Source organism: Rahnella victoriana, from assembly GCF_021276285.1.
Classification (GTDB): domain Bacteria; phylum Pseudomonadota; class Gammaproteobacteria; order Enterobacterales; family Enterobacteriaceae; genus Rahnella; species Rahnella victoriana.
Genome location: NZ_CP089919.1, coordinates 3,909,358 through 4,140,043 on the forward strand (window position 1 = coordinate 3,909,358; position 230,686 = coordinate 4,140,043).

193 protein-coding genes and 2 pseudogenes (2 of these 195 running past the window's edge) are annotated in these 230,686 nt (G+C 54.7%); 100 read left to right on the forward strand and 95 right to left on the reverse strand.

All coding sequences use genetic code 11. The annotated features are described in order from the left end of the window. The 3 genes in view from bcsA to bcsC are tightly spaced (at most 4 nt apart) and all read left to right on the forward strand, a layout consistent with a single transcriptional unit that may run on beyond the window. On the forward strand, positions 1 to 1,864 hold the 3' portion of the coding sequence (gene bcsA, locus J9880_RS18075; protein ID WP_232769715.1) for a UDP-forming cellulose synthase catalytic subunit. It extends 752 nt beyond the left edge of the window; the window shows 1,864 of its 2,616 coding nt (coding positions 753-2,616); its start codon lies beyond the left edge, outside the window; it ends in the stop codon at positions 1,862 to 1,864. Beyond that, positions 1,861 to 4,194: a cellulose biosynthesis cyclic di-GMP-binding regulatory protein BcsB gene (gene bcsB / locus J9880_RS18080; protein ID WP_232769716.1), complete on the forward strand. Its 2,334-nt coding sequence runs from the start codon at positions 1,861 to 1,863 to the stop codon at positions 4,192 to 4,194. Before bcsA ends, bcsB begins: the two co-directional genes overlap by 4 nt. A 4-nt stretch (positions 4,195 to 4,198) precedes the next feature. Then, complete coding sequence (gene bcsC, locus J9880_RS18085; RefSeq protein ID WP_119826122.1) at positions 4,199 to 7,489, forward strand: cellulose synthase complex outer membrane protein BcsC; 3,291 nt, start codon at positions 4,199 to 4,201, stop codon at positions 7,487 to 7,489. 638 nt (positions 7,490 to 8,127) lie between these two features. Here bcsC and hutG read toward each other — a convergent pair. The 3 genes from hutG to hutC form a co-directional block, all read right to left on the reverse strand. Next, positions 8,128 to 8,970, reverse strand: coding sequence for an N-formylglutamate deformylase (gene hutG, locus J9880_RS18090; RefSeq protein WP_232769717.1), 843 nt, complete (start codon positions 8,968 to 8,970; stop codon positions 8,128 to 8,130). Then, entirely contained in the window at positions 8,967 to 10,229 is a 1,263-nt protein-coding gene (gene hutI, locus J9880_RS18095) for an imidazolonepropionase (RefSeq protein WP_131693912.1), read from the reverse strand. Before hutI ends, hutG begins: the two co-directional genes overlap by 4 nt. Positions 10,230 to 10,400: 171 nt before the next feature. Then, complete coding sequence (hutC, locus tag J9880_RS18100; protein ID WP_095922086.1) at positions 10,401 to 11,201, reverse strand: histidine utilization repressor; 801 nt, start codon at positions 11,199 to 11,201, stop codon at positions 10,401 to 10,403. A gap of 247 nt (positions 11,202 to 11,448) precedes the next feature. On the opposite strand from hutC, the gene J9880_RS18105 reads away from it, so the two are divergent. The 7 genes and pseudogenes from J9880_RS18105 (at position 11,449) to J9880_RS18135 (ending at position 19,916) form a co-directional block, all read left to right on the forward strand. Then, a complete protein-coding gene (locus tag J9880_RS18105; protein ID WP_131693913.1) occupies positions 11,449 to 12,822 on the forward strand; it encodes a formimidoylglutamate deiminase in 1,374 nt (457 codons plus the stop codon). Further along, on the forward strand, positions 12,819 to 13,403 hold the full coding sequence (locus J9880_RS18110) for a HutD/Ves family protein (RefSeq protein ID WP_131693914.1): 585 nt from the start codon (positions 12,819 to 12,821) through the stop codon (positions 13,401 to 13,403). The genes J9880_RS18105 and J9880_RS18110 overlap by 4 nt, the downstream gene beginning before the upstream one ends. 207 nt (positions 13,404 to 13,610) lie before the next feature. Then, positions 13,611 to 13,769, forward strand: a pseudogene (locus J9880_RS25085) (ATP-binding cassette domain-containing protein); the annotation flags it as partial. Positions 13,770 to 13,936: 167 nt separating this feature from the next. Then, the gene (gene hutH / locus J9880_RS18120) at positions 13,937 to 15,487 is read left to right on the forward strand and encodes a histidine ammonia-lyase (RefSeq protein WP_131693915.1); all 1,551 of its coding nucleotides are present in this window, start codon (positions 13,937 to 13,939) and stop codon (positions 15,485 to 15,487) included. Positions 15,488 to 15,518: 31 nt separating this feature from the next. Continuing rightward, a complete protein-coding gene (hutU, locus tag J9880_RS18125) occupies positions 15,519 to 17,201 on the forward strand; it encodes a urocanate hydratase (RefSeq protein WP_195817138.1) in 1,683 nt (560 codons plus the stop codon). A gap of 569 nt (positions 17,202 to 17,770) precedes the next feature. After that, the gene (locus J9880_RS18130; RefSeq protein ID WP_119826102.1) at positions 17,771 to 18,817 is read left to right on the forward strand and encodes an oxidoreductase; all 1,047 of its coding nucleotides are present in this window, start codon (positions 17,771 to 17,773) and stop codon (positions 18,815 to 18,817) included. 79 nt (positions 18,818 to 18,896) lie between these two features. After that, a complete protein-coding gene (locus J9880_RS18135; RefSeq protein ID WP_119826100.1) occupies positions 18,897 to 19,916 on the forward strand; it encodes a bile acid:sodium symporter family protein in 1,020 nt (339 codons plus the stop codon). A gap of 64 nt (positions 19,917 to 19,980) precedes the next feature. Here the strand turns inward: J9880_RS18135 and add are convergent, their stop codons facing one another. The 3 genes from add to malX form a co-directional block, all read right to left on the reverse strand. Further along, positions 19,981 to 20,979: an adenosine deaminase gene (gene add, locus J9880_RS18140; RefSeq protein ID WP_232769718.1), complete on the reverse strand. Its 999-nt coding sequence runs from the start codon at positions 20,977 to 20,979 to the stop codon at positions 19,981 to 19,983. A 207-nt stretch (positions 20,980 to 21,186) separates the two neighbouring features. After that, positions 21,187 to 22,362, reverse strand: coding sequence for a MalY/PatB family protein (locus J9880_RS18145; RefSeq protein WP_232769719.1), 1,176 nt, complete (start codon positions 22,360 to 22,362; stop codon positions 21,187 to 21,189). 59 nt (positions 22,363 to 22,421) lie between these two features. Further along, a complete protein-coding gene (malX, locus tag J9880_RS18150; protein WP_095922077.1) occupies positions 22,422 to 24,035 on the reverse strand; it encodes a maltose/glucose-specific PTS transporter subunit IIBC in 1,614 nt (537 codons plus the stop codon). A 253-nt stretch (positions 24,036 to 24,288) separates the two neighbouring features. Between malX and malI the strand changes: the two genes are divergently transcribed. Continuing rightward, the gene (malI, locus tag J9880_RS18155) at positions 24,289 to 25,320 is read left to right on the forward strand and encodes a Mal regulon transcriptional regulator MalI (RefSeq protein ID WP_095922076.1); all 1,032 of its coding nucleotides are present in this window, start codon (positions 24,289 to 24,291) and stop codon (positions 25,318 to 25,320) included. A gap of 151 nt (positions 25,321 to 25,471) precedes the next feature. Here malI and J9880_RS18160 read toward each other — a convergent pair whose 3' ends face one another. Further along, positions 25,472 to 25,765 carry a DUF1161 domain-containing protein gene (locus tag J9880_RS18160; RefSeq protein ID WP_095922075.1) on the reverse strand — a complete coding sequence of 98 codons (294 nt, stop codon included), beginning with the start codon at positions 25,763 to 25,765 and terminating at the stop codon, positions 25,472 to 25,474. A 52-nt stretch (positions 25,766 to 25,817) separates the two neighbouring features. Beyond that, positions 25,818 to 26,186, reverse strand: a complete 369-nt coding sequence (locus J9880_RS18165; RefSeq protein ID WP_095922074.1) for a DUF1283 family protein — start codon at positions 26,184 to 26,186, stop codon at positions 25,818 to 25,820. 132 nt (positions 26,187 to 26,318) lie between these two features. Here J9880_RS18165 and J9880_RS18170 point away from each other — a divergent pair, with 132 nt between their 5' ends. Next, the gene (locus J9880_RS18170; protein WP_133823812.1) at positions 26,319 to 26,645 is read left to right on the forward strand and encodes a YnfA family protein; all 327 of its coding nucleotides are present in this window, start codon (positions 26,319 to 26,321) and stop codon (positions 26,643 to 26,645) included. A gap of 4 nt (positions 26,646 to 26,649) precedes the next feature. On the opposite strand, the gene J9880_RS18175 is transcribed toward J9880_RS18170, so the two are convergent. After that, positions 26,650 to 27,555, reverse strand: coding sequence for a LysR family transcriptional regulator (locus tag J9880_RS18175; protein ID WP_095922072.1), 906 nt, complete (start codon positions 27,553 to 27,555; stop codon positions 26,650 to 26,652). Positions 27,556 to 27,806: 251 nt separating this feature from the next. Between J9880_RS18175 and J9880_RS18180 the strand changes: the two genes are divergently transcribed. Next, positions 27,807 to 29,102 (forward strand): NCS2 family permease, encoded by a 1,296-nt coding sequence (locus J9880_RS18180; RefSeq protein ID WP_095922071.1) that lies wholly within the window; start codon positions 27,807 to 27,809, stop codon positions 29,100 to 29,102. Positions 29,103 to 29,224: 122 nt separating this feature from the next. Here the strand turns inward: J9880_RS18180 and ydfG are convergent, their stop codons facing one another. The 8 genes from ydfG to J9880_RS18220 form a co-directional block, all read right to left on the reverse strand. Beyond that, complete coding sequence (ydfG, locus tag J9880_RS18185; protein WP_095922070.1) at positions 29,225 to 29,974, reverse strand: bifunctional NADP-dependent 3-hydroxy acid dehydrogenase/3-hydroxypropionate dehydrogenase YdfG; 750 nt, start codon at positions 29,972 to 29,974, stop codon at positions 29,225 to 29,227. A 125-nt stretch (positions 29,975 to 30,099) separates the two neighbouring features. Continuing rightward, on the reverse strand, positions 30,100 to 31,155 hold the full coding sequence (locus J9880_RS18190; RefSeq protein WP_232769720.1) for an aldo/keto reductase: 1,056 nt from the start codon (positions 31,153 to 31,155) through the stop codon (positions 30,100 to 30,102). 46 nt (positions 31,156 to 31,201) lie between these two features. Then, positions 31,202 to 32,647 (reverse strand): MFS transporter, encoded by a 1,446-nt coding sequence (locus J9880_RS18195; protein WP_232770490.1) that lies wholly within the window; start codon positions 32,645 to 32,647, stop codon positions 31,202 to 31,204. Positions 32,648 to 32,759: 112 nt separating this feature from the next. After that, positions 32,760 to 33,854, reverse strand: coding sequence for an ABC transporter ATP-binding protein (locus J9880_RS18200; RefSeq protein WP_095922068.1), 1,095 nt, complete (start codon positions 33,852 to 33,854; stop codon positions 32,760 to 32,762). Continuing rightward, positions 33,855 to 34,808 carry a carbohydrate kinase family protein gene (locus J9880_RS18205; RefSeq protein ID WP_232769721.1) on the reverse strand — a complete coding sequence of 318 codons (954 nt, stop codon included), beginning with the start codon at positions 34,806 to 34,808 and terminating at the stop codon, positions 33,855 to 33,857. It lies immediately after the preceding gene. Between the two features lie 26 nt (positions 34,809 to 34,834). Beyond that, on the reverse strand, positions 34,835 to 35,674 hold the full coding sequence (locus tag J9880_RS18210) for a carbohydrate ABC transporter permease (protein WP_095922066.1): 840 nt from the start codon (positions 35,672 to 35,674) through the stop codon (positions 34,835 to 34,837). Then, positions 35,671 to 36,573: a carbohydrate ABC transporter permease gene (locus J9880_RS18215; RefSeq protein ID WP_095922065.1), complete on the reverse strand. Its 903-nt coding sequence runs from the start codon at positions 36,571 to 36,573 to the stop codon at positions 35,671 to 35,673. The genes J9880_RS18210 and J9880_RS18215 overlap by 4 nt, the downstream gene beginning before the upstream one ends. A gap of 62 nt (positions 36,574 to 36,635) precedes the next feature. Continuing rightward, positions 36,636 to 37,886: an extracellular solute-binding protein gene (locus J9880_RS18220; protein ID WP_095922064.1), complete on the reverse strand. Its 1,251-nt coding sequence runs from the start codon at positions 37,884 to 37,886 to the stop codon at positions 36,636 to 36,638. Between the two features lie 431 nt (positions 37,887 to 38,317). On the opposite strand from J9880_RS18220, the gene J9880_RS18225 reads away from it, so the two are divergent. From J9880_RS18225 to xdhC, 6 genes are all read left to right on the forward strand, one after another. Further along, the gene (locus J9880_RS18225) at positions 38,318 to 39,490 is read left to right on the forward strand and encodes an ROK family transcriptional regulator (protein WP_195817518.1); all 1,173 of its coding nucleotides are present in this window, start codon (positions 38,318 to 38,320) and stop codon (positions 39,488 to 39,490) included. A 102-nt stretch (positions 39,491 to 39,592) separates the two neighbouring features. Then, positions 39,593 to 40,945: a guanine deaminase gene (gene guaD / locus J9880_RS18230; protein WP_232769722.1), complete on the forward strand. Its 1,353-nt coding sequence runs from the start codon at positions 39,593 to 39,595 to the stop codon at positions 40,943 to 40,945. Further along, positions 40,942 to 41,610: a TetR family transcriptional regulator C-terminal domain-containing protein gene (locus tag J9880_RS18235; RefSeq protein WP_119826088.1), complete on the forward strand. Its 669-nt coding sequence runs from the start codon at positions 40,942 to 40,944 to the stop codon at positions 41,608 to 41,610. Before guaD ends, J9880_RS18235 begins: the two co-directional genes overlap by 4 nt. 115 nt (positions 41,611 to 41,725) lie before the next feature. Beyond that, a complete protein-coding gene (xdhA, locus tag J9880_RS18240; RefSeq protein WP_232769723.1) occupies positions 41,726 to 43,129 on the forward strand; it encodes a xanthine dehydrogenase small subunit in 1,404 nt (467 codons plus the stop codon). After that, positions 43,122 to 45,521, forward strand: coding sequence for a xanthine dehydrogenase molybdopterin binding subunit (xdhB, locus tag J9880_RS18245; protein WP_232769724.1), 2,400 nt, complete (start codon positions 43,122 to 43,124; stop codon positions 45,519 to 45,521). Before xdhA ends, xdhB begins: the two co-directional genes overlap by 8 nt. A gap of 11 nt (positions 45,522 to 45,532) precedes the next feature. Then, the gene (xdhC, locus tag J9880_RS18250; RefSeq protein WP_232769725.1) at positions 45,533 to 46,327 is read left to right on the forward strand and encodes a xanthine dehydrogenase accessory protein XdhC; all 795 of its coding nucleotides are present in this window, start codon (positions 45,533 to 45,535) and stop codon (positions 46,325 to 46,327) included. Here the strand turns inward: xdhC and J9880_RS18255 are convergent. Further along, positions 46,311 to 46,613: a helix-turn-helix domain-containing protein gene (locus J9880_RS18255; RefSeq protein ID WP_095922058.1), complete on the reverse strand. Its 303-nt coding sequence runs from the start codon at positions 46,611 to 46,613 to the stop codon at positions 46,311 to 46,313. The genes xdhC and J9880_RS18255 overlap by 17 nt on opposite strands. Further along, complete coding sequence (locus J9880_RS18260; RefSeq protein WP_232769726.1) at positions 46,600 to 46,935, reverse strand: type II toxin-antitoxin system RelE/ParE family toxin; 336 nt, start codon at positions 46,933 to 46,935, stop codon at positions 46,600 to 46,602. Before J9880_RS18260 ends, J9880_RS18255 begins: the two co-directional genes overlap by 14 nt. A gap of 324 nt (positions 46,936 to 47,259) precedes the next feature. Here J9880_RS18260 and J9880_RS18265 point away from each other — a divergent pair, with 324 nt between their 5' ends. Further along, the gene (locus tag J9880_RS18265) at positions 47,260 to 47,856 is read left to right on the forward strand and encodes a dual specificity protein phosphatase family protein (protein WP_229921044.1); all 597 of its coding nucleotides are present in this window, start codon (positions 47,260 to 47,262) and stop codon (positions 47,854 to 47,856) included. 38 nt (positions 47,857 to 47,894) lie between these two features. Here the strand turns inward: J9880_RS18265 and J9880_RS18270 are convergent, their stop codons facing one another. Further along, positions 47,895 to 48,503: a hypothetical protein gene (locus J9880_RS18270; protein ID WP_131692806.1), complete on the reverse strand. Its 609-nt coding sequence runs from the start codon at positions 48,501 to 48,503 to the stop codon at positions 47,895 to 47,897. 266 nt (positions 48,504 to 48,769) lie between these two features. Between J9880_RS18270 and J9880_RS18275 the strand changes: the two genes are divergently transcribed. After that, positions 48,770 to 49,465, forward strand: a complete 696-nt coding sequence (locus J9880_RS18275; RefSeq protein WP_232769727.1) for a GntR family transcriptional regulator — start codon at positions 48,770 to 48,772, stop codon at positions 49,463 to 49,465. 54 nt (positions 49,466 to 49,519) lie between these two features. Here the strand turns inward: J9880_RS18275 and fetB are convergent, their stop codons facing one another. From fetB to manA, 4 genes are all read right to left on the reverse strand, one after another. Further along, on the reverse strand, positions 49,520 to 50,293 hold the full coding sequence (gene fetB / locus J9880_RS18280) for an iron efflux ABC transporter permease subunit FetB (protein ID WP_232769728.1): 774 nt from the start codon (positions 50,291 to 50,293) through the stop codon (positions 49,520 to 49,522). After that, positions 50,286 to 50,951, reverse strand: a complete 666-nt coding sequence (fetA, locus tag J9880_RS18285) for an iron efflux ABC transporter ATP-binding subunit FetA (protein ID WP_232769729.1) — start codon at positions 50,949 to 50,951, stop codon at positions 50,286 to 50,288. Before fetA ends, fetB begins: the two co-directional genes overlap by 8 nt. Before the next feature lie 68 nt (positions 50,952 to 51,019). Further along, positions 51,020 to 52,555 (reverse strand): YdgA family protein, encoded by a 1,536-nt coding sequence (locus tag J9880_RS18290; protein WP_232769730.1) that lies wholly within the window; start codon positions 52,553 to 52,555, stop codon positions 51,020 to 51,022. A gap of 138 nt (positions 52,556 to 52,693) precedes the next feature. After that, positions 52,694 to 53,872: a mannose-6-phosphate isomerase gene (manA, locus tag J9880_RS18295; protein WP_119826070.1), complete on the reverse strand. Its 1,179-nt coding sequence runs from the start codon at positions 53,870 to 53,872 to the stop codon at positions 52,694 to 52,696. Between the two features lie 270 nt (positions 53,873 to 54,142). Between manA and fumC the strand changes: the two genes are divergently transcribed. After that, positions 54,143 to 55,540, forward strand: coding sequence for a class II fumarate hydratase (gene fumC, locus J9880_RS18300; RefSeq protein ID WP_119826068.1), 1,398 nt, complete (start codon positions 54,143 to 54,145; stop codon positions 55,538 to 55,540). 59 nt (positions 55,541 to 55,599) lie between these two features. On the opposite strand, the gene tus is transcribed toward fumC, so the two are convergent. Then, entirely contained in the window at positions 55,600 to 56,535 is a 936-nt protein-coding gene (tus, locus tag J9880_RS18305; protein ID WP_095922049.1) for a DNA replication terminus site-binding protein, read from the reverse strand. Positions 56,536 to 56,715: 180 nt separating this feature from the next. On the opposite strand from tus, the gene J9880_RS18310 reads away from it, so the two are divergent. Next, complete coding sequence (locus J9880_RS18310) at positions 56,716 to 57,279, forward strand: DNA-3-methyladenine glycosylase I (RefSeq protein WP_232769731.1); 564 nt, start codon at positions 56,716 to 56,718, stop codon at positions 57,277 to 57,279. 18 nt (positions 57,280 to 57,297) lie between these two features. On the opposite strand, the gene J9880_RS18315 is transcribed toward J9880_RS18310, so the two are convergent. Next, positions 57,298 to 58,260, reverse strand: a complete 963-nt coding sequence (locus J9880_RS18315) for a GlxA family transcriptional regulator (RefSeq protein ID WP_119826064.1) — start codon at positions 58,258 to 58,260, stop codon at positions 57,298 to 57,300. Positions 58,261 to 58,375: 115 nt separating this feature from the next. Here J9880_RS18315 and J9880_RS18320 point away from each other — a divergent pair, with 115 nt between their 5' ends. After that, on the forward strand, positions 58,376 to 59,017 hold the full coding sequence (locus J9880_RS18320) for an HD domain-containing protein (RefSeq protein WP_232769732.1): 642 nt from the start codon (positions 58,376 to 58,378) through the stop codon (positions 59,015 to 59,017). Between the two features lie 44 nt (positions 59,018 to 59,061). Here the strand turns inward: J9880_RS18320 and yqfB are convergent, their stop codons facing one another. The 5 genes and pseudogenes from yqfB to J9880_RS18345 all read right to left on the reverse strand — a co-directional run bounded on the left by yqfB (position 59,062) and on the right by J9880_RS18345 (position 62,107). Then, positions 59,062 to 59,367 carry a N(4)-acetylcytidine aminohydrolase gene (gene yqfB / locus J9880_RS18325; protein ID WP_165497937.1) on the reverse strand — a complete coding sequence of 102 codons (306 nt, stop codon included), beginning with the start codon at positions 59,365 to 59,367 and terminating at the stop codon, positions 59,062 to 59,064. Positions 59,368 to 59,409: 42 nt separating this feature from the next. Next, positions 59,410 to 60,513: pseudogene (locus J9880_RS18330) on the reverse strand (Fic family protein); the annotation flags it as partial. Positions 60,514 to 60,555: 42 nt separating this feature from the next. Beyond that, a complete protein-coding gene (locus J9880_RS18335; protein ID WP_232769733.1) occupies positions 60,556 to 60,876 on the reverse strand; it encodes a metallophosphoesterase in 321 nt (106 codons plus the stop codon). A gap of 140 nt (positions 60,877 to 61,016) precedes the next feature. Then, entirely contained in the window at positions 61,017 to 61,376 is a 360-nt protein-coding gene (locus tag J9880_RS18340) for a cupin domain-containing protein (protein WP_232769734.1), read from the reverse strand. Between the two features lie 125 nt (positions 61,377 to 61,501). Further along, complete coding sequence (locus tag J9880_RS18345; RefSeq protein ID WP_232769735.1) at positions 61,502 to 62,107, reverse strand: transglycosylase SLT domain-containing protein; 606 nt, start codon at positions 62,105 to 62,107, stop codon at positions 61,502 to 61,504. 219 nt (positions 62,108 to 62,326) lie between these two features. On the opposite strand from J9880_RS18345, the gene J9880_RS18350 reads away from it, so the two are divergent. Further along, complete coding sequence (locus J9880_RS18350) at positions 62,327 to 63,304, forward strand: GlxA family transcriptional regulator (protein WP_119827402.1); 978 nt, start codon at positions 62,327 to 62,329, stop codon at positions 63,302 to 63,304. Between the two features lie 78 nt (positions 63,305 to 63,382). Then, positions 63,383 to 64,393, forward strand: a complete 1,011-nt coding sequence (gene gap, locus J9880_RS18355; RefSeq protein ID WP_131692796.1) for a type I glyceraldehyde-3-phosphate dehydrogenase — start codon at positions 63,383 to 63,385, stop codon at positions 64,391 to 64,393. A gap of 121 nt (positions 64,394 to 64,514) precedes the next feature. Here gap and J9880_RS18360 read toward each other — a convergent pair whose 3' ends face one another. Beyond that, positions 64,515 to 64,928 carry a VOC family protein gene (locus J9880_RS18360; protein WP_095922040.1) on the reverse strand — a complete coding sequence of 138 codons (414 nt, stop codon included), beginning with the start codon at positions 64,926 to 64,928 and terminating at the stop codon, positions 64,515 to 64,517. Positions 64,929 to 65,122: 194 nt separating this feature from the next. On the opposite strand from J9880_RS18360, the gene J9880_RS18365 reads away from it, so the two are divergent. The 3 genes from J9880_RS18365 (at position 65,123) to J9880_RS18375 (ending at position 68,616) form a co-directional block, all read left to right on the forward strand. Further along, a complete protein-coding gene (locus J9880_RS18365) occupies positions 65,123 to 65,581 on the forward strand; it encodes a MarR family winged helix-turn-helix transcriptional regulator (RefSeq protein ID WP_095922039.1) in 459 nt (152 codons plus the stop codon). Between the two features lie 188 nt (positions 65,582 to 65,769). After that, positions 65,770 to 67,515, forward strand: coding sequence for an MFS transporter (locus J9880_RS18370; RefSeq protein ID WP_119826050.1), 1,746 nt, complete (start codon positions 65,770 to 65,772; stop codon positions 67,513 to 67,515). Between the two features lie 48 nt (positions 67,516 to 67,563). Beyond that, the gene (locus tag J9880_RS18375) at positions 67,564 to 68,616 is read left to right on the forward strand and encodes an HlyD family secretion protein (RefSeq protein ID WP_232769736.1); all 1,053 of its coding nucleotides are present in this window, start codon (positions 67,564 to 67,566) and stop codon (positions 68,614 to 68,616) included. On the opposite strand, the gene J9880_RS18380 is transcribed toward J9880_RS18375, so the two are convergent. Further along, positions 68,606 to 69,634 carry an isopenicillin N synthase family dioxygenase gene (locus J9880_RS18380; protein ID WP_232769737.1) on the reverse strand — a complete coding sequence of 343 codons (1,029 nt, stop codon included), beginning with the start codon at positions 69,632 to 69,634 and terminating at the stop codon, positions 68,606 to 68,608. The two genes, J9880_RS18375 and J9880_RS18380, sit on opposite strands and share 11 nt — an antisense overlap. 143 nt (positions 69,635 to 69,777) lie before the next feature. Further along, positions 69,778 to 70,656 carry an NAD(P)-dependent oxidoreductase gene (locus J9880_RS18385; protein WP_119826047.1) on the reverse strand — a complete coding sequence of 293 codons (879 nt, stop codon included), beginning with the start codon at positions 70,654 to 70,656 and terminating at the stop codon, positions 69,778 to 69,780. Positions 70,657 to 70,875: 219 nt separating this feature from the next. Here J9880_RS18385 and J9880_RS18390 point away from each other — a divergent pair, with 219 nt between their 5' ends. Both J9880_RS18390 and J9880_RS18395 read left to right on the forward strand, forming a co-directional pair. After that, the gene (locus J9880_RS18390) at positions 70,876 to 71,247 is read left to right on the forward strand and encodes a protein YebF (protein ID WP_131692793.1); all 372 of its coding nucleotides are present in this window, start codon (positions 70,876 to 70,878) and stop codon (positions 71,245 to 71,247) included. A gap of 680 nt (positions 71,248 to 71,927) precedes the next feature. Then, on the forward strand, positions 71,928 to 72,194 hold the full coding sequence (locus tag J9880_RS18395) for a DUF3811 domain-containing protein (protein ID WP_095922033.1): 267 nt from the start codon (positions 71,928 to 71,930) through the stop codon (positions 72,192 to 72,194). A gap of 51 nt (positions 72,195 to 72,245) precedes the next feature. Here the strand turns inward: J9880_RS18395 and J9880_RS18400 are convergent, their stop codons facing one another. Both J9880_RS18400 and J9880_RS18405 read right to left on the reverse strand, forming a co-directional pair. Further along, the gene (locus J9880_RS18400) at positions 72,246 to 73,865 is read right to left on the reverse strand and encodes a rhodanese-like domain-containing protein (protein ID WP_131692792.1); all 1,620 of its coding nucleotides are present in this window, start codon (positions 73,863 to 73,865) and stop codon (positions 72,246 to 72,248) included. Then, entirely contained in the window at positions 73,858 to 74,463 is a 606-nt protein-coding gene (locus J9880_RS18405; protein ID WP_095922031.1) for a cysteine dioxygenase family protein, read from the reverse strand. Before J9880_RS18405 ends, J9880_RS18400 begins: the two co-directional genes overlap by 8 nt. 183 nt (positions 74,464 to 74,646) lie before the next feature. Between J9880_RS18405 and J9880_RS18410 the strand changes: the two genes are divergently transcribed. From J9880_RS18410 to J9880_RS18435, 6 genes are all read left to right on the forward strand, one after another. Next, entirely contained in the window at positions 74,647 to 75,564 is a 918-nt protein-coding gene (locus J9880_RS18410) for a LysR family transcriptional regulator (protein ID WP_131692790.1), read from the forward strand. A gap of 83 nt (positions 75,565 to 75,647) precedes the next feature. Beyond that, positions 75,648 to 76,046, forward strand: a complete 399-nt coding sequence (locus J9880_RS18415) for a YgiW/YdeI family stress tolerance OB fold protein (RefSeq protein WP_095922029.1) — start codon at positions 75,648 to 75,650, stop codon at positions 76,044 to 76,046. 742 nt (positions 76,047 to 76,788) lie between these two features. Continuing rightward, entirely contained in the window at positions 76,789 to 77,886 is a 1,098-nt protein-coding gene (locus J9880_RS18420; protein ID WP_232769738.1) for an LLM class flavin-dependent oxidoreductase, read from the forward strand. Between the two features lie 9 nt (positions 77,887 to 77,895). Further along, the gene (locus J9880_RS18425; RefSeq protein ID WP_095922027.1) at positions 77,896 to 78,834 is read left to right on the forward strand and encodes an ABC transporter substrate-binding protein; all 939 of its coding nucleotides are present in this window, start codon (positions 77,896 to 77,898) and stop codon (positions 78,832 to 78,834) included. Positions 78,835 to 78,982: 148 nt separating this feature from the next. Then, positions 78,983 to 79,210, forward strand: a complete 228-nt coding sequence (locus J9880_RS18430) for a hypothetical protein (RefSeq protein ID WP_015697366.1) — start codon at positions 78,983 to 78,985, stop codon at positions 79,208 to 79,210. 134 nt (positions 79,211 to 79,344) lie between these two features. Continuing rightward, a complete protein-coding gene (locus tag J9880_RS18435; RefSeq protein ID WP_232769739.1) occupies positions 79,345 to 80,199 on the forward strand; it encodes a pirin family protein in 855 nt (284 codons plus the stop codon). A 54-nt stretch (positions 80,200 to 80,253) separates the two neighbouring features. On the opposite strand, the gene oxlT is transcribed toward J9880_RS18435, so the two are convergent. Next, complete coding sequence (gene oxlT / locus J9880_RS18440) at positions 80,254 to 81,522, reverse strand: oxalate/formate MFS antiporter (protein ID WP_133823793.1); 1,269 nt, start codon at positions 81,520 to 81,522, stop codon at positions 80,254 to 80,256. A 252-nt stretch (positions 81,523 to 81,774) separates the two neighbouring features. Then, complete coding sequence (locus tag J9880_RS18445; protein WP_131692784.1) at positions 81,775 to 82,944, reverse strand: serine hydrolase; 1,170 nt, start codon at positions 82,942 to 82,944, stop codon at positions 81,775 to 81,777. 459 nt (positions 82,945 to 83,403) lie between these two features. On the opposite strand from J9880_RS18445, the gene J9880_RS18450 reads away from it, so the two are divergent. Together J9880_RS18450 and J9880_RS18455 are read left to right on the forward strand one after the other, a co-directional pair. Further along, on the forward strand, positions 83,404 to 85,710 hold the full coding sequence (locus J9880_RS18450) for an FdhF/YdeP family oxidoreductase (RefSeq protein WP_232769740.1): 2,307 nt from the start codon (positions 83,404 to 83,406) through the stop codon (positions 85,708 to 85,710). A 149-nt stretch (positions 85,711 to 85,859) separates the two neighbouring features. Then, positions 85,860 to 87,803 (forward strand): exoribonuclease II, encoded by a 1,944-nt coding sequence (locus J9880_RS18455; RefSeq protein ID WP_095922022.1) that lies wholly within the window; start codon positions 85,860 to 85,862, stop codon positions 87,801 to 87,803. A 420-nt stretch (positions 87,804 to 88,223) separates the two neighbouring features. Here the strand turns inward: J9880_RS18455 and cbl are convergent, their stop codons facing one another. Next, on the reverse strand, positions 88,224 to 89,177 hold the full coding sequence (gene cbl, locus J9880_RS18460; protein WP_095922021.1) for an HTH-type transcriptional regulator Cbl: 954 nt from the start codon (positions 89,175 to 89,177) through the stop codon (positions 88,224 to 88,226). Positions 89,178 to 89,290: 113 nt separating this feature from the next. Continuing rightward, positions 89,291 to 90,235 carry a 2-hydroxyacid dehydrogenase gene (locus tag J9880_RS18465; RefSeq protein ID WP_232769741.1) on the reverse strand — a complete coding sequence of 315 codons (945 nt, stop codon included), beginning with the start codon at positions 90,233 to 90,235 and terminating at the stop codon, positions 89,291 to 89,293. A gap of 226 nt (positions 90,236 to 90,461) precedes the next feature. Here J9880_RS18465 and glgX point away from each other — a divergent pair, with 226 nt between their 5' ends. Beyond that, positions 90,462 to 92,744, forward strand: coding sequence for a glycogen debranching protein GlgX (gene glgX / locus J9880_RS18470; protein ID WP_119826030.1), 2,283 nt, complete (start codon positions 90,462 to 90,464; stop codon positions 92,742 to 92,744). A 15-nt stretch (positions 92,745 to 92,759) separates the two neighbouring features. On the opposite strand, the gene J9880_RS18475 is transcribed toward glgX, so the two are convergent. Further along, on the reverse strand, positions 92,760 to 93,374 hold the full coding sequence (locus tag J9880_RS18475) for an FMN-dependent NADH-azoreductase (RefSeq protein WP_095922018.1): 615 nt from the start codon (positions 93,372 to 93,374) through the stop codon (positions 92,760 to 92,762). A 145-nt stretch (positions 93,375 to 93,519) separates the two neighbouring features. On the opposite strand from J9880_RS18475, the gene J9880_RS18480 reads away from it, so the two are divergent. Beyond that, positions 93,520 to 94,422, forward strand: a complete 903-nt coding sequence (locus J9880_RS18480; RefSeq protein WP_232769742.1) for a LysR substrate-binding domain-containing protein — start codon at positions 93,520 to 93,522, stop codon at positions 94,420 to 94,422. A 10-nt stretch (positions 94,423 to 94,432) separates the two neighbouring features. Here the strand turns inward: J9880_RS18480 and apbE are convergent, their stop codons facing one another. Together apbE and smrA are read right to left on the reverse strand one after the other, a co-directional pair. Then, entirely contained in the window at positions 94,433 to 95,485 is a 1,053-nt protein-coding gene (gene apbE / locus J9880_RS18485; RefSeq protein ID WP_232769743.1) for an FAD:protein FMN transferase ApbE, read from the reverse strand. A gap of 116 nt (positions 95,486 to 95,601) precedes the next feature. Continuing rightward, on the reverse strand, positions 95,602 to 96,168 hold the full coding sequence (smrA, locus tag J9880_RS18490) for a DNA endonuclease SmrA (RefSeq protein ID WP_095922015.1): 567 nt from the start codon (positions 96,166 to 96,168) through the stop codon (positions 95,602 to 95,604). 214 nt (positions 96,169 to 96,382) lie between these two features. Between smrA and J9880_RS18495 the strand changes: the two genes are divergently transcribed. Beyond that, a complete protein-coding gene (locus J9880_RS18495; RefSeq protein WP_119826026.1) occupies positions 96,383 to 97,198 on the forward strand; it encodes a mannosyl-3-phosphoglycerate phosphatase-related protein in 816 nt (271 codons plus the stop codon). A gap of 119 nt (positions 97,199 to 97,317) precedes the next feature. Then, positions 97,318 to 98,538, forward strand: a complete 1,221-nt coding sequence (locus J9880_RS18500) for a glycosyltransferase family protein (RefSeq protein ID WP_095922013.1) — start codon at positions 97,318 to 97,320, stop codon at positions 98,536 to 98,538. Between the two features lie 78 nt (positions 98,539 to 98,616). Here the strand turns inward: J9880_RS18500 and J9880_RS18505 are convergent, their stop codons facing one another. Beyond that, entirely contained in the window at positions 98,617 to 99,642 is a 1,026-nt protein-coding gene (locus tag J9880_RS18505; protein ID WP_095922012.1) for a TerC/Alx family metal homeostasis membrane protein, read from the reverse strand. A 445-nt stretch (positions 99,643 to 100,087) separates the two neighbouring features. On the opposite strand from J9880_RS18505, the gene J9880_RS18510 reads away from it, so the two are divergent. Continuing rightward, a complete protein-coding gene (locus J9880_RS18510) occupies positions 100,088 to 100,843 on the forward strand; it encodes an FNR family transcription factor (protein WP_013575564.1) in 756 nt (251 codons plus the stop codon). 135 nt (positions 100,844 to 100,978) lie between these two features. After that, positions 100,979 to 101,938, forward strand: a complete 960-nt coding sequence (gene uspE / locus J9880_RS18515; protein WP_095922011.1) for a universal stress protein UspE — start codon at positions 100,979 to 100,981, stop codon at positions 101,936 to 101,938. Positions 101,939 to 102,002: 64 nt separating this feature from the next. Here uspE and pntB read toward each other — a convergent pair whose 3' ends face one another. Together pntB and pntA are read right to left on the reverse strand one after the other, a co-directional pair. Further along, the gene (gene pntB / locus J9880_RS18520) at positions 102,003 to 103,394 is read right to left on the reverse strand and encodes a Re/Si-specific NAD(P)(+) transhydrogenase subunit beta (RefSeq protein ID WP_133823788.1); all 1,392 of its coding nucleotides are present in this window, start codon (positions 103,392 to 103,394) and stop codon (positions 102,003 to 102,005) included. Between the two features lie 9 nt (positions 103,395 to 103,403). Next, positions 103,404 to 104,933 carry a Re/Si-specific NAD(P)(+) transhydrogenase subunit alpha gene (gene pntA, locus J9880_RS18525; RefSeq protein ID WP_232770491.1) on the reverse strand — a complete coding sequence of 510 codons (1,530 nt, stop codon included), beginning with the start codon at positions 104,931 to 104,933 and terminating at the stop codon, positions 103,404 to 103,406. Between the two features lie 537 nt (positions 104,934 to 105,470). On the opposite strand from pntA, the gene ydgH reads away from it, so the two are divergent. After that, positions 105,471 to 106,424 carry a DUF1471 family protein YdgH gene (gene ydgH, locus J9880_RS18530; protein ID WP_095922008.1) on the forward strand — a complete coding sequence of 318 codons (954 nt, stop codon included), beginning with the start codon at positions 105,471 to 105,473 and terminating at the stop codon, positions 106,422 to 106,424. Between the two features lie 73 nt (positions 106,425 to 106,497). On the opposite strand, the gene J9880_RS18535 is transcribed toward ydgH, so the two are convergent. Beyond that, positions 106,498 to 107,610: a dipeptidase gene (locus tag J9880_RS18535; RefSeq protein WP_232769744.1), complete on the reverse strand. Its 1,113-nt coding sequence runs from the start codon at positions 107,608 to 107,610 to the stop codon at positions 106,498 to 106,500. 250 nt (positions 107,611 to 107,860) lie between these two features. On the opposite strand from J9880_RS18535, the gene J9880_RS18540 reads away from it, so the two are divergent. The 10 genes from J9880_RS18540 to J9880_RS18585 all read left to right on the forward strand — a co-directional run bounded on the left by J9880_RS18540 (position 107,861) and on the right by J9880_RS18585 (position 119,196). Then, positions 107,861 to 109,456 carry an ABC transporter substrate-binding protein gene (locus tag J9880_RS18540; protein ID WP_232769745.1) on the forward strand — a complete coding sequence of 532 codons (1,596 nt, stop codon included), beginning with the start codon at positions 107,861 to 107,863 and terminating at the stop codon, positions 109,454 to 109,456. Then, on the forward strand, positions 109,453 to 110,466 hold the full coding sequence (locus tag J9880_RS18545; RefSeq protein WP_013575571.1) for an ABC transporter permease: 1,014 nt from the start codon (positions 109,453 to 109,455) through the stop codon (positions 110,464 to 110,466). Before J9880_RS18540 ends, J9880_RS18545 begins: the two co-directional genes overlap by 4 nt. Next, entirely contained in the window at positions 110,463 to 111,389 is a 927-nt protein-coding gene (locus J9880_RS18550) for an ABC transporter permease (protein ID WP_095922005.1), read from the forward strand. The genes J9880_RS18545 and J9880_RS18550 overlap by 4 nt, the downstream gene beginning before the upstream one ends. Then, positions 111,389 to 112,219, forward strand: a complete 831-nt coding sequence (locus J9880_RS18555) for an ABC transporter ATP-binding protein (RefSeq protein WP_095922004.1) — start codon at positions 111,389 to 111,391, stop codon at positions 112,217 to 112,219. Before J9880_RS18550 ends, J9880_RS18555 begins: the two co-directional genes overlap by 1 nt. Then, positions 112,216 to 112,989 (forward strand): ABC transporter ATP-binding protein, encoded by a 774-nt coding sequence (locus J9880_RS18560; protein ID WP_095922003.1) that lies wholly within the window; start codon positions 112,216 to 112,218, stop codon positions 112,987 to 112,989. Before J9880_RS18555 ends, J9880_RS18560 begins: the two co-directional genes overlap by 4 nt. Before the next feature lie 84 nt (positions 112,990 to 113,073). Beyond that, positions 113,074 to 114,621 carry a serine hydrolase domain-containing protein gene (locus J9880_RS18565; RefSeq protein ID WP_133823786.1) on the forward strand — a complete coding sequence of 516 codons (1,548 nt, stop codon included), beginning with the start codon at positions 113,074 to 113,076 and terminating at the stop codon, positions 114,619 to 114,621. Between the two features lie 524 nt (positions 114,622 to 115,145). Next, positions 115,146 to 115,622: a GlcG/HbpS family heme-binding protein gene (locus J9880_RS18570; protein ID WP_119826014.1), complete on the forward strand. Its 477-nt coding sequence runs from the start codon at positions 115,146 to 115,148 to the stop codon at positions 115,620 to 115,622. A gap of 65 nt (positions 115,623 to 115,687) precedes the next feature. Then, positions 115,688 to 116,257, forward strand: a complete 570-nt coding sequence (locus J9880_RS18575) for a sugar dehydrogenase complex small subunit (protein ID WP_095925137.1) — start codon at positions 115,688 to 115,690, stop codon at positions 116,255 to 116,257. Continuing rightward, entirely contained in the window at positions 116,250 to 117,854 is a 1,605-nt protein-coding gene (locus tag J9880_RS18580; RefSeq protein ID WP_232769746.1) for a GMC family oxidoreductase, read from the forward strand. Before J9880_RS18575 ends, J9880_RS18580 begins: the two co-directional genes overlap by 8 nt. 22 nt (positions 117,855 to 117,876) lie before the next feature. Further along, the gene (locus J9880_RS18585) at positions 117,877 to 119,196 is read left to right on the forward strand and encodes a cytochrome c (protein ID WP_195817101.1); all 1,320 of its coding nucleotides are present in this window, start codon (positions 117,877 to 117,879) and stop codon (positions 119,194 to 119,196) included. A gap of 46 nt (positions 119,197 to 119,242) precedes the next feature. Here J9880_RS18585 and J9880_RS18590 read toward each other — a convergent pair whose 3' ends face one another. Beyond that, entirely contained in the window at positions 119,243 to 120,349 is a 1,107-nt protein-coding gene (locus J9880_RS18590; RefSeq protein WP_195817100.1) for a GGDEF domain-containing protein, read from the reverse strand. Positions 120,350 to 120,620: 271 nt separating this feature from the next. Here J9880_RS18590 and dauA point away from each other — a divergent pair, with 271 nt between their 5' ends. Next, positions 120,621 to 122,288, forward strand: a complete 1,668-nt coding sequence (gene dauA, locus J9880_RS18595) for a C4-dicarboxylic acid transporter DauA (RefSeq protein ID WP_232769747.1) — start codon at positions 120,621 to 120,623, stop codon at positions 122,286 to 122,288. 66 nt (positions 122,289 to 122,354) lie between these two features. On the opposite strand, the gene kdsA is transcribed toward dauA, so the two are convergent. From kdsA to hemA, 6 genes are all read right to left on the reverse strand, one after another. Next, positions 122,355 to 123,209, reverse strand: coding sequence for a 3-deoxy-8-phosphooctulonate synthase (kdsA, locus tag J9880_RS18600; protein WP_095921996.1), 855 nt, complete (start codon positions 123,207 to 123,209; stop codon positions 122,355 to 122,357). 95 nt (positions 123,210 to 123,304) lie between these two features. Continuing rightward, a complete protein-coding gene (sirB1, locus tag J9880_RS18605) occupies positions 123,305 to 124,114 on the reverse strand; it encodes an invasion regulator SirB1 (RefSeq protein WP_095921995.1) in 810 nt (269 codons plus the stop codon). 2 nt (positions 124,115 to 124,116) lie between these two features. Next, positions 124,117 to 124,506, reverse strand: a complete 390-nt coding sequence (locus J9880_RS18610; protein ID WP_095921994.1) for a SirB2 family protein — start codon at positions 124,504 to 124,506, stop codon at positions 124,117 to 124,119. Between the two features lie 46 nt (positions 124,507 to 124,552). Continuing rightward, positions 124,553 to 125,395 (reverse strand): peptide chain release factor N(5)-glutamine methyltransferase, encoded by an 843-nt coding sequence (prmC, locus tag J9880_RS18615; protein WP_232769748.1) that lies wholly within the window; start codon positions 125,393 to 125,395, stop codon positions 124,553 to 124,555. Next, on the reverse strand, positions 125,395 to 126,477 hold the full coding sequence (gene prfA / locus J9880_RS18620; protein WP_095921992.1) for a peptide chain release factor 1: 1,083 nt from the start codon (positions 126,475 to 126,477) through the stop codon (positions 125,395 to 125,397). The genes prmC and prfA overlap by 1 nt, the downstream gene beginning before the upstream one ends. A gap of 32 nt (positions 126,478 to 126,509) precedes the next feature. After that, a complete protein-coding gene (gene hemA, locus J9880_RS18625; protein WP_095921991.1) occupies positions 126,510 to 127,772 on the reverse strand; it encodes a glutamyl-tRNA reductase in 1,263 nt (420 codons plus the stop codon). Between the two features lie 401 nt (positions 127,773 to 128,173). On the opposite strand from hemA, the gene J9880_RS18630 reads away from it, so the two are divergent. After that, a complete protein-coding gene (locus J9880_RS18630) occupies positions 128,174 to 128,656 on the forward strand; it encodes an Hcp family type VI secretion system effector (RefSeq protein WP_232769749.1) in 483 nt (160 codons plus the stop codon). 31 nt (positions 128,657 to 128,687) lie between these two features. Here the strand turns inward: J9880_RS18630 and J9880_RS18635 are convergent, their stop codons facing one another. Next, positions 128,688 to 129,008, reverse strand: coding sequence for a DUF1493 family protein (locus J9880_RS18635; RefSeq protein WP_195817095.1), 321 nt, complete (start codon positions 129,006 to 129,008; stop codon positions 128,688 to 128,690). Then, complete coding sequence (locus J9880_RS18640) at positions 128,993 to 129,442, reverse strand: STM2901 family protein (protein ID WP_232769750.1); 450 nt, start codon at positions 129,440 to 129,442, stop codon at positions 128,993 to 128,995. The genes J9880_RS18635 and J9880_RS18640 overlap by 16 nt, the downstream gene beginning before the upstream one ends. A 308-nt stretch (positions 129,443 to 129,750) precedes the next feature. Between J9880_RS18640 and lolB the strand changes: the two genes are divergently transcribed. The 3 genes from lolB (at position 129,751) to prs (ending at position 132,349) form a co-directional block, all read left to right on the forward strand. Next, positions 129,751 to 130,374 (forward strand): lipoprotein insertase outer membrane protein LolB, encoded by a 624-nt coding sequence (gene lolB / locus J9880_RS18645; protein WP_095921988.1) that lies wholly within the window; start codon positions 129,751 to 129,753, stop codon positions 130,372 to 130,374. A 1-nt stretch (position 130,375) separates the two neighbouring features. Then, positions 130,376 to 131,239, forward strand: coding sequence for a 4-(cytidine 5'-diphospho)-2-C-methyl-D-erythritol kinase (gene ispE / locus J9880_RS18650; protein WP_133823783.1), 864 nt, complete (start codon positions 130,376 to 130,378; stop codon positions 131,237 to 131,239). A 162-nt stretch (positions 131,240 to 131,401) separates the two neighbouring features. Then, the gene (gene prs, locus J9880_RS18655; protein ID WP_013575591.1) at positions 131,402 to 132,349 is read left to right on the forward strand and encodes a ribose-phosphate diphosphokinase; all 948 of its coding nucleotides are present in this window, start codon (positions 131,402 to 131,404) and stop codon (positions 132,347 to 132,349) included. Positions 132,350 to 132,469: 120 nt separating this feature from the next. On the opposite strand, the gene ychH is transcribed toward prs, so the two are convergent. After that, positions 132,470 to 132,748 carry a stress-induced protein YchH gene (gene ychH / locus J9880_RS18660; RefSeq protein ID WP_095921986.1) on the reverse strand — a complete coding sequence of 93 codons (279 nt, stop codon included), beginning with the start codon at positions 132,746 to 132,748 and terminating at the stop codon, positions 132,470 to 132,472. 292 nt (positions 132,749 to 133,040) lie between these two features. Between ychH and pth the strand changes: the two genes are divergently transcribed. Continuing rightward, positions 133,041 to 133,631: an aminoacyl-tRNA hydrolase gene (gene pth / locus J9880_RS18665; protein WP_165497936.1), complete on the forward strand. Its 591-nt coding sequence runs from the start codon at positions 133,041 to 133,043 to the stop codon at positions 133,629 to 133,631. Positions 133,632 to 133,688: 57 nt separating this feature from the next. Here pth and J9880_RS18670 read toward each other — a convergent pair whose 3' ends face one another. The 5 genes from J9880_RS18670 to J9880_RS18690 form a co-directional block, all read right to left on the reverse strand. After that, on the reverse strand, positions 133,689 to 135,602 hold the full coding sequence (locus tag J9880_RS18670) for a heavy metal translocating P-type ATPase (RefSeq protein WP_232769751.1): 1,914 nt from the start codon (positions 135,600 to 135,602) through the stop codon (positions 133,689 to 133,691). A 12-nt stretch (positions 135,603 to 135,614) separates the two neighbouring features. Next, on the reverse strand, positions 135,615 to 136,658 hold the full coding sequence (hflK, locus tag J9880_RS18675; protein ID WP_013575595.1) for a protease modulator HflK: 1,044 nt from the start codon (positions 136,656 to 136,658) through the stop codon (positions 135,615 to 135,617). Then, a complete protein-coding gene (hflC, locus tag J9880_RS18680; RefSeq protein ID WP_131692768.1) occupies positions 136,655 to 137,695 on the reverse strand; it encodes a protease modulator HflC in 1,041 nt (346 codons plus the stop codon). Before hflC ends, hflK begins: the two co-directional genes overlap by 4 nt. Next, positions 137,692 to 139,650 carry an SPFH domain-containing protein gene (locus J9880_RS18685; protein WP_232769752.1) on the reverse strand — a complete coding sequence of 653 codons (1,959 nt, stop codon included), beginning with the start codon at positions 139,648 to 139,650 and terminating at the stop codon, positions 137,692 to 137,694. The genes hflC and J9880_RS18685 overlap by 4 nt, the downstream gene beginning before the upstream one ends. 216 nt (positions 139,651 to 139,866) lie before the next feature. Beyond that, entirely contained in the window at positions 139,867 to 141,348 is a 1,482-nt protein-coding gene (locus J9880_RS18690; protein ID WP_232769753.1) for a SulP family inorganic anion transporter, read from the reverse strand. Between the two features lie 219 nt (positions 141,349 to 141,567). Between J9880_RS18690 and ychF the strand changes: the two genes are divergently transcribed. Then, a complete protein-coding gene (gene ychF, locus J9880_RS18695; protein WP_095921980.1) occupies positions 141,568 to 142,659 on the forward strand; it encodes a redox-regulated ATPase YchF in 1,092 nt (363 codons plus the stop codon). Positions 142,660 to 142,719: 60 nt separating this feature from the next. On the opposite strand, the gene J9880_RS18700 is transcribed toward ychF, so the two are convergent. Then, a complete protein-coding gene (locus J9880_RS18700; protein ID WP_232769754.1) occupies positions 142,720 to 144,318 on the reverse strand; it encodes a glucan biosynthesis protein in 1,599 nt (532 codons plus the stop codon). A gap of 446 nt (positions 144,319 to 144,764) precedes the next feature. Here J9880_RS18700 and J9880_RS18705 point away from each other — a divergent pair, with 446 nt between their 5' ends. The 5 genes from J9880_RS18705 to J9880_RS18725 all read left to right on the forward strand — a co-directional run bounded on the left by J9880_RS18705 (position 144,765) and on the right by J9880_RS18725 (position 152,207). Beyond that, positions 144,765 to 145,685, forward strand: coding sequence for a helix-turn-helix transcriptional regulator (locus J9880_RS18705; RefSeq protein ID WP_165497935.1), 921 nt, complete (start codon positions 144,765 to 144,767; stop codon positions 145,683 to 145,685). 124 nt (positions 145,686 to 145,809) lie between these two features. Continuing rightward, positions 145,810 to 147,495 (forward strand): dynamin family protein, encoded by a 1,686-nt coding sequence (locus J9880_RS18710; RefSeq protein WP_232769755.1) that lies wholly within the window; start codon positions 145,810 to 145,812, stop codon positions 147,493 to 147,495. Between the two features lie 13 nt (positions 147,496 to 147,508). Further along, entirely contained in the window at positions 147,509 to 149,746 is a 2,238-nt protein-coding gene (locus J9880_RS18715; protein WP_131692762.1) for a dynamin family protein, read from the forward strand. Continuing rightward, positions 149,743 to 151,470 carry a P-loop NTPase family protein gene (locus J9880_RS18720; RefSeq protein ID WP_232769756.1) on the forward strand — a complete coding sequence of 576 codons (1,728 nt, stop codon included), beginning with the start codon at positions 149,743 to 149,745 and terminating at the stop codon, positions 151,468 to 151,470. Before J9880_RS18715 ends, J9880_RS18720 begins: the two co-directional genes overlap by 4 nt. Positions 151,471 to 151,568: 98 nt before the next feature. Beyond that, positions 151,569 to 152,207 carry an NAD(P)H-dependent oxidoreductase gene (locus J9880_RS18725; protein ID WP_131692760.1) on the forward strand — a complete coding sequence of 213 codons (639 nt, stop codon included), beginning with the start codon at positions 151,569 to 151,571 and terminating at the stop codon, positions 152,205 to 152,207. Positions 152,208 to 152,330: 123 nt separating this feature from the next. Here J9880_RS18725 and J9880_RS18730 read toward each other — a convergent pair whose 3' ends face one another. Next, positions 152,331 to 152,765 carry a GFA family protein gene (locus J9880_RS18730; RefSeq protein WP_195817081.1) on the reverse strand — a complete coding sequence of 145 codons (435 nt, stop codon included), beginning with the start codon at positions 152,763 to 152,765 and terminating at the stop codon, positions 152,331 to 152,333. A 158-nt stretch (positions 152,766 to 152,923) separates the two neighbouring features. Here J9880_RS18730 and J9880_RS18735 point away from each other — a divergent pair, with 158 nt between their 5' ends. Next, on the forward strand, positions 152,924 to 154,135 hold the full coding sequence (locus J9880_RS18735) for a multidrug effflux MFS transporter (RefSeq protein ID WP_095921972.1): 1,212 nt from the start codon (positions 152,924 to 152,926) through the stop codon (positions 154,133 to 154,135). Here the strand turns inward: J9880_RS18735 and J9880_RS18740 are convergent. Continuing rightward, positions 154,132 to 155,088, reverse strand: coding sequence for a bifunctional helix-turn-helix transcriptional regulator/GNAT family N-acetyltransferase (locus tag J9880_RS18740; RefSeq protein ID WP_232769757.1), 957 nt, complete (start codon positions 155,086 to 155,088; stop codon positions 154,132 to 154,134). The genes J9880_RS18735 and J9880_RS18740 overlap by 4 nt on opposite strands. Before the next feature lie 133 nt (positions 155,089 to 155,221). Next, positions 155,222 to 155,857, reverse strand: coding sequence for an NADPH-dependent F420 reductase (locus J9880_RS18745; protein WP_232769758.1), 636 nt, complete (start codon positions 155,855 to 155,857; stop codon positions 155,222 to 155,224). 105 nt (positions 155,858 to 155,962) lie between these two features. Here J9880_RS18745 and J9880_RS18750 point away from each other — a divergent pair, with 105 nt between their 5' ends. Further along, positions 155,963 to 156,850: a LysR family transcriptional regulator gene (locus tag J9880_RS18750; RefSeq protein WP_133823770.1), complete on the forward strand. Its 888-nt coding sequence runs from the start codon at positions 155,963 to 155,965 to the stop codon at positions 156,848 to 156,850. A 68-nt stretch (positions 156,851 to 156,918) separates the two neighbouring features. Here J9880_RS18750 and J9880_RS18755 read toward each other — a convergent pair whose 3' ends face one another. Next, the gene (locus tag J9880_RS18755; protein ID WP_195817076.1) at positions 156,919 to 159,696 is read right to left on the reverse strand and encodes a flavocytochrome c; all 2,778 of its coding nucleotides are present in this window, start codon (positions 159,694 to 159,696) and stop codon (positions 156,919 to 156,921) included. A 580-nt stretch (positions 159,697 to 160,276) separates the two neighbouring features. On the opposite strand from J9880_RS18755, the gene J9880_RS18760 reads away from it, so the two are divergent. Next, a complete protein-coding gene (locus J9880_RS18760; protein ID WP_095921965.1) occupies positions 160,277 to 161,788 on the forward strand; it encodes an anion permease in 1,512 nt (503 codons plus the stop codon). 69 nt (positions 161,789 to 161,857) lie between these two features. Here the strand turns inward: J9880_RS18760 and J9880_RS18765 are convergent, their stop codons facing one another. Beyond that, positions 161,858 to 162,523, reverse strand: coding sequence for a GntR family transcriptional regulator (locus J9880_RS18765; RefSeq protein ID WP_095921964.1), 666 nt, complete (start codon positions 162,521 to 162,523; stop codon positions 161,858 to 161,860). Between the two features lie 187 nt (positions 162,524 to 162,710). On the opposite strand from J9880_RS18765, the gene J9880_RS18770 reads away from it, so the two are divergent. The 7 genes from J9880_RS18770 to J9880_RS18800 all read left to right on the forward strand — a co-directional run bounded on the left by J9880_RS18770 (position 162,711) and on the right by J9880_RS18800 (position 170,262). Then, entirely contained in the window at positions 162,711 to 164,204 is a 1,494-nt protein-coding gene (locus J9880_RS18770) for an ABC transporter substrate-binding protein (RefSeq protein WP_131692753.1), read from the forward strand. Then, entirely contained in the window at positions 164,201 to 165,046 is an 846-nt protein-coding gene (locus J9880_RS18775) for an ABC transporter permease (RefSeq protein ID WP_095921963.1), read from the forward strand. The genes J9880_RS18770 and J9880_RS18775 overlap by 4 nt, the downstream gene beginning before the upstream one ends. A gap of 1 nt (position 165,047) precedes the next feature. Beyond that, complete coding sequence (locus J9880_RS18780) at positions 165,048 to 165,962, forward strand: ABC transporter permease (protein WP_095921962.1); 915 nt, start codon at positions 165,048 to 165,050, stop codon at positions 165,960 to 165,962. Continuing rightward, a complete protein-coding gene (locus tag J9880_RS18785; protein WP_119825973.1) occupies positions 165,959 to 167,341 on the forward strand; it encodes a M20 family metallopeptidase in 1,383 nt (460 codons plus the stop codon). Before J9880_RS18780 ends, J9880_RS18785 begins: the two co-directional genes overlap by 4 nt. 63 nt (positions 167,342 to 167,404) lie before the next feature. Further along, positions 167,405 to 168,403 carry a 1-aminocyclopropane-1-carboxylate deaminase/D-cysteine desulfhydrase gene (locus tag J9880_RS18790; protein ID WP_095921960.1) on the forward strand — a complete coding sequence of 333 codons (999 nt, stop codon included), beginning with the start codon at positions 167,405 to 167,407 and terminating at the stop codon, positions 168,401 to 168,403. A gap of 1 nt (position 168,404) precedes the next feature. Continuing rightward, the gene (locus tag J9880_RS18795; RefSeq protein ID WP_232769759.1) at positions 168,405 to 169,403 is read left to right on the forward strand and encodes an ornithine cyclodeaminase; all 999 of its coding nucleotides are present in this window, start codon (positions 168,405 to 168,407) and stop codon (positions 169,401 to 169,403) included. After that, positions 169,396 to 170,262, forward strand: coding sequence for a sulfurtransferase (locus tag J9880_RS18800; protein ID WP_119825969.1), 867 nt, complete (start codon positions 169,396 to 169,398; stop codon positions 170,260 to 170,262). Before J9880_RS18795 ends, J9880_RS18800 begins: the two co-directional genes overlap by 8 nt. Here J9880_RS18800 and J9880_RS18805 read toward each other — a convergent pair. Both J9880_RS18805 and J9880_RS18810 read right to left on the reverse strand, forming a co-directional pair. Continuing rightward, positions 170,259 to 171,887 carry a dipeptide ABC transporter ATP-binding protein gene (locus J9880_RS18805; protein ID WP_095921957.1) on the reverse strand — a complete coding sequence of 543 codons (1,629 nt, stop codon included), beginning with the start codon at positions 171,885 to 171,887 and terminating at the stop codon, positions 170,259 to 170,261. The two genes, J9880_RS18800 and J9880_RS18805, sit on opposite strands and share 4 nt — an antisense overlap. 183 nt (positions 171,888 to 172,070) lie before the next feature. Then, on the reverse strand, positions 172,071 to 172,820 hold the full coding sequence (locus J9880_RS18810; RefSeq protein WP_131692751.1) for an SDR family NAD(P)-dependent oxidoreductase: 750 nt from the start codon (positions 172,818 to 172,820) through the stop codon (positions 172,071 to 172,073). Positions 172,821 to 172,973: 153 nt separating this feature from the next. On the opposite strand from J9880_RS18810, the gene J9880_RS18815 reads away from it, so the two are divergent. Continuing rightward, positions 172,974 to 173,876, forward strand: coding sequence for a LysR family transcriptional regulator (locus tag J9880_RS18815; protein ID WP_095921955.1), 903 nt, complete (start codon positions 172,974 to 172,976; stop codon positions 173,874 to 173,876). Here the strand turns inward: J9880_RS18815 and J9880_RS18820 are convergent. Then, positions 173,868 to 174,788 (reverse strand): LysR family transcriptional regulator, encoded by a 921-nt coding sequence (locus J9880_RS18820; protein WP_095921954.1) that lies wholly within the window; start codon positions 174,786 to 174,788, stop codon positions 173,868 to 173,870. The two genes, J9880_RS18815 and J9880_RS18820, sit on opposite strands and share 9 nt — an antisense overlap. 95 nt (positions 174,789 to 174,883) lie before the next feature. Between J9880_RS18820 and J9880_RS18825 the strand changes: the two genes are divergently transcribed. Next, entirely contained in the window at positions 174,884 to 175,741 is an 858-nt protein-coding gene (locus J9880_RS18825; protein ID WP_232769760.1) for an aldo/keto reductase family oxidoreductase, read from the forward strand. A gap of 55 nt (positions 175,742 to 175,796) precedes the next feature. Here the strand turns inward: J9880_RS18825 and J9880_RS18830 are convergent, their stop codons facing one another. Together J9880_RS18830 and J9880_RS18835 are read right to left on the reverse strand one after the other, a co-directional pair. Further along, positions 175,797 to 176,006 (reverse strand): DUF6434 domain-containing protein, encoded by a 210-nt coding sequence (locus tag J9880_RS18830; RefSeq protein WP_095921952.1) that lies wholly within the window; start codon positions 176,004 to 176,006, stop codon positions 175,797 to 175,799. Positions 176,007 to 176,166: 160 nt separating this feature from the next. Next, a complete protein-coding gene (locus J9880_RS18835; RefSeq protein ID WP_095921951.1) occupies positions 176,167 to 177,369 on the reverse strand; it encodes an MFS transporter in 1,203 nt (400 codons plus the stop codon). A 62-nt stretch (positions 177,370 to 177,431) separates the two neighbouring features. Between J9880_RS18835 and J9880_RS18840 the strand changes: the two genes are divergently transcribed. The 4 genes from J9880_RS18840 to J9880_RS18855 all read left to right on the forward strand — a co-directional run bounded on the left by J9880_RS18840 (position 177,432) and on the right by J9880_RS18855 (position 179,740). Continuing rightward, a complete protein-coding gene (locus J9880_RS18840; RefSeq protein WP_095921950.1) occupies positions 177,432 to 178,454 on the forward strand; it encodes an AraC family transcriptional regulator in 1,023 nt (340 codons plus the stop codon). Further along, positions 178,447 to 178,662: a hypothetical protein gene (locus tag J9880_RS18845; RefSeq protein WP_095921949.1), complete on the forward strand. Its 216-nt coding sequence runs from the start codon at positions 178,447 to 178,449 to the stop codon at positions 178,660 to 178,662. Before J9880_RS18840 ends, J9880_RS18845 begins: the two co-directional genes overlap by 8 nt. Beyond that, complete coding sequence (locus J9880_RS18850) at positions 178,659 to 179,060, forward strand: Imm63 family immunity protein (protein WP_095921948.1); 402 nt, start codon at positions 178,659 to 178,661, stop codon at positions 179,058 to 179,060. Before J9880_RS18845 ends, J9880_RS18850 begins: the two co-directional genes overlap by 4 nt. 239 nt (positions 179,061 to 179,299) lie before the next feature. Then, on the forward strand, positions 179,300 to 179,740 hold the full coding sequence (locus J9880_RS18855) for a GNAT family N-acetyltransferase (protein WP_162928603.1): 441 nt from the start codon (positions 179,300 to 179,302) through the stop codon (positions 179,738 to 179,740). Positions 179,741 to 179,948: 208 nt separating this feature from the next. Here the strand turns inward: J9880_RS18855 and J9880_RS18860 are convergent, their stop codons facing one another. Both J9880_RS18860 and edd read right to left on the reverse strand, forming a co-directional pair. Next, the gene (locus J9880_RS18860; RefSeq protein WP_232769761.1) at positions 179,949 to 180,518 is read right to left on the reverse strand and encodes a DedA family protein; all 570 of its coding nucleotides are present in this window, start codon (positions 180,516 to 180,518) and stop codon (positions 179,949 to 179,951) included. Positions 180,519 to 180,659: 141 nt separating this feature from the next. After that, a complete protein-coding gene (gene edd, locus J9880_RS18865; protein WP_232769762.1) occupies positions 180,660 to 182,474 on the reverse strand; it encodes a phosphogluconate dehydratase in 1,815 nt (604 codons plus the stop codon). A gap of 459 nt (positions 182,475 to 182,933) precedes the next feature. Here edd and yahO point away from each other — a divergent pair, with 459 nt between their 5' ends. Then, a complete protein-coding gene (gene yahO / locus J9880_RS18870; protein WP_095921944.1) occupies positions 182,934 to 183,212 on the forward strand; it encodes a DUF1471 family periplasmic protein YahO in 279 nt (92 codons plus the stop codon). A gap of 60 nt (positions 183,213 to 183,272) precedes the next feature. Here the strand turns inward: yahO and J9880_RS18875 are convergent, their stop codons facing one another. Further along, positions 183,273 to 192,890, reverse strand: coding sequence for an autotransporter-associated beta strand repeat-containing protein (locus J9880_RS18875; RefSeq protein WP_232769763.1), 9,618 nt, complete (start codon positions 192,888 to 192,890; stop codon positions 183,273 to 183,275). Between the two features lie 259 nt (positions 192,891 to 193,149). Between J9880_RS18875 and J9880_RS18880 the strand changes: the two genes are divergently transcribed. Beyond that, complete coding sequence (locus tag J9880_RS18880) at positions 193,150 to 194,937, forward strand: cation:proton antiporter (RefSeq protein WP_095921943.1); 1,788 nt, start codon at positions 193,150 to 193,152, stop codon at positions 194,935 to 194,937. 5 nt (positions 194,938 to 194,942) lie between these two features. Here the strand turns inward: J9880_RS18880 and J9880_RS18885 are convergent, their stop codons facing one another. After that, positions 194,943 to 196,994, reverse strand: coding sequence for an FUSC family protein (locus tag J9880_RS18885; protein WP_232769764.1), 2,052 nt, complete (start codon positions 196,992 to 196,994; stop codon positions 194,943 to 194,945). Positions 196,995 to 197,169: 175 nt separating this feature from the next. Beyond that, positions 197,170 to 197,601: a CopD family protein gene (locus J9880_RS18890; RefSeq protein ID WP_131692741.1), complete on the reverse strand. Its 432-nt coding sequence runs from the start codon at positions 197,599 to 197,601 to the stop codon at positions 197,170 to 197,172. A gap of 203 nt (positions 197,602 to 197,804) precedes the next feature. On the opposite strand from J9880_RS18890, the gene J9880_RS18895 reads away from it, so the two are divergent. Both J9880_RS18895 and J9880_RS18900 read left to right on the forward strand, forming a co-directional pair. Continuing rightward, entirely contained in the window at positions 197,805 to 198,392 is a 588-nt protein-coding gene (locus tag J9880_RS18895) for a TetR/AcrR family transcriptional regulator (protein ID WP_232769765.1), read from the forward strand. Continuing rightward, complete coding sequence (locus tag J9880_RS18900) at positions 198,389 to 199,318, forward strand: DMT family transporter (RefSeq protein WP_119827097.1); 930 nt, start codon at positions 198,389 to 198,391, stop codon at positions 199,316 to 199,318. The genes J9880_RS18895 and J9880_RS18900 overlap by 4 nt, the downstream gene beginning before the upstream one ends. 67 nt (positions 199,319 to 199,385) lie before the next feature. Here the strand turns inward: J9880_RS18900 and J9880_RS18905 are convergent, their stop codons facing one another. From J9880_RS18905 to J9880_RS18920, 4 genes are all read right to left on the reverse strand, one after another. Further along, complete coding sequence (locus J9880_RS18905; protein WP_095921938.1) at positions 199,386 to 200,444, reverse strand: NAD(P)-dependent alcohol dehydrogenase; 1,059 nt, start codon at positions 200,442 to 200,444, stop codon at positions 199,386 to 199,388. 106 nt (positions 200,445 to 200,550) lie between these two features. Next, the gene (locus tag J9880_RS18910) at positions 200,551 to 201,399 is read right to left on the reverse strand and encodes a helix-turn-helix domain-containing protein (RefSeq protein WP_095921937.1); all 849 of its coding nucleotides are present in this window, start codon (positions 201,397 to 201,399) and stop codon (positions 200,551 to 200,553) included. A gap of 81 nt (positions 201,400 to 201,480) precedes the next feature. Continuing rightward, positions 201,481 to 202,248, reverse strand: coding sequence for a phytanoyl-CoA dioxygenase family protein (locus tag J9880_RS18915; protein WP_232769766.1), 768 nt, complete (start codon positions 202,246 to 202,248; stop codon positions 201,481 to 201,483). A 139-nt stretch (positions 202,249 to 202,387) separates the two neighbouring features. Beyond that, positions 202,388 to 203,293, reverse strand: a complete 906-nt coding sequence (locus tag J9880_RS18920) for a LysR family transcriptional regulator (protein ID WP_119827101.1) — start codon at positions 203,291 to 203,293, stop codon at positions 202,388 to 202,390. 153 nt (positions 203,294 to 203,446) lie between these two features. On the opposite strand from J9880_RS18920, the gene J9880_RS18925 reads away from it, so the two are divergent. Further along, positions 203,447 to 204,172, forward strand: coding sequence for a pirin family protein (locus tag J9880_RS18925; RefSeq protein ID WP_095921934.1), 726 nt, complete (start codon positions 203,447 to 203,449; stop codon positions 204,170 to 204,172). A 47-nt stretch (positions 204,173 to 204,219) separates the two neighbouring features. Here J9880_RS18925 and J9880_RS18930 read toward each other — a convergent pair whose 3' ends face one another. Next, positions 204,220 to 205,728 carry a YchO/YchP family invasin gene (locus J9880_RS18930; protein WP_232769767.1) on the reverse strand — a complete coding sequence of 503 codons (1,509 nt, stop codon included), beginning with the start codon at positions 205,726 to 205,728 and terminating at the stop codon, positions 204,220 to 204,222. Between the two features lie 348 nt (positions 205,729 to 206,076). Between J9880_RS18930 and J9880_RS18935 the strand changes: the two genes are divergently transcribed. Genes J9880_RS18935 through J9880_RS18945 form a run of 3 tightly spaced genes read left to right on the forward strand, consistent with a single transcriptional unit; the run spans position 206,077 to position 209,837 of the window. Then, the gene (locus tag J9880_RS18935; protein ID WP_095921932.1) at positions 206,077 to 206,826 is read left to right on the forward strand and encodes a gluconate 2-dehydrogenase subunit 3 family protein; all 750 of its coding nucleotides are present in this window, start codon (positions 206,077 to 206,079) and stop codon (positions 206,824 to 206,826) included. A 15-nt stretch (positions 206,827 to 206,841) separates the two neighbouring features. Continuing rightward, positions 206,842 to 208,605, forward strand: coding sequence for a GMC family oxidoreductase (locus tag J9880_RS18940; RefSeq protein ID WP_095921931.1), 1,764 nt, complete (start codon positions 206,842 to 206,844; stop codon positions 208,603 to 208,605). Then, positions 208,602 to 209,837: a c-type cytochrome gene (locus tag J9880_RS18945; protein WP_232769768.1), complete on the forward strand. Its 1,236-nt coding sequence runs from the start codon at positions 208,602 to 208,604 to the stop codon at positions 209,835 to 209,837. The genes J9880_RS18940 and J9880_RS18945 overlap by 4 nt, the downstream gene beginning before the upstream one ends. A 65-nt stretch (positions 209,838 to 209,902) precedes the next feature. On the opposite strand, the gene J9880_RS18950 is transcribed toward J9880_RS18945, so the two are convergent. Continuing rightward, positions 209,903 to 210,322 carry a hypothetical protein gene (locus J9880_RS18950; RefSeq protein ID WP_095921929.1) on the reverse strand — a complete coding sequence of 140 codons (420 nt, stop codon included), beginning with the start codon at positions 210,320 to 210,322 and terminating at the stop codon, positions 209,903 to 209,905. A gap of 283 nt (positions 210,323 to 210,605) precedes the next feature. On the opposite strand from J9880_RS18950, the gene rstA reads away from it, so the two are divergent. The 6 genes from rstA (at position 210,606) to J9880_RS18975 (ending at position 216,965) form a co-directional block, all read left to right on the forward strand. Further along, positions 210,606 to 211,337, forward strand: coding sequence for a two-component system response regulator RstA (rstA, locus tag J9880_RS18955; RefSeq protein ID WP_095921928.1), 732 nt, complete (start codon positions 210,606 to 210,608; stop codon positions 211,335 to 211,337). Next, positions 211,334 to 212,677: a two-component system sensor histidine kinase RstB gene (gene rstB / locus J9880_RS18960; RefSeq protein ID WP_232769769.1), complete on the forward strand. Its 1,344-nt coding sequence runs from the start codon at positions 211,334 to 211,336 to the stop codon at positions 212,675 to 212,677. Before rstA ends, rstB begins: the two co-directional genes overlap by 4 nt. Then, positions 212,661 to 214,142 (forward strand): carboxypeptidase M32, encoded by a 1,482-nt coding sequence (locus J9880_RS18965; RefSeq protein WP_095921926.1) that lies wholly within the window; start codon positions 212,661 to 212,663, stop codon positions 214,140 to 214,142. Before rstB ends, J9880_RS18965 begins: the two co-directional genes overlap by 17 nt. A gap of 1,174 nt (positions 214,143 to 215,316) precedes the next feature. Next, positions 215,317 to 215,745 carry an acid resistance repetitive basic protein Asr gene (gene asr, locus J9880_RS18970; RefSeq protein WP_095921925.1) on the forward strand — a complete coding sequence of 143 codons (429 nt, stop codon included), beginning with the start codon at positions 215,317 to 215,319 and terminating at the stop codon, positions 215,743 to 215,745. A 101-nt stretch (positions 215,746 to 215,846) separates the two neighbouring features. Next, complete coding sequence (ydgU, locus tag J9880_RS25245; protein ID WP_456300342.1) at positions 215,847 to 215,945, forward strand: small membrane protein YdgU; 99 nt, start codon at positions 215,847 to 215,849, stop codon at positions 215,943 to 215,945. Between the two features lie 138 nt (positions 215,946 to 216,083). Then, positions 216,084 to 216,965 (forward strand): trypsin-like serine peptidase, encoded by an 882-nt coding sequence (locus J9880_RS18975; RefSeq protein WP_095921924.1) that lies wholly within the window; start codon positions 216,084 to 216,086, stop codon positions 216,963 to 216,965. Between the two features lie 75 nt (positions 216,966 to 217,040). Here the strand turns inward: J9880_RS18975 and hrpA are convergent, their stop codons facing one another. Further along, on the reverse strand, positions 217,041 to 220,916 hold the full coding sequence (gene hrpA, locus J9880_RS18980) for an ATP-dependent RNA helicase HrpA (protein ID WP_131692734.1): 3,876 nt from the start codon (positions 220,914 to 220,916) through the stop codon (positions 217,041 to 217,043). A 302-nt stretch (positions 220,917 to 221,218) separates the two neighbouring features. On the opposite strand from hrpA, the gene J9880_RS18985 reads away from it, so the two are divergent. After that, complete coding sequence (locus J9880_RS18985) at positions 221,219 to 221,836, forward strand: FMN-dependent NADH-azoreductase (protein WP_095921922.1); 618 nt, start codon at positions 221,219 to 221,221, stop codon at positions 221,834 to 221,836. 122 nt (positions 221,837 to 221,958) lie between these two features. On the opposite strand, the gene J9880_RS18990 is transcribed toward J9880_RS18985, so the two are convergent. The 8 genes from J9880_RS18990 to J9880_RS19025 all read right to left on the reverse strand — a co-directional run bounded on the left by J9880_RS18990 (position 221,959) and on the right by J9880_RS19025 (position 228,019). Further along, positions 221,959 to 222,372 (reverse strand): putative T6SS immunity periplasmic lipoprotein, encoded by a 414-nt coding sequence (locus J9880_RS18990; protein WP_232769770.1) that lies wholly within the window; start codon positions 222,370 to 222,372, stop codon positions 221,959 to 221,961. Between the two features lie 134 nt (positions 222,373 to 222,506). Continuing rightward, positions 222,507 to 222,923, reverse strand: a complete 417-nt coding sequence (locus J9880_RS18995; protein ID WP_232769771.1) for a putative T6SS immunity periplasmic lipoprotein — start codon at positions 222,921 to 222,923, stop codon at positions 222,507 to 222,509. A gap of 31 nt (positions 222,924 to 222,954) precedes the next feature. Further along, complete coding sequence (locus J9880_RS19000; RefSeq protein WP_133823481.1) at positions 222,955 to 223,371, reverse strand: putative T6SS immunity periplasmic lipoprotein; 417 nt, start codon at positions 223,369 to 223,371, stop codon at positions 222,955 to 222,957. A gap of 11 nt (positions 223,372 to 223,382) precedes the next feature. Further along, positions 223,383 to 223,934 (reverse strand): type IV secretion protein Rhs, encoded by a 552-nt coding sequence (locus J9880_RS19005; RefSeq protein WP_232769772.1) that lies wholly within the window; start codon positions 223,932 to 223,934, stop codon positions 223,383 to 223,385. Between the two features lie 24 nt (positions 223,935 to 223,958). Further along, positions 223,959 to 224,438 (reverse strand): Hcp family type VI secretion system effector, encoded by a 480-nt coding sequence (locus J9880_RS19010; RefSeq protein ID WP_133823480.1) that lies wholly within the window; start codon positions 224,436 to 224,438, stop codon positions 223,959 to 223,961. Between the two features lie 301 nt (positions 224,439 to 224,739). Continuing rightward, positions 224,740 to 225,093: a YdbL family protein gene (locus tag J9880_RS19015; RefSeq protein ID WP_195817061.1), complete on the reverse strand. Its 354-nt coding sequence runs from the start codon at positions 225,091 to 225,093 to the stop codon at positions 224,740 to 224,742. A gap of 8 nt (positions 225,094 to 225,101) precedes the next feature. Continuing rightward, a complete protein-coding gene (locus tag J9880_RS19020) occupies positions 225,102 to 225,296 on the reverse strand; it encodes a YnbE family lipoprotein (RefSeq protein WP_095921918.1) in 195 nt (64 codons plus the stop codon). Continuing rightward, on the reverse strand, positions 225,293 to 228,019 hold the full coding sequence (locus J9880_RS19025; RefSeq protein WP_232769773.1) for a YdbH family protein: 2,727 nt from the start codon (positions 228,017 to 228,019) through the stop codon (positions 225,293 to 225,295). Before J9880_RS19025 ends, J9880_RS19020 begins: the two co-directional genes overlap by 4 nt. A gap of 242 nt (positions 228,020 to 228,261) precedes the next feature. Here J9880_RS19025 and J9880_RS19030 point away from each other — a divergent pair, with 242 nt between their 5' ends. Further along, positions 228,262 to 229,248, forward strand: coding sequence for a 2-hydroxyacid dehydrogenase (locus J9880_RS19030; RefSeq protein ID WP_232769774.1), 987 nt, complete (start codon positions 228,262 to 228,264; stop codon positions 229,246 to 229,248). A gap of 63 nt (positions 229,249 to 229,311) precedes the next feature. Here the strand turns inward: J9880_RS19030 and J9880_RS19035 are convergent, their stop codons facing one another. Continuing rightward, positions 229,312 to 230,241: a metallophosphoesterase gene (locus tag J9880_RS19035; RefSeq protein WP_095921915.1), complete on the reverse strand. Its 930-nt coding sequence runs from the start codon at positions 230,239 to 230,241 to the stop codon at positions 229,312 to 229,314. A 20-nt stretch (positions 230,242 to 230,261) separates the two neighbouring features. Beyond that, positions 230,262 to 230,686, reverse strand: partial view of a carbohydrate ABC transporter permease gene (locus J9880_RS19040; protein WP_232769775.1) — the 3' portion only. The gene runs 391 nt beyond the window's last position; only the last 425 of its 816 coding nucleotides appear in the window; its start codon lies beyond the right edge, outside the window; the stop codon is at positions 230,262 to 230,264.

A 230,686-nucleotide genomic window follows, 5' to 3' on the forward strand; every position in this document is an offset into this window, starting at 1 on the left:
CCAGACCATCTGGCCGCTGAACCGTAAACCGGTGCCGATGCCTGCGGATGTCTCAACATGGCCGACGGTGGATCTGCTGATCCCGACATACAACGAAGATCTCAGTGTAGTGAAACCGACCCTGTATGCGGCGTTGGGGCTGGACTGGCCGCGTGAAAAACTGACCATTTACCTGCTTGATGACGGCGACCGGCAGGAGTTCGCCGATTTTGCCCATGAAATCGGGGTGAAATACATTGCCCGCGAAACCCATGAACACGCCAAAGCAGGGAATATCAACAATGCGCTGAAACAGGCCACCGGCCAGTTGGTGGCAATTTTTGACTGCGACCACGTCCCGACGCGCTCTTTCCTGCAACTGACCGTCGGCTGGTTCTTTAAAGATAAAAAACTCAGCATGTTGCAGACGCCGCATCACTTTTTCTCGCCGGATCCGTTCGAGCGTAATCTTGGGCGTATGCGCCGCACGCCGAATGAAGGCGAACTGTTCTACGGGCTGGTGCAGGACGGCAATGACTTGTGGGATGCCAGCTTCTTCTGCGGATCCTGCGCGGTGTTGCGCCGTGACGTTCTCGATGAAATCGGCGGCATTGCCGTGGAAACCGTGACCGAAGATGCCCATACGTCCTTGCGTATGCACCGGCACGGTTACAGCTCGGCGTATATCCGCATTCCGCAGGCGGCGGGGCTGGCGACTGAAAGCCTCTCCGCGCATGTCAGCCAGCGCATCCGCTGGGCGCGCGGCATGGTGCAGATTTTCCGTCTCGATAACCCGCTGTTCGGCAAAGGGCTGAAACTGGCGCAACGGTTATGTTATGCCAATGCCATGCTGCACTTTCTGGCCGGTATCCCGCGGCTGATCTTCCTTACTGCGCCGCTGGCCTTTCTGTTGCTGCATGCGTACATCATCTACGCACCGGCAGTGGCGATCGCGCTGTATGTGCTGCCACATATGATCCACGCCAGCCTGACCAACTCGCGGGTGCAGGGCAAATACCGTCACTCATTCTGGAATGAAATCTACGAAACCGTGCTGGCCTGGTATATCGCCCGACCGACCACGGTGGCGTTATTTAATCCGCACGCCGGGACCTTCAACGTCACGGCCAAAGGCGGCCTGAACAAACAGGCTTATGTGGACTGGAAAATCAGCCGCCCGTATCAGATCCTGATGCTGCTGAATCTTGCCGGATTGTTCTTTGGGATTTACCGCATCATGTACGGCAGCGCCGGAGAAATCCTGACGACGCTGGTGAGTATGGCGTGGGTCATTTACAACATGATTATTCTCGGCGGTGCGATTGCGGTGGCCTTTGAATCCAAACAGGTGAGACAGGCGCACCGCGTCGAAGCCAGAATGCCCGCCTCATTATTAAAGCCTGACGGACACATTTATGTCTGCACCGTGCAGGATTACTCCGACAGCGGCGTCGGGCTGGAAACCGAAAGTGCCAGCCAGTTTCAGGCGGGTGACAACGTCACGTTACTGCTGCACCGCGGTCAACAGGAATACACTTTCCCGATGCAAATCAGCCGCGTTTTCGGCAAAAACATCGGCATGCAACTGTTGCCGCTGTCCACGCGGCAACATATTGATTTCATTCAATGTACGTTCGCCCGGGCGGACAGCTGGGTACTGCGCGAGGACAGCTTCCCGGAAGACAAACCGATGGAAAGCCTGCGTGAAGTGCTGGGGCTGGGTATTCGCGGTTATCTGCGCATGCTGGATATCGCACCGAAGCGATATCGCCCGCTGGCCTCAAAAACCCAATCGTTTGGCAGCTGGCTGCTGTCTTTTGCTCCGCGCAATCCCCCGCTGGCCGTTCAGCCTGATGAGTCCAACCTGATGATGACAAAACAATGAAAAGACTTCCTTTATCGACTTTGATGGCATCCGCATTGATGACATTGGCTTTGGGTTCAGCGGCACCAGCATTCAGTGAACAGGCTCCTGCGCCGGAAAGCGTCACGCCGTCACCGCAGGCCGTATTACCGATGGTGGCGCCCGCGGTGACTCCGATGATTATTCCGGGTGCGCCGGTTCGCAGCCTGACCTTACCTTTTGCGGATGTGGCCCCGACACCGGGGGCGATCACCTTGCGCGGCATTCAGCCGAACGGACAAATTGAATTTGGGGTGCGCAGTGACGAAGTGGTCACCCAGGCGACCCTGAATCTGGAATTCACGCCGTCGCCGTCGCTGATCCCCGTGCAGTCGCATCTCAAGGTGTATCTCAATGACCAGCTGATGGGCGTTGAGGTGATCGATAAAGACCAGCTCGGTAAGAAAAATCACCTGCAGATGGCTATCGACCCGCGTTACATCACTGACTTTAACCGCATCCGTCTGGAGTTTGTCGGCCATTACCAGAACGTCTGCGAAAACCCGGCTAACTCCACGCTGTGGCTGGAAATCGGCAAGGGCAGCTCGCTCAGTCTGCAATATCAGAAACTGCCATTAAGCAACGATCTGGCGCATTTCCCGGTACCGTTTTTTGATGCACGCGACAGCCGTCCGCTCAGCCTGCCGATGGTGTTTGCCGCGTCTCCGGATGCCAGCCAGCAACAGGCGGCGGCGATCCTCGCCTCCTGGTTCGGCACCAAAGCGCAGTGGCGCGGGCAATCCTTCCCGACGCTGTACAACCAGTTGCCGGACAGCCACGCGGTGGTGTTTGCCACCAACGACAGGCGTCCTGATTTCCTCAAAGAGATGCCGCCGGTGAAAGGGCCGGTGGTGCAGATGGTCAGCCGTCCGGACAATCCGTACGTCAAAATGCTGCTGATTTTAGGGCGTAATGATCAGGATCTGCTGACGGCGGTAAAAGGCATCGCCCAGGGCAATATCCTGTTCCGTGGCGAAACGATTGGCGTCGATAAAGTCGAACAGATCCAGTCCCGCCAGCCGTATGACGCGCCCAACTGGGTGCGCACCGACCGGCCAATGAATTTTGGTGAGCTGAAACAGTATGCCGAACAGTTACAGTCTGACGGTCTGCAACCGAATCCGATCGCGCTCAACATCAACCTGCCGCCGGATCTGTTCCTGATCAACAGCACCGGCATTGATATGCGGCTGAAATACCGTTACACCTCGCCGCAGCTGAAAAACACCTCGCGGCTGAGCATCAGTCTGAATAACCAGTTTGTGCAGGATCTGACCCTGAAAACCGGACACGATCAGGATTCGCAACTGCTGCGTCTGTCGCTGTTACAGGGGCTGCTCGATGGCAATAAAGACCTGAACATTCCGGCGCTGAAACTGGGTGCCGTCAACCAGATGCGCTTTGATTTTGATTACACCTCGTTGCTGGCAAGCGGCACTGAAGGACGCTGCGAAACGTACACCACGGTGCCTAATCATGTGGTGATTGACGACAGTTCGACTATCGATTTTTCCGGTTACCGTCACTTTATGGCGATGCCGGATCTGCGCGCGTTTGCCAATGCCGGTTTCCCGTTCAGCCGCATGGCCGATTTGTCGCAGACGCTGGTGCTGGTGCAACCGCAGCCGCAGCCGGTTCAGCTGACCACTTTACTGGATGCGATGGGCAATATCGGCGCGCTGACCGGTTATCCGGCGCTGGGTGTCGGGCTGACGGAAGATGCAGCGAAAGCCAAAGCCACCGATGCCGACCTGCTGGTGATCGGCAAGCTGCCAGCGGATTTACGTGACGACAGTATGCGTGACGACAAAAAAGCCAACCTGCTGATCGACGCGGCGCGGGATGCCGTGAACACGCCAATCCGCCAGACGCCGTTACCGGATAACACCGCACCGGCCAGTGATGCGCGGGTGGATGCCAGTGCGCAAATCAGCGCGCAAGGCCCGGTCGCCGCCGTGGTTGGTTTGCAGTCCCCGTACTTTGATCAGCGCAGTGTGGTGGCGCTGATGGCAAACGGTCAGCAGGGCTTTGAGCTGTTAAATACCGCGATGCAGGATGCCAAACAGCGGGCGCTGGTGTTTGGCTCCGTATCAGTGGTGCGTGATTCCGGCGTGAGCAGTCTGAAAGTGGGCGACACCTATTATGTCGGCCATCTGCCGTGGTGGGAACGTGTCTGGAATGCGCTGGCTACTCATCCGGTGTTACTGGCACTGATGGCGGTGATTGTGGTGGTGCTGGCGGCTATCCTGTTGTGGACCGGTCTGCGTTCTCTGGCCCGTCGTCGTCTGTCTGATGATGATGACCAGGAATAAGCCCGTGAACACACGCCGTACCCGCTGGTTTCCCCGCAGCAGACTGGCCCTGACATGGGGGCTGGTGCTGCTGGCCGCGCCTGCGTTTGCCGCACCGGTTGTCTCTCCCGGGCAATGGTTGCTGGAGCAGGTGCGGGTAGGTGAAGCCAGTCATCAGGACGAACTGGTGCGTCAGTCGCTGTACCGGCTGGAACTGATGGATCCGCAGAATCCCAAAGTGCTGTCCGCCCGTTTGCGTCTCTTGTTACGCGAAGGCGATCAGGCAAAAGCACAGCAGCAACTGGAAAAAATCAAACAGGTCGCCCCCGGTTCTGAAGAATACCGGCAGGCACAGCTCAGCCTGAAAATCGCCTCGCCGGAAATGCAGCAGAAACTCCAGCAAACGCGACTGCTGGCGACGGCAGGGCGTCTGGACGACGCCAAAGCGCAGTACGACGATCTGTTTGGCGGTCAGCCGCCGACGCTGGATCTGGCGGTGGAATACTGGCAACTGATCGCCCGCCTGCCGGGGCAGAAAGCCCGTGCACAGGCGCAGCTTCAGGCGCTGAACACCCAGTATCCGGGGGATGTGCAGTTGCGTCTGCAGCTGGCCCAAATGGCATTTGAAGAGGGGAATAATGCCAACGCGGTGGCGCTGATTAAACAAGTCGCCGCCACCAATGAAGGGCGTTCGCCTGCGGCTGATTTATGGCTGGCAAAAATTAAAGATCAGCCGGTGGGCAACGCGAGCGTTGATGCGCTGCAACAGTTTATCGCCACGTTCGACACCGGCCCGCAGGTGATTGCCGCGCAACAGGAACTCCAGCGCCAGCAGGCATTGCTGGCCGATCCACGTTATCAGGCACGGGTTCGCGGTCTGGCACAAATCGATAATGGTGGTTCGACAGGGGCCATTGCGCCACTGAAACAGGCCTTGCAGGCCAAACCCGACGATGCCGAAGTGCTCGGCGCAATGGGACTGGCCTATTCCCGCGCCGGTAACCGCCAGCAGGCGCTGACCCTCTTTCAGCAGGCAAAAGCCGCCGAAACCGACGGTTATAACGCCGGTAAATGGAACAGCCTGATCCAGACCAACAGCTACTGGCTGAAAATCGAACAGGGCGATAAGGCGCTGAAAGCGGGGCAGCTTGATCGGGCAGAAGCGGCCTATCAGCAGGCGCAGCGTCTGGACTCCCGCGATCCGTGGGCGTTAATTGGCCTCGGCGACGTGGCGGTTGAGCGCAAAAACGATCCCCGGGCGGAGCAGGCTTACCGCCGTGCGTTGGGGCTGGAACGCGATAACAGCAGCGCCCAGCGCGGACTGGCGAATATCTATCAGCGGCAGTCACCGCAGAAAGCGCTGGATTACATCAATTCCTTACCCGCATCCTCACGGGCGAAACTCAGCGACAAACAGCGTGGCCTGCAAAGTGACATTGTCACTGAACAGGCTGAAAAATACGCCGCTGAAGCGAACTGGAATCAGGCGGCGAACCGCTATGGCGAAGTGCTGAAACTGAATCCGGACGATGTCTGGACCACCTACCATTACGCCAACGCCTTACGCGAAGCCGGGGAGCCTGCGCAGGCCGACGCCGCTTTTGCGCGTCTGGCGGCAAAACGCCCGGCGGATCCGCAGCAGGTTTACGCCTATGCGTTGTATCTGTCCGGTTCCGATCGTGATGACGCCGCACTGCGCCATCTGAACACCTTGCCGCAGGCGAAGTGGGACGACAACATGCGCGACATGGCGCAGCGTATTCAGCTTGATACCACCCTCACCGCCATTGATGCGTCCCTTGCCGCTGGCAATACCACGCAGGCGAAACAGCAGTTACAGCAGGCCGATTTGCAGGATCTGAGTCTGAATCAGCAGCGTCGGGTCGCCATGGCGTGGCGCGACGTGGGGGAAACCACCAAAGCTGCGGCATTGTTACAGCCGCTGAAAACCGCTGCACGTTCACAACCGGCCGGACAGGATAAGGCACTGATTTACCGTAACGCCGCCAACCTTGAACAACAGCTCGGGCAGCCACACCTGGCACGTCAGGATTACGAACAGGCAATGGTCGCAAGCGGCATCACCGACACGGCCCCGCAGGATAACGACAGCTATACGCGGCTGACCCGCAATAATGCGACCGATGACTGGCTGAAACGGGGCATACGCTCTGATGCGCATGACCTGTACCGTCAGCAGGATGTGAATTTCACCGTGGACACGGATTCGTGGACATCCAGCGGTACGCCGGGGAAATCCGATCTGACCGCAAATACCACCATGTTGCAGGCGGATATGCCGGTCTATCAGGGGCGCGGATTCCTGCGTGCTGACTGGGTGCGTATGGACGCGGGGACCTTCGATAATCAGAACGGAAACTATGAAGAGAGTTTCGGCACCTGTAGCGACCGGAACTGCCGGCGTTACCGCAGCCAGACAGCCAACGGCGTCAGCCTTGGCGCGGGCTGGGAAAATGACAAATGGAAAGGGGATCTGGGCACCACGCCGCTGGGCTTCCCGGTGGTCGACTGGGTTGGCGGGCTGGCCTACAGCGGTGACTGGGGGGATATCGGCTGGACAACCACCGTCTCACGCCGTCCGGTTTCCAGTTCCTTACTCTCCTTCGCGGGCGCAAAAGATCCGGGTACCGGCACCACCTGGGGCGGTGTTCGTGCCACCGGTGCCAGTCTGGGTTTAAGTTATGATCAGGGGCTGGCTAACGGCGTCTGGGCTGATCTGAGTGCGCATCAGCTCACCGGTAAAAATGTCGAAGACAACACCCGTGAACGGCTGATGGGCGGCTATTACTACAAAGTCATCAACGAAGACAACCGCCGCGCCACCGTGGGTCTCAGCTCGATGATCTGGCATTACCAGAAAGATCTCAGCGGCTACACGTTGGGACAAGGCGGTTACTACAGTCCGCAGCAATACTTCTCGCTGTCGGTGCCGGTGAATTACCGTCAGCGCACGGAGAACTGGTCATGGCAGCTCGGCGGTTCCGTCTCCTGGTCGCGTTCTTCCACCAGCGATGAGAAACGTTATCCGATCCAGAACCTGATACCTGATTCGTTACCGGATAAAAGCGCCATCGAAACCGGCAGCAGCAGCTCCGGATTTGGTTACACCTTACAGGCGCTGGTGGAACGCCGCATCAGTTCCCACTGGACCGTAGGTGGCGGGATCGACATCCAGCAGGCGAAAGATTACACGCCAAGCCATTTCTTGCTTTACGCCCGATATTCCATGAGCGGCTGGCAGGGGGATCTGGATATGCCGCCGCAGCCGTTAGTGCCGTATGCGGACTTTAAGTAGGATTTGAGCCGACAAGTATTGCGATTTGAAGTGTGAGTTCGGACAACTCCCTCCCCTGCGAAGGGGAGGGTTGGGGTGGGGTATTAAATAAAAATCAAAAGGTTAGAGTGCGCGCCCGCTATGGTTTTGTCTGTAAAACCCCCTCCCATCCTCCCCCTTCGCAGGGGGAGGAGCAAAGTCAAAACCCAAAGGATGATCCGGTCGGCTCCCTCCCCTGCGAAGGGAAGGGTTGGGGTGGGGTATTAAATAAAAATCAAAAGGTTAGAGTGCGCGCCCGCTATGGTTTTGTCTGTAAAACCCCCTCCCATCCTCCCCCTTCGCAGGGGGAGGAGCAAAGTCAAAACCCAAAGGATGATCCGGTCGGCTCCCTCCCCTGCGAAGGGAAGGGTTGGGGTGGGTATTGAATAAAAATCATAAGGTTAGAGTGTGCACCCGCTATGGTTTTGTCTGTAAAACCCGCCTTCGCAGGGGGAGGAGCAAAGTCAAAACCCAAAGAATGATCCGGTCGGCTCCCTCCCCTGCGAAGGGGAGGGTTGGGGTGGGGTATTAAATAAAGATCATAAGGTTAGAGTGTGCACCCGCTATGGTTTTGTCTGTAAAAACCCCCTTTCGCAGGGGAAGGATCAAAGGCAAATCAGCTATTTAGCCACAGCGCCCAGTTTATAAGCATCTTCTCCCCATCTCACCATCCCCGCCAGTAACTGCTTCAATAGCACTTGCAATTCAGCCGCCTTATCAGGCGCATAAGCAAACGGCTCTATCTCCTCCATATAATTCACCTGCGCCAGTTCAAGCTGTACGGCATGGATATTGTCATCCGGCTGACCGTAAGCGCGGGTGATATATCCGCCTTTAAAACGGCCATTGAGCACATGGCTGAAACGTGATTGTTGCTGGCAGGTTCTTTCCAGGATTTCGCTCAGCGCCGGGGAACAGCTCGCGCCGCTATTGGTGCCAAGATTGAGATCCGGAAGCTGTCCGTCGAAAAGGCGCGGGATAGCGGAGGCAATGGAGTGCGCATCGAACAGCAATGCGTAACCGAATTCCTGCTTCATGCGTGCCAGTTCTGACCGGATTTTCTGATGATAGGGCTGCCAGATCTGTTCCAGATAAATCTTGCGCTGCGCAACGGTGGGGGTCATGCCGGGCTTAAAGGTGGCGCGTCCGTCGAATAATGTATCGGGATACAAGCCGGTGGTGGCAGTGGTATACAGCGGTTTATCGTCAGCCGGACGGTTGAGGTCGATCACAAACCGCGAGTACTGACCCACCAGAATGCTGGCACCCAGTGAGCGGGCAAAATCATACAGCAGCGGGATATGCCAGTCGGTATCTGAAAGCGGCAGGGCGGCATCGCTCAGGCCGCTGGCGACTTCGGGCGTCAGGTGTGTGCCCGCATGGGGGATACTGATCAGCAGCGGCGCAGTGCAGGGAATAAACTGATACGGCTCAGCAATAACATTAGCGGCAGAAAGGCTCATGAACGGAACTCTCCTCGTACTTCTCCACGATAAACGACGGTGCAGGGCAACTGACCGCCCAGCCAGTAAACCAGTTCGGCAGGGCGCGACAGCGGCCAGTGAATGAAATCAGCGACTTTTCCCACTTCCAGCGTGCCATGCGTTTCCTGCAAACCCAGCGCCCGTGCGCCATGACAGGTGATCCCGGCCAGGGCTTCTTCCGGTGTCAGGCGGAACAAGGTACAGCCCATATTCAGCATCAGACGCAACGAAAGCGCCGGTGATGTGCCGGGGTTAGCGTCGCTGGCCAGTGCCATCGGGACCTGATATTTACGGAATTCCTCAACCGGCGGACACTGCGTTTCCCGCAGTAAATAATAGGCGCCCGGCAGTAAAACGGCGACCGTGCCGCTGGCTGCCATCGCTTGTGCATCCTCCGCCGTGGCGTATTCCAGATGATCGGCTGACAGCGCGTGATGCCGTGCGGCCATGGCGCTGCCATGCAGGGACGAAAGCTGTTCGGCATGCAGTTTGACCGGCAAACCCAAGGCCTGTGCGGCAGTAAAAACCCGTTCCACCTGTTCAGGCGAGAAAGCCAGATGTTCACAAAATGCATCCACCGCGTCGGCCAGGTTTTCGCTGGCGACCTGCGGCAGTAACGTCTCACAAATCAGCGAAATGTAGTCATCGGCGCGACCTTTGTATTCGGGTGGCAGGGCGTGCGCGGCCAGACACGTGGATTTCACCTCTGCCTGCAACATGCTGCCCAACCGGCGGATCACCCGCAGCATTTTCAGCTCACTTTCAATGCTCAGGCCGTAGCCGGATTTGATCTCCACACAGGTCACGCCTTCGGCCAGCAACGGTTGCAACCGGAACAACGCCTGTTTCAGCAACTCCTCTTCGCTCGCCTCGCGGGTGGCATTGACGGTGGATAAAATCCCGCCGCCTGCTGCGGCAATGTCGGCATAACTTACGCCGTTAAGGCGTTGCTCGAATTCCCCGCTGCGGTCACCCCCAAACACCAGATGTGTATGACAGTCGATAAATCCCGGCGTGATGATCCCGCCGTTAAATTTATGCTGAACAGCGTCCGCAAAATCAGGACATTCCGCCGCCGTGCCGGTCCAGACGATCTTCCCGTCAGATACCGCGATCGCGCCATTTTCAGTCAGGTTGTAATGCCCGTCCTGCATGGTCACCAGTGTGGCACCACGCCATACGCTGTCAGCGCGTGAAGGGGATTCGGGGGATAAATGAGGGGACATCGCTACCGGCATGACAGGCTCCAGGCTGAATTCATCTTGTATAGACAACTAAAGTCAACCTAACGCATAACCGTTAAACCAGCAAGGCGGCCTGCGATAGTTTTTTCTTATTACGAGACGTCTTCCAAAATTAAAACGAAGGGATAGCGGCCTGCGAAAGCCGCGTTTAAGGTAGGCCGGAAATCAGCCATGGCTGGTGAAACGTCCAAATAACTGGTAGCGGGAACCGGGATAAATCAGGCGCGCAGAGGTGACGACGCGGCTGCCACTCCAGGTCCGGCGGTGGATCAGGAGGCAAGGCTCATGCTCGTTAAGCTGCAACAATTCGCGCTGCTCATCGCTGGCGCTGATGGCCTCGACGCGATGTTCACCGGCGGTCAGCGGGGCCATTTCCATCAGATAGGTGTAAGGCGTCTGCTTATTCAACACCTGTTGCAGATAATCCGGTGCGGTTTCCGGGTTCACATAACGGTCTTCGATCTGTACCGGCACGTTGTTTTCGTAGTGAACAATTTGCGAGTAAAACATCATGGCACCGGTGGCAAGCCCCAGTTGCCGTGCCTGATCGGCATCGGCGAGCCGCGCTTCGCACACCAGAATATTACTGTCATGGCGGTGACCGCGCCGCGCAATCTCATCGGCAATGTTGTGCACTTCCAGCATCGGCGTGTAGGCCTTGGCTTCGGCGACAAAGGTGCCGACCCCCTGCATGCGGATCAAAAAACCTTCACTGGTCAGTTCGCGCAGGGCACGGTTAATGGTCATGCGGCTGACGCCAATTTCATTCACCAGCTCACTTTCAGAAGGCACGCGCTGATGCGGTTTCCAGACACCGGCGCGGATCTGACTGATGATCGCCTGCTTGACGCGCTGGTAAATCGGCGCGGGCGTGTCGCTCATCGCCGCCGCCAGCTCGGACAATGTCTGCTGTGACACGTCCTGTTGCGCGGTGCCAGTTGGCGAAAGGGGGGTGGACTCCGACATGTCTCTTACCTCACTCAATAAATTTCCAGACGTATTGGGATTGTTTGCCTGTCCGCCCGCCAGTTTCCTGCAGGGGAAACGAAACGGAAAGGGCGTGACGGAAAACTAATTTTATAAAAAAAGGGTTGTCGCAAGTTTACAGCGCAATCAGGCATATGTATATGTATAGACAAGTCGCTTAAAAGTTTTGCAATTGTTTCCATTAAATTGCGTTTATGTTTCTTCTTACTTGTTCAGGAAAGCTGTCATGCCTGCTTATTTTGCTTCACGCGCCTTACTGGCTAACGGCTGGGCGCACAATGTGCGTCTTGACGTTGATGCCGCCGGAATACTGACAGCGGTGACTCCCGGCGGAGAGGCTGAGGGGTGTCTGCGCCTTCAGGGGCCGGTGGTACCGGGTATGCCCAACCTGCATTCTCACGCTTTTCAGCGGGTCATGGCAGGGCTGGCTGAAGTCGCCGGTAACCCGCAGGACAGCTTCTGGACGTGGCGGGATCTGATGTACCGCATGGTGCAGCGCCTGACGCCTGAACAGGTTGGCGTGATTGCCCGCCAGCTTTACATCGAAATGCTCAAAGGCGGCTATACACAGGTGGCGGAATTCCACTATCTGCATAACGACATCAGCGGTCAGCCCTATGCAGATCGCGGTGAAATGACCGCGCAGCTCAGTGACGCCGCCGCGCAGACCGGTATCGGTCTGACCTTGTTGCCGGTGCTGTACAGCTACGCCGGATTTGGTGCGCAACCTGCACAGGCCGGGCAAAAACGCTTTATTCAGGATACGGACAGCTACCTGCAACAGCAGGACATTATCCGCCAGCAACTGAACGGGAAAACGCTGCAAAATCAGGGATTGTGCTTCCATTCCCTGCGCGCCGTCACACTGGAACAGATGCAAAATGTTTTGCAGGCCGGTGACAAAACCCTGCCGGTGCATATTCATATCGCCGAGCAACAGAAAGAAGTCAGCGACTGTCTGGGCTGGAGCGGACAACGTCCGATCACCTGGCTGTATGACAATCTGGATATAGATGCCCGCTGGTGCCTGATCCACGCGACTCATGCCGACCGCTTTGAACTGGCGAGTATGGCAAACAGTGGCGCGGTCGCGGGCTTATGTCCGACGACGGAAGCCAATCTCGGCGACGGTATTTTCCCTGGTGTGGATTATCTGGCCCATGCGGGGCGCTGGGGGATCGGTTCTGACAGCCATGTTTCCCTGAACGTGGTGGAAGAACTTCGCTGGTTTGAATACGGTCAGCGGCTGCGCGACCAGCGGCGAAACAGGCTGACCACATCAGCACAGCATTCTGTCGGCGACGTGCTGTATACGCAGGCATTGCAGGGCGGTGCACAGGCCTGCGGCGCGGCGATCGGCCAGTTAACGGCGGGTTATCGTGCCGACTGGCTCGTGCTCGACGGGCAGGATCCGTATCTGGCAGCGGCTAAAAACAGTGACTTGCTCAACCGCTGGCTGTTTGCGGGACACGCCGGGCAGATCCGCGATGTGTATGTCGGGGGCATTCCGCGCATCGTCAATGGTCAGCATGAACAGCAGCAGGCAGCCGCCGCAGATTTCCTGACACTTCTGAATCAGCTCGCGGAGAACGTCGCATGAAAGGCTGGCAGTATTTCTCCTTCAATACCCTGCCGGTCAGCCCGTGGCGCAATGGCGGCGGCGAAACCCGCGAAATTATCAGTTTTCCGCCGGGAAAAAGGGAGTTTGACTGGCGGGCGAGCATTGCCACGATTGCACAGGACGGCCCGTTCTCGGCGTTTCCCGGCATTGACCGTTCCATCACCTTACTGAGCGGCGAGGGCGTGCATTTACAGGCTAACCCTGACGTAAACCACAGGCTGGATACGACCGGCGAGCCGTTTGCGTTCAGCGGGGATATCGCCCTCAGCGCGCGTCTGCTGGGCGGTGTGACGACCGATTTCAACATCATGACCCGCCGTGCATGCTGTGCCGCACAGGTCAAAGCGGCCAGAGAAGCCCTGCGTATCACCCGTGAAAACGGCGGTGTGGTTTATGTCATCAGCGGCACATGGCGACTGCCGGATGGCACGGAAATCAGTGCGGGTGAGGGCGGATACTGGTCTGAACCCGCCACGCAGCAAGGAGAGGATTTTGTGAACCTTGTTCCCCTTACGCATCCTGACCACTGTCTGTTGTTGTGGGCCTCGATCACCGATTAACCCTGCGAGGAGGTTGCGCTAAAACGGAGCGTATCACGCACTGCATTGATTCATCCGTGACGGTCAAAACCGCCGCCGGAGGGAATGAAGGGCGTTAAAACGGCATCTGCCGGAACTGGCATAAAGCTTGCTTCGTTATGGCTGACTGACTTGTATAGACAAGACTATACAGTAATGGAGTCAGTCGCGTAATTTGCCTGCGGCATAGCGGCGCAACAGGAGCGCAGCGACTACTTTATTAATAAGGTCGGATGGCGCGGGTTTGAGCAGCACTTTCCGCGTCAGCTTTCCGGCGGCATGCAACAGCGTACCGCCATCGCGCGCGCACTGGCGAATGACCCGAACATTTTGCTGATGGATGGCCCTTTGGCGCACTCCCTCAAGCGCATGTCACAGAAGAGATTCGTACCGAAACGATGCAGGCGATAGATCACTGATTTGTCCCGACATGGTTTTTTAAGCATAAACACCCGGCGGGCTGAGTCCTTAGCCGGGTTTACTTCCGGTTTCACTTGTCTATACAGGAATAGATTATGGCTTCTTCAACCACTGAGTTATCCCTTTGCCGCCTGCAACCCGGTCATGTTGACCTGCCGATGCTGCGCAAGATTTATCAGGGCAATGTCCGCCTTGAACTGGCTGAGGAGGCGCGGGCTGGCGTGCTGGCATCGCAGGAAACGGTAACCCGTATTGTGGAGTCCGGGAAAGTGGTGTACGGCATTAACACCGGTTTCGGCAAGCTGGCTCAGACGCGCATTCCTGCGGAGCGGCTGGCAGAGCTGCAACGCAATCTGGTGCTGTCGCACAGCGTGGGTATCGGCAAGGATCTGGCGGATAACGTGGTGCGTCTGGTGATGGCGACCAAAGTGCTGAGCCTGTCACGCGGGCATTCCGGTATCCGCATTGAGGTGATTGATGCGCTGATCGCCTTGTTCAATGCCGGTATGTATCCGTGCATTCCTGAGAAAGGCTCGGTCGGTGCCTCCGGCGATCTGGCACCGCTGGCGCACCTTTCGCTGATGCTGATTGGTGAAGGTCAGGTGACGGCCAAAGGCGAAAAAATGGCCGCCGCCGACGGGCTGGCGATTGTCGGGCTGACGCCGTTCGAGCTGGGACCGAAGGAGGGGCTGGCGTTGCTCAACGGTACGCAGGTGTCCACCTCGCTGGCGCTGTCAGGTCTGTTTGAAGCCGAACGGGTATTTTCTGCCGGACTGGTGGCGGGCGCATTATCGCTGGAAGCGATCAAAGGGTCGGTTAAGCCCCTTGACGCACGCATTCACGAGGCACGCGGTCAGCAGGGGCAGATGGCCGTGGCAGCGGCACTGACTGAGATCCTGGCCGGCAGTGACATTGTTACGTCTCATGCAGAATGTGGTCGTGTGCAGGATCCGTACTCCATCCGCTGTGTCCCGCAGGTGATGGGTGCCTGTCTGGATAACCTGCATCATGCCGCCCGCATTTTGCGCATTGAAGCCAATGCCGCATCCGATAATCCACTGGTGTTTGCCGAAAATGGCGATGTGATTTCCGGCGGTAACTTCCACGCCGAACCGGTGGCATTCGCTGCTGACATCATCGCGCTGGCGGTGGCTGAAATCGGCGCGATTTCAGAGCGCCGCATGGCGTTGCTGCTCGATACCGGTCTTTCCGGTTTGCCTGCGTTTCTGGTCAATGACGGCGGGGTGAATTCCGGATTTATGATCGCGCAGGTGACCGCGGCCGCACTGGCCTCCGAAAACAAATCACTGGCACATCCGGGCAGCGTGGACAGCCTGCCGACCTCGGCGAATCAGGAAGATCACGTCTCCATGGCCACGTATGCAGCCCGACGTCTGGGTGATATGTGCTTCAACACCAGCGTCGTGGTGGGTATCGAAGCCATGGCCGCCGCGCAAGGCATTGATTTCCATCGTCCGCTGAAAAGCTCCCCGACGCTGGAAAATGAGATGAAAGCCATCCGCGAAAACGTGGCATTCCTTGAAAAAGACCGCCTGATGGCATCGGATGTCGAGATGATGCGTCTCTGGGCTTCCCGCGAACACTGGCCGGCGGCCATCGAAGCGCTGCTGCCCGGTTTTGCCTGATTTCATTCTGAATTGATATAAGGATACGACGATGAACGCTCCACAAAAAACCGCGGTTGCCCGCGTTGTCCGTGCGCCTCATGGCACAGCACTGAGCTGCCAGAACTGGCTGATTGAAGCGGCGTACCGCATGATCCAAAACAACCTCGATCCGGATGTCGCCGAGCGCCCGGAAGATCTGGTGGTGTATGGCGGCATCGGCAAAGCCGCACGTAACTGGCCTGCCTTTGAAGCCATTCTGACCAGCCTGCGCGCGCTGCGAGAAGACGAAACCTTGCTGGTGCAGTCCGGTAAGCCGGTGGGCGTTTTCCGCACCCACACCGACGCGCCGCGCGTGCTGATCGCCAACTCCAATATTGTGCCGCACTGGGCAAACTGGGATCACTTTCATGAGCTGGATAAAGCCGGTCTGATGATGTACGGCCAGATGACCGCCGGTTCGTGGATTTACATTGGTGCACAGGGCATCGTGCAGGGCACTTACGAAACTTTCGCGGAGGCGGGGCGTCAGCATTATGACAGCAACCTGCGCGGCAGGTGGATCCTGACAGCCGGTCTGGGCGGGATGGGCGGGGCTCAGCCGCTGGCGGGCGTGCTGGCCGGAGCCTGTGTGCTGGCCATTGAATGTCAGGAATCGCGTATTGATTTCCGTCTGCGCACCCGTTATCTCGATTACAAAGCGCACAGCATTGATGAAGCGCTGACCATGATCGAAAAAGCGTGCGCAGAGAAGAAAGCCATTTCGGTGGGGCTGCTGGGCAATGCCGCTCAACTGATGCCGCAACTGGTCGCCCGTGCCAAACAAGGCGGTCTGCGTCCGGATATCGTCACTGACCAGACATCGGCCCACGACCCGCTGAACGGCTATCTGCCGGAAGGCTGGAGTCTCGAAAAATGGCAGGATGCGCGGCAGTCTGATCCGCAGTCGGTGGTAAAAGCCGCGCGGGCGTCGATGGCGAAACACGTTCAGGCGATGCTGGATTTCCATGCGATGGGTATCCCGACAGTGGATTACGGCAATAACATCCGACAGGTTGCCAAAGATGAAGGGGTGACGAATGCCTTTGATTTTCCGGGTTTTGTGCCTGCTTATATCCGTCCGCTGTTCTGCGAAGGTAAAGGCCCGTTCCGCTGGGTGGCGCTCTCCGGCGACCCGGAGGATATCTATAAAACCGACGCCAAACTGAAAGAACTGTTCCCGGATAACGCGAATCTGATCAACTGGCTGGACATGGCGCGCGAACGTATTGCCTTCCAGGGATTACCGGCGCGTATCTGCTGGCTGGGGCTGGGCGAGCGTCATCTTGCCGGGCTGGCATTCAATGAAATGGTGCGCAACGGCGAGCTGAAAGCGCCGGTGGTGATTGGCCGTGATCATCTGGATACCGGCTCTGTGGCTTCCCCGAACCGTGAAACCGAAGCCATGAAAGACGGCTCCGACGCGGTGTCCGACTGGCCACTGCTCAATGCCTTGCTCAACACCGCAGGCGGCGCGACGTGGGTCAGTCTGCATCATGGCGGCGGCGTCGGTATGGGCTTTTCACAGCATGCAGGCATGGTGATTGTGGCGGACGGCACGCCCGAAGCCGATGCCCGCCTTGAACGCGTGCTGTGGAACGATCCGGCCACCGGCGTGATGCGCCATGCCGATGCGGGGTATGATCAGGCGCAGGCGTGTGCAGAACGGAATCATTTGAATCTGCCGATGATCTGATTTGCCTTAGGTGTGGCTTATCGCTGCGTGTCTGTTATGGCCTAAGGATCTGTTTCCTTATCGGCAACCGAGAAACTCCCTCCCCTGCGAAGGGGGGGGTTGGGGTGGGGTATTAAAGTAAAATCAATGAGTTGAAGTTTACCTTGACAAGGTGTTAGCCCTTAAAACCCCCTCCCAACCTCCCCCTTCGCAGGGGGAGGAGCAAAGATGAAAAACAATCTGTCGTTGATTTTAAGATCGTGCGGGCGATTCAGAAATCTTGCTGAACGGAGCGGCCTGGAGACCTAAGGCTCCAGGACCGAGAGAAGGAACCGCGCAGCGGCAAGATTTCCAGCCTGTCGCTGTGGTACCTGAAACATGGCCAGCAAGCGATAGCGCGCAGTTAAAAAACGCAGGATTCCAAAGGGTTTCGTTTAAAACCCTTTGCGCCCGTTTGGGCGGCGAGCCCAAGCATCTGGCCAGTTCGGCTGGCAATCCCACGAAAAATTTCTCTTGTCCAGCTTTGTAAGCTGGTGTCAAATCAGATGATTAGCGTCCTGCGGGTTAGCCCGTTAAATAAAGGAAATCATATGACCCAGACCCTCCGCGTTGGCCTTGTTGGCTATGGTTTTGCCAGCAAAACCTTCCATTCCCCCCTGATTGATGGCACCCCCGGCCTTGAACTGGCGGTCGTGTCCAGCAGCGATGCGGGCAAAGTTCATGCCGACTGGCCCCATGTTGCAGTGGTTGATTCGCCGGAAAAACTGTTCGCTGATGCGTCCATTGATCTGGTGGTGATCCCGACCCCGAACACCACCCATTTCCCGCTGGCGAAGCTGGCGCTGGAAGCCGGTAAGCACGTTATCGTCGATAAGCCCTTCACCGTGACACTGGAAGAGGCCCGCGAGCTGGATGTGCTGGCGCGTGAGAAAGGCAAAGTGCTGTCGGTCTTCCATAACCGTCGCTGGGATTCGGATTTCCTTACGGTTAAGGCGCTGATCAACGAAGGCGCGCTGGGCGATATCGTTTATTTCGAATCTCATTATGACCGTTACAAGCCGCAGGTGATGCAACGCTGGCGTGAAAGTGATGCGCCGGGCAGCGGCATCTGGTTCGATTTAGGTTCGCATCTGCTGGATCAGGCGCTGCAATTATTCGGCACGCCGGATGCGTTGCAGGCAGATCTGGCGGTGCTGCGTCCGGGCGGCAAAGCGGTGGATTATTTCAACGCCGTGCTGACCTATCCGCGGCGTCGCGTGGTGCTGCACAGCACCGTGTATGCGGTGGCGGAAACGGCACGCTTTATCGTGCAGGGCGAAAAGGGCAGCTACGTGAAGTTTGGGCTGGATCCGCAGGAAGATCGTCTGAAAGCCGGTGAGCGTTTGCCTCAGCCGGACTGGGGCTTCGACAAGCGCGACGGTGTGATTACGCTGAGCCATGACGGCGTGCTGGCCGAGAAATCCCTGCTGACCATTCCGGGTGATTATCCGGCTTATTACGCCGGTGTGCGTGATGCGATTAACGGACAGGGCGACAATCCGGTCCCTGCCGCTGATGCGATCCGCGTGATGGAAATGCTCGAACTGGGGATGCAGTCCTCGGAACAACAGGCGACACTGAAAGTCATCAAGAACTAACACGTCGTCTACGCTTTTAAGATGTCACCACGGTGGCATCTTTCTTTTTCGTTTGTTATTCACTTTGCAAGGAAGGTTCATGTCCTGGTTACAACGTCTGAAAATTGACAAGTTTTTGCTGATTCTGGTGTGTGTGGTGGTGATTGCGTCGTTCTTTCCGTGTGAAGGGATTTATAAAACCCTCTTCGGCTACCTGACCACCGCCGCCATCGCGCTGCTGTTCTTTATGCACGGCGCGAAGCTTTCGCGTGAAGCGATCATGGCCGGGATCAGCCACTGGCGGCTGCACGTGGTGGTGTTCCTCAGCACCTTCGCGCTGTTCCCGCTGTTGGGGCTGGGCATGAAATGGCTGGTGCCGGTGGGCATTCTGACGCCGACGTTGTACTACGGTTTCCTGTATCTCTGTGCACTGCCCGCTACCGTGCAGTCGGCGATCGCCTATACCTCTGTGGCGGGCGGCAATATTCCGGCAGCGATTTGCAGCGCGTCCGCATCCAGCATTCTGGGCGTGTTTCTGTCGCCGGTGCTGGTCGGACTGCTGATGCACACGCAGGGCGGCACCAGCGACACCCTGCACGCGATTGGCTCCATCGTATTGCAACTGATGGTGCCATTTATTATCGGGCATCTTTGCCGTCCGCTGATCGGCGCATGGGTGCAACGTCATAAAAAAATCGTTAACGTCACTGACCGTTCATCGATTCTGCTGGTGGTGTATGTCGCGTTCAGCGAGGCGGTGGTGCAGGGGATCTGGCATCAGATCAACGGCTGGTCGCTGCTGGCGATCCTCGGTTGTTCCATTGTTCTGCTGACCATCGTGCTGGTGATCAATACCTACGTGGCGCGTCTGTTTGGTTTTAATACCAAAGACGAAATCACCATTGTGTTCTGCGGTTCGAAGAAAAGTCTGGCTAACGGTATTCCGATGGCGAACGTGCTGTTCCCGGCGGCGGCTGTGGGCGCGATGGTGTTACCACTGATGATTTTCCATCAGATCCAGCTGATGGTCTGCGCGGTGCTGGCCTCGCGTTATGCCAAACGTGTGGCGCGTGAAGAAGCGGCGGCGCTGGTGAAAAAAGAAGAAGTCAAAACCGTGTAAACCACGGCGGAAAAAGAAAAGGGCGGAGAGTTTATCCCGCCCTTTTTTATGGTCTGAGAAACGGTTATGCGGACACTTTGTTGCGGATCGCCTGCTTTTCAGCTTCGGTCAGGAATGCCATGGTCAGGCCGTTTTCCTGTGCTTTGCGGATTTCGTTCTGCGTCAGACCGGCTGCCGGGGCGGCAACAAGATATTCGTTAGCAATCTCAATGCCCTGAACCGCCGGGTCATCGGTATTGATTGATGCCAGCACGCCGTGGCGCAGGAAAATCGCCAGCGGATGCTGTTCAAACGACGCGACGGTGCTGGTCTGAATGTTGGAGGTCAGGCAGGATTCGATACCAATCTGATGCTTCGCCAGGAAATCCATCAGTGCCGGATCCTGCGCGGCTTTCACGCCATGACCGATGCGCTCAGCGCCCAGTTCACGGATCGCCTGCCAGATGCTTTCCGGCCCTGCGGCTTCACCGGCATGGACGGTGATCCGCCAGCCTGCGTCACGCGCACGGTTAAAGTGGCTGAGGAACAGGCTGCCCGGGAAGCCCAGTTCATCGCCGGCCAGATCGAGCGCGGTAATGCCGTCGCGGTGCGCCAGCAATCCTTCCAGTTCCTGCAGGCAGGCGTCTTCCCCAAAGGTACGGCTCAGAATGCCGATCAGGCGCACATCGATATCATGATTCTGCTGACCTTCGCGGACCCCTTCGATCACGGCTTCCACCACGCCTGCCACCGGCAGTTTGTGGTTCATCGCCATGTAATACGGGGAGAAACGCAGTTCGGTATAGTGCAGACCGGCCTTCGCCGCATCTTCGACGTTTTCTTTAGCAATACGGCGGCAGGCATCGAGATCGCCCAGCACCTTGACCCCCCAGTCGAGTTTCTGCAGAAAACTCACCAGATCCGGTTCGGTATGCATCACCTGCACGTGCGGGCGCAGGGCTTCAAGTTCGTTAGCAGGCAGGGACAGAGTAAACTGACGGCCTAAATCGAGAATGGTTTGAGCGCGGATGTTGCCATCAAGGTGGCGGTGAATATCGGTCAGGGGAAGGCGTGTGTCGATCATGGTGTGCACTCATTATTATTGAAATGTGCGGGGCATTATAACTGTATTTAGTTGCGCAACAAGAAGGGTTTTGAATTTGCTCCCTCCCCTGCGAAGGGGAGGGTTGGGGTGGGGTATTAAAGAAATATCAGGAGGTTGAAGTGTTCATTGACCGGGTGTTTGCCCTTAAAACCCCCTCCCAACCTCCCCCTTCGCAGGGGGAGGAGCTCAGACCAACTCTCTGATGCCATTGATTAATTTTTCAACACCGGCTTCCACTTTCGATCTCGGGCAGCCGACATTCAGACGCAGGAAACCGTTGCCTTCTTCGCCGTAGGTATAACCCGGCATGATGGCGACTTTTTGATGTTCGATCAGCGTTTTTTGCAGCTGTTTGTCATCAAGTCCGAGCGGGCGCAAATCAATCCATGCCAGATAGGTGGATTGCGGCGGTTGCCAGTTCAGCTGCGGGAAAGCGGCATTCAGCTGGTCTGCGACGTAACGCAGATTGGCCAGCAAATAGTCGCGCAGCGCATCCAGCCAGGGTTCGCCGTGGTGATAGGCGGCAACATGCGCATGAACGGCCAGTACCGCCGGGGAGGATAAGCCGTCGAAGGCTTTGAGCTGATGCAGGTACGCATCGCGCTGCGCTTTATGGCTGATCAACCCGTAAGCGCCGGTCAGCGCCGGAATGTTGAAGCTTTTCGAACCGGATGTCAGCAATGCCCATTCGCCGCGCGCCACTTCATTCCATGGCGTATGCCGGTTGTCGCCCCAGACCATATCCATATGAATTTCATCGCTGATCACCCGCACATTATGACGTTCGCACAGGGTGGCGATCAGCGTCAGTTCTTCGCGCGTCCAGACTTTACCGGTCGGGTTGTGCGGACTGCACAGCAACAGCAGTGAGCAGGTCGGTTGCGCCAGCAGGCTTTCCAGTTGTTGCGCATCCAGCGACCAGTCATTGCCGTTTTTTATCAGCGGACAGGTCAGCATGTTGCGCTGATTGCCATTTACCACTTTAAAGAACGCATCATAGGCCGGGGTGAACGTTACCACGCCATCGCCCGGCTGACTCCACTGGCGGATCAGTTGCGCCACCATATAAATCACCGACGGGCCGTACACCACCATGTCGCGGTCAATCTGGCTGTTAAAACGCTGCTGATACCAGTGCGCCACCGCGCCGAGAAAATCATCATGCTGCCAGCGGCTGTAACCCAGCACACCGTGTTGCAGACGTTTTTGCAGCGCGTCGAGAATGCACGGCGCAGCGGGGAAATCCATATCGGAGATGGTGAACGGCAACAGGTCGGCACTGCCGAAACGATCAGCGACATAATCCCATTGTGTGCACCAGGTGCCGTGACGGTCGGTGACGGTGGAGAAATCAAAAGACATTCGTTTCACTCCCTGAATAAAGCAGAAAAGGGCGACATATGTCGCCCCTGTTAATCTTATTACGCAATGACCGGTTCTGGCGCGGACTGACTCGCCGCGGTACGGATCAGATAATCCAGTTCATCTTTTACTGACTGCACCTGCGGACCAATGACCACCTGCAGGTTGTGCTCGTTCAGGTGCACGACCCCAATCGCCCGGTTGGCTTTCAGCGTTGCATCGTCAACCAGCGACATATCTGCCACCGAGAGACGCAGGCGGGTGATGCAGTTATCCAGTGAAACGATATTACCGGCACCGCCCAACGCGCTCAGGATAACCGGTACGTTATAACCTGATTTGCTGGAAGACGGTACGGCCGCTGCGGCTGGCGTATTCTCGGATTCACGACCCGGCGTTTTAATGTTAAAGCGCGTGATAGAGAAGCGGAAGATCGCGTAGTAAGCCGCGAACCAGATCGCTGCCACCAACGGCACCAGATACCATTTGGTTGCTGTACCGTGCAGGATACCGAAGACCACGAAATCGATGATGTTGCCGTCAGTATTGCCGATGGTTACGCCCAGTACGGACATAATGGTGAAGCCCAGACCGGTCAGCAATGCATGGATCACATACAGCACCGGCGCAACGAACAGGAACAGGAATTCGATCGGTTCCGTTGTACCGCCAACCACGCAAGCCACCACGCCGGAAATCAGCAGGCCTTTAATTTTATGACGGTTCTCAGGTTTCGCACAGTGATACATTGCCAGTGCCGCACCCGGCAGGCCGCCGAGGAAGGCTGGCATTTTGCCCTGAGACAGGAACTGCGTCGCGCTTTCCGCGAAACCGTGAGTGGTCGGGCAGGAGAGCTGCGCCTGGAAGATAGTCAGCGCACCGCTGACTTCGCGGCCACAGACATCCAGCGTGCCACCGGCTTCGGTGAAGCGGATCAGCGCCACCAGAATATGATGCAGACCGAACGGTAACAGCAGACGTTCGCCGGAACCGAAAATCATCGGGCCAAATACCCCTGCGCCCTGAATCAGACGGCCCAGGCCGTTAATCCCTGCGGCGAAGAAAGGCCAGATCAACGGGATCAGCAGCCCGACCAGACCGAGCACCACCGTGGTGACGATCGGCACGAAACGGGTACCGCCGAAGAAGGCCAGTGCATCCGGCAGACGGATGGTGTTGTAACGCTCGTGCAGAATGTACACGATGATACCGACAATCACCGCGCCCAGAATACCGGTGTCGATGGACTGGATACCGAGGATCATCTGGATGTTATTGGCTTTCAGCACCATCGGATCGACTGTCGGCAGCGTGCCGTTAGCGGTCAGGAAGAAGTTGATGGCCAGATTCAGCACCGCGAAACCGACGAAGCCGGAGAACGCCGCGACGCCTTTGTTTTCACGTGCCATACCCAGCGGGATGGCGATAGCAAACATCACCGGCAGGAAACTGAACGCGAATGAACCGACCTTGCTCATCCAGACGAAAATCAGCTGAAGAACCGGATTACCTAATGTGGGGATCAGCGTCACGACGTCGTGGCTGCTTAATGAACTGCCTATGCCCAGCATGATGCCGCAGAACGACAGCAAGGCGACCGGCAGCATGAAAGTTTTCCCTAAGCTCTGGAAGAATTCCCAAAGTGTGACACGTTGTTTTTTGTTGGCAGGCATACCCGCTCCCTGAGTTGTTTTAATAGCTGCTTATAACGGCGGCTAAGATAAAACGTTTTACCTGATTAATACGTGTTGTAACTCACAATATTAAACAATGCCTGTCCTGCGTGGCTTAAATCAAGGTTAAACGTTTTACTCAATAGCGGGAATTAGGTATAACTGTTTGACCACGCTAAGTATTCCAACGAGCGGATACCGCGGGCGGGAAAGGATCCCGTTTTATGCAGTCTGATACGAACGACAACCTCTGATGAACCCTAAAAAAATCACCATTATTGATGTGGCTCAGCACGCCGGTGTTTCGGTGACCACCGTCTCGCTGGTGCTTAGCGGAAAAGGGCGTATTTCCCAGACGACGGCTGAACGGGTTAACCGCGCCGTGGATGAACTGGGTTTTGTGCGTAACCGTCAGGCCAGTACGCTGCGCGGCGGTGAGTCCGGCGTGGTCGGGCTGATTGTGCGTGATATCTGCGAACCCTTCTATGCCGAAATGACCGCGGGTCTCAGCGAAATGTTTGAAGCGCAGGGCAAGGTGTTGTTTCTGCTGCAAAGTGGTCCGGCGGGCAAAGGACTGATGCGTTGCTTTGATACCTTACTCACGCACGGCGTGGACGGCATTGTGATCGCCGGGGGGGCAAATACGATCGCCGGGTTAAGGGAAAAAGCAGAGGAGCAGGGCGTGCCGCTGATTTGCGCCGCCCGTTCCGGCGGCATTGAAGGCGTCGACGTTGTCCGCCCTGATAATATGCTCGCGGCGAAAATGGCCACGGAATATCTGATCAAACGCGGCCACAAACAAATTGCCTATCTCGGCGGGCTGAGCAACTCGCTCACCCGCGCCGAACGCCTCGGTGGTTTCTGTGCCACCTTGCTGCAATACGGGCTGCCTTTTCGCAGTGAATGGATCATCGAGTGTGATTACCAGCAAAAATGCGCCGCCGACGCTGCCGAAACCCTTCTGTCCCACTATCCGAAAATCAGCGCCATCGTGTGCCATAAATCTTCCGTGGCGCTGGGTGCCTATTTCGGTGTGATGCGTACCGGCGCACAGGTCGGGGGCGGTGCAGTAGACAGTTTCTTCCAGCAGAAAGTCGCCTTAATCGGCATGGAAGATGCCCCGGAATCTGAACTGACGGAGCCGCCACTGACCTCGATTGCCAATTCTGCACGGGAAATCGGTTATGCGACAGCAAGGCGCTTACTGATGAGGATCGGAGGGCAAAATCTGGAAGCACAAAATATTATCTTGCCGCCGGGGCTGGTGGAGAGGGAATCGGCTTAGGGGATGTTGATTTGCTCCCTCCCCTGCGAAGGGGAAGGTTGGGGTGGGGTATTAAAGATTAATCAATTAGTTAATGTTTGATTCGGACAGGGGTATGCCATTAAAACCCCCTCCCAACCTCCCCCTTCGCAGGGGGAGGAGAAAGGCATAATCACTGAGAATCCTGACTCGTCCCTGTCTCAGGACTTGCCGCTGAAGTCTCTCCCGCGTCAGCGGTTTTGGTATACACAATTTTCTGGCTGTCATTGCCGCAATGGCCGACAACCTGACCGCCGGATTGTTCGGCCTGATCATTTGGCACGATATCCAGTTTGAACCCTGATTCAGGCAAACCGTTTGCCACGATTTTCTGGGTAATGTCAGCTTTGACGCTTTCACAGGAAGCCTGTGCCAGCAGCGGTGCGAACATAACGACAGCAAGACCTGCCATGAGTGTCTTTTTCATCATTCATTCCTTTTATGAAAACCAGTGTACTTACGAGTTTAGCAGACAGGATTTACGGAGCCAGTAACTGATGGCCGGTACGGCGATCAAGGCAACGTTCGGTATTCGGTTCCCAGTATGCATTGATGTTCTGGCTGGCTTCACACTTGTCGCGCAGATCAACCGACTGGTCATATTTGGAGAAGTCTTTCTCGTTACGCTCATTTTTCATGGCGCGCAGACGCTGGGTTTCATTCCATTGTTCTTTGCTCTGACGGGCTTCTTCGTTGGACATGGCCTCATTGCCGCTTCCGCCAAAGACACAGGTCCCGCCCGCACAGTTGGTGGCAGCCTGAACAGGCGCCTGCCAGGCCGCTGTCATGACCAGCAAGGCAACCGGCAATACACTGCGGGTCATTCGGGTGATAAACGTTGTATTCATTAGCTAATCCTTTTAATTTACACATCGCTCAGGCGAATACTTCAATTATAACATCCCTCAGACTGACGTCATCCAAAGCCTGCAAACTGGTTGATTCACGATTGAACTACGGACTGTAAACCTGGCCTCATTATGCTCAAAACAACTTTACTGTTCTTTGCCACCGCGCTGGCGGAAATTATCGGCTGCTTTTTGCCCTATCTCTGGCTGCGTAAGGGCGGCAGCATTTTGCTGTTATTGCCTGCCGCGCTCAGTCTGGCGGCGTTTGTCTGGCTGCTGACCCTGCATCCGGCGGCCAGCGGCAGGGTGTATGCCGCGTACGGTGGCGTTTATGTGATGACCGCCATGCTGTGGCTGCGGTTTGTCGATGGCGTGAAACTCAGCACCACCGACTGGCTGGGCGCGTGTGTGGCGCTGGCCGGGATGCTGATCATTATCTCTGGCTGGAAAAGCGCGTAATCCGTTATTGCGATAATCTTTCCATCATCACAATCACTTTCTGGATCACAATCTGCGCGGCACGCGACAACTGGCGGCGCGGAGCAACGCATAACGCCAGCGTCAGCGGTTTGGCGCTGCGACCCTGCAACGGCACAAACGCCAGCCGCTTTTCCTGTAAATCTGGCAGTACATCTAACAGACTCAGCACGCCGACACCGGCACCTTTGCGGATAAGTTCGCGCATCATGCGCACGTCATTACAGACAATCGACGGCGTTTCCAGAAGCTGATAGCGGTTATACAACAGTTTGGCGCGGGCATTCACCATCAGCGGTTCCGAGGGAATGATCTGCCGGTAAGAGGCGATATCACTGAACGACAGCGATGCCTGCTGCGAGAGGGTGTGGCCGACCGGCATGGCGATGCCGATGGGTAATTCCGCAAAGGCGCGCACTTCCAGCCCGGTGTGTTCGACCGGATCCAGCAATAACCCGAAATCCACTTCCGCTGAACTGACCTGTTCGCTGATATTGCGGCTGTCTTCTATACGGATATCAAACGTCAGATAAGGGTGCTCTGCGCCCACCTCGGCAATCAGTTCCGCCACCATGCCTTCGCTGAGTGCGGCAATCATCGAAATCGTGACATGTCCGCGCCGCAGCCCCTGAATTTCGTCGAAACGTTCACGCGTGCGCGAAAACTCTTTTCGCCAGCGGCGGATATCATCGAACAGAATTTCCCCGGCGGAGGTCAGTTTCAGACCCGTGGGCAGGCGCTCAAACAGCGGGGTTTCCAGCGTCTGTTCGGCCTGCAGGATCTGCCGGTTGATGGCCGAGGCCGAGACGTGCAGCACTTCCGCTGCTTTGCGCAAACTTCCTGTTCGGGCGACTTCGGTGAAATATTGCGAAAACCGGGAGAATGGCGACATGGGTGTACTAATTTATGCAGTGAATAAGTGAGATATCTATTATGGACTGCATCACTCATTTTTCCTAGATTGTGCGATGCCCCTTTGTAAAACAATCACCTCAGGTTGTTTTGCGTGCAAAACGGGCAATGACAGGGTTCGTCAAAACACGTTTATGTGCGCGGTGCGTGTTTTGAAAAACAACACTAATAACAAGCGTGCACTTTGGTCACCCGATCAAAAGCTGTCACGCGACCAAGAGATTCCTTCTCATGTTAGAAAAACTATTTAAATTGAAAGCTCACCGTACCAACGTGCGGACTGAGATTGTGGCAGGACTCACTACATTTTTAGCAATGGCTTATATTCTGTTCGTTAACCCGTCTATTTTGGGCGCGACGGGGATGGATAAAGGCTCGGTATTTGTGGCAACGTGTCTTGCTGCCGCAATCGGTTCCGCACTGATGGGCTTTATTGCCAACTACCCGATCGCACTGGCGCCGGGCATGGGGTTAAACGCCTTCTTCACCTACACCGTGGTTCTGCATATGGGTTACACCTGGCAGATCGCACTGGGTGCTGTTTTCCTTTCCGCTTGTATCTTCTTTGCGTTATCGATCTTTAAAATTCGCGAATGGATTATCCGCAGCATTCCGCTGCCGCTGCGTTCGGCGATTGCCGCCGGTATCGGGTTATTCCTCGCGCTGATTGCGCTGGAAAACGCCGGTATCGTGGTGGCTAACCCGGCCACGCTGGTGGGTCTGGGCGATCTGACCAAACCGGGTCCGCTGTTTGCCATGCTGGGCTTCATTGTGATTGTGGTGCTGGAAGCACGCAAAGTGACAGGCGCGGTACTGATCGGCGTGCTGGGCGTGACGATTCTGGCGATTGCGCTGGGCTACTCACCGTTTGGCGGCGTGATGTCCATGCCGCCATCTATTGCACCGACCTTTATGCAACTGGATATCAAGGGTGCGTTCAACGTTTCCCTGATAAGCGTGGTGTTTGCATTCCTGTTTGTGGATGTGTTCGATAACTCCGGTACCCTGATTGGCGTGACTAAACGTGCCGGTCTGGCTGACGAAGATGGCAACATCCCGAAAATGGGCCGTGCGCTGGTGGCTGACAGTGCGGCTGCGCTGTTCGGGTCACTGCTCGGGACGTCCACGACCACCAGTTACATCGAATCGGCGGCAGGCGTGAGCGCCGGTGGCCGTACCGGTCTGACGGCAATTGTGGTGGCGATTTTGTTCCTGCTGAGCCTGTTCTTTGCTCCGCTGGCGGGTAGCGTTCCGGCCTTTGCCACCGCACCGGCGCTGCTGTTTATCGCAGTGCTGATGACCTCTGGTCTGGCTGAAATCGACTGGAAAGACATCACCGTGGCTGCACCTGTCACTGTGACGGCGCTGACCATGCCATTCACCTATTCGATCGCCAACGGTATCGCGTTTGGTTTCATCACCTGGACGCTGGCAAAACTGCTGACCGGCCGCGCGCGTGAACTGAATGCGGCGCTGGTGGTGTTGTCGATTCTGTTTGTGATCAAACTGGGTTGGCTGAGCGCGTAAAAAAACGCGGGATCAGTCAGAAGGGCGCGGGCAGGTTGCCGCGCCTTTTTTGTTGGCTTGACAAAATCAGGCAATAAAAAAAGCAGCCGGAGCTGCTTTCTCTTTCAAATCAGGAACCCACATCACCCTTCGCGATGTACCTGCAAACCGGCGAGGGACTGGCTGACTGGCATCATTTCGATGCTGTTGATGTTGACGTGCGCTGGCAGGGTGGATGCCCAGAATACCGATTCCGCGACGTCTGCTGCGGTCAGCGGGTTGGTATTGTCATAGGTTTTGCTGACTTTTTCATCGTCGCCTTTGAAGCGTACGTTGGAGAATTCGGTGCCGCCGCACAGGCCCGGTTCGATGTTGGTGACGCGGACGTGAGTACCGTGCAGATCGGTGCGCAGGTTCAGGCTGAACTGGCGTACGAAGGCTTTGGTTGCGCCATACACGTTACCACCCGCATAAGGCCAGTTGCCTGCGGTGGAACCGATGTTGATCACATGCCCGGTATTGCGTTCTACCATTCCCGGCAGCACGGCACGGGTCATGTACACCAGACCTTTGGTGTTGGTGTCGATCATTTTGTCCCAGTCTTCCAGCGACGCTTTGTCGGCTTTTTCCATACCGAGAGCCAGACCGGCGTTGTTGACCAGCACGTCAATATTGCGCCATTCCGCGGGGAGGCTGGCGATAGCTTCATCGATAGACGCGCGGTTAGTCACGTCCAGCTCAACGGCATACAGGGCATCGCCCAGTTCCGCTTTCAGATCGTCCAGACGCTCTTTGCGGCGGCCGGTGGCAATCACTTTGTGACCTTCTTTAACAAACTTACGTGCGATTTCAGCACCAAATCCGGCGGTGGCGCCGGTAACAAAAATAATCATCCCGGTATTCCTCTGTATTTAAGCAAGATGCGCACGAAGCACACCAAAGAACTCTGTAAGTATTAACACAAAAATAACGAGACCGGCATAGTCAACCGGTCTCAGTGCGTATCATTTTGTTGCGGTTACTTTTTTAAATACGGCGCAATCAGTGATAAATCTGCCGGAGATAAGCGATCCGGTGCGGTCTGCGCCTGATGCCAGTAAGGATACAGCAATGGCAACTGACTGACTTGATTAAGTCGTTCAATTTCATCGTTATTGAGGCTTAATTCTGCGGCACGCAGGTTATCCTGCAACTGGGCGTCGTTACGCGCCCCGACAATCACGGAAGTGACCTGCGGACGGGCAATCAGCCACGCCAGCGCGATTTGGGCGGCTGAAACGCCGCGTGCTTCGGCGATGTCCACCAGCACATCCACCACGTCATACAGCGCGCTTTCGTCACGTACCGGCGGTTCGCCCCAGTCGGCCAGATGGCGGGTGCCTTCCGGTGCCGCCTGATTGCGGCGATATTTCCCGGAAAGCAATCCGCCTGCCAGCGGACTCCAGACCAGCACGCCCAGCCCCTGATCCTGCGCGGCGGGCAGCAGTTCATATTCTGCTTCGCGCGCCTGCAGGGTGTAATGGATTTGCTGGCTGACCGGACGGATGTAGTGATTTGCCTCTGCCACGCCGAGGGTTTTCATCACATGCCAGGCGGAAAAGTTAGAGACACCGACATAACGTACTTTGCCGCTGCTGACCAGATCGTCGAGCGCGCGCAAGGTTTCTTCCAGCGGGGTCAGGCCGTCCCATTCATGCAGCTGATACAAATCCAGATAATCCGTGCCCAGACGCTTCAGGCTGGCTTCGCAGGCGCGCAGGATATGATGGCGGGATGAGCCGCGGTCGTTCGGGCCGTCACCCATCGGGAAGCGGGCTTTACTGGCGACCAGCACCTCGTGGCGTTTGCTGCCCAGTGCTTTGCCGAGGATCACTTCTGATTCACCGCCTGAATAGACATCAGCGGTATCAAACAGATTAATCCCGGCATCAAGGCACAAGCCTATCTGGCGCTGTGCCGCCTCAACGTCAGTTTGCCCGGTTTTGGCAAATTTCCCCTGACCACCAAACGTCATGGTGCCCAGGCTTAAAACTGAAACTTTCAGGCCGGAACGGCCTAACAGACGGTATTCCATGGTTTATCTCCATTTTTCGGATACGTAATTTCAGTCTGGCTGCGCCTTATTTTTCCGGTACAGCCGGTCGGGGTACAGATTCTTTTTTACGACGTATTTCATCGCCTGCCGTTTTATCCAGCGTCAGGCTGTCGAGCGTGCCGGCCAGTGAAAACAGGCCAATGATGATAAAAGCGATGTGAAACGTGCCGGTCTGCAAGGTGTCGCTGGCGGGCAGAAAATGTTCCGCCAGGCGCAGGGAAAGCGCACCGATGGCGATCCCCAGACCGGTGGAAAGCTGCTGCGCGGTATTAAACAGTGTGTTCGCGCCGCCCATTTGTTCCGAAGGCACCTGAGAAAAGGCCAGCGTGTTAAGCGCGGTAAACTGCATCGAGCGGCTCATCCCGCTGGCAAACAGCAGTAACAGCGTCAGCGCCGTCGGCACCTCGGGCGTCAACAGCGCACAGGCAAAAATGGTCGCGGAATTGATCAGGCCGTTAACCAGCATAATCGACTTAAAGCGGAAGCGGTGCAGAATCGGTGATGTAAAAGGCTTCATCGCCAGATTTCCGGCAAACACCGACAGCACCAGCAGACCGGCATCAAATGCACTCATGCCATAACCCAGCTGGAACATCAGCGGCAGCAGGAAAGGCAGGGCGCCGATGGCAACACGGAACAGCGAACCGCCGTAAATCGTGACAGCGTAACTTTTAATTTTCAATGCCGTCAGCGGCAGTAACGGATGCGCAGCCCGGCGCGAATGCCAGACTGCCAGCGCCCCCATCATCACCGCGCCGGTTACCATCGACACCGGCTTCCAGTCGATATTGCCCTGATTAAACATGTCCAGCCCGAAGATTAACCCGAGACATGCCGCGCCGGTCAGCACGAAACCGGTGATATCAAAGGGCACGCCTTTCTCACCGGGCACCTGCGGGATCAGTTTACGGCTGTAAAACAGGGCGATAATCCCGAGCGGCACATTGAGAATAAATATCCAGTGCCACGACGCATAGGTCGTGATAAACCCGCCGAGCGGCGGCCCGAGGATGGGCGCGACCAGCCCCGGCCAGGTGATGGTGGCGATGGCTCGGATGAGATCCGATTTTTGGGTGTTTTTCAGTACCACTAAACGCCCGACCGGCACCATCAGCGCACCGGCAAATCCCTGCAACATGCGGGCGGCGGTAAAGGTCGGCAGACTGGTACTGGCGGAACACAGCACTGAGGCGAGGGTGAACAAAATCAGCGCCAGCGAGAAGACATTACGGGTGCCGAAACGGTTAGCAATCCAGCCGCTGGCGGGAATAAATACCGTGAGCGTCAGAATATAGGCCGAAACGCCGATGTTCATGTCCACCGGATGCACGCCGAAATCTTTCGCCATCTGCGGCAGCGCGGTCACGATCACCGTGGCGTCGAGGTTTTCCATAAAGAACGCCCCTGCGACCAGCAACGGCAGTGCGGAACCCGGCGGAAGTGAGAATTTTTTGTTTGAGAAGAAGCCCATAGACAGTAAGCGCGCTAATGAAATAAGCAAAGACTGAGCATAACCCATCGTGGAAACGCGTCAACGGCGTTTTGCGGTCTCCCCCGGAAAACGGGGGAGACGCAGTGGCATGTTAACGGTGATCTTCCGCCAGACGTTCGCCTGTCGCCGCATCAAACAGGTGGATCGCCTCACTGTTGGCGTCGAGATAAAGCGGCTGATCGGCGCTGACGCGGGCGCGTCCGGCAAACTGAACATGCAACGGGAATCCGCTCCAGTCGATATGCAGCAGGCTGCTTTCGCCGGTCACTTCCAGCAGACGCAACGTCGCTGCAGGCTGGGCGCTGTGCTGCACCGGTCTCAAATCATGCGGACGCAGACCCAGGGTGACAGCCTGACCTTCAGAATGCCGCGCCTGTAACGCCCATTTCTCCGGCAGCGCAAACCACAACTGATCGCAGGTCACGCCCGGCTGACCGTCGATATTCTGGAACACGCCGCTGAGCAGATTCATCGGCGGAGAGCCGATAAACCGCGCCACAAAGGTATTGACCGGTTTGTCATAGATCGACAGCGGATCGCCCTGTTGCACGATAAAACCGTCTTTCATCACCACGATATTATCGGCAAGAGTCATGGCTTCGATCTGGTCGTGCGTCACGTACACCGTGGTGGTGCGGAACTGCTGATGCAGTGATTTGATTTCAGCGCGCAGCTCCATACGCAACTGGGCGTCAAGGTTGGACAGCGGTTCGTCAAACAGAAACACTTTCGGATTACGCACCAGCGCACGCCCCATGGCGACACGCTGGCGCTGGCCGCCGGACAAATCCTTCGGCAGACGTTTCAGTAAATGGTCGATGCCCAGCACTTTGGCGGCCTGTTGCACTTTGGCCTGCTGTTCGGCCTTCGGCACTTTCTTCACCTGCATGTGAAATGCCATGTTTTCGGCCACGGTCAGGTGCGGATACAGCGCGTAGCTCTGGAACACCATGGCGATATCACGATCGGCTGGATCGAAATTATTGATCTGCTGTTTGTCGAGCAGAATGTCACCGTCAGAGAGCGATTCCAGCCCGGCCAGCAGGCGCAGTAAGGTGGATTTTCCGCAGCCCGACGGGCCGACCAGTACGGTGAAACTGCCGTCGGGGATGGTCAGATCCAGCGGTTTCAGGACCTGCACTTTGCCATAATGTTTGGCCACTTTTACCAGTTCTACCAGAGCCATTTAGATTTTCTCCACAAGGCCAGAAAGCGATTGCCAGTCAGGATAACGGCGCGGGGAACTGCTGATGGCACAACCGGCCACGCGGACACCCCATTGCAGTGCCGTGGCAGGCGGCAGGCCATAAATCAGCGCGGATAAAAATCCGGCGTTAAAACTGTCTCCGGCACCGATGGTATCCACCACCTCTACCGGTTCGGCGTGCTGATGCAGCGTCAGGTTGCGGCTCCACAGACGTGCGCCCTCCGGGCCGCATTTCGCCACGCAAAATGCCTTTGCAGCCATCTTTCCCAGAAGATGATATGCGGCCTCGTCGAGCGTGGCGGAGTCCGCCAGCCCGAGAGTTTCGACTTCATTGAGCAGCAGGGCATCGCAATGCGGCAGCCAGTTCGCCGCCTGAGCCCGCAGGGCATCGCTCCAGTCTTCCGGCGGCCAGCCACTGTCGACTGCCACCCGATAACCGCGCGCTCTGAGCTGTGCCAGCAGTTGCGGATAGTCGGCATACAGCGCGGTACACAGCCAGGTGCCGCACAACAATATCCAGTCACCGGCCTGAGCGGTGTCCGGGATTTGCCCCAGCACATCCTGCATGGAAAGGTGGACGATATGCCCCTGATTGCTGAAAAACGTCCGTTCGTGATCGGGATGTGTCACGCCAAATGTCAGCGAGGTTTCGCAGTCACAGGTCGGCCAGCCTGATGCGCTTTCCGGGAACATGCCCGCCAGCCAGCCGCTGAACTGATCGTTGCCCTGATTCGCCACCAGACGAAAAGGCGAACCCAGCGCGGACAGCGCCAGGGCACAGTTTCCGGCTGAACCGCCGGGGCGTAAGGAACTGCTTTCGAGCATCGCTTCGGTGCCTTTTTTCGGCCATTCATGCAGCGTGCTCATGATCAAATCCACGTTAATGTTGCCCGCCACATACAGCGTGGCGCGGGTTTCAGGTTGTGTTGTCATTGATGAGAATTCCCTGAGGGTCATAATCAGCCTTTGCTGCCGCCGGCGGTTAACCCGCTGACCATGGTTTTTTGCAGCCAGAGCGCAATAAAGAGCGGCGGAATGGCCGCAAGAATACCGACAGCGGCAATCAGGCCGTCGTCAGTGGCGCGCCCGGCGGTGAATCCGGCAATGGTGACCGGCAACGTCTGGGCATCGATATTGTTGGTAAACAGCAGGGCGTAGAAAAATTCATCCCAGGCCAGCAGCCAGCCAAACATGGCCGACGCGCCCAGCGCCGGTCTGGCCAGCGGCAGGGTGATGCGCAGCAAGACCTGCCAGTAACGCAGGCCGTCGAGGCGGGAAGCCTGCTCGATATCCACCGGCAGCGCGTCGAACTGGTTTTTCAGCATCCACGTCAGGAACGGCAGGATCATCGAGCAATAGACCAGAATCAGCCCGAGGTGAGTATTCAGCAACGTCAGTTGTTGCAGAATGAAATACAGCGGCAGCACAAACGCCACCGGCGGCACCATGTAAATTGCCAGACTGCCAAACAGCCAGCCGTCACGACCGGGATAACGCGAGAAGCTGTAGGCTGCCGGTATCGCCAGCAGCAACGACACCAGTGTGGCGCCGCATGCCACCAGCACGCTGTTGCCGAGCGCATGCAGGAACAGTGCACCGGGCGTACCGGCCTGCAAGGTCAGCAGGCTGGCGTAACGGCTGAAATCCCAGTGACGCGGCAGCCATTCCAGCGGAATGCGGGTCAGATCTTCCGCCGAGCTGACGCTCATCAGGAACATCCACAGCAATGGCGCAAGAATGGACACCGCCAGCACCAGCGCGGCGACATAACGTAAAACGAGGCGGATTTTCTGTTTCATTCGCTGCTCCCTGAACGGCGCTGGCGCAGTAACATCACCATATAAATCATGATCAGCAGGGCGCAGATCAGTGTCATCAGTATCGCGTAAGCGGCGCCGCTACCGGCGCGCAGATAGCTGAACGATTCCTGATAAACAAAGAAGCTGACCGTTTTGGTGCTGTCGAGCGGGCCGCCACGGGTCATGACATAAATGATGTCGAAGATTTTAAAAGCATCGATGGTGCGCAGGATCAGCGCGACAGCCAGCGGTGCCGCAATCGCCGGTAAGGTGATTTTACGGAAACGGCGGAAAGCTGATGCACCGTCAAGCCGCGCCGCTTCGAACAGGTCCTCCGGAATGGTTTGTAACGCCGCCAGCACCAGCAGGGTGATCAGCGGGTAGTTCTTCCAGATATCGGCGAACATCACGGCATTGATGGCGGAGGCGGGATCGCCGAGCCAGCTGCGGTAGGCATCAATCAGACCGAGCTGAGATAGCAGGGCGTTGATGCTGCCGTAATCCGGATTAAAGTTCAGCCGCCACATCGTGGCGTTGACGATGGTCGGCAATGCCCACGGCAAAATGACCAGCACGCGCAGGGCACTTCGCCCCCAAAATGGCTGGTTAAGTAACAGGGCCACCAGCACGCCGATGATGCCTTCAATCACGACAGACACGACGGTGAAATACAGCGTCCGCCACAGTGCGGCGCGAAAATCCGGATCCGTCAGTGCATAGATAAAATTCTCGCTGCCCACCCAGTTGGGGGCGGAACCGTCACCGATCAGACCGGCATCGGTAAAGCTGAGCCACAACGTCCGGGCGAGAGGCCAGGCGGTGAGTAAAAACATCATTACAAGCATGGGCGCCAGAAGCAGCCAGGCTTGTCGTTTCTCGCGTTGGGGTAATGTCAGCATATCTTTTCCCAGCCCGTCCGGCCAAAACCGGGCGGGCTTAATTGTCGTGTTGGCTTTAAAACTTAACGTAAACGGTCAGCGGCTTTGGTCGCGGCTTCCATACCGTCCTGTGCCGGGGTTTTACCCTGCAATACCGCCTGAATGTTTTGCTGCAAGATATTGGAAAGACGGGAGTAATCCGCCGTCACCGGGCGCGACAGCATCACATTCAGCGAGGTTTTCGCTGCGGCAATCAGCTGCTCCTGATCTTTCTGCACCGCCGGATCTTCATAAGACGATTTCCAGATTGGCAGGCTCAGTTTGGCGTATTTGTTCTGCACCGGCTGCGAGGTCATGTAGCTGATGTATTCCCACGCCTGATCCGGATGCGCACTGGCTTTGGCGATGCCCAGACCCATCGATCCGTTAACGCCGGACGCGCCGCCTGCGGTTTCACCCGGCGCAGGCACCACGCCAACATCCCCGGCGACTTTGCTCTGTTTCGGGTCGTTCGCCATGTTGTACATGTAAGTCCAGTTCAGCGCGAAAGCGGCATCGCCGTTGGAGAAGGATTTACGCACATCCTCTTCCAGATACTCACGCGAGTTCGGGTTGGTCAGCCCTTTATCCAGCGTCTCTTTCATGTAGCTGATGGCTTTCATTGCGCCGGGATTGGTGAAGTTCAGCTTGCCGTCTTTATAAAAATCACCTTTAAACGCGGAAACCAGGGTGGTGTAGTCGCACAACAACGCTTCCGACTGCGACCAGCTCCAGACCAGCGGGTATTTGACGATGCCTTTTTCTTTCAGGATCGCAGATTGCTTTTCAACGTCAGCCCAGGTGGCGGGCGGGGTGGTGATCCCGGCTTTGGCCAGCATGGCTTTGTTGTAATACAAATATTTGGTGTCGAGGATCCACGGCATTCCCCAGCGTTTGTCTTTGTAGGTCACGGTGGAAATGGCACCGTCAAAAATCTTGTTGCTTTCTTCGGCCGGAATACGCGCCGTGACATCCTGCAACAGGCCGTATTTGTTAAATTCCGCAGGCCAGATGGCATCGAATAGCACCACGTCATAGCCTTTATCACCGGCACCGCGTGCGGCCACGATTTTGTCGTGCAGCGCTTCATACGGCACAAATTCCAGATTCACTTTGATGTCGGGATGCTGTTTGGTGAAATCCGCCGTCATCGCGCGGATATCCGCTTCGCTGTAGGCCGCCTGAGTCATAAACAGGGCGCTGAGTGTGGTGTCGGCCAGCGCGCTGGCGGTGTATCCCAACGTCAGGGCAGAGAGGGCGCACAAGGTGGCCGCAGGGGTAAATCGTAGGCTCATCGTCATTCTCCGAAACAGGGTTAAGTTTATTAAATCAATTTGATTGCTTTAATCGGCTAAAAAAAATGGGAAGGCATAGTTCTGCCAGTCCCTGCGTCCCTGCCGGATTGTGCTACTGGATCTGAAGGTGAATCTTAAAAACATTGGAAAGCGAATAGTGACTGGCGATTATTATTAACATGCCAATAACATTCAAAGCTGTGATGGCACCGTCATATTCACATCATCCCAGGTTAACCCTAAATAATTCGGGTTGCAGAAAGGCGGTAAGTGCGCGAATCCCCGGAGCAGAGATAACTATGTGACCGGGGTGAGTGCGCGCAGCCAACGCATCTGCAATACGAAGTATGACGGGTTAATAAAATCAATTTGATTGCTGTAATCACACGCCACATACTGCCCGCAAGGTCTTCACCGTGGAGAGGGACGTGATAACAACTTCTGGCACCAATCTTGAGCACGCCCGTGCGCACAATCGTCGGGTGGTGATCGAAGCCATTCGCCTTAATGGTGAACTGACCCGCGCCGAAATCGCGCGGCTGACGTCGCTCACACCACAGACCGTCTCCAACATTGCCACTGAACTTGAGCAGGCGGGCATTCTGTCCTCCCATCTGCCGCGCCGGGCGGGCGGACGTGGTCAACCAGCAACGCCACTGACACTCAATCCTGACAGCGCCTATTCCATCGGCATCCATCTTGATCATCAGTCGCTGCTGATTGTGCTGGTGGATCTCACCGGGACTGTCCGCTTTCGCAAACTGATCCATGTGCAGAAACCGCAGCCAGAGCCCACGCTGGCTCTGATTGATCAGGTTCTGCAAGAAATGCGCCAACAGGTGAAAATAGACTGGCGAAAAATATTGGGGGTGGGCGTGGTGATGCCGGGGCCGTTTGGCGTGGAGGGGATCTCCTCGCAAGGCCCGACCACGCTGCACGGTTGGGATAACGTTGATATTGAAGCGCGTTTGAGCGCGGCGACCGGCTGGCCGGTCACGCTGGAAAACGATGCGACGGTGGCGGCGATCGGTGAACGCTTTCACGGCGTCGCCAAGCAATTATCGTCTTTTGTGTATCTGTATATCGGCACCGGACTGGGCGCGGGCATCTTCACCGACGGACGGATTTACACCGGTCATGCACACAATGCGGGCGAGGTCGGCCACATTGTGGTGCAACCGGGCGGCCGAGAATGCTATTGCGGCAACAAAGGCTGCCTTGAACGTTATGTTTCTTTGCAGGCGGCGTACGAAGCCTGCGGTCTGGATCCGATGTCGGCCATGCCCGAAGATCTGCTGAAAGTCGATGAGGCGCTGTTCGAGAAATGGCTGGATACTGCCGCCGAACCGGCGTTACAGGCCATCAATATTATGGAATGTGTGTTCGATGCGCAGAGTGTGATTATCGGCGGCACCATGCCTAAGCCGCTGGTGGAGAAGCTGATTAAGCGCCTGACGCCATTGTATAATTCGGTGCGCAGCCGCTATGCGCAAAGTGCGCGTATCCGCCTGGGAATGTCCGGCAGCGACACTGCTGCGCTGGGTGCGGCGGCGCTACCCATTTTTGACGAGTTCAATCCCCGGTACGAAGTCCTGCTGAAATAAAAAACATCCGGATGGTCTGACCGATCGGTCAGATTTGGCATAAGCTTTGCAAATGTTCTGTTATCAATCATGAACGAGAATGTTGCAGAGAAGGACCATGCCATGAGTCAGATCATCACCCGCGCCGTCCGCGGAAATTTCTTCGATATCCGTGAGCCGGTGTTAACGCCGGAAGATTTTGAAGCGCAGGTGCGTTATATCGAAGACGGCCTGATGCTGCTGAGCGGCGGGACGATCGTCTGGCTGGGAAGCTGGCAGGAAGGCGAGGGCAAGCTGGCGCTGGCACACAAAACCGCCGCGCTGGAAATCGACGATTATCGCGACAAGCTGATCGTGCCGGGCTTTGTCGATACCCATATCCACTATCCGCAAACCGAAATGATCGGCGCGTACGGTGAGCAACTGCTCGAATGGCTGACGCGCTACACCTTCCCGACCGAACAACAATATCACTGCGCGGATTACGCGAAGCGCATGTCGAAATTCTTCATCAGTCAGCTACTGCTTAACGGCACCACCACCGCGCTGGTGTTTGGCACCGTGCATCCGCAGTCAGTCGATGCCTTATTTAAAGAAGCCTCGGACATCAATATGCGCCTGGTAGCGGGCAAAGTAATGATGGACAAAAACGCCCCCGACGCCCTGCTGGAAACCCCGGAAGACAGTGAACGCGATACGCGTCAGTTGATTACGCGCTGGCATAACCGCCAGCGCCTGAGCTATGCGCTGACGCCACGTTTTGCGCCGACGTCTTCGCCGGAACTGCTGCAAAAAGTGCGTATGCTCCGGCAGGAATTTCCGGATGTTTACATGCATACCCATCTCAGCGAAAACGTCGCTGAATTGTCGTGGGTAAAAGAGATGCATCCTGAACATCTGCATTATCTCGACGTTTATCATCAGTACGGCCTGACCGGCGAACGCTGCGTGTTTGCGCATTGTCTGCATCTGGATGACTGCGAGTGGGATTGTCTGCATGACACGGATTCCACCATCGCTTTTTGTCCGACCTCCAATCTGTTTCTGGGCAGCGGGCTGTTCAATTTGCAGAAATCCTGGCAGAAGCAAATCCGCGTCGGCATGGGGACGGACGTCGGTGCGGGCACCACATTCAACATGCTGGAAACGTTGTCGGAAGCCTACAAAGTCGGTCAGCTTCAGCGTTACCGCTTATCCGCATTTGAAGCCTTCTATCACGCCACGCTGGGCGGTGCGCGGGCGCTGCATCTTGACGACAAAATTGGCAATTTCAACGCCGGGAAGGAAGCCGATTTCGTGGTGCTCGAACCGGGTGTCAGCGCGTTGCAAAAATTACGCGCGACCAACAGCAAAACGCTGGCCGAAAAGCTGTTTGTGCTGATGACGCTGGGTGATGACCGCAATGTGTATTGCACCTACGTGGACGGCGAGCGGGTTTATGCCCGGGATGCCCGGCAGGAGGCGCTATCAGCATGATGAACAATGATACCGGCGGCAAAGTCCGCATTGCCCGTGAACGCACGCTGGAAAATATCCACGCGGCAGCGATTGCAGAGTTCAGCGAAAAGGGTTTTCAGGGTGCGACCACGCAGGCTATCGCTCAACGGGCGGGGATCAAAAAGGCCCAGCTGCATTATTACATCGCGGGCAAAGAAGAACTGTACGAAGAACTGCTGCAAAAAGTGCTGAAAGTCTGGGGCGATATCATTCAGTTCGACCCGTCACTCAGCGAACCGCAGGCGGTGCTCAGCCGCTATATCCGTAACAAGCTGAATTTCTCGTTTGATCAGCCGGAGCTGTCACGCATTTTCACCAGTGAGGTGCTCGGCGGCGGTCACTATTTGCAGAAATACTGGCCGCAGGCCACACAGAACATTATTGGCAAAGAGAACCTGATCCATCAGTGGATCGTACAGGGCAAAATCCGTGCGCTGGATGCCCGTCTGTTCATCATGCATATCTGGGCAGTCACGCAGTATTACGCCGATTTCGCGGTGCAGGTGAAACACATGTACGGCAATTTTGAAGGCGATGACCAGGCGCGTGAGCACATTATCGATGAGGTCACGACACTGATTCTGAATGGCTGTAAAGCCTTTGCTCCTCCCCCTGCGAAGGGGGAGGACGGGAGGGGGTATTAAGGGCTGACACCCGGTCAAAGCACACATCAACTTTTTGATTTTGCTTTGAAACCCCACCCCGACCCTCCCCTTCGCAGGGGAGGGAGCAAACCAGTGATTTTTGAAGGATATGATCATGATCCAATTTCTGATGAACGGCAGGATCCACACAGAAAATCTGCCCGATGACACGACGGTATTACAGTATCTGCGCCGTGAGGCGGGCCGTTGCGGTACCAAAGAAGGTTGCGCCTCCGGTGACTGCGGTGCCTGTACCGTGGTGCTTGCTGAAGCGCAGGGCGATACGCTGCAATACTGCGCCGTCAATGCCTGTCTGACCTTTATGCCTGCCGTGCATGGTAAGCAACTGATCACGGTGGAAGATCTTAAACATCATGGTGAACTGCATCATGTGCAGCAGGCGATGGTCGATAACCACGCCTCGCAATGCGGATTCTGTACGCCGGGTTTTGTGATGTCATTGTTTGCGATGGAAAAAAGTAACCCCGTTTTCTCCGTGGAAGGCGTGCAGGAAACCCTTTCCGGCAACCTTTGCCGCTGCACCGGTTACCGGCCGATCATGGACGCGGCGAAAGCCATTTGTGAAGCGCCGCAGCCGGATCAGTTTGATGCAGATACCCGGCAGACGCTGGAAAAACTCCGCGCGATATCTGCCACTGATCAACCGGTCACGGTGGATGAACTGGCAGAACGTTATCTGGCCCAACCGGATTCCCGGCTGGTGGCTGGCGGCACCGATCTGGCGCTGGAAGTCACGCAGCGTTACCAGCGTATCCCGAAACTGATTTCCCTCAGTCATATCCCTGAACTCAACGCGATTACGCTGACCGGTCAGGCAATTCATATTGGCGCGGCGACACCGCTCAGCACCTGTATGCCAGTTTTGCACGATGAATTCCCGGCGTTTGGCGAACTGCTTGAACGTTTTGCCTCGCAGCAAATTCGTCATCAGGGCACTTTTGGCGGCAACATCGCTAACGCTTCGCCCATCGGCGACGGCGGCCCTGTGTTACTGGCGCTCGGCGCGTCGCTGTTACTGCGTCGCGGAGAAACACAGCGGGAATTACCGCTCGATCAGTTCTTCCTCGGGTATCGCAAAACGGCGTTACAGCCCGGCGAATTTATCGAACAAATACGCATCCCGCGCAACACCTCCGTTGACCGCCAGTTGCGGGTCTATAAAGTGTCGAAACGGCTGGAAGACGATATTTCAGCGGTGTGCGCGGCGTTGCATATTGAAGTGCAAAACGGCGTGGTGGTGCATGCCCGCGTGGCGTTTGGCGGCATGGCGGAAGTGGCCAAGCGGGCTGGGTATTGCGAGGCACAGTTACTCGGCCAGCCGTGGCAAACGGCGACGGTTGAGCAAGCCTGTCAGGCGCTGGATCTGGATTTCACGCCGATCAGTGATTTCCGCGCCAGCCGCGAATATCGCATGCAGGTGGCGAAAAATCTGCTGCGCCGCTGCCATATCGAAATGACGTCTCCGGAAACTCTGATGCGGGTAACACACTATGTCTGAATCCAAACCCTTACTTTCTCAGGCTGAGATGGAAGCCCGTTTTCGCGCAGGTCTGCAGAGCGGCGTCGGCAAAAGCCAGAAACACGAAAGCGCGGATAAACATGTCAGCGGCGAGGCGGTGTATGTCGACGACCGGCTGGAATTCCCCAATCAGTTGCATCTTGTGCCGCTGCTCAGTCCGCACGCTCACGCGGATATTGTGTCCATCGATACCGAACCTTGTTATGGCGTACCGGGCGTGGTGCGGGTAATGACTGCCGGCGATGTGCCGGGCAATCCGGACATCGCGCCACTGACTCACGGTGATCCGCTGATGGCGCAGGGCACGGTGCAGTATGTTGGCCAGATTGTGCTGGTGGTTGCCGCAACGTCAATGGAAGCCGCACGCGCAGCGGTGGCCCTGGCGAAAGTGGAGTATCAGCCACGCGACGCGGTACTGACGGTCAAACAGGCGCTGGCGCTGGAACATTACGTGGAAGAACCGCACCAGCATAAACGGGGTGACGCCGAAATGGCGCTGGCCTGTGCGCCGCACCGTTTGCAGGGTGAACTGGAAATTGGCGGTCAGGAGCATTTTTATCTCGAAACGCAGATTGCTTCCGTCATGCCGGGTGAAGATGGCGCGATGCTGGTGTACAGCTCGACGCAACATCCGACAGAAGTGCAAAAGCTGGTCGCGTCGGTACTGGGTGTGCCGATGCATAAAGTGGTGGTTGATATGCGCCGCATGGGCGGGGGATTTGGTGGCAAAGAAACACAGGCGGCAGGCACCGCATGTCTGGCGGCCCTGGCGGCGCACCTCACCGGACGCCCCGCGAAAATGCGTCTGGCCCGTCAGGATGACATGCTGATCACCGGCAAGCGCCATCCTTTTCACGTCAGTTATGACGTCGGCTTTACCGATGAGGGCATCATTCATGGGATCGATATCAAACTGGCGGCCAACTGCGGTTATTCGCTGGATCTGTCCGGATCTATCGTCGATCGTGCCATGTTCCATTCTGATAATGCCTATTACCTCGGTGATGCGCTGATTACCGGTTATCGCTGTAAAACCAATATGGCCTCGAATACGGCGTACCGCGGATTTGGCGGCCCGCAGGGGATAGTGGCGATTGAGCACATTGTCGATCACATCGCCCGCGAACTGGGGCTGGATCCGCTGACAGTGCGTAAAAACAATTACTACGGTCAGGAAAGCCGCAACGTTACGCATTATCACCAGCCGGTGGGGCAAAATCTGTTGCAGGAAATGACTCAGCAACTGGAAGACAGCGCGGAATACACCGCAAGACGTGACGCTGTCACAGAGTTTAACCACCGCAACCGTTATCTGAAAAAGGGTCTGGCGCTGACGCCGGTAAAATTCGGCATCTCCTTCACCGCCAGTTTCCTCAATCAGGCGGGCGCTCTGGTGCTGGTGTATACCGACGGCAGTATTCAGCTTAATCACGGCGGCACCGAGATGGGACAGGGGCTGAATACCAAAGTGGCGCAGGTGGTGGCGGAAGTGTTTCAGGTTGATATCAGCGCTATTCAGATCACCGCGACCGATACCGGCAAAGTGCCTAACACCTCGCCGACCGCAGCCTCCTCCGGTGCGGATCTTAACGGGAAAGCCGCACAAAACGCGGCCGAAATCATTAAAGGGCGCATGGTTGAGATGCTGATGCGACAGCATGATGCGCAGGAAAAGGACATTGTGTTCAGCAACAGTCAGGTGCGGGTTAAAGAGCAATATTTCAGTTTCGGGCAGATCGCTACCCAGTGCTGGCTGAATCAGGTGCCGCTTTCCAGCACCGGTTATTACAAAACGCCGAAGATTTTCTATGACCGCAGCAAAGCAGCCGGGCATCCATTCTACTACTTCTCCTACGGCGCGGCCTGCGCGGAAGTGCTGGTCGATACGCTGACCGGCGAATACAAGTTGCTGCGTGCGGATATTCTGCATGACGTCGGCGACTCGCTGAATCCGGCGATTGATATTGGTCAGGTTGAAGGCGGTTTCGTGCAGGGCATGGGCTGGCTGACCACCGAAGAACTGGTATGGAACGACAAAGGACGCCTGATGACCAGCGGTCCGGCGGCGTATAAGATCCCGGCGATTGGCGATATTCCGCAGGATTTACGTGTCAGGCTGGTGGAGAACCGCAAAAACCCGGAAGACACCGTTTTCCATTCCAAGGCCGTGGGCGAGCCGCCTTTTATGCTGGGGATTTCGGTCTGGTGCGCGATCAAAGATGCGGTCGCCAGTCTGGCAAATTACCGCGTTCATCCGCATATCGATGCGCCTGCCACGCCGGAAAGGGTGCTGAATGGGGTGAATCAGTTACGTTTCACAGGTGACGTTGTCACTTTTGATGCTGCGCTAAACAGCAATGTCACGGGCTAACGGAGGTTCTGATGCGCACTGATGACTGGGTGACCCGTTTACATGATTTACAACGTCGCGGCGAACCTTGTGTGCTGGCGACGCTGGTTGATCAGCAAGGTTCCACGCCGCGCGATGCAGGCAGCAAAATGCTGATCACCGCCAGCGAGCAATTTTATACGCTGGGCGGCGGCAATCTTGAGTTTCAGGTCATGGCCATTGCCCGCGAGATGTTGCAGCAGGGGGCGACATCCAGCCGCTTCGAACGTTTTTCATTAGGGGCGCGGCTGGGACAATGCTGCGGAGGCATAGCGTCAGTGTTGCTCGAACCGCTCGGGCAACCGCAGCCGCATGTTGTGGTATATGGCGCAGGGCATGTCGGGCGGGCGCTGGTGAACATTCTCAGCACCTTACCGTGCCGTATCACCTGGGTGGATGCCCGCGCCAGCGAGTTTCCCGCGCAGGTCGATCCGCATATCACCTGCATCATTGATGAGGAACCGGAAGGCACCGTGGCGCAGATGCCCGCAGACAGCTATTTCATGGTGCTGACCCATGATCATCAGCTGGATTTTGCCCTCAGCGAGCGCATCCTCAAGCGGGGGGATTTCCGTTATTTCGGGCTGATCGGTTCAGAGACCAAACGGAAACGCTTCGATTACCGGTTATCAGGGAAAGGAATTACCGGGGAGCAACTGGCAAGCATGCGATGTCCGGTGGGGTTGCCCGATGTGCGAGGCAAACTCCCGGCAGAAATTGCCGTAGCGATTGCCGGGGAGTTTATCGCCGCGTATGGTGCGCACAGCAGGATCAGTGGATCTTTTTAAATTCAAAGGTGCCGCCGAGGGCGACGGCATAACGGCTGAGCGTGTTGAGTGTGGGAGACACCGCGCCACTTTCCAGACGACTGATGTTTTGCTTTTTCAGCCCGGTGCGGCGGGCGATATCTTCCTGCGTCAGGGATTCTTGCAAACGTGATTCTTTCAGCTGCGCGACCATCTGCTTATGAAGCTTGAGAGCCGCGTAGGCAGCAGCAACTTCAGGATCCCTGAGTGCTTCGGCTTTCACGACGCTGAAGGGGATCAGCTCATAGTCATCATCATCGTCTTTCATATTCATTCCTTTTGATTGTTTTCATGCGTTCAATGGCGAGTTCTACATCGTGTCGGGGTGTTTTCTCCGTTTTTTTATGAAGAATATGAACGATGTAGATACGTCTTCCCTTCATAAAAAAATAAAACGCCCGGCCAAGGCCGTCACTACTGCTCACCCGGACTTCGCGTATTCCATTTCCAATATAACGAACCTGTGGATCCTGTAATGCTGGCCCGTAGACTCCCAGTTCATCGACCGCGCCGAGCATAGCCGCGTAAAGCGTGGGAGGCAGTTTTTCAAGTTCCTTACGTGCATTGCGAATGATCGTCACGTCGCACACAATCGCTTTCCTTGCGGTGAAGTATGATTACTCTTTGTTCAAATGAAAAGTAATCATTTATGATTCTTTTTAATCAGGAAGCTGCTTCACAATTTTCCGCCGCCTCCGCCATTTCGTGTTCCCACGAATCCGCATATTGAACGGTTTACCGGGCATAATCAGACGGATGATGTTTTCCTCCGCGACGTCTCGCAAAAAATCACATACGGCAACGTACCGTGGCGTGTCCGGCTTTATGAAGTGATTAAAATGTTCATCATGCGAAGGTTTGAGGTTTTCTAATGTGTTACCGTGCAGGAAATCACTGATGTCAGGAAGATGATAATGACTGATTCCCTACAAATGACACGAAGACAGGCCGAACAGGAAGAAGACGGCAGACCTTTATTGATTAAACTGGTGCCGGTCACCGGACAAGTCCACCGCTGGCTGTATCTGGGTAACGGTCCGGCGGCGCAAGATGCGTATCTGTTGCATCAGCACAACATTACGTCGGCACTGAATATGGCAGTGAATCTGCAACTCGGCGATCTGGCCTTGCCGGATGGCACCTGGCTGCGGCGTACCCAGATCGGGCTGATTGATGGGGCGGGAAATACGGCAAATCATCTGCTGGCCGGTGTGCTGGCGCTGGATGGATTACTCGGGCAGGCCAGCCCCGGTAAAGTAAGCTATCCGCCGCACCGTGCTGCTAATGTGCTGGTGCATTGCCGGGGTGGACGCAGTCGTTCGGTCGCGGTACTGGCGCTGTATTTGTATTTCACGCAACCGGAAAGATTCCCCTCGCCGGAAGCCGCGTTGACATTTTTGCGCCAGTTGCGGGGTCTGGACCCGGCGCATCCGTGCGAACCCTTGCTGACACTGATTCAGCAGGTGGCGGAGTTACCGGTTCAGGGTTGGTTTGGTAAGATTGCAGGGTAAAAAAGCCTGCCCTGTGCGGGCGGGCTTACAGATTATTATTACAGGGTTTTCAGCGGTTCGCTGCGTTGCCAGAAGGCCACGGCAGACCCCAGACACAACAGATACCCCATCAGTTCGGTGCCTTCTTCGACGATATTTTTTACCGTACGCACATATTCACCCTGCATCACGACTTTCCAGATCATGTTCATGCCAAAGACGCGGGAAAACACCAGAATCAGAACCAGTCCGCACACCATATAATGGCAGGCCGGGTGCGCCAGAAAAGCGGACAGCCCGCGCACACTGGTTTTCGGTGTGATACAAGCCCAGCCGACGCAATAGACGGCGAGCAGACTGGCGAAATAGACCCATGAGCCATAATGGATCAGGTCAAAGACGGCATCGAGTTCGCGGATCAGCATACAACCGAAAAACCCCCCGATCAGGATCATGCCACCGCGTAAGGCGGGATGTTTTCTGGCTTGCAGGAAAAAGAGTGCGCTGATGGCCAGCAAGGTCAGTTCCTGAAGAATTTCAGTGGCGGAGATTTCCTGCACTCCGTCTTTAAAGATCGCCACATCCAGCCAGATGACCAGTGCGGTACTTACTGCGCCCAGTGCTAATAACACAAAATTAAGTAAGTGTTTCAAGAGTGTCTGTTTCATTATGGTCCTGTTTTCAATACGTTGGCCTGCACGCCTGACAGCTTCATAACATGACGCTGTGTAGCCTGAGGTGCTGCAAGGATACGTAAGGTCGTAAACAGGGTATTGGGAATGCGTGCTGGAATGATAATTTTGATGAATACTATGTGCTATTTCGTTGCATTTTTTTGAATGATTTGAAACAGCACGTCATTTACTAATGACGAACGGGAACCGTTGGTGGTAGGTTGCACGGAAACCGCCAGAGAGAGGCCATTTAGCAATCCATGAGTACTCAAACTACAACCGCCAAGCAGCTGGAAGTTCAGCGCATTGTCGACGTTCTGTCTAAAGCTATCGCCCGGCAACGCCTGCGTCCGGGAACCCGCCTGGTGGAATCTCAGCTGGTTGACGCGCTCAGTGCCAACCGCAACCATGTTCAGGTGGCGTTACAGCGTCTGGCGATGCAGCGCGTCGTCACCATCGAGCCGAACCGGGGTGCGATGGTGGCGCAGCCGACGGCCAAAGAAGCGCGTGAAGTGTTTATTGCCCGCCGCGCCATTGAGCGTGCGATTGTCGAAAGCATCGGGGCGGATGTGATCCGCCGTCACCGGCATCGAATCAATACCCATTTGCGTGGCGAACGTGACGCCGCGCAGTCAGAAGATCGCCGCGCTATCGTGCGTGAATTAAGCGAGTTTCATCTTATTCTCGGCGAGATCTGCGGGAACGACGTACTGAGTGAAATTCTGGCTAACCTGATGGTGCGCAGCTCACTGATTGTGGCGCTTTATCAGCGTAACGAAGTGCCTTCCTGCCAGTGTGATGAGCATCAGGCCATTATTGATGCACTGGAGGCCGGTGATAACACCCATGCGGCGGCGATCATGCAGGAGCATCTGGATGATCTGGAAGGGGTGCTGGATCTTGACGATGAAGCCGCCGGCGAAGTCAACCTGCGTCAGGTGTTGTCCGACTTATAACGCCGGATGCACGGCATGCCCGACACGGTGAAGCGGACGGGCACGCTGATACGATTACGATGACGTCAAATCGCGCAGCTGCGCACGGTCATTATAAAAACGTTTATACGCCAGATAACCGGCAATAATCGTCGATAGACTGGCGGTCGCCAGCAGCATAAACGTGACCATTATCTGATATTTGATGGCTTTGACCGGGTCGATCCCGGCAAAAATCAAACCTGACATCATGCCCGGCAAACTGACAATTCCCACGGTTTTCGCCGCATCGATGGTCGGGATCATCGCGGCACGAATACTGTCACGGATAATCCGGCCAGAGGCCATTTTCACCGGTGCGCCGAGGCTCAGCATCTCGAGGATTTTTTGCTGGTTATCGAGAAAACGCTGGTTCAGATTGCTGTAACACAATCCCACCGCAACCATCGCATTTCCGGCAATCATCCCTGAAATCGGGATCACCTGCATCGGCAGGAACTCTATGGATCCGCTGAGGATCAGGATCGCTAACGTCAGGATGGTGCCGACGGTAATGGCGATAAACGAAATGATAAATCCGTTATCGATATTGCGGCTGCGTTTCTTCGCATTCAGCGCGGCATTGACGCAGATAAACAGCACCATCAGAACCGTTAACAGGCTGTTATTGATATCAAAAACAGACTTCAGGACATAACCGACAATCACTAACTGCACGATGGCGCGGCCAACGCTCCAGATGATGTCCTTTTCCAGTCCGAGTTTTTCTTTCTTGCTGACCAGCAGGGCGACAACCACCAGGATCAGCGCGAGGGCCAGAGACTGATTGGTAATATTATGCTCATTCATGAACCGCACTCCCTTGTGAATGGCGGGTCAGGGTAATGACGTGTTTGGCGTGGCGGATCTCGTTCGTATCATGGCTCACCCACAAGACGGCGATCTGCTCTTTTTCCACCAGTCCGGCGATGATGTCGTTGATATTGATTTTATTCTCTTCATCCAGCGCGCTGGTGATTTCATCCAGCAATAAAACATCCGGCATAAACTGTAAATTCCGCAGCAGGGCAACACGTTGCTTCTCGCCGCCGGACAGTTCCTGCGTGCGTTTGGTGAGCATGTCTGCGGATAACTTCACCCGTTCCAGCCAGTTACGCATTTGTTCTTCATCAGGTTTTTTATTGCGGATCTGATAAGGCAGGGCAAGATTATCGTAAACCGTTTCACCAAACAGCGAGGGCGTCTGAAAGCAATAAGATACGCGCTGCCGGTACACTTCGGGTTTGATCTGCGCAATGTCTTCGCCTTTGAAATAAACCTTACCGCCGGTCGGATTTTGCAATGACGCAATAATCTTCAGCAGCGTGCTTTTCCCGCTGCCAGAGGGGCCGGTCAGTAATGTGAATTCACCGGGTTCCAGCGAGAGTGAAACCGGTTCCAGTAAAGGGATATTATTGCGCGTAAATGAGACGTCGTGCAGACGGAGAAGGTCGGTGGGGGTGGTCACGCCTGAAATCCTTTGGGATCGGGAGGGATACATTACTCCTCCCCTTTGCAGGGGAGGAGTAAAAACAGTTACTGAGCTGGCGCGGGGGTCGGAACCACTGGCGTTTCCTGCTCCGGAGTCGGTGCTGGCGCTGCTGGCCCGCCCAGGATCCCGAACAGACCTGCAAATTCCTGCAAGGTCATTTTCTGGCCATTCAGGTCAACCTGATTGTCAGCGTAATGGAACGTGCTGGAAATGGTGTCGTCTTTCACGGTAGTCAGTTTAAACATCTGACCCATTGCGGCCAGACCCTGAACCTGCTGCTGAGCCAGTTTCGCCGCATCGTCAGCGCTGTAGCCTTCCAGCTGCGCAACCTGCGTGGTGACCTGTGTCGCCATCGGCAACGGAATGGTCAGCTTCGCATCCACTTTGTTCACCAGCTGAGACAACATCTGATCCTGTGTCGGTGCCGGTGTTGCGGCCGGATCTTTCAGATCCAGTTGCAGGGTGAAGCTGCTTTCGCCTTTGCTGTTTTTCCAGCTCAGCGGCGCAACGCTGATGCTCGGATTGCCTTTCAGCAGCAATGGCAGGTTAGCCAGCAGTAAATCTGCGGCCTGCTGCTGATAGATGGCCGGATCAAGCTGGCCTTGCTGCAACAGCAGGGCGCGGGATTGCTGGTTATAGTTGTCTGCGAATTGCTTCATTGCAGCACCATCCAGTTTATCCAGCTTGAGGGTCAGTTTGGCTGAACCGAAATCCGCACCCTGAATTTTCAGCGCGTCGATGGTGTAATCCTGCTGGCCGGCGATGTTATTGCCGTTTTCAGAGAATTTGCTCACCAGTTTGAAGTTATCCAGAGAACCGGCGTCTTTACCGTCTACGTTCACCAGAATTTGCTTAACGGTCAGGTTCTGATCGCCCACGCCAACCTGGAACTTACCTTGTTTGGTGTCGCTGTCCATGCTGAAACCGGCCAGAGTGACTTTCTCAAGCTGTCCCCACTGGTTTTTCGAGGTCAGGGCAATGCTGTCGGTGTTCGCGTCCAGCTTCATGGCGGTCATGTCTTTGTCCACATCGACATTGATTTTACCGCCGGAGAAGGCCAGCACGCTGTCTTCTTTCTGATAGGTCACCGGAATAATGTCAGCGGCTGAAGCACTCGCGCCACTGTAGGAAACACGCGTATCAATGGTGACCAGCGATTTGCCTTTGGTCACATCAAACAGGCCTTTCACCGTCGGCGTATTTTGCAGTTCTGAATGCACGGACGCCATGCTTGGGATCAGATTGAATTTTTTCAGCTGAGCGGCAGGGAAAGGACCATGATCGATGGTTTCGATGAAGGCAATTTCATCACCGGTTTTCAGCACACTGGTGCCGGCGGTGGCAGCGGCAGGTTCAGGTTGCAGCATGATACGCATTTTGCTGCTGAACAGCCCGCGCTGGTAATCCTGATAGCTGACTTTCAGACCGGCTTTCGGATACGCACTTTGCAGCTGGCTGTTGGCCGCGGCAACCTGCTCATCCATATGTTGTTCGATCAGTTTGCCCGTATACCACGAGACGCCTGTCCAGGCCGCGCCAATGACGACAATGACGCTTACAGCGACTAATGACTTCTTCATATCTCTGTTTATCCTTATGAAATGTCCCGAAAATAAAAAACGCCTTCCGGCGTTATTAGTTTCTTCAGTGTAGCTGAATCAGCAAAAAAATCATCAAAATGGGGCAGTTAGCCCCGTTTTGTTTAAGCAAATGATCATTTAACCGAGTGTATTGAAGACCCGTGCGATCCGGCCATTGCCGCTGACATTCACCGGCGATTCGCTGGCAGACAGGTAACAGGATTCACCAGGGTTCAGCACCAGTGTTTCCTGGTCTTTTACCAAAATGCTCTGACCTTCGATACAGAAAACAATCGCTGCACTGTCCTGCTCCAGCGTCTGAGGTTGTGCAGACAGGCTGTGGATCGAGAACGCAAAGTCTTCGACCGGAATAGGGAAGTTGAGTTCCGCGCCTTTCGCCACCGGCGTGGTCAGCAGCTCTCCGGCAGGCTTGGCGTTGAATTTCAGGTTCGCCAGCAGTTCCGGGATATCAATGTATTTCGGGGTCAGTCCGGCACGCAGCACGTTATCTGAGTTCGCCATCACTTCCAGCGAGACACCTTTCAGATAAGCATGCGGGGTTTCGGCGTACAGGAACATGCCTTCGCCCGGTTGCAGCGTAATCACGTTCAGCAGCAGCGGAGAGAACAGACCGCTGTCGTCAGGATAGAATTCGCCAATACTGCGGACGGTGTCCCACGGCTCGCCATGTTGTTCATCCAGCACGGATTTCAGCACATCCAGCGCACGGGATTTATCTTCACCTTCGAGACTCAGCAAGCCCGCAAACAGGGCGCGCAGGTGATCGACATCCGGGAAGTTGAGGAAACTGGCGATCAGCGGATGCGCACCGGCGACCGGTTGCAGCAGGGAAACAATGTCGCGCAGCTCGCGGAAACCGTTCATCGCCTGGAAAGGCGTCAGGGCGTAGACCAGTTCAGGTTTATGGTTCGGATCTTTGTAGTTACGTTCAGCCGCGTCCAGAGGAATTCCGGCGGCATTTTCTTTGGCATAACCTATTTCAGCGGCACCTTTACTCGGGTGAACCTGAATGGAAAGAGGCTGATCGGCGCAAAGCACTTTAAACAGGAAAGGCAATTCGCCAAAACGCCTGGCGACTTTTTTACCTAACTGCTCATCGGGGCTGGCGGTGATTTGATCACGCAGGGAAATCGTCTGACCACTGGTATTCTCAACCTGAGAACTGCTTTTCGGATGGGCACCCATCCACAATTCGGCCATCGGACGGTTCTGCGGATCGGTGATCCCGTAGAGTTTTGTCAGCGCGTCTTTGCTGCCCCAGGCGTAGTTTTGTACACCGTTATGCATCTTTTGCATTGCTTCATCCTGAATAGAAAATATTGCGCCTAGTAGACAATGACAAAGCAGGGTTTACAACATTGAAGCGCTAAAAAGTGCGATGAAAGGGCAATTTCGGAATGGGGATCGGTTCGAATTATACGTCTGGCTTATATGTCACTATAATCTATTGGCCGCGAGAGGATGCGTGGGAGCGCGCGCGGTATTTTACAACACCTGCAGAATCCGCTTTTTTATCATAAAGAGCACCGTAAATTGCATCGTAAATAAGCAGCTAAGGAGACAGTAATGGCAGCTATACGCATTGAAAAAGACTCAATGGGGCCAATTGATGTTCCGGCAGATAAGCTATGGGGCGCGCAAACACAACGTTCCCTCGAGCATTTTCGTATTTCCTCTGAAAAAATGCCCACGGCGCTGATCCACGCGCTGGCACTCACCAAACGCGCGGCAGCCAGTGTCAATATGGATCTGGGACTGCTGCCGGAAGAGCGGGCCAACGCCATTATTGCCGCCGCCGATGAAGTGCTGGCTGGCAAACATTCTGCCGAATTCCCGCTGTCCATCTGGCAGACCGGTTCCGGCACCCAGACCAACATGAACATGAATGAAGTGCTGGCCAACCGGGCGAGTGAAATTCTCGGCGGCGTGCGCGGGGAAGAACGTAAAGTTCACCCGAACGATGATGTGAATAAAAGCCAAAGCTCGAACGATGTTTTCCCGACGGCCATGCACGTCGCGGCGGTGATTGAACTGCGCGAAACGTTGATCCCGCAACTGAAGGTGCTGCATAAAACACTCTTCGACAAAGCCACAGCCTATCGCGACATCGTAAAAATTGGCCGTACGCATTTACAGGACGCCACACCGCTGACACTTGGGCAGGAGATTTCCGGCTGGGTGGCGATGCTGGCGCACAGCCTGACGCACATCGAAAACAGTATTCCGCATATTGCCGAGCTGGCGCTGGGCGGCACGGCGGTCGGTACCGGGCTGAATACCCATCCGGAATACGCGGTGCGTGTGGCAAAAGCACTGGCTGAACTGACCGGACAGCCGTTTGTGACGTCACCGAATAAATTCGAAGCGCTGGCCACCTGCGATGCGCTGGTTCACGGCCACGGTGCGCTGAAGGGGCTTGCGGCGTCACTGATGAAAATCGCCAACGATGTGCGCTGGTTATCTTCCGGCCCGCGTTGCGGCATTGGCGAGATCTCGATTCCGGAGAACGAACCGGGCAGTTCCATCATGCCGGGCAAAGTGAACCCGACGCAGTGCGAAGCCATGACCATGCTCTGCGCGCAGGTGCTGGGTAACGACGTGGCGGTCAATATCGGCGGCGCATCCGGTAACTTTGAGCTGAACGTGTTCCGTCCGCTGGTGATCCACAATTTCCTGCAATCTGTCCGTTTGCTGGCGGATGGCATGAACGGTTTTAACGAGCATTGCGCGGTTGGTATCGAACCTAACCGTGACCGTATCACGCAACTGCTTAACGAATCGCTGATGCTGGTGACGGCGCTGAATACGCATATCGGCTATGACAAGGCGGCGGAAATCGCCAAGAAAGCCCATAAAGAAGGGCTGACCCTTAAGGCGTCGGCGCTGAAACTGGGTTATCTGACCGAAGAACAGTTCGACGAATGGGTGCGTCCGGAAGCAATGGTAGGCAGCATGAAGGCATAAGTACCATATTGCTGATGATGACATGAGGTCCGGGAAACCGGACCTTTTTTGTGGCTGATTTATAAAGGATGATCGGTATAAAGGTGCAGGCGTTTAATCAGCAGACTCAGCGGCTGCGACTGCGGTTTGTATTTGTGTTTGATCATCGTGACATCATAATCCGGCAATACTCCCAGCTTCGGTACCTGCATCATTGGCGAACGCAGACATAATGCAATCAGGGGCAGCGGGCAGGGATGTTGCACCTGTTTCTGACTGTTGCGATACCACACGCGGGCAATGGGTTGCACTTTCACCGGCCGTTTAAATTTGAGCGCCGCATGTTCCGGCAGTCGCTTCACATCATTCATTTCGCGGTTAATATTCTCCATCCATTGCTCCCGGGTATAAGGCGAGACCGCCCGTCCGGCATTCAGGCTTTTTTCCAGTTGTGCCAGCACTTCATCGCGGGTCACATTTTTTATAATGTGCTTGTTTGCCCAGCCAAAGCGCACGGAATCCGGATCATTCAGCCAGGTCACCGAACGGTAAGCATTCAGGGTGATCAGGCCGCGAAGGTGGGTATGCACAAACTCAAAGCGTTGTTCACGGGCAAGACCCGATTCAACGGTGACAATATGTTCCAGCTCGGCTTTGAGTTTATTCACTTCTTCTATCAGCAGCAGGGCGGACTGATGTTCCGCAGGATCAACGGCATAACACAGCACGCCGGGCAAGCGTACTGCCGATTTACTGCTGACATTTTCATTATTATGATGAATGAACAGGCGCTGAAAATGTTGTAACGCCAGTGTTTGTGCGGCTTCACCGGTGTGCGGTGTCACGCTGATTTTATCCGCAGGATTATGCTCTTCACCTTTCACTATTTCGGGCAGGGCAAAGACCCGTGCCTGCAATAATTCCAGCTGATTCAGGAAATTCCCCAGATCGTGCAGTGCCAGTTCAAGCTCATTAAAACAGCCGTTCATCCGGGCAATCAAATCATAATCCGCCATACATCCTCCAGTTAGTTACAACATACAGTGTAGGCCATAATCATAAAACGTGCACACCTTAATCATGGGGAATTCATCAAATTCAGTGAGATAGTCGTCAGGCAGGGTGGAAAGCAAGTTTACCACTTCAGGCCGGATATCGGGTTAGAATAGCGAAACTTCTTCCATCGTGAGTGCGCTATGACCGACCTTATACGCTGCCCCTGGGGCACGACTGACCCCATGATGATCGCCTACCATGACAATGAATGGGGCAAGCCGGTTCGTGACAGCCGCGCATTGTGGGAAAAACTGATGCTGGATGGTTTTCAGGCCGGGTTATCCTGGCGCATTGTGCTGAAAAAACGAGACGCATTGCGGCTGGCTTTTTGCCAGTTCGAGCCTGCAATAATCGCCGGCTTCACGGAAGAGGACATCGAAAGGCTGGTAAATAACGCCGATATTATCCGCTCGCGCAGCAAAATCACGGCGGTGATTAACAACGCCCGCGCATATCTCGCTATGCAGCAGGCAGGGGAAGATTTTGGTGAGTGGATCTGGGCGCAAATCGGCGGAAAAGCGATTCAGCATAGCGGGCCGGTGCCCACGAAAGATGCATTGTCAGAACGCATTTCGAAAGATCTCAAAAAGAGAGGATTTAAATTTGTCGGCCCGACCATTGTCTATGCCTGGATGGAGGCTACCGGCCTGATTAATACCCATCATCCGGCGTGTTTTCGTCGGGCACAGGTGGCCGTTTTATAGCAAAAACACCGTGTTTATTCAGCGGGTGTGATGCTTTTTATATTGTGACGGTGTCACAGAAAGCTGCCGCACAAATGCCCGTCGCAGCACATCAACACCTGAAAACCCGCACTGTGCCGCAATTTGTTTGATGGCCAGTTCCCCGGATTCCAGCAGCGTTCTGGCATGAAATACCCGCTGCTGTTCCAGCCATTCCGCCGGGGACTGCTTCAGTTCCTGATTGAACAACCGTGTCAGATGCCGGGCGCTGATGCCCATATGCCGGGACAGACTTTTCACATTATGCGGCTGATCCAGTGAGTTCATCACCCAGCGTTGTACATCCTGCAGGGCGGAACGCCCGCTTAGCGATGCCTGACCATGACGGCTGAACTGTAACTGTCCGCCCGGACGTTTAAAGAACATCACCAGCTGTGCGGCGACATCCAGCGCAGTTTCCCGACCGAGATCTTCTTCCACCATATGCAGGGCTAAATCCAGCCCGGACGTCACCCCCGCTGCGGTGCGTAGCCTGCCGTCAGCAATAAAAATGGCATCTTCCTCAACATTCACCCGCGGGTATTGCGTCCTGAGCTGACCGGCGACCGACCAGTGCGTGGTGACGTGACAATCGTCGAGTAATCCCGCAGCGGCAAGTAACAGCGCGCCCGTACACACGGAGCCAAAACGGCGAGATTGCAGACTAAGCCGACGAATATCTTCTTTCAGCATTTCATCGGTGATGAAGGGAGCCAGTACCGGCGCACCGGCAACCAGAAAGGTATCGGCAGGCGACGAAAGGGCGGAGGACAGGGAGATATCCGCCAGAAGTTTTGCACCGGACGAGGTTGGCACAACCCGATCTTCACTGACGGCCATCACGCTCAGTTTATACACCTCACGGCCGCGCTGCTGATTGGCTTCGGCGAAAACGTCCAGCGGCCCCGAGACATCGAGCAACTGCACGCCCGGTACCGCCAGAATGATGATGTGTTTTGCCATTGAAGGGTTTCCTGTCGCAGATTACGGTTATGTCTCATATCGTCATAATGCGACGATTGATGACATTCATCCTGCCGCTTATCCTGATTTCATTCAAGCCAACAGGAGAAATATTATGACGCTGAACATCAATGGTATTCGTATTCCCGACAGTAAGATGGCCCGCGAGGCGACTGAACGGGTCCGCGACACAGAAACTGATTTACTGTTTCATCATTCCAGCCGTGTGTATTACTGGGCAGCCCTGGCCGGGCAGCAACGTCAGTTAAAGGTCGATCTTGAACTGCTTTATATTGGCTGCATGTTTCATGACATGGGGCTGACTCATGAACATTGCAGTTGTGACAAACGCTTTGAAGTTGACGGGGCGAACGCGGCCCGTGAGTTTATGCAACAGCATGGCGTCAGCCCGCAGGATATCGACAAGGTCTGGACGGCAATTGCGCTGCATACCACGCCCGGGATCCCGGAATTTATGGATCCGGTCATTGCGCTGGTGACGGCCGGTGTGGAAATGGATGTGCTGGGGATTAATTATCAGGGTTACAACGATGATGTCCGTCACGCCGTGGTGGACGCCCATCCACGGACACCGGCCTTCAAGGAAGACATTATTCAGGCATTTTATGACGGCATCAAAAACAAACCGAACACGACATTCGGCAACGTGAAAGCTGACGTTATAGCCGATAAAGATCCCGGATTTGTCAGAGGGAATTTCTGCTCAGTGATCCGAAATTCACGCTGGAAAGGCTGAAGAAAAGGGCGCGCGGGGAAGGGAGTCCGCCGCGCGCTGCATTCTCACAGCAGACGAAATTCAATCATAAACAATTCTTTCAGCCCCGGATAAATCTCGCTGATCACCTGTTTCAGCTCCGCGAGAGTCATGTTCTCCTGCGCGGCATGTTGCTCATTCAGCGCATCAAAATGAACCGGTGTGACTGCAATAACCTCAATGTTGCAGAAAAACACCCCGTCTTCATAACGGCTGACACGTACCTGATCGCCTGCGTTAAAATCTGCGTCGCTGGCTTCACGCAGTGTGATCGTTTTGCGTCCGGCAAGGATGTCCGTTTCAAAACGGCCGTAAAAAGTGATGTTTTTCATGAGTTTTCCTGCGTTGATACACGAGAAGTTCCGGTTGATGGTATAGCGGGTGCTGCGCCCGCCGGTGGCTGATTTTATCAGACAACCAAGAGAAACGAGATCGGCCAGATGCCGTGTTGCCGTGGCCTTACTGACTTTGGCAACTTTCTGATACTGGCTGGCATTTATGCCTGCTGAAAAACCTTTCTCTCCGCCATCGAGTAAGCGGTTGAGGACTTTTCTCTGTTCATCAGAGAAATGATTCGCGTGGTAAATCTGCCAGAACCGAGATTTCTCCAGGATCTGATCAATGCGCTGGATTGCTGTATCCATCGTGGTTTCAAGCATTTGCAAAAACCAGCTGAGCCAGCGGGTTAGATCCATGCCTCCGCGCTGGGTGGCTTCAAGCACATCATAATATCCGCTGCGGTGACGCAGTATGGCCTCCGACATGGCATATAAACGGACGCTGTCATGATCGGCCTGAAACAGCGCCATGTCCGTCAGTGCCCGGGTGATCCGTCCGTTACCATCTTCAAACGGGTGAAGCGTAATGAACCAGAAATGGGCTATAGCAGCCCGAAGCAGCGGATCCAGAGCCGGTCGGTCGAATGACTGGTTATACCATCCGATAAAATGCTGAAGTTCTTCGGTTAATTGTTTACGGGGAGGCGCCTGGTAATGCACTTTCTCATGCCCAATCCGCCCGGAAACGACGCGCATTGTCTCCTCGCCACGCCATTGCCCCCGCCTTAAATACAACGGGGCTGGCACGGGGAACAACCAGCAATGCCACTGGAGCAAACGGGTTTCTGAAAGCAAAGGATTATGGGGATCAAATACATCCATCATCATTTTTGCCAGACCTTCCGAACGTTCCGTCATTGTGCCCGCCGGGTGTTCCGCAAGTCCCAACCGTTTTGCCAAAGACGAACGAACAGAACGGGCATCGGGCCGTTCATTTTCGATTTCAGAAGAAGAAAGAATGTTGCTCAGCATGGCTTCGAGCGAATACTCAGTGGCTTCATGCCCGGAGCGGGATTCGACTTTACCCACCAGTTTGCCCATTTTCAGGCGAGTCTGCCGCAACATGGGCTGGATAACATCGTCATCCCAGTTCAACTGTGGCCAGTCAGATTTTTGCCAGATCCATTGTTGATTATCCATAACGGGAAACCTGTGAGCCGAATAGAAAGTCTATTTGGCTCATTATACGAGCCGAATAGAGATTGTAAACGGCTCATTGAGCCTCAGTGATGGCATTAAAGAAGAGTAGTGACCATCCAAAACGGACTTCATCACTGCGCGGTCATCAGAATTACCAGGCAGGATAAAAGATGGAAAGGTTCTTTCGTTAAGTTTACCTGCAATGATCTCATAACCATCAAACCAGCCGTCGTCAATCAAATCGCCGGTCAGTACAAGGGCGTCCGGCGACATGAGATCCAGCCATGCCAGGGCGCGATCAAGTCGGGTGAGGTTATCGTGATGTTCATGAGCATGGATGTCAGACAACTGAGCGATGATCACTAAAAAACCTCCTGAAAGGATATGTGCGGCCGGATACAAGGTTAATGTAGAAGATATCAGGTAGATAATCAAAGTGCGCATAATGTATATTATGTTAAATATGATAAGCGGCTGCGCACCAGACCTTTATTCTTCCTGTATCACGCCTCACCCGCCTCTTTGTCTCTGTCTTCGTCATAATGAATGGCCAGCCATATGGTGGTTTCATCAGGATCTGTCCATTCGACACGGTGTCTGCATAACGACGGGATATTCACGAAGTCGCCTGATTTCATGATCCGCACTTCTGTTTCGTTTTCGATTTGCAAACCTGCCGAACCTTGCAGAACCAGCACCCACTCATTTTGCGGCTGACAATACCAGAACCCCGGCGGACTGGCCTGTCCGGTCGATACGATCCGCTCGATACGCAGACCTGGCCGGGTCAGCAAATCTTCAAAGGTTTCTTCTTCCCGGTGGCCTGCTGCCTGAGGAATGTCTCTGAACATATTGTCCGGCATTCAAACCCTCCGTTTGCACTGAATCTGACATTTCAACCTGATCGCGCTACGTCGATTCTGAGAATCAATCAGTACCGTAGTACTGCAGAATTCACGTAGCGCATCCATTTTTACACGCTTAAAGGTTATAAACCGGCGTACGCCTTCTCAACTTTCGCCATGTATCTGGGTGCTTGCGCCGCAGGATGATACTGACGCACATGCCAGTTAAAGGCTTCCGGCGTCAGCTGGTTGATCATCTGAATGGCCGTTTGCCGGTTACTGGAAAAAGTACGCAGTAACGCACCGGCGCCATTGGCATATGCAACTTCGGTGGCGTAACGCCGTGTCAGCGGATCATTGATCCAGTTTAGCTGCTGCCGTTGTAATGCGCTGATATAGGCGGTGCCCAAATCAATGTTGGTTTCCGGATCCAGTAAATCGTCATCATCAGGACAACCCCGTTTGCCTTTATAACGGTATGCGTCACAACCACTGGTCGAGGCTTTCAGTTGCATAAGGCCGATGGCATTTGAAGGACTGACGGCTTCCGGATTGAAACCGGATTCGACCTGAATAATCGCTTTAACAAGTTTACGATCGACTTTGTATTCATCAGCGGCATCCTCAATTTCATCATCAAAGGCATGCGTATCGTATTTTTTATAATGAGGTTTGCTGGAACAGCCAGCCAGAATCATCAGCATGACCAACATGCTGAATTGTAATGGTTTTTTGAATGTTGAAATCATAATCTTCCAGGGTTGATATGAGTAATTCTCCGCGTTGATAAGATACCGTTATCGTCACTTCCGGTCATGCAGTAATGCGTACTTTTTGACAATCGGCCTGTGCCAAAAATGCGGAATCCTGTCCGGGCGCCCTGCTTTTATGTTCATCCGCTGGCTGACGATGCGGATAAAAGCATCAAGCGGTTTGACTTATTTAATACAGAATGTATTTTTAATGCCATGAACACATTTCTGATTATCGTCCCCGACGGGGGCATGTTATTCGAAGCGGCAGGCATTGCCGATATCCTCATGCAGGCCAACCGTCTGTTGCCACCCGATGCGTCCGGTTCGCCGTATCAGGTCACGGTGGCGACGACGCAACCGCACCGCGTGGTACACGGCGTTTCCGGCCTGAATCTGCTGGCCGACCACCGGCTTTGTGACCTTGACCCGACGCTGCCCCGTGACACCATTATGATCACCGGCAAAGGCCTGACGGATGAAGAAGGCTCCGGCGTGGTTGACTGGCTGAAACAGGCAGCACCCTATGCCCGCCGCGTGGTGTCTGTTTGTGGCGGTGCCGTATTGCTGGCGAAAACGGGATTGCTGAACGGTCGCCATGCCACCACACACTGGCGATTGCTGGACGCGTTGCAGGCTGAATACCCGCAGATCGTGGTCGAACGCGGGCCGTTATATGTTCAGGACGGACCGGTCTGGACATCCGGCGGCGTCAGTTCGGGGTTCGACCTCACCCTGGCTCTGGTTGAAGATGACCACGGTTTCAGCCTGGCCAGAGATGTCGCACAGGATCTGGTGATGTTTCTGCGGCGTCCGGGTGGACAGTCGCAATTCAGCCGCTATCTTTTGAATCAGGCCAGTGACGGCCCCATCCGCGAACTTCAGACATGGCTCATGCAGAATCTGACCGGTGACTTATCGGTCGAAAGCCTGGCAGAACGCGTGGCGATGAGTCCGCGAAACTTCACGCGGGTCTTCACCCGTGAAACCGGCATCACTCCCGCCAAATACGTGGAAGAAGCGCGACTGAGCGCCGCAAGACAACTTCTGGAACAGACGACGCAAAGCATCGGGCGGATCGCCCTTTCCACCGGCTTTGGTGGCGGGCTGAATTTGCGCCGTGTGTTTGAAAGAAATTTACAACTGACACCCAAAGAATACAGAGAACGTTTTTGTTCACGCATGTTGGCGTAAATTGATCTTTTATTGTCATTTACGCCATATCTCCTTCGGACTAAATTAATCGTAAGTCAGATAACTAAGGAGTTCATCATGGTCAAAGTAGGTATCAATGGTTTCGGCAGGATTGGGCGGAATGTGTTGCGCGCTGCACTGGGGCGTGATGACTTTCAGGTGGTGGCGATTAACGATCTTACCGACAGTAAGACCCTCGCGCATCTTCTGAAATATGATTCCCTGTCCGGCACCTTAAAGGCAGATGTTGAAGCGGGCGAAGGCCAGCTGCTGGTCGATGGCAAAACGGTACGTGTCTTTTCAGAAAGAGATCCGGCGGCTATTCCGTGGAGCAGTGTCGGCGTGGATATTGTCATTGAAGCGACCGGCTTCTTTACTGAAAAAGCCAAAGCTGAAGTGCATATCACCAAAGGCGGAGCCAAACGCGTGATCATTTCCGCACCGGCCAAAAATGACGACATCACTATCGTGATGGGCGTTAATGACGGCGAGTACGACCCGGCAAAACACAAAGTGGTCAGCAACGGCAGTTGTACCACCAATGGCCTTGCCCCTGCCGCGCAGGTTCTGCATCAGACCTTCGGCATCGAGCACGGTCTGATGAACACCACACACGCTTACACCAACAGTCAGGCGTTACACGATCAGCCTGAAAAAGATTTGCGCGGTGCGCGTGCGGCGGCTGTTTCTATCGTGCCTTATTCCAGCGGCGCAGCTAAAGCCATCGGGAAAGTCATCCCCGAACTTGACGGACGGATGACCGGTTATTCCCTGCGTGTGCCGGTTCCTGTCGTATCCATCGTCGATTTAACCGTGAACCTGAAACGTGAAGCGACGGTGGAAGAAATCAATGCCGCGTTCCGTAAAGCTGCTGAATCTGGTCCGCTTAAAGGCATTCTGGGCTACAGCGAAGAGCCGCTGGTCTCGAGTGATTACCGTGGCGACCCGCGCTCTTCTATCATCGACGGGCTGTCTACGCTGGTGATCGGCGGCAAACTGGTTAAGATTCTAGCCTGGTATGACAATGAATGGGGCTTCTCAAACCGGCTGGTGGATCTTGCTCTGTTAATGGAAAAACGCGGTTTATAAAATCCTCTTTTCCTGCCAGAATAATGACAGACACCGCCATATGGCGGTGTTTTTTTATGGCTCGCAGAAAGTCACCCTGTTTAAAGAAATACACTGTATGTTGTAACTAATACAATGACTGTCACTCTTCCTGCGGGCCGATTTTCATAAACGGGTTGTAGGCGATTTCCCAAAGATGTCCGTCCGGATCGGCGAAGTAGCCCGAATATCCGCCCCAGAACACTTTCTGCCCCGGCTTGATGAGTTTGCCTCCGGCTTTTACGGCCTGAGCCAGGATCGCATCCACTTTGGCTTCACTGGCGACCGTCTGCGCCAGTGCGACACCGCGAAAACCTTGCCCTGCCGCGCTGACTTCTGCGTCTTTTGCCAGTTCTTCCCACGGAAAAAGAGACAGCCACGCCCCTGCCAGTTCGAAGAAACTGACCCCGTCGGAATCGATGACGACTTTGGGAAAGCCGAGTCCGTGCTGATAAAATTCAGTCGCCACCGCTAAGTCTTTAACGCCCAGCGTAATCATGTTGATGACCGGTTGCATCGTATTTTCTCCATAAGAGGGATAAAGGAAACGTCAGAAAAACAGCCTAACGGGTTTCTGAAAACCCTGCTGCGACGCCTCTTCCACTTGTCTCAAAATGTTAACAGCGGTCTGCCTTTTCTGGTAAATGTTGCATATCGTGCTACTCTGACGCCATAAAAAACCTGCTTACGCCCCGTCGCTGAGGATCGCCTTTGACCACATTACACCGCCGCCCGGAAGCCACCTCGCCTGCCGTCCGTTTCCTGCCTGAAACCATCCATATCGGTCGTCAGCTGCGAACCTATTGTGATGCCCGATTCAAAACCATTGGTCTGACGCTGGCACGGGGTCAGGTGTTATTACACCTCGAAGCCGCCAGGGGTCGCCTGCCTCAGGGCGAACTGACATCGTTGCTGGAAGTGGAACACCCCACCGCTATCCGTCTGTTCGACAGCCTTGCTGAGCTGGGTCTGCTGGAACGTTGCCCTGGTGAAACTGACCGCCGCTCCAAAGATATCAGGCTGACCGAAGCCGGTACCGAACTGGCCAATCAGGTTCGCAGCATGACGGATGATATTCTGATCCGCGTCATGGAAGGCATTCCGCAAAAAGATGTGGATATCGCCCGTGGCGTTCTCGCCAGTATCACTGCCAATATCGCCGCATTGTAGTGGCGTTTTTCTCCCGAATTCCCCCCCGCCATCGCCTGCACTAATCACTTCCGTTACTGATTTGTTATTCGTTATTTTCGTTTGTAAATATCACTGATATGAATAATTGGCTAGACACCGTTGAAACGCCTTATTACATTATGTAGCAAGCTACAAACTAGTTGGGTAATGACTTACAAGGCATAACGATGACGACGGGTTCTGATTCAGATGTCCGGCAGGATGCCGGTGAATTATCAACACGGGATGCATCACCACAAAAAAGCCAGCCTGCACCGCCCGAAGTACCGAAAGCCGATACGCCGCCCCCGGTGCCGCCGTCGCAGCATCACCCTTTTGCCGTTCAGGTCAGCACCTGGCTCTGGCAATTTCCGCGTTTGAGGATTGGGGTTTATGCGCTGGCGTCGCTGATTATCGGCATGACGCAGGGGCTGGGGATCAATCTGGTCAGCTCAAATCTGCCGGGCATTCAGGGTTCGCTGGGGATTTCCAATGTGGAAAGTTACTGGCTGGTCGCCGCCTATACCGCCACCAGCGTCACCGGTACGATCCTGTTATACAAAATCCGCACCCAGTTTGGTTTCCGTCGTTTCGGCGAGTATGGCCTGTTGTTTTTTGCCGTCGCCTCGATGGCGCAAACTTTCACGCATGATTTCCAGACCGCACTGGCCGTGCGGGCAGTGATGGGTTTTGCCATGGCGTCGCTCGGTCCGCTGGCGTTGTTTTATATGTTTGAGATTTTCCCGCCCGCCAAAAAGCTGACGGCAGGATTGTGTTTCGGGCTGGCGGGGAGTCAGATTGCCCTGCCGGTGTCGCGGATTATCTCGCCGCATCTGTTAGATCTCGGGCACTGGCATCAGCTGACGACGCTGGAATCCGGTCTGTCGCTGATCTGTCTGACGATTATCTGGATTTTGCCGCTGACGCATCCGCCCCGGGTGAAAGTTTTCGAGCGGACGGACTGGATCAGTTATCCGCTGATCGCCACGGCCGTGGCCTGTATGTCGGTGGTGCTGACCATGGGCCGCTATTACTGGTGGCAGGAAAAAGACTGGATTGGCGAAGTGCTGGTGGTCGGAATCATCGCGCTGATGCTCTCTTTTATGGTCGAGCTGAAGCGTAAAAATCCGATCATTGATTTGCGCTGGCTGATGACGCCGGAAATGCTGCTGTTCACCGGCTCAATGTTGTTTGTGCGCATGCTGCTTTCCGAACAGACCACCGGCATGGTCGGCTTTCTGAATCTGGTCGGGCTGCTCAATGACCAACTGGTGACGTTGTTTTGTGTGATCCTCGGCGCGACTTTCGCCGGACTGGTGGTGGTCAGCATCATTCACAAAGCCAACCGGATTGTTTATATCCATCTGTTTTCCATAGCCCTGATCGCCGTCGCCTCGTTTATGGATGCCCATTCCACCGTGGATACGCGCCCTGAACAGTTTTATCTGACGCAGGGAATGATTGCCTTTGCCGGGGCGATTTTCCTGCCGACCTCACTGTGGCTTGGGTTTATCCGCGCATTGCAGTTTGGTCAGAGTCAGATCATCAGTTTTATTCTGGTGTTTCTCTCCACCCAGAACGTCGGCGCACAAGTTGGCAGCGCCTTCCTCGGGACTGTTCAGATCCTGCGGGAGAAATTTCATTCCAGCGCGCTGGTAGAAAATATCAGCCTGCAAAATCCGTTAGTGGTCGAGCGCGTTTCTCAATACAGCCATTTTCTGAAACCGGTGTTAAACGACGGCACGCAACTGAGCGCCGAAGGTCTGGCACAACTGAGTCAGAAAGTGACACAGCAGGCCGGATTGCTGGCCTACAACGATGTTTTTTTGGTGGTGTTTTACATGTCGCTGGGCTGTTTTGCCGTGCTTTGCGCGCACATTATTGTCGGACGGATCCAGACGAAAAGACGCGAAGCCACTGAGGCTGTCGCCTGAATCACTCGCTTTTACAGATGAACAAAAAAGAGTCACGCGGAAAAACTGATGAAAAATATCTTTCGTTATCCATCCATTATTGTGGTGCTTTGCCTCGGGATTATCGGGGTCATGATTGTGTTATACAGCTGGCAATTATTCCCTTTCAACTCGCAGGTTGAAACGACGGATAACGCCTATGTGCGCGGTAATGTCACCCTGCTCAGCCCGCAGGTTTCCGGCTATGTCACTGACGTCAGCGTGCAGGATTTCATGGCGGTTAAAAAAGGCGATGTGCTGTTTGTGATCGATGACAGCACCTACCGTCAGGAGTTGTTACAGGCCGAAGCGGCCGCCGCACAGGCGAAGGTTTCACTGCAAAATGTGGAGCAGAATCGTGCATCGCGCGCTGCCAGCCTGCAACTGGCCGATGCCGAACTGCAAAGTGCTCAGGCCACGCAAAGTAAGGCCGCGCTGGATACAGGACGTAACGGGCCGCTGCTGGAGAAAGGGCTGGTTTCCAAAACCACCGGTGATGAACTTCACGCCGCGTTGCTGACCGCACAGGCCAATGTCGCCAAAGCCCGCGCCTCAGTGAATATTGCCCGTCAGGATCTGGCGTTAGTCGATACCAATAAGGCTTCGCTGGCGGCGGCGTTAAAGGCCGCAGAAGCCAAAGTTCAGGTGGCGCAAATCAATCTGCAACATACCAAGATCATTGCGCCGTCAGACGGACAGCTCGGGGAAGTCAGCGCGCGTCTCGGGCAATATGTCAGTGCCGGAACACAACTGACGTCCATCACCCCCAAAATGGTCTGGGTAACGGCGAATTTTAAAGAGCGTCAGCTGGCGGGTATGGCGGTTGGCACACCGGCCTCTTTCACCGTCGATGCGCTGAACGATCATCCGTTTAAAGGCCACGTGGTGCGGATCTCGCCAGCGGCAGGTTCGGAATTTAGCGTACTGAAAGCGGATAACGCGACCGGTAACTTTACCAAGATTTCGCAGCGTATCGCGGTGAGGATTGAACTGGAACCGGGGCAATCGCAAAGTGAGCAACTGCGTCCGGGCATGTCGACGGTGGTCAGCGTCGATACCGCCCAGGCAGCGGTCAGCCAGTAATTTCAGCGCCGACAATGTCGGCGTAATAACGCTGCGCCACATCAGGATGTGAGCGCAGCCGCCCTTTCAGATAGTTGAAACCCACGTCGCGGAATAACGGATTGAGCGGATCACTGGCCCCGCCCCGCGCTTCTTTTGCCAGACTGTCGGGCAGCGGAAATAACGGCACCACGGCATCCAATTGCGCCCCGAGGAAAAAGGCCAGCGACAGGCGTTCACCGCCCTCTGGCGGCGACACCACGCGGTGCACGGTGGCCCGCAGATAACCGTTGGTGGCCAGCTCGAGCAACTCACCGATATTCACCACCAGCGTACCGGGAACCGGCAACGCATCCACCCACTGACCTTCCTCGACTTCCACCTGCAAGCCACGCTGTTCATCCTGTAGCAAGAAACTGAGGAAACCGGAATCCTTATGCGCGCCGACACCCTGATTGCCACTGCCTTGCGCGCGTCCCGGATAGCGGATCAGTTTGATGTGTTCGTTGGGCTTTTCGCCATACAGCGGATCAAACGCCTCTTCGGGTAATTTCAACGCCAGCGCAAAGGCACGTAAAAGACGCAGCGACATCGCCGTCATTTCCCGTTGCCAGTGCAGCAATAACGGACGTAATTCCGGCAGCGCCTCCGGCCACTGATTAGGGCCTTGCAACCGCGCCCATGCTGGTGTGTCCGCGGTGACCGGCAATGCCGTACGCTCAGCCCCGAGATCAAACTGTTCACGCCAGTCCGGCTGACCCCGGGTAATTTCGGAAGCGGCACGGTTATAGCCACGAAAATGGGAGGAATTGATCATCGCCACCGCCAACTTATCCTCTTCCGGCAAGGCAAAAAATTCCCGCGCGACCCGCTGAACATCCTTCAGCAGTTGTGCGTCAACGCCATGATTTTTGAGATAGAAGAAACCAATTTCACGGGCGGCATAACGTAATTGTTCAAGGAATTCTTCACGCTGTTCCGGCGAGGCGGAAAACTGACTGAAGTCGATCAGCGGGATAAGGGTTGATGTCTGGCTCATACAGGCTCCGCAAGGATGTTATCTACATGACGCCACGCTAACACAGCGGCGGAACGGATAACCAATAGCCAGATGGACTGATTTATACGCAGGGGTTATGAATGATTTTTGTTAAAAGACTGCCCGTCCGTGGGCAGGACGATCTATTTGTTACCAAGGTAGCGATAAACCACCGCCAGATCCTGATCGCCATACCCGCCGTCGACCGCGCTTTGCCAGGTCTGACTGATACGTTTCATCACCGGTAATTCAAGATTTTTGCCCGCATCGAGGGCGAGATTAATATCTTTCAGCGCCCAGGTCAGCTGCATCTGCGGGGTGTAATCGCCGCTTTTGAACATCTCCATTTTGCCTTTGATATAAGGGGCCGCCAGCGGACCGCCTTCCAGCACATTCCACAGATCATCGGCCGTGAACCCCAGTTCTTCGGCCAGTTGCGTGCTTTCCGCGATCCCTTCCATCATGGCGATCAGCCAGGCATTCACCACCAGCTTCATTTTCGATGCACGCCCGGCCTCACCCAGCCATTTGGTGGCTTTGGAAATGGCCGCAAACACCGGCTCAATTGCCGGTGCAGCGTCGCGATCGCCGCTGGCCAGTACCACAATCTGCGCCTGTTCGGCCGGTGCTTTGGTACCGGACACCGGCGCATCAAGGAACACCACGTCCGGACGTTGCTGTTTGATCAGCGCAATCAGAGATCCCGTCCCTTCCACGCCCAGCGTGCCCATCTGGGCAATAATACCGCCCTGTTTCAGACCGGCGAGCAAACCGTTATCGCCCTGATAAACCTCAAGAGACGTTTTGGCATCCGCTAACATGGTGATGACCACATCAGCGCCTTCAGCCGCTTCACGCGGCGTCTGCCCCAATGTCGCCCCGGCGGCAACCAGCGAATCTGCCCGCGTGGCGGTACGGTTCCATACGCGGGTGGTGAAGCCCTTTTTAATCAGGTTTGCGGCAAATGCATGCCCCATCGCGCCCAGACCCAGTACCGCGACGATCGGTTGTTGCTGACTCATGCCTTACTCCTTGTGTTAATAATAACGGTATCAAAAAGGCTAACACCGCCGTTCTGCTGGCGGTATTGGCTTCTGTAAGCGAATGCAACAGAAAGGCTGATATTACTTAACCTCTGCTGACTAACTGGCGTAACATACGCGCTTTCGCGCCTGGGATGGATATTGATTTATTCAGGCAGATTATGATTTGACTGATAATTTTCAGGAGTAGCAAGCATTATGAGTAAAGTCGTTTTAATCGGGATCGTTTCGGTCATTTTCCTGCTGATGGTGCTGATGCTGGGATCGGTCTATGTCTATCCATGGTGGATGCAGCGTTCCACAGAAGGCGCGTGTGCTGAAATCAGCAAAAACAATGCCATTGATACCGTCACCCGTGACTACATGGAAAACCGCATCCCGAACTGGGGGAATGATAAAGACAATATGGGCACCTCCGTGCCGGTACTGAATTTCATCAGCGACGACGCCAAAGAAGACAAAGGGACATATCACATCCCGTTCAGTGCGAAAGGTCCCGATGGCACCCTGAGCTATGTCGCGCACTTTAACTGTTCGAATCACTACGTGAAGTATTCGACGGTAGAATAAATCCATACGGGCATCTTGGGGGTGGCCGCCCAGACGGGCCTTTTTTAAGGTCAAGGTCAACACCGTGGGCGTCGGCCCACACCGACTTGGGGGCGGCTTATCGCCGCCGCCCCCAAGACCCCCGGGCTCTTTCACTGCGCGCTACCGCTCAAGACTATGTTTCAGAAAGCCATGTGATAGCCGCAAAATCCCGCCGCTGCGCGGTGCCCTCCGTTCGGGTTACAACCCGCGTAAAAAGACACGCGGTTTTCCACCTCTCCTCCGGCGTGATTTTGGAACCGGCCTGCGGCTTCTACTGCGCAACCTTACTGATTTTGTCTTTAAAAAAAGCCAGAGGCGATTCAGAAATCTTGCTGAACGGAGCGGCTTCGAGACCTGTGGCTCGAAGACCGAGAGAAGGCACCGCGCAGCGGCAAGATTTCCAGCCTGTCACTGTGGTAACTGAAACATAGTATCCAGCGACAGCGCGCAGTTAAAAAAAGCGCGGAGTCCAGAGGCCCGCGCGTTACCGGGTCTCTGGTCGGTGTGGGCCGACGCCCACGGTCTTGAATTTGACCTTGAAAGGCAAGCCCGTTTGGCTGCCAAACCCAAGATTTTGATTTTAAAGTCGCCCGTTGCAGCGACTCCTGCAACCATTTCGACTACACTGGTAGCCACTTTCCTCTCAGGACGCAGTAACCATGAAAAGACTGACCCAACAAGATATGACGGAAAGCGAACAGCGTGAGTTGAAAACACTGCTGGATAAAGCCCGCAAGGCGCAGGGCCGTGAGCTGACGAATTCGGAAAATAACCGGATCAAAGATGACTACATCGACAAACTGATGGAAGAAAAAGAAAAAGTCGCTGCCAGAGCGCGTGCTGAAAAGCGCCGTAATAAAGCCGTTCCAAGTACGTCGGCAACGTATGACTGGACCGCACGTACCCATCCGCGTGGCCGCCGTTAAGCAGTAACTGATCCTCTGCGTGCCTTACGCAGAGGTCTCAGTATGAAGACATTATCCCTCCAGCAATCTGAAGCCGTGTGTCCCGTCTTTTTCCAGTTGTGCAACCAGTCCGTATTCCCAGTCCAGATAATCCTGCATCGCCTGCGGGCTGACATCTGTGCCTTCATACGGGCGACGATAGCGATCCTGTGCATTATCCAGATACGGCGAATCTCCGCGTTCCAGCAGCAGACCATTATCAATCCAGCCCACCGTGCCTTTCTCCAGCAGGTACACCGTTTTGCCGGTCAGCGCAGCGACTTCCGTGACAGCGTAACGTGCCAGTAAACCGCTGGTGCAGGTGACGACCCACCTTTCCTTTTCCGGCTGTGAGGCAATCACCTGCGGGATATTGCCTCTTGTCGTCCAGATAGCACCCGGAATGCGACGGTTGCGGAAATTCGCGCTGGTGGTCAGATCAATAACACCGGTTTTGCCGTCGCTCAGCCAGCTGAGTAACTGTTCAGGTTTAACGGATTCTACCGCCGGTGCAGGGGCAACCTGCGCTTTCCAGTCACCGGTTTGTGTAAAGTCCTCCGTGCCGGTTTCTGCGATATACACTTCCCAGTTCATTTGCGCCAGCCAGGATGCCGCCATACGGGCGCGCACCCCGTCGTTATCGGCCAGTACGACCCGCGCACCGCGAACCGTGGCGTAGTGATCGGTTTCCTGAACCAGTTGTCCACCGGGAACATGCCGCGCACCGGATAAATGCCCTGCCCGAAATTCCTCCGCGGTACGCACGTCAAAAAGATAAAGTGTGCGTGACGTATCCTGCTGCCAGTCGGCGATTTGTGACAGCGTCACGGAGCGCACACCCGCGCGGATCCCCAGCGCCTGCGCACCTTTCATGGCAATCCGGCGGGAATCCTCACTCAGCGCAGGAAACTGTTTATGTTGCAGATGCGAAAGTGCTTGTCCCGCCAGCGTCCAGCCAATCGTACCATTACGCAAGGCCGCGACAGGCTGCTTTACCCCGGCATTAATCAGCGACTGAGTGCCAATAATGCTGCGGGTGCGTCCGGCGCAATTGACGATAATCTGGGCGTTTGGGTCTGGCACCACATCCTTCAGCCGCAGTACCAGTTCGCCGCCCGGCACACTGACACCGCCGGGAATACTCATCGCCTGAAACTCATCAAAACGACGGACATCCAGCACCGCGAGGTTAGCGCCCTGCTGTTGCAAAGCCAGCACCTGCTCCGCGCTCAGTGACGGCGTGTCATAATGATGCTCAACCCACTCACCGAATGCCTTGCTGGGCGCATTCACATCAATAAAGATCTCACCGCCAGCTTCTTTCCATCCCGCCAGATCGCCCGCCAGTAAGGCAATATCCTGATAGCCCAGCGATGTCAGCAAAGCGGCGGCGCGTGTGGTTTTCCGCTGACCACGTTGCTGGTCGTAAAATTCACCGTTGTCATACAGCGTGATGGCTGTCCGGCGATTCGGTACGCGATCGAGTATTTCCAGTTCCAGCTTTGAGAGTGCCAGATTAGCCGCGAATAACGGATGGCCGGTGGCAAACGCCGCTTCTTCACGGAGGTCGATCAGTGCCACTTCCCGCCCTTCACGCAAGGCATCACGCAGCTGGGCAAAATGACGCAAAGGTAATGCCGATGAATCAGTCATGATTTTTCTCTTTTGACAGGTCCCAGAGGTTGGGAAGATAAGCACTGGAATAACCGGAAATGAACGTTTTTTCGCTCCCGTCTGGCTGATACACCGCACGGGATACCGCACCGATATTGTCGCCATAGACATGAATACTGACCGACACCCGATCCGGATACGCATTGCTGACCTGATGAATATCCAGCTGGTCGGGCGCAATTTTTTCGACATCTCCCGGTTGCAGGGTGATGGCCTTTCCTTCGGGTTGCAGATTGCCGTCCGGATGGCGGCTGTAGTTCTGGCTGATTTCCGCGCCGCGCAGCATACCGATCAGCCCCCAGACGCGGTGATCGTGGATCGGTGTTTTTTGCCCCGGTCCCCAGACAAAACTCACCACAGAAAAGCGGGACAGCGGATCGGCATACAGCAGGTATTGCTGATAATGCTCGGGGTGCGGCTGCGCGAATTCATCCGGCAGCCAGCTGTCGCCTGCGATCAGGGTCGCCAGAAGTTCGCTGCCCTGCCTCAGGGTTTCCGTTTGTCCGTGCGGTGCCTGCACCAGCCGGGTGAAATCTGCCAGAAATTGCCGCAGCGGCGCTAGCTGTAACCTGCTCATCACTCACCTCTTTTCTTAACTGCCGTCTGTATTCCCTTCAGGCTAGCACCGGCGAAACTCAAGCAAAATTCATTTTATGGATAAGCTAATATGCAAATCACACATAAAAATGTGCATTGGGATCCAGCGTCATGCGCATAATTGATTTATCCTGCCCTGATTCGTTACTGATACTGAGTGCCCATGAAAATTGAAGACCTGACCGCCTTTGTGGCGGTGATCCGCCTGCAATCCACCCGCCTTGCCGCTGAAGAACTGGGGCTGACACAGCCCGCCATCACCCGCCGGGTGCAAAACTTTGAGGAATCCCTGGGCATTCCCCTGCTGAACCGCCAGACCAAACCGCTGAAACCGACACTGATGGGTAACCGTGTGTATCAGCAATGTCGTCATATCCTGCGCGAGGTCGATGCGCTCAGCGATCTGGTGGCCGCTGACAGCCCGCCCTCCGGCCTGTTGCGTCTTGCCGTGCCACAAAGCCTGAGTGAAAGCAGTCTGCTGCCCGCGCTGAAAACGTTGTCTGCCCAGTTTCCTGATATCCAGCCCCGTCTTTCCAGCGGCTGGGGAGAAGAGTTGTTGCTGCGCGTACAGCAACAGGAACTGGAGGCTGCGGTGGTGTTATTCCCGGTCAGCAAGCAATTTCCGGAAGGCGTGGAAAACCAGCCGCTCGGCGCGGTGGATCTGGTGGTGGTCGGCCCGAAAGAGGCACAGGCTTTACCGCAGAGACTGGAGGAGTGTTATCAGCGCGGCTGGATCCTGAATCCGCAAGGGTGTGGTTTTCGCGCTGCCCTGCAACGGGCGCTGACCGAGCAGGGTTTGCCGTTGCTGATTAATCTCGAGGCGTTCGGCACCACGCTGCAACTTTCGCTGATCGCCGAAGGCCGTGGCCTCGGGCTGATGCCCCGCGCACTGGTGGAACATCACGCCCTGCGCCCGGATCTGGCGATTTATGCCCTGAAAGATTTTGCGCCACGCAGCCAGTTGTGGCTGATCTACCCGAATGTTCCGGCAAGCCAGATACCGGCCATTGATGCCTTTGCGGCGGCGATTGCGCAGGGTCTGGATTTACCGATACACAGCGCAAACAGTCTTCGGGAATAATCTGGAACCGCTCCGTTTGCTAGTAAAACAGTTATTTTCTGCCATGCTTTTTATTACCGGAAATAAGGCAGAGGATATTAAAAATGAAATCATGGATTATTATTTTGCTGGCCGCCTGTGCAATCAACACGCAGGTCATGGCCGATACCGGCGGCGGATTCAAAAATGACGACACACCGCCGCCGCAGCACGAACAGGACAGCGGTCAGCGTGGTATGCAGGATGCCCACACCAATAATGTTGCCAGGATCAAGAAAACTCAGTCACTCAACTGGGTGACGGTTGAAGGGTATTTAATTAAAAAAACCGGCGAGAATTCTTATATTTTCCGTGACCAGACCGGCACGATGGATGTGCATATTAAGCAATCCGCCTGGAACGGTCAGGAAATAACCCCCGCCGATATCGTCAGCCTGAGTGGTCGCACCGAGAAAAAAGGGCACGATATTGTGTTGAATGCAGAACAGTTACGGAAACAGTAAATGTTGTTTTTTTTGGGTTGCCACCCAAACGGGCCTTTTTAAGGTCAAGGTCAAGGTCAAGGTCGTGGGCGTCGGCCCACACCGACTTGGGGGCGGCCTGTCGCCGCCGCCCCCAAGACCCCCGGGCTCTTTCACTGCGCGCTACCGCTCAAGACTATGTTTCAGAAAGCACTGTGACAGCCGCAAAATCCCGCCGCTGCGCGGTGCCCTCCCATCGGGTTACAACCCGCGTAAAAAGACACGCGGTTTTCCACCTCTCGTCCGGCGTGATTTTGGAACCGGCCTTAAGTTTCTACTGCGCAACCTTACTGATTTTGTCTTTTAAAAAAAGCCTGAGGCGATTCAGAAATCTTGCTGAACGGAGCGGCTTCGAGACCTGTGGCTCGAAGACCGAGAGAAGGCACCGCGCAGCGGCAAGATTTCCAGCCTGTCACTGTGGTATCTGAAACATAGTGTCCAGCGATAGCGCGCAGTTAAAAAAGCGCGGAGTCCAGAGGCCCGCGCGTTACCGGGTCTCTGGTCGGTGTGGGCCGACGCCCACGGTCTTGACCTTGAACTTGAACTTGAACTTGAACTTAAAAGCCGGTTTGGGTAGCAAACCCAACCCCTCCCATTTATGCACATATTTTATATTAGCTTATGAGAATAATGAATTTCTCACATAGTAAGTTGCCGTTTATGGTGATAACTCCTGCCAGCGCAGACTTTCATCCGCTGGCCTCACCCCGAGGAGTGACAGCCTATGAGCGTGCAATTTATTGGTATGATCGGCCACCGTCTGGCATCTGAAATCATCCCGCCGTCCGGACCGATTTTCGATAAAAAATACATCTCTGATTTTGCCAAAGCCCATGAAGATGCCGGTTTTGACCGTATTCTGGTGGCGTATGCCTCCGACCAGCCCGATGCCTTTCTGGTGACCGCCCATGCCGGTGCCAGCACTTCCCGTATTCATTTCCTGCTCGCGCACCGTCCGGGGTTTGTCGCGCCGACACTGGCCGCCCGTAAACTGGCAACACTCGATCATCTGCTCGATGGCCGCGTGGCGGTACATATCATCAGCGGTGGCAGCGATGCGGAACAGCGCCGTGACGGGGATTATGTGGCGAAATCTGGCCGTTATCAGCGTACCGATGAATACATCGATGTGCTGAAACAGAGCTGGTATTCAGAAACCGGCTTTGATCATCAGGGCGAGTTTTATCAGGCTGAAAACGCCTTCTCCGCCATTAAGCCTTATCAGAAAAAACTTCCGGTGTTTTTTGGCGGGTCATCTGAGGATGCCATTCGCGTAGCCGGTAAACAGGCCGACGTGTTTGCGCTGTGGGGTGAACCGCTGGCCAGTGCGGCTGAAACCGTCGCAGCCGTGAAAGCCTCTGCGGCACAACATCAGCGTGACATCAGCTTCAGTATTTCCTTCCGCCCGATCCTGGGGAAAACCGAAGAAGAAGCCTGGGCGAAAGCAGATCAGATCCTGGAGAAAGCCCGGGCGCAGCAGGCGGAAAAAGGTCAGGCGCTGGCACCGAAACCGCAAAGTGTCGGTGCGCAGCGGTTGCTGAATGCCGTCGCGCAGGGTGATCGTCTGGACGATTGCCTGTGGACTGGGATTGCCGGACTGATTGGGGGCGGTTCCAACTCCACCGCGCTGGTCGGCACGCCGGAACAGGTCTCGGATGCGCTGCTGAAATATTACGAACTGGGCATCACCACCTTCCTGATCCGTGGCTTTGATCCGCTCAATGACGCCGTGGAATACGGTAAAAGCCTGATCCCTCTGACGAAGCAGAAAATCGCCGCGCGGGAAGCCCAAAAAGACACTGCTGCAACGGCACTGAGTTAAGGAAACCCGATGCGACTGAATGTGAGAAATCTTCTGCTACTGGTCACACTGACCGGTGCGGTGTCCGCCACACAAGCGGAACAAGTTACCCTGCGGGTCGCCGATCAGAAAGGCAACATGCGGGCACAGCTGGAAGCGGCAAATAAACTTGATAACCTGCCCTACAAAATTGAATGGTCAGAATTCCCGGCGGCGGCACCCTTAGCCGAAGCCCTGAACGCGCAGGCCGTGGATGTCGGTATTATTGGCGATGCGCCCTTGTTATTTGCAGAAGCCGCCGGTGCGCAGGTAAAAGCCATCGCGGTCGATAAGTCAGATGCCTACGGCACGGCGCTGCTGGTGAAACCCGACAGCCCGATAAAAAGCGCAGCGGATCTGAAAGGCAAAAGTATCGCCACCAACCGGGGATCAATCGGACATTTCGTCGCCCTGAAAGCACTGGCTTCCGCCGGGCTGAGCGCCAAAGACGTCACCTTCCGTTTCCTGCCGCCAAGCGATGCGAAACTGGCGCTGACGCAGGGTTCCGTGGATGTCTGGGCAACCTGGGAACCTTATACCGCGTTTGCTGAAACGCAGGATCATCTGCGGGTTGTGGTGAATGGCCGTGGATTGTGGTCGGGTAACAGTTTCCTCGCCGCGACAGATACGGCGCTGAAAGATCCGGCAAAGCGTCAGGCCATTGCGGACTATCTGCAACGCCTGAGTGATTCACAAATCTGGGCATATAAAAATCTGGATGCTTACAGCGAGAAACTGGCGAAAATTATCGGCTTCCCGCTGGATGCCGCGAAACTGGGGTTCGAACGTCGTCAATCATACTGGCAGGCGATCGATGCCGCGACCGAAACACAGCAACAACAGACGGCTGATTTCTATCATGCGCAGGGATTATTACCCGTCGCGCTGAATGTCAAAGGTACCTTTGACCATTCGTTCCTGTTGAAATAATCCGCGGATGCGGGAGCTCTGGTTTATCGCCGGAGCTCTTGTTTTAAAACACGTTCCGTAAACTGTGAACTGCCACCCTGTTAGAAAATGCCAGACGTGGTTAATAGAAGACGTCGCCCGAAATCAGGCTTAGCTAACAGGATACAGCATGGAAAATTACGCCAATAAAAGCGGTGATTCACAGGTTGTCAGCTTCCAGATTGATGCCAACTCGATCAAAGTACGTTTCAAAAACAATCACGTTTATCTCTACGACATCCGCCATCCTGGCCCGGAACATCTCGAAAAAATGAAGGAACTCGCCCGCGCCGGATGGGGGTTAAACACCTACATTGAAAGCGAAGTGAAAACGGATTTTTCTTCCAAAGTGTTCTGACCGGTCGGGGCGACAGTGAGCCGGTCGCCCCGCTGCTTCTGCCTGACTTACAGCTTGTTAACATTCCTCTGTGACAACCTCTGCAAACCCCGCTAGTCTTCGTAAAAAGCCCAATGTTTTCCCGGAGCATCACCATGACCCGTAAAATTGTTCAGCAATACAAAGCCTATCGCGATGATATTCGTGATTTGCAAACCCGCCGTCCAGTGCCCGGACCGCAGCTGGAACAACTGGATCCATTCCTGTTTCTCAATCATCACGGCCCGCAGGTTTACGCGCCGGATAATCTCGGCCTGCCTTTTGGCCCGCACCCGCACCGCGGTTTTGAAACCGTGACCTTTATCCTGCGGGGGGAACTGGCGCACAGCGATACCGGCGGCCATGAGAGCGTGATCGGGCCGGGCGGCGTACAGTGGATGACTGCCGGTTCCGGTCTGATCCATTCTGAGCTGTCGCCGGAATCGTTCAAACAGACCGGTGGCGAACTGGAAATCCTGCAATTGTGGGTGAATCTGCCTTCCCGCCTGAAAATGACGGCACCGGGTTATGTCGGGTTGCAGGAGCATGACATACCGCAGATCCCGCTCAGCAAAGGTCACGGCGTGATTAACCTGATTTCCGGCACCGTGGCGGGCGTCACAGGGCCTGTGGAATCACTGACCGGCGTCACCATGATGACGGTACAGATGTCCGCAGGCAGCGAAGTCACCTTACCGGCACCGGCTGCGCGACAGGTATTCCTCTACACCGTGAAAGGCCGTCTGATCATTGATGGCATCGGGGCACAGGCCTGGCATCTGATTGAACTGGATAACAGCGAAGATCGCGTGACCATCACGGCAAAGGATGACGCGACGTTCCTGTTCGGTCACGGCGATAAAATCGATGAACCGGTGGTTTCTCACGGCCCGTTTGTGATGAACACCACGCAGGAAATCAATCAGGCGATCCTCGACTATCAGGCCGGGAAGTTTGATGTGACGTTGTGATAGTTAGAGTACGCATGGGATAACAAAGGCGCCGAATGGGCGCCTTCTGTGTTTTTACTGTGGCTCAGTTGCCGAAGCCTGCATAAATCGGGCACGCCAGGGTTTCAGTACCCACAGCGCCAGAATAGCGGTGACAAAATCTAAGGTAATGGCGCAGGTAAACACGATGTTCCAGCCGCCGGTATGCTGGTAAATCAACGCCGCCAGCGGGCCGCCAAAAATAGATCCGATACCCTGAGACATATACAACCAGCCATAGTTAGCCGTGGCATTCTGGCTGCCAAACGTGTCGGTCAGCGTTGACGGAAACAGCGAGAAAATTTCGCCCCAGCCAAAAAACACCACGCCCGAGAGCAGCACAAATAACACTGCATTATCGCGGCACATCAGCCACAAAATCATCGCGCAACCTTCAAGTGCAAAGGCGATAAACATTGTCTGCTCGCGACCAAATTTATCTGAGATAAAACCGAACAGCGGACGCGTCAGCCCGTTGGTAAAACGGTCAATGGTCAGCGCCAGCGGCAAGGCCGCCATACCAAACACCACGGCGTCAGTGATACCAAAGTCATGGGCAAACACCGCCATTTGCGACGTGACCATCAGCCCCGACGTAGACATCATTGCCATCATGAAAAACATCAGCCAGAAAAGCGGTTGTCGGAGCATTTGTTTGGGGCGGTATTGTTTGCCTTCCGTGACCACAACCGGCACATCCTGCCGGTCACTGGCAGACGGTGGCATCCGTAATCCCTGACTTGCCAAAAAACCAATCAAAGCGAAGATGATGCCAAACAGGGTCAGCGTACTTTCCAGTCCCCGGCTGGTCAGAGAGACCGATACGGGGAAAGTGGTCAGTATCGCCCCCATTCCGTAGCCTGCCGCGACCATACCTGCCGCGAAGCCTCGTTTATGCGGGAACCAGCGCACCATCAGCCCGACGACACCGACATAGACGATGCCGGTACCCAAACCGCCGATGCAGCCATACACCAGATACAGACCGGTAATGCTGCTAACTTGTGACGCCAGCACCCAGCTGAAGCCGGATAACAACGTGCCGATGGAGATCAGTTTACGCGGACCGAAACGTTCAATCAGGCTGCCCTGAAAAGGAGAAAAGAAAGTTTGCAGGATAATCAGTAACGAAAAAGTGACCTGTAATTCTGCCAGCGGTACACCCAGTTTAAGCGCCAGCGGCTTAGTCAGCAGCGTCCAGACGTATTGCGGACTGGAAATGGCTGCCATGCAAATCAGCCCCAAAATTAACTGCCGCCACCGGGTTCCGGCCGCCACTGTCATGGGCATAGGTAATGTCGTCATTCGTCATCTCCCTTATTTCCTGTCGAAGCCAGCGAAAATGGTCAGATTGCTAGCAAGAAATAAGGATTGAGCAACAACTGTGCCACATTGATTTAACTCGGTTTTCAATGAATGAAATCGGCGTCTGTGGCGGGCTGTGACAAAAAACGCCGTCACCTCCGGGGAGCAGAATGTCCAGCGATGGTGCATTAGGCACAAAAAAAGAGCCTGCTTTGCGGGCAGGCTCGGTATCTTTTTCAGAATGACGCAGGATCAGATTTTCAGTTTCACATAATCAATGGCACGGCTGATGATCCCGCCCTGCGCCACATCTTCCAGCGCCACCAGCGGCACGGTTTTGATCACTTTGCCGTTATCCACGATGTTAATATTACCCAGCTCCTGACCTTTCTTCAGCGGGGCATCGATTTGCGGATTAGTCAGCACGTACTGGGCTTTCAGCTTATCGGCATCGGCTTGCGGGACACTGATGAACACATCGCTCATGGAACCGACTTTCACCTGCGGAGCGGCACCAAACCACACGTGCTCATCCGAAACGGTCTGACCCGCTTTGAAAATCTGTTTGCTGGTGTATTCGCGGAATCCCCAGGTCAGCAGTTTACGCGCCTGTTCTTCACGGCCTTTTGAGCTTTTACCGCCCATCACCACCGCAATCAGACGACGATCGCCCTGCGTTGCCGACGCAATGATGTTGAAACCGGCGCTTTCGGTGTGACCGGTTTTCAGGCCATCTACCTGCAGGTTTTTATCCCACAGCAGGCCGTTACGGTTTTGCTGAGTGATGTTGTCATAGGTCAGCGATTTCTCGGCATACATATGATATTCCTCAGGTTCACCGCCGATAATGGCGCGTGATAGCTTCGCCAGATCATAAGAGGTAGTGTATTGTCCCGGCGCATCCAGACCGTGTACGGTTTCGAAATGGGTATTGGTCAGGCCCATGCTCACTACGTACTGATTCATCATTCCGACGAATGAATCCTGGCTGCCCGCCACGTAATCGGCCATCGCCACACAGGCGTCATTACCGGAAGTAATGATGATGCCGCGGATCAGGTCACGCACCGAAACACGGTCACCCGGTTTGAGGAACATCAGGGAAGAACCGGCCAGACTTTTATTGCCCGCAACCCAGGCTTCCTGCGGCACTGTCACCACGTCATCCATAGTGATTTTTTTGTGATCCAATGCGCGGTCAATGACATAACCTGTCATCAGTTTGGTCAGGCTGGCGGGATTACGGCGTTCGTCCGGGCTGCCCGCGGCCAGCACATCTCCGCTGGCATAATCCATCAGCACGAAAGAAGCGGCATCAATGCTCGGCGGCACAACAGGGAAATCCAGTGGCGCGATAGCTTTCGCACTGCCTGCGGAGAACATCAACACACAAGATAAGACACTCATTACACTACGTTTCACTGAATCTTCCTTAAACACGCAATATGAACGGCGCATTGATAGCTCCGGCCATATATAAAAAAACTATGGGATAAAAATCTGCGGCATAGGGTGCACTAAAACCCCTTGCAGAAAAACCCTTAGTCTTTTGCTAACCATTTCATAATGAAACGGTTCTGTTACAAGTTGTGTTAAATTCAGCCTGAAACGGTCTTTCCGCCCGCCATCAGGTTTTATTATCACAACCCGCTGTTTTGCCAGCGGATGAAAATCCCTGAACAACCCCTTTGCGGACAAGGAATTTGCGTTATTCCCCGATATTTTTCTGCGATAGATAATACTTATCGCACCATCATGGCATTCGATTAGACGTTCGCGTATCTCCCTCCTAAACTTGTGACATAAAATTAACAATCGGATTAACATTTCACCGTGCCGGTTGTTTACAGACAAGACAAAAACCACCTGCGAAGCATAACTATGAAATTCAAAACTGAGATCAAACCCTACCACGGCGCGGCCGGTGGCTGGGGTGCATTGGAATCAACCACCCGTTTCGTCTTCGACAGTAAGAAAGTCCTTTCAAACTTACGTAACCTGATGCGTGTTAACAAAGGTCGCGGTTTCGACTGCCCGGGCTGTGCCTGGGGTGACGACAATCACAGTACCTTCAGTTTCTGCGAAAACGGTGCCAAAGCCGTCAGCTGGGAAGCCACCCGCAAAGCTGTCGAACCGGAATTCTTCGCCCGGCACAGCGTCAGCAAACTGCGCGCCCAGAGCGATTACTTCCTGGAATATCAGGGTCGTCTGACTCACCCGATGCGTTACAACCGCACCACCGACCATTACGAACCTGTCAGCTGGGACGAGGCGTTCTCACTGATCGCCAGCCATCTGAAAGGACTGGAAAGCCCGGATCAGGCGGATTTCTACACCTCCGGCCGCGCCAGTAACGAAGCCTCTTATCTGTATCAGGTATTTGGCCGTATGTTCGGGACCAATAACTTCCCTGACTGTTCTAACATGTGTCACGAAGCGAGCGGCGTGGGCCTGAAACAAAGTATCGGTGTCGGTAAAGGCACCATCCGTCTGGATGACTTTGAGAAAGCCGATGCCATATTTGTCTTCGGCCAGAATCCGGGTACCAACCATCCGCGTATGCTGCACAGCCTGCGTCATGCCTCCGACCGTGGCGCAAAAGTGGTCAGCTTCAATACCCTGCGTGAACGTGGCCTGGAACGTTTTGCCGATCCGCAAAAACCGCTGGAAGTGGTGACACCGAAAGCAGGTCGCATCAGCGCCGCCTATTACCAGCCAAACCTTGGCGGTGACATGGCGGCCGTGCGCGGTATCGTGAAAGCCTTATTACAGACGCACCGCGAACGTATCGCATCCGGTCAGCCTTCCCTGTTTGATGACGAATTCATTGCGGCAAACTGTGCCGGTGTTGATGAGTATCTGGCCGTGGTCGATGCCACCAGCTGGGAAAAAATCACTGAACAGTCCGGTCTGAGCGAACAGGATTTGCGTGAAGCGGCGTCTATTTATATGAATGCTGAACGCGTGATTTGTACCTGGGCAATGGGCGTGACGCAGCATAAACACTCTGTGCCGACGGTGCGTGAAATCACCAACCTGCAACTGTTGTTTGGTCAGCTGGGTAAACCGGGCGCGGGTTTATGTCCGGTTCGTGGTCACAGTAATGTGCAGGGCAACCGCACCATGGGTATCGACGAAAAAGCGCCGACCGCCCTGCTGGATGCGATGGAAAGCCACTTCAAATTCACTCCGCCACGCGTGCCGGGTCATAACACCGTTGAAGCGCTGGAAGCCATGCTGCGCAAAGAAGCCAAAGTGCTGATCTGCCTCGGCGGGAATCTGGCCGCCGCCGCACCGGATACCCCGCGTACCGAGCAGGCGCTGAGCAATCTGGATCTGTCCGTGCAAATCAGCACCAAACTGAACCGTACGCACCTGACGCCGGGCGCAGAAGCCCTGATCCTGCCGACTTTGGGTCGTACCGAGCTGGATATGCAGGCGACCGGTTCGCAGTTCATCACCGTGGAAGACTCTTTCAGCATGGTGCATGCGTCCGAAGGCGTCGGCATTCCGTTATCCAAAGAACAGCGTTCTGAAACCGCCATTGTCTGTGGTATCGCCAATGCCGTGCTGGGTGACCAATACCTTGACTGGATGGCGCTGGCTGACGATTACAATCTGATCCGCGATCACATTGAAGCCACGATCCCAGGCTTTAAAGACTTCAATACGCGCTGCGATATTAAAGGCGGTTTCTATCTGGGCAATGCGGCGGCAGAACTGAAGTTCAATACCCTGAGCGGCAAGGCCAATTTCAGCGCCGTCCCGCTGCCTGAGGTGCTGATCCCGATGGGCGATCAGAATGCGCCGTTCACCCTGCAAACGCTGCGTTCGCATGATCAGTACAACACCACCATTTACGGCCTCGATGACCGTTATCGTGGCGTGTATGGTCAGCGCGAAGTGCTGTTTATACACCCGCAGGATCTGGCCGATCTGGGCCTGAAAGACGGTGAACTGGTGGAAATCGAAACGCTGTGGAATGACGGAATCGAGCGTAAGGTGTCCGGTTTCAAACTGGTCAGCTACGATATCCCGCGCGGTAATCTGGCAGCCTATTATCCGGAAACCAATCCGCTGGTCCCGATGTCCAGTTTTGGTGATCAGACCCATACCCCAACCTCCAAAGCCGTTCCGGTGACCATCCGTCGCTGCGAACAAAAAGCCGACCTGCAACGTATCGCCTAAGCTGTCCCTGCGCGACATCGCGCAAATCTCCCCTTTCGCTTCAGGGTTATGAGGCGAAAGGGGCAGATGCCGCTTGCCCGACGGGGTCAGATCGCGTAAAACTGTCTGCCGCTAATCGAGCCACATTAACCCCCAATTTTCTGGACGATATGTTTCAAGATAACCCGCTGCTCGCGCAGTTAAAACAGCAACTTCACTCTCAGACCCCACGTGTCGAAGGCATCGTAAAAGGCACTGAGAAAGGCTTTGGCTTTCTTGAAGTAGACGGCCAAAAAAGCTATTTCATTCCGCCTCCGTACATGAAAAAAGTCATGCACGGGGACCGCGTTATTGCCTCGCTGCAAACTGAAAAAGAGCGTGAAGTCGTCCAGCCGGAAACCCTGGTTGAACCTTTCCTCAGCCGCTTTGTGGGCCGCGTAACGAAGAAAGACGACCGTCTTTCCATCATCCCGGATCATCCTTTATTACGTGATGCCATTCAGTGCCGCGTTGCCCGCAATATCAATCATGAAGTGAGCGACGGCGACTGGTGTGTGGCTGAAATGCGTCGCCACCCATTGAAAGAAGGCGATCACAGCTTCCAGGCTGAAATCACCGAATGGATCACCACCGGCACCGACGATCTCGCGCCGTGGTGGGTCACGCTGGCACGTCATAATCTCGAACGTGAAGCGCCGAAATCCGATATCGCGGAACTGCGCGACGAAGGCCTGACCCGTGAAGACCTGACTGCCCTGCCATTTGTCACCATCGACAGCGGCAGCACGCAGGACATGGATGACGCGCTGTATGTCAAAGACAACGGCGACGGCACCCTGCAAATGACCATCGCTATTGCTGACCCGACGGCTTACGTCAGCGAAGGCAGCGAGCTGGACAACATCGCGAAAAAACGCGCGTTCACCAACTATCTGCCGGGCTTCAATATCCCGATGCTGCCGCGTGAACTGTCCGATGATATCTGTTCCCTGTGGCCGGACGTCAGCCGTCCTGTGCTGGCGTGTTCTGTCACGCTGGGCACGGATGGCCAGCTGGGCAGCGACATTCGTTTCTTCGCCGCAACCATCGAATCGAAAGCCAAACTGGCGTACGACGATGTTTCTGACTGGCTGGAAGCCGATGAGAAAAGCGAATGGCAACCGGCAAGTGATGTGATCGCCGATCAGATCCGCCTGCTGAAACGCGTCTGTGATGTGCGCAGCGCATGGCGTACCGAGCATGCGCTGGTGTTTAAAGACCGCCCGGATTACCGCTTCGTACTGGGTGAGAAAGGCAACGTGCTGGAAATCGTCGCTGAGCACCGCCGTATCGCTAACCGTATCGTTGAAGAATCGATGATTGCCGCCAACGTCTGCGCCGCTATCGCCCTGCGCGACAGCCTCGGTTTCGGCGTTTACAACGTGCACACCGGTTTTGATCCGCTGCTGGTAGAAAACGCGGTCACCGTGTTGCAGGCCAATGACGTTGAAGCCAACGCTCAGGAATTACTGACCTTGCCAGGTTTCTGCGCCCTGCGTCGTAAACTTGATGCATTGCCGACACAGTTCCTCGACAGCCGCATCCGTCGTTTCCAGACCTTTGCAGAAATCAGCACCACGCCGGGGCCACACTTCGGTCTGGGTCTGGAAGCTTACGCCACCTGGACATCCCCGATCCGTAAATACGGCGACATGGTGAACCACCGTCTGCTGAAAGCGATGATCCTGCAACAGTCTGCCGGTAAGCCTCAGGACGACATGACCGTTCAGCTGGCAGAACGCCGCCGTGCCAACCGCATGGCCGAGCGCGATGTCGGTGACTGGCTGTATGCGCGTTATCTGGAAGACAAGGTCGGTACTGACGTGAAGTTCAGCGCAGAAATCATTGATGTCACCCGCGGCGGCCTGCGTGTGCGCCTGCAAGACATCGGTGCCGTGGCGTTCATCCCTGCGCCGTTCCTGCACAGCGTGCGCGACGAGCTGGTGTGCAGCGCCGATACCGGCACCGTGCTGATCAAAGGCGAAGTCGCCTACCGTCAGAGCGATATCATTGACGTGAATATTGCGGAAGTTCGCATGGAAAACCGAAATGTGATCGCCAAACCGGCGGTGTGAATTTCGCGTTTAGCGAAGGTAAAAAACCGGTCATTTGACCGGTTTTTTTATGTCCAAAAGAGGCATTCCTGAGAAAGTGCTCTGTAAGCTCCCTCCCCTGCGAAGGGGAGGGTTGGGGTGGGGTATTAATGACAAATCAAAGAGTTGAAGTGTGCTTTAGCATTGATTTCGTTTGCTATACCCCCTCCCAACCTCCCCCTTCGCAGGGGGAGGAGCCAAAAACCGTCCCGGCCTGATTGCCAGACATTGCTTAGAAAGTGCTCTGTCAGCTCCCTCCCCTGCGAAGGGGAGGGTTGGGGTGGGGTATTAATGACAAATCAAAGAGTTGAAGTGTGCTTTGGCATTAATTTCGTTTGCTATACCCCCTCCCAGCCTCCCCGTTCGCAGGGGGAGGAGCCAAAAACCGTCCCCGCTGGCTGCCTAAATCTGATAGTCAATTACCGGCTCGCCCCCCGTTGCGAACACCTTCTCTTTAATCTCAGTCACTGACAGCCCCGGATTACATAACTCGATGAACCGCCAGACGTAGTTTCGCTGCAACTGCGCTTTCTTCAGCCCCAGCCAGACCGTGTTGGCTTCGAATAAATGCTCCGCGTTGATCAGCTGAAGGCCGGTATCACGCCCCGCTTCAAACGCTTTATCCGCCAGAATACCGACACCCAGCCCGAGTTCGACATAGGTTTTGATGACGTCGGAATCCTGTGCGCTGAGCACGATATCGGCAGTCAGCGCCGCGCGGCTGAAGGCTTCATCAAGACGGGAGCGGCCGGTGATGCCCTGACGATAGGTGATCAGCGGTTGTTCGCTCAGGTGCTGCAACGTCAGCGGGTGTTGCAGTGTCAGCGGATGACCCTGCGGCACCACAATCGCGTGATGCCAGCGGTAATACGGGAACGCGGCGACGGAAGGGTCATTCATCAGCTTTTCACTGGCGATGGCCACATCCGCCTGCCCGCTCAGCAGCATCGCCAGCACTTCCTGTGGCGAGCCCTGATGTAACTCAAGGCGCACGCCCGGATAGATGGCGCGGAACGCCTTGATCACTTTAGGCAAACTGTAACGCGCCTGAGTGTGGGTGGTGGCAATGGTCAGCACCCCCGCGTCCTCTTTTGAAAATACATCGGCCAGACGGCGGATATTTTGCGCCTCGTTGAGGATCCTCTCGGCCACTGCCAGCAACTCTTTACCCGGTTCTGTCAGCCCCAGTAAACGCTTTCCACGACGGATGAATATCTCAACGCCCAGCTCATCTTCCAGCTCGCGGATGTGACGGCTGACACCTGACTGCGACGTGAACAACATGTTCGACACCTCAGTCAGGTTGTAATTGCATCGCGCTGATTCCCGTATAATTTTGAGTTGTTGAAAGTTCACCGCTGTCTGCCTCTTAGCTTGCCAAAACCCTATTCTTACGGGCTGTGGCTATGCCAGACAAATAAGAAAAAGCGGTTACTTATGCTTTTTACGACTATAGGCACAAAATACGGTTATTCCGGCACCGGCGTCATCACCGGTTTACCGGCGAAATACGCCCTGAGATTTGAGAGCACCAGCGCCATCATATTTTCAACGGATTGCGGTGAGCGCCCTGCCACATGCGGGGTGATCACCAGATTGCTGAGCGAAAGCATTTCCACTGGCACCTGCGGCTCACCGTCCACCACATCCAGCGCGGCACCGGCGATTTCCTGACGGCTCAGACTGGCGATCAGCGCCCCGCTGTCTATCACGCTTCCCCGCGCAATATTAATGACAAAACCTTCAGGCCCGAGCGCGCGAAGCACCTGCGCATCCACCAGCCGGACGGTGCTTTTACCGCCAGGCGTCGCGACCACCAGATAATCCGCCCACGCCGCCAGTTCAGTGATACTGAGGAAATAGCGGTACGGACTGTCTTCCAGCGGGCGACGGTTGTGATAACCGATCTCCATATCGAACCCGCCCGCCGCACGTCGTGCGATCAGTGCGCCGATATTTCCCAGTCCGATCACACCGAGACGTTTTCCTGCCATGCCCGGCGTATTCCAGCGTGTTTTTTTCCATTCACCGGCCCGGACGGCGGCATCAAATTGCGGGATTTTGCGGGTGATCGCCAGCATCAGCGCCAGCGTGTGATCGGCCACCGATGAATTATTGGTACCCGGACCATGCGTGACGTGAATACCCCGCTGTCTGGCGGCGGCTACGTCGATGTGTTCATAGCCGACACCCTGCGCACAAATGATTTCAAGTGCCGGCAGCGCGGCCATTTCACTGGCGCTCAGTCCGATACTGCCGATGGTTAACACTGCGCGAATTTTCCTGGCGATGTGCGGATCAAGGCTGGCGCGCTGTTCTGGCGTCGTGGCGAAATAAAGGGAAAAACCGGCGGCTTCAAACCGCTCAGGATAGCCAGCATCAAGTTCAACATGGCTGAGCAATGCGATGGTCATGGAGATTCCTCTGGATAAAGTCAGACAATAACTAGCAGGCTAGCTTTTTCGCTTTCACTATCGGCGATGCTCATGGCCTTGTACAGCGCCTTATCATGGTTTTCGGCGGTTTACGGGAGAAGTTACAGAGTCCGGTCTACACTCGTTGTTATCGTCTGCGCAGACGCAGGCGGCCCTCTTTCGGCAATTTTTTGTCAGATTTCCCTGAAACGGAGTGACGTCAAGTATGGCAAAGGCCCGATCCAGCAAGAAAAGTAAACCTGTCGTAACGACGGAAGAAACCCGCACCATTCCGTCACATTTACAGGCCGATATTGCAGTCGATGAGTTTGGCGTGCGAATTATTGAACCTTACAGCGACGGTGAGATTGTCCGCAGTTTTGATTCCGGACACACCACGCGGGTCCGTGAAGGCTTACCGGTGCCGCTGGGTGCCACCTGGGACGGGCTGGGCGTGAATTTTGCGCTGTTTTCAGCCAATGCCACCAAGGTGGAACTCTGTCTTTTTAACGAAGACGGCGAACAGTACGACGTGATTGAACTGCCGGAATATACCGATGAAGTCTGGCATGGCTATCTGCCGGATGCCCGCCCCGGTCTGCTGTATGCGTATCGCGTGCATGGCCCTTATGCGCCGCACGACGGCCACCGGTTTAATCCTGCCAAGTTACTGCTCGACCCTTACGCCAAACAGATTGTCGGCGAGCTGAAATGGGACGATGCCCTGTTCGCCTATGACCTGCAAAGCCCGAAGAAAGATTTGCACATTGATAACAGCGACAGCGCCCCGTTTCTGCCCAAATGCCGTGTTATCGATCCGGCATTCTCGTGGGCGCGGGCGCGCAAACGGCATATTCCGTGGGAGAAAACCCTGATTTATGAAACGCATGTGCGCGGCTATACCATGCGTCATCCGGCGGTGCCTGAGCATTTACGCGGTACGTTTTCCGGCATGAGTACCCCGCATATCGTGGACTATATCCGTTCGCTCGGCGTCACCTCGGTGGAACTGATGCCCGTTCATGCCTTCACCGACGACCGGCATTTACAGGACAAAGGTCTGCACAATTTCTGGGGATACAACACGCTGAGTTTCTTCGCGCCCCATCCGCAATATATGGCGACGCAGACGGTCAATGAGTTTAAGCAGATGATTGCCACCCTGCACGCGGCGGGGATTGAGGTGATTCTGGATGTGGTTTACAACCATACCGCTGAAGGGAATGAGCTTGGCCCGACGCTCTCCTTCAAAGGTATCGACAATGCCAGTTATTACCGGCTGATGCCCGACAACAAGCGGTATTACATCAATGATACCGGCACCGGCAATACGCTGAACCTCAGTCATCCGCGCGTCCTGCAGATGGTCACCGACTCGCTGCGTTACTGGGCCACCGAAATGCAGGTCGATGGTTTCCGTTTCGATCTGGCGACCATTCTCGGACGTGAAAGCTACGGCTTTGATGAAGGTTGCGGTTTCCTCGACACCTGCCGTCAGGATCCGATCCTCAGCCAGTGCAAGCTGATCGCCGAACCCTGGGATTGTGGTCCCGGCGGCTATCAGGTCGGGGGTTTCCCGCCGGGCTGGATGGAATGGAATGACCGCTTCCGCGACACCGTGCGTAAGTTCTGGCGCGGCGATGAAGGTCAGCTGGCGCAGTTTGTCACGCGCCTTTCCGGTTCTGCGGATCTGTTCAATCATCGTGGCCGCAAACCTTATGCTTCCGTGAATTTTATTACCGCACACGACGGTTTTACGCTCAATGACTGGGTGTCGTATGCCAATAAACATAACGAAGCGAACGGTGAAAACGGCAAGGACGGCAGTGATAACAATATTTCGGCGAACTACGGCGTGGAAGGCCCGACGGACGATCCGGCCATCAATGAACTTCGCATGCGTCAGATGCGCAATATGCTGGCGACACTGCTGTTCTCGCAGGGAACGCCTATGTTGCTTGCCGGTGATGAATTTGGCCGCTCGCAAAACGGCAACAATAACGCCTACTGTCAGGACACGGAAATTGCCTGGGTCAACTGGGATATCGGTAAAAAAGGCCAGTCGCTTTTATTGTTTGCTTACCGTCTGATTGCCCTGCGCAAGCGTTTTCCCATCTTGCATCGCGGGCGTTTCCTGACCGGTGCCCTGCATGAAAAACTGGGGGTGAAAGATGTCAGCTGGTTCCAGCCGCAGGGGCAGGAAATGTCTGACGCGGCATGGAAGGATCCGCACGCCAAATGCATTGCGATGTTGCTCGATGGCCGCGCCCAGCCAACCGGTCTGGTGCGTCAGGGATCGTTAAGTACGGTGCTGCTGCTGTTCAACGCCTCCCACGAAGATGTGGTGTTCACCCTGCCTTCAGTGGCGCACGGTGAAAGCTGGCGGCATATTTTCGATACCTTCCAGCCGGAGGACATCAACGAGCACAACGTTGAGTTTGGTCGCGAATATATCTGCACGTCACGTACCGTGGTGTTATTTGAGCTGATCAGTTCCGCAAAACACTAAACGCCCCTCGCTGCTTCAGGCATTAAGGATCTGAAGCAGCATTTCCCGCCCTTCCGCCAGCCCTTTTTCCCGGCCAATCGCCTGACGGCTGACGCCTTCCGCACGGATAATATGGCAATCCTTCACGCCCATCAGTTCGAGAATCGACGCCAGATAGGGTTCCTGAAAATCATGTAGCAGGGTTTCCGGCGTGCTGTAGACACCGCCCCGTGCGGAGGCAATGTACGCGGTTTTCCCCGGAATAAGCCCGACCACGCCCTGCGGCGTATAGCGGAAGGTTTTCCCCTTCTGACATACCTGATCGATCCAGGCTTTGAGATTGCCGGGGATCGCATGGTTGTACATCGGCGCGCCAATCACCATCACATCACAGGCGGTCAGTTGTTCGATGGACTGGTAAATGCCGTCCAGTTCTGCCTGCAATTGCGGGGTGATCACTTCTTCCTGGGCGTTGTGCAGCAGGCTCATGGCGGCAGCAGAAAGATGCGGCGGCGGCGTGACGCCCAGATCGCGGTAAGTCACGGTGGTTTCCGGATGGCGCGCGCACAGTTCCGCCACAATCATGGCGGAAAGTTCGCGGGATACTGAACCGGCGGTAAAAGGGCTGGAATCAATATGCAAAATGTTCATTGGCTGTCCTGTTTTCATGATTCTGGTTGAATACAAGCAGGATAATCGTTGTTGATATCCTCAGAAATACCTATTATCACAACACATCGTTGCTATTTTAAAACGATGACAACGCAGCCATGATTCAGCACAAACAGGTGAAACGATGAACGACAATTTAAATGATATGGCCCTGTTTGCCGCCGTGGTTCAGCATCAGGGTTTCACCGCTGCCGGACGGGCGCTGGGCGTGTCGAAATCGCTGCTCAGCCGCCGCGTCGATGCACTGGAAACCCGTCTCGGCGTCCGTTTATTGCAGCGCACATCGCGCCATTTTTCGGTCACCAGCATCGGCGAGTGTTACGCCGCCGAATGCCAGAAGTTGCTGCAACAGGCTCAGGCCGCACAACAGGTGATCGACGATTTGCAGCAAAACCCGCGTGGCTTACTGAGGATTTGCACCCCGGTGATGATGGCTGAAATGGTGATCGCCCCGCTGATGACAGAATTTCTGACACGCTTCCCCGGCATCACGCTGGAGCTGCTGGCCATAAACCGTGCGGTGGATCTGCTGGAAGAAAATTTCGATGTCACCCTCCGTTCACACAATGAACCGCTGGAAGACTCCGGGTTATACCGCAAGGCACTCGGCACGCTGAACTATGTGCTGGTTGCCAGTCCGGCCTTTATCCGCGCCCTGCCGCAACCGCCTGCGATCGAACAACTCAGTTATCTGCCCACGCTGGTACGGAAAACACCCTGGGCGGGCGGAGAATGGGAGCTGACACATTTGCAGGACGGTATGCGCAAAATATCGCTCACACCGCGGCTGGTCAGTAATAACCTGCTGGTATTACGTCAGGCCACAGCGGACGGGCTGGGGATCGCGCTGTTACCGGAAATGGCCTGCAAACAGGATCTGGCTGAGGGGAAATTGCTGCGCTTACTGCCCGACTGGCATACGCCGCCATCGTCCATTTCGGCGTTATATGCCAGTCATAAAGGCCAGTCGTCAGCCCTGCGTGCGTTTCTCGATTATCTTTCCGGAAAACTGCACGGCGCGCTGTAAGCAACAGGGATCAGGACTGCGGGTCTTTCAGATAGGCTTTGAACTGTGGCGACATGTAGGTTTTGAAGCCGTCCCCCTCTTTGGTGATGAGGTACACCGCCAGATGCTGTTGCTCCGCCAGCGCCAGCGCTTTTTGTGTGCCGAGCACCATCAGACCGGTATCCCAGCCGTCCGCTTCCAGTGCGGTCGGCGCAATCACCGTCGCGGAGACCAGTTTGTGGGTGATGGGCGAACCGGTGGCGGGATCAATGATGTGGGAAAGGCGTTTGCCGTTCAGTTCGTAATAGTTGCGGTAGCTGCCGGAGGTGCTGATCCCCATGCCCTGCAAATCTACGATCGCCTGTACGGCGGTTTCTTTGTCCGTCGGTTTCTGAATCGCCACTTGCCACGGATTGCCCTGCGCGTTGTGTCCGCGTGATACCACCGCGCCGCCGACGGACACCAGATAATTGCTGATGCCATTCCCTTCAACCAGACGCGCCAGATGGTCGGTGGCGTAGCCTTCGCCCACTGTGGAGAGATCGACATACATACCGGCCAGATCTTTTTGCAGGTATTGCCCGTCACTTTGCTGGATCACTTTCAGATGCTGTAAACCGGTGAGCGCCCGCGCGGCGCTGATTTGCTCCGCCGTCGGGGTTTTCACCGGCTGTTTATCCGGGCCGAAACCCCACAGATTAACCAGCGGGCCGACGGTAATATCCATCGCGCCACCGGTCAGACGACCAATCCGCAGAGACGTGACAACGGCGTCGGCCATGCCTTCACTGACAGGCTGCGGCACATTGCCCTGATACTGATTAAAGCGCGACAGCACGGAATCGTCTTTGTAGGTGGAGAGCTGATGATCGTCTTCTTTCAGTTGCGCTTCTATCTGCTCACGCAGCGCGGCCTCGCGGCTTTTATCCACGCCAGCCAGACTGACACGGTAAAACGTGCCCATGGTTTTGCCCTCAATGACCTGCGGAGTGTCCTGTTCAGAAGCGTCTCGATCGCAGGCAGATAAGAGGCTGACGCCGCACAACAACAGAGTACAGCGCAGATAAACCGGTTTTAAAAACATGAGAATAGCTCGGTTAAGTGCCCGTCGCCGGGCTTGAAAAGTATCAGGACAGTAAAGGCTGACGCTTAAACCACGGCGCAACAAACACGCCGTGACTTTGCGGAGGACAGAGAGAATCAGCGGCTGCGCTTGGCATGGCGTTCCCAGTTTTCCTGCTTCGCCTGTGCCGTTTTCTTCAGCGCGACGTAACAGGCACCGGCTCCGCCGTCTTTCTGCAAGGCGACGCAGAAAGCCTGCACGTCATCGAGTTGCTTCAGCCATTTGGCAAGATAACTGCGCACGATATTCGCGTGGCTTTGGTCTTCCCGTCCCTTGCCGTGGATGATCAACAGCGTGCGTAAGTTTTCGGCCTGCGCCTGACAGAAAAAGGCAAACAGTTCCTGACGGCATTGTTCAACGGGCTTGCGCAACAAATTCAGGCTGGCGGCAAGGGGGTATTTTCCCTGCCGGAGTTTATCCAGGACGCCCTGCTGTACGCCATCATGTTTGTATTCCAGAGGCTCATCACACGGCTGAATATTGAGAAAACCGGTGGTCAGCGGGTTTTCGCGAATTTCTGTCACCGCCTCCGCACTGACCTTGTTCCCGGTGGCTGAGTTTTTGAGGTAGACCACCCGCTTATCCGACGCCAGGGGCTGTACTCCGGCCATTTCCTGACTGAATAAATCATCATCTTCGCTCATCTGCTTACCCCTTTTTCAGCGGTGGAACTGCGCCAAATTATTACCGCAAACCCGCTGCGGGTAAAGTCGCATGCCGGTGAAACTCGGCCGGTAAAAATTCCGGAAATGCCCTGCCTGCCGTTAAAACCCATTTTTATATCTATACTTAGCTGCTGGGGCAGAAGTAAACCGGCAAGGTTTCGCTTCGGTTCCCCGGCACAATTGAGGAGAAAAGATGCCTTACCTTGATGATCCCTTGATTATTTTTACTGACCTGGATGGTTCACTGCTCGACCATCATGATTACAGCTGGCAACCCGCTCAGCCCTGGCTGGATAAACTCGCGGCGGCACGGATACCGCTGATTTTAACCACCAGCAAAACGACAGCCGAAGTGGCGAATTTGCAGGCCGCATTGCATCTGACTCATCAGCCGTATATTGCTGAAAATGGCGCGATCATTCATTTGCCGTCGGAGTGGCAAACCGCAGACGCTGCACCGTTTCACATTCACGGCGCAGCCTATCCGGAGATCCGCCAGACACTGGTGGAATTGCGCCAGCGTTACGATTTTGAGTTTCGTGGTTTCGGTGATGTCACGCCGGAACAGGTCGCGGTCTGGACAGGATTGTCGGCAACGGATGCCGCCCTGGCGATGCAACGTGAGGCCTCTGAACCGCTGGTCTGGTTTGGTAACGATCTGGATTTTGCGCACCTGAAAAAATGTCTGGCGCGGGAAGGTCTGGCCCTGACGCGCGGCGGTCGTTTCTGGCATGTGATGGGAGCCGGTGCCGGGAAAGGACAGGCCGTGCAATGGTTGGCGGCACAGTATCAGCAAAAACGGGGACAGCCGGTGATCAGTATCGGGCTGGGTGACGGGCCGAATGATTTATCGATGCTCGACACGGTGGATCATGCGGTCGTGATTAAAGGTCATCACGACCACCCGATGCCACTTGAACGCGATTTTCCTTCACACGTATTTCGCACGACGGAATTTGGCCCGCAGGGCTGGTCGCAAGGGCTGGATCATTTTATAGCGCGCCGCTGAAGGCAAAACTGAAAAGGTAAACGTCTTTATTAAAAATTTGTTTCTGTATTGTTTATCGTTCTGTGTTTACAGAGAAGACTTCCAATAATTTTATCTATTCTAAAATTGGAGAATACCGTATGAGCGATTTTTATCAGGATGGTGTCATTACTAATTTTCATAATCTGACGAACCGCAAAGTCGAAGAACTCGAATACGATTTGCAGGTGTTTTCCGGCCGCCGTTCGATGGGATTAATATTACCTTCCTTGTTTTCAGAACTTGAAGGTCCGGCGCTGACCCGCATTGTCGATGAACTGACAAAAGTGCCATATCTGGAAGAGATCGTTATTGGTCTGGACCGGGCTGACCGCGACCAGTTTTTATTTGCCCGCGAATTTTTCTCCCGTCTGCCCCAGCGTCACCGCATTTTATGGAATGACGGGCCGCGTCTGACGGCGCTGGATCAGGAGCTGAAAAAAGAAAACCTCTCGCCCAACGAGCCGGGTAAAGGCCGAAATGTCTGGTTCTGTGTCGGCTATACCCTGGCGTCGCGCCGCACTTCGGTGGTCGGGCTGCATGATTGTGACATTGTCACCTATAGCCGCGATATGCTGGCCCGCCTGATGTATCCTGTCGCCAATCCGAATTTCCATTATGATTTCTGTAAAGGCTATTACGCCCGCGTGGCAGACGGGAAATTTAATGGCCGCGTGGGCCGGTTACTGGTGTTCCCGCTGCTGAAATCCCTGCAAATCGTTTACGGCCATTCCGATTTTCTGGAATACCTGCGCACCTTCCGTTACCCGCTTTCGGGTGAGTTCGCCATGCGTACGGACGTGCTGAATGATTTGCGTATCCCGAGCGACTGGGGGCTGGAGATCGGCGTGCTGTCTGAACTTCATCGCAACACGGCGACCAAACGTATCTGTCAGGTCGATATTGCCGACAATTACGACCACAAACATCAGCCTATGTCGGAAGAAGATGCCTCGAACGGTTTGCAGCGCATGAGTATTGATATCACCAAGGCGCTGTACCGCAAGATGGCTATTCTCGGCGTGAATATTACCAGCGAGTCGTTCCGCATCCTTAAAGCCACGTATTACCGCAACGCGCTGGATATGATTGACGGGTTTGAAAACGATGCACGAATGAACGGCTTATCTTTTGACCGGCACAGTGAAGAATCTGCGGTGGAATTGTTCTCCGGCGCGATTATGGAAGCCGGTCAGGCCTTTGTGGATACGCCAAGCGAAAAGCCCTTTATCCCGAGCTGGAGCCGCGTGCAGTCCGCCTTCCCGGATATGTTGGATCGCATCCATGAGGCGGTGGAAAAAGATAACGAGGGTGACGTGTAACGCCGGTTTCCCCACGCCGTCCCCCAACAAAAAACGCTGCCATGGCAGCGTTTTTTCATCGGGAAGCACGACAAGACGTTATGCGGTTTCTTTTTTGCCCGGGAACAACAGGCTGGCAATAATCCCTAACGCCAGAACACCGAGCACCACGTACAAACTGGTCATCGCGCTGATTTCTACGCCGTGATGCCACAGGTGATTACTGGAATTCAGCGCCAGTTTTGCGGCAACGAAGAACAGCAGGAAAATGACGGATTTCTCCAGATGCACCAGATATTTACGTAATGCCTCAAGCACGAAATACATGGTACGTAATCCGAGGACGGCAAACATCATGGCAGAATAGACAATCAGCGGTTCGCGGCTGACGGCAATCACGGCCGGAACACTGTCAAACGCAAACATCAGGTCGGAGATTTCCACCACCGCAATACACAACAGCAACGGCGTGGCGTAACGCACGCCCTTTTTCACCGTAAAGCTGAAACCCTGATTTTCCGGTTTTGCCAGTTCGGCTTCGACCTGCTCGCTGCTGACCAGAAAATGTGGCCCCACCAGTTTCGGAAACACCGGGAAGAAACGGCGAACCATACGGTTGGCGATGTGATCTGAGTAATCATCATTTTCGTCATCGTCATTTCCGGCACGCATCATCAGAATTGCCGTCCAGAGAATGACCACGGCAAACACCATCTCCACCCACGGCCCCAGCGCCAGCAGGCTGGTACCAATCACCACAAAAATGCCCCGGAAAACAATCGCGCCAATGACGCCCCAGTAAAGGATGCGGTGACGGTAACCGTCCGGCACTTTAAACCAGGCGAAAATCGCCATAATCACAAACAGGTTATCAATAGAAAGCACCTGCTCCAGCGCATAACCGGTCAGGAACAGACTGGCGACTTCTTTGCCGTGGTGGATATACAGGAATCCGGCAAAGCTCAGAGAAACAGCGATCCAGAAGACCGTCCAGAGGGAGGCACTTTTCAGGCCGATAGGCTTATGACTGCGGTGGGCAAAGATGTCGATCAGCAGCGCGGCAACGGCGATAATAACGAACACAAGAGTGGTTTCAAACGGAAAACCCAGAGAATCAGACTGCATTACACCTTTCCTAAAAGTAAACGAAAGCTAAACGAATTCAGTCATTGTAAGCGGTTGTGAGGAGAATGGGTATCAAAGTCGATCGCTGTCGCGGTTTATGCCATAATCCGCCCCGCGGTGAGACGAATCAAATGTGTTAAAAAAACTGACAAAATAACGAACCGAAACGGATAATAAATTAAAGGCTATTCTGGTCCTAAATTGATTCATTCGTGTTATTCATTAAAATTTCGTTATTCTTTTTCTTAATAAATTGACCCTGCTCTAAATCTCACTGATTCTCAATTCGACTTAATTCCCTCCGCAGATCAAAATAATTAGAAAAAAAACCTGTTTAAAAACGGGGTTTTTTAACATTTCGCCCTTTTAGCACCTTTCAGCTACTTATCACTCACTGCAAAAGATGTTAAAATTGACCCATATCAATATTGCCAGAGTGCCTCTTATGATCCCGGAAAAACGTATTATTCGACGTATCCAATCTGGTGGCTGTGCAATCCATTGTCAGGACTGTAGCATCAGCCAGCTTTGTATTCCTTTCACCCTGAACGAGCATGAACTCGATCAGCTGGACAACATTATCGAAAGGAAAAAGCCGATCCAAAAAGGTCAGGCATTGTTTAAAGCCGGTGATGAACTGAAGTCTCTTTATGCGATCCGTTCAGGCACCATTAAAAGCTATACCATTACAGAACAAGGCGACGAGCAAATTACCGGTTTCCATCTTGCCGGTGATTTAGTGGGCTTTGACGCTATTGGTGGCTTGCAGCACCCGAGTTTTGCTCAGGCACTGGAAACGTCCATGGTCTGTGAAATCCCGTTTGAAACGCTGGATGACCTCTCCGGCAAAATGCCGAATCTGCGCCAGCAGATGATGCGTCTGATGAGTGGCGAGATCAAAGGCGACCAGGACATGATCCTGCTGTTGTCGAAGAAAAACGCCGAAGAAAGACTGGCAGCGTTTATCTACAACCTCTCCCGCCGCTTCGCACAACGTGGTTTCTCTCAGCGCGAATTCCGCCTGACCATGACCCGTGGCGATATCGGTAACTACCTCGGTCTGACCGTGGAAACCATCAGCCGCTTGTTAGGCCGTTTCCAGAAATCAGAAATGCTGAGTGTGAAAGGGAAATACATCACCATTGAGAATCATGAAATGCTTTCTCAATTAGCCGGTCAATCTGCTCCGGTTTCTGCCTGATAGATTTGCTGTCGGGTCAGCAAGGAATAATTTGTTGATCCGACTCAATTTCTCCGCTGTCCGATTGCTTATTCTTGGTTTACTCTGTACTTAATACACTGACCGCCGTTCTCTTACAGGTGTTAAGGAGTCCCCATGGCTAAGTATCAGAATTTACTGGTTGCTATAGACCCCAATCAGGATGACCAACCCGCGCTGCGTCGTGCCGTTTATCTGGTGCAACGTAACGGCGGCCGCATCAAAGCATTCCTTTCTATCTATGATTTCTCTTACGAGATGACCACCATGCTGTCGCCGGACGAGCGAACCAGCATGCGACAAAGTGTTATCAGTGAACGGGAAGCGTGGATTAAAGAACAATGCCATTATTATGTCGAAGCAGGCATCCCGATTGATGTCAAAGTCGTCTGGCACAACAAACCTTTCGAAGCCATTATCCAGGAAGTCGTTACCCACAATCACGATTTGCTGCTGAAGATGGCACATCAGCATGACCGCCTTGAGTCCGTGATTTTCACCCCGACCGACTGGAATTTACTGCGTAAGTGCCCGTGTCCGGTGTGGATGGTGAAAGACCAGCCGTGGCCGGAAGGCGGCAAAGCCGTGGTCGCCGTTAACCTGTCGAGTGAAGAGCCGTACCATGACCCGCTCAACAATAAACTGGTGAAAGAAACCATCGAACTGGCCTCTCATGTGAATCAGACGGAAGTGCATCTGGTGGGTGCGTATCCGGTCACGCCGATCAATATTGCCATCGAACTGCCTGATTTCGACCCGAGCGTGTATAACGATGCCATTCGTGGTCAGCATCTGATCGCCATGAAGGCGTTGCGCCAGAAATTCCAGCTTGATGAGAAATTCACGCACGTAGAAAAAGGGTTGCCGGAAGAAGTCATTCCTGACCTGGCAGAACATCTTCAGGCGGGTGTGGTGGTGCTGGGCGCCATTGGCCGTACCGGACTTTCCGCCGCATTTTTGGGTAATACCACCGAACAGGTGATCGACCATCTGAAATGCGATTTGCTGGCCATCAAGCCAGATGATTTCGAATGCCCTATTACGTCCGATGATGAAGAAGAAGATGACGACGAGTAAGGTTTGAGTGAGCGATAAAAAAAGGCCAGTCATCTGACTGGCCTTTTTCATTAGCGGACTGGCATTAAAGAGCGCGCAGGATTTTCTCTACACTTTCTTTGGCATCGCCAAACAGCATCTGGGTATTTTCTTTGAAGAACAGCGGGTTCTGCACACCGGCGTAACCGGTATTCATTGAACGTTTAAACACGATCACGTTCTGCGCTTTCCACACTTCCAGTACCGGCATACCCGCGATCGGGCTGCGCGGATCTTCCTGCGCGGCCGGGTTCACGGTGTCATTGGCACCAATAACCAGCACCACGTCGGTATCGCTGAAATCGTCGTTGATTTCATCCATTTCCAGCACGATGTCATACGGCACTTTTGCTTCGGCCAGCAGAACGTTCATGTGGCCTGGCAGACGCCCAGCAACAGGGTGGATACCAAAACGCACCTTGATGCCTTTCGCGCGCAGTTTTGCAGTAATGTCGTGAACCGGATACTGCGCCTGTGCCACCGCCATGCCGTAGCCCGGGGTGATGATCACAGAGCTGGCGTTTTTCAGCATTTCTGCCACGTCTTCCGCACTGGCTTCGTGATATTCGCCCATCTCTTCCGCATCACCGGTAGAGGAACCGTCAGTACCGAAACCGCCTGCAATCACGCTGATGAACGAACGGTTCATCGCTTTACACATGATGTAGGACAGGATCGCACCGGAAGAACCGACCAGCGCACCGGTGACGATCAGCAGGTCGTTGCTGAGCATAAAGCCCGCCGCCGCTGCGGCCCAACCGGAATACGAGTTCAGCATGGAGACCACAACCGGCATGTCCGCACCACCGATGGATGACACCAGATGCCAGCCAAACGCCAGCGCAATCAGGGTCATGATCAGTAATGCCACTACCTGCAGGCCCACGCTGTCAGTGCGAACGAACATCACCATCAGCAGGAAAGAAACAACCAGCGCCGCCAGATTCAGTTTATGACGATGCGGTAATGCCAGCGGTTTGGAAGAAATAATCCCGCGCAGTTTGCCGAACGCCACAATCGAACCGGTAAAGGTCACTGCACCGATGAAGATACCAAGGAACACTTCGGTCAGATGGATGTTTTCCATCACGCCTTCCATCGGTACCGCACCGTGGTCCAGATAGCTGTTAAAGCCCACCAGAACCGCTGCCAGACCCACGAAGCTGTGCAGAATCGCGACCAGTTCCGGCATTTCTGTCATTTCGACTTTACGTGCCAGATAAACACCGATCGCACCGCCGATCACCATCGCCACGATGATCCAGCCCACATTCCCGGAATCAGGCCCGAGAATGGTCGCGATTAACGCGATCGCCATCCCGGTGACACCGAAAATATTGCCCTGCTTGGATGTTTCATGTTTTGACAACCCGGCCAGGCTGCAGATAAACAGAATGGCGGCAACAATATATGCTGCTGTTACTAAACCCCCAGACATATATTCCCCTTAGTTCTTACGAAACATCTTCAGCATGCGCTGAGTGACGGTGAACCCGCCGAAAATATTGATACTGGCAATCAGCACCGCGATAAAGGAGAGGAAGCTCACCCAACCGCCATGACCGATTTGCAGTACGGCACCGACCACGATAATCCCTGAGATGGCGTTAGTGACCGACATCAGCGGAGTATGCAGCGCATGGCTGACATTCCACACCACGTAATAACCGACCACGCATGAAAGCGCGAACACGGTAAAGTGGGACAGGAACTCTTTAGGGGCCACATTCGCCAGCCAGCCAAACAGCACAACAGCCACGGCCATAATGATAAATTTGGTCCACGGCGATACCGGTTTGGCTTCTACTTTCGCGACAGGTTCTGCCGCTTTCGCTGCCTGAGGCTGAGCAGAAACCTGAATCGGCGGAGCCGGCCAGGTCACTTCACCGGTTCTCACGACAGTCACACCGCGCACAACGGTATCGTCGAAATCGATCTCGATTTCACCGTTTTTCTCTTTGCAGAGTAATTTCAGCAGGTTAACCAGGTTGGTACCGTAAAGCTGAGAAGACTGTGTCGGTAAACGGCTCGGCAAATCGGTATACCCGATGATCTTCACGCCGTTTTCGGTGGTGGTGATCTGATCTGCCACAGTCAGTTCACAGTTACCGCCCGTCTGCGCCGCCAGATCGACAATCACACTGCCCGGCTTCATGGATGCGACCATTTCACGGGTGATCAGTTTGGGTGCCGGACGTCCCGGGATCAGCGCCGTGGTGACAATAATGTCGACTTCTTCGGCCTGCGCGGCAAACAGCGCCATTTCTGCTTTGATGAACGCTTCGGACATCACTTTGGCGTAACCGTCGCCGCTGCCCGCTTCTTCCTCGAAATCCAGCTCGAGGAATTCTGCGCCCATACTTTTCACCTGCTCTTTCACTTCAGGGCGGGTATCAAAAGCACGCACGATGGCACCGAGGCTGCCTGCTGCACCGATAGCAGCCAGGCCCGCCACACCGGCGCCGATAATCATCACTTTTGCCGGTGGCACTTTACCGGCGGCAGTGATTTGCCCGGTGAAGAACCGACCGAATTCGTGTGCCGCTTCAACGATCGCACGGTAACCGGCGATGTTAGCCATTGAGCTGAGGGCATCAAGGGATTGTGCGCGGGAAATACGCGGCACTGAATCCATAGCCATCGCCGTCACCTGACGGTCGGCCAGTTTTTGGATTAATTCCGGGTTTTGCGCAGGCCAGATAAAGCTGACCAACGTGGTTCCTGCCTGTAATTTATCGATTTCATCGTTTTCTGGGGCATTAACCTTCAAAACGATGTCTGATTGCCATACATCATCACCGTTGACAACCGACGCGCCAGCTTGCTCATACGCGGAGTCTTCAAAGCTGGCTAACTTACCGGCACCTTGTTCGATAGCGACCGTAAAGCCGAGTTTCAGCAACTGTTCCACCGTTTTCGGCGTGGCTGCGACCCTGGCTTCATTGGTCAACCGCTCTCTTGGTACACCAATACGCATAGTATTCCCTTCACCCTTTTCATTGATGATTTGTGTCATCGACATAACAATTCAAGTACAAGCCTGTCGGTTAATAGAGGTCACCGATAACTGTTTTTTCAGGCTGGGTATAACCTACTGAATATCTAATCAATAATCTACGTATCACAGCGATAGTCAGGCAATTAATAATAAAAAAGTTGATATGGTCCGCAAACCTGCTGCAAACCCTGAGAAACATGCCTTTAATCCACCTGAGAACGGCCAATACACCGGATCAATCACTCAGGATTTCTTCATTCTGAGCCGCTCAGTTCGGGCATAAAAGTTAGAAAATAGTGAATAATTAACATTTATTTCACCTCTTGGATTATGCAGCAAACTTATATAAGTTATGCGCAGTAAAAAAAGAACGGTGTTAAACCGGTAACCCCCTATTTATTGCCATAAATTGCTGAGACACTCGGCATTGTTACATGCAATAATCGGCCGCTAACCTGTTACACATCAAGAATTCAGCACGTTTCAACATTACTGCGCAAGGTGAAAGGATTTTTTATGAAGCTGACAAAAACGATCATCGCATCGGCCCTGTTTTCTGTTTCTGCGCTGTCTGCTGCACATGCCGCGCAGGAAATCAGCCCGCAGAAAGCAGCAGCCATCAAGCCTTTTGATCGCATTGTTATTACCGGGCGATTCAACACACTGGGCGACGCGTCTGACGCTGTTTCCCGCCGTGCCGATACGCTGGGTGCAGATTATTTTTATATTCAAGATACCAACACCACTAACAATAGCGGGAACTGGCGCGTAGTTGCAGATATCTATAAAAAAGATGCGCCAGAAGTCAGTAAAGATACTCACTACCGCGTGATCAATGGCGTGGTCGAGCTGCCGAAAGATGTGGCGTACGGCCTTGAGCCATATGACACCGTGACGGTCAGCGGTTTCTACCGCAGCCAGCCAGACGTCAATGATGCCATCACCAAAGCCGCGAAAGAGAAAGGGGCATACTCCTTCTTTATCGTTCGCCAGATTGATGCCAACAGCGGCGGCAATCAGTACGTGACAGCGTTTATTTATAAGAAAGATGCAGCAAAACGCGTTGTACAGTCTCCGGATGCGATCCCTGCTGATTCTGAAGCCGGTAAAGCCGCACTGGCAGCCGGTGGCGCAGCGGCAGCGAAAGTTGAAATCCCGGGCGTGGCCTCTTCCGGCAGCCCAAGCCGTGATGTCGGCCGCTTCTTTGAGACGCAGTCCTCTACCGGTCAGCGTTACACTGTCACTGCAACCAACGGCGCGAAAATTCAGGAAGTGAATGACGTGACCGCCGCGCAGATGGTGCCGTTTGATTCCACGACCTTCACCGGTCACTACAACAGCACCACCGACGTGTCGCAGGAAGTGGCAAACCGTGCCGCAGCGAAAGGCGCCAAGTTCTACCACATTACCCGCCAGTGGCAGAACAAAAGCGGCGGCAACCTGACCGTCAGCGCAGACTTCTTCAAATAAGTCTGCGCAGCACACAGCAAAAAGGCAGCCCGTCGTTGTGGCTGCCTTTTCTTTTACTGCCCTGCCTGCTGACTCAGTTTCCCCAGGTGCGCTCCAGCACATTCACCCAGTTTTTGTAGCAGATTTTTTCCAGCAGTGCCTGACCGTAACCCGCCTTTCGCAACGCCTCCACCAGCACCGGCAGTCCCCGCACGTCTTTCATAAAGGGCGCCATCGTCGCACCGTCAAAATCCGATCCGAATCCGACGCTGTCCTCACCCAGATGTTCCACCAGATAATCGACGTGACGCACCATGATATCGGTGCCGGTATCGTCGTTGCGTTTACCGTCTTCGCGCAGGAATGGCACCGCGAAGTTCAGCCCGACGAATCCCTGACTTTCTTTAATGGCGCCCAGTTGTTTATCCGTCAGATTGCGTGATTGCGGACAGATGCTGAACGCATTGGAATGGCTGGCCACCAGCGGCGCATTGCTCAGTTCTGCCACCTGCCAGAACCCTTTTTCATTGAGATGCGACAGGTCGATCATGATGCGTTTCTGGTTACAGGCTTTCACCAGACGCACGCCCGCGTCTGTCAGCCCCGGCCCGGTATCCGGCGAGGTCTGATATTTGAAAGGCACGCCATGGCCGAAGATATTCGGACGGCTCCACACCGGGCCGAGCGACCGCAGCCCCATGCTGTACAACACGTCGAGATTATACAAATCCTCATCAATCGCTTCCGCGCCCTCAATATGCATAACCACAGCTAATGCATGGTTATCCATCGACTGACGGATTTCCTGCGCAGTACGGCAAATTTTCACCTTTCCCTGCGAGTGTTCTTCCATTCGGAGCAGGAACGCCATCATGCCAAATGTGACATCACGTGCAAAATCGAAAGAAGGCGTCGGGGAAAAATCAGGATGTTTTTGAGTACCTTCCAGCAAAAAACGGGGATCGACTGCGCGATCAGGCACGCTACTTGCAAGGTCAACGTCAGGCGTTGGCACCCAGGCGGCGAAAAGCCCGCCAGCAAAGCCTGCTTCACGACAGCGCGGCAGGTCCAATTGTCCGCTGGCGGGTCCCTGAAGGAATGCACGTTCCGGATCCTGACGATGTTCTGCCCAAAGTTGTAGCAAAACATCGTTATGTCCATCAAAAACCGGCATTAATTCTTCAGTTCCGTGCGCTACGTTATTCATAAAAAAGGTCTACCTTTGATTAAGCATGACTAAGACAACGGAGATTTGTTCATACAGGGTGCAGTCACAGTGTGATGTTGCACCAGCGTTGAACAAAGACAGTACGCTTCACATTAGTTTTTTCGATATGAAACGTCGACGAGTGCAAAGCAACGGTTTTTCATTTAAGCCAGTTGCCCGGAGTTAAGTCAAGGGTTTGCCACTGTAATTTTTAATTTTACTTTTATATATCAACATGATGGGAGTTGTTATGGTTACCAGGCGTCAATTTGTTACCGGTTTTTCCGCAATACCTGTGCTGTCCTACCTGAAATTTGATGCCGTGTTTGCTGCCACGCCGGCATCGATACTGGTGATGGCGATTCAGCTCGACATCATTACCAGCCTTGACCCGCATGAAAGTTTTGAATCCGTGGGCAGTGAAATTACCGGCAATATGTATCAGCAACTGGTGAAACCTAAACTGGCCTCCCCTGATGAAATTGAAGGCGATCTGGCAGTGTCCTGGACGGCTTCCGATGACAAAAAAACCTTCACCTTCAAACTGGATCCGAAAGCCAAATGGGCCGATGGCAAACCGGTTACCGCCGAAGACGCCGCGTTCTCCCTGCAACGCGTGGTGAAACTGGATAAAAGCCCGGCGTACATCATTAACCAGTTTGGTTACACCAAAGATAACGTCGACAGCCTGATTACCGCGCCTGACGCCGAAACGCTGGTGATCAAGACCACCGAACCGGCCTCTGAATCCTTCCTGTTATATTGCCTGACCGCCAACGTCGGCAGCATCGTGCAAAAATCTGCCTGTCTGGCCAATCAGGCGGGTGACGATCTCGGTAATACCTGGCTGAAGAAAAACAGTGCCGGTTCCGGTGCGTTCAAACTGCGTGACTGGAAAGTCAGCGAATCCGTCATTCTGGAAAGCAACAAAAACAACCCGCACGCAGGCAAGATCCAGCGCATCATCATGCGTCATATCATTGACCCTTCCGCTCAGTTGTTAATGCTGCAGAAAGGCGATATCGATATCGCCCGCAACCTGACCACCGAACAGCTGCGTCCGCTGCTGAAAGACAAAAACTTCACGCTGGTACAGAAAGGCATTGCGGGCACCTTTATGCTCTCCGCCAATACCGCGCACCAGAATCTGGCGAAACCGCAGGTCTGGCAGGCGATCAAATGGGCAATCGATTACGAAAATATCCAGCAGCATATCGTGCCGCTGACCCACAAAATCCATCAGAGCTTCCTGCCGGAAGGTTTCCCGGCGGCGGTTAACACCATCATGTACAAACGTGATGTGGCAAAAGCCAAAGCCCTGCTGGCGGAAGCCGGTTTCCCGAACGGGTTTGACATCACGCTGGATCACTATTCTGCGTCCCCTTCTTCTGACATCGTGCAGGCATTGCAGTCGAACCTGGCGGAAGTCGGGATAAAAGTCACGCTGCTGGCCGCTGAAAGCCGTCAGGTACTGACCAAAATGCGTGCCCGTCAGCAACAACTGGCGATGACACAATGGGGCGCGGATTATTTTGACCCGAACTCCAACGCCGAAGCGTTCTGCAGCAACCCGGATAACACCGACAAAGCCAAGAGCCGTACGCTGGCATGGCGTTGCAGCTGGCAGGATAAAGAAATCTCCGATCTCAGCACCAAAGCCCTGAAAGAATCGGATCCGGCTACCCGCATCAAGCTGTACGAAGAATTGCAGACCAGACATATGGAAAACAGCCCGTTTGCCATCATGCTGCAACCGACCATGACCGCTGCCTGCCGTAACGTGATTTCCGGTGTGGTATTAACTGTAATGAGCACCAGCCCCTACGAGAAGGTTGTTAAAGCGTGAGCAAGAGACTCAAAGGATTTCTGAGTACCTGCATCAGCGTTTGTCTTACTTTGTTTGGTCTGTCGGTAGTGACTTTCTTTATTGGTCGCGTGATGCCGACGGACCCGGTTCTGGCTGCGGTTGGCGATAACGCCCCGCAGGCAGTCGTCGAACGGGTTCGTCATGAAATGGGGCTGGATCAGCCCCTCTGGTTGCAGTTCTTCCATTATCTCAGTCAGGTATTCCACGGTGATCTGGGGCGCTCAGCCCTGACCTCTAATCTGGTCACCACGGATATCGCCCGGTTTTTCCCGGCCACGCTGGAACTGGCGACGGCGGCCATCATCATCGCCGCCATTGTCGGTATTCCGCTCGGCGTCTGGGCCGCCACCCGTCAGGGTAGCTGGATCGATCAGACCATCCGCGTGGTGTGTCTGGCCGGTCACTCTTTACCGGTGTTTGTGCTGGCCCTGCTCAGCCTGCTGATCTTTTACTCCGCGCTGGGTATCGCGCCGGGGCCGGGACGTCAGGACATCATCTATCAGGATATGATCCCGCAGGTCACCGGTTTGCTGACGGTCGATTCCCTGCTGGCCGGTGACATGGGGGCATTTTGGGATGCCCTTGCGCATATGGTGCAGCCGGTGCTGATCCTCGCGTATTTCAGCATGGCCTACATCACCCGCATGACCCGTACTTTTATGCTTAACGCGCTGGGCGGCGAATATGTGATCACCGCCCGTGCCAAAGGGCTGTCGGCACAGCGGGTGATCTGGAAACATGCCTTTCCGACCGTCGGCGTGCAGCTGATCACCGTGCTGGCGCTGACCTACGCCGGTTTGCTGGAAGGTGCCGTGGTCACGGAAAACGTCTTCTCCTGGCCGGGTCTCGGACAATATCTCACCGTGTCGCTGATGAATGCGGATATGAACCCGGTGATCGGCTCAACGCTGTTGATCGGCGCGATTTATGTGCTGCTCAACCTGCTGGCTGACCTTCTCTACCGACTATTGGATCCCCGCGTAAAATGAGCACTCTTCCTGTCACACCTCAACCCCGCGCGGGCAGCCGCGCCTGGCTGCTGGCGGATACGCCGCACACCCGCACGCAAGCCGTCTGGGGACGCCGTTACCGCATCTGGCTCGGCCTGCGTAAAAATCCGCTGGCGGTCACCGGCCTGTTTACCGTGCTGATCGTGTTGCTGATTTCCCTCTGTGCGCCGTGGCTGACCAGCTACGATCCGGGCGCACAGGATCTGGCACACCGTCTGGCGAAGCCTTCCTCCCTGCACTGGCTGGGGACTGATGAACTGGGACGCGACACCCTGAGCCGTATTCTTTACGGTGGCCGTATCACGCTCGGCATGGTGATCGTGGTGGTGGCGATTGTTGCCCCGCTGGGTCTGCTGATTGGCTGTGTGGCTGGCTATGCCGGTGGCCTGCTGGATCGCATTCTGATGCGCATCACCGACATCTTTCTGGCCTTCCCGCGTCTGATTCTGGCACTGGCGTTCGTCGCCGCCCTCAAACCCGGCATTGAAAGCGCCATTCTGGCCATCGCCCTCACCGCCTGGCCGCCGTATGCCCGACTGGCACGCGCAGAAACCATGCAGGTGCGCGGCACGGATTATATTGCCGCCTGCCGTCTGACCGGCGCGACGCCTGCCCGCATCGTGCTGCGCCACATCATGCCGCTGTGCGTACCGAGTCTGGTGGTGCGTATCACCCTCGACATGAGTTCAATCATTATCACCGCAGCGAGTCTGGGCTTTCTGGGCATGGGCGCACAGCCACCGTCACCGGAATGGGGCGCGATGATTGCCACCGCCCGCCGGTTCCTGTTCAGCGAATGGTGGGTACCGCTCATTCCGGCCATTGCCATTTTCGTGACATCTCTGGCGTTTAACTTCCTCGGCGACGGGCTGCGTGACGTCCTCGATCCTAAGGAGCAATGATGCTGGTTGATATCAAAGATCTGCATATTACCTTTCAGACCAACAGCGGCAGTTTCGACGCTGTTCGCGGCGTATCGCTGTCGTTAGGCAAAGAAAAGTTCGGCATCGTCGGCGAGAGCGGATCCGGTAAATCCCTCACCGCCCGTTGTCTGATGAACCTGTTGCCCTCCAGCGCGAAATGCCGCGCAGAGACCTTGTCTTTCGACGGCATTGATTTGCGCAATGCCAGTGAAAAACAGATGCGGCAAATTCGCGGCAAGCGCGTTGGCTTCATTTTGCAGGATCCGAAATACTCCCTGAATCCGGTGATGCCGATCGGCAAACAAGTGGCCGAAGCCTGGCAGACCCATAAAGGCGGATCGAAAAAACAGGCCATGAACGCGGCGATTGAACTGCTGGATCAGGTGCGTATCCGCGACCCGCATAAAGTGGCGGAACGGTATGCGCACGAAGTCTCGGGCGGGATGGGCCAGCGCGTGATGATTGCCATGATGCTGGCCCCGGATCCGGAACTGATGATTGCAGACGAACCGACCAGCGCGCTGGATGCCACCGTTCAGGCCGAAATTCTGCGTCTGCTGGATGATCTGGTGTCAAGCCGTGGCATGGGGCTGATTCTGATCAGTCACGACCTGCCGCTGGTGTCGAAATTTTGCGATCGCGTGGCGGTGATGTATGCCGGACGTATCGTCGAAACCTTACAGGCCGGTGATCTGTTGAAAGCACAGCATCCTTACACGCGCGGGCTGCTGGAGTGTCTGCCATCCCTGAAACATCCGCGGGACAGACTGCCGGTTCTGGTGCGTGACGAAGCATGGAAAACCTCATGACAGAAGAATCCTCTCCTTTAGATAACAGCAAAATTGTCCTGAACAATTTGCGCATCGCGTTTGGCGATACCGAAGTGGTGAAAGGCGTGAGTTTCAGCGTCGCCCCCGGGGAATGTTTCGGCATTGTGGGGGAAAGCGGCTCGGGGAAATCCACCATTTTACGCGCACTGGCCGGACTGAATCAGGCGTGGTCAGGCGGGATGGTGATTGGTGGTGAAGATCAGACGCCCGTTCGCCAGAAACGCTTTTTCCGCCGCGTACAGATGGTGTTTCAGGATCCCTACGGTTCCCTGCATCCGCGTCAGACCATTGACCGCATTCTCAGCGAGCCGCTGATCGTTCACGGGTTTCTGAATATCGAAAAACGGATCACCGATGCGCTGGCTGAAGTCGGCCTGCCGCAGGCCGTGCGCTTTCGCTTTCCGCACCAGCTATCCGGCGGCCAGCGCCAGCGTGTCGCTATTGCGCGGGCGATGATTTCAGAACCGGAAATTTTACTGCTCGATGAGCCGACGTCGGCGCTGGATGTTTCGGTGCAGGCGGAGATCCTCAACCTGCTGAGCGATCTGCGTGAACGCCGCAAGCTGACGTATATTCTGGTCAGCCACAATCTGGCGGTGGTAACGCATCTTTGCACCAGCATTGGCGTGATGATCGGTGGTGAAATGGTCGAGCTTCTGAGCGCGGACGATTTAAGGATGGGCAACGTCAGCCATCCGCATACCGCAGAGTTACGATCGTTAAGTCTCAGTTTAGAGGAGCCTGAATAACCGTTTCTGCAGGGAACGTATTTGGGTTTCACGGGCAGCATGGCTGCCCACTTTTTCACTGATAGACAGTCTGTGGAGACGCTAATGACATCTGATTTACAGTGGCACGCCGCGGAAGCGACGGCAAAAAACATCACCAAAAGCTGGGATAAACCCGGTGAACCGGGCGGTGCCATCACGCTTTTCGACAGTAAAACACTGCGGGGTTTCGCCACCGGTGGACTGGCCAATCTCACCACTGCCACCCCCTTCAGTATTGATTCTGTGGTCCGTTATGCCTCTGTCACCAAACACATTTTCGCCACGCTGGCGTTGCTGAAAAGCGATGCGGGTCTTTCGCCCGATGATCCGCTCGGCCAGTATTTACCTCAGCTGAAAGCGCCCATGTCACAGGTGACTGTCGGACAGGCGCTGGATATGACCGGCGGATTAGCGGACGTGCGCGAGACCCTGTCGCTGCTGGGTACTTCTGTTTATAACGTCAGCGACGCCGGGGCGATCATGGATTTTCTGGCGCAGGACGGCACGCTGAATTTTCCGGCGGGGACCGAGATTTCTTACAGCAATACGGGTTACCGGCTGGTGGAAGAAATCCTCAAACAGAAAGGTATTTTGTTTGAAGATTTGCTTCAAACGCATATCGCACAGCCGCTGGATATCGCCTTCACCGCACCGGAAACCTGGTTCGATATCGTGCCGGATCTGGTGCCCGGTTACTGGCAGGACACGACCGGCTGGAAAACGGCGGTCGCCGGTTTGCATTTGTCGGCATCCGGCAGTCTGACCGGCAGCCTGCGCTCCCTTTCCGTCTGGTTGCAAAGCCTGCTGGCAGATAACGGGCCGGGCGCGGGCGTACTGAAAACCCTGACGGCACAACGTTATCTGCACGGCGATATTCCTTCCGCTTACGGGCTGGGTACCACCTCAACCCGCATCGGTGAACATACGTTGTACGGTCACGGCGGCTCCCATGCCGGGTATAAAACCTATTTCCTGCTGCATCCTGAACTGGATGCCGGCGTGGCGCTGGTATCCAACCGCGAAGACACCACCGCCTACACGCACGCGCTGACCGTGATGTCTTCCCTGCTCGCCACCCCTTTACCTGCCCGCAGCCATGCGCTGCCGGATGGCTTATACGCCAGCGTCGCCGAACCCTACTGGCTGAAAGTCAGCAACGGCACCGCCAGTTATCTCGGGTCTGCCGATAATTTGTATCAGGGCGAGGATGCCGGTGAAGCCATCACCTTATCAGCGCATATGCCCATGCGTCTGCGCTGGGACGGCACCGCCATTCAGGGGGAAATCGGCCATGCACCGCGTTACTTCACGCCGGTGGAACCGAACGATTGCCTGAAAATGGTTCAGGGGCGCTGGTATCATCCTGAGTCAAAAGCGGCTTTCGATATTGATGGCGATCAGTTGCGGATGGGCGTCGGCACGTTGCGCGCCAGCGGTCAGCTGACCTCGCTGGGTGCGGGACGCTTGCTGGTGGAACTGCCCGACGGCCCGTGGAAGAAAAACTTCTGTCTTTACTTCCAGGGCTACAATGTCCGGCTGATTTCCAACCGCAGCAGGGTGCTGAGTTTCCGCCGTGATGAATGCCGCAGCCGCTGGCAGGCTGAGGAATAACGCTCCCTGAGTGACCTTCCGCACCGCGCCGCCCGGCACCTGTCTGGCGGCGTTTTTATCCGCTTCCCTGCCGCAATAACACCTCAAACCGTGACTCACTTCAAATAAACCCTGCGTTTGAACGGGGGATAGCACAAACCTCCCGTTCAGGGAGGTTTGTTTTGTTAACTCCGTCACATTTCGTTAATGGTTATGGATCATATGGTTCATAACAGCACAATATGTTCAATCCTTATGTCACAAGGCCTGCCAGCCCGATTTGCTCATAATATCCTCACAAACTCTCCTGAGAAGTAGTTACCCTGCGCAATCGTCACTTTTGCTGTTTTGTTAATTGCATTAACATCCGCGAAACAAAAAACAATAGCATTGCGCTGATTGTGGCATTAAGAAACACGCTCGAGTGTTCCGTCCGCCCACGCCTTATTGTTTTTAATATTATTAAGTTACCGACTTTATTTTTACTTTTCGTTCACTAAAAACCTGTTACGCAATGTTTTGCTACTGCTACAAGGGATGAGTTTATGTCTGTTAAAAAACGCACTGTACAGGCACTGTTTTGTGCCACTTCTCTGTTATTTTCCGCCACCTCCGTTCTGGCGGCGGAGCATCCGCAACTGGATAATGCGCAGGCAGCCAAAGTGATCGACAGTGTGAAATCCACACTGGCCGGGCTGAACAGCACCGGTTGCGTCGCCGTTGTTGATGCATCTGGTTCATTACTGGCTTTCCAGCGCCTCGACGGTTCTCCGGCCGGCTGTGTTGATGCCTCCATCGGTAAGGCGCGCACTTCTGCGCTGTACCACGCGCCGTCGCTGAAATTTATGCAACGTCTGCAGGGCGGCGAAACCACGGTGCTGGCGATCCCTCACGCCGTGGCACTGGGCGGCGGTTTCCCGCTGACACTTAACGGCGAAGTCGTCGGTGCAGTCGGTGTCAGTACGCCGAAGCAAGACATCGATAACCAGTCTTCTGAAAAAGCAGCCAGCGTTCTGAAATAAACAGGCTGCATTCCCGGTAAAAACTGATGGCCACGCCCGTGGCCGTTTATACGGAACATCACTCCATGATCAATCTTTCTCGTCGCCGGTTGGTTCTCGGCACGGCGGGCGTACTGGCTGCGGGTATCAGCAGCCAGATGCTTGGCGGTGGCGTATTTGCCACGCTGGCGCAGGCCGCACCACCACTGGCTTCCGCCGTGACCATGCCCGCCAGTTTTATGAAACTCTCAGAACAACTCACCGGCATGGATAGCCTGGAACCGCATCTCGGTCAGGCACTGTACAGCTGGCTGCATCAGGCGCAAAACAACGCTCAGCTCGACACTCAACTCGACGCCCTGTCGGCGCTGATCACCGCGCACAGCTCTGTGGTGGGTGACGATTTGCATCAGCTTCTGGCACAACAACCGGCAGAACTGGCGGCGCTATACCAGCAACTGGTCAGCGGCTGGTATCTCGGTGTGGTCGGTCAGCCCGGCAGCCAGAAATGCATCGGCTTCGAAAATATCGTCAGCTATCAGTTGCTGAAAAATAACCTGCTGCCGCCAAGCTACGCACCGGGCGAACCGAATTTCTGGGTCAACAAACCTGCTGTACCGCAACAACATTCCACGGAGGTGATTGCTCATGGCTGATGCACTGAATGCAGATGTCGTCGTTATCGGTGCCGGTATCGCCGGTTCCCTCGCCGCGCTGAAAATGGTCAAAGCCGGTGTGTCCGTGCTGATGCTCGATTCCGGACCGGTAATCAAACGCGACGAAGCCGTTGAACTGTTCCGTCAGTCGCCGCTGAAAGGCGATTTTACCGAGCCGTATCCGCCAAAACCCTGGGCGCCGCAACCGAAGTTTCAGCCGAAAGATAACAATTACCTGATCCAGAAAGGTCCGGATATCTATGCGGCGCAGTACCTGCGTGGCGTCGGCGGCACCACCTGGCACTGGGCGGGACAGGCGTTCCGTTTGCTGCCAAACGACATGAAGATCAAAACGCTGTATGGCGTCGGGCGCGACTGGCCGATCAGTTATGAAGATCTGGAACCCTATTACACCGAAGCAGAAATTCAGATGGGCGTTTCCGGTGACGATGCGCTGGATTCCCCGCGCTCGCAGCCATATCCGCTGCCGGGCATTCCGCTGCCTTACGGGTTCGACCGCATCAGCAAACGTATTGCCAGACTCGGTTACGTGCTGGGTATCGGCCCGCAGGCGCGTAACAGCATCCCTTACGACGGCCGCCCTGCCTGCTGTGGCAACAATAACTGCATGCCGGTCTGCCCGATTGACGCGCAATACCACGGTGGCATTTCAGCGCGTAAAGCGATTGAAGCCGGTGTGCGCGTGATTGCCAACGCCGTGGTGTACAAGATCGAAGCCAATGACAGCGGTCACATCGTGGCCGTGCATTATCTTGATGCCGACAAAGTCACCCATAAAGTCACCGGTAAACGCTTTGTGCTGACCGCCAATGGCATCGAAAGTCCGAAACTGCTGCTGATGTCCACCAGCGAGAAATACCCGAACGGCATCGCCAACAGTTCCGGCATGGTCGGTCGCAACCTGATGGATCACCCCGGCACTTCCGTTGAATTTTATGCCGATGAACCGGTGTATTTCGGGCGAGGCCCGATGCGTCCGGGCAGTATTAACAATCTGCGTGACGGCGATTTCCGCAGTGACCGCTCGGCGTTACGTATCGACGTGGCGAACACTTCACCGGTGCGCTATCTGACCGAGCGTCTGGTGCGTCAGGGCTATTACGGCAAGGCGCTGAACGACAAACTGACCTATCAGTCCGAGCGTTTCATCCAGCTGAAATGCCTGCTGGAAATGCTGCCGGAACCGGAAAACCGTGTCGTGCTGAGCAAAACCGAGAAAGACGAATGGGGTATTCCGCGTCTCGAAGTGCATTACAAATTCCCGGAATACGTGCACCGCGGCTATGACCAGTCGATGCTCGATTTCCAGAAAATCGTCAAAGAGATGGGCGGCACCGACGTGGTGTACAGCAAGCGTGGCGTCTACGACAACAACCAGCACATCACCGGCACCATGATCATGGGCAGCGATCCGAAAGATTCCGTGGTGGACGGCGACTGCCGCACCCACGACCACCCTAACCTGTTCATTGCCGGTACCGGCATCATGCCGTCGGCCTCGACGGTGAACTCCACGCTGTCCGGTACGGCGCTGGCATTACGACTGGCTGATACGGTGCTGAAAAGCCTGGCCTGATTGATTTTCTGAGGACTGAGCAATGAAAATGACATTCATGCTGGCCGCATTGCCACTGCTGGTGGCGACCAGCGCCCTGGCGGATGATGCGACGGGCAACGCGGCGTTAATTAAGCGTGGCGAATATCTGGCGATCGCCGGGGACTGTACCGCCTGCCATACCGCGCCGGGCGCGGAGGCCAGCGCGAAATTTGGCGGCGGTTATCCGCTGGCGTCGCCGTTCGGGGTGATTTACGGCACCAATATTTCATCGGACAAGCAGTTTGGTATCGGCAGCTGGACCGACGACGAATTCGTGCGGGCGGTGCGGGAAGGTGTCGGTAAAGACGGACAACAGCTGTATCCGGCGATGCCTTACGACTCTTTCACCAAAATGAAACGCGACGATGTGTTAGCGATCAAAGCCTATCTGATGTCACAACCTGCGGTGCATTCAGCGGGGCCGCAGACTGACTTGTCGTTCCCGTTCAACCAGCGCTGGGGCATGCGCGTGTGGAAGATGTTTAACTTCGACAAAGGCGAGCTGAAAAACGATCCGTCAAAATCAGCCGACTGGAACCGGGGCGCTTATCTGGTGGAAGCCCTTGAACACTGCGGCACCTGCCATACACCGCGAACGCTGACCATGGGAATGGACACCGACAAGGCGTTTTCCGGCGGAGATTTAGGGTCATGGGTCGCCTTTAACATTACGCCAGATAAAAATGCCGGGATCGGCAACTGGTCGCAACAGGAACTGGTGACCTATCTGAAAACCGGTTTTGTGGCCGGTAAAGCCTCCGCGTCAGGCGCGATGTCAGAAGCCATTGAACACAGTTTGCAGCATCTTTCTGACGCTGACCTGAATGCCATTGCGACCTATATCCGCGCCGTGCCTGCCGTCGGTGATGACAAGCAAACCAAACCGCGTGATGCGTGGGGGCAACGTGATCAGGATGTCTATCCGTTGCGCGCCGAAGGCCGGACCATCGATCAGTCGGCGTCGGCGCTCTTTAATGCCAGTTGCGCAGCCTGTCACGGTAAAGGCGGCGAAGGCAGCGGTGAAGGTTTCCATGCTTATCCGTCGCTGTTCAGCCACACCAGCACCGGTTCGTATGACAGCCGCAATCAGGTTTCGGTGATCCTCAACGGCGTGCAACGCCATATGGAAAAAGGCGAAATCATGATGCCGTCGTTTGCCAATCAGCTGAATGACGATCAGATTGCGACGCTGAGTAATTATGTCAGCACGCAGTTCGGTAATCCGGCGGCGGCAACGGTGACCGCGAAGGACGTGGCAAAAATGCGCAAAGCAGCCGATCTGACCTATCCGCCGAAAATCGAAGAAGGCACGCAGAAGTAATCTGCTTGCTGGTCAACATCAAAAGGAGCCGGATTACGGCTCCTTTTTATAATTTGGAATAATGACGTTTGTGCCCCAGCGCCGCCAGCGTCAGTATCGAACTGCCCACCACGCGGTTTTTGCCCTGCCGTTTCGCCTCATAAAGCGAGAGATCGGCCAGTTTCAGTGACTTACGGATAATCATGCCCGGCAGATAGAGCGACACCCCCAGCGACACCGTCACTTTAAGCTCGCGTCCGTCCTCAAGCATGATCACGCAGTTTTCCACTTCCTGACGGATACGTTCGGCAATCGACAACAGCGTGTCGGGATCGTAGGCCGACGTCATGATCAGAAATTCCTCGCCGCCGTAACGCCCGGCAAAATCATCGTTGCGGGTCAGATGGCGCAGTAAACGCCCGACTTCAATTAATACGCGATCTCCGACCAGATGCCCCAGCGTGTCATTCACCCGTTTAAAGTTATCAATATCCAGCAGAATTAATCCGCAGGCTTCGCGCTGGATCTGCCGCTGCGCCAGCCAGTAATCAATACTGGCGCGGTTATTAATTTGCGTCAGTTCATCAGTGGCAGCCTTCACGCGAATGGTGAAGACTTTATTCATATAGATTTCTTTATAATTTAGCGCGTGATAACACAAGATCATGCAGAACGCCGCAATCACCTGATAGAAAATAAGTTCTGTCCACGGCACCTTAATGCCATGTAATCCCGACACCAGCAGCAAGCGGAAAATACCGACCAGCACAATCGTAATGTACAATTCCCGATGTTTACGCCTGCGCCAGACCCGGAATAGAAATAAGGTGCCGAGAATAATGGCGATAAACAGATTATTGAGGGTGAGCATTCCGCTGAAAAAGAACGCCGTCAGGAAACTGCACAACCCGCTCAGCCAGCCGCCAAAAAATGTCACTAAAATCATGGGCAACATTTCAAAACTGAACGACAGGTTGTCCGTCAGCACGAGCTGATTGCCACGCAGATAAAGCGCCGTAATCCCGGCAATGACGCCAAATATCACCCGTTTCCAGTGGGAACCCTTGAAGGTAAAAGGTTCGCTGCGACTCAGTACAAAAAAACTGATTGAAAGCGTGGCATACGTAACGCAAATATCCGCATACAAACTCCACAGCGACAAGATGTCCGGCATAGATAAGTGCGTCCTCCCACGCTTTCCCCGGCTGATTTACGGGTATTAACTTAAATATAGATGATGAATGCCTTCATCGTATTCATGTGTCAAATATCTGGCGGCACATCACATTGCGAAGAATTACACTGAAAGGTGTGCCGTCCCCCTTTGTGTTAACAAGCCTTGATTTATGTCTACACGAAGCGGGTCTGAAAGGCGTAGGCTACGTTTTTTCCGGTGAAGGAATACCGGGTTGATATCCATTCTTCTGTCAGGTGATTTATATCCTATGAATACTTCAGGAAGACGCCATATCAGGCCATTTAGCGCACTGATAGACGCCTGTTTTCGTGAAAAATATACGCTTCAACGTTTACTCAAAGATGCCATTGCGGGCGTCACCGTGGGGATTATTGCCATCCCGCTGGCGATGGCGCTGGCGATAGGCAGTGGTGTACCGCCGCAATACGGGCTGTATACGTCGGCCATTGCCGGGATTGTCATTGCGGTTTTCGGCGGATCGCGTTTCAGCGTCTCCGGTCCGACGGCGGCCTTTGTCGTCATCCTCTATCCCGTGTCACAGCAATTCGGTTTGTCCGGGTTATTGCTGGCAACCCTTATGTCAGGCGTCATGCTTCTGCTGATGGGGCTGGCGCGCTTCGGGCGGCTGATTGAATACATTCCGCTGCCGGTCACGCTCGGCTTTACTTCCGGCATTGCGATCACCATCGGGACGATGCAGTTTAAAGACTTCTTCGGTCTGACCATGGCGACGGTGCCGGAGCATTATCTGAGCAAAGTTGCCGCGCTGGTGATGGCGCTGCCGACGCTGGATACCGGCGATGCGGCCATCGGCATCGTGACGCTGGGCGTGCTGATTATCTGGCCGAAACTGGGATTACGCATCCCCGGACATCTTCCGGCGCTGCTGGCGGGCTGCGCGGTGATGGCCGTCTTCATGCAGGCCGGGCATCCGGTGGCAACCATCGGTTCGCGTTTCCACTTTCTGTTGCCCGACGGTTCACAAGGCAATGGTATTCCGCCGATTCTGCCGCAGTTCGCGCTGCCCTGGGGGCAACACGGTGAGGCGGGCCTCAGCTGGTCGCTGGTTCAGGCGCTGTTACCGGCGGCGTTTTCAATGGCCATGCTCGGCGCGATTGAATCCCTGCTGTGCGCCGTGGTGCTCGACGGCATGACCGGTAAGAAACACCATTCCGACAATGAGCTGATCGGTCAGGGTATCGGGAATATGGTCAGCCCGTTCTTTGGCGGCATTACCGCAACGGCGGCGATTGCCCGTTCCGCGGCGAACGTTCGTGCCGGTGCGACATCGCCGGTATCGGCCATTATTCACTCGCTGCTGGTGATCCTCGCCCTGCTCATTCTCGCCCCGCTGCTGTCATGGCTGCCGCTGGCGGCCATGGCGGCGCTGCTGCTGATGGTGGCATGGAACATGAGTGAAGCGCATAAAGTGGTGGATTTACTGCGTCGTGCGCCGAAAGACGACATTCTGGTGATGCTGACCTGCATGAGCCTGACAGTGCTGTTCGACATGGTGATTGCCATCACCGCCGGTATCGTCATGGCATCGCTGCTGTTTATGCGCCGTATCGCCAAACTGACCCGTCTGACGGAAGTACTCGCCGATACACCGGAAGATACGCTGGTGTTGCGGATTAACGGCCCGCTGTTCTTTGCCGCCGCAGAACGTATTTTCAGTGAGTTACAGGTGCGCAGCGAAGGCCAGAAAGTCATTGTTCTCTTGTGGGATCGCGTGGCCGTTCTGGACGCCGGTGGTGTCAGTGCCTTGCGTCATTTCATCGACACCTTGCCGCAGGATACTGAACTGCGGATGGCTGAGATCCCTTTCCAGCCGCTGAAAACCCTGGCCCGCGCCAGAATGCAGCCGGTGGAAGGCAAACTGAGTTTCCACAGTTCGTTGCAGGACGCGCTGTAAAAAGCCGATCCGCTAAACGACAAAGGCGACCCGAGGGTCGCCTTTGTTTTATCTGGCTGAGACAGATTATTTGCTGGTATCGAGCGCCGGGAAGCTTTTCACCAGATCGTCGATGGCTTTCATCTGCACCAGGAACGGCTCCAGTTTATCCAGCGGCAATGCAGAAGGACCGTCGCATTTCGCGTGTTCCGGATCTTCATGCGCTTCGATGAACAGACCGGCGATACCGACCGCCATACCAGCGCGCGCCAGTTCTGCCACCTGCGCACGACGACCGCCGGAAGCGGCACCGAACGGGTCACGGGTTTGCAGGGCGTGGGTTACGTCGAAGATCACCGGATGGCCGCCGGTAGCATTGATCATCACGTTCATGCCCAGCATGTCGACAACCAGGTTGTCATAACCGAAGTTGCTGCCGCGATCACACAGAATCACCTGATCGTTGCCGCCTTCTTTGAATTTATCAACGATGTTACCCATCTGACCCGGGCTGACGAACTGAGGTTTTTTCACGTTAATGACGGCGCCGGTTTTCGCCATCGCTTCAACCAGATCAGTCTGGCGGGCCAGGAAGGCTGGCAACTGAATCACATCCACGACTTCGGAAACAGGCTGTGCCTGCCAGGATTCATGAACGTCAGTGATGATTTTCACGCCGAATGCTTTTTTCAGCTCCTGGAAAATCTTCATGCCTTCATCCAGACCCGGACCACGGTAAGAATGAATAGATGAGCGGTTGGCTTTATCGAAAGACGCCTTGAACACGTAAGGAATGCCCAGTTTCTGTGTCACGGTGACGTAATGTTCACACACCCGCATCGCCATATCGCGCGATTCGAGTACGTTCATCCCACCGAACAACACAAACGGCAGATCGTTGGCGACGTTGATGTCCTGAATGCTAACCACTTTATGTTTCATGCTTTGGCCTTTTTAGTGATAAATCTTTCACCCGGCAAGAGGATAACGTCTTGTTTTATCTTGTCTTGCCCGATGTGACGTAAGGTAAGTATAAATTAGTGCAAGGTGACTTGCTTGTGCTCGATCGAATGGATCTGCACTTTAATCACTTCTGAAATCGGGTCTTCCGGGCACTGTTCAACAAAATAGTTGAGATCAGAAATCGCCACATGGTCGCATTCCAGCTGGGCGTAAATCAGCCCGCGGTCGCGGATTTCATACGGATCTTCCGGATCAAACTGCAGCACCGTTTCGCTGGCACGCAGCGCCAGCTCGAACTGTTTCTCTTCCATCAGCGCGGCTTTCAGCGTATCGAGCATCTTACGCACGATCAGCGTATTTTCCGCTTCATCCAGATCATCGTCTTCGATTTCCGCCATCACACCCAGATTGCCTTTCAGCCACACGCTGAGCATATGCTCGTTGAGCGTGTCGCCGTTAATCGGGTTGAGCAGCCACATCTCTTCATCGAGCCAGTCGGCACGCATAATGAGCTGGGTCGGAAAAATAACCGGCATCAGCGGCAAATCCAGCTCATGGGCGATATGCAGGAAAATCACGCCAAGCGACACCGGCGTGCCCTGACGGGATGACAACACTTTGTCTATCCAGATGGCATCAGAAAGCCGGTAAACGCCGCCCGCCCCGCCAAATCCCCAGGTCCGGTAGAACAGTTCAATCAACGCTTCGAGCTGCTGATCCTGATCCAGATCTTCAGGAACGACACGGCGTGCTTCATCGACCAGCGCTTGTAACTGGTGGCGAACGTCGTCCGCATTGAAATCAAAACGCACGGATTCCGTTACTTTGATCACTCCGGTACTGAGCGGAGCGGTGTTAAATTCAAAATCAGCAAGGGTACTCATAGTTATCCCATTAGCAGCGGTATTTTCGTCAGCGCCAGTTTAAGAATCAGATACAGGCAAGCGAGCGCCAGAATAAAGGCCAGCCAGCGGGTTTTCTGACTGACGGGTCGCTTGCTCAGGGCCACAAAACCCAGCGCGATATAGATAATAACGCCAAAAATCTTTTCGGTCAGCCAGGTTCCCTGCGGGCTGAACGGATAAAAGTGTGTGATGAAGATAAGCGAAATACCGCTTAATAACAGCAACGTGTCCACGATATGTGGAACGATCTTCACCCAGCGTTTCTGCATCATAGCAGAACCCGCCCATTTCCAAAAAAATCGTAAAACAAACAAACCAATACTCAGGGTGATCGTGACCAGATGCAGATGCTTAATCCAGACATATGCCATTGCCCGTTTCCTTTGTTTTTTAGATTTTTATTCATTGAAGTGATGACTAAGGGCGTGCGGAAATCCACTGACCAAGCGTGACACGGTCATTGTCCCCGTAATCTTTCACGGTCCCGACCTGCTGATAACCGGCATCACGGAACAGCGCCTGCACATCAGATGCCTGCTGCCAGCCGTGCTCCAGCAATAACCAGCCCCCCTGCTGAAGATACGCGGGTGCCGCCTGAATGATATGAGCCAGATCAGCCAGACCGGCGTTTTCTGCTACCAGCGCGCTGGCAGGCTCAAAACGCACATCGCCTTCACTCAGATGGGGATCGGCAGCATCAATGTACGGCGGATTGCTGGCAATCAGCGCGAAACACTCGCCTTCTACCGGCGCAAACCAGCTCCCCTGCAAAAACCGCGCATTGGGGATCGCCAGCTTTTGCGCATTATGTTGCGCCAGGCTCACGGCATCAGGTTGCAAATCGACGCCGGTGACCTGGCAATCCGGGCGCTCACTGGCCAGCGCCAGCGCAATCGCACCGGTTCCTGTGCCGAGATCCAGCACGCTGACAGGCTCTGCAGGTAATCGCATCAGCGCCTGTTCAACCAGACACTCGGTATCAGGACGGGGGATTAATGTTGCGGGAGAAACAGATAAGGGCAGCGACCAGAACTCGCGCTCACCGGTCAGGTACGCCACCGGTTCGCCCTGCTCGCGTCGCGCCAGCAGAGTGTCCAGTTGTTGAAGTTGTTCAGCGGTCAGCGGCGTTTCGCCGAATGCCATAATAAACGTTCTTGCCCGGCCGGTGACAAAGCCGAGCAAAATTTCAGCATCCCGCTTCGGGCTTTCACCCGCAGCAAGACAACGGGTGGCATCACGCAGCCAGGACTGAAAATCCATCAGTCCTGCTCAGACAGCGCGGCGAGTTGGTCAGCCTGATATTCCTGCACGATCGGCTGGATCAGACTGTCGAGTTTGCCTTCCATCACTTCATCAAGACGGTAAATCGTCAGATTGATACGGTGGTCGGTCACACGCCCCTGCGGGAAGTTATAGGTACGGTTACGGTCGGAACGGTCACCGCTGCCGAGCAGGTTACGGCGTGTCGAAGACTCTTCCGCCTGACGTTTCGCCATTTCTGCCGCCCGGATACGCGCGCCCAGCACAGACATCGCTTTGGCTTTGTTTTTATGCTGCGAACGTTCGTCCTGACATTCCACCACAATACCGGTTGGAATGTGGGTAATACGGATAGCAGAATCGGTGGTGTTAACGTGCTGGCCGCCTGCGCCCGATGAACGGAAGGTATCAATACGCAAATCGCCCGCGTTGATTTCCGGCAGTTCGGCTTCAGGAATTTCCGGCAATACCGCCACGGTACAGGCGGACGTATGGATACGTCCCTGAGATTCGGTTTCCGGCACACGCTGAACGCGGTGACCGCCTGACTCAAACTTGAACTGGCCGTAAACGCCGTCGCCGCTGATTTTGGCGATCACTTCTTTATAGCCGCCGTGTTCACCTTCGCTGGCGCTGACAATTTCCACACGCCAGCGACGCGATTCAGCGTAACGGCTGTACATACGGAATAAATCACCGGCAAAGATGGCTGCTTCATCACCGCCGGTTCCGGCGCGAATTTCAAGGAAACAACCGCGTTCATCATCAGGATCTTTTGGCAGCAGCAGAAGCTGTAATTTCTGTTCGAGTTCTTCGAGAGTGGCTTTGCAGTCTTTGATCTCGTCCTGCGCCATTTCGCGCATCTCAGGATCGTCGAGCATCATTTCAGCCGTTTCTAAATCATCCTGCGCCTGACGCCAGGCCAGAAAACATTCGGAGACGGACGTTAACTGAGAATATTCGCGGGAAAGACTGCGGAATTTATCCTGATCAGCGATAACGCTGGCATCGCCAAGCATCGCCTGCACTTCTTCGTGGCGCTCTTGTAACGCTTCCAGTTTGGCAACAATAGAAGGCTTCATGCGTGGTGTTTAACCCTGTGAGAAAAGGAGAACTATTGCTGACCCAGCCCGAGGCTGTCGCGTAAAATTTGCAAACGCTCCACGTCACCGTCGCTGGCTGCCTGTTGCAGGGAACGGGTTGGTGCGTGAATAAGGCGGTTTGTCAATTTGTGGGCTAATTCATGGATCACCGCTTCGACGTCAGCACCCTGAGCAATGGCAGCCAGAGCTTTTGCTTGTGCGTCGGCGCGAATAATATCAGCACGCGAGCGATAATCACGAATAATTTCAACGGCTCCCTGCGAACGCAGCCAGGCCATGAAGTTGGAACTCTCCTGCTCGACGATGGTTTCCGCCTGAATGGCGGCCGCTTTACGCTGAGCAAGATTGTTTTGAATGATGCTGTGCAGGTCATCGACGCTGTACAGATAAACGTTAGCCAGTTTGCCCACTTCCGGCTCGATATCACGCGGAACGGCGATATCCACCATCAGCATCGGCTGGTTACGGCGGGCTTTTAATGCGCGCTCCACCATGCCTTTACCGATGATCGGCAACGGGCTGGCGGTGGAACTGATAATAATGTCGGCTTCTGCCAGACGGGAATCGATATCCTGCAGGCTGATCACTTCCGCATTCACTTCTGTTGCCAGCGACTGCGCGCGTTCACGCGTACGGTTGGCAATCATCATGTGACGAACATTGTGCTGATGCAGATGACGCGCCACCAGTTCGATGGTTTCACCCGCACCGACCAGCAACACATTCACTTCAGAAAGGGATTCGAAAATCTGACGCGCCAGCGTACAGGCCGCAAACGCCACAGAAACAGCACTGGCACCGATATCGGTTTCCGTGCGCACGCGTTTGGCGACGGAGAAAGATTTCTGGAACAGACGCTCCAGTTCACCGGAAACGGCCTGGCCGTTTTGCGATTCGGCGAAGGCTTTTTTGACCTGACCGAGAATTTGCGGCTCGCCCAGTACCAGCGAATCCAGACCGCTGGCGACACGCATCAGATGGCTGACGGCGTCATTATCATGATGCCAGTACAGACTTTTGCGGACTTCATCTTCACTGAGATGATGATAATCGCACAACCACTTCACCAGTTGCTCTTGCAGGTTTTCCTGTTGCTCGACACTCAGATACAGTTCAGTGCGGTTGCAGGTAGACAACACGACACCGCCCTGCACCAGCGGTTGCTGGAGCAGACTGGAGAGCGCCTGATCGAGGGTCTCGGGTGAAAAAGTTACCCGTTCACGCAGAGACACCGGGGCGGTTTTGTGGTTGATACCTAATGCAAGCAGGGTCATATGGGGAGCGATTATCGACTTATACTTTATAATAGTATGGGTTTACGTCTGCTGCGCATTCTACAAGATGCGCGAGATCAATAAAAGGCGAACAGCACCTTCGGTTAAATATGATGTGGGTTTATTTCTGTTCCGGGTGTAAAACCAGGCAGAAAGCGGCGTGCAGCCTGATTTGTGGAATGCGTCAGTTATGCTGCATTTCCGAAAAACTACCGGTGTTCAGCACCGTATTAACCCCAAAATGCCCCAAACAATATGTTGAGCAACGTGTCCCTTCCCTTCATCAATGAACGCTCATCAATAATAAACCTCTGAAAATCAATTTTTTACGATGAGCCTGATTGTTTCGGGCGGTTCATCGGCATAACTTATTCCCTCACTCTCAAAAGGGACTTATGGAAATGGCAATACCAGCTTATTTGTGGCTTAAAGACGATGGCGGCGCGCTGATTAAAGGCGGGGTGGATGTGAATGGTCGGGAGTACAGTATTGAGGTTAAGGGATTTCATCACAACCTGATGACACCGACTGATGACCGTACAGGGAAAATCACAAGTACCCGTATTCATTCACCCATGCTGCTTATAAAAGATTTTGACTGCTCAAGCCCTTACATTTATAAGGCAGTAGCAACGGGCCAATGCCTTACGTCAGCTGAAATCAAATGGTATCGGATCAATGATGCTGGTCAGGAAGTAGAGTATTTCAACATGCTGTTAGAAGGTGTTCGGATTGTCTCTATTTCTCCCACAATGGCATCCAGTAACGATCCAAATAATAACCATCTCGAAACAGTCGAACTGCGTTACGAGAAAATCACCTGGAAGCACAACGATGGCAATATCATCTATTCCGACTCCTGGGACGACCGTCAGACTGCATAACATCCGACCGCAAAAAAGGGGCTAAGGCCCCTTAATCATAAAGCCAGCGCCCTGCTTTCGCAGATTCGATAATCATTTCAACAGTCAGGGGTTTGTACTTCCTGCGTTGAAATTTTTTCCACCATAACCATAGGGGCCATTCTGGTTCAAAGTAATTATCTAAATCAAAGTTGTCATATGAAATGCCGTAGCGAGTAAAAAGATCGACTAACATCTCTTCTAGTTCTTCCTGAACAAAATTGAAATGTTCTTGAAATGTCCATTCTTTAAGAACAGCCTTTTCCCGTGCACTATAGTTTTCAGTGATGTACCTAAGAATTTCGCGCTCATCGACCATCAGAAATACGTCCATTCTATACGGTCTTTTGGTCGGGCAATCAGGTTGTATTTATTTCGTGTTTCTCTGGCTATAACTCCAAATATTATCATAGCCGGGATCGTGCCCCCCACGAAAGGCGCATAACGACCTACAGCTGCGCCAATACTTTTTGTCATGCGTGTTTTCATCAAACCTACAGGTGTTTCTACGGGGTTGATAAAGCGCATATCTTTAAAGATTGCACGGCACGCCTTAGAGGCGATGCTGGTATCCCAAGTTGATTTACCTAACCCTTTGAATTTTGGTATTATTGGCCAACCAACAATGATCATCGAGGCGGTTTCTACTGCAATCCCTTCATGTTTAGCAAAGGCCTCAGCGAAAATTAACCAAAATAACTCCTGAGGGGATACATTGGCTAACCCGTGATAAAAATATGTTCCATTGATTTCTTCAACCGTATCCATTCGTTATATCCATATGTTTATAAGGGCTTTAGAATACCGCCGCGTTATTAAGCAGACAATGTGTCCCGTCACGGAATTCCACTGTCTGTATTAAAGAACGCGTCGCTCTATACGGATCCCGCCCGCATCAGATTACAGTTCCGGCATCAGACAAATCCTTTTACACATCAGCATTGTCCCAAAACGAATTGATCGCCGATCATCTGCGCAGGGTTGAGATCATCCAACGCTTCTGCTGTGCTAAACTGACGCACGCCACATTTGCCCTGGCACCCCATTTCGCCAAAGCACAAAGGATTTAATCTGTTATGCCAATGCGTAAAGCACATTTTGTTCGCCTTCTCCCTCTTGCAAGCTTAGTCCTTGCGGCTTGTTCAATAAATGCACCGAAAGGCCCGGCGACCAGCCCGACATCTCCGCAATGGCGCGAGCATGAAGCTCAGGTGAAACAACTTGAGCATTATCAGACCCGTGGTTCTTTCGCCTATCTTTCCGATAAACAGAAAGTCTATGCCCGCTTCTTCTGGCAACAGTATTCTCCGGACAGCTACCGTTTATTGCTGACCAATCCGCTGGGCAGCACCGAAATGGAGCTGAAAGTGCAAAGCGGCATTGCGCAGCTGACCAATAATCAAGGCAAGCATTACACCAGTGATAATCCGGATGACATGATCCAGAAACTGACCGGTATGTCGATCCCGCTGGCTAACCTGCGTTTATGGATGCTCGGCCTGCCGGGTGATGGCACTGATTTCACCCTCGACAGCCAGTATCGTCTGTCTCAGGTGAATTTCACGCAGAATGGCAAACCGGGTACGGTGGTGTATCAGAGCTATGATGCCGATGCTAAACCTTCCCTCCCGCAACGTCTGGAAATGACCCAGGGCGAACAGCGCATCAAACTGAAAATGGATAACTGGACGTTAAACTGAGATGACACAGCAATTGTGGCCTTCTCCGGCTAAACTCAATTTGTTCCTTTATATCACCGGCCAGCGCCCGAATGGCTACCATGATTTACAGACACTGTTTCAGTTTGTCGATTACGGCGACAGCCTGAGTTTTCACCTCCGCGCGGACGGCAATATCGTGCTGACCACGCCGGTTGAAGGCGTGGCAAACGAAGATAATCTGGTGGTTCGCGCCGCCCGCCTGCTGCAAAAGCATGCGGGGATCACTCTGGGCGCTGACATTTCCCTGCAAAAACATATTCCGATGGGTGGCGGTCTGGGTGGCGGTTCGTCGAACGCAGCGACCGTGCTGGTGGCGCTGAATACGTTGTGGGCCTGTGGTTTATCCGATAGCGAACTGGTCAGGCTTGGTGTCACGCTCGGCGCGGATGTGCCGGTGTTTGTGATGGGGCATGCTGCCTTTGCTGAAGGCATTGGTGAGATTTTGCAACCGGTTGAACCGCAAGAAAAATGGTATCTGGTCGCCCACCCCGGCGTGAGTATTCCGACCCCGGTTATTTTTGGCGATCCTGAACTGACCAGAAATACAGCAAAACGCCCTGTTAATGTGCTTTTGAACACGCCTTACGCAAATGATTGCGAACCGATTGCGAGAAAACGTTTTTACGAGGTTGAACAGCTTCTTTCTTGGCTGTTAGAATACGCGCCGTCGCGACTGACCGGAACCGGTGCTTGTGTGTTTGCAGAATTCGACACCGAGTCTGCCGCCCGTCAGGTTTTGGACAAAATGCCATCGTGGAGTCGGGGTTTTGTCGCGCAAGGTGTTAATATTTCGCCGTTGCATCGTTTTCGTGACGTCTGGTTGAGAACTGCGGGCAAAGCGTAGAGAGTCACAGTGGTTTTGTGTCTGTTCTTTGCCAGCCAATTATTCAACAGATTTAAGTAGTAAGATTTAGAAGTATCGTGAGCATAATGCTTTGGTACCGCTCACCGCCCGGTGGTGCCAAAAGCCAATGTCTTCCCTGGACGCAAGCCTGAGGTTCTTCTCGTGCCTGATATGAAGCTTTTTGCTGGTAACGCCACCCCGGAACTAGCACAACGTATTGCCAACCGTTTATACACCAGCCTTGGTGACGCCGCCGTCAGTCGTTTTAGCGACGGTGAAGTAAGCGTGCAAATTAACGAAAATGTACGTGGCGGAGATATTTTCATTATCCAGTCCACCTGCGCGCCTACTAACGATAACCTGATGGAACTGGTCGTGATGGTTGATGCCTTACGCCGCGCCTCCGCTGGTCGTATCACAGCCGTTATTCCTTACTTTGGCTATGCACGTCAGGATCGCCGGGTGCGTTCTGCCCGTGTGCCCATCACCGCGAAAGTGGTGGCTGACTTCCTGTCCAGCGTGGGCGTTGACCGTGTTCTGACTGTCGACCTGCACGCAGAACAAATTCAGGGCTTCTTCGATGTACCTGTAGACAACGTTTTCGGCAGCCCTATTCTGCTCGAAGACATGCTGCAACAGAATCTGGAAAACCCGATTGTCGTTTCTCCGGACATCGGCGGTGTTGTCCGCGCCCGTGCCGTAGCAAAACTGCTGAACGACACGGATATGGCCATCATTGATAAACGTCGTCCACGCGCAAACGTTTCTCAGGTGATGCACATCATCGGTGATGTTGCGGGTCGTGACTGCGTGCTGGTTGATGACATGATCGATACCGGCGGCACCTTGTGTAAAGCTGCCGAAGCACTGAAAGAACGCGGTGCTAAACGCGTATTCGCTTATGCCACTCACCCGATCTTCTCCGGCAACGCGGTGGAAAACATCAAAAACTCCGTCATCGACGAAGTGATTGTCTGTGACACCATTCCGCTGTCTGCGGAAATCCGTGCGCTGAAAAAAGTCCGTACCCTGACCCTGTCAGGCATGCTGGCTGAGGCTATCCGCCGTATCAGCAACGAAGAATCCATTTCTGCCATGTTCGAGCATTGATCATCCTGCCCCTGTTTTCAGGGGCGTTTGCCGTGCAGGAACCAGAAATGCAAAAAACCGTTATCGTGTAAGCGACAACGGTTTTTTTTATGGTCAGGCTTTACTGCAGGCCAGTCACACTCAGGAATGGCGGTGTGACTTGCTGTTGGTGCAGCGGGAGTCGAAGTGACGCACCCACCAGTAACGATCTGCGACGCGTTCACGTCCGCCAATCCTCGCCCCTGCCAGCCACAAAATTGCGCCGACGAAGATGCTGGCGATGGCGCCATGCGCAAGGAACTGCGGCAGGCCAAGCTCAGGTAACTGATTTAATATGGAATAGCCAACACCAACGACCATTGTGAGCAAACCGAGTCCCATCAGGCCGTTGCCTAATACTGTTGCGGTTTTACGTTTCATCTGTCACCTCCAGTTGTCGATAGTCTTAGCATCATTGCTGTCTTGTCTTTTCCTGCCTTAACTATAGACGTCCCATCCGGTTCACTTTGCGGTCACGATCACAGACGGAGAACATTGAATGACAAATCTTTACGTTTTCCAGTCATATACGTTCGAAGGGTAAATAGTTAGCGCTATAAACTATTCAAAAACCTGCCTATCTGCGGCGAATTAACGCGTCGGATGTTTGGCACAGCCAAAAGTGACAGGTAAACTAGCCCGCTACACCTCACCCGCTAAAGAAGTGAACATCGTGAGCAGCATTAAATTGATCGTTGGACTGGCCAATCCCGGCGCCGAGTACGCCCAGACCCGCCATAACGCCGGTGCCTGGTACGTCGACCTCCTCGCCCGCCAGCACAACCAGCAACTGAAAGAAGAAAGTAAGTTTTTTGGCTATACCGCCCGCCTGTCGCTGGCCGGTCAGGACGTGCGTCTGCTGGTGCCGACCACCTTTATGAACCTCAGCGGCAAAGCGGTACTGGCAATGGCGCAGTTCTACCGCATTGAGCCGGATGAAATTCTGGTCGCCCATGACGAGCTGGATATCCCGCCGGGCATGGCGAAAATTAAACTCGGTGGCGGTAACGGCGGCCATAACGGTCTGAAAGATATTCAGAGTAAATTCGGTAATAACCCGAACTTCTACCGTCTGCGCATTGGCATCGGCCATCCGGGCGATAAAAGCAAAGTGGTGGGATTTGTGCTGGGCAAGCCGCCAGCCAATGAACAGAAGCTGATTGACGATGCGATTGATGAGTCACTGCGCTGTACTGAACTGCTGATGAAGGAAGGCCTGGAAAAAACCATGCGCCGCCTGCATACGTTTAAAGCTGAGCTTTAATACTTTCCCGACACCTCGTTTTTTCAAGGGCGCAATATTTTGCGCCCTTTTGCTTTCTTAAAGTGGCTCGTCGAAACGCAGTAAACGTCCGGCGTTAGCCAGCACCAGCAAGGTGCTGAGATTGTGCAGCAACGCGGCAATCAGTACGCCGCCCGCGCCAAGCCATCCCAGCGCGGCCGCCGCCATGACGATCAGCGTCCAGCCCAGCCCTATCAGCACATTCACTTTCAGTACGTGACGGCATGCCCGGCTCAGGCGGACACAGGTGCCCAGACGACGTAAATCACTGCCGATCAGCACCACGTCGGCGGAGGCCAGTGCAATATCACTGCCGCCCGCGCCCATTGCAATCCCCACGACACCCGCTTTTAACGCCAGTGAATCATTAATGCCGTCACCGACCACCATCGGCCGGAAGCCCTGTGCGATTTGTGCAGAAACATGTTGCAGTTTATCTTCCGGCAACGCCTGCGCCACCACCTGATCGATACCCACTTCACCGGCAATACGATGGGCCACACTGGCGCGGTCGCCGGTTAACAGAAGCTGTCGTTGCAGCCCCAGCTGACGCAGTTCAGCCAGCGCGGTCTGCGCCTCAGGCCGTAATGAATCCGCCAGCAGCAGCCAGCCGATGAAACGCCCGTTCAGCGCCAGCCCGACCAGCGGACCGTCATGTTCAGGTTCGTCCGTCACCGCGATACGGTTCTGGCTGAAAAAAGCAGGACGGCCCAGCAGCGCCTCGCCCTGTTCGGTTTGCGCCCGCACGCCCATGCCCTGCTGTTCTGAAACGGCGTCGAGCGGCAAATAGTGGTCACGCGGCAGTAACTTTGCCAGCGCCCGGCTGACCGGATGACTGCTCGCTGCCCCCAGACTGGCCGCCAGCCGCAGCGCGGCTTCAGCGGATTGATTGTCTGCCAGCACGGTTCGTTGCAGATGCAGTTCTCCGTGGGTCAGCGTGCCGGTTTTATCCACCACAATGGCATTCAGATCCGCCAGTTCCTCCAGAAATGCCGAACTGCGGATCAGAATACCGTGACGCGCGGCCACGGCGATCCCGGCGATGGCTGTGGCGGGCGCGGAAAGCACCAATGCGCACGGACAGGCGGCGACCAGCACTGCCAGCATAGCGTGAGCATCGCGGGTAACAAACCAGGTTGCCGCCGCAATCAGCAGGATCAGCACCAGATATTGTCCGGCATAACGTTCGAGCAGACGGGTGATCGGCGGCTTGGCGCGTTCGGCTTCCTGCATCAGCGCAATCACTTTTCCCAGCGTGGCCTGCGCACCGGTGCGTGTGATTTCGATCGTCAGCAGTCCGTCCAGATTAATGGCTCCGCCGAAAACGTCATCTCCCGCACGGGCTTCCTGTGGCACAGATTCCCCGGTGATCGGCGCGGTATCCAGACTGGCACTGCCGGATAAAACACGTCCATCAGCGGGCAGCCGGTCACCGGCACGCACTTCAACGCGGTCGCCGGGTTGCAACAGGTGGTTGTCGATCTCTTCAATCTTACCGTCAGGGAATATCCGGCGGGCGCGGCTGCGGGTCAGCTGGCTGAGGGCGCCGATGGCCTCCTGCGAACCTATCACGCTGCGTTCTTCCAGAATATGACCAAAAATCATGATCCCCGGCAGCAAGGCGGCGGTCATCAGATCACCGGTGGCCCACGCCCCGAGCATGGCTAACGCAATCAGCTGATCGGTCACGCCATGCAGGCTGGGATTGCGCAAACTGTAAATCGCCGATCGCAGAACCGGCACCGCCACCAGCAGCGACGCCAGGCCAAACAGAATTTGTCCGACACCGCTTTGCTGCGGGAATACCCCCTGCCAGATCCAGCCACACAGCAACAGACCCATTGCCGCCATCGCCAGAAGCAATTGCGCCGCCATGTTCCGCTGTTCATGGCGCGTTAACAGTGCCCCTTTCGATGGCGAAATTGGCGGTTCTTCAGAAGAAACAGACGTCACAGTAGTAATACCTCAGGGTTGAGAGGAAGGACGATCTGGCCCCGGCAGGATCAGATGTGCGTCGTCGTGGGGATCAACGGCCGTAACGCCGCCAGCATGGGCGAGAATGGCAGGCATCCGTTCGCGCCATAAACGCCAGAGTAATTCCGGGGAATGATCATCGGCCAGTTGCACGATGGTCGCGGTCTCCGTGGAGGCCCGTGCAATTTGTTCGCTGGCTTTGGCATGAGAAACCTGCAAAGCGCGGTCGGCCGACTGAACCGCATCCTGATGAACGCGGGCAGCCTCGTTACCGGCGCTGGCAATGTTTTGCTCCGCCTGCTGGCTGGCCGTCAGTACCGCGTTAAATGCATCAACCGCAGACGGTGGCAGAGATGACTGCACGTCCACGCGCCGCACCTCGATACCGGCGCTGCTGCCTGCCGCGCTGAGGGCCGCGAGTTGCTGATTAATGCCCTGACGTAAATCGCCGCGCAGCCGTTCACGACGTTCGGCAATATGATTGCCGTTACCCACCATTTCCGGACGCGCCACCAGAATGGTATCCAGATCGCGTGAGGCACAAATCGCCACCGCCGCATGCTCGGTTAAGCGATCCAGCGCCGGTAACACATGCTCCCCCTGCAACACAAACGCCACCGGATCGGTGATGACGTAATACACCTGCACATCCAGCTGAACCACACCGGCATCGCCGGTCAGCAGATAGCCCGCACCGGCGACCGCGTCACTTTTCTCGCCGCCGGTATTGGTCCATGCCGGGACAGTTTCCGCTCTCAGCAAAGCGGTAACATGATGTTCAATCACCCTGTCAGCGGCGGGTAAAATGTCCACCTGCTCCAGCGGTTCCGGCCACGCCAGAAGCAGCCCGGCTCCCGCCGTGCGGGAAACCGCCCCGAAGCGCATCACCACCGCACGCTTATCCGGCTCTATCTGCCGGACATTGGAAAACAGCCAGCTGGCGGCGGCAATCAGCGTCAGGACAAACAGCGCCAGATACGCCATCCGCCCCGCCTGAAACCAGGCATTTCCCTGAAAGCGGGATAACGGATTCATGGCCGCAATCCGCTGGTAGCAGCCGGTAATGTGGGCGGGCCTTCAACCAGTTGCCGGAACGGTGCCGCATCGGTGCGCAGCACCAGTTGTGTGCCCGGTGTCATCACATTGCTGAGCGTGTCGAGCGAGCGCAGCAGGTCGTATAATTCAGGGTTACCGGCGCGGGCTTTGGCGTATATCGCCGCGCTCTGCACCTGCGCCTGCGCTTCAATATTGGCCGCGTTAACGGACGCATCGGCCTTCATCACGCGGGCGTCGCGTTCAGCAGAAGAACGGATTTCCGCCGCCTGTCGCTTGCCCTCGGCAGAACGCTCGGTGGCGATGGTTTCCCGTTCTGCACGCATGCGATCCACGGTTGCATCGAGCGTGACGGAAGGTAACGTCAGCCGTTCAACGCCCACCTGCACCAGTTCGATGCCATAGCTGTCGAGCAACTGACGGGCAATCTGGTCATGCAAATGCTGTTCAAAACCGGAGAGACGAATTTTGCTGGCGTCGGTGTTGACCAGATCCGCCAGCGCAAAACCGCTGGTGGTGGTTTCCAGCGCCGAACCGATAAACGTCCGGATCTGCGCCGCCGCCATATCCGGCTGATTCTGTACCGCACGGATAAACCGCTGCACATGCAGGGGATCGTTTTTCACCTGCCAGACGGTATACGCCTGCACAATGATGCGCAGGCCATCGCGCGTGCCCACATCCTGCAAACCGCTCGACGTGGTGCGGATACGCAAATCCACCGGGATAGCGGTCTCCAGCGGCACCGGCAGATGCCACGCCAGTCCCGGATTGAGCAGAACGCGCACCGGATCACCGAAACGGGTGATGACCATCGCTTCGCCGGAACGCACCTGCACCAGACAGGCCGTGGCGGCAATCAGCGCAACCAGCACCACGGCAACCGTGACCCGTCGCCAGAGTTTGGGCGCAGCAGGGCCGGAATGATGATGGTGATGGTGATGTCCGCCACCGTGATGATGCCCGCCGTGGGCGTCGTGGTCGTGTTGATGGCTGTCAGGTTGTTGAGAATCACTCACCGGGTAGTCTCCGCTTTAACAGGATGCGCCGCTTTATCCGCGCCGGGCGTAAATGGCAGGGTAAAATTTCTCAGATCCAGCACCGGCGGCGTTTCGCCTCCGATACGGTGATCGATAATCAGAACCTTCGGATGCTGTTGCATTGCCAGAATCAGCTGGCTGAAATAACGCTCGGTCAGGAATGACTGTCCACCGGTCTGCCACGCCTGATTTTCTGCGTCAGACCGCAGCGCCATGACCTGCGCCTGATCGCGGCTTTCATGACTTTGTGCCGTGGCCGTATCGAGCGCCAGACGGGCAAATTGCTGCGCGGCATTCAGCTGCTGTGCGGCCTGCCCTTTCTCACCGGCAATCGCGCTTTGCGCCAGAATTTGTGCTGCCTGCACGCTGTGATAAGCATCAGCCGCGCCCGCAGGCGGATGGATAGATTCAATCACGGTCGCCAGCAGTTCCACACCGCTGTTGAGGTGATCAAGCTGCGCCTGCACGTTGCGGCCAATGTCTGCGGCGAGACGTGTCTGTTCACTGCCCAGCAGGCTGTCGAGGGTGCGTGAGGAAAAATCATGCACCAGCACCTGATTGGCGATACTGCGGATCAGCACCGGCATATTCTCAGTGTGATAGAGGCTTGCCATTGCCGCGTTATCGTTCATGGCGACGCGGTACACAAAGCGCACGTCCATATCCATGATTTGAAAACTCTGACGGTCATTGCTGGCACTGGCGATGATTTGTGATTTGTCGCTGCTGTGATTCGAATCCCACAACCGGTTCGCGCTTTCCGGTGCCGGACCTTCGGCAGTATCGGCCACCTCAGCTGGCGCGGGGGGCATCGGTTCTTCTGATCCGGTGGTGAGTTCGTGCACTTCGCCGTTATCGACCATCAGCGTGCGGCCAAAAGGCCAGGGTAAACCGATATGTAAACCGGGCTGCCTGACCGCCACCGGTTTACCGAAGGATTCATAAATCCCCCGTTGCGTCAGCGGCACCTCACTGATGCCCGTCAGCAGCCAGCCGGTCAGCAGCAAGATGGCGCCCAGCGGCAGCAGCGCCCGGCGTATAAACTGGAACGCCCAGATCTGGCGAAGATCGATGCCAAAATGCTGATGCAGTTCGTTTTGAACAAATTGTAACGGGCGCGGAGGCCAGCAAATCTGCGCGGCCAGCAGGCTTGCGGCAATAAACTCCGGCTCTTTATCCTCACGCGGCGGCGAAAACACCGCCATCAGCGCACGCAGGAAAAGCTCCAGCGCCACCAGTGCCGGTAATCCGCCAGTCAGCACCAGCAGATGCGCAGGCCACACGCGGTCACCACGGGCAAACATCAGGGCCAGCGCCGTCAGCAAAAAGACGCCAATCATCATACGCATCAGCGGTGCCAGCTTTGCCGCTTCCGGCCATTCCAGCGGATTTTTTAACGTCCAGTGACGCTCCAGAACCAGGACGGCAAAGGCGCAGAGAATGAATACCGAACCGGCAATCAGCCCTGCGTTACCCGCTTCATTTGCCGGTAACGGCAGTTGCCACAACAACGTAATAAGCAGTAATGCGGCTAACGCAGGAAGTGCCTGGAAGAACACGTGCGCGTCGACATACCGCAAAACCGGACGCATCCACGGGCGGGCAATCAGACGTTGGAAAAATCCGGAAGGCGCGTCCGGCGTGGCGGTGGCCACCGCAGGGGCAAACTGTTGCGCCCGCCAGCGGGAGATGCGCCGGGCGCATTGCAGGGAGGCCGCACAAACCCACATCGCCGCCATGATATTGCCGGTCACCCACGGCCAGACCGATTGCGGGGAGATCAGATACAACATCAGCAAGATCAGATACAGCACGCTGCTGATCACCATGATCCCGTTGATCAGCCCGTTCAGCCAGCGCGTGTGACCGGCGGCTGACTGAAAGCGCAGCGGCTTACTGACGTCATCACATCCGGATGCCTTATTTATGCTCATAACCGTTCCGGCAAATAGAGAAAAAAATAACCCGCGACGCAGGCTTCAGGCCTGTAAGTGCGAAGTTGACCGGGCGTAACGGTATAACATTACAGAATTTTCAGCGATATGAATTTAGCGGCTTTTTTGCCACGAATTGTAAGCGTTTATCAGCGGAGGAAATGACGGGGGCGCATAATGAAAAAAGGTGCCGTGTTGAGCGGCACCTGTTGAATGTCAGAGGTTATCTTCGGCGACGTAATATTGCGGGTCATCCAGTTCATGCGAACAGAACGGTCCGGCTTTTTTGAGCAGACTTACGCAGTCATTGCTCAGATGGCGCAGACGAATCGTTTTCCCGGCTTCAAGATAACGGGCGGTCAGTTTGTCAATTGCCTCCACCCCGCTCGAATCCATCACCCGCGTACCGGCAAAATCCAGCACCACGTTTTGCGGATCATTTTCAGGATTAAACAGCTCAGCAAAAGTCGCTGCGGAGCCAAAGAACAACGGCCCGTCCAGTTTGTAGACCGCCAGATCGCCTTTGGTTTTGTGCTCACGAATGCGGATACGCGCCTGCTGCCAGGCGAATACCAGCGCAGAGATGATCACGCCGCTGATCACCGCCACCGCCAGATCGGTGAAAATGGTAATGACGGTAACAATCAGCATCACCAGCACATCAGCTTTCGGCATGCGGCGAAGACGACGCAGCGAACTCCACTCGAAAGTGTTGTAGCAGACCACCAGCATAATTCCCGCCAGTGCAGCCACCGGCAGCAGGCCGATGTAACCGGACAGGCTGACCACAAACAGGATCAGCAGAATCGCCCCCACCGTACCGGAAATTCGCCCGCGACCGCCGGAGGTGAAATTGATGATCGATTGTCCGATCATCGCGCAACCGGCGAAGCAACCGAACAGCCCGCAAATGGTATTCCCCGCGCCCTGCGCGATACTTTCACGGTTACCGTTGCCCTTTTGATTGCCCATTTCATCCAGCACGGTCATGGTCAGCAGCGATTCAATCAGACCAACCAGCGCGATCACCACCGCATAAGGCAGCACGACTTTCAGCATGTCGACATTGAACGGCGCGACCGGCAGACTGAAGTGCGGCAACGCACCGGAGATATCCGCCAGATCACCCACCCGTAATGTGTGCAAATTAAAACCCATCGCCACCGCGGAGACCACAATCAGCGCGGCCAGTGAGGACGGAATGATTTTGGTCAGTTTCGGGAACAGCACCACCACCGCAATCGCCAGCAGCACCAGCCCGTACATCAGCGGCCCCTGCCCGGCAATCATGTGCAACTGCGCCAGCATAATGACAATCGCCAGCCCGTTCACAAAACCATGAACCGCAGGTAACGGCACCAGACGGATAAATTTCCCCAGACGGAACACGCCAATCAGGATCTGAATAATCCCGGCAAAAATCGTCGCCCACAGCACGTAACCCATACCGTGTTGCGCCGCCAGACTCATCAGCACCACCACAATGGAACCCGCCGCGCCCGACACCATGCCCGGTTTGCCGCCGAACAGCGCGGTCACCAGCCCGATAATAAACGCCGTATGCAATCCGACAATCGGGGACAATCCGGCCACCAGCGAAAACCCGACGGCTTCCGGGATCATCGATACCGCCACCACGAATCCGGCCAGCGTTTCATTCTTCACTTCAGATAACTTCAGACCACGCGGACTAAACATAAAACATCCGGTACATTTCCCGATCAGTTAAAAAATTGTGACAAGTATCTAAAAATGGCCGGTACGAGGCAAGGTTTAATCCGGGATGTCGACACAAGCGGCCCCCACAAGCGGATCGAGAAAAAGGTGGTTCTCGTGTATAATGCGGGGAATTGTGGTCATTACATCGTGCGATTAGATTTAATCGCTTGATAATTAAGATATTAAGGTGAGAAAAACATGGGATTCAAATGCGGTATCGTGGGCCTGCCGAACGTCGGTAAATCAACTCTGTTCAATGCGCTGACCAAAGCGGGTATCGAAGCAGCAAACTTCCCGTTCTGTACCATCGAACCGAACACCGGCGTCGTACCGATGCCGGATGCGCGTCTCGACAAGCTGGCTGAGATTGTCAAACCACAGCGTATCCTGCCGACCACCATGGAATTCGTGGACATCGCCGGTCTGGTGAAAGGCGCATCCAAAGGTGAAGGTCTGGGTAACCAGTTCCTGACCAACATCCGCGAAACCGAAGCGATCGGCCACGTTGTGCGCTGCTTCGAAAACGACAATATCATCCACGTGAACAACAAAGTCGATCCGGCAGATGACATCGACGTTATCAACACCGAACTGGCGTTGTCTGACCTCGACACCTGCGAACGTGCTATCCACCGTGTGCAGAAACGCGCCAAAGGCGGTGACAAGGATGCGAAAGCCGAACTGGCCGCGCTGGAGAAATGTCTGCCACAACTGGAAAACGCGGGCATGCTGCGTTCACTGGATCTGACAGAAGAAGACAAAGCAGCCATCCGCTACCTGAGCTTCCTGACCCTGAAACCAACGATGTATATCGCCAACGTTAATGAAGACGGTTTCGAGAACAACCCTTACCTCGACGTGGTGCGTAAAATTGCCGAGGCCGAAGGTTCCGTAGTGGTTGCCGTCTGTGCTGCCGTGGAATCAGACATCGCTGAACTCGACGACGCTGACCGTGAGGAATTCATGGCTGAGCTGGGTCTGGAAGAGCCGGGTCTGAACCGCGTGATCCGCGCCGGTTACGAACTGCTGAACCTGCAAACGTACTTCACCGCAGGCGTGAAAGAAGTCCGTGCATGGACCATCCCGGTCGGCGCCACCGCGCCACAAGCCGCAGGTAAAATCCATACCGATTTCGAGAAAGGCTTTATCCGCGCACAAACCATCGCGTTCGAAGACTTCATCACCTATAAAGGTGAGCAAGGCGCGAAAGAAGCCGGCAAAATGCGTTCAGAAGGTAAAGACTACATCGTGAAAGATGGCGACGTGATGAACTTCCTGTTTAACGTCTAAACAGAAACGTCAGCTTTACGCTCTAAAGAAAATCCACGCGAAAGCGTGGATTTTTGCTTTTCAGACACCCAACAGGGGTTTCGGCGTGGATGTGAAAGGAAGGTACTGGTAGGCCCAGGTCTCCGACAGGGTGTTGTCTCCTGATTTAAGGTAGAGTCTGAGTTCAACCGGTTCCTTACCGTCGACATGCAGATCAAAGAATACCCGCCAGCGGTCCTTTTCGCCGGGAGATTTTTCCACCTGAATACCTGACAGCTTCCCGCGAGACGCGGAGATGATGGCCTCGGGTTTCGCATCGGCAGACAATGTCTTTAATTCGCCACCGGTAAACTCAACCAAAAATTTACGTGATTTAGGATCGGGATAAGCGCCGGGATTGCCCCCTCTTCCCAGCCGCGTCGCCCCACAGCGAGCCAGTGTCGAAGGAAAGGGTTCATCAGCCAGCCAGTGCATCCGGTAACTGAACTGATGCTCACTGCCTGCTTTTGCTTCCTGCTCCGGAACCCACATCGCGACGATATTATCGAAAATCTCGTCGTCGGTGGGGATCTCGACTAACTGCACCGAACCTTTGCCCCAGTCGCCTTTCGGCTCAATCCACAGATCCGGACGTCGTTCATAACCGGCGGATCCCAGATAACTGTTAAAGTCGCGCTCTTTTTGCCTCAGCCCGAATCCCCGCGGATGCGTGTCACTAAACGATGAGACCTGGACCTGCAACGGATTGTTTAACGGACGCCATATGTGTTCACCACTGCCCGTCCACAACGCTAACCCGTCGGAGTCATGCACTTCCGGCCGCCAGTCAGAGCCGGATCCTTTGGCCATTTTGGAAAACCAAAACATAGAGGTCTGCGGCGCAATGCCAAAGCGGCTGACGTCCCGGCGTAAAAACAGCGAGCAGTCGACATCCATTACAACGCCCTTTGTCCGGTGCATCACGAACCGGTAGGCACCACAAATACTCGGGCCATCCAGTAAGGCGTAAACCACCAGTTGATCATTGTCTTCTTTCGAGGCTTCAAACCAGAAATGGGTAAAGTCCGGAAACTCCTCTTTGGTGTCGCCAGACACCGTATTAATCGCGATCCCGCGTGCGGACAAACCAAACTGTCCCTGCTCGCCCACAGCGCGGAAATAGGACGCCCCCAGAAAGGACACCCAGTCTTTTTCGTTTTTGATGTTTTGCTGATTCTCCAGCACACGGAACCCGCTGAAGACATCGCCTTTGAGTCCTGCCTGCAGGCGCTGAGTATCCGCCGGGAATGTAAAGTAATCAATATCCTGGATGATGTCGCTGGCCTGATTATTTTCAACCACTGACATTTTTACCGGCAGATGATGCAAGGCACTGACGCAAAAGAACGTAACAGGGAAACGGCTTTCGCCATGACTAAACAGCGCATACTCAGGTTTATAAATAATTTTACGGTAAACATCGTAATTGATATCGGCTAACGCGCTGTCAGGCGGAGTCTCAGGGGCGTGGTAAGGCTGTTGGGCAAGCGTCTTTGCCTGCTGTATCAATCCGTCAAAAGTAAAAGCCTCAGGCTTTCCGAGTTTTAAGCCCCGTGCGGCAAAAACTGCCGGAGTAAACCCCAATGCCGCCAGCGCCATCGAAAATGACGTATAGGTCAGCAAGTCACGTCGTGTAACCATCAGGTGCCTCTCTCCATGTTTCTGAATAAAGTGTGTTTACCGGCAAGCTAAGAGGCCATGTAATGAATACGCCTTTTCAGATTCTAGAATACTTCTGAGGAAAATGAAGGTTCCGTAAATCTGAATCGATATGCTACTTAGAGGGCATTTCCGGGAGTCGCGTCTTTCCTCAACTTGTTTCAGCCCTGTTGCTGTTAGCCCCTGTTTTTTAAACGTTTATGTCGACTTCTGTTCTAAACACTTGCTCATTAGGCGGGATGTTTGGAGAATTTGACTTATGTCAACACACCTAAAAAAGACTGAACTTTTCTATTTTTATGCCGATATGAAGATAGTTGGTGACACATCCTGTCACGCGACGATGTTAGAATTTGCTGATTGAAATATTAACTCGTCAAAAATGGTTGAGAAGGATGAACTCACACCGGTTAATGAATAGGACGTTGATGATGCACATTGCTGACAAGCGTGATAATACACGACATGAACTACTGATAGACAGGCTCTTCGGTATCTTCGAGCATATATATCAGGGTAAAACAATTAATAAAGACTGGTTGTGCAAAGCTTATAACATTACTTCCCGCACCGCCTATCGGGATTTAGCGCGACTGGGGCATTTGCTCGAAGAAACCTCATCAGCAGGTAATTTTGTACTGAATAAACATTTGCAACCCAACTTTAGCAATTCTGCGCTTAATCAATTTGCACAGTGGGTTGACGTGGCGAAACTATTTTCTGATGCAGATGGCAAAACACTGCGTAATGAACTCGCTTACAAAGATGCTGTTATTATTACCGGCAATACGACACAGGATAATCGTCTGATTAAAAGTGTCATGCGCGATCTTAAAGAAGGGATCACACGGCATCGCAGCATCAGTTTTACTTATAGTGGAAAGGCCCGACAGGCTAACCCCTACAAGTTGATAAACCAAAGTGGTATCTGGTATTTAGTAGCCGAGGAATCTGGAAAATTAAAGTCATTCAATGTAAGTAAGATTCAGTACTTATTTTTAATGCAAGTTGTTTTCATACCCGACCCAACCCTTGAGAAAGAAATTACTGAGGGCAAAGGAATTTGGTTTGGTGAAAAGACGAGCGTTACGTTAATTGCTTCCAAAAAAGCAGCAGTCTACCTCAGACGACGTCAGCTTTTTCCTGACCAGAACATTATTTCCGAACACACAGATGGCAGTATTACGCTGACCGCTAAAACCACAGATGCTCAATTGTTATTCCGCTGGCTGCGTTACTGGCTGCCAGAAATAAGCATTGCAGCGCCATTACGCTGGCAGGATGATTTTAATCGGGAATTGCAGGCCAGTGTGGCTCAGATGCAGCGTGATATCGCAAACATCAGCTAAGGATATCAGCATTTCAGTCAGACCGGCTGTCATTCAACTACAGTGGCTGATCATTTTTATCGGCCCGCAATTATTGTGACATAGTATCGATTCAGATTAAATTACTCATAGGGATGATTCGTTAATGTTAACTAGCCAGAAAAATTTTTCAGAATATCTAAACAAACTTGATAGTCTCATGCAGGGCTCCGAAATAAGCTGGGATCAAACTTTAATCGGGCAGATTAAAAACACCCCGCTTCTTCTCCCGGTTATAGGCGCTTTTAGCGCAGGAAAAAGCTCCCTGCTGAATACATTTATGGGTATGGACATATTACCTGTTGGTATTGCGCCGGAAACGGAACTGGCGACAGAGCTCCACTTCTCGCAGGAATCTTATCTTTTGGCTATTCGTCACGATGGCAATGAAGAACGTTTAGCTGTTGAAGACCTTACGCTGGTAAACAAAAAATCGGCGGAATACTCACATCTGCGTCTGTATATCAACAGCCCTGCACTTGAAGCCATCGCGCCCCTGATACTCGTGGATATGCCGGGTTACGGTTCTTCTCTGGAAAACCATAATAAGGCGCTGGCTTATTATCTTCCACGCGGAGTACATTTTATTGTTGTCACGAGCATAGAAGAAGGCACCGTCACCCAGTCAGTACTTCGCCATCTCGATACCATCAAAGTCTATGGAGGCGACTTCTCGTTTATTCTCAGCAAGACAAATTTGCGGGCGCCTGAACAGGCGTCGGAAATTACCGATTATATCAATGAACAACTTCAATTCTATTTTGGTGCTGATAAGCAGGTGATTCCCCTCGATAACCAAGCTTCCGACACCTTTAACAAGGTACTCTCTGCCATCAACCCTGATTTAGTGTTTCACAACCTGTTTATTGACCGGTTAAAAGACCAGAACATCGATCTTATTAATCAGATCAATTTTGCCAGCAATGTGATTAAAAACAGTAAGAATGTTAATGACAATGCTTTCAGGGCACTTGAACAAGCATTGGATGGACTCATACAGCAACGAAATAAAACACAGGAGGATATGAAATTCCGTTTTTCAACGCCTCTCATCACCCGTTGCATCAATGCTATTGATCGTGATCTGAATGGTCAGATTGACCGCCTGGCTAACTTTTCGACCACAAAAAATGCAGCAACAGCACTGGAACGTGAGATCTCAGAAATTATCAGTTCCAATTTAACGCGCACGTTAAAGCAGGAGATGGATCAGATTTCCGCCGAAATGATTCAAGAACTGGCTGTTAACCTGACGAAAAATAATGAGATGCTTGACTCACTTGACCATAACTGGGCCAAAAATATTGCTGATAAGACAGAAGCAAAACTCAAAGCAGTCAGTGGATTTATTGAAACAATGAGCGAGAGACTTCCCGGTAAGGAAGACGCAGGAAAAGTCTACCGGCTGTTTTCTACCGTTCTGGCAATCACCACTTCAGTAATCAGCCCAGTTCTGGAACTTGTTATTGTATTTTTGCCGGATATCATTCGCCTTTTATCTTCAATCAATGCGGAAGAAAAAGCGCGAAAGAACTTATTAAATTCAGTATTCCCCGGAATAAAAAGCGAGCTGCGCAACTTGCTTCCTGAGATTGTCGATGAGCAATTATCAAATTTACTGAAAAGCGTTAGCGACGAATTTGAAGAACAAATTAACCAGCAAAGAATATTAATCACGCGCTATCAACAAGAACGTGAAATGGCGCAAGAGACGATCGATAAACAGCTTGAAATTTTTCAGGATCTGTCGGTTGAATTAAAAGCATTAGCTACATCCTATTTATACTGCTAATCAGGACATGAAAATGGATTATCAAAATCTTATCGAGAAGGCAAAAAAACTCGAGGCATTATTTCCTAAAGTCTTTGATCTCTTTGAGCAGGAAATTCAGCAACTAAAAAATGACCAACATCTTGATTCGGCAAGTTCTTTGTCTGCCGCCTGCGAGAAGATTAATCAGGACGGACGGTTGCTCAATATAGGTATCGTCGGACGCGTGAAAGCAGGCAAATCATCCCTGCTGAATGCTCTGTTTTTCGACGGCCAGAACATCTTACCCAAAGCTGCAACCCCCATGACTGCGGCTCTTACCACTCTGACTTATGGTGAAAAATTCAGCGCATCCGTTGAATTTTTTACTGCTGAGGATCTCAGGCAGATCACACATAATGCCAGCCTATATGCAGGTGAATTAAGCAGAATAAAGGAAAAGAAATTTCAAGAAATCTCAGCACGTCCCGCCACCTCTTCCTCTCCGGATATTGAACGGCTTACAACGATCATTGATAAACAAGCATTGCAGGAAATTCAAACCCGGATGCCAGAGGTTTGCGCCTCGCATGATCAGTACGAACGGATGCAGAAGTCCGGATTAACGCCAGCAGATTTGCAATATGCAGGCGCTATAGAACCAGAAAATCGGGAAGCCCTTTCGGTTCAGTTACTCGACTATGTAGGGGCAAATGGGAAATATATGCCCTACACCAAAGTCGTTCATATTTCTATGCCTCTCGATGCCCTGAAAGATATCTGTGTTATTGACACGCCGGGAATGAACGATCCTGTACAGTCTCGTGAAGCGCGTACTGTTGATCTTTTAAAAACCTGTGATGTTGTTTTTATTGTCAGCCCGGCAGGACAGTTCCTCAATGAAAATGACCTGGAGGTGATAGGACGAATCACCGCAAAAGAAGGTGTACAGGAGTTGGTTCTGATTGCCAGCCAGATTGATACGCAGCTGTATGGCAGTGAAAAACGTCCGCTCTTAAATCAAACGCTCGATAATATTAAAGCCTCGTTAGCAAAAAGAGCGTCCGCCACACTGAGCAACCTCAAACGTAGTTATCCAGAAATCGGTACGGTCTTTGACAGTATTATTCGCGCACCGGCTGAGCATTTGATGCATTGTTCAGGTGTAGCACAGGGCATTTCTTGTCGTCTGGAGACCCCTTCCTCCTGGGATGCCAATGAATTGAAAACCTGGGAGAATTTGACTGAAGATTATGGCGATTATTTTTCACGGCATAATCCGCAGCTTACGCAGAACAGTCTGGCCTCACTGGCCAATATTGATAACATCCATCAAAAAATTGCCGCAGTGCGTGACAAAAAAGATAACATCATGGCGCAGAAAATGCAGTCATTGATCACGCAAAAAGAACAGGTTATCACCCGTTTTATCGAAGAATTGCTTCAGAAAATCAGACAGCGTATCACTTTGATTAATAGCACCGATCTGGGTGCATTAGCGAAACAAAGCAACGCATTGGTAAAACAACGGAATGTTTTGGATAAGAGAATAAATCTTATCTACGAAAACTGCGTAAACCACTATTACAACGAAGTGTCTGCAAAGCTGAATATTGAAGCGGACAAGTTGTTCCAGCAAACGTCGCAGTCTGTTGAAGATCAACGCACCACTGAAACAATAAGTATTACTCGCGATAAAGCGGGCGCTTTCAGCTGGGTTGCACGTAAATTATGGGACGGCGGGAAAGAAACCACATCGAAAACGCAAACATTAATTAATACCGCTGCGGCGGAAGAATCCTTACGCAAATTTATTCGCATGAGTAATGAAAAATTAAAAACTGCCGCTAACGAACAGCATAGCGGGTTAGAGAAAGAAATCAGTAAAAACATCACCCCGAAGATCGACGAAATCCTGGAAGGAGAATGTGATGTGATGATGATTGCCGATGTTATCCTTTCAGTCGTTAATCAGATCCCAAAAGAAAAACTGACACTTAATATCAATTTCCCCGACGGACTGCGCGCTAAAGGCACGCTTAAAGGTGACCCTGCGGATGATTATATTGATGAAGCTGATAATTTCATAACTAACATCCGCACCATTATTGATAATGATATAGAGCATTATTTTTCACGGGTTAAAAATACGATTCCGCCGACGATTTCCTCGTCATTTGTGGAAGAACTGGACAATAAGATTAACCAGATAGCGAACCAGGTTGAAAATAGCACTCAGACGATTGACCGTCTGCAACGTTTCACCGTTCAGCTTCAGGAGGTCCAGCCGTGAAACCATCGCTAAAGATTAACCAGGCTGTTTATTCTGACCTCGAAATGTTGACCCGTTTCTGGTGTTTTAAGCGTAAAGCGATCGCGGATGCCGTTTCCCAATCCGTGGCTGAATTTGAAAAGAATGTCGCTGATAAAATCACCGAACTGACGTTAAACCATCAGGATCAACTGGCGCATAAAGACAATGAGTATCACGAACAGCTCGATAATCTGACAAGACATCATCAGGATGAACTGACACAGCAGAAACAGATTCTGATGGCCAAAATCAGTAAGCTTGAAACAAATAACGATGAGCAAAGACAACACAACGAATCACTGACGGACAAGCTGCAATCGCTTAATGAAACGGTGATCAGCACCGAAGCGCTGTTGTCTAAAAATCGTGATCATATGCAGGTACTTGAAGAAATTAAACATGAACTGGATGAATCCCATCAGCAACTTCAGCAGGATTACTCTCAGCTTCATCAGGATAACCTGTCGTTAAGTGAACGCTTTACATTAGTTCAGTCCATATTGTCCGCGCGACCGTTAAGAAATGCCGGACTCGATGAATTTCGTGACATTTTAAATACTGACTATGCCACATTTGCCGCCGAAGAATCGTCGCTGGCTGACGAAGCAGGAGCCCTGATCGCACTGCAAAAAATATTGGCTGAATTGGAGCATGTGAATACATTCCCGGCTGCCTCGGGCAAAACGGTTGTGGGGGTTGCCGGTGGGTTCAGTAGTGGAAAATCTGAGTTTATTAATAGTTTTATCATGGATAAATCGATAAAACTGGCCACCGGCCTTAATCCGGTTACCATAATCCCAAGTTTTATTGTGTGCGCTCCCTACTCCCGTATTTGTGGCTATTCAAATAATGGCGGAGGTATTATTTTGAATAATAAGACCTATACCGCATTGTCTCATGATTATGTTTCAGCATTTGGTTTTGACCTGCGTAGTATTATGCCTACGATCAGCCTGCAAGCGCCGATGGATGAGACTTTATTTGAGAATGTCTGTCTGGTCGATACCCCCGGATATAATCCAGGAGCAGGTGAATTAGCTGAAGGAGCCGATCATAACAATACCGTAAAATATCTTGAGCAGTGCACCGCCATGATTTGGGTTATTGGCCTCGATCCTGCAGGGACAATTTCTCAGTCTGACCTTGATTTTATTTCTCGTCAGTCTTTCACTGCTGAAAATGTGTATATCGTGCTGAATAAAGCCGATGTAAAGTCGCTGGAAGATATTGAGTCCATCATGGAAACAGTAACAGACCAACTGATGTTTTCAGGTGTGGGTTACGCCGGTATGACAGCCTATTCTTCGACGCGCAAAGCAACGTACGCAACTGATGGGATTACGCTGGAAGAATTTCTCAAAACACAAAATAAACGGCACAATATTACGTCAGGTTTTGAGGATAAAATTGACACAGTATTCAAACTCTACGGCAAAGCATTGCGCAATGATATTGAACATATTCATCTCTTACGCGTAAGGATAAAAGATTTACAACTCAAGACACTGGTGGATGCAGGTGCGAAAGCGGTGAAGGATATTCAGCATGTCACTGACTTCTTTAGTCAGGAACTTGGGGCTGAAAACCAACTCAAACAGTCGCTTGAGCAATCAGAAAAGCTGAGTGCCATGTTTCGGGCAGCGGCACGGCGGGCTATTGCGGTTATCCAGCACGGTGAAACTGCTCAGGGCTCAAATCCATAAAGCCCTGCCTGCGGATCATGCGATTATCTCGCGGCTATTTGGGGGAATACTTGTCACAGCAATGCCCCGCTTCCAAACTTATCCTTCAGGAAAATACAATGACGACCTTAAATGAAAGACTGGCATGGCGCTATGCCACCAAGAAGTTCGATGCGACCAAAAGCGTCCCGGCTGACAAACTGGAGCGTATTATCGAGGCTGTGCGCCTGGCACCGACGTCCAGCGGGCTGCAACCGTTTGAGTTGCTGGTGGTGACCAACCCGGATGTTCGCGCAAAAATCCGTTCCGTGGCCTGGGATCAGGCGCAGGTTACCGACTGTTCCCACCTGCTGGTATTTGCTGCATGGGATGACATCACGCCTGAGCGCGTAAATATGATGTTTGACCTGACTAACGATGTACGTGGCTTTAAAAACGAAGGCTGGGAAAATTACCGCCAGATGCTGCTGGGCATTGTGGCTGAACGTGGGACCGAAGCGAATTATCAGGCCGCCGCGCGTCAGGCGTATATCGGGCTGGGCGCTGCGCTGATCGCCGCCGCCTTTGAAGAAGTCGATGCCACGCCGATGGAAGGTTTCGATCCTGTCGCCGTAGATGAAATCTTAGGTCTGAAAGAGAAAAACTTACGCAGTGTGGTGATCTTGCCGCTGGGCTACCGCGCCCACGAAGGTGACTGGCTGGTGAACCTGAAAAAAGTGCGCCGCAGCCGCGAAAACTTCGTCACTGAAATTAAGTAAACTCTGGCAACCGGCCGGCGACGGCCGGTTGCCAGATAGTGACTTAAAAAAGCTTCTGTATTTGTCATGGTTATTTAGGCACGACGAGCCATTCCCCCCCTGCCGAATTCACTTCGTACGCGTTTACCTTTTCTGGCATGAATAACAGTGTTCCTGCTTCGCCTCAAACTTCAGATATCCCGCCACACCACCTTCGCCGCCATCTTTCGGATGATGAATACCGTCAGTGACTTTCACGCAGGCAAAATCAAAGGGCGAAACACCTTCGAGGCAGGCGACGTTGACGGCAAACTGTTCGGGGTTGGAACGGCTCTGGTGAAACGTGTAGATACCGCAAACGGCACAAAAATAGTGGGCGACGGATTGAGTGTTGAAACGGTACTCCGTGAGGTGTTCTTTTCCCTTTATCACGTCTACCTCCGAGGCGGCCGCCACCACAGCACCGCGCATGCGGCAGAAGGAGCAGTTACAGCGACGAACGGCGTTCAGCCCGTCAATGAGTTTCACGTTAAAAGCGACAGCACCACAATGGCATTGAGCAGACATTTTATCTGACATAACTCTCTCCACATCAGTAAAGGAAGGTCATTCTTCGCTATCACTATAGCCAAGAGTATTCATGAATCCCATTCATAGTGTCTATGCTTATTCGGCCGATTATTCGTTATACATTTACCGGTAACATACCCGTCTTCATACTCTTCAGAAGAAAAACAATGATTGATTCTCAGACGCGCACCCCGTCCACGGCGTCCAAAACCACCGGACTTAGCTTTATCCTGATCCTCAGCGCGTTAATGGCGTTCACTTCTTTATCAACTGACATTTATTTGCCAGCGATGCCGTTGATGGCAAAAGATTTACACGGCGATGCGGAACTGACCATCACCGGTTTTTTAATCGGTTTTTGCATCGCGCAGCTGATCTGGGGGCCGATCAGTGATCATTTTGGTCGCAGACTTCCGTTGTTCGCTGGCATGGCGTTGTTTATCGTGGGATCGGTCGGCTGCGCGCTGTCAGAAGATATCGGGCAAATCGTGTTCTGGCGCGTCTTTCAGGCGCTGGGAGCCTGTACCGGTCCGATGCTGGGCCGCGCGATGATCCGCGACTTATTCAGCCGCACCCGTGCCGCACAAATGCTATCGACGCTGATGGTCATCATGGCGATCGCCCCTATCGCCGGCCCTCTGCTCGGCGGTCAGATGATTAAAATCACCTCTTGGCACAGCATATTCTGGTTACTGGCCGTGATCGGCGTGGTCATGCTGGCCTCATTATTCTGGTTACCGGAAACATTACCCGCAGAGAAACGGGTGAAAGCCTCATTAGGCAGTGCGTTTCGCAACTATATTTTGCTGCTGACCAACACGCAGTACATGCGCTTTACCCTGTGCCTGACGTTCTATTACATTGCGGCTTACGCCTTTATTACCGGCTCGCCTTTTGTTTACATCACCTATTTTGGCGTGGATCCGCAACATTACGGCTGGCTGTTTGCGGTGAACATTGTCGGGCTGATGGCGGTGAGCATGGTGAACCGCCGTCTGGTGCATATTTATCCGCTGGAAGTGTTGCTGAAACGCGCCGTCACTGTCGCCGCCCTTGCCGCGCTGGTGCTGGCAATCGGTGTCAAAATGCACACAGGGGGCGTGATCCTGATTGTGGTGACCGTCTTTATCTTCTTCTCGATGAACGGGGTGATTGCGGCAACGTCGGCAGCGGCGGCGCTGGATGCCGTGCCGGGTGTTGCCGGGTCCGCGTCTGCGCTGATGGGATCGTTGCAGTACGGCAGCGGGATTGTCTCATCGTTATTACTGGCGCTGATGAGCGACGGTACGCCGTGGACGATGGCCTGGATCATTGCGTTATTTACGGTAGTCAGCGCCCTGATAGCCCTGACCACCAAAGTCACCGCGACGGCGAATTAACGCCCTGCGCCTGATGGCCGGGTGAACTGTTGTTCCGTCATGGTCATTCCCCACTGATCACCCTGCCATTCTTCCGACAGCGCGAAGCCAAAGGATTCATAAAGACGCCGTGCCGCATTGAGACCGCTGAAGGTCCAGAGCTGCACGGCATCGAACTCCCGCGCATCACAGAACGCCATCGCTTCAGTGAGCAGTTTCCTGCCAATGCCGGTGCCCCGGCAGCTGTCATCGAGAATAAACCAGCGTAAATGCCCCTGATTATTGCCGAGATCCTGCCCGTCGATGGCGACAGATCCGACAATCTTGCCGTGACATACCGCCAGCCAGATCTGATTGCAGGGTTCATGCAGACGCCCCGAAAATTCTGCCAGACCTGACGCGACCTTACCTTCAAAGAAATGGCCGAAATCGTAATTTTTCGCATAATACGTGCCGTGCATTTCCGCAATTCTGCCAATCATACCGAGCAGATAGCCGGTCACGATCTCAATGGATTTTTGCGGCGCGGCATTTTCACTGTCGCGGCAACGTTCGAGTGCGCGGGCATAGGCTGTCAGCCCCTGCGCCACGGTGTGTTGCTGCGCATCATCAAGATTCTCCAGCGCGCTGATGACCCGCATCGCGCCATAATCATTTATCCGGCTGACCGTCTGCACGCCCTTGTCCGTCAGTGTCAGTTGCTTCACCCGCGCATCACCTGCGGACGGCACTTCCTGCACTTCTCCCGCAGCCAGCAACCGCGCCAGCATGCGGCTGACGCTGGATTTTTCCAGCCCGAGGATCTGCACCAGCTGCGCAGCCGTCATCCCGCCCTGATTATCAATTTCCAGCAAACTGTGCACCGCAGACGGTGAATAGTCAGTCGCGGCCAGCGTGGCATTCATAAAGCCCAGTTCACGCACCATCAGACGCGAGGACGCACGGATTTCTTCAATTAAAGAGGGGTTAAGCATGAGTCATTTTTTCGCCGAGGATTTATAGTTGCACAATACAACCATTGTTCGGGGCGGGTTGTCAATATCCTGACGATGCAACGGCGAACAACGCCTTCCGCTATGCTGCGAAAGGCGTGACATAACCAACCCTTTAAAGCTCCCCTCTCTCCGCCCCTTCCAGCGCCGTCTTCAATTCATCCCGTGTCATCGGCACACAATAACAAGGCATACCGCGCTCAAAGCGCCAGCCTTCTGAGAGTGAGCCCGCGTCGAGAGTGTCAAAACCGAACGCATCGTAAAGCGCCGCCACGATGGTTTTGGTTTCTGCGTCATCGCCTGCCAGCGGTAATGCGCGGCGCTGCGGGTCTCCGGCGGGTAAACCGTCGGTTTCCAGATCAGTCATGCGGATGGCGTTGAAGGCTTTGGTGATTTTTGCCCCCGGCAGGAAACCCGCCAGATATTCACTGGTGGTGGTCGCCTGTTGATCCAGCTCTGCGACCTGTCCGTCGCGCTCAGGGTAATAATTCACGGCATCAATTACCGGCTTTCCGGCAAGCTCTGCTACCGGCAGTTGCCCGATGGCCGTCAGCGGCACGGCAATCACCACGATATCCCCGAACGTCGCGGCCTGCGCCGCTGTGCCTGTCTCGCAGCCGAGCATCGGCTTGAGACTGAATAACGTCTGCGGCCCGCGTGAATTACTGAGCATGACCTGATGTCCTGCCCGGGTCGCCAGTTTTGCCACCGCCCGTCCGACAAACCCTGCGCCAAGAATGCCTATTTTCATGATATTCACCTTTGATTTTGTGGTAGACAGGTTCAGCATAATTCGACACTCTGCGTTGATAAATCGTCGCAATTAGCACAGTGAAACAACAAAAAGGAGGGAATCATGGACAGGTTAACCAGTATGAATGTCTTTGTCAGAGCCGCAGAGCTGGGTTCTTTTGCCGCCGCCGCGAACGATTTGCGACTCTCTCCGCAGATGGTGGCGAAACATATTGCGCGGCTCGAATCCCGGCTCGGCACGGCGCTGCTTAACCGCACGACGCGGCGTCAGCATCTTACGGACATCGGCCGCAGCTATTATGAACGCTGTAAAATCGTGCTTTCAGAAGCAGAAGCCGCCGATGCCATCGCACTGGAAATGAAAGTCACGCCTTCCGGTACGCTGCGCGTCAATGCCCCGGTGACTTTCGGCACCTCAACGCTGGCACCTTTCATCACACAGTATCTGGCGCAGTATCCGGAAACGCAGGTGGAGCTGACGCTGAGTGACCGTCTGGTTGATCCGGTCGAGGAAGGCTATGAGGTCATTTTGCGCATTGGCGAACTCACTGACAGCCAGATGATCGCGTATCCTCTGCGGCCTTACCGGCTGATAGCCTGCGCATCCCCCGGCTATCTGGCGCAGCGCGGTATCCCCTTAACACCGGCAGAACTGGCGCAGCATTCCTGTCTGGTTTACGGCATCTGGTCGCCACAGGCTCCCTGCCGCTGGCAATTTTCTCAAGACGGTAAAACGCAGGAAATTCAGCCGGAAGGACGGTTGCGTTCAAATGACTGGCGCGCACTGTTGCATGCCGCCGTCAGCGGATATGGCGTCACGCTGGGGCCGGAAGATGTGCTGAAAGAAGAGATCACCGCCGGACGGCTGGTGCAGGTACTGCCTGATTACGACGGGCCATCACGGCCGATGCATGTTTTGACCCCCGCCGGTCTGCGGCAGACCATGAAGATCCGCAGCTTTATTCAGGCACTCCGCGACGCCTTTGCGTAAGGCTTCCGTCATAAAAAAATCCACGCTCTCACGTGGATTTTCACTTTTAACACTGACGTTCTCACGCGTTATCTTTTGGCCAGCGCCGCCGCATTTTTCCCGGCAAGAATGCCGAAGATAATGATGTCAGCCACCGCGTTACCACCGATGCGGTTCGCGCCGTGGATACCGCCGACCACTTCCCCTGCCGCCCAGGCACCGGTGATCACCTGTTTCTGTGCATCCAGCACGGCGGTGTCGGTGTTAATGGTGACGCCGCCCATGGTGTGATGCACCCCCGGTGCGATACGGATGGCAAAGAACGGCCCCTGATTGAGGGGATGACGCAGCGCAGTGGTACGGCCAAAGTCCTCATCCTTTTTCTCCACCACGAACAGGTTGTAACGCTCCAGCGTATCGGCCAGCGTCTGCGGATCGATATTAAGTTTCACCGCCAGTTTTTCCGGTGTCGGCGCGCTGAGCACAAACCCTTTGGCGATGTATTCGTCGGCGGCTTTGTTATTCGACCGCACCTGTTCGTCGAAAATCACCCACGCACTTTTCTCCGGCAACGCGATGATTTCCGCCGACACTTTGTCGCGGGTTTCCATTTCGTTGTAGAAACGCTTCCCGGCCTGACTGATCAGGATCGCGCCACCGCCACGAATGGCTTCTGAAATCAGATAGGACGTGGTCTGCTCCACCGTCGGATGGATCTGAATTTCGCCCATATCGACGGTATCTGCACCAATCTTCTGCAACATGGCAATACCGCTGCCGGTCGCGCCCGCATGGTTGGTGGTGACAAAACCGTCCAGTTCAGGGCGGTATTTCACCACCATTTCACGGTTGGCACTGAAACCGCCGGTGGCGACAATCACGCTTTTCGCATTCAGAATGCGGCTGTCATTGTATTCATCCACCACTTTCACGCCGGTCACCACGCCGTTTTCCGACAGGATTTCCGCCACCGAGGTTTCAAGCAGCACCTCGATGTCGCGCTTGTTAATGTTCTTCACCAGACCGCTGATCAGGAAACCACCCACCGCAGAACGGTCCGCCGGACGGTGCGTACGGTCGATGCTCATGCCGCCGGTGATGGTGATGTCGTTAAGTTCGATCTCTTTCGCCGCCAGCCACTCCACCGCTTCCGGTGCCAGTTCCACAAACTCGCGCAGCAGCACCGGATTGTTTTTAAACTTGCCGCCTTTCAGCGTTTCGTCATAAAACAGCTCTTTACTGTCTTCGATACCTTTCAGTTTCTGGAAACGCGTTTCTGCGGCGTTCATCCCGACGGAAGCTTTAATGGTGTTACCGCCGATGGTTGGCATCTTCTCGATGATCACCACATGCGCCCCTTCGTCATGTGCCTGAATCGCCGCTGCAAGACCCGCGCCCCCGCTGCCGACCACGACAACATCGTAGTTTTGCGGTGCCTGAGGGTTGCCGCCTTCTTCAATCACATGCTCTTTGCTGGAGGTGGCCAGCGCGCGGGAAACGGCTTTTTTCAGCGCCTCACTCTGCGTGGTCGCGCCGGTAATGGCGTCAACGTGCGGGCTGTTGGCGACCAGCATACGGGTACGCAGGCTTTCAAACGTAGTGGTGAAATCGACATCCAGCGAGTCGTCCTTCACCAGCGCAATATCGGTGATACGGTCGGTGTCCAGCGTGACGCTGATTTTCAGCTTGAGGGCTTCGGCTTCCACTTTCTCCTGATACACCCCGGCTTTGTATTTACGGCCAGTGACGCTGGTATCGCGGATCATGGCGTCAACCAGTGAGAAGCGCCACAGCGGTTCAGGGATGTTCAGCTCTTCGCGTTTATGGCTGTCGATGAACAGCTCAAGGTGGTCGTTGTTGATGATGCGATCGGCCCAGTCGGGATAAGCAATACAGGCCTTACCAATCGCGATCAGATCAAAGCCGTATTCCAGCCCCTTTTCGGCATCGGCTTTGTTGATCACGCCCCCGACACCAATCACCGGCACTTTGGCCAGCGTTTCTGAACGCATGGCGCGGAATTTAGTGATCAGCGGTGTCGGATCCTGCGTATCAACAATCGACGGGCGCAGCAACTGGCCGACCGAGAAATGCACGTAATCCAGCCCGCGCGCCGCGAGTTTTTCCAGCAGATACATCGTGTCGTCAAAGCGGATACCCGGCACTTCCAGCTCTTCCGGCGAGAAACGGTAGCCGATAATAAAGGAGGCATCAGCAAAGCGTTCCGCCATTTTGTGGGTAATGTCGAGCACTTCCAGCGGGAATGTCGCGCGTTTGTCGCGGTCACCGCCCCACTTGTCCGTACGCTGGTTGGAGTTCGGCGAATAAAATTGCTGGATCAGATAGGTGTTGGCCCCGTGGATCTCCACGCCATCAAACCCGGCTTTGATCGCACGGTTCACCGCATCACCAAACTTGGTGACCATGGTTTCGACTTCTTCACCGGTCAGTTCTTTCGGGGTGGTCGCGCCTTCACGCGGCGCAGCGATGGCGCTTGGCGCGACGGGCGTACGGCCGCCGATCAGTTCCGGCTCGACCATCCGGCCACCGTGATAAATCTGCAGGATCGCTTTGGAGCCTTTGGATTTGATGGCATCGGCAATTTTCTTCAGGCCGGAGATTTTGTTGTCGCTGTCGATGGCGATAGCGCCGGGGAACGCCGGTCCCATGCGGTCAATGAAGCAACATTCGACAATGATGGTGCCGATGCTGCCGGCACGGTCGCGATAATATTCCACCAGTTCGCTGGTCACCGTGCCGTCATAAAACCCCGTACAGGTGGTCATCGGCGCCATCAGCAGGCGGTTTTTCAGTACCGCACCGTTGGGCAGTGTGAGCGGATTCAGAACCGGGGTGAGCTTATTCATTATGATCAACTCCGAAATGTGTGAGTCTTGAATTTTTTCGTGGCCGCATTTTTTACCGTATAAACTTCCCGTTTAATTAAGCAGCTCGATGCAGGTGATAAATAGAGAAATCTGTGGCGTATTTATTTACGTTACGCGGTGAAAATGGGCGTGATAAACGTTAAACAAGCAGGCGTTGTTTATTTACCCGACATGAAAATCAATACCACCTTCAATTGTTAATGATGAGTTGACAAAAATCAACTTTAGATTAACATAAAAAATCTCGCCTGCAAAATCAGCAAGTTGACGTCAAAAACTGGCGTTTGCACAAATTTACTCTACATTCACATAAGCGGGTTCTTCTGAGAAAAAATAACCACAATTTTTATGTTGTTATTTGATTTAATATAAGCGGATGCATCACATCTTTTGCGCTAAGAATAATAGTAATGTCTTAATTTCGTCACAGCGGTGACATCGTCATTACGTACCGCTTAACACATTTCCGATTAAGAATAATGAATGGTTTTCTGAATCAGAAAACAATCACAGATAACCGGGGCATCAGGCTCACTCTCACACACGGGCAAACCACATTATGAAACCCACATCCACGCTCAATGACCCCGCCAAGGCCGCACCGCCTGCCGCGGGGCAAAAAAAACATCTGATTATGCTGTTCCTGCCGGTACTGGTGTCCGTGCTGTTACTGCTGACACCCGTCCCTGCGGGGCTTGAACCTTATGCCTGGCATTTCTTCGCCATCTTCGTCGGCGTGATTGTCGGATTGATTTTTGAACCCCTTCCCGGCGCAGTCATCGGCCTGACCGGGGTGGTGGTCATCGCCCTGTTCAGCCAGTGGCTGCTGTTCAGCCCGGAAGAGATCGCTAACCCGAAATTTAAGATGCCGACCGAGGCTTTCAAATGGGCGGTCAGCGGATTCGGTAACTCCACCGTCTGGCTTATCTTCGGCGCATTCATGTTCGCTGCCGGTTATGATAAAACGCAGTTTGGCCGCCGTCTGGCGCTGATCCTGGTGAAATATCTGGGCCGCCGCAGCCTGACGCTCGGCTATGCGATTACCTTTGCAGACCTGCTGCTGGCACCCTTCACGCCATCCAACACCGCGCGCAGCGGCGGCACGATCTACCCGATCATCGCCAACCTGCCGCCGTTGTACGGTTCCAAGCCGAATGACCCGAGCGCCCGTAAAATCGGTTCTTATCTGATGTGGGTCGCGATCACCGCCGCCTGTATCACCAGCTCGATGTTCCTCTCGGCGTTAGCCCCGAACCTGCTGGCACTGGCGTTAGTCAAAAGCATCACCGGCTTTACGATTTCGTGGGGCATGTGGTTCCTGGCGTTTCTGCCACTGGGCGTGCTGCTGATCCTGACCATGCCGCTGCTGGCCTACTGGTTTTATCCGCCGGAAGTGAAGGTCAACGACGAAGTGCCGCGCTGGGCGACCAACGAACTTGAGAAGCTGGGTAAGCTGTCACGTAACGAAATCCTGCTGCTGATCTTCGTCTGTTCTGCCCTGCTGATGTGGATTTTTGCCGCATCGTGGATTGAACCTGCGATGGCTGCGCTGCTGGTAGTGGTGCTGATGCTGTGGACCGGCGTGCTGAACTGGAACGACATCACCAGTAACAAACCGGCATGGAACACCTTTGCATGGTTTGCGACGCTGGTGGCGCTGGCGGACGGCCTTGCCCGCGTCGGCTTTATCGCCTGGCTGGGTAAAGAAGGCGGTCAGTTGCTCAACGGATTCGACCCGCAGGTGGCGGCCGTGATGCTGCTGATAGCTTTCTTCCTGCTGCACTATCTGTTTGCCAGTACCACGGCGCACACCACTGCGCTGTTGCCGGCGATGCTGACCATTGCGGCGGCGATCCCGGGCATTAACATGCCGGTTTACTGCCTGATGATGGTGACCTCGCTGGGCGTGATGGGGATTATCACCCCATACGGTACCGGTCCAAGCCCGATTTACTACGGCAGCGGCTATCTGCCCACCAAAGACTACTGGCGTCTGGGCACCATCTTCGGGGCGATTTTCCTCGGCGGCATGATGCTGATTGCCTATCCGTGGATGGTATTGATGTTCTGATGCATTAACCTGCCAGACTGCACCATGCAGTCTGGCAACCCCTTATTTCTTTCATTCCCGCAACTCTGTTCATTCTTCCTGAAAATAATGCTTCCCGAGGATTGCTGCGCCGTCATCAATCGATTTGTGGATAAGCTTCACACAACGTTTAGCATCACCTGCTTCCAGGGCCAGTAACAGCTGATCGTAATTGTGCTGCCCCTGCGCCATATGCGGCGACTGCGGATAGAGATAGTTGAAGCACGGACCTATCTGCACCCACAGCTGCTCAATCAGCGACGTCAGCGTCGGCATTGCGGCCATTTCATACAACATGAAACGAAACTCACGGTTGGCCTCTAAAGCGCCCTCGACGTTGTTTTCGACTTTCGCTGCCATGAATCTGGCATTCAGCGTTTTCAGCAAAGCAATGTGTTGCGCAGTGATCTGCTCACAAGCCTGCGACACCGCCAGACCTTCAAGATTTTTGCGGATAAGCGTGATTTCCTGATACCGCGCCAGCGCAATTTTAGGCACCAGAAAAGCCTGTGCGGGCGTGGCATCCAGTGCCCCCGCCGACACCAGACGCAGCAATGCCTCGCGCACCGGCGTCACGCTGGTACCGAGTTTCTCAGCAATTTCCTTGGTCACCAGTCGCGCGCCCGGCTTGAGTACGCCGACAATCAACGCCCCTTTCAGCTTAGCTTCCACCTGCATGGTCAGACTGACGCGCTGCGCTTTTTCCATCTCAAACATGTGACATTTTCCTTTAGCAAAATAATGGCTTTTCTTTTGCGGTTTAATCCGTAGCTTGCAAAAAATACATTATATAGGATATATCATGTATTGAGGAATTGAATATTGATTGACCATTTTTGTGACGCACCACCTTCACGTTAATTCCGTCAACACGTCTGGCGGCTTCACTTTGGGAATGACCGTAATGAGAATACCTGCCTTCAAACTGGCTTCACTTGCCCTGTTTATCAGCCTGACAACACCGGCTGTTTTCGCCTCTGAACTGGTGATCGCTCAACCCGCTTCGGCCACGGCAATGGATCCGGGATTCCTGAAAGAGTCTGCCACGCTGGTAGATAATCTGTTCGATACGCTGGTGCTGCGCGACGCCAATATGCAGTTACAGCCGGGGCTGGCGACCAGCTGGAAATCGCTGGATGATACCACCTGGGAGTTCACGCTGCGTCAGGGTGTGAAATTCAGCGACGGTGAGCCGGTCAATGCACAGGCGGTGAAATTCTCAATCGACCGTATTCTCGATCCCGCTCAGCACGCGCCGACCATTTCCTATATCCGCACCATTAAATCCGTGGAAGTCACCGGCGAGTATCAGGTGAAAATCCACACTACCGGACCGGATCCGTTGTTGCCGACCCGCATGAGTCGCTACCCGACGTACATTGTGCCACCCGCGTATGTCACCAAAGTCGGTGCGGCGGAATTTGCCCGCAAACCAGTGGGTTCCGGCGCGTATACGCTGACTGCGTTTATCCCCGATGAAAAAGTGGTGATGCGGGCCAACCCTGATTACTGGCGCGGCAAGCCCGCAATCGATACTGTCACCTGGCGTCCGATACCGGAAGCCACCGGGCGCATTACCGCCCTGCTGACCGGTGAAGTACAGCTGGTTGATGGCGTTCCGGCGGATCTGGTTCCGGCGCTGAAAAACAAACCAGGCGTGCATCTGGAACAGGTGAAAAATGGCGGGCTGACCATTTACCTCGGCCTGAAGAACGACCAGAAACCGCTGAATAATGTGCGTGTCCGTCAGGCGTTATCGCTGGCGCTGAACCGTGCGGCTTATACCCGCGATTTGTTGCATGGTTTCGGTACGCCGACCGGCACCATGGCCGGACCGAAAGATTTTGGTTATGAGGCCATTCCCGCGCCTGTGCAGGACATTGCCAAAGCCAAAGCATTACTGGCCGAAGCCGGATATCCGCAAGGTTTCACCCTGCGCTTCCAGGCGCCACGCCGCTATATCGCCAGCGCCGACGTCGCCCAGGCGATTGTGCAGGATCTGGCAGCTATCGGGGTGAAAGCTGAACTCGAAGTGCCGGAATGGTCGGTCTATACCCAGCAGGTCGCGGCACAAAAACAGGCGCCGATGTACATGCTGGCGTGGGGCTCAACGCAAACACTGGACGCCGATGCCGCGCTGTATCCGATCCTGCATTCGGGCGAACCTTATTCCACCGTGAATTCTCCTGAACTGGATGCCCTGCTCAACAGCAGCCGCACCACGGTCGATGCGGCCAAACGTGAGAAAATTTTGCAGCAGATACAGCAGGTTGTGGCACAACAGCAGCCGCTTATCCCGCTGTACAAAGAAGATTCCCTGTATGCCAGCGCTGACAACGTGACCTTCACCGGCCGCGCTGATTCACGTATCCCGCTGTTTGACCTGAGGATTAAATGATTTCACTGCGAACCACCTTGCAAAGGAAACCCCGCCGCCGGTTTTATGGCGACGGGATCCTCGGCGGGCTGTTGCTGCTACTGGTGATTGTCCCGGCGCTGCTGGCGCCGTGGCTGCCGCTGCCGGATGCATTAACCAACGACCTGGCTGCGGCCTTTTCGCCGCCGGGCGGCCATCATCTGCTGGGCACCGATCAGCTGGGGCGCGATTTGCTGTCGCGTATTTTATCCGGTACGCGGCTCTCGCTGATGGTAGTGCTGCTGGCCGCGGTGATTGCAGCAGTGATCGGCTCGGCGCTGGGCATGATTGCCGGTTATACCGGCGGCTGGCTCGACGCGCTCATCATGCGCCTGATGGATATTCAGCTGGCGGTGCCGTTTATCCTGCTGATCTTACTGGTGATGGCGCTTTTTGGCGCATCGCTGACCAACATCATCCTGATCATGGGCGTGACCAGCTGGGCGATTTATGCCCGGGTCGCCCGCGCCAAAACGCTGGAAATCCGCGAGCTGGAATTCATTGAATCAGTCAAAGCCATGGGCTTTTCCACCCCGCGCATTTTGCTGCGCCACGTGTTACCTAACCTGATGACACCCCTGATTGTGCTGCTGACACTGGATATCCCGCGTCTGATCGTGCTGGAAGCTTCAATTGGTTTTCTCGGCATGGGCATTCAGCCGCCGACGCCGACGCTCGGCAATCTGATTGGCGAAGGCCGTTCTTACATGCTGCTGGCACAGTGGCTGGTGCTGTGGCCGGGGCTGGTGATCGCAGCACTGGTGATTGGCTGTAACCTGCTCGGTGACAGCCTGCTGCGCAAAACCCACACGAGGCTCGACTGATATGCTGCCTTATCTTTTGCAACGCCTCGGGCAGTCGGTGCTGGTGATGTTTGGCGTATCACTGCTGATTTTTTACAGCCTGCATCTGACCGGCGACCCGGCGGCAGTAATGATGCCGCCAGGCTCAAGCCAGCAGGAAATTGACAATTTTCGCCACAGTATGGGCTTTGACCGCTCGCTGACGTGGCAGTACTGGCATTATCTGACCGGCGTTTTACAGGGCAATCTGGGGGAATCGCTGCGTTACAGCCAGCCGGTCACCGAACTGATAGGCCAGCGCGTTCCGGCCACTTTGCTGCTGGCTTTCACCGCGTTGCTGTGGAGCACCGTCGCCGGTTTGCTGCTCGGCATCCTCAGCGCGTTATATCAGAATACGTGGTGGGATCTGCTCTCGCGCCTGCTGGCTTTCAGCGGTCAGGCGGTGCCGGTATTCTGGCTCGGTCTGCTGCTGATCATCGCCTTCAGTCTTCATCTGCGCTGGCTGCCTTCCGGCGGTTATGGCAGCGCCAGTCAGCTGGTGATGCCCGCCATCAGCCTTGGCGCGTATTACATGAGCGCCATTGCCCGACTCATCCGCGCCAGCCTGATTGATGTGCTGCAACAAGATTACATCCGCACCGCCCGCGCCAAAGGGCTGAGCCGCTGGCGTATCGTGGTTCGCCACGGTTTACGCAATGCATTGATCCCGGTGATTACCGTGCAGGGCATGTATTTTGCCTCCTTGCTCGGCGGTGCGCTGGTGACTGAAATCATTTTTGCCTGGCCGGGCATCGGCCGCCTCGCCGTTCAGGCCATCCAGAACCGTGATTTCCCGCTGGTACAGGCCATTGTGCTGCTTGCTGCACTGGTGTTTGTCGGCATCAACCTGATTATTGATTTGCTGTATGTGGTACTCAATCCGAGGATCCGCCTGTGACGATTTCCATTTCCCCACAGTTACAACCGACTCTCGATTTACTCCATGCGATGACGCCGTTCGCCAGCGTTTCCGGCCAGCTCAGCCCGCAGCGTGAACTGGCGCAGTGGCTGGAAGACTGGGTCCGCCAGAATCTGCACGGCGTGCCGGTGTTGCAGGTCAGCGCACAAAATGACGAAAACACGCCGCCGCTGGTGCACATGCGCATTGAGCGTCAGGCGGCAAAAACGCTGGTGCTTTACAACATGTACGACGTGATGCCCGCCACGGACGACGGCTGGGAATTTCCGCCTTTTACCGGCGGTATCACCGAATGGCCGGGCACCGGCGCGGTGTATATCGCACGCGGCGCGGAAAATAATAAAGGGCCGCTGGCAGGCATGCTGATGGCGTTGAAATCACTGTGCGATGCGGATCAGCTGGGCGTCAATCTCGAGATCATTCTCGAAGGTGAGGAAGAAACGGGCAGCGGCCGGTTGCGCCGCTATCTGGCACAGGAACCCTGTCCGGTAACGCCCGCCGGTGCTGTGTTTTTCCCGTCGCTGTGTGAATACGGCGGCGGCGAACCCCGCGTATATCTGGGTTTCAGCGGGCTGAGCGGTGGCCGTTTACGCGTCAGCGGCGGGGCGTGGGGCGGCCCCCATGCGGCAATCCACGCCAGTAACGCCAACTGGATTGCTAATCCGGTATGGCGGCTGGTGAATGCCCTTCACGCCATTGCCCCCGCCGAAAAAAACGGCGTGATTGCCCGTCAGCCTGTCGATGATCCGGCAAACCAGCTACTGCGTACGCTGGCTGAACAATTCAGCATCCGTGATGAACTGCGCTTTCGCCGCAGCGAAACCCTGTCGGTGAGTGGCGATACGCTGGCCTGCCTGCAACAACTGATTAACGGCGCGGTGCTCAACATTTCAGAAATCCGCAGCGATCCGCAACAGGCGCGTGGCGTGATACCACACAGCGCCAGTGCGGAACTTGCATTGCGCGTGCCGCCGGGCATTGACGGTGAAAACCTGCTGGCAGATATCTGTCAGACGCTCAGCAGGTCGGAATTCGACGGCGTGGAACTTGAACTGGATGACAGCTATCCCGGCCACCGTTTCCCACGCCACAGCCCCGGCGTCGATGCCCTGCTCGCCAGCTATCGGACTCAGGGTGCAACACCACAGGTCTGGCCGTGGGCACCCGGCTGCGCGCCGGCGTATACCTTTGCCCGCATCGCTCCGGCCTTTCTGACTGGCGGCCTCGGTCACGGTGGCAATGCCCACGGCATCAATGAATTTGTCACCCTGCGCGGGCTGGAACGCTTCCAGCAATCCGTCACCGACTGGATCCATTTTTTTACTCAGGACATCCCATTTTCTGCCCTGCCGGAATAATCCGGCGAGGCTTTGCGGCAACACCCGGGAAAGTTTTAAAAGATAATCACCAGGAAAATTATGATGAAACAAGCAGATGATTTTGAACGTGTTTCACTGGGATTCTTCCCCACACCGCTTGAGCGCCTTTCGACACTGGGCGATTCACTCGGCATCACGCTGGATATCAAACGTGATGATTACACCGGTTTCGGCGGCGGCGGTAATAAAGTCCGCAAGCTGGAATATCTGATGGCTGACGCCTGCCGCCAGCAGGTTAACGTGGTCATCACCACCGGCGGGCACCAGTCCAACCACGCGCGGATGGTGGCAGCAGCGGCGCGTAAGTTTGGCATGAAACCGGTGCTGGTACTGCGTGGTAATCAGCCGGAAACCTATCAGGGCAATCTTCTTCTCGATAAGCTTTTTGGCGCGGAACTGGAGTTTCTCGACCCCGACGGTTATTTCACCCAGATTGAAGGCGCGATGAATGCCCATGCTGAGGCCGCTCATTCACGAGGCGAAAAGGCACTGATCATCCCGCTCGGCGGTGCCACGCCGCTCGGGGCGTTGGGTTATGTGCGCGCCATCGAAGAAATGGACGCTCAGCTGAAAGAACGCGGCCAACTGCCACCGGACGTGATTGTCGCCCCGACAGGTTCCGGCGGTACACTGGCCGGACTGTATGTCGGCGCACGTAAATACTGGCCGGATACCAAAATTGCCGGCATCAGCGTCAGTGCCAAAGCGGAATGGTTCCAGACCCGTATTTCCGCCATGGCGCAGGATTGCGCTGATTTGCTGGAATGGCCGCAAAACTGGACGCAGGAAGATATCTGGATTGAAGACGGTTACGTCGGCACCGCCTACGGCGTACCGTCTGACGGCGGCATTGACGCCATCTACCGCGTCGCACAAGCCGAAGGTGTGCTGCTGGATCCGGTCTACACCGGCAAAGCCATGCATGGTCTTATTAACCTGGTCGGACAAGGCAAAATCAGCACAGGTTCACGGGTAATATTCGTTCACTGCGGCGGCTCACCGGCGTTGTATCCCTTCGCACAAACCTTGCTGGAGCATTGAGATGACGCAGGGTTTTCGCTATCTGAGTCAGGAGAATGTGATTACGCTCGGTGGTACGCGGGCGCAGGCCGCACTGGATGATGTGCGTGACGTTGTCACCTTAATGCGTCAACAGCAGGCGCAGATGCCCGCGGAAACCCACGTCAATCTCGCCGGTGCACGGGGAAAAGCTTACGCATTGCCCGCTTATGTCGGCGGACGGTTTAACGCTGCGGGCGTGAAATGGACAGCACATCGTCCCGATGCACACGACGGTCTTCCACAGGCGATGGCGATGACGCTGATTAACCGTGCGGATACCGGCCTGCCGCTCGGGCTGGTAGAGAGCGCCGGGCTGACCGCCACCCGTACCGCCGCCGTTTCGGCGCTGGCGTTACGGCATGCCGCGCCGCAAAAGGTACAACACGTTCTGCTGCTCGGCACGGGTGTACAGGCTACCGCGCACCTGGACATGCTGCGACAGCTTTTTCCGCATCTTAAGCAGGTCAGCTGGTGGAGTCGCAGCGCATCCACCTTTGCGACGGACACTGAAAACCTGCCGTGGCCGCTGATCAGAATCACAGATTTACAGCATGCCTGCGCACAAGACGCCGATGCGGTGATCACCTGTACCAGTGCGGCCGAACCGTTGGCCGGCACGGAGGTCATCCGCCCCGGACGTCTGATTATTCAGGTGGGTTTTCACGAAGTGGCGTTTGAGGCGATTGCCCTCGCCACAAAAGTGGTCGTCGATTTGTGGGGGAATTTCTGCGAAACCAGCGCCAAAAGCCTCTTCCAGATGTACCGCGCCGGGCAATTTTCCCCGGACCTCGTTGATGCTGACTTAAGCAATCTGCTGCTCGATGGCTGGCGGCCTGCGCCGGATGACAGCGTGTATTTTTCCTCATTTGGCCTCAATGTTTTCGATATCGCCCTGGCAGCACGTGTGCTTGCACTTGCTCAGCAACAGGGAACCGGCACGCTGTTACCGCTTTTTCCGGAGTCATTTTACCTTGCCTGATTATTTCGCATCACCCTTGCCAAACATCATTATCAGCGCCGCAGAACTGCTCGGGCGCCACCAGAATGGCGAAGAATTTGCGCTGATTGATGTCCGTGAAATCGCGCAATGGCAGACAGCAACGCTGCCCGGCGCACATCATCTGAATGTTTATGATTACTTTATTCCGGACAGCACGCAGGCCGGTGTGAACAGCCTGCTTAATGCCTTTCAGCGAGCCTGGCAGGCGCTCAACATCAGTGACAACGTCACAGTGGTTTTTTTTGAGCAACAGGTCGGCATGCGTTCCCCGCGCGGTGCGTGGTTCGCGTTGTGCGGCGGCATCCGCCAGCCGTTAGTGCTCGACGGCGGGCTTGACGCCTGGCAACGCGCAGGCGGTGACGTGATGCAGGGAACCGGCAACAGTGCAGTGATCCGCGCTGAAAATCCGGATTACCGTGTGCCAGACAGTGAGGAGATCGCACCGCTAAACGCACTGACGGCGACACGCGCGCAAGTGCTTGCAGCAGGAACGACCGGCGCGCAAATTCTTGACGCCCGTCGTCCGTCAGAATTCAGCGGTGAATTTGCCCATGAATGCTGCCACCGTGCCGGCAGAATTCCCGGTGCGAATTTGTTGTTCTGGGAGGATGTGGTAGACAACGGCGCGTTTCTTGATGCCGGAGAAATCCGCCATCGCGCAGACAAAGCCGGGTTACAGCCCGACCGGCAGGTGATCATTTATTGCCACCGTGGCGCACGCGCCGCCACGGTATTTACAGCCCTACAACTGGCGGGTTACCCGCAACTGGCCATTTATGTCGGCTCCTGGCATGAATGGGCAGAACATTCTGAACTGCCGCTGCTGACGGGGTGTTAACTGGCCTTACGCAGTTGCAGCGCCTGCGTAATATCCGGCGCTGCCGCCAGCAAAGTTTGCGTGTAAGGATGCTGCGGCGCGCCCAGCACCTGCGCCGTTAGCCCGCTCTCCACGATTTTGCCGTGATAAAGCACCACCACCCGGTCGCACACCTGTTTTACCGCAGCCAGATCATGACTGATGAACAGCACCGTCAGACCAAGTTGCTGACGGAGTTCATCCAGCAGCGCCAGGATCTGCCCGCGCACCGACAGATCTAACGCCGACACCGCTTCATCGGCCACCAGCAAATCTGGCTCTAACGCCAGCGCACGGGCAATGGCCACCCGCTGGCGCTGACCACCGGAAAACTCGCCCGGTAAACGGTTGGCGTGATGCGCTTCCAGCCCGACCTGTTTCAGCAATTCGCTAACCCTCGCCTGAATCTCCCCGGCTGGCCGCAATTTGTACACCCGCAGCGGTTCGGCAATCTGCTCACCAATGGTCATTTTAGGATTGAGGCTGGCGTAAGGATCCTGAAAGATAATCTGCGCCCGGCTGCGCATTTTCTGCCGCGTGGCTTGACTGGCACGGGTCAGGGAAACGCCGTCAAATTCAATATCGCCGCTGTCGGTTTCCGTCAGGCCGATGATCGCCCGCCCCAGCGTAGTTTTCCCCGAACCTGATCCGCCGATCAGCCCCAGAATTTCGCCACGACGGATATCCAGCGAGGTCGGGAAAAGCACCGTCTGACGTTTTGCTGGCACGAACGGCAGGCGCTGCGCCTGCGGATAGCTTTTGGTCAGTTCGCGCAGACGAACCAACGGCAATTCGGTGCTGATCTCAGCGGTGGCCGGGCGGGGTTCAGACTGCGAGGCGGCAATCAGTTTGCGGGTGTATGGTTCCTGAGGATCAGTCAGCAATTTTGTCACCGACCCTTCTTCCACCAGATTTCCCTGATGCATAACGTAAGCGCGATCTGCGTAACGCGCCACCACGCTCAGGTCGTGGGTGATCAGCAGCACGCCCATGTCCATTTCCTGCTGCAATTCCAGCAACAATGTCAGGATCTGCGCCTGAATGGTGACGTCCAGCGCGGTCGTGGGCTCATCGGCAATCAGCAGCGACGGCTTACAACTTATGGCACTGGCAATCATCACTCTCTGACGCATGCCGCCGGAAAGCTGGTGAATATACTGTTTCGCACGTTGTTGCGGATTCAGGATGCCAACACGGTCCAGCAACGCAACGGCCTCGCGGTGCGCCTGCTTCCAGTTCAGTCCCTGATGACGTACCAGCACTTCGGCGATCTGCTCGCCGACTTGCAGTACCGGATTCATGCTGGTCATCGGTTCCTGAAAAATCATCGCCAGCCGTTTACCGCGCGCCGACGCGTCAAATGCACCCTGCGGACTGGCAATTTTCTTGTTCTCAAGCCAGATTTCACCGCCTGTCATATTCACACCAGGCGGCAACAATCCCATCAGCGCCAGCGAACTCAACGTTTTTCCCGAACCGGATTCCCCCACCAGCGCCACCATTTCACGGGAATTCACCTGCAGGGATAATGGTTTGACCAGCGGTGATCCGGCATCGGTATGAATGGCGAGATGGGTAACGTCGAGTAAAGGTCTGGCAGTCGTCATAGCGGTGGTCCGGCGAAGAATTAAGCATTGAGAATATATCGTATATCTTCCGGCGACAACATTAAAGGCAGCGAGACGATAGATTAATTTCTGCTAATTAATGATGATTTATCGTGGTTTCTTCGTGAGATGCGAAAACCTGCCGGTGATCTGCCCGGCAGGTTTATTTAGCCCTGAAATGACTCAGACTTGTGCCATCCCGCCATCCACAAACAGTTCTGTGCCATTGATAAAGCTGGCGGCATCGGAGGCCAGAAACGCCACCGCTTTGCCGATTTCTTCCGGTTCACCGAGACGGCCCAGCGGCACCTGTGCGGCCAGCGCATCGAACAATCCCTGACGATGTTCATCCGGCACCAGCCCGCCCAGCCCCGGCGTGCGAACCGGCCCCGGACTGACCACGTTGACACGAATGCCGCGCCCTTTCAGATCCAGCGCCCATGAGCGGACAAAATTACGCACCGCCGCTTTACTGGCGCTGTAGACGCTGAAACTTTCCGTCCCCTGAATCGACGTCGTTGAACCGGTCAGGATCACCGAACCCCCTTCACGCAGCAACGGCAACGCTTTCTGCACGGTGAACAATACGCCGCGCACGTTGGTGCCAAAAATACGGTCGAAATGTTCTTCGGTGATCGCGCCCAGCGATTGCATGTCTCCACCGCCCGCGTTAGCAAACAGAATATCCAGATGCCCTGCGCTTTTGGCGATTTGCGCATAAACCGCATCGAGGTCAGACAATACCGACGCATCGGCGCGTATACCCGTTGCGGCGCTGCCGATTTCACTGACTGCCGCATCCAGTTCAGCCTGACGGCGGCCGGTGATAAATACCCGGGCACCCTGCTGTGCCAGTTCTTTAGCGGTTGCCAGACCAATCCCGCTTGTCCCGCCGGTGACCAGTGCAATTTTTTCGTTCAGTGATTTGCTCATTTTCATGCCTCATTATCAGTCGCGTTTCAGTGAGCCGCGTTTGCGGTATGGACTTACTCTAGCTCCGCCCCGTTTATTGAAAAATAGTGGAAAATGAAAATGACTATTCATGGCTGTGTATAATCAACACATACTGACTGGCGGAGAAAACAGATGGATCAACTGACAGCGATACGGGCGTTTGCGCGCGTGGTGGAAGCCGGTAACTTTACCCGCGCGGCAGATTCCCTGGATATGCCCAATGCGACGCTGAGTAAAATGGTGCAGGAACTGGAAGCGTATCTGGGCGTGCGGTTACTTCAGCGCACCACGCGGCGGGTGACGGTCACGCCGGAAGGTCAGGCTTACTACGAGAAAACCGCGCGGGTACTGCGCGATCTGGAAGACATCGATACCTCGCTGAATGCCGCCCGCAGCAAGCCGCGTGGTCTGTTACGGGTCGATGTCGGCGGTTCCACAGCGCGCGATGTGCTGATCCCGATGCTGCCGGAATTTATGGCGCGCTACCCCGATATTTGCCTCGATCTCGGCGTGTCCGACCGGCCAGTGGATCTGATCAGCGATAACGTGGATTGCGTCATCCGTGGCGGTCCGCTGGATAACTCGACGCTGATCGCCCGTAAAATCGGTACCGCCACGCTGATCACCTGCGCCACCCCGGCCTATCTCAAATCTTCCGGCACACCGGCCTATCCCGATGAACTGAAAAACGGCCACCGGCTGGTCTGTTACGTGTCATCACAAAATGGTCGCGCGTTCCCCTTCCGTTTTGAACGGGACGGCGAGAAAACCGAGATCAAAGTACCGCACCGCATCGGCGTCAACGAAAGCAATGCCCATTTAGCCGCCGGACTCGCCGGACTGGGCATCATCCAGACCTTCAGCTATTCAGCCAACAGCGCCCTGCGTGACGGCACGCTGGTGGAAATCCTCAAAGAATGGCGTCCGGCCCCGTATCCGTTCCATGTGGTTTATCCGCAAAACCGCCACGTTCCCCAGCGCCTGCGGGTGTTTATCGACTGGCTGCTGGAAGGATTCCACATCCGTTCACAGTAACGTTTCGCGGCGCAGATTATCTTCCCGCACAAAATCAATGAACGCCTGTAAAGGCGCGGGGATCAGACGGCGATCGTTGTAATAAAGCCAGGGACCGGTGAACGACAGCCACCACGGCTGTAATATCGGCTCGAGTTGTCCGCTGAAAATAGCGGGCTGTAACCACTCTTCGAACAAATAAATGATCCCCGTTCCTGCAATCGCCGCGTCGACCGCCAGATCGACCGCGCCACCGACACTGACCACCAGCGGACCGCTCACCTGCACGCTGAGGGCTTCGCCTTCACGCTCGAATTCCCAGTCGGGCATGATGCCGCTGGCATAGCGCCCCCGCAGACAGCGATGCGGGATCAGATCCCGGGGATGCAACGGCCTGCCGTTGGCATCAAGGTAAGCCGGTGACGCCGCCGCGGCGTAACGCTGAACGCGCGGGCCGATGGGGATCGCCACCATGTCCTGTTCCAGACGTTCGTCATAACGGATACCGGCGTCACAGCCGTCACGAAACACATCCTGCACATTACTTTCAGCGATAATTTCCAGCTGAATATCCGGATAACGCCGCAGAAATTCCGGCACTAAGGCAGGCAAAACCAGCCGCGTGGCGCTGACCGGCACATTCAGGCGCAGTACACCGCCCGGCGTGTGGCGATAACGGTTAAGCGCATCCAGCGCGGCATTCACCTCGTTCATGGCGGGCAGCAATCGCTCAATCAGCGCCCTGCCGGCTTCAGTCAGCACCACCGTGCGTGTGGTGCGGTGAAATAACCGGATCCCCAGCTGCTGTTCGGCACGACGTACCGCGTCACTCAGCCGGGATGCGTTACTGCCGGTGACCCGCGCCGCCTCACGAAATCCACCGGCTTTCGCCACCTCAACCACGGCGTGCAACAGGGCGATATCCATCGTCATTGTGCGTAACCTCGTACAGTTTGTCCTGATTTCACCGGATAGTTGCACAGCCGGCGCAACGCTACAATCAGTGAACACATATAAAGGAGAGTCCTATGTCACAACCCTCAATGACTTATCGTCTCGGCGACCGCGAAGTGGCACGTTTAGGTTACGGTGCCATGCAGCTGGCGGGTCCGGGTGTTTTTGGTCCGGTAAAAGATGAAGCCCGCGCGATTCAGGTATTGCGCGATGCCGTGGCGAGCGGCGTGAATCATATTGATACCAGCGATTTCTACGGTCCGCATGAAACCAATAAGCTGATCAAAAAAGCCCTGCATCCTTACGCTGACAATCTGTGCATCGTTACCAAAGTCGGTGCACGTCGTGATGAAAAAGGTGGCTGGTTAACGGCATTCACCCCGCACGAACTGGTCAGCGCCGTGGAAGACAACCTGCGCAATCTGGGACTTGAGGCGATGGAAGTGGTGAACCTGCGCAGCATGCTGGATATTCATCAACCGAAAGAAGGGTCACTGGAACCGCAGCTGGAGGCGATGATTAAGCTGAAAGAACGGGGACTGATTCGTCACATCGGCCTGAGTAATGTCACGGCAAAACAGGTGGAGGACGCGCAGAAACTGACGCCCATTGCCTGCGTGCAGAATATGTATAACCTGGCCAACCGCCACGACGATGCGCTGGTGGATAAACTGGCGGAACAAGATATTGCCTACGTGCCCTTCTTCCCGCTGGGCGGATTTTCCCCGCTACAGTCAACGCAACTCGACGACGTCGCCGCTGAATTACAGGCCACACCGATGCAGGTGGCGCTGGCCTGGTTACTCAGACGTTCACCGAATATTTTGCTGATCCCCGGCACGTCATCGCCGGAACATTTGCAGGAGAATCTGGCCAGCGCACGGCTGAGTTTATCTGATGAGGTGATGGAAAAACTGAACGGAATGCGCTGAGGATCCCGTCAACTGAGTCCTCAGCATCGGGGACTCAGAATGTAAAATATCCGCGTTAGGGTGTCTGCCTGCGCTTCCACTCATCCGCCACATCGCCCAGAGTTTTAGGCACCTCATTACGTATCCATGCCATAAAATCACGATCGAACCGAAAATCTTCCCCGCACTGCTCAGTCAGGAAACGCCGGACATTTTGTGTGTTCCTGTAATGCTTATCCACAAGCGTAGTTCGTGTCAGTAAGGCACTGTGCCAGTCTACTTTCATCTTTTCAGTTCCTGTAAATGCTATGTTGGTAAACGTCTGAGGTGAGCGAGGTGCGGACAATTTATAGACCTGAAAGGGGCCAGGAAATCTTGCTGTTTTGTTCAGGCCAACCCTCTGGTTTAACTGGCCTTTATTTGAAAGGCCATTATTTGGGTTGTGGTCAGGTTAGCGCGACCTTCACCTTTAGTCCAATAACGAGCGTGGCAAAAAACATTATGCCACCCGCGGTGATGAAAACACCGGTTACGCCGCTGATACCAAAGAGTAATCCTCCCAACGCAGCACCCGCAGCGATTGAGGACTGAACGGCTGCGACTACCATGCCGCCAGCGGTTTCAGCCTGATCGGGAACCGAACGCGCTACCCAGTTTGACCACGCAACGGGGACGCCACCAAATGCCATCCCCCACAACGCGACGAACAACATCAATCCCTTTTCCTCTAGCGGCAGCAAAATCATGCTTAATGCCGATAAACCGACAAGCGCTGGCATGAGTATCAGGGTAAGACGCAGGCTTCTCTCCATCAGCCACCCGGCCAGCAGCGTACCGATAAAGTTAGCGATGCCAAATCCAAGCAGTATCAAAGACAAACGATCCACATCAAGTTGGGCAATATTTTCAAGAGCCGGGCGAATATAGGTAAACAGCGCATACTGACCAGTATGAGCAATCACACACCCTGTCATTCCCATCGCAATGCCTGGGCGGCGGAGTAAATCCATGACAGATGCTGTTATCAGCACTCTACGCGGCGGCATTCCAGGAAGAGTAAACAGCTGAAAGAGCAGAGTCAGCACGCCGACTGCGGTTGCAGCGATGAAAGCACTACGCCAGCCATAAAGCCCACCTAAATAGCTCCCGAGCGGGATCGAAACCACAGTACCGACAGCAATACCGCTAAAAATAATGGAGAGAGCACGCGGGACGCTTTTAGCCGGGACCAGCCGCATAGCCACGGCAGCAGCCATACTCCAGAAACCTCCCAACGCGATGCCCAGCAAAATGCGCATAACTAACAGAACAACCAGACTGGATGAAAGTGCGACAAGCAGGTTGGAGGTAATCATCAGCACGGTAAAACCAAGCAAAACATTTCGGCGGTCATAATTACGCGTCAGGCGGGGAACCATCAGACCAGCAAATAAGGCCACCACAGCCGTTACCGTCACAGACTGACCAGCAAGAGCTTCGGTCACACCGAGATCGGCGGCCATGGGTGTCAACAGGCTGGCAGGAAGATATTCTGCAGTCAGCAAGCCAAACACGCCCATCGTCAGTGAAATAACGGCCATCCATGCGGATTCTTTGGGTTCCGCACTGTTCAAGCTCGCGGATACAGCTTCAGTTGCTTCATTTCTCATAACACACTCTTCCTGGTGAAAAATTACAACGCCAAGTCTAGAGTTGAGCAGCTGGACGATCTATGATGCCACATCCTGATTTTTTACCCGAAACGCCGGTTATGCCTGTGAATAAACATTTCGCCCTGTCATCCGAACTCATCAGTGAACTGCTGCTGGAAATGCGCCTGCGTGGCGTGCAGTATCGCCGTTTACAGACTGGCTCAGAGTTTGGCGTCGGTTTTAGCCACAAACCGGGACATGCCTATTTCCATTACATCGCTGTGGGTAATGCCCTGCTTCGCACACACGACGGTACGTTGCACGAACTGAAAGCCGGAAGCATGGTATTTATGCCGCAGGGTGAAGATCATCAGCTTGTATCGGATATCCGCTGTTCAGTTCAGCATATCGACACATTAGGCTCTGCTCCTTTAGGCGAGGCCGTCAGCGGGATCAATACTTGTCCGAGTTCGCATCCGACACCCAGCACGGTTCTGTTTTATGGCTGTATGGAGTTTGATCTCGGTGGAATGCAGGGTCTTGGCAAACTGATGCCACAAGCCATAGTGGTTGAGGCAAATGAACAGATCTATCCGGGGCTGGTTCCCATTGTGGGCGCGATGAAATTTGAAATCTGTTCCGGACGCGCTGGCTTCGCTGGCATTCTGGCACGCCTCGCAGAAGTGGCGGCTGCCATGATTGTGCGTGGATGGATCGAAAACGGCAGCGAGAACGCCGCTGGCCTGATCGCGGCGTTACGTGATCCACGGCTTGCCCGTGCTATTCTGGCCATTCATCGCGATACGAGTCGGGAGTGGTCTGTTGCTGAGCTAGCTGCCCAGTCGCATGTGTCACGTTCTGTTTTTGCTGAACGCTTCAAATCAATCATCGGCATACCTCCCCAGCGCTATGCAAGGGAGGTGCGAATGCGCATCGCAGGTCACTGGATTATTCACGATAAGATCTCAATTGACACCGTTGCTCTTCGCCTCGGCTATGCCTCACAGGCAGCGTTTAGCCGGGCTTTTAAGCGTATCAATGGATATCCGCCGGGCGCTATGCGTAAGCGACCAGCGAGAGACTTTAATACAGTGAATGAGTGAATATTCTCTTTATTATTTGCTGGATTCAGTGCAGGAGGCCGGCCGTGAACTGCTCAGGCATGAGTTTGAGGCGATACGAGATAATGCTACCGCTATTGAATTGCCGACAGAAATTGCCAGAGACATGACTAACAGCCGGGGCTATCAAGATATTGATGCGGAGCATGTCTGGAACGAATGGTTAACCCTCACAAAGAATAAATCATGAAAAATATCGAAGAGTTACGCGCAGAACTTCTTAAAATCGGTGAAAGAATTGGAGGGGGAATAAGACCCAATTATTACTTCACCATCCCTGACAGATCTGATGGTATGGCGACTCCATATCTGGAAATTCATGGCAAAGAATATCATTTCATTGTCAATGAAAGAGGTGCCGAAATAGCGCGTAAAGTGACCCTCAGTGATGATGAGATTCTTTATTGGTTTGTTGAGTGTGGTGTGGTTGGTCTGGCTGCAAAGTATGCAGCTATGACTAGCTCACCTGAAAGGGAATTCAGGTATGTTTATTTTCGAAAACAATATTGTTTAATGCTTTCCATCAAACCTGAGTGGGCAACAAGGAAGCGCAGAGAATTTACAGAAATACTTAGTGGACAGGTTTAAAAAGGTCACATAATTTTTCAGAAACGTCGTTATCATCAGTTTGATTCGAGCATCACTGTTCCCACCACTCAGCATCCAACGTCCGCTCCTGGCACTCAGCAGACAAACACATGACGTTGAAGGTCTGCTGAGAGCGATCTGCGGAAGTTCGCGGCAATTTCGCAAAAGATTCTATATCCTTAAAGAAAATCACTCGTTAATCATCAAAATTATACTGTCTCATGAATGGAGAAATACAATTGAATATCAGGACAAGATTAGCTCTATCCTCTGATATAGAACGTATTTTTGACGTCAGGACTTCGGTTAAAGAAAATTATCTCAATCGAGAGGAAATGGAGCTGATGGGAATTACCGAGAGCAGCGTCATCGATATGATAGAAAAAAATCGTTGCGCATGGGTTGCCGTAGATGACGGCAAAGTGATTGGTTTTTCGATGATTATACTCGATGAAGGATCTCTTTTTGCGGCCTTTGTTCTTCCTGAATATGAAGGCAGAGGTGTAGGTCGCACCCTTGTTGAACTCGCAGAGCAGGAATTATTCAAACATCATGAGGTTGTCTGGCTTGAAACCGACAAAAACAGTCGTGCGGCAGAATTTTACAGGCGGCTGGGCTGGGTTGAGAAAGAAAATGTGAGCGAATCCGATATTAGATTAGAAAAACTTCGCTGCGTTTAAGCAAAGATCCCTTTCGTAAATGTCCGCTCCTGCCACAAACCCGCCCCGCAAAGTAAAACACCGGTTTTACGCTGCCCTCAACCTGATGCAGCGTAAAACCGTCAACCTATGGATCACACCTCAAACATCTCAGCCCCGATATATGCCCCTTCTTTCATTGCCAGTGGCACGAAGAAAATCCCTGAGCCGATGTGCGGGATGTATTCATTCATCGCTTCGAACGCAGCCAGATGACCATCGCGACGCCCAGCACGATCAGCAGGAAAAGGGAGACGTATTGCAATCCGTTATTCACCTGCGCAAGCACATCGCCGAACATCCAGCCGATACTCAGCAGAAACAGGCTCTTGGGAATGGCCGCCAGAATGTTATAGAACAAAAAAGGCACCAGCGGCATACGCGCCATACCCGCGCCGGTCAGCACCAGGGCGCCCGCCGAATGGGTCAGTTTGGCAATCACCAGCAACCGCCCGCCTTTATGCTCAAAACTTTTCACCATTTTTTCCAGCCGCGCCTGTGTCAGTCCGAGACGCGCCAGCCAGCCGGGCGGTTGGCCGTCAGCGTTGATCACCCAGCGGCCGAGGGCGTAAAAAAGGATATCCCCGAACACTTCCACCGCCAGCACCATGATAAATACGGCGGATAAACTGAAATAATGCAGACGCGCCAGATAGCCTGCAATCACGGTCACCAGCGGCCCTTCGAGGATCACCAGCGGTGTCATAATCAGTAATCCGTGCGATCGGATCAGTGCTTCAAGTGTGTCGGATGAAAACATAATGCCTCAGGCGCGGTTTGCAGATAAAAAAATGGCGGAGAATAACGCTCCGCCATTTTCGTATTGTTTAGCCCTGACGGCAAACGCTTTACTTCGCGTCCGCCACCGCGTCAGGGTGTTCTCTCATCATTCACGTTGAGGTTAAAATTTGATGCAGCAGGCGCCCTGTTCAGCACCGGAAAGCTGGCTGCGCAAGGCACCGAATAACTCGCGTCCGCAGCCGGTATGTTCTGCGCTGAGATCGGGCTGATAAGGCTGACGCGCCGCCAGTTCCGCAGCACCGACCCGCAATTCCAGTTCGCCGGTCCGGCCATTCACGCGGATGATGTCGCCGTTTTGCACTTTCGCCAGCATGCCGCCGTCGCAGGCTTCCGGTGTGACGTGGATGGCGGAAGGCACTTTGCCGGAAGCCCCGGACAAACGGCCGTCGGTGACCAGCGCCACGCGGAATCCGCGATCCATTAATACGCCCAGCGGTGGCATCAGCTTGTGCAGCTCCGGCATGCCGTTGGCCTGCGGCCCCTGAAAACGCACCACCACCACGCAGTCGCGGTTCAGCTTACCGGCTTCAAAGGCGGGCACAATGTCATGCTGGCTGTCGAATACCACGGCAGGCGCTTCGATGATCTGATTATCCGCCGGGACTGCGGAGGTTTTCATCACGGCGCGCCCCAGATTTCCTGACAGCACTTTGGTGCCGCCGTGGTGCTCAAACGGCTGCGCTACGCTGGCAATCACCGCCGGATCGAGGGAACGTTCCGCCCCTTCGCGCCACGCCAGCGTGCCGTTATCCAGCCACGGCTCCTGCGTATAACGATCCAGACCAAAACCGGCCACGGTATTGACGTCCTGATGCAGCAGGCCGTGCTGAAGCAGTTCACGTACCACCAGCTGCACGCCCCCCGCCGCCTGGAACTGATTGATATCCGCCGGGCCGTTCGGGTAGATACGGCACAACAACGGCACAGCATCGGACAGCTCAGAGAAATCATCCCAGTTAATGATGATGCCCGCCGCCCGCGCCATCGCCACCAGATGCATGGTCAGATTGGTGGAACCGCCGGTCGCCAGCAACGAGACAATGCCGTTGACCAGGGTTTTCTCATTCAGCATCTGGCCGAGCGGCTGATAGTTGCCGCTGGTTTCGGTCAGGCGGGTGACCTGACGCGCCGCCGAGTCGGTCAGCGCATCACGCAGTGCGCAATCCGGCGGCACAAACGACGCCCCCGGCAGATGCAGCCCCATGACTTCCATCACCATCTGGTTGGTATTGGCGGTGCCGTAAAACGTGCAGGTGCCGATGCCGTGATAGGACGCAGCTTCCGCTTCCAGCAGCGCCTGACGGTCAACTTTGCCTTCGGTATATAACTGACGTATCCGCACTTTTTCTTTGTTTGGCAAGCCGGTGCTCATCGGTCCGGCGGGGACAAACACCGCAGGCAGATGACCAAATGACAGCGCGGCCATCACCAGTCCCGGCACGATTTTGTCGCAGATGCCCAGATACAGCGCGCCGTCGAACATGTTGTGCGACAGGCCGATGGCCGCTGACATAGCGATCACGTCGCGGCTCATCAGCGACAGCTCCATGCCGTCCAGCCCCTGCGTGACACCGTCACACATCGCCGGTACGCCGCCCGCCACCTGTCCGACCGCACCGACAGTTTTCAGCGCCTCTTTAAGCCGCTGCGGATAATGTTCATAAGGCTGATGCGCCGACAACATATCGTTGTAGGCCGTGATAATCGCGATGTCGCTGCGCATACTATTTTTCAGCGCGTTTTTGTCATCCGGCTGGCAGGCGGCAAAGCCATGCGCCAGATTGCCGCACGCCAGTTGCGCGCGGTGAACGGTTTGCGACCGGGCGGCGGCCATACGCGCCAGATAGGTTTCACGGCTGGACGCGGAACGGTCGATGATCCGCTGCGTGACGCGGGCTACGGTATTATTAATCATAGTGTTGTCCCTTTTCTCAGAACATCGTAAAGGCAATCATGCCGGTGAGCCTGCCCGTTATCGCGACCGTTACCGGTAACATGTTATCGGTAACATTATCAGAACCTTTTTATACCCTGACAATCAGCAGGTGATGGCGAAATGAAGATATGTGATCTGCTTCAAAGTAAATTATTAGCCTTGAAACATGTTTCGGAGAGGGGTTAACACACAAGTAACATTGGCGGCCGTGATGACGTGATGCCCGCATTGCCCGCGCTCAACATGCTAAAAAGCGCACACTTTGCTTAATTTTTTATTTCCGCCTTGTAATTATTTAATTCCTTGTCTATTACTTAGATGCGGTGATAACCCGTTGTTTACAAGGTGGGTTATTTTCCGGCAAGGTGACAATAAATAAAGGGTTCTCTTCTTACACTTCCTTCAATTTACTGGGCAAACTTTAAACCTGAGGCTTACATGAAAATATCTAAAACGTTGCTGGCTGTGGCTGTAATGGGTTGTGTTTCTTTCAGCGCCTACTCGGCTGAATTGATGAAGAAAGTTGATTTCGAAAAAGTGGCGTCTGAATATACCAAAGTGGGTTCTGTCACCACCTCGAATAAAACCTCGCAGTCCGGTGCCATTGAAGATTTATCTAAAAAAGCCGATAAAAAAGGCGGCGATGTGTTTGTATTAACGTCTGGCAATACCAACAATAAAATTCACGGCACGGCTGACGTTTATAAGAAAAAGTGATTTGTTAAGTGTTCACGTAATAAAGAAGCCCGCATATATGCGGGCTTCTTTGTTATTGCCTCAGAAGCGGATTTTAATCCCCACCGTGCCGCTCAGATCATTGGATATCTGACTTTTTGATCCGCCGTTCTGGTAGCTTTTGCCCACTTCGGTGTACGCCTGCACTTCTGACGTGGCCGCCCAGGTCGCGCCCAGTGCCACTTCGGTACTGCTGTAACGCTGGTCAGCGGTCAGCGTGGTTTTTCCGGCGCTATTGGAAGTGTTGGTAAAGGAGGTCGAATCGCTGCCATCCGACAACTCCTGCCACAGATTGACCCGCACATACGGCTTCACACTACCCTGTTGCGTGTCGTATTGGCTGGTCAGACGCACACCCAGACGGCCAATCACCGCATCATCAGCCTCGATGTCGGCACGGGTTTTGGCATCGCCCGGCATGATCACGCTGTCGAAATCGCTGTGCTGCCAGATAAGCTGAGCCTGCGGTTCCAGTGCCCAGTTGCTGTCACCCAGCTGCCAGGGTTTGCCCACTTCCACTGACGCGACAAACGTATTGCCGTCAGGGCTGAGCGAATCGTGGCTGTTGCCGGTTTTCAGATCCACGCTGTGGCGGCCATATTGCAGCACATTGTCGACATACAACCCGTCATCCCCCGTCCAGGTGGCGTAGCCGCCGAGGTAAAACGCGGTATCCGAGGTATAGCCCGCGCCACCGGAGGTCTGGCCCTGATAGCTGGTATCGATATCGAGCACGGTGGTGTAAATCCCTGCCCGCCAGCTTTCGTTCTGATACAAATCTACCCCGGCCTGCATCCCGTTCATGCGGGAATCTGCCTGCGTTGCCGTGGCATCGTTCAGGCTCTGGTGAGTGGATTGCGCGATATAACGCGCCCAGAAACGTCCTTCCTGATCTTCCGGCACGGTTTTGTCGTAAGGTTTTTCATCCCCGACACGCAGATGCAGCGTGCCGAGCACCGCCAGATCCGCCTGACGTACCGTGGTCGCCAGCCCGTTGAAGGCCGGGACATCCGGGCGATAGGTGGCGCGCAGGAACCAGTCTTCCCCCGCGCCGCTGGCATCGGCGGCAAACAGCCGGTACTGGAAGGCACCAGCATCAAGATGATCGGCACCGAGGGTAAAGGCGTCTTTGGTGGTTTGCGCGGTGGTGGTCGCGCCATTCACCGCTTCCACCACCGTGATGCCATCGCCGGTGGTTTCCTCGCCGAGCTGGCTGACATCAATATCCAGCCGGGTGACGCCGCTGGCGCTGCCACCGTTAATCACCAGCCGGTCGGCCACGCCGGGGCTGTGCTGCTGCGCGGCAATTTTCAGCACGCCGTTGATGCCGACATAGTCACCGTTTACTGTCAGTGTGGAACCGACATCGCCGCCGCGCAGATTTACCGTGCCCTGATTCACCAGCGAGCTGAGGGTCTGAGACGTACCGCCGGTATCCAGTAACGCACCGGCGCTGACGAGATGGTCTGACTGACTGCTCAGGGTATTCGCACCGCTGGCCAGCAATGTGCCGCTTTGTACCCGCGTCAGTCCTGAATAGGTATTGCGGCCGCTCAGTACCGTGGTGCCGGTACCCTGCTGCCATAGCTGGCCGGTGCCGGAAATATCACCGGGCAAGGTCAGCAGGTTTGCGCGGTTAATCTGTAAGACCGCATTATTGACAATATCGCCGACAATGCTGCCCTGTTCGCCGCCGTTACCCAGCTGAACGGTGCCTTCACTGAGGGTCGTCGTGCCGGTATAGGTATTATCCTGCGTCAGCGTCAGGGTACCGCCGCCGGTTTTAGTCAGTGCGCCGTTGCCGCTGATTACGCCGTTCAGCGCCACATTTTTGCCATCGGTATCCACCGTCCCGCCGCCGCTTTGCAGGCTGACGGCACGGCCGGTATTAAAGGCGCTGCCATAGCGCAGCGTGCCGCCGTCAAAGGCCAGCCCGCTGCCGGACTGTCCGAGGTTATTGTCTGCCGACACCTGTAAGGTGCCCGCTGAAATCGTCGTGCCGCCACGGTAGGTATTGTCGCCGCCAAGTATCAGCGTCCCGGCGTCGGTTTTGTTGATGCCGCCGCTGCCTGCGATTTGCGAGTTAATGGTCGCGGTATAATCCGCGCCCTGCGCGGTCCCGTCGCCGACGCGGATTTGTGTATCGGCGGTTGTGGTGGTGATCACGCCATCCGTGACAACGTAACCGTCGGTGGCAAACTGCGCGCCGCTGATGGTCACCGCACCGAGGCTGTTATCCACCGTGACGTTGCCTTTGGTGCCACCGAAAATGGCGAAGGAATTGTCGCTGAACGGCGCATTAAAGCGGCCATCCGGGGTGGTGACATCCGTTGACCAGTTATCGTTGCCGCTGCTGTTCTGCCAGACGCCATTACCGCCTTCAATCTGACTGTCATTTTTGTTGGCGCTGTCGGCACCGTCCCAGAATCGCAGGATAACGCCGGTGCGGTTCACCAGATTCACCTGACCGGCAATGGATGTCTGCACGTACATATCATCCGCCGCCTGAGGCGCGGTGCCGATATCCAGCTGGTTATTGGTCAGCGCACCGGTGTAATTAAGAACACGGTAAATACCGACATTAAAGGTGCCGCCGGGGGTTTGGGTGATGTTCAGCTTGCCGTTGAGGTTCAGATCGCCGTTGACGTTGATCAGGTCATTCAGGCTGCCGCCTGCGACATAAGAGCGGCCAAACTGGAAATCGATTTGTGCGTTCTGATTTAGCGTCAGACCGCCGGTGGTCAGCACGCCGACGCTGTTCAGAGCCGCGCCCGCCGCAAGATGACCGTTATCTGCCACCGTGACATTGCCGCCCAGCGTACCGTTACCGCCGAGCGTGGCACCCGACGCCACGCTGACGGCGCCGGTCGCCGCCTGCTGATTGCCATTGACCAGCAAAACGCCCTGCTGCACGGCGGTGGCACCGGTGTAAGTGTTGTCGCCGGTGAGTGTCAGGGTGCCGTTGCCGGTTTTGCTCAGGCTGCCCCCCGCACCGCTGATCACCCCGCTGATGCCGTCATTGCGGCCAAGCGCCCCTTCGGTCAGTGAGGCCGCGCCGAGCACCACATTGCCCGCGCCGGAAAGCGAACCGATCGCCGTGCCGCTGCTGTCGGCGACATTCACCACGCCGCCCGCATTATTGGTAATCGTCGCGCCAGCGGCTGATGCCTGCCCGGCAAAGGTCACCAGCCCGTTGTTGGTGACCGTCGCGTTGCCGCCATCTGCCTGCCCGCTGAGGTTCATTTGTGTGCCGGATGCCAGCGTAAACCGCCCGTTGCCGCCGCGGGCGTTGTCGCTCAGCCTGACCGCCGCACCGTTGGTGGCGGTTGTCACGCTGTCGGCCGCAGACGCGGAATCGTTGAAGGTCAGAATGCCGCTGTCGAGGGTGAAGGCGTGGTTCTGTGCCGTCGCGCTGTTATTGAAATTCACCGTACCCTGCTGATTCACCGTCACCGTGCTGTCGGATTTACCGAACACGCCGGTGGTATTGGCATCCACCGCCACCACGGTTGCGCCGTTATTGCCGCTCACCGTCGTCGCACCCTGATAGCTGTTGGCGCGGTTGAGCACCAGCGTGCTGTCGGTAGCAGACGTGGAATCACGCACCGTCAGTGGCCCCAGTCCGCCAATCACGCCGGTCGGGGTAAAGGTATGCCCGAAGAGATCTATCTGCCCGCCGCCGGTCTGGCTGAGGAACAGCGGTCTGTCCGTGGTGTAATCTGCCCCAATCTGTAATGTCGCATTGTTGTTGATCAGCACTGACGTGCCTGCTAACCCGAGGTTCTGATCCGAAGAAACGTTCAACACACCGCCATAAATTTCGGTGCCGCCGGTGTAACCATTAACGCCGGTCAGGATCAAACGTCCCGGATCGAATTTCAGCAGTTTAAGCCGGTCGGTTGATCCTGTTGCCGGAACCAGGTTGGCATCAATCCTGGTCGTCACATCCGCGCCGTCTGCGCCAGCTCCCACGCGAACCACAAAATATGCATCCGCATCGGTTTCACCCTGTGCCAGATAATTCTCCGAAGGAGAGAGATTGGCTGTCCTCACAATGGTCAGCGGATCACCATTAAGCACGTAGCCGGTGCTGTCGAACTGCATCCCGGCGGTGGTCACCGGGTTGAACGCATTACTGACGGTGACGGTGCCCGCCGTGCCCTGGAAGATAGCAAACGACGCCTGACTCCACGGATCGTTGCCAAAACCGGTGGCGGTCGTCCAGTTATTGGTGTCGTCAAGCGCCCGCGATTCCCACACGCCATTGCCGCCGTCAACCTGATTGTTGCCAGAGGTGCCGTCGCCGTGGTTGGTACCGAGCAAATTGCCATCCCAGAATTGCAGCGTGCTGGCCGGTTGCGGCGCACTCAGTACCAGATTGACCTGGCCGGGAATGGACGTCTGAACACCATACGTGCTCTGGTTGTTGGTCGGTAATGTCACCACATCCAGCACGTTGTTGGTCAGCGTACCGCCATAGCTGTAGAGACGATACAGACCCGGTGCAAAGATGCCTCCCGCAGAAAGTGTCACGTTCAGCAGACCGTCAAGGGTCAGATTTTGGCTGACGTTAACGAAATCATTCAGCGCACCGCCGGCGACCGTGATCTGACCGAGTTCAAATTTATTATTGGTGGTCGCAGACAGGTTCAGATTGCCATTAATGTTCAGTGTGCCTGCACCGCCGTCGCCCGGCGTCAGGGTCGTGTTCGCGCCAAAGGTGACGTTGCCGCCAATCGTACCTTTACCGCCGAGCGTTGCGCCGCTGGCGACGGTGGTTTCGCCGGATGCGTCGCGCTGATCACCGTTCACCAGCAAGCTACCGCCGTTCACCTGCGTCACGCCCTGATAGGTATTGGCACCGCTTAATCGCGTGGTACCGCTGCCGGTCTGGTAAAACGCGCCGGTTCCGCTGATCACGCCGCCCAGATTCACCGTATCGGACTGGTTAATGTTCAGCACGCCGTTGTCGGTGATATTGGTCAGCGGCGATAACGCCCCCGGCACACCGCCATTGCCCAGTTGCAATGTGCCGCCGGTGTCGATCAGCGTATTGCCGGTATAGGTATTTTCACCGGTCAGAATGGTGGTGCCGCCGCCTGCGCGTTCCAGCCCGCCGGTGCCGCTGATGATGCCGGAATAGGTCTGTGCGGCGGACAGGCCGTCAAATATCAGCAGGCTGTCCGCGCCGTCGGTGCTGACGTTGTAGTTATTGATGCTGGCCAGTGCGGAATTAGTGACGTTGTCACCACTACGCACAGTGGCACCGTCGCTGATGCGGATCTGCGGCATGCCGGAAAGCTGTAAATTATCCACCACGCGCAAATCCGCGTCGCTGCCGGTCACCGCCAGCGTGCTCCAGCCGGTGCCGATATTGGTGACCGGTGACGCATCTGCCGCCAGCGAGCCAATCTGTGCCGGATCGCTGCCCGCGTGCGTATCGGTAAAGGTCAGCGTGCTGCCGCTGCCGCCATTACTGAGAATGTGGCGGGTAGCGCTGAGATCCACATCGCCGATGTTGGCGCGGTCATTGCCGTCTGAGCCGGTGAAATCCACCGCGCCATCCAGCGTGCCCCCGTTCCAGGTAAAGGTGTCCGCTCCCGAACCGAGATTGATCAGCCCGGTGGTCGCCTGGGTGCCGGACAGCGTGACATTGTCACTTCCGCTCCCCGTCCGCAATGCCGTGGCCGTATTGCTGGCGGCGCTGAGCGTCCCCTGATTGGTCACGGTATTGGCGGCGCTGCCGCTGGCGTCAATCACCACCGAGTTCTGGCTGGCATCCGTGATGGTGCCGTTGTTAAGAATTGTGCGGCTGGCGGCGCTGCCGTTGATGCGGATTAAGGCCAGCGGATTAAGCGCGCCGGTGGCGTTAATCGTCCCGTTGTTGGTAAACGCACCCGCATTGGTGGCGAGCACCGAGGTATTGGTGTTGCTGCTGGTCTGGATATTGCCGTTATTGGTGACAGCGCGGGCATCGGCCGCTGAAATCGCCGCGCCGCCGGTCGCGCCCATGGTGATATTGGCACCTGAGGTCACGCTGCCGTTGGTTTTCGCCAGAATACCGTTGCCGTTCGCGCCGGTCACATCAATGGTGTAACCGGTGCCGATGGTCAGATTACCGGTCGTATTGCTGCCATCCGTCTGTTCAAACGCAAACCCTGACCCGCTGCCGGACACATTGAGGATATTGCCGGTTCCTTCGGCATTGAACGTCACGGCGGTGCGGATGGCCGGACCATCGGCGGCGTTGATCACCACGTCAGTCAGATTAATGTTGGACGTATCCGCCTTGTTATTGATGCCCGCGCCGGTGCCTGTGATATCAATCTGTGTATTGCTGGCGGTCAGGGACGATGAACCGGTATCCATCAGAATGCCGTCCGCGCCGCCGCTGGCGGTGATCTGATTATTGCTGCCGCTGATCGCCAGCGCCGCGCCGTTCCCCACCAGCTGGACGGCTGCCAGCCCGCCGGTGGCGGTCACGTCGCCGAGCTGCGTAACCTTCGCACCCGCGCCCTGGACTTTCACGCCCACATTGCCGCTGTTAGCAACGCCGGACACCGTGATGTCGCGTGAGTTGGTCAGCGTGCCCTGATCCTGAATGTACACACCAATATTGTTGGTGCCGGAGACGCTGATCGGCGCATTGTTGGTGGCGATACCGCCGTCGTGCAGATAGATGCCGATATTGTTGCTGCCCGCCAGCACGGTGCCATCGCTTTCGATATCTACGTTGCCTTTGTGCGAAATGTCATAGCCTTTGATACCGCTCTGACTGGCGGTGGTGCCGATATCCACTCTGGAAAGCACGTTGGTCGCCAGCGCGTCGTCGCTGTCGCCAATCGTCCCGTCGATCGCATAGCTGCGGCCATCCACCACCACGGCGGTGGAATTATTGTGATTCAGCAGAATGCCGCCGTTATTGATGGTCCCGGTCGCGCCGCCGGTGATTTTCACCCCGACCGCATTTTCACCGTTGACTGAAATGGTCGCCGCACCGGTATCCAGCGTGGTCAGCGCGTCATCGCCGCCGCCCGGCTGGCCGTCCGCGCCGGTATCCAGCCCGTTAGCAAATACCCCCGTTGAACCGGTGCCGCTGACCGTCAGCTGGTAGGCACCGGCATTGCCGGAATCGCCGTCAAACTGCGCGCCATGGTCGATCAGGAACAGCACCGATCTCGCCTGAGCGTTGTCATTGATGATGGCGCTGCCGAGATTGATGCTGGCGTCCTCGCCGTAGGCGTAATAGCCAATCTGGCTGTTATTGGCGAAGTTCAGCAATGCGTTCGCGCCCACGTTGATAGTGGCGGATCCCCGCGCATGGACCCCAATCGCACCGGCGGATAACAGGTTAATCGCAGAGTTGATCGTGGCCGTGGCCTGATTGCCGCTCAGCCCTTCGGCGTAGACCGCATAATTGCGGTAAGTGTAAGGGTTGCTGTCGTTGCCGCCGTTATCACCGGCCGCGCCGACGGTAATGGTACCGGTATTGGTGGAATTCACGGCCGCCGCTGCGGTACTTGCCAGCAGATTGATCGCCACGTTGTTCTCGCCGGTGACGCGGATGATGCCGGTGTTGGTGACGTTAGTGGTGTTGGTGGCGGATAAGCCATAATTCGGTGCCGCAGATCCGTTCGCGCCAAGGCCGCCCAGCACATTGATCGTACCGGCGTTCAGCACCGCGCCGGTGCCGCCATTGACCAGCATACCTACCGCGTTTCGCGTCGCCGTGCCGAGGGTAATCGTCCCGTTGTTGGTCACATTGCCGGTGCTGCTGGTGCGGATAGCCGCCGACTGTACCGCGCCGCCGACCATGCTGGTGGCAGAAGGTGCGGCGCTGGCCGTCACCGGCGTGGTACCGATATAAATATTACCGCTTGCGGCGTTGGTGAAGGTCGCCGCGCCGGAAATATCTGCCGCGTAACCGCTGGCACGCCCGTTGGTATTATGGCTGTTACCGGTCAGCGCAAGGGTGCCGCTGTTGGTGGCCGTGGTGGTGCCCTGCGCCTGCATCCCCACCGCGTTCGCCGTGGTGCTGTCGGTCAGCGCAACGTTGATATAACCGGTATTGGATAACTGGCTGGCGCCCAGCCCCTGCATCGCCACGCTGCCCTGATTACTGACATTCTGGTTGCTGCCATTTTTCTCCAGAAACAGTCCGGCATTGAGCGTGCCGGTGTTGGTGGCGGTCGCATCGGTCGCTTTCATACCCACACCGGCCGGGCTGGCGCTGTCACTGCGCCAGATATTGATATTGCCGTTATTGGTTATCGTGGCACCGCGATCTGCACGCATCACGGTTGAGGCACCGTCCACCGCCAGACTGCCGGTGCTGGTCACGGTGCCCGTCGCCAGTGCGCCGGTGGCGTAAATCACATTCAGATCGCCGGTGCCCAGCGTGGCGTTATTGGTGTGCGACAGTGAATCCTGCCAGACGTGATAAGTCAGATCCACGCGGTTACTTTGTTCGTTATCCAGCAGACTTTGAATAATGGCGTTATAGGTATTCTGGGCAATCACCGTCGAATCAATCACCGCCCCGCCATTCTCCGGCGGTAACGTGACGCCGCCGGTCAGCCACAGCTGAACCTGACTGTTTTCCCGGCTGGTCCCCAGCAGGAAGTTATTCACGGTGGCAATGTCAGCCGCCGAGGTAATGTCAAACTCACGGGTGCCTATCTGAACCACCCTTCCTGCCACCAGTGCGTAATTGGGCAGCGTGATGGAATCACTGTATTTTGAACTGACAGCGGTTTCAGATTGCAGGTCACTGTCGATCACTGCCGCCGGTGAAAAATGAACATAGTTATCCGACAACCAGTTCACCTGACTGGCTGCATTGTCCGTGCCGTCTGCTTTTGCCAGCGTGGAATTCTTCGCCAGCAGATTAAGGGTGTTGGCGGCCGCAGAGATAGCCGTCGTGCCGCCGGTATCGGCACCGATATTGATATTGGCGGTACCGCCGTTTGCCGAGACGCTGGCAATACCGAAATTGTTGTAGATATGAAACGAGTTCGGCGCATAGACGTTGAGTGCTAAATCGCCGACTTTCGCATCCGTTGACGATGAGAAGGTCGAGGAATCATAGACTTTAATCACCGAATAACTGCCATCCAGCCCCGGCACCACCACGTTCAGCTCCTGATTTTGCTGGGGTACGGCGGGGTTGGTGGAGTAGGTAAAGTTATCGATATTGGCGGAGGTGATCGGCGTGACGACATTATTGGCATCCGTGGCCTCAATCAGGGTGATGCGCCCCGGGTCCGCACCGGTGCCCGTGCTGTCTGTCAGGCCGTTGCGCACCAGTAACGTGGTGAACGTGCCGTTCGAACCGGCGGCAAGGGTCGGGATCGCCCCGAGAATATTCAACGTCGTCCCGGCGGCATAATGATTGGCCGTGGCGGTGTCGCCATCAATGGTGAAAGCAAAACCCGTTTCACGCAGAATGTCGTAATTGGCGAGAACCGGGAAAGTATAAGAAGGATACGCCACTGCCCAGTTCACATCTTCCGCCAGCACCGGCGTGGTGGTTAACGCCAGGGCGACCGAAACGGCCAGACGGGTGCGGCCACTGCCCTTGCGCTGCCCTTTGGTGGTTTCAGGTGCGGCAACCCACGCAGACCTGACTTCGCTCCATATCAGACGGTAGATCTTATTCATCAGAGGATCCCGGATAAAGTGATTCAACATGGCCTGCATGGCCTTCAGAAAACGCGATACGGCTGGAGTGACTGGCTGACAAATCTGACTAAAAAATCTCTTTTAACCTAAACCTACAACGAAACATCCTGAAATTTGCCTTACTAATTCCTTACATAAAGGTAAGCTACACTTACAAAAACGCAACATTGTGCGAATAATTTGGTGACATCACAGGCCGTCCGCTGGCCCTCTGCTTATTATCTAAAAGGGAAATTTTATGTTGCTGTCGGCTCCGCTGATGCTGGTGATTATTGGTCTGGGATCGTTGCTGGCGCAGTGGCTGGCCTGGCTGCTGAAAATTCCCGCCATTCTGCCGCTGCTGTTACTGGGCGTGGTGCTCGGGCCGGTCGCGCAGGTGATCACCCCCGATGCCCTGTTTGGCGATCTGCTGTTTCCGCTGGTGTCGATCTCGGTGGCGATCATTTTGTTCGAAGGCGCGCTGACGCTGAGGATTGATGAAGTCCGCGGGCTGGGCGGCGTGGTGCGCAATCTGGTGACCATCGGCATGCTGGTGACTTTCGCGGTGATAAGTCTGGCGTGCTGGTGGTTGCTGGGATTTGCCCCGGAACTGGCGGCGCTGGTGGGCGCGGTCACGGTGGTCACCGGGCCGACGGTGATTGCGCCGCTGATGCGCGTGGTGCGTCCGAACGCGGCCATCAATCAGGTGCTGCGCTGGGAAGGGATTGTGATTGACCCGGTGGGCGCGATTTTCACCCTGCTGGTGTTTGAATTTATTACCCTGCGCGAACACGCCGAATCGCTGACTCATCTTTTCTGGACGCTGGGTGCGACCGTGGCGGCCGGACTGGTGCTCGGCTCGCTGTTTGGTTATCTGCTCGGTGTGGCGCTGCGCCGCGTGTGGATCCCCGCTTATCTGCAAAACCTCGGCGTACTGGCGGTGATGCTGACGGCGTTCGGTCTGTCGAATGCCCTCGCCGATGAATCCGGCATGCTGACCGTCACCGTGATGGGGATCTGGCTCGCCAATATGCGCGATGTGGATACCACCGATATTCTGGCTTTTAAAGAGGAACTGTCGGCCATCCTGATCTCGGCGCTGTTTATTATTCTGGCGGCACGTCTGGATATTCACGCGCTGATGGCGATGGGCTGGCCGCTGGTGATCCTACTGCTGGTGGTGCAGTTTATCGCCCGTCCGCTGTGTATCGCGGTATCGACCTGGCGTTCGTCCCTGCACTGGCGGGATCGCCTGTTGCTGTGCTGGATTGCCCCGCGAGGCATCGTTGCGGCGGCAGTCAGTTCGCTGTTTGCCCTGACCCTGCAACGCATGAATTATCCGCAGGCCGACAAACTGGTGACCGTGGTATTTGCCATCATCATCGGCACGGTGGTGTTGCAAAGCCTGACCAGCCGGGCGATTGCCCGCGGATTACGGGTACAGCAGCGGGCACCGCGTGGCGTGCTGATCATCGGGGCCAATACCGTGGCACGGGCGCTGGCGAAAGTGCTGATGAAACAGGATATTCCGGTTCGGCTGACCGACAGCAGTTGGGAGTATTACCGTCAGGCCCGGATGGATGGCATTCCCGCTTATTACGGCAATGCCTGGTCGGAACATGCGGAAAACTATCTGGATCTGAGCAGTACGGCGCAGGTGCTGGCGCTCTCACCGAACCGCCATCAGAACGCGCTGGCGGTATACCATTTCGGCCATATTTTCGGCCGTGATAACGTGTTTGCCGTGCGATCCGGCCCGGCGATTAAAGGGGCGCGTTCGCAGGAAAACAGCCGCTTCCAGCGTCATGAAGTGCTGTTCAGTACCGAAGCCACTTATTCCAAACTCAGTTCCCTGCTGGCACAGGGCGCGGTGATCAAGGCCACCCATCTGAATGAAAGTTTTGGCTGGATTGATTATCTGGAGAAAAACAGCGGCGTGCTGCCCCTGTTTGCCGTGCGGGAAAACCAGTCGCTGGTGATATTAAAAGACGGCAATACCCCGCCCGTCCCCTGCACACTGATTGCGCTGGTGAACGGCGCGGGGTGATCCGCTCACGCCGCCTCAGGCCAGCGTGCCGTCGGGTACAGCGCCATGCGGATATTGAACAGATGAAACAGCGGCGTGAACAGTTCAATGTCCGAGCGGCACAGGGATTCGAGGCGCAACAGCACCTGATTCAGTTCGTTGAGCAGCGAATCCGGCGGGCCGATGTAGATATTTTTCAGCCGGTGCCTGATGTACTTATTGATCTCAAACATCAGCACCTCGGTCCCGAGCGCGTGATGTTTGAGGATGTCCTGATGGCGGGCGTAGAAGTCATAGCAGTTCACGCCCAGCCAGATTTCCGTGATCAGGTTGCCGCCCAGCGCCACCTGCGGCGACGGATCCACTTTGTTACGCGGCAAAATAATGTTCACTTTGTCCAGCATACTGCCGACATATTGCTGACGCGCCAGCAGTGACGAGGCATTGATTTTGATCTCACTGGTGAACTGCAACAGTTCCTTGATGCCTTTGCGCAGCGCACGTTTTGCGGTCCACGAAGGCCGTTTGTTTCGGATCAGGGCGGTGGTCAGCAACGCAATCACAATCCCGACAAGGGTGGAAATCGCCGCGTTCACAATCACCAGCAGATCCGGTTTGAAATCGTGACTCATGCCAATAAAACCGGGGATCTGGGTGGCGATGATCAGCCCGATAAAGTTGGTGGAAGGATTGGCGATCACCAGCCCCAGCGCCAGCAGGCCGGGCGCCAGACAGATAATCAGCGACTCAAAGGTCACCGCCATCGGAATAAACACTACCGCATAAATCACGCTGATAATAATGGCGATCAGCACCCCTTTCAGAAACACTTTGATTGAGGCGATCGGGCTGTCGAGCGAAGCAAAGAACGAGCAGATGACCGCCGCCATCATCGGCGCAGACGCCCCGTCACGCCAGCCGGTGCCGATCCAGAACAGGCAGCCGACCATCGTCGCCGCAAAGGCGCTGAACGCCGACAGCATGATCATCCCTTCGTCCGTATGGCGGCGCAGCAGCAGTTTCAGCTTGCCGCGTTTTTTCTCTTTGCTGATCTGGCTGACCCGCTCGGTCACGCCGTAATAGGATTCCGTGATGTGCACGAAATTCTGTAACCGCTCCAGCAGGCCGGTGAATAACAGCCCTTCCTCCGGCGTCATGTCGCCGTTCTCATACAGGGTTTTAATTTTATCCTGCGAGGCGCGGATCTCGTTCTGAATGCCCTGCGCGTTGCCGCTGAGTTCCGCACTGTTCAGCCACAACAGGAACTGGCTGAAGGTCGCCGAGACAAAATCGGGGAAAGGAATTTCCTGTTCGGCCAGCAAATTCAGGCGTTTCTCGATGGCCGTCAGCGTCGGGATCAGATAGGAAAGGTGCTGGTATTGCGCCATCACCAGGCGGATCAGACGGCGGGCCGAATCGCCCTCGAACACACAGTGAGTGATCAACGCTTCGACGCTGACGGGGTAATTCGCCATCTGCACCAGAATATGTTCCCGCTCCGGCGACGGCCCTTTGGCATTCACCGTCAGCAGTTCGTTGCATAATTTTTTGGCGCTTTCGTACCAGTTATTGACGCTGTTCTCCAGCAGGTTGCGCATCCGCACCGGGAAAACCAGCATGTGGATCAGTGAGCTGCAAACAATCGCCACGGTGATCTCTTCCACGCGGGAAATCACCGTGTAGGTGATCGACAGCGGTGTATCGACATCGGCAAAGCCCATGATGGCTGCGCTGTATCCGGCCAGCATAAACACATAGCCTTTCGGCGTGCGGTCATGCAATGAAAGGTAGAGACAAAACGCCACCCACAGCGACACGCTCAGGCTGAAAAGGACCGGATCGGTCACCGTAAAGGGATAGACCAGAAAGATGAAAACGCCGCCTAATACCGTGCCGAGAAAACGGTACGTGGCTTTGGAGAGGGTTGACGCCGAGTAAAGCTGTGAAATGACATACACCGACACCATCGACCAGGCCGGTTTATCGAGATTGAGTTCGAGCGCGATATAGAGTGCTAAAAATGCTGCAATACAGGTTTTTACCGAGAACAAAACCGCATTTTTTGTTAACCATTTCATCGTTAAATCAACAGCTCAGCGTGTTTCAAAACGGCAGTTTACCCTGTGCAAAAAGTTCCACCAGATTCAAGATTGTAACAAAACATACCTGACTATTAATCACTGTGTATAATCAGTTGCTTGCTACATAAAAAATCCACGCATTCACGTGGATTATATTTGCCTGCAACGCGATTCAGAAAGGCCGGATCACCGCTAAAATGCCAATCAGGATCACGCCGGTCACAATGACGGTGCTGGCGTTGCGCACCAGCGCCATATCTTTTACCGGCTGGCCGTTGGCGCGTCTGCGCAGATTGCCGGACAGCATGCCGTGCAGCGCGGAGAGCACCAGCACCACCACCATTTTGATCAGCAACCAGGCGTGCGGGAATTTGCCGTAGCTGACAATCATCACAATGCCCGCCACCCACAACAAAATCATCGCCGGACTGGTGACACAGCGGTTCCATTTGCGCACGGTGTCGAGCAACGCCCGCTGACCGGCACTTTCCGCCTCCCCTGCACTGCGTGAATACGCGCCCCACACCAGCGCCATTGCCAGCATTCCGCCAATCCACAGTATCCCCGCAATGATATGCAAGGCATTAAGCCACTCATGAAGCATGTTTACCCCTCCGGAAGTTTAACGACAATGCTGTTGTGCCTGCTGACGTCAACCTGCTGTCTGCCAACGGCTTTTAGCCGATTATGTCGCTTTCCCACACGAAAGGCACGGGTAACGCGTCACTTTTTCTTAATGGATCAGGATTTACAAGAAGTAGGTAGACTGGTATACCTACTGACAACTTATCTGCGACGGGAAATAACATGTCCACTTCAGGATCTTCCACCGAAAGCGCCCGCGACCGCCTGCTGGGTGCCGCCAGGGTACTGTTCTATAACGATGGCATCGCCGCCACGGGTATCGATGCCATTATTAAACGCGCCGGTGTGGCCAAAAAAAGCCTCTACAACAATTTCGAATCCAAGGCCGAACTGGTGGCGACTTACATTGAAATCCGCCATGACGAATGGCTGGCGTTGTATGCCCGGCGGGTTGAAAAGGCGTCCACGCCGAAGGAAAAAGTTCTCGCCGTGTTTCAGGCCTATGACGACCACGCCGAATTTACCTATGAGCGCGGTTTTCGCGGCTGCGGGTTGCTGAATGCCGCGGCGGAACTGCCTGCCGGCGCGCCGGGCAGACTGGCGGTGCGCGGGCATAAAGAGCACGTGGAAGCGATCATGACCGGCCATCTGCTGGCGCTGTATCCGCAGGATGAGGCTAAAGCGCGGCTGATGGCGCGGCATTTTTCTTTCCTGCTCGAAGGGGCGATTTCGCGGGCCGGTCTGGAAGGCAACGGTCACTGTGTCCGTCAGGCGATGGATATGGCCGCGATGATGATGGAGAGCGCATGAGCGTCACGCCAAAAGAACGCATGACCGGCGTGCTCGCCGTGGTCTTTGCCTCGGTATTGTGGGGGACCACCGGTACGGCGGCCACCTTTGCGCCCGATGTCAGCCCGCTGGCCATCGGTGCGGTGGCGATGGGACTGGGCGGCCTGTTACAGGCGCTGATTTCCCTGCGGGGGATTGCCGCCAGCCGGGCCATTTTTCGTCAGAACGGGCGTATGTTGCTGACCGGTGCGCTGGCCGTGGGCATCTATCCGCTGGCGTTTTACGCCTCAATGCATCTCGCCGGTGTCACGGTCGGCACGGTGATTTCTATCGGTTCCGCCCCGCTGCTGTCGGCGCTGATTGAATATTACCTCGACGGCCAACGTCTTACCCGCCGCTGGATGACCGGTGCCGCCATTGGCGTAACGGGGATGCTGTTGCTGTGTATCGGGGAAAGTGGCGGCCATGCGGCTGCCGGTCAGGGCAACGGCGTGATTGCCGGTGTGGTGCTCGGGCTGATTGCCGGACTGACTTACGCGCTTTATTCCTGGGCGGCGCGTCATCTGATGCAGCGCGGCATTCCTTCCCGTGCGGCGATGGGTGCGACCTTCGGGCTTGGCGGTTTGCTGCTGATGCCGGTGCTGCTGGTGACCGGTGCGCCGCTGCTGGCGTCGTGGAACAATGCCGCCGTCGGTGCGTACATGGCGCTGGTCCCGATGTTTGTCGGTTACGTCTGCTTCGGTTATGCCCTCGCGCGTATTCCGGCCAGTATGGCGACCACCATTACCCTGCTGGAACCTGCCGTCGCGGCGGTGCTGGCGGTGGTGATTGTCGGTGAAAGATTGCCGCCGATGGGCTGGACCGGTATCGGTCTGGTGGTGGCCTGTCTGATTTTCATCACGGTACCGCTCAGAAGAAGGACGGTATTGCGTTCGGTGAAACCCTAAAAAAATGGCCAGATCATCCTCTGGCCATTTTTATTTCCGCGCTTTTGATTTAGCGATACGGCAAACGTTATGCGGTCGCAGGCGCGTCAAGCGACGCCATATCGATCACAAAACGATAGCGGACATCCGCCTTTTCCATACGCTCAAACGCGTGGTTAATTTCATCCATACGGATCATTTCGCAATCCGGCAGAATGTTTTTCTCGGCACAGAAATCGAGCATTTCCTGCGTCTCGCGGATCCCGCCGATTGGCGAACCGGCCACACGGCGACGGCCTAACAGCAACGGCACGGTGTTAAATTCTTCCATTCCACCGACCTGTCCGACAATCACCAGCGTGCCATCCACATCCAGCAACGGCAGGTACGGCGTGATGTCATGTTTGACCGGCACGGTATCGATGATCAGATCGAAATGATCATGCGCCTGCGCCATCGCGTCGCTGTCTGCGCTGACCAGCAGACGGTTTGCACCGAGCGCCAGGGCATCGGCTTCTTTGGCATTGGAGCGGCTCAGCACGGTGACATCCGCGCCCAGACCTGTCGCCAGTTTCACCGCCATATGGCCCAGACCGCCGAGGCCAATCACGCCCACACGGCTGCCCGGCTGGACGTTCCAGGTTTTCAGCGGTGACCAGGTGGTGATACCCGCACACAGCAATGGCGCGGCTTTGGAGAGATCTAAACCTTCAGGCATACGCAGACAAAACTCTTCGCGCACCACTAAATGTTTGGAGTAACCGCCCTGCGTAGGCTGTTTGGTGTGACGGTCATAACCGGCGTAGGTCCCGGTGTTCCCTTCACGACACAGTTGTTCTTCACCTTTTTTACACTGATCGCATTCCTGACAACTGTCCACCATGCAACCGACGGCAACATGGTCACCGATTTTGTAACGGGTGACATCTTTACCCGTCTGCGTCACACGGCCGACAATTTCATGGCCGGGAACAATCGGATAATAGCTCCAGCCCCAGTCATTTCTTGCCGTATGTAAATCGGAGTGGCAAACGCCGCAATACAGAATTTCCATTGCAACATCGTTATCACGCAGGCCGCGGCGTTCGAACGCATACGGGGCCAGCGGTTTTTTAGGATCGTAAGCCGCAAATCCAACAGTTTTCATCAGTAAACTCCTGAGTCGTTAATGACCTATTTACTATAGATTTTTAAGCCGCCGCCACAAGCCACAGACCTCCTGATTCCTTGCCTGATCCTGCACAACACCGCGGTCAGGATTTTCGGTCGGGAAGCTGGCTCAGCCACTGGCTGCGGTATTCGGAGGGAGAACGGGCGGTGCTTTTGCGAAACACGCGACAGAAATAGTTGCTGTCGACAAACCCGCTGCTGGTCGCCACTTCTTTGATTTTCAGTTCGTAGCCTTTGAGCAGCAGTTTCGCCCTTTCCAGCCGGACATGATTTAAATATTCGCTGAAACCAATATCGCCGGATTTACGGAACAGGTGGGACAGATAATTGGGCGTGATGTGAAAACGCTTCGCGACATTTTCGCGGGTCAGCGGCAGTGAGGCGTTCTCTTCGATATATTTTTTCACCACTTCAAACAGCGCGCCGCTGCGGGTGAGGATTTGCGCCCGGTTGGCTAATTGCTCCTGACAGTGACTTAACAGCCCGGCCACGATGCAACGGGCGGTTTGCTGATCGCCGGGACTGGAGACGATTTCATTCATGGCCTGCAACAGAAAAGACCCGACGCGCGGGCCGAGTCGCGGCACACTTTGTTTATCGGTATCCGTAAACTTGCCGCCGTCCCAGAATTGCAGGCTGAAGCCGAGTTTTTCTTTGCTGAACAGAATGCTGAGTAAAATGGCGGGTTTGTCCCACAGCGTCAGGTTCCATTTTCCGCCGGGAATATACAGTGCATCGCCCTGCCGCAGCCGTCCGTTATGCAGGACGATGCTGCGGTCATGCACCTCGCCTTCAACGACAAACTCTATGCGCGGAAAACTGACCACGCTGGCCAGTTCCGGCGCGGGCCGGGAATTATCAGGAAACCGGATGGCGAACGCCTCACTGCCGGAAACCGACCGGAAGAGTGTTTCTATCACGTCTGGCAGCATAGCGGTCTCTCCGTTATTTCTTTTCAGCGTAACAAAAAAAAGCCTGATCCGCAGACCAGGCTTTCCATGTTGAGAGCTGACTCAGAGAACATCCAGCAACCATTTCTGCGCGGGAGTCAGGCGGTCTGCCGTTTCCGGCTTCAGCCATTTGCGCTGATCCTGCTGCTGCGCGTCGTCGCGATCAATATATAAACTGTGCAACACCCGGCGCCGCGTGCCGATACGGTTATTGGTGCCGCCGTGCCAGGCGTGGGCGTTGTAGATCATCACACTGCCCGCAGGCGCTTCAAACACCACTTCATCGGGATGCGGTAACCCGACGTCAGCCAGCACGTCTTCCGGCAATTCCGGGCGGTGATGGGTGCCGGGAATAATGCGCGGCGCGCCGTTGGCGGCACTTAAATCATCTATCGCCACAATGGCGTTAACCAGATGCACTTTCGGGAAATCCGGACGGGGCTTTTTCCAGTCGGCGTGCAGCGGCTGATGGCCGCCACGGTGCAGCGCCTCGCGCCCGTTCAGGCTGGAAACTTTAAACGCGCCGCCGAAGATGTGATGGCAGACGGAGAGGATCCGCGGGTGCGACCAGACCTTTTCCCACACGGTGCCTTTGTTAATCATGTTGGCGATGCGGGTCGCGGTGGCTTCCTGATGGTGCTCGACGGCCAGATTATCGCCCTCTTTTTCCACCAGCGCGTCAAAAGTCGCACGCATATCTTCCAGCCAGTCTTTGCCGATAACATCATGAATAACAATGTAACCACGGGTCTCCAGCTCATCCGCCTGTGCGGCGGTCAGTGGCTGCATTGCCCCCAGTGCGTCGAGGTACTGTTCAGATGTATGTTTCATTTTTCGCCCTTTTAGTTAACGTTCGCGTAACATAAAAGTACGGCAGTTTTTATAGGAAAAAACGATGCAAATCCTACGAAATGCTGGATTTATGTGTGATCAGCAAAAAAGTGTGAGCCTGATAACCCGGTGACCGCCGTCATTTTTCGGCGGCTGACACCAGCAGTTGCGCCTTGAGACGTTCCTGCAAAAAGTCGAGAAACACCCGGGTGACTTCGCTGCGCTGGCGGTGCTGCGGATAGATGGCATGCAGATCCAGCGCACCGGGGTGAAACGCATCCAGCACCCGCACCAGCGCGCCATACTGCAACGCCGGGCCGACAATAAACTCCGGCAGCAGCACCAGCCCGAGTCCGGCAACGGCGGCGTCGCGCAGCACTTCGCCGTTATTGCTGAGTATCGGCCCGCGCACTTCGAACAGCCTGCGTTTGCCGTTGTGCTCCAGCTCCCAGCCGGTCTGCCCTTCGCGGCCATAACGCAGGCACTGATGGCTGAGCAAATCTTCCGGCGTTTGTGGCGTCCCCCTCCGGCTGAGGTAATCGGGGCTGCCACAAATCACCCGTTTCATGGTGCCCAGCCTGCGCGCAACCAGCGAGGAATCCGCCAGATTGCCGATACGCAGCGCGATATCAAAGCCTTCGCCCACCAGATCGACATAACGGTCCACCAGCTCCACCTGAAACTGAATGCCCGGATGCTGGCCTAAAAACTCCGCAATCAGCGGTGAAAGATGGCTGATGCCAAACGACATCGGAATGCTGATGCGGTACGACCCCTGCAACGCCTGTTTGCCGGGCGACACCGCCCGCTCCGCCTCTTCGATATCATCGAGAATTCGCTGAGCGTGCTGAGCAAATACCTGACCGGATTCGGTCACCGACAGCTTTCGCGTATTGCGGTTGAGCAGGCGCGCGTTTAATCCCGCCTCCAGCGACGCCATCCGGCGGCTGACATATTGTTTCGACAACAACAGCTGTTCTGCCGCCGCCGTGAAGTTTCCGGCTTTCACCACTGCCACAAAGATCCGAAGGTCTTCTATCTGCATCTCATCCGTTCCTTTTTATCGCCGCGCCAGTGACAACCAAAATGTGACAGTGATAGTCATTCAACCGTATTGTTGAGCAAATTAGTTTACGTGTATTCTCTGTTCATCGGAAGCGCAAACGCACTTCCTCCCAAACACACTGAGGAGTACACCATGATCGAACAACGTCTCTCTGAACAACGCGGCTTAGGTGACCACGGCTGGTTGCATTCCCGTCACACGTTTTCTTTTGCCAGCTACTGGGATCCAAAACAGGTCGGTTTCTCAGACCTGCTGGTCATCAACGATGATCAGGTTGCAGCAGGTCGCGGCTTCGGCGCGCATCCTCACAACAACATGGAAATTATCTCCTATGTGCTGGAAGGCGCACTGGCGCACAAAGACTCCATGGGCACCGGTTCGGTGATTGTCCCCGGCGATGTGCAGCTGATGAGCGCAGGTTCCGGCGTGACACACAGTGAGTTCAACCACTCCGGCGACGAACAGGTGCATTTCCTGCAAATCTGGATTGTGCCGTCTGAAAATGGCACCGAACCGGGCTACCAGCAGGTGTCTGTGTCAGAAGCGGAAAAACGCGGTCAGTTCCGCCTGATTGTTTCACCACAAGGTGACAACGGTTCGCTGACAGTGCGTCAGGACATGAAGATTTATGCCGGTTTATTTGACGGTGCAGAGCAGGCCACGTTTGACCTCGACCCGGACCGCTACGCTTACGTTCACGTGGCACGCGGTAACATCAGGGTGAACGGCATCGAATTCAGAACCGGCGACGGCGCGCGGATCCGTCAGGAAGATAAACTGACGTTCACCGACGGCGATCAGGCAGAAGTATTACTGTTTGATTTGCGTCCGGTAGAAGTGAATCATCCGGCCCGTTAATGTCATGATAACGCCTTCCCTATTGTTCAGGGGAAGGCGTTTTTTTGTCAGAAATTCAGCCCGCTGTCATTGCTGTTGTATTGCGGCTGCGCGGTCAGCGGTGGCGACACGGTCAGGGTGATCCAGTTCGAGGTTACTTTCTGCGATTTACTGTCTTCAACCGTCACCGACAGGCGATAGCTGTTGGTCGCGCCTGCGGAATCATCCCATTGCGGCACAATCACACTCCAGCCCTCGGGATCCCGGTTATTGGCCGGAGGCGTCAGGCTCAGCGCCTGCGTATCGCCCTGCCAGCTCAGCGCCACCACCGGATTCAGCGCCCGCAGTTGCAGTTTCAGCGGCACGGTTTCGCCCGGCTGTAATGACCACGGCGGCGTCGCCAGAAACACCGATAAAGTTTTGCGCTGCTTGAATTCCATCACCGGCATATTATTGCGATCGACCATATCAAACCGGCTGCCGCGTAACGAACGTGCGGCGGCCACATTTTGCGATGACAATTGCTGACTGAGCGGCACGCCCAGCCGGTAGTTCAGCGTCAGTTTCACCAGATCCTGATTATCCCCGTCCTGCCCGGCCTGATGTTCCGCCATCACCGTCACCAGCGGCACCGGCGTGTAATTAAGACCAAAAGACACCGCCGACGGATTGCTCTGCCGCGTGCCGTTACCGAACAAATCCACCTGATTACCGAAATACTGCTCATAACTCACCGAGGCACCCAACTGGCGATAGAACGGCAAATACCCTTTGGTGGTGATCTCGTAACCGCGCGCCTGACGGCGCAGTTGTGCCGACGTGCTGCTGTCCGCTTTGTAAGACGAAAACGGATGATAGTAATTGGTGGAGAAACGCAGGTAATCGGTCCAGGCTTCCGCGCCCAGACTGCCGCGTGTCAGCTGGTGGTCGAAATCATTATCGAGAAAGGCGTTATAACCGAGCATCCATTTGCCGGTATTAAACCGCTGACCGAGACCGAAATTACCGACCGTCGCATCCGTGGCGTTCTCCAGCCCAATCTGGCTGTAAACCAGATTATTGTCAGCATTGTATAACGGGCTGAAAAGATGACCGGCGCTGCCGTCAAGATTGTGGCCGGTGACATCCAGCGAGGTACTGAGCGTGCCGAGCGGCGAAAGCAAACTGGTGCTTTCCTTTTCGACCAGTTTCGCCGCCTGATTCAGCGCCAGTGTTTCTGCCTGCACGCGCAACGGATCGTCGCTGTCCGCCGTGGTGGTTCCCAGCTCTTTCAGGGTGGTGGCAAGCCGGGTTTCGGTGGCCGACGGACCGTTATCCGATTTGATGTACTGACTGCCCAGGCTCGGTAACGTCTCAGGCTGCGGCGCAATGCCGTTATTAAAGGTGGAGTGTTGATCACTGGCGGGCAGGAATCCGGAAAGGTGATAACCCGGTACGCCGTATTCGGTGGGTTCTGCCGTCAGCGCACAGGCGCCTGCAGCATAAAAGGCCGTTCCCGCTGCGACAAACAGGGAGAGGCAGACGGTGCCTGCACGACGCTTCATGAAATTCGGAAATAAATCTGTGACGTCAATCATACCTTACACATTTTACCCATAAGGTTTGATCTTACCTGACGAACACCATAATTCAACCTTCACGCCACAAACGGTCAAACACATCATTTCCTGAAGTGAAAATATGCAGAATCATTACCCTGATGAATACAGTGGGTAATTTGTCAACAGATCACAAAAAACCATCTAAAATTACAAAACAAAAAACTATTCACACACATTTCATAACATTTTTAACAAACGAACCATTTATCTTTACAGACTGTTTTCATTTATTCTTAGCAGGTTAACGATTATCCCGACGCCACCCGACTGCGTTTTGCAGAGTGCGTCCGGACCTTAAAGTGCTTAAAAAAACAGGGAACATAAATGAGCAAAAAAACCTTGCCCGGCGTGACCCGCAGACAAATTCTCTCGTTCACGGCAGCCTCCGCAGTGCTGGGCGCCGCCAAAGCCGCCAACGCGGTGACGCTCAAAGGCACGCCCGTGTGGAGCCCCTTTGACGCCAGTCCGCCGCCGCAAATTGAAACCGATGGCTGGGCATTCTTCACCGATGCCGAAGCCGCGGCCATGGAAGCAATTGTTGATCGTCTGGTGCCCGCCGATAACCTGAGCGTCGGCGGTAAAGACGCCGGATGCGCGGTATTTATCGACCGTCAGCTGGCCGGATTTTACGGCACCTACTCCCGCCTTTATATGCAAGGCCCTTTCCAGGAAGGCACACCCGAGCAAGGCGACCAGTCGCCGCTGGTGCCGCAGCAGCGTTACCGGCTCGGGCTGGCCGCACTGGATAAATACACCCAGTCACAGCATCAGAAGTTGTTCAAAGATCTGCCCGGCGACCAGCAGGACCACATCCTGTCAGGGCTGGAGAGTGGAAAAATTGCCCTGGATGGGATCGATTCCAAACTGTTCTTCGCCATTGCGCTGAAAAACACGATGGAAGGTTTCTTTGCAGACCCGATTTATGGCGGTAACCGCAATATGGTGTCGTGGAAAATGCTCGGCTTCCCCGGCGCGCGTTACGACTACCGCGAATATGTCGGCAAACACAATCAGAAACTCGATCTCGAACCGCTGAGTATTTCCGGCGGCGACGCATGGAAAATGAAAAGCTAAGGGCAGAACAACACTATGGCAAAGAAATTACCTAAAACCGACGTGGTGGTGATCGGGCTCGGCTGGGCCGGATCCATCATCGCCAATGAACTGTGCGACGAAGGGCTGAACGTGGTGGCGATTGAACGCGGCCCGTGGCGCGATACGGCACGCGATTTCAACGTGTCCACCGTCACCGACGAACTGCGTTACAACACCCGTCAGGAACTGATGTTACGCACCCGCCAAAACACCATCACTATCCGTAACAACCCGGCGCAAACCGCATTGCCGATGCGCGAATGGGGCTCTTTCCATCCGGGCAACGGTACCGGCGGCGCGGGCAACCACTGGGCGGGGATCACCTTCCGTTTCCAGCCGGATGAATTTCGCCTGAAAAGCCATCTGACCGAACGTTACGGCGCGAACGCCATTCCTGAAGAACTGGTGTTGCAGGACTGGGGCACCGACTGGGACGAAATGGAACCGCATTATGCGTCTTTCGAGCGTCTGGCCGGGGTATCCGGCAAAGCCAGTAACGTCAAAGGCGAGCATCATGAAGGCGGTAACCCGTATGAAGGGATGCGCTCGATTGAGTATCCGACCCGCCCGATGGATCAGCCTTACGGTCCGACGCTGTTTGCGGAAGCCGCCCGCAACATGGGTTACAAAGCCTTCCCGGTGCCCTCCTCGCTGATTTCCGAGCCTTACACCAACCCGCTCGGCGTGAAAATGGGGCCGTGTACCTACTGCGGTTTCTGCACCAACTACGGCTGCGCCAACTATTCGAAAGCCAGCGCCATCACCACGGTGTTACCGGCGCTGATCCGCAAGGAGAATTTCGAGGCCCGCACCAACTGTGAAGTGATGCAGGTGCTGACCGACTCCACCGGCAAACGCGCCACCGGCGTGATCTATATCGATTCTTCCGGCGACGAGTGGGAACAACCGGCAGATCTGGTGATCGTCAGCGCATTTACCTTTGAGAACGTGCGTCTGATGCTGCTGTCCGGTATCGGCAAACCCTACGATCCGGTGACCTTGAGCGGCACCACGGGCCGTAACTACGCCTATCAGACGGCCAACGGCGTGCAGCTGTTCTTCGATGACAAAAACTTTAACCCGTTTATCGGCGCAGGTGCGGTCGGTATGGGCATCGACGACTTCAACAACGATAACTTTGACCACAGCGGTCTGGGCTTCTTTGGCGGCGGCAGTATCCGCGTCACGCCAATCGGCGGCGCACCGATCGGTTACCGCCCTGTTCCGCCGGGCACACCGAAATGGGGCAGCGAGTGGAAAAAAGCCACGGTCGCCAACTACCTCAGCTCGATGTCGATCGGTTGTGAGGCCAGCAGCTACACCACCAAAACCAACTATCTGTCGCTCGATCCGAACTACAAAGACCGTCTGGGTCGCCCGCTGCTGCGCGTGACATTCGACTTCCCGGAAAACGACCTGAAAATGGCCGCCTATTGCACCGGCAAAGTGGCGGAAATTGCCAAGGCGATGAACCCGCGTCAGCTGGTCGCCAGCCCGATGAAAGGTCACTGGAACGGTACGCCGTATCAGTCTTCCCACGTGGTCGGCGGATTTGTGATGGGCGCGGATCCGTCCACCAGTTCCGTCAACAAGCATCTGCAGGTCTGGGATGTGCCTAATCTGTTCGTGGTCGGCGCGTCTGCCTTCCCGCAAAACCCCGGTTACAACCCGACCGGCACCGTCGGCGCACTGGCGTTTAAAGCCGCCCATGCGATCCGTAATTATTACCTGAAAAAACCGGGAGAGATGATCGCATGAAAAAGTTAACGTCATTCTCACTCGGACTGGTGGCACTGACCGTCAGCGGACTGGCGCACGCGTCGGGTGACGGCTCATTCGAGCAGGTTGAACGTGGCCGTTATCTGGCCACCGTCGGCGACTGCGCCGCCTGCCATACGGCCTCCACGCCGGATGCCAAACCTTTCGCCGGTGGCGTCCCGATCGAAACGCCGTTTGGCCGTCTGGTCGGCGCGAACATCACGCCGGATGCGGAAACCGGTATCGGTAAATGGAGCTTCGACGACTTCCAGCGCGCAATGTCGGAAGGCATCGGCCACGGCGGCAAACGTCTTTACGGCGCGATGCCGTTCACCGCCTACACCAAAGTGACCCGTGAAGATAACGCCGCGATCTGGGCGTATCTGCAAACCCTGCAACCGGTGCATCACGAAGTGGAAACCAACCAGTTGCCGTTCCCGTTCAACGTGCGTACCAGCCTGATGGGCTGGAACTGGCTGAACTTCAACAAAGGCGAATTCAAACCGCAGATGGATAAATCAGCGGAATGGAACCGTGGCGCGTATATCGTTGAAGGTCTGGGGCACTGCGGCACCTGTCATACGCCGAAAAATATCATCGGCGGCGACAAGGACAGCGAATTCCTGCAAGGCGCAGTGGTGGAAGGCTGGGTCGCGCCGGATATCACCAGCAACAAGCACACCGGTGTCGGCAACTGGACGCAGGAAGATCTGATGCAATATCTGAAAACCGGCTCTAACCGTTTCGATATCGCTTCCGGTCCGATGGCGGAAGAAGTCACCAATTCGTCGCAACACTGGACGGATGCTGACCTTAAAGCCGTGGCGGTCTACCTGAAAGACAGCGGTCATGACAGCGGCAACACCGCCCAGGCGGCGGTGAAAGCTGACGATAAAGCGATGATTGCCGGGAAGAATATCTATGCTGACCGTTGTTCGGCGTGCCATACGCCAGCCGGTAAAGGTCAGGAAGGTCTGTTCCCGCGTCTGGCCGAGTCGCCGCTGATCAACCAGACCAACGCCACCTCGCTTATCCGCGTGGTGCTGGCGGGCAGCCGTCCGGTCGCCACCGACAGCAAACCTACCGCACCGTCGATGCCGTCCTTTGACGCCAACCTGAGCGATGCCGATGTGGCGAACGTACTGACGTATATCCGTAACAGCTGGGGAAATGCCGCCGCGCCGGTGTCGGCCTCAGACGTGAAAGACTTACGTGAAGAATTGAAAAAATAAGCAGAAATAGCCAAAATGAGAAAGGCCGCGAAAGCGGCCTTTATTTTGAATGCATCACACAGACATCAATGCTGAGAAGGCATCTGCATAATCTGCACTAACAGATGATCATTATTCTGGCTTAATTGCACCAGATGTTTGCATTCCACTTTAATAGCGGTCAGCTGTTCTTCGGTCAGCGAGTACGGCAGGTTGATATCAATGCAGTACATATTTTGCTGCTCGGCCAGCTCAATCAGGCGGACAATATTGGTCTCGTCGCTGACCTGCGTGGAAACCACCTGTAAGGCCAGTGCGCGCAAGGCTTCCTGCTTAGAGTTGTCTTTTTTCGAACGGGATTTCAGAACCATGCCAAAGAACGGCATCACGCCATAAATGGCGTCAACAAAACTCCATTTCTTTTTGCAGGATGCGGACAAATATTCCATGTAGTCAAAGGATGCTTTCTGACTGCGCGCATCGGGTACCAGGCGGTTTTCATTCATCCCCTCTTCCTCTTCCTGGTCAGGGCCAATCAATTAGTAAATCAATCTGTAACGCCGAAGATATTCACCTATATAATGGCATAATTCACTGACACTTTGCCAGTGAGTTACCGTGCTTTCCGTAACGGAAACTGACAATGGCAACATTTCAGAATTTGACCAAAGTATTTCCCGTTTATGGAAAATATCTCGCAAAACTGACATGTTCTATTACGCTCGCGCGATAGCGTCACCCTGCGTGTCACGCTATGCTAATCACCGGATTTCTTACAGCAGCAAGCCAATGAATAAAATCGTTTTTGTAGAAGATGATGCAGAAGTCGGCAACCTGATTGCCGCCTATCTGGGTAAACATGATATTGATGTGCTGGTTGAACCGCGCGGCGATACCGCGCAGGCGCGCATTGAGAAAGAAAAACCCGACCTGGTTCTGCTGGATATCATGTTACCGGGCAAAGACGGCATGACGCTGTGCCGCGATTTACGCCCGATTTTCCCCGGCCCGATTGTGCTGCTGACCTCGCTCGATAGCGACATGAACCACATTCTGTCGCTGGAAATGGGCGCCAGTGATTACATTCTGAAAACCACCCCGCCCGCCGTGCTGCTGGCCCGACTGCGTCTGCACTTGCGCCAGAATCCGGCGCAGGGCGCGCAAAACGAACAACCGGTTCAGACGCTGAAAAGCGGTAACGCCCTGCACTTCGGCCAGTTATGTATCGACCCGGTTAACCGCGAAGTGACGCTGGTGGATGAAACCATTGTTCTTTCGACCTCCGACTTTGATTTGCTGTGGGAACTGGCCACCCACGCCGGGCGCATTATGGATCGCGAAGCCTTGCTGAAGAATCTGCGTGGCGTCAGTTACGACGGGCTGGATCGCAGCATCGACGTGGCAATCTCGCGCCTGCGCCGTAAACTTTACGACAACACGCTCGAACCTTTCCGTATCAAGACCGTGCGCAACAAAGGCTATCTGTTCGCCCCTAACGCCTGGGAGTCGCTGCACGAATGAGAAAACTTTTCGTCCAGTTCTTTCTGTTACTGCTGGTCTGTTTTCTGGTGATGGCGATGCTGGTCGGGCTGGTGTACAAAGTCACCGCAGAACGCACCGGCCGTCAGTCCATGAACGATCTGATGAAAAGTTCGCTCTATCTGATGCGCAGCGAGCTGCGGGAAATCCCGATCAAAGACTGGAACAAGACCATCAATACGCTGGATCTGAACCTGTCTTTCAAACTGCATATCGAACCGCTCGGTAAACGTAAACTGAGTCCCGCGCTGGATCAGCGTCTTAAAGACGGCGAAATTATTGCTCTGGATAACGAGTACACCTTTATTCAGCGGGTGCCGCGCAGCCATTACGTGCTGGTGGTCGGCCCGATCCCGTACCTGTTTTATATGCACGAAATGCGGCTGCTGGATCTGGGGCTGCTGATCTTCATCGGACTGTCCCTCGCCCTGCCGGTTTTCCTGTGGATGCGTCCGCACTGGCAGGATTTGCTGCGGCTGGAGAATTCCGCGCTGCGCCTCGGTAACGGCCATCTCGACGAACGTATCGATTTTGACTCAACGTCCAGCCTGAACCGGCTGGGCGTGGCCTTTAACCAGATGGCCGATAACATCAGCACACTGGTCGCCAGCAAAAAGTTGCTGATTGACGGCATCGCCCATGAACTGCGCACGCCGCTGGTGCGCCTGCGTTACCGTCTGGCGATCAGCGAAAACCTGCCGGAGTCGGAACAAAACGCCATCAACCGCGATATCGGTCAGCTTGAAGCGCTGATCGACGAACTGCTGACCTACGCCCGGCTGGACCGCCCGCAGGTGGCGCTGAATCTGGAAAAAGTCAATCTGGCCGACTGGCTGGAAGATAAAGTTGACGATTTCCGTCTGATCACCGAACGCACCCTTCTTTACGACGCGCCGAAAAACAGCGATTTCGGCGGTGTGGACTTACGTCTGATGGAGCGCGTGCTGGATAACCTGGTCAATAACGGCCTGCGCTATTCGCAGGAAACCCTGCGCGTCAGCCTGTGGCTTGACGGCGAACTGGCCTGTCTGCAGGTGGAAGACGACGGGCCGGGTATTCCGCCGGAAGAACGCCAGCGTATTTTTGAACCTTTCGTCCGCCTTGACCCGAGCCGAGACCGCGCCACCGGCGGCTGCGGGCTGGGGCTGGCGATCGTACATTCCATTGCCGTCGCGTATCAGGGACGCGTCGCCGTGGACAGCAGCCCGCTCGGCGGGGCAAGTATCCGTTTCAGCTGGCCGGTAAAACCGACATTTAATCTGGCTGCAGAACAGCCTCATCAAGAAAATCAGGAAGGGAGCCACAATGACCATCGCATATAAAAAATTACATGACACCTTCGCCCGCTTATCCCGCTTCGGCCATTTATCGGCCATTGCAGGCTGGGATGCGGCGGCCATGATGCCACCGGAAGGCGGACAGGCCCGCTCGGAAGCGCTGGCGGAACTGAGCGTACTGACTCATCAGATCCTCACCGCGAAACAGGTCGGTGAATGGCTGGAGCAGGCGGGCGGCGAGCAACTCAATGACGTGGAGCAGGCGAACCTGCGTGAGATGCGCCGTCACTACCAGCAGGCTGCCCTGTTGCCGGAAAGTCTGGTGCAGGCAAAATCACTGGCGGGCGCACGTTGCGAGCAAGCGTGGCGTATTCAGCGTAAATCCAACGACTGGGAAGGTTTCTCGGATAACCTGAAAGAGGTGGTGAAACTGAGCCGTCAGGAAGCCCGGTTGCGCGCCGAAGCCGCCGGGATCAGCCGTTACGATGCCCTGCTGGATTTATACGAACCGGGCATGACCTCGCAAAAACTCGACGTGTTGTTTGGTGACCTGAAAACCTGGCTGCCGGACCTGTTACAGACCGTAGTCGATAAGCAAAAATCAGAAACCCGCATCGCGCCGCAAGGCCCGTTTGATATCGAAAAACAGCGCCAGCTTGGCCTGAAAGTGATGGGCCGTCTGGGCTTTAATTTCGACGCCGGTCGTCTGGATGTCAGTGCCCATCCGTTCTGCGGCGGTGTTCCGCAGGATGTGCGCATCACCACCCGTTACAACGAAGAAGAATTCCTCAGCGCCATGATGGGGGTGATCCACGAAACCGGTCATGCACGCTATGAGCAAAACCTGCCCAAAGAATGGCTCGGCCAGCCGGTGTCCAACGCCCGTTCCATGGGTGTACACGAATCGCAAAGCCTGCTGTTTGAAATGCAACTGGGTTGCAGCGAGCCGTTCCTGAAGTCGGTGTATCCGCTGGTTATCGAGCAGTTCGGCCATCGTGAAGGACTGGACGAAAGCAACTTTATGAAGCTGAATCAGCGCGTCCAGCCGGGCTTTATCCGCGTTGACGCCGATGAACTGAGCTATCCGGCGCACGTCATTCTGCGTTACGAAATCGAAAAATCCCTGATGGAAGGCGAGATTGAAGTCGACGACATTCCGGCGTTGTGGAACAGTAAAATGAAGGAATATCTGGGCATCGACACTGTCGGTAACTACCGCGACGGCTGCATGCAGGACATTCACTGGACCGACGGCGGCTTTGGTTATTTCCCGACCTACACCCTCGGCGCGATGTATGCCGCACAGTTATTCCAGACCGCCAACAAAGCCATTCCGACCTTGCAGGATGACATCGTCCGCGGCGACCTGACCGCGCTGTTCCAGTGGTTGCAGCAAAACATCTGGCAGCACGGCAGCCGGTTCACGACGGATCAGCTGATGAAAAACGCCACCGGCGAGACACTGAATCCGGCGTTCTTCCGGGCGCATCTGGAAGGGCGATACTTGTAGGGAGAGGGAGTGGCTGGCTATTTTTAAAGCTAAATCAATGAGTTGAAGTTTGCATTAAAAGAGAAGTTGCCATTAATACCCCCTCCCCGCCTCCCCCTTCGCAGGGGGAGGAGCAAAGACTCGATCGGCTCCCTCCCCTGCGAAGGGGAGGGCTGGGGTGGGGTTTTAAGGCAAAATCAATGAGTTGAAGTTTGCATTGAAAGAGAAGTTGCCATTGATACCCCCTCCCGCCTCCCACTTCGCAGGGGGAGGAGCAAAGACTCGATCGGCTCCCTCCCCTGCGAAAGGGAGGGCTGGGGTGGGGTTTTAAAGCAAAATCAATGAGTTGAAGTTTGCATTAAAAGTGAAGTTGCCATTAATACCCCCTCCCGCCTCCCCCTTCGCAGGGGGAGGAGCAAAGACTCGATCGGCTCCCTCCCCTGCGATGGGGAGGGCTGGGGTGGGGTTTTAAAGCTAAATCAATGAGTTGAAGTTTGCATTAAAAGAGAAGTTGCCATTAATACCCCCTCCCGCCTTCCCCTTCGCAGGGGGAGGAGCAAAGACTCGATCGGCTCCCTCCCCTGCGAAAGGGAGGGCTGGGGTGGGGTTTTAAAGCAAAATCAATGAGTTGAAGTTTGCATTAAAAGTGAAGTTGCCATTAATACCCCCTCCCGCCTCCCCCTTCGCAGGGGGAGGAGCAAAGACTCGATCGGCTCCCTCCCCTGCGAAGGGGAGGGCTGGGGTGGGGTTTTAAAGCTAAATCAATGAGTTGAAGTTTGCATTAAAAGAGAAGTTGCCATTAATACCCCCTCCCGCCTCCCACTTCGCAGGGGGAGGAGCAAAGACTCGATCGGCTCCCTCCCCTGCGAAAGGGAGGGCTGGGGTGGGGTTTTAAAGCTAAATCAATGAGTTGAAGTTTGCATTGAAAGGCAAGCACCCATTAATTCCTCATCCTGGCATCACCCTTCGCAAGAGGAGGCGCAAACACGCGATCCACTGCTCCGTAGCAACTCCATCTCTATATCCTCCAATTTCATCGTAATCCCCTGATTTTATTACCCTCCCCTCCTTTGTACATTCCGTTACACGCCGAAACCAATCACTCACGGACAACCTGATCTAACGCGCCTAGTATTCTCCATACCGGCCCCGCAGTGGGGTGGACACATAAACTAAGATTCTTGAGGAATTAAACATGAAAAAAGTATTAGCTCTGGTTGTAGCCGCTGCAATGGGCCTGTCTTCTGTCGCGTTCGCTGCTGAAACTACCGCTACTCCGGCACCTGCCGCTGCTGCAACAACTGCTGCTCCGGCACCTGCTGCCAAGCACGTGACTAAGCACAAGACTCACAAGAAAGTCGCTCAGAAAGCGCAAGCGGCTAAGAAACACAAAAAACACGCTAAGAAAGCGGCTCCGGTTGCTCAGAAAGCGCAGGCTGCCAAAAAACACGTGAAACACGCTAAAAAAGCCGCTCCGGTTGCTCAGAAAGCGCAGGCTGCTAAAAAACACGTGAAACATGCTAAAAAAGCCGCTCCGGTTGCTCAGAAAGCGCAGGCTGCTAAAAAACATGTGAAACATGCTAAGAAAGCTGCACCGGCTGCGAAAGCAACACCAGCAGCATAAGAAGTAAACAAGACGTCTTTGTGAGCGTATCTACTCACCATTATCAAGACTGATGATTTGACACCCGGTTCGCCGGGTGTTTTTTTCTCCGGTTCTCTATCTTGAGGTACAGATGGAAGATGCTGCGCCGCTACCTGTTCGAAATCACCCTGTGTTCCCTGATCCTCTGCGGTCTGATCACCCTGTTCTTCTACTTCTGAATGTCCTGCGATGACGCCCGTCATCGGCTCAATAGATTGAGTTATCAGACAAATATATCCAACACGAAAGATAACCGACTATAATCATTCCACAATAACGGGTTTTCGGGTTCTCCCTGTTTTCAAGGTCAGAATGTTATGCGCATCGCGTTACCGCTATTTTTGTGCTTTTTCTGTTTTACCGTCAGTCCACTTGTTCATGCAGATTCCCCGGATGATGCAGATACCGACGCACCTTCCATCAGCGTAAAAGAAAAAACGGCCCTCTTTTTTGGTCATGATCAGCGCACGCCGGTCGCGGCAACGTCCCGCTGGCCGTGGCAGGCTATTGGTCAGATTGAAACGGAAAGCGGCAATTTATGCACCGCCACCCTGATTTCCAAACATCTGGCCCTTACCGCAGGCCATTGTGTGCTGGCGCCGCCGGGCAACATAGACAAAGTCATCGCCCTGCGTTTTATTTCTCATCATCAGAAATGGCGCTATCAGATCACCGCGTTACAAACGCTGGTTGACCCAAAACTCGGGAAAAAACTGAAAGCCGATGGCGATGGCTGGATCGTGCCGCCAAAAGCCGCACCCTTCGATTTTGCGCTGATCCGCCTTACCGACGAAAAACTGGCGTTACCTATCAGGCCGTTACCGTTATGGGAAGGATCACGTGATGATCTGACTGCGGTACTGAAACAGGAAGGCCGAAAAGTGACACAGGCGGGTTATCCGGAAGATCATCTTGATGATTTGTATGTGCATCAGGATTGTCTGGTAACCGGCTGGGCGCAACCCGGCGTGTTATCCCACCGCTGCGATACGCTGCCTGGTGACAGCGGTTCCCCGCTGCTGCTGAAAAACGCCGACGGCTGGTCTCTGGTGGCGATTCAGAGTTCCGCACCTGCCGCGCAGGACCGGTATCTGGCCGATAACCGCGCACTGGCCGTTCCGGCCATCCGCGACGCCCTGAATACCCTGTCTTCCGGCGTGATCAGCGCCAGCGGCCCGGTGACGGCGCCCGCTCAGTAACCCACAGAATCACCGTTAGCGAGCAAAAAAAAACCGCCTTAGCGTATAAGGCGGTTTTGTCGTGTTGAGAACCGGTTAAACCAGCTGTTCCATGGTCTGCAAAATACGTTTATCCGATATCGGATACGGCGTGCCCAGTTGCTGAGCGAAGTAGCTGACGCGCAGTTCTTCAATCATCCAGCGGACTTCCTTCACGTCCTCGCTTTGCTGACGCACCGGCGGCAGTTTGTTCAGCCACTGCTGCCATTGCTGCTGGATGTTTTCCACTTTCAACATCTGCGCACGATCGCGGTGCGGATCCATGGCCAGTTTGTCCATCCGGCGTTCAATCGCCTGCAAATAGCGCAGCGTATCCGGCAGACGTTTCCAGCCATTTTGCGTCACGAACCCCCGATAAATCAGGCCGGACATCTGCGCTTTGATATCAGAAAGCGCCAGCGCCATGGTGATATCAATCCGCCCTTTCAGCCGCTTGTTGATGCTGAAGACAGTCGTCAGGATCTGCTCCACCTGAATGGCGATTTGCACCACCGTATCATTCAGATTGGCGCGCACATGCTCATGCAGTCTGGCGAAATCTTCTTCACGCCACACCAGGCCGCCGGATTCAGCGATCAGTTTGTCAATGCCACAGGAGATGCAGTCGTCGATCAGATCCAGCACTTTGCCATACGGATTGAAGTACAGCCCCAGTTTGGCTTTGTTCGGCAACTTCTCGTGCAGGTATTTGACCGGCGACGGGATGTTGAGCAACAGCAGGCGCCGCATCCCGCTGAGCATTGCCTGCTGCTGTTCGAGTTCGCTGTCGAACAGACGGATTGCTACACTGTCTTTCTCATCGACAATCGCCGGATAGGCTTTCACTTCATAGCCACCGCGCTTTTGCTCGTAGCGTTCCGGCAAGGTGCCAAAACTCCAGACATGCAGGTTGCGCTGTTCGATGCCGTCATCCGCGACGGCGGAAAGCGTCTGCTGCACCTGCTCTTTCAGGCCGGATTTCAGTGCGTTCAGATCTTTGCCTTCCCGCAGCGTTTTGTTTTTATCGTCAACGATGCGGAAGGTCATTTTGAGATGATCCGGCACCTGTTCCAGCTGCCAGTCGTCACGTGACACCGTCACGCCACTCATCTTGCGCAGCTCTTTTTCCATGGCATCCAGCAGCGGCATCTCAAACGGTTTGATGCGGCCCAGCAAGGCATCGGCGTAATTCGGTGCAGGCACAAAATTACGACGTACCGGCTTAGGCAAGGATTTAATCAGCGCCATGATCAGCTCGCGGCGGATCCCCGGGATCTGCCAGTCAAAGCCCTCTTCGCTCACCTGATTGAGCAGCGGCAGCGGAATATGCACGGTCACGCCGTCAGCATCCGTCCCCGGTTCAAACTGGTACGTCACGCGCAGTTTGAGATTGCCCTGATGCCAGAAATTCGGGTAATCATGGGCGCTGATATTGCCCGCGCCCTCTTTGATCAGCATGCTTTTTTCAAAGTTCAGGCTGTCCTGCGGCTGCGTTTTCCACCAGGTATCAAAGTGCCGTGCCGACACCACTTCCTGCCCGATACGCTGTTCGTAGAACAGGAACAGGGTTTCATCATCGACCAGAATATCGCGGCGACGGGATTTATGTTCCAGCTCTTCCACTTCGGTACGCAGACGCAGGTTAGCGCGGAAGAACGCATGGCGCGTTTGCCAGTCGCCTTCCACCAGCGCATGGCGGATGAACAGCTCGCGTGAGACGACCGGATCAATCGTGCCGTAATTCACCCGACGCGCGGCCACGATCGGCAGGCCGTACAACGTGACCTTTTCCGTCGCCATCACCGCGCCCTGTGCTTTTTCCCAGTGCGGCTCGCTGTAACTGCTTTTCGCCAGATGCTTCGCCAGCGGCTCAATCCATTCCGGTTCGATACGCGCGGCAATACGCCCCCACAAACGGCTGGTTTCCACCAGTTCGGCGACCATCACCCATTTTGGCGGTTTTTTAAATAACCCGGAGCCAGGGAAGACGGCAAAACGCGCATTACGCGCCCCGGTATATTCCTGTTTATCCGCATCTTTCTGGCCGATATGCGACAGCAAACCGGTCAGCAGCGCGCAGTGAACCTCACGGTACTCCGCCGGGACGCTGTTCACCGGCAGCCCCAGTTCTTTCACTACCTGACGGAGCTGGGTGTAAATATCCTGCCACTCGCGAACGCGCAGATAGTTGAGGAAATCACTGCGGCACAGCTTGCGGAACTGTGCGGAAGACAGCTCTTTCTGCTGCACTTTCAGGTGATCCCACAGGTTCACAAATGCCAGAAAATCAGAATCCTTGTCGGCAAAACGACGATGTTTCTCATCGGACGCCTGCTGTTTGTCCATCGGTCGTTCACGCGGATCCTGAATCGACAGCGCGGCGGTGATGATCATCACTTCCCGCACACAGCCGTTTTTCTGCGCTTCCAGCACCATGCGTGCCAGACGCGGATCCACCGGCAACTGCGCCAACTGGCGGCCAAGCGGTGTCAGCGTATAACGGCCATCGACGGCATTATTGATGGCGTTCAGTTCTTCGAGCAGACGCACGCCGTCCTGAATGTTGCGTTTATCCGGCGCTTCCACAAACGGGAATGCGGCGATATCGCCCAGCCCCAGCGAGGTCATTTGCAGAATGACGGACGCCAGGTTGGTGCGCAGGATTTCAGGGTCGGTAAATTCCGGGCGTGACAGGAAATCCTGTTCCGAATACAGACGGATACAGATGCCCTCGGACACACGTCCGCAACGCCCTTTACGCTGGTTGGCCGACGCCTGAGACACCGGCTCGATCGGCAGGCGCTGCACTTTGGTGCGGAAGCTGTAACGGCTGATACGCGCGGTGCCGGGGTCAATCACGTATTTAATGCCCGGCACGGTCAGCGAGGTTTCGGCGACGTTGGTCGCCAGCACGATACGACGGCCGGAATGCGACTGGAATACGCGGTTCTGTTCGCTGTTCGACAGGCGCGCATACAACGGCAAAATCTCGGTATGCGGCAAATCCAGACGGTTCAGCGCATCCGCGGTATCACGAATTTCACGTTCCCCGCTCATGAAGATCAGGATGTCGCCCATGCTTTCGCGACCCAGTTCATCGACGGCGTCGAAAATCGCCTGCAACTGGTCACGATCCACATCGTCGGCGTCATCGACAATCGGGCGATAGCGCACGTCAACCGGATACGTCCGGCCGGAGACTTCAATGACCGGCGCATTGTTGAAATGACGCGAGAAACGTTGCGGATCAATCGTCGCGGAGGTGATGATGACTTTCAGATCCGGGCGTTTCGGCAATAGCTGACGCAGATAACCGAGAATAAAGTCGATGTTCAGACTGCGTTCATGCGCTTCATCGATGATCAGCGTGTCGTACTGCATCAGCATGCGGTCCTGCTGGATTTCCGCCAGCAGAATACCGTCGGTCATCAGCTTGACCAGCGTGTTTTCACTGACCTGATCGTTAAAACGGACTTTATAACCGACGGTGTTGCCGAGCGTGGTATCCAGCTCATCGGCGATACGGTTAGCGACGGTACGCGCCGCCAGACGTCGCGGCTGGGTATGACCAATCACGCCTTTGATCCCGCGTCCGAGTTCCATACAGATTTTCGGGATCTGCGTGGTTTTACCGGAGCCGGTTTCGCCCGCCACAATCACCACCTGGTGATCGCGGATAGCGTTATAAATGTCGTCTTTCTTCTGGCTGACCGGCAGGTTTTCCGGATAGCTGATTTTTGGCCGCGAGGCTTCACGGGCACTGACTTTCTTCAGGCTCTCGGTGATAGCGGTCTGGATTTCGGCACTTAACGCGTCGAGTGCGTCGGGTTTATCCAACTTTCTGGCACCCTGCAAACGACGTTGCAGGCGTTGCCGGTCACGTAGCATCAGCCCGTCTAACTGCGCTGATAATGCCGCGAGCGGTGATTTCACGATCGGAATTCCTTGTTGCATGTCAGCCGGAGAGCAAATCATCTGCGCCAGCTGAATCTGAATGGGGGATGAGGAAGGTTCACGCCTTGCCTGCTTGTGTCTATGTTAACACAAGGTATTGAAGATGCTGAAAACGGGTGATTTTGCGACCGGATTTCAAGTTGTTCAAAAAAATCGATGATAGGTCTCTAAATATTGCGCTATCACTGCATAAGCTTTCTGAATAAAGTAAGTTCCATTCGGGGAACGTTCTGGTTATAAAAACCAACACCCTATGTACCACACACTTAAGGAACTCACTCATGAGCAAAGTACTCGTCCTGAAATCAAGCATTCTGGCTAACTTCTCTCAGTCTAACCAACTGGCCGATTACCTGGTTGCAGAGTATCAGTCTGCCAACAGCGGCTCTACCGTGACCGTTCGCGACCTGGCTGCGGATCCGATCCCTGTCCTTGACGGCGAACTGGTTGGCGCACTGCGTCCATCCGATGCTCCGCTGACTCCACGTCAGGAAGAAGCACTGGCGCTGTCCAACACCCTGATTGAAGAACTGCAGGCGCATGACGTGATCGTTATCGCTGCACCTATGTACAACTTCAACATCCCGACTCAGCTGAAAAACTATTTCGATCTGGTAGCCCGTGCTGGCGTGACCTTCAAATACACCGAGAAAGGCCCTGAAGGTCTGGTGAAAGGCAAACGCGTTATCGTTCTGACCAGCCGCGGTGGCATCCATAAAGACACCCCGAGCGATCTGGTTGCCCCATACCTGTCTCTGTTCCTGGGCTTCCTGGGCATGAGCGACGTAGAATTCGTTTACGCGGAAGGTATTGCGTACGGTCCTGAAGTGGCGACCAAAGCACAGACTGATGCGAAAGCAGCCATCGATGCGGCCATCAAAGAACTGGCTGCGGCATAATTACCCCTATCACAATCTGAGCACCCATTCACTTAAGAATCTGTCCGTTCCGCTCAGATGATGTTGTGATAACGCTATTGCGCGCTGAAAAGCGCGCTTTTTTTTATTGATAATATGTCATTTCAAAAAACGCTAATTTCTTTACTTTTGTCACTGGTTTCCCAGGTAACAAATGAAATTGAATACGTGTTTAGGGAAACATCAGATTTGACTCTTTCATCATCAGGGGTGAAATGCATACTCACGTGGTAAGCCCTTCCCGTCTCAAACTTATAACCCAGGGTAGGAATGCAGGTGTCTTTTTTGACAGTAAGATATTCATCCTGGTTATTAAAAAACTGACTAAATCCGGGTGACTCCCCTTTCCTCGTAACAGATATTCCTTTCAGCTTTTGCTTTTCCGTTCTTCCTGGCGTCAGCAGACAAAGCGCATCTCCGGTAAAATAGGCATGAGCGTGAGCGGGCATTATGGGTGTGTAACTTGATATACACCCTGCCAGCGACAGAGTGAGAAATAAAAATGAGAGTACTCTCAATATTACGAATTCCTTCAAAAATTTGGAAAATCTGTCAGCAGCAATTTATAGTAAGAATAAGTATTCTCAAGATATTCACTGTTGTAATATAAGTTCCTGTTACCCAGCCATTCCGCTTCCCCGAGCGCGCTTTTTTATTGATAACTTACGTACTTATCTTTATCGCTATTTTCCCAAACGATAAAGGTTGCCGAATAATAATTCGAATTATAATCACTTTTGTTTCTATCAGTATCCTCAGTGAAATTCATAGTAATATGATAAGCATAACCCGCTTCAAATTTATAACCGAACAATGGGATACAGGTATCTTTTTTTATGACTTTATATTCAGCCGAATTATTAAATTGCTTTATAAAACCCGGCGATCCCCCCCACTGTTCAATATGAATTTTTTTTAGCTTTTGTTTTTCCGTTCGCCCTGGTGTCAGCAGACAAAGCGTATCTCCGGTAAAATAGGCGTGTGTTTCAGAAGGAAGGGTTGGTGTATAATCTGAAACACATCCTGACAGAGAGAGAGACAGCACTACCATTATGGATTTTTTGAACATTATCAGCTCCTTTGATCAATGATTTAAAAAATTACAGATACTCTACCTGCTTCTCTTTCTTGCTCGTCTCCCAGATAACAAAAGATGCGGTATAAAAATCAGTATAAAAATGAGTTTCTTTCCTTTCTGGATCTTTAGTTAAAAATATAGACACATGATAAGCACTGCCAACTTCAAATTTATATCCAAGCAAAGGCATGCAGCTATCTTTTTTTATAGTGAGATATTCACCTTCATTTTTAAAAAACGTTGAGAAACCGGGTGATTCACCCACCTTCTGAACAGACATACCGGTTAATTTTTGTTTTTCTGTTCGTCCTGGCGTCGTCAGGCAAAAATTTCCACCTACAAAAAATGCCTGCGCATGAGCTGGAGGGGTAAAATGATCCCCTAAAAAACATCCGGAAAGAGATAGAGACAAAGAAATAACAGCAGCTTTTTTTATCATTATTGAATCCTTCAATAAGTTGGAAAATTGGTTAATATCAATTTGTAATATGATAATGCGCTATCTAATTTATCACCCTTATAGTTTCGATACTGGTTCTTATACCATTCAGACTCTCCAAAATTCACAAGGAAAAAATAATCAGCCACAATTGAAGCCTGTTGCTCCATTGAATATTCATTAACCCTTGTTTTTCCTTCAAAATTATAGTGATAATCAGCGGCCCAACTCATACTCCCTCTCAGCTTAACCCACATACCATTTTGATATTGCCAGACATGCGTCATCTCATGGATAAACAGGTGTTGATGACGATTGCTCGCTGTCGAAAAATCATCAACATAATTCTCCCCTCGAAAATAAAGCTCGCCACTTGGCGTCATTGCTGCCGACTCCATTTGCAACCCGAACGGCAGATAACTGCCTAAGTGGATCCACACTCTTGAGTAGTCGATATAACTGCCAAAGACTGTGCGGGCGAGCGCAATCTCACCCAGAGTTAATCTTCTTACCTGCCCCTCGCGGGTCAGTTTTTTCATTTCTGCCGGTTTATGAAATTTCACAAGCCAACTCCCTGTTAGTCAGTGTCAGAAAACCGTCTCGCTCCAGATGCTGTAGCCAGATGTTCCTGCTGTGTGGTGCTTCCATGTTATTGACTCGTAGACCACGGATATCATTTCCTCAGCCTCTTTATCGGGATTGTCTAATGCATGCGCGGTTCGGACGCTCTGCCGTTCCAGGGTGGCGCCTCTGACTTCTACTGAAAAGTATTTTTCCTGTACACCAGTCGATGATGTTCGGTAAAAATCGAAAAACAGGTCGATCTTCTCATTATTAGAAATGGCCATGCCTATTAACGGCGTCGACTTATCGATCAGCTTAGTAAAACTGACCGGACGATGTTTTACGTTCTGGCTTCTGACAATTTCATGATCAAACTGAACCACAAAAATTTGGTCGCGATGTCCGGATTGAAATTTATTACCAATGGAGTCATAGGTTGAACAACCTGCTGAAATTAACCCTTGTTTCTTACCGGTAATTTTTACATAGATGGCGTTTGCCATATCCCACATCCTTTTGGTTGACGTTATATGAATAGTATCAGGACTGATAAAATGGATGACTGTCGAGATATTTATTCACCACATGAATAAATTAAAAAATCACAACAGGTTTTTATAACAGGAGAAGTAATGATGGGCAATGCAAATAATTACCAGCGACGTCTCTATATTCCTTCGCCTTATTTATTTGATTTATTGAGTTCAGGAAATAAAAAGCCGAAAAAGATTATTTCATTGAGAATGGCATTTATCATTGTAAAGACGGAATCAATAATTCCGTCTTTACAATGAGGGGAACCTTTTACTTCTGCAACCACTTACCATTAATGCCGCGGACGTATTCGCCCTTCCCGGCTCTGGCGACCAGCTTTTGTCCGGCGAGTTTTGCCACATCGTCGGTGCTGACGTTATTGTCCCGCGCCACCTGTTCGTATTGCTGTTTGCGCCCTTCGTTAATTTTTGTCGCCAGCGCGACACTGTCGGCGTCTTGTTTCAGCGGTGCCAGATAGCCGGACAAGGTTTCGCCCACGCGCCCTTGCTGCTTGGCTTCATTAAGCGTTAACGCGAAAGCCTGACTGCAAAACAGCACACCACCGGCCAGCAGCATCAGGCTGATTCTTTTTATGCTGATAGTGTTGAAAAACATCCCGGACATACGCGCTCCTAGAATAAATCGCTCTGATTTTTCAGCAGATTTTCCACGTCTTTATCCACTTTGATATGGATCTCGTGCTCAATTTTCACGTTCATATTGATGGTGATCGGCTCTTTCGGCGCGGCCAGTTCGATACGCGGCACGCAGCCACTGAGCATCATCACACCAAGCGCCACGCACGGGCCGGCAAGTCGCAGTTTCATTGTTCCTTCCTCACTGTTGGATCCTTTTTCTGCCCGGATGTCGCGGGGGTTTTTGACAGCGCATCAGCAGGCAAAGACATCTGCTGTTGCAGCCATTCCTGAAGATTGTCGCCAAAGCGCAAGCTTCGCCACAGCTGGTAGATATTTTCCTCATGGGAATAATTGAGGGCGATTTCACGTTTTACTTTGTCGCCGCCATGCGTGGTGTCGGTGTAGTTCACACCGTCCACTTTGGCATTCATGGTCAGCACACCGAGATTATCCAGGCTCACCAGTGCATCCGAACGGCTGATTTCCAGATAACGCAGCAGGCCAATCACCATGTTGTTGGCAAAATTGCCGCTGGCCATGGCATCCGCAAATTGCGGATCCAGACGCAGCGTCAGGCCGCCGTCATTTTTGATCCAGCCGTTATGGATGATCCATTGCGGGTTTTCCACGTACAGCGGCAGTTCGCCGTAGACGACGCCGGACATCGCCAGTTGTTTCGGTTTCAGCGCCGTGAAGAGTTCGCTGAGGTTGATCTTGTCGAACTTCAGCACCGCCGCGTCGTGCTGCGGCATCCGCAGCGCGGAAAGGCTCAGGTGCCCGCGCAACATATCCACGCCCAGATTACTCAGCGTCAGCGGTGTCTTCTCGCTCCACGGATAATGCCCCTGTAAATCCGCCGTCACGTTCTGCATTTTGACCAGATTGTTCACTTCACCAATGCGCAGTGTGACCGGTTTTTTCACCCCGAGCTGCCAGACCTGATCCTGCAAACGATACGGCAGACTGAAATCCAGCCCTCTCAGATCGCCGTCTTTCATCCAGAAACCGCCGTTTTTCACCACCCAGTGACCACCGGCCACGAAGCCCTGTTCGCGTGCCGCCGAAAATGCCGACTGCGCGTAGAAGGATCCTTCACGTAATTTGATGTTCAGATCCGGCGTCAGCAGCGTCTGGAATGCGGTGAGTTGTTGTTTCGGCCACCAGCCTTCACCGCGCAGACGTTCGCCGTCCCAGCGGCCATTGAGCCGGATCGGGCCAATCGGTTTGGCATCGAGCATACCGCGCATATTGAAACTGTCGGGACTGATGCCCTTCAGTTGTAAGGCCAGGGTGGCGGGCGGCAGATAACCGCCGTTGGCGAGAGCGATTTTTTTCGCCACCAGCCGGATGTCGCCCTTAAATTCGGTCGGCTGTTCCGGGTACTGCTTTTTGAAGCGCGACGCAGGCGGACGCAACCACGCCAGCGGATGTTCCAGCGTCAGGCGTGGCGCATCAACATCCACCAGCCCGTAATGTAGCCGGTCGAATCCGGTCGAGAGCGAATTAAGGGTGATGAGATTATCGTGCCACTGGCCTTTACCGGACATGTCCCAGCGACCGTTCAGCGGCGGCAGATGGCCGTTGCCCCAGTAATTGAAATTCCACAGCCCGACGTCCGGCCAGAAGGCCAGCGATTTACCGCTCAGATGCAGGTCAAACGCGCCCCAGAAACGGTGACGGGCTTTGAGGATCGCCTGCAACGGCCCGCTGACACCTTCTGCCGAGACCCTGACACCCGCCAGCGGCCAGCGCGCATCCGTGATGGTCAGTTCAGGTGTCGGTTTGCCCCACGCCCGCAACAGCGATCCGCTGCGCAGTGAAAGGGTCGGATTGAGCACCGAACCGCTCAGTTGCCCCGGCAGTGACGCACTCAGGGAAGTGGCCTGTAAATTGGCCTGTCCGGTCAGACGGAAACCTAAATCGCTGTCGAGCAGGCCGATACGCCCCGGCCCCAGCGTCAGCACCACATTGGCCTTGCCGTTATGCCCCTGCGTCAGCACGTTCAGCCGCGCCGTGATGCTGGTCTGATCAAACGCAGGCGACCAGTCGCTGAGCGTCAGGTTGATGCCACCGGCCAGCGGCTGTGTGGCATAAGGCCAGCGCCACTGACCCTGGCTAATCTGTAATTCGTTGTTGTTGAGTTTCCATGGCAGCGTGGCAAGCGGCTGTTCGCTGCCCTTCTCCGTCAGGGTTATCACGCCTTCCGTCGCCTGCCAGCTGAGCGTGATGTCCAGAGGTTGCGGCACCTGAGCGGTTTGTATTTCCGCGTGCAGTTCACCGGATTCCGGCAGCATATCGAGCGTCGCGGGCAACAACAGTTTGCCGCTCAGGGTCACCGGCTGTGTGCTGCCCGGTGGCGTCAGGCTGAACGAATGAATCGCCAGCAGACGGTTGCTGTCGAGCACCGCGTCGAGTGTCAGGGATTCACCGTTGAGGGAAAGATGCTGCTGACCGCCGGCATTACTGATCACCAGTTTACCGGCGTAACGCTGCCACGGCGTGACGGAAAGATGATCGATACTGACCGCACCGGCAGGCAGCCTGTGCTGAATATCCGCGAGGGAAAGCGTGGACTGGCTGTCACTTTTCGGCAACTGAGCCAGACAGGCGGTATCGACATTCAGGGCATCGAGTTTCAGCGACCATTGCCCGGAAACCTTGCTGAGGCGGGCATTGCGCGCCGTGGCGAGGGTGCAGTCACCCGCCAGATAGCGCACACCCGGCAGTTGCAACACACCGTGCGACCAGTGTGGCGACCCGGTCAGCACCAGTTGCGTACCGGCAGGCAACCAGTGGCTGGCGACCGGCGGTAACCAGCGCGGCACGGTTTTCCATAACACCCACAACAGCAGCGCTATAATCACCACTATACTCAGGAGTATCTGCGCGCTTTTCTTCAGTCCGTTCCTCATGACGTGCCTTGTCTTATGCTTCACCAAAGTGTCTAACCGCCCGCAAGATATCATAATTAGCGTAACAACTGATGACGGGATTGCCAGAGCCACCCGCCCAAATAGCACAGGAAAAATTGTCTGGCTTCCTGCGCTCTGCTAGTTTGTGTGCATATTGCGAATTGTTTCTGAAACTGTTTAATCCTTATAAAACAGGCGGAAGCCGTTTCGCCAGAGATTCAAACTCACTGCGGAGAAACACCATGAAAGTGGCTGTCTACAGTACTAAAAATTACGACCGGAAATATCTGGAACTGGTCAACGAGCATTATGGCTATGAACTGGAATTTTTCGATTTTCTGCTGAGCCCGCAGACGGCGAAAACGGCGGTGGGAGCAGATGCTGTCTGCCTTTTCGTCAATGACGATGGTGGCCGTGAAGTGTTGCAGGAACTGGCCTCACTCGGCATTAAAACGCTGGCGCTGCGCTGTGCGGGCTTTAACAACGTCGATCTGGACGCTGCAAAAGAGCTGGGAATTTCCGTGGTGCGCGTACCGGCGTATTCGCCGGAAGCCGTGGCGGAACATGCCGTGGGCATGATGATGTGTCTTAACCGTCACATTCATCGCGCTTATCAACGCACCCGTGAAGCTAACTTCTCACTGGAAGGTCTGATCGGTTTTAATATGTATCAGCGCACCGCAGGCATTATCGGTACCGGTAAAATCGGCGTGGCGGCCATGCGTATCCTGAAAGGTTTCGGTATGCGTATTCTGGCGTTTGATCCGTATCCAAGCCCGCTGGCGCTGGAACTCGGTGCCGAATATGTCGATCTGGATACGCTGTATGCAGAGTCCGACGTGATTTCTTTGCACTGCCCGCTGACGCCGGAAAACCACCATCTGCTCAACGCCGAAGCGTTTTCCAAAATGAAAGACGGCGTGATGATTGTGAATACCAGCCGTGGCGCCCTGCTGGATGCCACCGCCGCGATTGATGCGCTGAAAAAGCAAAAAATCGGTGCGCTGGGTATGGATGTTTATGAGAACGAACGCGATTTATTCTTTGAGGACAACTCTAACGAAGTGATCCTGGATGACGTATTCCGCCGCCTGTCATCCTGCCACAACGTGCTGTTCACCGGCCATCAGGCGTTCCTGACCAGTGATGCGCTGACCAGCATTTCAGAAACCACGCTGATGAATATTGATCAGCTGGCGAAAGGCGTCGCCTGCCCGAATATGCTCTGACCTGCTGATCCGCACAGGCTTTCAAGGCTCACTCCGGTGAGCCTTTTTACGTTCTGCAACCGATCAGCGGCTCAGCACCCGGCTGATTTCCGTGCCATAGCCGGTGAGGGTCAGCACATCATCGGCCAGCGTGACGGAGGAAAACGGCAGGCTGCTTTCGCCGTCCACCATGCCTTTCAGGGTAATGAAATCGGTATCCCCGACACGGTCGTAACCGCCACGGTGATCGTGACCGGCAAAATAAGCCCGCACGCGATAGCGGCACAACAACTCCACCAGCGTTTCACAATTCCACAGATTATGGCTGTTGACCGGCGTCAGCGGGTAATGGCCGAACACCAGCACGATCTCGCGCTGCGCACGGGCTTCCCGCAGCTGTTTCTCCAGCCATTTCAGCTGCACCGGCCCGACCGCGCCGTTCCACGGCTGCGCCTGCGGTTGCTGGCATTCGTTCAGTTCATCCAGCATATATTCTGCCATCTGCCGGTCATCCCCATTGGCATGATTGCAATACAGGCTGATGTCGTTGCCGTCGATCACCAGAAAACGGTAGCCCGGCAGGCTGAATGCGTAATAACTTTTCGGTAAACCCAGCGCCGGTGTCTGTGACGCCAGATGCCGGGTAATCACCTCCGCATCGTGATTGCCGATCACTGCCGCGTGCGGATGACGCAAGGCCGCGTAGCGCGATAACACCGGATCAAAACTGCCCCAGTCGCGATCGACCAGATCGCCCAGCGTAACCACAAAATCCAGCTTTGAATCATTCAGCTCAGTAATGGCCGTCGCCAGTTTATTCAGGCTGTTGCGGTAATGGCGCTCTTTCTGGCTGTCCGCATCGGCGTATTGCGGATCGGCAATCAGTCCGAAGCGTAAACGCGCACCGTTCACCAGCGCATCATGCATTTCCGGTGGCTGATATAACGCGCTCACATTGCCGAGCGCCTGTGCCTGTTCGTCAGACAATAAGAGGGATGGCGAGATCACGGTCATAACGTTCTCCTGTCAGGATTTTATCGGATACCTGCCCGCATAAAGGACTGGACAAACTGGCGCTGAAAGATCAGGAACAGCACCAGCAACGGCATCACCGTCATCAGGGTCGCCGCGCTGATCAGCGCCCACTGCACGCCCTGCTCCGGCGCGGAAAACAGTTGCAGCCCGACGGTGACCGGCCGCACGGTCACCGAATCGGTGATCACCAGCGGCCAGAGAAAATCGTTCCAGTGGAAGCTGACGGACACCAGTGCGAACGCGACATACACCGGTTTCGCCAGCGGAATATAAATTTTGCGCAGGATATACAGGCGGCTGGCACCTTCCACAATGGCGGCTTCCTCCAGCACCAGCGGAATACTTTTGAAGGTCTGACGCAGCAGAAAAATGGCAAACGCTGAGGCGAAATACGGCAGCGCGATGCCGGTCAGCGTGTCGCGTA

What these genes read in the sequence shown, in the direction of transcription:
- asr (WP_095921925.1), top strand. Translation starts at nt 215,317, where the DNA reads ATGAAAAAAGTATTAGCTCTGGTTGTAGCCGCTGCAATGGGCCTGTCT.
- J9880_RS18770 (WP_131692753.1), top strand. Translation starts at nt 162,711, where the DNA reads ATGAGAATACCTGCCTTCAAACTGGCTTCACTTGCCCTGTTTATCAGC.
- J9880_RS18740 (WP_232769757.1), bottom strand. Translation starts at nt 155,088, where the DNA reads ATGCTTAACCCCTCTTTAATTGAAGAAATCCGTGCGTCCTCGCGTCTG.
- ydfG (WP_095922070.1), bottom strand. Translation starts at nt 29,974, where the DNA reads ATGATTATTTTTGTTACCGGCGCCACCGCCGGATTTGGTGCTGAAATC.
- J9880_RS18190 (WP_232769720.1), bottom strand. Translation starts at nt 31,155, where the DNA reads ATGGAATACCGTCTGTTAGGCCGTTCCGGCCTGAAAGTTTCAGTTTTA.
- J9880_RS18340 (WP_232769734.1), bottom strand. Translation starts at nt 61,376, where the DNA reads ATGCCGGACAATATGTTCAGAGACATTCCTCAGGCAGCAGGCCACCGG.
- hutG (WP_232769717.1), bottom strand. Translation starts at nt 8,970, where the DNA reads ATGAGCCTTTCTGCCGCTAATGTTATTGCTGAGCCGTATCAGTTTATT.
- J9880_RS18105 (WP_131693913.1), top strand. Translation starts at nt 11,449, where the DNA reads ATGCCTGCTTATTTTGCTTCACGCGCCTTACTGGCTAACGGCTGGGCG.
- hutC (WP_095922086.1), bottom strand. Translation starts at nt 11,201, where the DNA reads ATGTCGGAGTCCACCCCCCTTTCGCCAACTGGCACCGCGCAACAGGAC.
- fumC (WP_119826068.1), top strand. Translation starts at nt 54,143, where the DNA reads ATGGCAGCTATACGCATTGAAAAAGACTCAATGGGGCCAATTGATGTT.
- J9880_RS18210 (WP_095922066.1), bottom strand. Translation starts at nt 35,674, where the DNA reads ATGAAACAGAAAATCCGCCTCGTTTTACGTTATGTCGCCGCGCTGGTG.
- prmC (WP_232769748.1), bottom strand. Translation starts at nt 125,395, where the DNA reads ATGGATTTTCAGTCCTGGCTGCGTGATGCCACCCGTTGTCTTGCTGCG.
- J9880_RS18965 (WP_095921926.1), top strand. Translation starts at nt 212,661, where the DNA reads ATGACCATCGCATATAAAAAATTACATGACACCTTCGCCCGCTTATCC.
- smrA (WP_095922015.1), bottom strand. Translation starts at nt 96,168, where the DNA reads ATGAGCGAAGATGATGATTTATTCAGTCAGGAAATGGCCGGAGTACAG.
- tus (WP_095922049.1), bottom strand. Translation starts at nt 56,535, where the DNA reads ATGGCGGATTATGATTTGATTGCCCGGATGAACGGCTGTTTTAATGAG.
- J9880_RS18845 (WP_095921949.1), top strand. Translation starts at nt 178,447, where the DNA reads ATGAGTGAATATTCTCTTTATTATTTGCTGGATTCAGTGCAGGAGGCC.
- dauA (WP_232769747.1), top strand. Translation starts at nt 120,621, where the DNA reads ATGAATACTTCAGGAAGACGCCATATCAGGCCATTTAGCGCACTGATA.
- J9880_RS18310 (WP_232769731.1), top strand. Translation starts at nt 56,716, where the DNA reads ATGACCGACCTTATACGCTGCCCCTGGGGCACGACTGACCCCATGATG.
- ychF (WP_095921980.1), top strand. Translation starts at nt 141,568, where the DNA reads ATGGGATTCAAATGCGGTATCGTGGGCCTGCCGAACGTCGGTAAATCA.
- J9880_RS18195 (WP_232770490.1), bottom strand. Translation starts at nt 32,647, where the DNA reads ATGGGCTTCTTCTCAAACAAAAAATTCTCACTTCCGCCGGGTTCCGCA.
- J9880_RS18835 (WP_095921951.1), bottom strand. Translation starts at nt 177,369, where the DNA reads ATGAGAAATGAAGCAACTGAAGCTGTATCCGCGAGCTTGAACAGTGCG.
- J9880_RS19020 (WP_095921918.1), bottom strand. Translation starts at nt 225,296, where the DNA reads ATGAAACTGCGACTTGCCGGCCCGTGCGTGGCGCTTGGTGTGATGATG.
- J9880_RS18860 (WP_232769761.1), bottom strand. Translation starts at nt 180,518, where the DNA reads ATGTTTTCATCCGACACACTTGAAGCACTGATCCGATCGCACGGATTA.
- ychH (WP_095921986.1), bottom strand. Translation starts at nt 132,748, where the DNA reads ATGAAACGTAAAACCGCAACAGTATTAGGCAACGGCCTGATGGGACTC.
- yqfB (WP_165497937.1), bottom strand. Translation starts at nt 59,367, where the DNA reads ATGAAAAACATCACTTTTTACGGCCGTTTTGAAACGGACATCCTTGCC.
- J9880_RS18985 (WP_095921922.1), top strand. Translation starts at nt 221,219, where the DNA reads ATGAGCAAAGTACTCGTCCTGAAATCAAGCATTCTGGCTAACTTCTCT.
- J9880_RS18180 (WP_095922071.1), top strand. Translation starts at nt 27,807, where the DNA reads ATGTTAGAAAAACTATTTAAATTGAAAGCTCACCGTACCAACGTGCGG.
- hutH (WP_131693915.1), top strand. Translation starts at nt 13,937, where the DNA reads ATGGCTTCTTCAACCACTGAGTTATCCCTTTGCCGCCTGCAACCCGGT.
- J9880_RS18290 (WP_232769730.1), bottom strand. Translation starts at nt 52,555, where the DNA reads ATGAAGAAGTCATTAGTCGCTGTAAGCGTCATTGTCGTCATTGGCGCG.
- fetB (WP_232769728.1), bottom strand. Translation starts at nt 50,293, where the DNA reads ATGAATGAGCATAATATTACCAATCAGTCTCTGGCCCTCGCGCTGATC.
- J9880_RS18810 (WP_131692751.1), bottom strand. Translation starts at nt 172,820, where the DNA reads ATGAGCAAATCACTGAACGAAAAAATTGCACTGGTCACCGGCGGGACA.
- lolB (WP_095921988.1), top strand. Translation starts at nt 129,751, where the DNA reads ATGCCAATGCGTAAAGCACATTTTGTTCGCCTTCTCCCTCTTGCAAGC.
- J9880_RS18175 (WP_095922072.1), bottom strand. Translation starts at nt 27,555, where the DNA reads ATGTCGCCATTCTCCCGGTTTTCGCAATATTTCACCGAAGTCGCCCGA.
- J9880_RS18565 (WP_133823786.1), top strand. Translation starts at nt 113,074, where the DNA reads ATGACATCTGATTTACAGTGGCACGCCGCGGAAGCGACGGCAAAAAAC.
- J9880_RS18885 (WP_232769764.1), bottom strand. Translation starts at nt 196,994, where the DNA reads ATGAAATGGTTAACAAAAAATGCGGTTTTGTTCTCGGTAAAAACCTGT.
- J9880_RS18760 (WP_095921965.1), top strand. Translation starts at nt 160,277, where the DNA reads ATGAAACCCACATCCACGCTCAATGACCCCGCCAAGGCCGCACCGCCT.
- J9880_RS18905 (WP_095921938.1), bottom strand. Translation starts at nt 200,444, where the DNA reads ATGAAAACTGTTGGATTTGCGGCTTACGATCCTAAAAAACCGCTGGCC.
- hflK (WP_013575595.1), bottom strand. Translation starts at nt 136,658, where the DNA reads ATGAATCCGTTATCCCGCTTTCAGGGAAATGCCTGGTTTCAGGCGGGG.
- J9880_RS18730 (WP_195817081.1), bottom strand. Translation starts at nt 152,765, where the DNA reads ATGTCAGATAAAATGTCTGCTCAATGCCATTGTGGTGCTGTCGCTTTT.
- hemA (WP_095921991.1), bottom strand. Translation starts at nt 127,772, where the DNA reads ATGACCCTGCTTGCATTAGGTATCAACCACAAAACCGCCCCGGTGTCT.
- J9880_RS18710 (WP_232769755.1), top strand. Translation starts at nt 145,810, where the DNA reads ATGTTAACTAGCCAGAAAAATTTTTCAGAATATCTAAACAAACTTGAT.
- J9880_RS18780 (WP_095921962.1), top strand. Translation starts at nt 165,048, where the DNA reads ATGCTGCCTTATCTTTTGCAACGCCTCGGGCAGTCGGTGCTGGTGATG.
- rstA (WP_095921928.1), top strand. Translation starts at nt 210,606, where the DNA reads ATGAATAAAATCGTTTTTGTAGAAGATGATGCAGAAGTCGGCAACCTG.
- J9880_RS18935 (WP_095921932.1), top strand. Translation starts at nt 206,077, where the DNA reads ATGAGCAAAAAAACCTTGCCCGGCGTGACCCGCAGACAAATTCTCTCG.
- manA (WP_119826070.1), bottom strand. Translation starts at nt 53,872, where the DNA reads ATGCAAAAGATGCATAACGGTGTACAAAACTACGCCTGGGGCAGCAAA.
- J9880_RS18995 (WP_232769771.1), bottom strand. Translation starts at nt 222,923, where the DNA reads ATGTTCAAAAAATCCATAATGGTAGTGCTGTCTCTCTCTCTGTCAGGA.
- oxlT (WP_133823793.1), bottom strand. Translation starts at nt 81,522, where the DNA reads ATGACGACATTACCTATGCCCATGACAGTGGCGGCCGGAACCCGGTGG.
- J9880_RS18945 (WP_232769768.1), top strand. Translation starts at nt 208,602, where the DNA reads ATGAAAAAGTTAACGTCATTCTCACTCGGACTGGTGGCACTGACCGTC.
- J9880_RS18725 (WP_131692760.1), top strand. Translation starts at nt 151,569, where the DNA reads ATGACGACCTTAAATGAAAGACTGGCATGGCGCTATGCCACCAAGAAG.
- J9880_RS19010 (WP_133823480.1), bottom strand. Translation starts at nt 224,438, where the DNA reads ATGGCAAACGCCATCTATGTAAAAATTACCGGTAAGAAACAAGGGTTA.
- J9880_RS18640 (WP_232769750.1), bottom strand. Translation starts at nt 129,442, where the DNA reads ATGGATACGGTTGAAGAAATCAATGGAACATATTTTTATCACGGGTTA.
- J9880_RS18580 (WP_232769746.1), top strand. Translation starts at nt 116,250, where the DNA reads ATGGCTGATGCACTGAATGCAGATGTCGTCGTTATCGGTGCCGGTATC.
- apbE (WP_232769743.1), bottom strand. Translation starts at nt 95,485, where the DNA reads ATGTTTTTAAAACCGGTTTATCTGCGCTGTACTCTGTTGTTGTGCGGC.
- hutU (WP_195817138.1), top strand. Translation starts at nt 15,519, where the DNA reads ATGAACGCTCCACAAAAAACCGCGGTTGCCCGCGTTGTCCGTGCGCCT.
- J9880_RS18880 (WP_095921943.1), top strand. Translation starts at nt 193,150, where the DNA reads ATGTTGCTGTCGGCTCCGCTGATGCTGGTGATTATTGGTCTGGGATCG.
- J9880_RS18550 (WP_095922005.1), top strand. Translation starts at nt 110,463, where the DNA reads ATGAGCACTCTTCCTGTCACACCTCAACCCCGCGCGGGCAGCCGCGCC.
- J9880_RS18535 (WP_232769744.1), bottom strand. Translation starts at nt 107,610, where the DNA reads ATGAATAACGTAGCGCACGGAACTGAAGAATTAATGCCGGTTTTTGAT.
- J9880_RS19035 (WP_095921915.1), bottom strand. Translation starts at nt 230,241, where the DNA reads ATGACCGTGATCTCGCCATCCCTCTTATTGTCTGACGAACAGGCACAG.
- J9880_RS18795 (WP_232769759.1), top strand. Translation starts at nt 168,405, where the DNA reads ATGACGCAGGGTTTTCGCTATCTGAGTCAGGAGAATGTGATTACGCTC.
- J9880_RS18900 (WP_119827097.1), top strand. Translation starts at nt 198,389, where the DNA reads ATGAGCGTCACGCCAAAAGAACGCATGACCGGCGTGCTCGCCGTGGTC.
- J9880_RS18435 (WP_232769739.1), top strand. Translation starts at nt 79,345, where the DNA reads ATGACCCGTAAAATTGTTCAGCAATACAAAGCCTATCGCGATGATATT.
- J9880_RS18270 (WP_131692806.1), bottom strand. Translation starts at nt 48,503, where the DNA reads ATGAAACAGACACTCTTGAAACACTTACTTAATTTTGTGTTATTAGCA.
- J9880_RS18505 (WP_095922012.1), bottom strand. Translation starts at nt 99,642, where the DNA reads ATGCAGTCTGATTCTCTGGGTTTTCCGTTTGAAACCACTCTTGTGTTC.
- J9880_RS18395 (WP_095922033.1), top strand. Translation starts at nt 71,928, where the DNA reads ATGAAAAGACTGACCCAACAAGATATGACGGAAAGCGAACAGCGTGAG.
- J9880_RS18220 (WP_095922064.1), bottom strand. Translation starts at nt 37,886, where the DNA reads ATGAGCCTACGATTTACCCCTGCGGCCACCTTGTGCGCCCTCTCTGCC.
- malX (WP_095922077.1), bottom strand. Translation starts at nt 24,035, where the DNA reads ATGCCTGCCAACAAAAAACAACGTGTCACACTTTGGGAATTCTTCCAG.
- J9880_RS18320 (WP_232769732.1), top strand. Translation starts at nt 58,376, where the DNA reads ATGACGCTGAACATCAATGGTATTCGTATTCCCGACAGTAAGATGGCC.
- J9880_RS18920 (WP_119827101.1), bottom strand. Translation starts at nt 203,293, where the DNA reads ATGCAGATAGAAGACCTTCGGATCTTTGTGGCAGTGGTGAAAGCCGGA.
- J9880_RS18315 (WP_119826064.1), bottom strand. Translation starts at nt 58,260, where the DNA reads ATGGCAAAACACATCATCATTCTGGCGGTACCGGGCGTGCAGTTGCTC.
- J9880_RS18700 (WP_232769754.1), bottom strand. Translation starts at nt 144,318, where the DNA reads ATGGTTACACGACGTGACTTGCTGACCTATACGTCATTTTCGATGGCG.
- J9880_RS18475 (WP_095922018.1), bottom strand. Translation starts at nt 93,374, where the DNA reads ATGAACATTTTGCATATTGATTCCAGCCCTTTTACCGCCGGTTCAGTA.
- J9880_RS18160 (WP_095922075.1), bottom strand. Translation starts at nt 25,765, where the DNA reads ATGAAAAAGACACTCATGGCAGGTCTTGCTGTCGTTATGTTCGCACCG.
- J9880_RS18420 (WP_232769738.1), top strand. Translation starts at nt 76,789, where the DNA reads ATGAGCGTGCAATTTATTGGTATGATCGGCCACCGTCTGGCATCTGAA.
- pntA (WP_232770491.1), bottom strand. Translation starts at nt 104,933, where the DNA reads ATGCGTATTGGTGTACCAAGAGAGCGGTTGACCAATGAAGCCAGGGTC.
- J9880_RS18255 (WP_095922058.1), bottom strand. Translation starts at nt 46,613, where the DNA reads ATGAAAGACGATGATGATGACTATGAGCTGATCCCCTTCAGCGTCGTG.
- ydgH (WP_095922008.1), top strand. Translation starts at nt 105,471, where the DNA reads ATGAAGCTGACAAAAACGATCATCGCATCGGCCCTGTTTTCTGTTTCT.
- J9880_RS18415 (WP_095922029.1), top strand. Translation starts at nt 75,648, where the DNA reads ATGAAATCATGGATTATTATTTTGCTGGCCGCCTGTGCAATCAACACG.
- J9880_RS18360 (WP_095922040.1), bottom strand. Translation starts at nt 64,928, where the DNA reads ATGCAACCGGTCATCAACATGATTACGCTGGGCGTTAAAGACTTAGCG.
- J9880_RS18690 (WP_232769753.1), bottom strand. Translation starts at nt 141,348, where the DNA reads ATGTTTAGTCCGCGTGGTCTGAAGTTATCTGAAGTGAAGAATGAAACG.
- J9880_RS18165 (WP_095922074.1), bottom strand. Translation starts at nt 26,186, where the DNA reads ATGAATACAACGTTTATCACCCGAATGACCCGCAGTGTATTGCCGGTT.
- J9880_RS18755 (WP_195817076.1), bottom strand. Translation starts at nt 159,696, where the DNA reads ATGAATAAGCTCACCCCGGTTCTGAATCCGCTCACACTGCCCAACGGT.
- J9880_RS18910 (WP_095921937.1), bottom strand. Translation starts at nt 201,399, where the DNA reads ATGCTGCCAGACGTGATAGAAACACTCTTCCGGTCGGTTTCCGGCAGT.
- J9880_RS18775 (WP_095921963.1), top strand. Translation starts at nt 164,201, where the DNA reads ATGATTTCACTGCGAACCACCTTGCAAAGGAAACCCCGCCGCCGGTTT.
- J9880_RS18950 (WP_095921929.1), bottom strand. Translation starts at nt 210,322, where the DNA reads ATGAATGAAAACCGCCTGGTACCCGATGCGCGCAGTCAGAAAGCATCC.
- J9880_RS18890 (WP_131692741.1), bottom strand. Translation starts at nt 197,601, where the DNA reads ATGCTTCATGAGTGGCTTAATGCCTTGCATATCATTGCGGGGATACTG.
- J9880_RS18575 (WP_095925137.1), top strand. Translation starts at nt 115,688, where the DNA reads ATGATCAATCTTTCTCGTCGCCGGTTGGTTCTCGGCACGGCGGGCGTA.
- J9880_RS18790 (WP_095921960.1), top strand. Translation starts at nt 167,405, where the DNA reads ATGAAACAAGCAGATGATTTTGAACGTGTTTCACTGGGATTCTTCCCC.
- sirB1 (WP_095921995.1), bottom strand. Translation starts at nt 124,114, where the DNA reads ATGAGTACCCTTGCTGATTTTGAATTTAACACCGCTCCGCTCAGTACC.
- J9880_RS18380 (WP_232769737.1), bottom strand. Translation starts at nt 69,634, where the DNA reads ATGAGCCAGACATCAACCCTTATCCCGCTGATCGACTTCAGTCAGTTT.
- J9880_RS18130 (WP_119826102.1), top strand. Translation starts at nt 17,771, where the DNA reads ATGACCCAGACCCTCCGCGTTGGCCTTGTTGGCTATGGTTTTGCCAGC.
- J9880_RS18350 (WP_119827402.1), top strand. Translation starts at nt 62,327, where the DNA reads ATGAACACATTTCTGATTATCGTCCCCGACGGGGGCATGTTATTCGAA.
- pntB (WP_133823788.1), bottom strand. Translation starts at nt 103,394, where the DNA reads ATGTCTGGGGGTTTAGTAACAGCAGCATATATTGTTGCCGCCATTCTG.
- J9880_RS18560 (WP_095922003.1), top strand. Translation starts at nt 112,216, where the DNA reads ATGACAGAAGAATCCTCTCCTTTAGATAACAGCAAAATTGTCCTGAAC.
- J9880_RS18940 (WP_095921931.1), top strand. Translation starts at nt 206,842, where the DNA reads ATGGCAAAGAAATTACCTAAAACCGACGTGGTGGTGATCGGGCTCGGC.
- J9880_RS18555 (WP_095922004.1), top strand. Translation starts at nt 111,389, where the DNA reads ATGCTGGTTGATATCAAAGATCTGCATATTACCTTTCAGACCAACAGC.
- J9880_RS19015 (WP_195817061.1), bottom strand. Translation starts at nt 225,093, where the DNA reads ATGTCCGGGATGTTTTTCAACACTATCAGCATAAAAAGAATCAGCCTG.
- hutI (WP_131693912.1), bottom strand. Translation starts at nt 10,229, where the DNA reads ATGCCGGTAGCGATGTCCCCTCATTTATCCCCCGAATCCCCTTCACGC.
- J9880_RS18590 (WP_195817100.1), bottom strand. Translation starts at nt 120,349, where the DNA reads ATGCCGGACATCTTGTCGCTGTGGAGTTTGTATGCGGATATTTGCGTT.
- xdhB (WP_232769724.1), top strand. Translation starts at nt 43,122, where the DNA reads ATGTCTGAATCCAAACCCTTACTTTCTCAGGCTGAGATGGAAGCCCGT.
- J9880_RS18840 (WP_095921950.1), top strand. Translation starts at nt 177,432, where the DNA reads ATGATGCCACATCCTGATTTTTTACCCGAAACGCCGGTTATGCCTGTG.
- J9880_RS18275 (WP_232769727.1), top strand. Translation starts at nt 48,770, where the DNA reads ATGAGTACTCAAACTACAACCGCCAAGCAGCTGGAAGTTCAGCGCATT.
- edd (WP_232769762.1), bottom strand. Translation starts at nt 182,474, where the DNA reads ATGATTAATAATACCGTAGCCCGCGTCACGCAGCGGATCATCGACCGT.
- J9880_RS18375 (WP_232769736.1), top strand. Translation starts at nt 67,564, where the DNA reads ATGAAAAATATCTTTCGTTATCCATCCATTATTGTGGTGCTTTGCCTC.
- yahO (WP_095921944.1), top strand. Translation starts at nt 182,934, where the DNA reads ATGAAAATATCTAAAACGTTGCTGGCTGTGGCTGTAATGGGTTGTGTT.
- J9880_RS18745 (WP_232769758.1), bottom strand. Translation starts at nt 155,857, where the DNA reads ATGAAAATAGGCATTCTTGGCGCAGGGTTTGTCGGACGGGCGGTGGCA.
- J9880_RS18685 (WP_232769752.1), bottom strand. Translation starts at nt 139,650, where the DNA reads ATGAGCATAAATAAGGCATCCGGATGTGATGACGTCAGTAAGCCGCTG.
- J9880_RS18705 (WP_165497935.1), top strand. Translation starts at nt 144,765, where the DNA reads ATGATGCACATTGCTGACAAGCGTGATAATACACGACATGAACTACTG.
- J9880_RS19025 (WP_232769773.1), bottom strand. Translation starts at nt 228,019, where the DNA reads ATGAGGAACGGACTGAAGAAAAGCGCGCAGATACTCCTGAGTATAGTG.
- J9880_RS18510 (WP_013575564.1), top strand. Translation starts at nt 100,088, where the DNA reads ATGATCCCGGAAAAACGTATTATTCGACGTATCCAATCTGGTGGCTGT.
- J9880_RS18825 (WP_232769760.1), top strand. Translation starts at nt 174,884, where the DNA reads ATGTCACAACCCTCAATGACTTATCGTCTCGGCGACCGCGAAGTGGCA.
- J9880_RS18500 (WP_095922013.1), top strand. Translation starts at nt 97,318, where the DNA reads ATGAGCGATTTTTATCAGGATGGTGTCATTACTAATTTTCATAATCTG.
- J9880_RS18465 (WP_232769741.1), bottom strand. Translation starts at nt 90,235, where the DNA reads ATGACCATCGCATTGCTCAGCCATGTTGAACTTGATGCTGGCTATCCT.
- uspE (WP_095922011.1), top strand. Translation starts at nt 100,979, where the DNA reads ATGGCTAAGTATCAGAATTTACTGGTTGCTATAGACCCCAATCAGGAT.
- J9880_RS18735 (WP_095921972.1), top strand. Translation starts at nt 152,924, where the DNA reads ATGATTGATTCTCAGACGCGCACCCCGTCCACGGCGTCCAAAACCACC.
- J9880_RS18585 (WP_195817101.1), top strand. Translation starts at nt 117,877, where the DNA reads ATGAAAATGACATTCATGCTGGCCGCATTGCCACTGCTGGTGGCGACC.
- J9880_RS18455 (WP_095922022.1), top strand. Translation starts at nt 85,860, where the DNA reads ATGTTTCAAGATAACCCGCTGCTCGCGCAGTTAAAACAGCAACTTCAC.
- prfA (WP_095921992.1), bottom strand. Translation starts at nt 126,477, where the DNA reads ATGAAGCCTTCTATTGTTGCCAAACTGGAAGCGTTACAAGAGCGCCAC.
- J9880_RS18110 (WP_131693914.1), top strand. Translation starts at nt 12,819, where the DNA reads ATGAAAGGCTGGCAGTATTTCTCCTTCAATACCCTGCCGGTCAGCCCG.
- xdhC (WP_232769725.1), top strand. Translation starts at nt 45,533, where the DNA reads ATGCGCACTGATGACTGGGTGACCCGTTTACATGATTTACAACGTCGC.
- xdhA (WP_232769723.1), top strand. Translation starts at nt 41,726, where the DNA reads ATGATCCAATTTCTGATGAACGGCAGGATCCACACAGAAAATCTGCCC.
- gap (WP_131692796.1), top strand. Translation starts at nt 63,383, where the DNA reads ATGGTCAAAGTAGGTATCAATGGTTTCGGCAGGATTGGGCGGAATGTG.
- J9880_RS18610 (WP_095921994.1), bottom strand. Translation starts at nt 124,506, where the DNA reads ATGGCATATGTCTGGATTAAGCATCTGCATCTGGTCACGATCACCCTG.
- J9880_RS18715 (WP_131692762.1), top strand. Translation starts at nt 147,509, where the DNA reads ATGGATTATCAAAATCTTATCGAGAAGGCAAAAAAACTCGAGGCATTA.
- J9880_RS18925 (WP_095921934.1), top strand. Translation starts at nt 203,447, where the DNA reads ATGATCGAACAACGTCTCTCTGAACAACGCGGCTTAGGTGACCACGGC.
- J9880_RS18345 (WP_232769735.1), bottom strand. Translation starts at nt 62,107, where the DNA reads ATGATTTCAACATTCAAAAAACCATTACAATTCAGCATGTTGGTCATG.
- glgX (WP_119826030.1), top strand. Translation starts at nt 90,462, where the DNA reads ATGGCAAAGGCCCGATCCAGCAAGAAAAGTAAACCTGTCGTAACGACG.
- J9880_RS18850 (WP_095921948.1), top strand. Translation starts at nt 178,659, where the DNA reads ATGAAAAATATCGAAGAGTTACGCGCAGAACTTCTTAAAATCGGTGAA.
- J9880_RS18450 (WP_232769740.1), top strand. Translation starts at nt 83,404, where the DNA reads ATGAAATTCAAAACTGAGATCAAACCCTACCACGGCGCGGCCGGTGGC.
- J9880_RS18805 (WP_095921957.1), bottom strand. Translation starts at nt 171,887, where the DNA reads ATGACGACTGCCAGACCTTTACTCGACGTTACCCATCTCGCCATTCAT.
- J9880_RS18765 (WP_095921964.1), bottom strand. Translation starts at nt 162,523, where the DNA reads ATGTTTGAGATGGAAAAAGCGCAGCGCGTCAGTCTGACCATGCAGGTG.
- J9880_RS18265 (WP_229921044.1), top strand. Translation starts at nt 47,260, where the DNA reads ATGACTGATTCCCTACAAATGACACGAAGACAGGCCGAACAGGAAGAA.
- guaD (WP_232769722.1), top strand. Translation starts at nt 39,593, where the DNA reads ATGAGTCAGATCATCACCCGCGCCGTCCGCGGAAATTTCTTCGATATC.
- J9880_RS18410 (WP_131692790.1), top strand. Translation starts at nt 74,647, where the DNA reads ATGAAAATTGAAGACCTGACCGCCTTTGTGGCGGTGATCCGCCTGCAA.
- J9880_RS18915 (WP_232769766.1), bottom strand. Translation starts at nt 202,248, where the DNA reads ATGAAACATACATCTGAACAGTACCTCGACGCACTGGGGGCAATGCAG.
- J9880_RS18145 (WP_232769719.1), bottom strand. Translation starts at nt 22,362, where the DNA reads ATGTCTTTTGATTTCTCCACCGTCACCGACCGTCACGGCACCTGGTGC.
- J9880_RS18200 (WP_095922068.1), bottom strand. Translation starts at nt 33,854, where the DNA reads ATGGCTCTGGTAGAACTGGTAAAAGTGGCCAAACATTATGGCAAAGTG.
- J9880_RS18830 (WP_095921952.1), bottom strand. Translation starts at nt 176,006, where the DNA reads ATGAAAGTAGACTGGCACAGTGCCTTACTGACACGAACTACGCTTGTG.
- J9880_RS18430 (WP_015697366.1), top strand. Translation starts at nt 78,983, where the DNA reads ATGGAAAATTACGCCAATAAAAGCGGTGATTCACAGGTTGTCAGCTTC.
- J9880_RS18930 (WP_232769767.1), bottom strand. Translation starts at nt 205,728, where the DNA reads ATGATTGACGTCACAGATTTATTTCCGAATTTCATGAAGCGTCGTGCA.
- J9880_RS18135 (WP_119826100.1), top strand. Translation starts at nt 18,897, where the DNA reads ATGTCCTGGTTACAACGTCTGAAAATTGACAAGTTTTTGCTGATTCTG.
- J9880_RS18235 (WP_119826088.1), top strand. Translation starts at nt 40,942, where the DNA reads ATGATGAACAATGATACCGGCGGCAAAGTCCGCATTGCCCGTGAACGC.
- J9880_RS18400 (WP_131692792.1), bottom strand. Translation starts at nt 73,865, where the DNA reads ATGACTGATTCATCGGCATTACCTTTGCGTCATTTTGCCCAGCTGCGT.
- J9880_RS18820 (WP_095921954.1), bottom strand. Translation starts at nt 174,788, where the DNA reads ATGACGATGGATATCGCCCTGTTGCACGCCGTGGTTGAGGTGGCGAAA.
- J9880_RS19000 (WP_133823481.1), bottom strand. Translation starts at nt 223,371, where the DNA reads ATGATAAAAAAAGCTGCTGTTATTTCTTTGTCTCTATCTCTTTCCGGA.
- J9880_RS18370 (WP_119826050.1), top strand. Translation starts at nt 65,770, where the DNA reads ATGACGACGGGTTCTGATTCAGATGTCCGGCAGGATGCCGGTGAATTA.
- J9880_RS18215 (WP_095922065.1), bottom strand. Translation starts at nt 36,573, where the DNA reads ATGCTGACATTACCCCAACGCGAGAAACGACAAGCCTGGCTGCTTCTG.
- ispE (WP_133823783.1), top strand. Translation starts at nt 130,376, where the DNA reads ATGACACAGCAATTGTGGCCTTCTCCGGCTAAACTCAATTTGTTCCTT.
- J9880_RS18635 (WP_195817095.1), bottom strand. Translation starts at nt 129,008, where the DNA reads ATGGACGTATTTCTGATGGTCGATGAGCGCGAAATTCTTAGGTACATC.
- J9880_RS18815 (WP_095921955.1), top strand. Translation starts at nt 172,974, where the DNA reads ATGGATCAACTGACAGCGATACGGGCGTTTGCGCGCGTGGTGGAAGCC.
- J9880_RS18895 (WP_232769765.1), top strand. Translation starts at nt 197,805, where the DNA reads ATGTCCACTTCAGGATCTTCCACCGAAAGCGCCCGCGACCGCCTGCTG.
- J9880_RS18540 (WP_232769745.1), top strand. Translation starts at nt 107,861, where the DNA reads ATGGTTACCAGGCGTCAATTTGTTACCGGTTTTTCCGCAATACCTGTG.
- J9880_RS18480 (WP_232769742.1), top strand. Translation starts at nt 93,520, where the DNA reads ATGAACGACAATTTAAATGATATGGCCCTGTTTGCCGCCGTGGTTCAG.
- bcsB (WP_232769716.1), top strand. Translation starts at nt 1,861, where the DNA reads ATGAAAAGACTTCCTTTATCGACTTTGATGGCATCCGCATTGATGACA.
- J9880_RS18205 (WP_232769721.1), bottom strand. Translation starts at nt 34,808, where the DNA reads ATGACAACACAACCTGAAACCCGCGCCACGCTGTATGTGGCGGGCAAC.
- J9880_RS18390 (WP_131692793.1), top strand. Translation starts at nt 70,876, where the DNA reads ATGAGTAAAGTCGTTTTAATCGGGATCGTTTCGGTCATTTTCCTGCTG.
- J9880_RS18385 (WP_119826047.1), bottom strand. Translation starts at nt 70,656, where the DNA reads ATGAGTCAGCAACAACCGATCGTCGCGGTACTGGGTCTGGGCGCGATG.
- J9880_RS18975 (WP_095921924.1), top strand. Translation starts at nt 216,084, where the DNA reads ATGCGCATCGCGTTACCGCTATTTTTGTGCTTTTTCTGTTTTACCGTC.
- J9880_RS18170 (WP_133823812.1), top strand. Translation starts at nt 26,319, where the DNA reads ATGCTCAAAACAACTTTACTGTTCTTTGCCACCGCGCTGGCGGAAATT.
- J9880_RS18630 (WP_232769749.1), top strand. Translation starts at nt 128,174, where the DNA reads ATGGCAATACCAGCTTATTTGTGGCTTAAAGACGATGGCGGCGCGCTG.
- kdsA (WP_095921996.1), bottom strand. Translation starts at nt 123,209, where the DNA reads ATGAAACATAAAGTGGTTAGCATTCAGGACATCAACGTCGCCAACGAT.
- J9880_RS19030 (WP_232769774.1), top strand. Translation starts at nt 228,262, where the DNA reads ATGAAAGTGGCTGTCTACAGTACTAAAAATTACGACCGGAAATATCTG.
- J9880_RS18570 (WP_119826014.1), top strand. Translation starts at nt 115,146, where the DNA reads ATGTCTGTTAAAAAACGCACTGTACAGGCACTGTTTTGTGCCACTTCT.
- add (WP_232769718.1), bottom strand. Translation starts at nt 20,979, where the DNA reads ATGATCGACACACGCCTTCCCCTGACCGATATTCACCGCCACCTTGAT.
- J9880_RS18875 (WP_232769763.1), bottom strand. Translation starts at nt 192,890, where the DNA reads ATGAATAAGATCTACCGTCTGATATGGAGCGAAGTCAGGTCTGCGTGG.
- J9880_RS18425 (WP_095922027.1), top strand. Translation starts at nt 77,896, where the DNA reads ATGCGACTGAATGTGAGAAATCTTCTGCTACTGGTCACACTGACCGGT.
- malI (WP_095922076.1), top strand. Translation starts at nt 24,289, where the DNA reads ATGAACCCTAAAAAAATCACCATTATTGATGTGGCTCAGCACGCCGGT.
- J9880_RS18495 (WP_119826026.1), top strand. Translation starts at nt 96,383, where the DNA reads ATGCCTTACCTTGATGATCCCTTGATTATTTTTACTGACCTGGATGGT.
- rstB (WP_232769769.1), top strand. Translation starts at nt 211,334, where the DNA reads ATGAGAAAACTTTTCGTCCAGTTCTTTCTGTTACTGCTGGTCTGTTTT.
- J9880_RS18750 (WP_133823770.1), top strand. Translation starts at nt 155,963, where the DNA reads ATGGACAGGTTAACCAGTATGAATGTCTTTGTCAGAGCCGCAGAGCTG.
- J9880_RS18405 (WP_095922031.1), bottom strand. Translation starts at nt 74,463, where the DNA reads ATGAGCAGGTTACAGCTAGCGCCGCTGCGGCAATTTCTGGCAGATTTC.